The organism is Rhodococcus sp. BP-160, from assembly GCF_019836205.1.
Classification (GTDB): Bacteria; Actinomycetota; Actinomycetes; order Mycobacteriales; family Mycobacteriaceae; genus Rhodococcoides.
The window spans coordinates 628052-858737 of record NZ_JABUEK010000002.1 but is presented as its reverse complement, the minus strand read 5'-3'; the positions used below and the strand labels follow the sequence as shown (position 1 = coordinate 858737).

At 69.1% G+C, this 230686-nt stretch carries 217 protein-coding genes, 1 pseudogene and 1 riboswitch (2 of these 219 cut by a window edge); of the genes and pseudogenes, 70 read left to right on the top strand and 148 right to left on the bottom strand.

All coding sequences use genetic code 11. The features are described 5' to 3' along the window. The 5 genes in view from HQ306_RS10475 to hemE are tightly spaced (at most 38 nt apart) and all read right to left on the bottom strand, a layout consistent with a single transcriptional unit that may run on beyond the window. Positions 1–1394 carry the 5' portion of a molybdopterin-dependent oxidoreductase gene (locus tag HQ306_RS10475; RefSeq protein WP_222630992.1) on the bottom strand. Its footprint begins 904 nt before the window's first position, so only the first 1394 of its 2298 coding nucleotides appear in the window; the start codon lies at positions 1392–1394; its stop codon lies beyond the left edge, outside the window. A gap of 36 nt (positions 1395–1430) precedes the next feature. Then, positions 1431–2126 (bottom strand): HAD family hydrolase, encoded by a 696-nt coding sequence (locus HQ306_RS10470; RefSeq protein ID WP_222630990.1) that lies wholly within the window; start codon positions 2124–2126, stop codon positions 1431–1433. Beyond that, positions 2123–2818, bottom strand: a complete 696-nt coding sequence (gene hemQ, locus HQ306_RS10465) for a hydrogen peroxide-dependent heme synthase (protein WP_222630988.1) — start codon at positions 2816–2818, stop codon at positions 2123–2125. The genes HQ306_RS10470 and hemQ overlap by 4 nt, the downstream gene beginning before the upstream one ends. 38 nt (positions 2819–2856) lie before the next feature. Then, positions 2857–4224, bottom strand: a complete 1368-nt coding sequence (locus HQ306_RS10460) for a protoporphyrinogen oxidase (protein ID WP_222630986.1) — start codon at positions 4222–4224, stop codon at positions 2857–2859. Then, positions 4221–5291 carry a uroporphyrinogen decarboxylase gene (gene hemE / locus HQ306_RS10455; RefSeq protein WP_222630984.1) on the bottom strand — a complete coding sequence of 357 codons (1071 nt, stop codon included), beginning with the start codon at positions 5289–5291 and terminating at the stop codon, positions 4221–4223. The genes HQ306_RS10460 and hemE overlap by 4 nt, the downstream gene beginning before the upstream one ends. An 82-nt stretch (positions 5292–5373) precedes the next feature. Here hemE and HQ306_RS10450 point away from each other — a divergent pair, with 82 nt between their 5' ends. From HQ306_RS10450 to HQ306_RS10430, 5 genes are all read left to right on the top strand, one after another. Beyond that, positions 5374–5982 (top strand): DUF3000 domain-containing protein, encoded by a 609-nt coding sequence (locus HQ306_RS10450; protein ID WP_027505202.1) that lies wholly within the window; start codon positions 5374–5376, stop codon positions 5980–5982. A gap of 26 nt (positions 5983–6008) precedes the next feature. Next, positions 6009–7325, top strand: coding sequence for a ribonuclease D (locus HQ306_RS10445; protein ID WP_222630982.1), 1317 nt, complete (start codon positions 6009–6011; stop codon positions 7323–7325). A gap of 65 nt (positions 7326–7390) precedes the next feature. Further along, complete coding sequence (locus HQ306_RS10440; protein WP_027505200.1) at positions 7391–8617, top strand: thiolase family protein; 1227 nt, start codon at positions 7391–7393, stop codon at positions 8615–8617. Between the two features lie 5 nt (positions 8618–8622). Next, positions 8623–10722 carry a 3-hydroxyacyl-CoA dehydrogenase NAD-binding domain-containing protein gene (locus HQ306_RS10435; RefSeq protein ID WP_261769375.1) on the top strand — a complete coding sequence of 700 codons (2100 nt, stop codon included), beginning with the start codon at positions 8623–8625 and terminating at the stop codon, positions 10720–10722. A 90-nt stretch (positions 10723–10812) separates the two neighbouring features. Continuing rightward, positions 10813–11823 (top strand): iron-siderophore ABC transporter substrate-binding protein, encoded by a 1011-nt coding sequence (locus HQ306_RS10430; protein WP_222630978.1) that lies wholly within the window; start codon positions 10813–10815, stop codon positions 11821–11823. Between the two features lie 6 nt (positions 11824–11829). Here the strand turns inward: HQ306_RS10430 and dxs are convergent, their stop codons facing one another. After that, on the bottom strand, positions 11830–13719 hold the full coding sequence (dxs, locus tag HQ306_RS10425) for a 1-deoxy-D-xylulose-5-phosphate synthase (RefSeq protein ID WP_027505197.1): 1890 nt from the start codon (positions 13717–13719) through the stop codon (positions 11830–11832). 149 nt (positions 13720–13868) lie between these two features. Between dxs and glsA the strand changes: the two genes are divergently transcribed. Further along, positions 13869–15713 carry a glutaminase A gene (gene glsA / locus HQ306_RS10420; protein ID WP_222630976.1) on the top strand — a complete coding sequence of 615 codons (1845 nt, stop codon included), beginning with the start codon at positions 13869–13871 and terminating at the stop codon, positions 15711–15713. A gap of 14 nt (positions 15714–15727) precedes the next feature. On the opposite strand, the gene HQ306_RS10415 is transcribed toward glsA, so the two are convergent. Both HQ306_RS10415 and HQ306_RS10410 read right to left on the bottom strand, forming a co-directional pair. Then, the gene (locus HQ306_RS10415) at positions 15728–16582 is read right to left on the bottom strand and encodes an anti-sigma factor domain-containing protein (RefSeq protein ID WP_222630974.1); all 855 of its coding nucleotides are present in this window, start codon (positions 16580–16582) and stop codon (positions 15728–15730) included. Beyond that, positions 16575–17258, bottom strand: coding sequence for a sigma-70 family RNA polymerase sigma factor (locus tag HQ306_RS10410; protein WP_268788561.1), 684 nt, complete (start codon positions 17256–17258; stop codon positions 16575–16577). Before HQ306_RS10410 ends, HQ306_RS10415 begins: the two co-directional genes overlap by 8 nt. 348 nt (positions 17259–17606) lie before the next feature. Here HQ306_RS10410 and HQ306_RS10405 point away from each other — a divergent pair, with 348 nt between their 5' ends. Both HQ306_RS10405 and HQ306_RS10400 read left to right on the top strand, forming a co-directional pair. Further along, the gene (locus tag HQ306_RS10405; protein ID WP_222630972.1) at positions 17607–18611 is read left to right on the top strand and encodes an ATP-binding cassette domain-containing protein; all 1005 of its coding nucleotides are present in this window, start codon (positions 17607–17609) and stop codon (positions 18609–18611) included. 2 nt (positions 18612–18613) lie between these two features. Next, complete coding sequence (locus tag HQ306_RS10400) at positions 18614–19459, top strand: ABC transporter permease (RefSeq protein WP_222630970.1); 846 nt, start codon at positions 18614–18616, stop codon at positions 19457–19459. Between the two features lie 4 nt (positions 19460–19463). Here the strand turns inward: HQ306_RS10400 and HQ306_RS10395 are convergent, their stop codons facing one another. Then, the gene (locus HQ306_RS10395) at positions 19464–20723 is read right to left on the bottom strand and encodes a class I SAM-dependent RNA methyltransferase (RefSeq protein WP_027505191.1); all 1260 of its coding nucleotides are present in this window, start codon (positions 20721–20723) and stop codon (positions 19464–19466) included. Further along, positions 20720–22732, bottom strand: coding sequence for an APC family permease (locus HQ306_RS10390; protein WP_027505190.1), 2013 nt, complete (start codon positions 22730–22732; stop codon positions 20720–20722). Before HQ306_RS10390 ends, HQ306_RS10395 begins: the two co-directional genes overlap by 4 nt. Before the next feature lie 123 nt (positions 22733–22855). Here HQ306_RS10390 and HQ306_RS10385 point away from each other — a divergent pair, with 123 nt between their 5' ends. Then, a complete protein-coding gene (locus HQ306_RS10385; RefSeq protein WP_027505189.1) occupies positions 22856–23518 on the top strand; it encodes a TrkA family potassium uptake protein in 663 nt (220 codons plus the stop codon). Positions 23519–23577: 59 nt separating this feature from the next. Continuing rightward, a complete protein-coding gene (locus HQ306_RS10380; RefSeq protein WP_027505188.1) occupies positions 23578–24243 on the top strand; it encodes a TrkA family potassium uptake protein in 666 nt (221 codons plus the stop codon). 23 nt (positions 24244–24266) lie between these two features. Here HQ306_RS10380 and HQ306_RS10375 read toward each other — a convergent pair whose 3' ends face one another. Together HQ306_RS10375 and HQ306_RS10370 are read right to left on the bottom strand one after the other, a co-directional pair. Continuing rightward, positions 24267–24956: a DUF3159 domain-containing protein gene (locus tag HQ306_RS10375; RefSeq protein WP_222630968.1), complete on the bottom strand. Its 690-nt coding sequence runs from the start codon at positions 24954–24956 to the stop codon at positions 24267–24269. A gap of 37 nt (positions 24957–24993) precedes the next feature. Continuing rightward, positions 24994–25371, bottom strand: a complete 378-nt coding sequence (locus HQ306_RS10370) for an OB-fold nucleic acid binding domain-containing protein (RefSeq protein ID WP_027505186.1) — start codon at positions 25369–25371, stop codon at positions 24994–24996. Positions 25372–25510: 139 nt separating this feature from the next. Between HQ306_RS10370 and HQ306_RS10365 the strand changes: the two genes are divergently transcribed. Next, entirely contained in the window at positions 25511–26215 is a 705-nt protein-coding gene (locus tag HQ306_RS10365) for an alpha/beta fold hydrolase (protein WP_222630966.1), read from the top strand. A 22-nt stretch (positions 26216–26237) separates the two neighbouring features. Here HQ306_RS10365 and HQ306_RS10360 read toward each other — a convergent pair whose 3' ends face one another. Both HQ306_RS10360 and dut read right to left on the bottom strand, forming a co-directional pair. Continuing rightward, the gene (locus HQ306_RS10360) at positions 26238–27080 is read right to left on the bottom strand and encodes a DUF3710 domain-containing protein (RefSeq protein ID WP_222630958.1); all 843 of its coding nucleotides are present in this window, start codon (positions 27078–27080) and stop codon (positions 26238–26240) included. Positions 27081–27082: 2 nt separating this feature from the next. Next, complete coding sequence (dut, locus tag HQ306_RS10355) at positions 27083–27550, bottom strand: dUTP diphosphatase (RefSeq protein WP_027505183.1); 468 nt, start codon at positions 27548–27550, stop codon at positions 27083–27085. Between the two features lie 141 nt (positions 27551–27691). Here dut and HQ306_RS10350 point away from each other — a divergent pair, with 141 nt between their 5' ends. After that, positions 27692–28237: a DUF3093 domain-containing protein gene (locus HQ306_RS10350; RefSeq protein WP_268788562.1), complete on the top strand. Its 546-nt coding sequence runs from the start codon at positions 27692–27694 to the stop codon at positions 28235–28237. Between the two features lie 15 nt (positions 28238–28252). Here HQ306_RS10350 and HQ306_RS10345 read toward each other — a convergent pair whose 3' ends face one another. Continuing rightward, positions 28253–28555 carry a DUF4193 domain-containing protein gene (locus tag HQ306_RS10345; RefSeq protein WP_027505182.1) on the bottom strand — a complete coding sequence of 101 codons (303 nt, stop codon included), beginning with the start codon at positions 28553–28555 and terminating at the stop codon, positions 28253–28255. Between the two features lie 628 nt (positions 28556–29183). Between HQ306_RS10345 and cei the strand changes: the two genes are divergently transcribed. Next, positions 29184–29864 (top strand): envelope integrity protein Cei, encoded by a 681-nt coding sequence (gene cei / locus HQ306_RS10340; protein ID WP_027505181.1) that lies wholly within the window; start codon positions 29184–29186, stop codon positions 29862–29864. A 6-nt stretch (positions 29865–29870) separates the two neighbouring features. Here the strand turns inward: cei and HQ306_RS10335 are convergent, their stop codons facing one another. Further along, positions 29871–30782 carry an inositol monophosphatase family protein gene (locus tag HQ306_RS10335; protein ID WP_037185531.1) on the bottom strand — a complete coding sequence of 304 codons (912 nt, stop codon included), beginning with the start codon at positions 30780–30782 and terminating at the stop codon, positions 29871–29873. Positions 30783–30928: 146 nt separating this feature from the next. On the opposite strand from HQ306_RS10335, the gene ppgK reads away from it, so the two are divergent. Further along, positions 30929–31741, top strand: coding sequence for a polyphosphate--glucose phosphotransferase (gene ppgK / locus HQ306_RS10330; protein WP_081821182.1), 813 nt, complete (start codon positions 30929–30931; stop codon positions 31739–31741). Positions 31742–31988: 247 nt separating this feature from the next. Then, complete coding sequence (locus HQ306_RS10325; protein ID WP_222630956.1) at positions 31989–33362, top strand: RNA polymerase sigma factor; 1374 nt, start codon at positions 31989–31991, stop codon at positions 33360–33362. A gap of 12 nt (positions 33363–33374) precedes the next feature. Here the strand turns inward: HQ306_RS10325 and HQ306_RS10320 are convergent, their stop codons facing one another. After that, a complete protein-coding gene (locus HQ306_RS10320) occupies positions 33375–33722 on the bottom strand; it encodes a DUF952 domain-containing protein (protein WP_222630954.1) in 348 nt (115 codons plus the stop codon). Further along, complete coding sequence (locus tag HQ306_RS10315; RefSeq protein WP_222630953.1) at positions 33719–34666, bottom strand: DMT family transporter; 948 nt, start codon at positions 34664–34666, stop codon at positions 33719–33721. The genes HQ306_RS10320 and HQ306_RS10315 overlap by 4 nt, the downstream gene beginning before the upstream one ends. A gap of 242 nt (positions 34667–34908) precedes the next feature. Between HQ306_RS10315 and HQ306_RS10310 the strand changes: the two genes are divergently transcribed. Beyond that, entirely contained in the window at positions 34909–35109 is a 201-nt protein-coding gene (locus HQ306_RS10310; protein ID WP_027505176.1) for a hypothetical protein, read from the top strand. A gap of 113 nt (positions 35110–35222) precedes the next feature. Here HQ306_RS10310 and HQ306_RS10305 read toward each other — a convergent pair whose 3' ends face one another. After that, positions 35223–36986, bottom strand: a complete 1764-nt coding sequence (locus HQ306_RS10305) for a DEAD/DEAH box helicase (protein WP_222630944.1) — start codon at positions 36984–36986, stop codon at positions 35223–35225. Between the two features lie 222 nt (positions 36987–37208). Between HQ306_RS10305 and HQ306_RS10300 the strand changes: the two genes are divergently transcribed. After that, on the top strand, positions 37209–38351 hold the full coding sequence (locus HQ306_RS10300) for a YihY/virulence factor BrkB family protein (protein WP_081821180.1): 1143 nt from the start codon (positions 37209–37211) through the stop codon (positions 38349–38351). Here the strand turns inward: HQ306_RS10300 and HQ306_RS10295 are convergent. Beyond that, entirely contained in the window at positions 38324–38560 is a 237-nt protein-coding gene (locus HQ306_RS10295) for a DUF3039 domain-containing protein (protein ID WP_027505173.1), read from the bottom strand. The two genes, HQ306_RS10300 and HQ306_RS10295, sit on opposite strands and share 28 nt — an antisense overlap. 94 nt (positions 38561–38654) lie before the next feature. On the opposite strand from HQ306_RS10295, the gene HQ306_RS10290 reads away from it, so the two are divergent. The 3 genes from HQ306_RS10290 (at position 38655) to HQ306_RS10280 (ending at position 41750) form a co-directional block, all read left to right on the top strand. Next, entirely contained in the window at positions 38655–39056 is a 402-nt protein-coding gene (locus HQ306_RS10290) for a DUF3099 domain-containing protein (RefSeq protein ID WP_056444840.1), read from the top strand. Between the two features lie 87 nt (positions 39057–39143). Beyond that, positions 39144–40634 (top strand): class I SAM-dependent methyltransferase, encoded by a 1491-nt coding sequence (locus HQ306_RS10285; protein ID WP_222631512.1) that lies wholly within the window; start codon positions 39144–39146, stop codon positions 40632–40634. 147 nt (positions 40635–40781) lie between these two features. Continuing rightward, positions 40782–41750 carry a sigma-70 family RNA polymerase sigma factor gene (locus HQ306_RS10280; protein ID WP_027505171.1) on the top strand — a complete coding sequence of 323 codons (969 nt, stop codon included), beginning with the start codon at positions 40782–40784 and terminating at the stop codon, positions 41748–41750. A 63-nt stretch (positions 41751–41813) separates the two neighbouring features. Here the strand turns inward: HQ306_RS10280 and HQ306_RS10275 are convergent, their stop codons facing one another. Together HQ306_RS10275 and HQ306_RS10270 are read right to left on the bottom strand one after the other, a co-directional pair. Continuing rightward, on the bottom strand, positions 41814–44549 hold the full coding sequence (locus tag HQ306_RS10275) for a bifunctional GNAT family N-acetyltransferase/acetate--CoA ligase family protein (protein WP_056444843.1): 2736 nt from the start codon (positions 44547–44549) through the stop codon (positions 41814–41816). Continuing rightward, a complete protein-coding gene (locus HQ306_RS10270; protein ID WP_222630943.1) occupies positions 44542–45807 on the bottom strand; it encodes an acetoin utilization protein AcuC in 1266 nt (421 codons plus the stop codon). Before HQ306_RS10270 ends, HQ306_RS10275 begins: the two co-directional genes overlap by 8 nt. A 162-nt stretch (positions 45808–45969) precedes the next feature. On the opposite strand from HQ306_RS10270, the gene HQ306_RS10265 reads away from it, so the two are divergent. Then, positions 45970–46656 (top strand): metal-dependent transcriptional regulator, encoded by a 687-nt coding sequence (locus HQ306_RS10265; protein ID WP_027505168.1) that lies wholly within the window; start codon positions 45970–45972, stop codon positions 46654–46656. 48 nt (positions 46657–46704) lie between these two features. After that, complete coding sequence (gene galE, locus HQ306_RS10260; RefSeq protein ID WP_222630941.1) at positions 46705–47688, top strand: UDP-glucose 4-epimerase GalE; 984 nt, start codon at positions 46705–46707, stop codon at positions 47686–47688. A gap of 9 nt (positions 47689–47697) precedes the next feature. Here the strand turns inward: galE and HQ306_RS10255 are convergent, their stop codons facing one another. After that, on the bottom strand, positions 47698–48768 hold the full coding sequence (locus HQ306_RS10255; RefSeq protein WP_222630939.1) for a DUF4192 domain-containing protein: 1071 nt from the start codon (positions 48766–48768) through the stop codon (positions 47698–47700). Between the two features lie 138 nt (positions 48769–48906). Between HQ306_RS10255 and dtd the strand changes: the two genes are divergently transcribed. After that, positions 48907–49338 (top strand): D-aminoacyl-tRNA deacylase, encoded by a 432-nt coding sequence (dtd, locus tag HQ306_RS10250; protein WP_222630937.1) that lies wholly within the window; start codon positions 48907–48909, stop codon positions 49336–49338. Position 49339: 1 nt separating this feature from the next. Here dtd and HQ306_RS10245 read toward each other — a convergent pair whose 3' ends face one another. The 4 genes from HQ306_RS10245 to HQ306_RS10230 all read right to left on the bottom strand — a co-directional run bounded on the left by HQ306_RS10245 (position 49340) and on the right by HQ306_RS10230 (position 52650). Continuing rightward, the gene (locus HQ306_RS10245) at positions 49340–49990 is read right to left on the bottom strand and encodes a trimeric intracellular cation channel family protein (protein WP_222630935.1); all 651 of its coding nucleotides are present in this window, start codon (positions 49988–49990) and stop codon (positions 49340–49342) included. Positions 49991–49994: 4 nt separating this feature from the next. Next, a complete protein-coding gene (locus HQ306_RS10240) occupies positions 49995–50804 on the bottom strand; it encodes a sensor domain-containing protein (protein WP_261769372.1) in 810 nt (269 codons plus the stop codon). Between the two features lie 125 nt (positions 50805–50929). Continuing rightward, positions 50930–51568: an MBL fold metallo-hydrolase gene (locus HQ306_RS10235; RefSeq protein ID WP_222630933.1), complete on the bottom strand. Its 639-nt coding sequence runs from the start codon at positions 51566–51568 to the stop codon at positions 50930–50932. Beyond that, positions 51565–52650 (bottom strand): S-(hydroxymethyl)mycothiol dehydrogenase, encoded by a 1086-nt coding sequence (locus HQ306_RS10230; RefSeq protein ID WP_222630931.1) that lies wholly within the window; start codon positions 52648–52650, stop codon positions 51565–51567. Before HQ306_RS10230 ends, HQ306_RS10235 begins: the two co-directional genes overlap by 4 nt. A 153-nt stretch (positions 52651–52803) precedes the next feature. On the opposite strand from HQ306_RS10230, the pseudogene sthA reads away from it, so the two are divergent. From sthA to HQ306_RS10205, 5 genes and pseudogenes are all read left to right on the top strand, one after another. Next, a pseudogene (sthA, locus tag HQ306_RS10225) lies at positions 52804–54219 on the top strand (Si-specific NAD(P)(+) transhydrogenase). Between the two features lie 149 nt (positions 54220–54368). Further along, positions 54369–55346 carry a proteasome assembly chaperone family protein gene (locus tag HQ306_RS10220; protein WP_204867686.1) on the top strand — a complete coding sequence of 326 codons (978 nt, stop codon included), beginning with the start codon at positions 54369–54371 and terminating at the stop codon, positions 55344–55346. 109 nt (positions 55347–55455) lie between these two features. Then, a complete protein-coding gene (locus tag HQ306_RS10215; RefSeq protein WP_027505158.1) occupies positions 55456–56493 on the top strand; it encodes an alpha/beta fold hydrolase in 1038 nt (345 codons plus the stop codon). A gap of 9 nt (positions 56494–56502) precedes the next feature. Beyond that, positions 56503–59001, top strand: coding sequence for an RNA helicase (locus HQ306_RS10210; RefSeq protein WP_222630929.1), 2499 nt, complete (start codon positions 56503–56505; stop codon positions 58999–59001). A 10-nt stretch (positions 59002–59011) separates the two neighbouring features. Next, positions 59012–59692 carry a PhzF family phenazine biosynthesis protein gene (locus tag HQ306_RS10205; protein ID WP_222630928.1) on the top strand — a complete coding sequence of 227 codons (681 nt, stop codon included), beginning with the start codon at positions 59012–59014 and terminating at the stop codon, positions 59690–59692. On the opposite strand, the gene HQ306_RS10200 is transcribed toward HQ306_RS10205, so the two are convergent. Beyond that, on the bottom strand, positions 59689–60381 hold the full coding sequence (locus tag HQ306_RS10200) for a hypothetical protein (RefSeq protein WP_222630926.1): 693 nt from the start codon (positions 60379–60381) through the stop codon (positions 59689–59691). The genes HQ306_RS10205 and HQ306_RS10200 overlap by 4 nt on opposite strands. Before the next feature lie 37 nt (positions 60382–60418). Here HQ306_RS10200 and HQ306_RS10195 point away from each other — a divergent pair, with 37 nt between their 5' ends. Then, positions 60419–60610: a hypothetical protein gene (locus HQ306_RS10195; RefSeq protein WP_037185345.1), complete on the top strand. Its 192-nt coding sequence runs from the start codon at positions 60419–60421 to the stop codon at positions 60608–60610. A 17-nt stretch (positions 60611–60627) separates the two neighbouring features. Here the strand turns inward: HQ306_RS10195 and HQ306_RS10190 are convergent, their stop codons facing one another. Both HQ306_RS10190 and HQ306_RS10185 read right to left on the bottom strand, forming a co-directional pair. Then, positions 60628–61479: an SDR family NAD(P)-dependent oxidoreductase gene (locus tag HQ306_RS10190; RefSeq protein WP_261769371.1), complete on the bottom strand. Its 852-nt coding sequence runs from the start codon at positions 61477–61479 to the stop codon at positions 60628–60630. After that, the gene (locus HQ306_RS10185; RefSeq protein ID WP_222630924.1) at positions 61476–62057 is read right to left on the bottom strand and encodes a dihydrofolate reductase family protein; all 582 of its coding nucleotides are present in this window, start codon (positions 62055–62057) and stop codon (positions 61476–61478) included. The genes HQ306_RS10190 and HQ306_RS10185 overlap by 4 nt, the downstream gene beginning before the upstream one ends. 233 nt (positions 62058–62290) lie before the next feature. Between HQ306_RS10185 and zapE the strand changes: the two genes are divergently transcribed. Next, entirely contained in the window at positions 62291–63301 is a 1011-nt protein-coding gene (zapE, locus tag HQ306_RS10180) for a cell division protein ZapE (RefSeq protein WP_222630921.1), read from the top strand. Positions 63302–63410: 109 nt separating this feature from the next. On the opposite strand, the gene HQ306_RS10175 is transcribed toward zapE, so the two are convergent. The 4 genes from HQ306_RS10175 to HQ306_RS10160 are packed head-to-tail and all read right to left on the bottom strand — an operon-like array spanning position 63411 to position 65998. Next, positions 63411–63758: a hypothetical protein gene (locus HQ306_RS10175; RefSeq protein ID WP_222630919.1), complete on the bottom strand. Its 348-nt coding sequence runs from the start codon at positions 63756–63758 to the stop codon at positions 63411–63413. 5 nt (positions 63759–63763) lie between these two features. Next, on the bottom strand, positions 63764–64969 hold the full coding sequence (locus tag HQ306_RS10170) for an aspartate aminotransferase family protein (protein WP_222631506.1): 1206 nt from the start codon (positions 64967–64969) through the stop codon (positions 63764–63766). 57 nt (positions 64970–65026) lie between these two features. After that, complete coding sequence (locus HQ306_RS10165; RefSeq protein WP_222630917.1) at positions 65027–65683, bottom strand: Pr6Pr family membrane protein; 657 nt, start codon at positions 65681–65683, stop codon at positions 65027–65029. A 48-nt stretch (positions 65684–65731) separates the two neighbouring features. Beyond that, positions 65732–65998, bottom strand: coding sequence for a helix-turn-helix domain-containing protein (locus HQ306_RS10160; RefSeq protein WP_027505150.1), 267 nt, complete (start codon positions 65996–65998; stop codon positions 65732–65734). A gap of 79 nt (positions 65999–66077) precedes the next feature. Between HQ306_RS10160 and map (HQ306_RS10155) the strand changes: the two genes are divergently transcribed. Continuing rightward, positions 66078–66845: a type I methionyl aminopeptidase gene (gene map, locus HQ306_RS10155; protein ID WP_222630915.1), complete on the top strand. Its 768-nt coding sequence runs from the start codon at positions 66078–66080 to the stop codon at positions 66843–66845. Between the two features lie 20 nt (positions 66846–66865). Further along, positions 66866–70792 carry an ATP-dependent RNA helicase HrpA gene (hrpA, locus tag HQ306_RS10150; RefSeq protein WP_222630913.1) on the top strand — a complete coding sequence of 1309 codons (3927 nt, stop codon included), beginning with the start codon at positions 66866–66868 and terminating at the stop codon, positions 70790–70792. A gap of 1 nt (position 70793) precedes the next feature. On the opposite strand, the gene nrdR is transcribed toward hrpA, so the two are convergent. Both nrdR and HQ306_RS10140 read right to left on the bottom strand, forming a co-directional pair. After that, a complete protein-coding gene (gene nrdR, locus HQ306_RS10145) occupies positions 70794–71291 on the bottom strand; it encodes a transcriptional regulator NrdR (RefSeq protein ID WP_027505147.1) in 498 nt (165 codons plus the stop codon). A 112-nt stretch (positions 71292–71403) separates the two neighbouring features. Beyond that, a complete protein-coding gene (locus HQ306_RS10140) occupies positions 71404–71820 on the bottom strand; it encodes a hypothetical protein (RefSeq protein ID WP_027505146.1) in 417 nt (138 codons plus the stop codon). A gap of 263 nt (positions 71821–72083) precedes the next feature. On the opposite strand from HQ306_RS10140, the gene lexA reads away from it, so the two are divergent. Further along, positions 72084–72866: a transcriptional repressor LexA gene (lexA, locus tag HQ306_RS10135; protein ID WP_027505145.1), complete on the top strand. Its 783-nt coding sequence runs from the start codon at positions 72084–72086 to the stop codon at positions 72864–72866. 61 nt (positions 72867–72927) lie between these two features. Here lexA and HQ306_RS10130 read toward each other — a convergent pair whose 3' ends face one another. The 5 genes from HQ306_RS10130 to HQ306_RS10110 all read right to left on the bottom strand — a co-directional run bounded on the left by HQ306_RS10130 (position 72928) and on the right by HQ306_RS10110 (position 78477). Next, complete coding sequence (locus HQ306_RS10130; RefSeq protein ID WP_222630911.1) at positions 72928–74070, bottom strand: acyl-CoA dehydrogenase family protein; 1143 nt, start codon at positions 74068–74070, stop codon at positions 72928–72930. 158 nt (positions 74071–74228) lie between these two features. Next, on the bottom strand, positions 74229–74852 hold the full coding sequence (locus HQ306_RS10125) for a YigZ family protein (protein WP_222630909.1): 624 nt from the start codon (positions 74850–74852) through the stop codon (positions 74229–74231). Between the two features lie 9 nt (positions 74853–74861). Then, on the bottom strand, positions 74862–75296 hold the full coding sequence (locus HQ306_RS10120) for a hypothetical protein (protein WP_222630907.1): 435 nt from the start codon (positions 75294–75296) through the stop codon (positions 74862–74864). Positions 75297–75319: 23 nt separating this feature from the next. Beyond that, positions 75320–76603 carry a uracil-xanthine permease family protein gene (locus HQ306_RS10115; RefSeq protein ID WP_222630905.1) on the bottom strand — a complete coding sequence of 428 codons (1284 nt, stop codon included), beginning with the start codon at positions 76601–76603 and terminating at the stop codon, positions 75320–75322. A gap of 179 nt (positions 76604–76782) precedes the next feature. Continuing rightward, positions 76783–78477, bottom strand: a complete 1695-nt coding sequence (locus tag HQ306_RS10110; RefSeq protein ID WP_222630902.1) for a phosphoenolpyruvate--protein phosphotransferase — start codon at positions 78475–78477, stop codon at positions 76783–76785. Between the two features lie 181 nt (positions 78478–78658). Between HQ306_RS10110 and HQ306_RS10105 the strand changes: the two genes are divergently transcribed. From HQ306_RS10105 to HQ306_RS10090, 4 genes are all read left to right on the top strand, one after another. Continuing rightward, positions 78659–79426 carry a DeoR/GlpR family DNA-binding transcription regulator gene (locus HQ306_RS10105; protein WP_027505139.1) on the top strand — a complete coding sequence of 256 codons (768 nt, stop codon included), beginning with the start codon at positions 78659–78661 and terminating at the stop codon, positions 79424–79426. Continuing rightward, positions 79423–80406, top strand: a complete 984-nt coding sequence (locus HQ306_RS10100; protein WP_222630900.1) for a 1-phosphofructokinase family hexose kinase — start codon at positions 79423–79425, stop codon at positions 80404–80406. The genes HQ306_RS10105 and HQ306_RS10100 overlap by 4 nt, the downstream gene beginning before the upstream one ends. A 48-nt stretch (positions 80407–80454) precedes the next feature. Continuing rightward, complete coding sequence (locus HQ306_RS10095) at positions 80455–82491, top strand: fructose-specific PTS transporter subunit EIIC (protein ID WP_222630898.1); 2037 nt, start codon at positions 80455–80457, stop codon at positions 82489–82491. 73 nt (positions 82492–82564) lie between these two features. Then, entirely contained in the window at positions 82565–82822 is a 258-nt protein-coding gene (locus HQ306_RS10090) for an HPr family phosphocarrier protein (protein ID WP_222630896.1), read from the top strand. A gap of 65 nt (positions 82823–82887) precedes the next feature. Here HQ306_RS10090 and HQ306_RS10085 read toward each other — a convergent pair whose 3' ends face one another. From HQ306_RS10085 to HQ306_RS10060, 6 genes are all read right to left on the bottom strand, one after another. After that, positions 82888–83934, bottom strand: coding sequence for a hypothetical protein (locus HQ306_RS10085; RefSeq protein ID WP_222630894.1), 1047 nt, complete (start codon positions 83932–83934; stop codon positions 82888–82890). After that, positions 83931–85394, bottom strand: coding sequence for a GTPase HflX (gene hflX, locus HQ306_RS10080; protein ID WP_027505135.1), 1464 nt, complete (start codon positions 85392–85394; stop codon positions 83931–83933). The genes HQ306_RS10085 and hflX overlap by 4 nt, the downstream gene beginning before the upstream one ends. Before the next feature lie 84 nt (positions 85395–85478). Beyond that, positions 85479–86351 carry a diaminopimelate epimerase gene (gene dapF / locus HQ306_RS10075; protein WP_222630892.1) on the bottom strand — a complete coding sequence of 291 codons (873 nt, stop codon included), beginning with the start codon at positions 86349–86351 and terminating at the stop codon, positions 85479–85481. Between the two features lie 4 nt (positions 86352–86355). Then, positions 86356–87210 carry an RNA methyltransferase gene (locus HQ306_RS10070; RefSeq protein ID WP_056444906.1) on the bottom strand — a complete coding sequence of 285 codons (855 nt, stop codon included), beginning with the start codon at positions 87208–87210 and terminating at the stop codon, positions 86356–86358. Then, positions 87207–88121, bottom strand: a complete 915-nt coding sequence (miaA, locus tag HQ306_RS10065; RefSeq protein ID WP_197027758.1) for a tRNA (adenosine(37)-N6)-dimethylallyltransferase MiaA — start codon at positions 88119–88121, stop codon at positions 87207–87209. The genes HQ306_RS10070 and miaA overlap by 4 nt, the downstream gene beginning before the upstream one ends. Next, positions 88118–88840: a hypothetical protein gene (locus tag HQ306_RS10060; protein ID WP_222630890.1), complete on the bottom strand. Its 723-nt coding sequence runs from the start codon at positions 88838–88840 to the stop codon at positions 88118–88120. The genes miaA and HQ306_RS10060 overlap by 4 nt, the downstream gene beginning before the upstream one ends. Before the next feature lie 155 nt (positions 88841–88995). On the opposite strand from HQ306_RS10060, the gene HQ306_RS10055 reads away from it, so the two are divergent. Beyond that, positions 88996–90453: a DUF349 domain-containing protein gene (locus HQ306_RS10055; RefSeq protein ID WP_051613197.1), complete on the top strand. Its 1458-nt coding sequence runs from the start codon at positions 88996–88998 to the stop codon at positions 90451–90453. A 10-nt stretch (positions 90454–90463) separates the two neighbouring features. Here the strand turns inward: HQ306_RS10055 and HQ306_RS10050 are convergent, their stop codons facing one another. Continuing rightward, the gene (locus HQ306_RS10050) at positions 90464–91045 is read right to left on the bottom strand and encodes a hypothetical protein (protein WP_037185326.1); all 582 of its coding nucleotides are present in this window, start codon (positions 91043–91045) and stop codon (positions 90464–90466) included. Beyond that, entirely contained in the window at positions 91033–92574 is a 1542-nt protein-coding gene (miaB, locus tag HQ306_RS10045) for a tRNA (N6-isopentenyl adenosine(37)-C2)-methylthiotransferase MiaB (protein WP_027505131.1), read from the bottom strand. Before miaB ends, HQ306_RS10050 begins: the two co-directional genes overlap by 13 nt. Before the next feature lie 184 nt (positions 92575–92758). On the opposite strand from miaB, the gene gluA reads away from it, so the two are divergent. The 4 genes from gluA to HQ306_RS10025 all read left to right on the top strand — a co-directional run bounded on the left by gluA (position 92759) and on the right by HQ306_RS10025 (position 96045). Further along, a complete protein-coding gene (gluA, locus tag HQ306_RS10040; protein ID WP_222631503.1) occupies positions 92759–93487 on the top strand; it encodes an amino acid ABC transporter ATP-binding protein in 729 nt (242 codons plus the stop codon). A gap of 37 nt (positions 93488–93524) precedes the next feature. Next, on the top strand, positions 93525–94358 hold the full coding sequence (locus HQ306_RS10035) for a glutamate ABC transporter substrate-binding protein (protein ID WP_027505129.1): 834 nt from the start codon (positions 93525–93527) through the stop codon (positions 94356–94358). Positions 94359–94444: 86 nt separating this feature from the next. After that, on the top strand, positions 94445–95125 hold the full coding sequence (locus tag HQ306_RS10030; protein ID WP_027505128.1) for an amino acid ABC transporter permease: 681 nt from the start codon (positions 94445–94447) through the stop codon (positions 95123–95125). Then, on the top strand, positions 95122–96045 hold the full coding sequence (locus HQ306_RS10025; protein ID WP_082544487.1) for an amino acid ABC transporter permease: 924 nt from the start codon (positions 95122–95124) through the stop codon (positions 96043–96045). The genes HQ306_RS10030 and HQ306_RS10025 overlap by 4 nt, the downstream gene beginning before the upstream one ends. Before the next feature lie 4 nt (positions 96046–96049). Here the strand turns inward: HQ306_RS10025 and HQ306_RS10020 are convergent, their stop codons facing one another. The 9 genes from HQ306_RS10020 to pgsA all read right to left on the bottom strand — a co-directional run bounded on the left by HQ306_RS10020 (position 96050) and on the right by pgsA (position 102694). Beyond that, positions 96050–96691 carry a regulatory protein RecX gene (locus HQ306_RS10020; protein ID WP_082544488.1) on the bottom strand — a complete coding sequence of 214 codons (642 nt, stop codon included), beginning with the start codon at positions 96689–96691 and terminating at the stop codon, positions 96050–96052. 17 nt (positions 96692–96708) lie between these two features. Next, positions 96709–97755 (bottom strand): recombinase RecA, encoded by a 1047-nt coding sequence (gene recA / locus HQ306_RS10015; RefSeq protein ID WP_027505126.1) that lies wholly within the window; start codon positions 97753–97755, stop codon positions 96709–96711. A gap of 166 nt (positions 97756–97921) precedes the next feature. Next, a complete protein-coding gene (locus HQ306_RS10010) occupies positions 97922–98116 on the bottom strand; it encodes a DUF3046 domain-containing protein (RefSeq protein WP_027505125.1) in 195 nt (64 codons plus the stop codon). 35 nt (positions 98117–98151) lie between these two features. After that, positions 98152–99330, bottom strand: coding sequence for a glycosyltransferase (locus HQ306_RS10005; protein WP_222630888.1), 1179 nt, complete (start codon positions 99328–99330; stop codon positions 98152–98154). Positions 99331–99364: 34 nt separating this feature from the next. Then, positions 99365–99538 carry a hypothetical protein gene (locus HQ306_RS10000; protein WP_027505123.1) on the bottom strand — a complete coding sequence of 58 codons (174 nt, stop codon included), beginning with the start codon at positions 99536–99538 and terminating at the stop codon, positions 99365–99367. Positions 99539–99736: 198 nt separating this feature from the next. Further along, complete coding sequence (locus tag HQ306_RS09995) at positions 99737–100576, bottom strand: hypothetical protein (RefSeq protein WP_261769370.1); 840 nt, start codon at positions 100574–100576, stop codon at positions 99737–99739. 31 nt (positions 100577–100607) lie between these two features. Then, positions 100608–101426, bottom strand: a complete 819-nt coding sequence (gene pspA, locus HQ306_RS09990; RefSeq protein ID WP_222630886.1) for a PspA/IM30 family protein — start codon at positions 101424–101426, stop codon at positions 100608–100610. A 161-nt stretch (positions 101427–101587) separates the two neighbouring features. Further along, entirely contained in the window at positions 101588–101938 is a 351-nt protein-coding gene (locus HQ306_RS09985; protein WP_027505119.1) for a helix-turn-helix domain-containing protein, read from the bottom strand. Positions 101939–102139: 201 nt separating this feature from the next. Next, positions 102140–102694 carry a CDP-diacylglycerol--glycerol-3-phosphate 3-phosphatidyltransferase gene (gene pgsA, locus HQ306_RS09980; RefSeq protein WP_261769547.1) on the bottom strand — a complete coding sequence of 185 codons (555 nt, stop codon included), beginning with the start codon at positions 102692–102694 and terminating at the stop codon, positions 102140–102142. A 284-nt stretch (positions 102695–102978) separates the two neighbouring features. Between pgsA and HQ306_RS09975 the strand changes: the two genes are divergently transcribed. Both HQ306_RS09975 and HQ306_RS09970 read left to right on the top strand, forming a co-directional pair. Further along, positions 102979–103461 carry an amino-acid N-acetyltransferase gene (locus tag HQ306_RS09975; RefSeq protein ID WP_027505117.1) on the top strand — a complete coding sequence of 161 codons (483 nt, stop codon included), beginning with the start codon at positions 102979–102981 and terminating at the stop codon, positions 103459–103461. Positions 103462–103498: 37 nt separating this feature from the next. Continuing rightward, positions 103499–103783, top strand: coding sequence for a YciI family protein (locus HQ306_RS09970; RefSeq protein WP_027505116.1), 285 nt, complete (start codon positions 103499–103501; stop codon positions 103781–103783). A gap of 76 nt (positions 103784–103859) precedes the next feature. Here HQ306_RS09970 and HQ306_RS09965 read toward each other — a convergent pair whose 3' ends face one another. The 3 genes from HQ306_RS09965 to HQ306_RS09955 all read right to left on the bottom strand — a co-directional run bounded on the left by HQ306_RS09965 (position 103860) and on the right by HQ306_RS09955 (position 108620). After that, entirely contained in the window at positions 103860–104948 is a 1089-nt protein-coding gene (locus HQ306_RS09965) for a TerC family protein (RefSeq protein ID WP_081821174.1), read from the bottom strand. A gap of 264 nt (positions 104949–105212) precedes the next feature. Further along, the gene (locus HQ306_RS09960; protein ID WP_222630882.1) at positions 105213–107924 is read right to left on the bottom strand and encodes a DNA translocase FtsK; all 2712 of its coding nucleotides are present in this window, start codon (positions 107922–107924) and stop codon (positions 105213–105215) included. Positions 107925–107990: 66 nt separating this feature from the next. Beyond that, the gene (locus HQ306_RS09955; RefSeq protein ID WP_056444917.1) at positions 107991–108620 is read right to left on the bottom strand and encodes a TIGR03085 family metal-binding protein; all 630 of its coding nucleotides are present in this window, start codon (positions 108618–108620) and stop codon (positions 107991–107993) included. A gap of 36 nt (positions 108621–108656) precedes the next feature. Here HQ306_RS09955 and HQ306_RS09950 point away from each other — a divergent pair, with 36 nt between their 5' ends. Then, positions 108657–109430 carry a sulfite exporter TauE/SafE family protein gene (locus HQ306_RS09950; protein ID WP_222630880.1) on the top strand — a complete coding sequence of 258 codons (774 nt, stop codon included), beginning with the start codon at positions 108657–108659 and terminating at the stop codon, positions 109428–109430. Positions 109431–109508: 78 nt separating this feature from the next. Here HQ306_RS09950 and HQ306_RS09945 read toward each other — a convergent pair whose 3' ends face one another. From HQ306_RS09945 to HQ306_RS09925, 5 genes are read right to left on the bottom strand one after another with little or no spacing between them, the layout of a single operon-like run. Then, on the bottom strand, positions 109509–111533 hold the full coding sequence (locus HQ306_RS09945; RefSeq protein WP_222630878.1) for a ribonuclease J: 2025 nt from the start codon (positions 111531–111533) through the stop codon (positions 109509–109511). After that, a complete protein-coding gene (gene dapA / locus HQ306_RS09940) occupies positions 111533–112489 on the bottom strand; it encodes a 4-hydroxy-tetrahydrodipicolinate synthase (protein ID WP_081821173.1) in 957 nt (318 codons plus the stop codon). Before dapA ends, HQ306_RS09945 begins: the two co-directional genes overlap by 1 nt. Before the next feature lie 57 nt (positions 112490–112546). Beyond that, positions 112547–113320, bottom strand: a complete 774-nt coding sequence (gene thyX / locus HQ306_RS09935; protein WP_222630876.1) for an FAD-dependent thymidylate synthase — start codon at positions 113318–113320, stop codon at positions 112547–112549. A gap of 26 nt (positions 113321–113346) precedes the next feature. Then, positions 113347–114588 carry a winged helix-turn-helix domain-containing protein gene (locus HQ306_RS09930; RefSeq protein WP_027505109.1) on the bottom strand — a complete coding sequence of 414 codons (1242 nt, stop codon included), beginning with the start codon at positions 114586–114588 and terminating at the stop codon, positions 113347–113349. After that, positions 114581–115492: a DMT family transporter gene (locus HQ306_RS09925; protein WP_222630874.1), complete on the bottom strand. Its 912-nt coding sequence runs from the start codon at positions 115490–115492 to the stop codon at positions 114581–114583. Before HQ306_RS09925 ends, HQ306_RS09930 begins: the two co-directional genes overlap by 8 nt. A 122-nt stretch (positions 115493–115614) precedes the next feature. Here HQ306_RS09925 and HQ306_RS09920 point away from each other — a divergent pair, with 122 nt between their 5' ends. Then, a complete protein-coding gene (locus HQ306_RS09920; RefSeq protein WP_222630872.1) occupies positions 115615–116385 on the top strand; it encodes a trans-aconitate 2-methyltransferase in 771 nt (256 codons plus the stop codon). A gap of 38 nt (positions 116386–116423) precedes the next feature. Continuing rightward, positions 116424–117077, top strand: coding sequence for a DUF3105 domain-containing protein (locus HQ306_RS09915; RefSeq protein ID WP_222630870.1), 654 nt, complete (start codon positions 116424–116426; stop codon positions 117075–117077). Here HQ306_RS09915 and HQ306_RS09910 read toward each other — a convergent pair whose 3' ends face one another. The 14 genes from HQ306_RS09910 to HQ306_RS09845 all read right to left on the bottom strand — a co-directional run bounded on the left by HQ306_RS09910 (position 117078) and on the right by HQ306_RS09845 (position 135668). Beyond that, positions 117078–117530 carry a flavodoxin family protein gene (locus HQ306_RS09910; RefSeq protein ID WP_027505105.1) on the bottom strand — a complete coding sequence of 151 codons (453 nt, stop codon included), beginning with the start codon at positions 117528–117530 and terminating at the stop codon, positions 117078–117080. After that, entirely contained in the window at positions 117527–117949 is a 423-nt protein-coding gene (locus HQ306_RS09905) for a hypothetical protein (RefSeq protein WP_197027766.1), read from the bottom strand. The genes HQ306_RS09910 and HQ306_RS09905 overlap by 4 nt, the downstream gene beginning before the upstream one ends. 70 nt (positions 117950–118019) lie before the next feature. Then, positions 118020–118772 carry a 4-hydroxy-tetrahydrodipicolinate reductase gene (dapB, locus tag HQ306_RS09900; RefSeq protein WP_027505103.1) on the bottom strand — a complete coding sequence of 251 codons (753 nt, stop codon included), beginning with the start codon at positions 118770–118772 and terminating at the stop codon, positions 118020–118022. Between the two features lie 35 nt (positions 118773–118807). Continuing rightward, positions 118808–119914, bottom strand: coding sequence for a zinc-binding dehydrogenase (locus tag HQ306_RS09895; protein ID WP_056444936.1), 1107 nt, complete (start codon positions 119912–119914; stop codon positions 118808–118810). A gap of 9 nt (positions 119915–119923) precedes the next feature. After that, positions 119924–122617, bottom strand: coding sequence for a glucosidase (locus HQ306_RS09890; protein ID WP_222630868.1), 2694 nt, complete (start codon positions 122615–122617; stop codon positions 119924–119926). A gap of 54 nt (positions 122618–122671) precedes the next feature. After that, positions 122672–123391 (bottom strand): AMP-binding protein, encoded by a 720-nt coding sequence (locus tag HQ306_RS09885; RefSeq protein ID WP_222630866.1) that lies wholly within the window; start codon positions 123389–123391, stop codon positions 122672–122674. 120 nt (positions 123392–123511) lie between these two features. Next, positions 123512–124345, bottom strand: a complete 834-nt coding sequence (locus HQ306_RS09880; RefSeq protein ID WP_037185313.1) for an IclR family transcriptional regulator — start codon at positions 124343–124345, stop codon at positions 123512–123514. Between the two features lie 31 nt (positions 124346–124376). Further along, entirely contained in the window at positions 124377–126281 is a 1905-nt protein-coding gene (locus tag HQ306_RS09875; RefSeq protein ID WP_222630864.1) for a DUF294 nucleotidyltransferase-like domain-containing protein, read from the bottom strand. Continuing rightward, positions 126259–127776, bottom strand: a complete 1518-nt coding sequence (locus HQ306_RS09870; protein WP_027505097.1) for a GMC family oxidoreductase — start codon at positions 127774–127776, stop codon at positions 126259–126261. Before HQ306_RS09870 ends, HQ306_RS09875 begins: the two co-directional genes overlap by 23 nt. Continuing rightward, positions 127773–129317, bottom strand: a complete 1545-nt coding sequence (locus HQ306_RS09865) for an APC family permease (protein ID WP_222630862.1) — start codon at positions 129315–129317, stop codon at positions 127773–127775. Before HQ306_RS09865 ends, HQ306_RS09870 begins: the two co-directional genes overlap by 4 nt. Before the next feature lie 30 nt (positions 129318–129347). Beyond that, entirely contained in the window at positions 129348–130877 is a 1530-nt protein-coding gene (locus tag HQ306_RS09860; protein ID WP_051613194.1) for an aldehyde dehydrogenase family protein, read from the bottom strand. Positions 130878–130900: 23 nt separating this feature from the next. Then, positions 130901–132058, bottom strand: a complete 1158-nt coding sequence (locus HQ306_RS09855) for an aromatic ring-hydroxylating dioxygenase subunit alpha (RefSeq protein ID WP_222630860.1) — start codon at positions 132056–132058, stop codon at positions 130901–130903. Continuing rightward, positions 132055–133197 (bottom strand): N-methyl-L-tryptophan oxidase, encoded by a 1143-nt coding sequence (gene solA, locus HQ306_RS09850; RefSeq protein WP_027505093.1) that lies wholly within the window; start codon positions 133195–133197, stop codon positions 132055–132057. Before solA ends, HQ306_RS09855 begins: the two co-directional genes overlap by 4 nt. Continuing rightward, on the bottom strand, positions 133194–135668 hold the full coding sequence (locus HQ306_RS09845) for an FAD-dependent oxidoreductase (protein WP_222630858.1): 2475 nt from the start codon (positions 135666–135668) through the stop codon (positions 133194–133196). The genes solA and HQ306_RS09845 overlap by 4 nt, the downstream gene beginning before the upstream one ends. Positions 135669–135880: 212 nt before the next feature. Between HQ306_RS09845 and HQ306_RS09840 the strand changes: the two genes are divergently transcribed. From HQ306_RS09840 to HQ306_RS09830, 3 genes are all read left to right on the top strand, one after another. Then, positions 135881–136210, top strand: coding sequence for a bifunctional 3-phenylpropionate/cinnamic acid dioxygenase ferredoxin subunit (locus HQ306_RS09840; protein WP_027505091.1), 330 nt, complete (start codon positions 135881–135883; stop codon positions 136208–136210). Further along, on the top strand, positions 136207–137376 hold the full coding sequence (locus tag HQ306_RS09835; RefSeq protein ID WP_308115477.1) for an FAD-dependent oxidoreductase: 1170 nt from the start codon (positions 136207–136209) through the stop codon (positions 137374–137376). Before HQ306_RS09840 ends, HQ306_RS09835 begins: the two co-directional genes overlap by 4 nt. Positions 137377–137496: 120 nt before the next feature. Then, the gene (locus HQ306_RS09830; RefSeq protein WP_056444959.1) at positions 137497–138579 is read left to right on the top strand and encodes a fused (3R)-hydroxyacyl-ACP dehydratase subunits HadA/HadB; all 1083 of its coding nucleotides are present in this window, start codon (positions 137497–137499) and stop codon (positions 138577–138579) included. A gap of 6 nt (positions 138580–138585) precedes the next feature. Here HQ306_RS09830 and HQ306_RS09825 read toward each other — a convergent pair whose 3' ends face one another. From HQ306_RS09825 to HQ306_RS09810, 4 genes are all read right to left on the bottom strand, one after another. Continuing rightward, positions 138586–139890, bottom strand: coding sequence for a pitrilysin family protein (locus HQ306_RS09825; protein WP_051613192.1), 1305 nt, complete (start codon positions 139888–139890; stop codon positions 138586–138588). A gap of 61 nt (positions 139891–139951) precedes the next feature. Further along, the gene (locus HQ306_RS09820; RefSeq protein ID WP_056445309.1) at positions 139952–142234 is read right to left on the bottom strand and encodes a polyribonucleotide nucleotidyltransferase; all 2283 of its coding nucleotides are present in this window, start codon (positions 142232–142234) and stop codon (positions 139952–139954) included. Positions 142235–142595: 361 nt separating this feature from the next. Then, positions 142596–142865 (bottom strand): 30S ribosomal protein S15, encoded by a 270-nt coding sequence (gene rpsO, locus HQ306_RS09815; RefSeq protein WP_027505086.1) that lies wholly within the window; start codon positions 142863–142865, stop codon positions 142596–142598. 140 nt (positions 142866–143005) lie between these two features. Continuing rightward, the gene (locus HQ306_RS09810; protein WP_222630856.1) at positions 143006–143974 is read right to left on the bottom strand and encodes a bifunctional riboflavin kinase/FAD synthetase; all 969 of its coding nucleotides are present in this window, start codon (positions 143972–143974) and stop codon (positions 143006–143008) included. A 66-nt stretch (positions 143975–144040) separates the two neighbouring features. On the opposite strand from HQ306_RS09810, the gene HQ306_RS09805 reads away from it, so the two are divergent. Further along, on the top strand, positions 144041–144709 hold the full coding sequence (locus tag HQ306_RS09805) for a metal-dependent transcriptional regulator (RefSeq protein ID WP_027505084.1): 669 nt from the start codon (positions 144041–144043) through the stop codon (positions 144707–144709). A 21-nt stretch (positions 144710–144730) separates the two neighbouring features. Here HQ306_RS09805 and truB read toward each other — a convergent pair whose 3' ends face one another. The 11 genes from truB to rimP form a co-directional block, all read right to left on the bottom strand. Then, on the bottom strand, positions 144731–145648 hold the full coding sequence (gene truB, locus HQ306_RS09800; RefSeq protein WP_056444968.1) for a tRNA pseudouridine(55) synthase TruB: 918 nt from the start codon (positions 145646–145648) through the stop codon (positions 144731–144733). A gap of 47 nt (positions 145649–145695) precedes the next feature. Continuing rightward, entirely contained in the window at positions 145696–146370 is a 675-nt protein-coding gene (locus HQ306_RS09795; protein ID WP_056445312.1) for a 4'-phosphopantetheinyl transferase, read from the bottom strand. Between the two features lie 20 nt (positions 146371–146390). Next, positions 146391–147350: a metallophosphoesterase gene (locus tag HQ306_RS09790; RefSeq protein ID WP_056444971.1), complete on the bottom strand. Its 960-nt coding sequence runs from the start codon at positions 147348–147350 to the stop codon at positions 146391–146393. 2 nt (positions 147351–147352) lie between these two features. Then, positions 147353–148723, bottom strand: coding sequence for an MATE family efflux transporter (locus HQ306_RS09785; protein ID WP_308115476.1), 1371 nt, complete (start codon positions 148721–148723; stop codon positions 147353–147355). Beyond that, positions 148720–149661, bottom strand: a complete 942-nt coding sequence (locus tag HQ306_RS09780) for a bifunctional oligoribonuclease/PAP phosphatase NrnA (RefSeq protein WP_222631496.1) — start codon at positions 149659–149661, stop codon at positions 148720–148722. Before HQ306_RS09780 ends, HQ306_RS09785 begins: the two co-directional genes overlap by 4 nt. Before the next feature lie 31 nt (positions 149662–149692). Beyond that, on the bottom strand, positions 149693–150142 hold the full coding sequence (rbfA, locus tag HQ306_RS09775; RefSeq protein ID WP_027505079.1) for a 30S ribosome-binding factor RbfA: 450 nt from the start codon (positions 150140–150142) through the stop codon (positions 149693–149695). A 19-nt stretch (positions 150143–150161) separates the two neighbouring features. Continuing rightward, complete coding sequence (locus HQ306_RS09770; RefSeq protein ID WP_027505078.1) at positions 150162–150452, bottom strand: DUF503 domain-containing protein; 291 nt, start codon at positions 150450–150452, stop codon at positions 150162–150164. 94 nt (positions 150453–150546) lie between these two features. Beyond that, positions 150547–153396: a translation initiation factor IF-2 gene (infB, locus tag HQ306_RS09765; protein ID WP_222630854.1), complete on the bottom strand. Its 2850-nt coding sequence runs from the start codon at positions 153394–153396 to the stop codon at positions 150547–150549. 186 nt (positions 153397–153582) lie between these two features. Then, positions 153583–153786, bottom strand: a complete 204-nt coding sequence (locus HQ306_RS09760; RefSeq protein WP_373425284.1) for a YlxR family protein — start codon at positions 153784–153786, stop codon at positions 153583–153585. 158 nt (positions 153787–153944) lie between these two features. Next, on the bottom strand, positions 153945–154949 hold the full coding sequence (gene nusA, locus HQ306_RS09755) for a transcription termination factor NusA (protein ID WP_222630852.1): 1005 nt from the start codon (positions 154947–154949) through the stop codon (positions 153945–153947). Between the two features lie 4 nt (positions 154950–154953). After that, positions 154954–155568, bottom strand: a complete 615-nt coding sequence (rimP, locus tag HQ306_RS09750) for a ribosome maturation factor RimP (protein WP_027505074.1) — start codon at positions 155566–155568, stop codon at positions 154954–154956. A gap of 162 nt (positions 155569–155730) precedes the next feature. Here rimP and HQ306_RS09745 point away from each other — a divergent pair, with 162 nt between their 5' ends. Next, positions 155731–156270, top strand: coding sequence for a hypothetical protein (locus tag HQ306_RS09745; RefSeq protein WP_308115475.1), 540 nt, complete (start codon positions 155731–155733; stop codon positions 156268–156270). Next, entirely contained in the window at positions 156267–156713 is a 447-nt protein-coding gene (locus HQ306_RS09740) for a ferritin-like domain-containing protein (RefSeq protein WP_027505072.1), read from the top strand. Before HQ306_RS09745 ends, HQ306_RS09740 begins: the two co-directional genes overlap by 4 nt. Positions 156714–156738: 25 nt before the next feature. Here HQ306_RS09740 and HQ306_RS09735 read toward each other — a convergent pair whose 3' ends face one another. Both HQ306_RS09735 and HQ306_RS09730 read right to left on the bottom strand, forming a co-directional pair. After that, the gene (locus tag HQ306_RS09735; RefSeq protein WP_222630850.1) at positions 156739–157245 is read right to left on the bottom strand and encodes a hypothetical protein; all 507 of its coding nucleotides are present in this window, start codon (positions 157243–157245) and stop codon (positions 156739–156741) included. After that, positions 157242–158996, bottom strand: a complete 1755-nt coding sequence (locus tag HQ306_RS09730; RefSeq protein ID WP_222630842.1) for a proline--tRNA ligase — start codon at positions 158994–158996, stop codon at positions 157242–157244. Before HQ306_RS09730 ends, HQ306_RS09735 begins: the two co-directional genes overlap by 4 nt. Before the next feature lie 44 nt (positions 158997–159040). Here HQ306_RS09730 and yaaA point away from each other — a divergent pair, with 44 nt between their 5' ends. Together yaaA and HQ306_RS09720 are read left to right on the top strand one after the other, a co-directional pair. Continuing rightward, on the top strand, positions 159041–159784 hold the full coding sequence (yaaA, locus tag HQ306_RS09725) for a peroxide stress protein YaaA (protein WP_056445002.1): 744 nt from the start codon (positions 159041–159043) through the stop codon (positions 159782–159784). After that, positions 159781–161007 carry a DUF2786 domain-containing protein gene (locus HQ306_RS09720; protein WP_222630840.1) on the top strand — a complete coding sequence of 409 codons (1227 nt, stop codon included), beginning with the start codon at positions 159781–159783 and terminating at the stop codon, positions 161005–161007. Before yaaA ends, HQ306_RS09720 begins: the two co-directional genes overlap by 4 nt. Here the strand turns inward: HQ306_RS09720 and HQ306_RS09715 are convergent. Genes HQ306_RS09715 through HQ306_RS09705 form a run of 3 tightly spaced genes read right to left on the bottom strand, consistent with a single transcriptional unit; the run spans position 160998 to position 165414 of the window. After that, on the bottom strand, positions 160998–162455 hold the full coding sequence (locus HQ306_RS09715; protein WP_222630838.1) for an MFS transporter: 1458 nt from the start codon (positions 162453–162455) through the stop codon (positions 160998–161000). The two genes, HQ306_RS09720 and HQ306_RS09715, sit on opposite strands and share 10 nt — an antisense overlap. A gap of 8 nt (positions 162456–162463) precedes the next feature. Then, a complete protein-coding gene (gene cobA / locus HQ306_RS09710; protein WP_222630836.1) occupies positions 162464–163696 on the bottom strand; it encodes a uroporphyrinogen-III C-methyltransferase in 1233 nt (410 codons plus the stop codon). A 35-nt stretch (positions 163697–163731) separates the two neighbouring features. Further along, entirely contained in the window at positions 163732–165414 is a 1683-nt protein-coding gene (locus HQ306_RS09705) for an alkaline phosphatase D family protein (protein WP_222630834.1), read from the bottom strand. A gap of 151 nt (positions 165415–165565) precedes the next feature. Between HQ306_RS09705 and HQ306_RS09700 the strand changes: the two genes are divergently transcribed. After that, the gene (locus HQ306_RS09700) at positions 165566–165982 is read left to right on the top strand and encodes a helix-turn-helix domain-containing protein (protein WP_027505065.1); all 417 of its coding nucleotides are present in this window, start codon (positions 165566–165568) and stop codon (positions 165980–165982) included. A gap of 17 nt (positions 165983–165999) precedes the next feature. Here the strand turns inward: HQ306_RS09700 and HQ306_RS09695 are convergent, their stop codons facing one another. The 6 genes from HQ306_RS09695 to mqo all read right to left on the bottom strand — a co-directional run bounded on the left by HQ306_RS09695 (position 166000) and on the right by mqo (position 172962). Further along, positions 166000–166650 carry a pentapeptide repeat-containing protein gene (locus tag HQ306_RS09695; protein WP_222630832.1) on the bottom strand — a complete coding sequence of 217 codons (651 nt, stop codon included), beginning with the start codon at positions 166648–166650 and terminating at the stop codon, positions 166000–166002. 130 nt (positions 166651–166780) lie between these two features. Beyond that, a complete protein-coding gene (locus HQ306_RS09690; protein ID WP_222630830.1) occupies positions 166781–168163 on the bottom strand; it encodes a cobyrinate a,c-diamide synthase in 1383 nt (460 codons plus the stop codon). Then, positions 168157–168777 carry a cob(I)yrinic acid a,c-diamide adenosyltransferase gene (cobO, locus tag HQ306_RS09685; protein ID WP_222630828.1) on the bottom strand — a complete coding sequence of 207 codons (621 nt, stop codon included), beginning with the start codon at positions 168775–168777 and terminating at the stop codon, positions 168157–168159. The genes HQ306_RS09690 and cobO overlap by 7 nt, the downstream gene beginning before the upstream one ends. An 11-nt stretch (positions 168778–168788) precedes the next feature. Next, entirely contained in the window at positions 168789–170687 is a 1899-nt protein-coding gene (locus tag HQ306_RS09680; protein ID WP_222630827.1) for a VWA domain-containing protein, read from the bottom strand. 94 nt (positions 170688–170781) lie between these two features. Further along, positions 170782–170865, bottom strand: a riboswitch (cobalamin riboswitch). 39 nt (positions 170866–170904) lie between these two features. Next, complete coding sequence (locus HQ306_RS09675; protein WP_027505061.1) at positions 170905–171390, bottom strand: GNAT family N-acetyltransferase; 486 nt, start codon at positions 171388–171390, stop codon at positions 170905–170907. Positions 171391–171402: 12 nt separating this feature from the next. Beyond that, positions 171403–172962: a malate dehydrogenase (quinone) gene (gene mqo / locus HQ306_RS09670; protein ID WP_081821172.1), complete on the bottom strand. Its 1560-nt coding sequence runs from the start codon at positions 172960–172962 to the stop codon at positions 171403–171405. A gap of 158 nt (positions 172963–173120) precedes the next feature. Between mqo and HQ306_RS09665 the strand changes: the two genes are divergently transcribed. The 3 genes from HQ306_RS09665 (at position 173121) to HQ306_RS09655 (ending at position 177116) form a co-directional block, all read left to right on the top strand. Beyond that, positions 173121–174161 (top strand): alpha/beta hydrolase, encoded by a 1041-nt coding sequence (locus tag HQ306_RS09665; RefSeq protein ID WP_027505059.1) that lies wholly within the window; start codon positions 173121–173123, stop codon positions 174159–174161. After that, a complete protein-coding gene (mtr, locus tag HQ306_RS09660; protein ID WP_222630825.1) occupies positions 174158–175567 on the top strand; it encodes a mycothione reductase in 1410 nt (469 codons plus the stop codon). The genes HQ306_RS09665 and mtr overlap by 4 nt, the downstream gene beginning before the upstream one ends. Before the next feature lie 124 nt (positions 175568–175691). Continuing rightward, positions 175692–177116: an HNH endonuclease signature motif containing protein gene (locus HQ306_RS09655; RefSeq protein ID WP_222630816.1), complete on the top strand. Its 1425-nt coding sequence runs from the start codon at positions 175692–175694 to the stop codon at positions 177114–177116. On the opposite strand, the gene HQ306_RS09650 is transcribed toward HQ306_RS09655, so the two are convergent. Further along, positions 177117–177659: an alpha/beta hydrolase gene (locus HQ306_RS09650; RefSeq protein WP_222630814.1), complete on the bottom strand. Its 543-nt coding sequence runs from the start codon at positions 177657–177659 to the stop codon at positions 177117–177119. It lies immediately after the preceding gene. A gap of 125 nt (positions 177660–177784) precedes the next feature. Here HQ306_RS09650 and HQ306_RS09645 point away from each other — a divergent pair, with 125 nt between their 5' ends. From HQ306_RS09645 to HQ306_RS09635, 3 genes are read left to right on the top strand one after another with little or no spacing between them, the layout of a single operon-like run. After that, a complete protein-coding gene (locus HQ306_RS09645; protein WP_222630812.1) occupies positions 177785–178180 on the top strand; it encodes a GntR family transcriptional regulator in 396 nt (131 codons plus the stop codon). After that, positions 178177–179097 (top strand): ABC transporter ATP-binding protein, encoded by a 921-nt coding sequence (locus tag HQ306_RS09640; RefSeq protein WP_222630809.1) that lies wholly within the window; start codon positions 178177–178179, stop codon positions 179095–179097. The genes HQ306_RS09645 and HQ306_RS09640 overlap by 4 nt, the downstream gene beginning before the upstream one ends. Further along, complete coding sequence (locus HQ306_RS09635; protein ID WP_222630800.1) at positions 179094–179822, top strand: ABC transporter permease; 729 nt, start codon at positions 179094–179096, stop codon at positions 179820–179822. The genes HQ306_RS09640 and HQ306_RS09635 overlap by 4 nt, the downstream gene beginning before the upstream one ends. Here the strand turns inward: HQ306_RS09635 and HQ306_RS09630 are convergent. From HQ306_RS09630 to dxr, 7 genes are all read right to left on the bottom strand, one after another. Next, the gene (locus tag HQ306_RS09630; protein WP_222630798.1) at positions 179797–181332 is read right to left on the bottom strand and encodes a cobyric acid synthase; all 1536 of its coding nucleotides are present in this window, start codon (positions 181330–181332) and stop codon (positions 179797–179799) included. The two genes, HQ306_RS09635 and HQ306_RS09630, sit on opposite strands and share 26 nt — an antisense overlap. Further along, positions 181329–182186, bottom strand: a complete 858-nt coding sequence (map, locus tag HQ306_RS09625; RefSeq protein WP_222630789.1) for a type I methionyl aminopeptidase — start codon at positions 182184–182186, stop codon at positions 181329–181331. The genes HQ306_RS09630 and map (HQ306_RS09625) overlap by 4 nt, the downstream gene beginning before the upstream one ends. A 29-nt stretch (positions 182187–182215) precedes the next feature. Further along, a complete protein-coding gene (locus tag HQ306_RS09620) occupies positions 182216–184024 on the bottom strand; it encodes a penicillin-binding transpeptidase domain-containing protein (protein ID WP_222630787.1) in 1809 nt (602 codons plus the stop codon). 53 nt (positions 184025–184077) lie between these two features. Then, positions 184078–184911: a GNAT family N-acetyltransferase gene (locus HQ306_RS09615; protein WP_222630785.1), complete on the bottom strand. Its 834-nt coding sequence runs from the start codon at positions 184909–184911 to the stop codon at positions 184078–184080. Between the two features lie 88 nt (positions 184912–184999). After that, positions 185000–186163 (bottom strand): flavodoxin-dependent (E)-4-hydroxy-3-methylbut-2-enyl-diphosphate synthase, encoded by a 1164-nt coding sequence (gene ispG / locus HQ306_RS09610; RefSeq protein WP_155956970.1) that lies wholly within the window; start codon positions 186161–186163, stop codon positions 185000–185002. A 103-nt stretch (positions 186164–186266) separates the two neighbouring features. Continuing rightward, positions 186267–187478 (bottom strand): RIP metalloprotease, encoded by a 1212-nt coding sequence (locus HQ306_RS09605; RefSeq protein ID WP_222630776.1) that lies wholly within the window; start codon positions 187476–187478, stop codon positions 186267–186269. A gap of 8 nt (positions 187479–187486) precedes the next feature. Beyond that, positions 187487–188629, bottom strand: a complete 1143-nt coding sequence (gene dxr, locus HQ306_RS09600; RefSeq protein ID WP_222631484.1) for a 1-deoxy-D-xylulose-5-phosphate reductoisomerase — start codon at positions 188627–188629, stop codon at positions 187487–187489. Between the two features lie 107 nt (positions 188630–188736). On the opposite strand from dxr, the gene HQ306_RS09595 reads away from it, so the two are divergent. Continuing rightward, entirely contained in the window at positions 188737–189270 is a 534-nt protein-coding gene (locus HQ306_RS09595; RefSeq protein ID WP_051613190.1) for a DUF1990 family protein, read from the top strand. Positions 189271–189369: 99 nt separating this feature from the next. Next, positions 189370–189648 carry a DUF2631 domain-containing protein gene (locus tag HQ306_RS09590; protein WP_037185298.1) on the top strand — a complete coding sequence of 93 codons (279 nt, stop codon included), beginning with the start codon at positions 189370–189372 and terminating at the stop codon, positions 189646–189648. A 4-nt stretch (positions 189649–189652) separates the two neighbouring features. Here HQ306_RS09590 and rlmN read toward each other — a convergent pair whose 3' ends face one another. Further along, positions 189653–190765, bottom strand: coding sequence for a 23S rRNA (adenine(2503)-C(2))-methyltransferase RlmN (rlmN, locus tag HQ306_RS09585; RefSeq protein WP_027505044.1), 1113 nt, complete (start codon positions 190763–190765; stop codon positions 189653–189655). A 91-nt stretch (positions 190766–190856) separates the two neighbouring features. Here rlmN and HQ306_RS09580 point away from each other — a divergent pair, with 91 nt between their 5' ends. Further along, on the top strand, positions 190857–191249 hold the full coding sequence (locus HQ306_RS09580; protein WP_222630774.1) for a lipopolysaccharide assembly LapA domain-containing protein: 393 nt from the start codon (positions 190857–190859) through the stop codon (positions 191247–191249). Between the two features lie 178 nt (positions 191250–191427). Continuing rightward, entirely contained in the window at positions 191428–192273 is an 846-nt protein-coding gene (locus HQ306_RS09575) for a CoA ester lyase (protein WP_197027755.1), read from the top strand. A 3-nt stretch (positions 192274–192276) separates the two neighbouring features. Here the strand turns inward: HQ306_RS09575 and HQ306_RS09570 are convergent, their stop codons facing one another. From HQ306_RS09570 to rpsB, 7 genes are all read right to left on the bottom strand, one after another. After that, entirely contained in the window at positions 192277–194652 is a 2376-nt protein-coding gene (locus tag HQ306_RS09570) for an excinuclease ABC subunit UvrA (protein ID WP_222630772.1), read from the bottom strand. 97 nt (positions 194653–194749) lie between these two features. Next, a complete protein-coding gene (locus tag HQ306_RS09565; protein WP_222631482.1) occupies positions 194750–195445 on the bottom strand; it encodes a class I SAM-dependent methyltransferase in 696 nt (231 codons plus the stop codon). A gap of 22 nt (positions 195446–195467) precedes the next feature. Next, positions 195468–196334 carry a phosphatidate cytidylyltransferase gene (locus HQ306_RS09560; protein WP_037185291.1) on the bottom strand — a complete coding sequence of 289 codons (867 nt, stop codon included), beginning with the start codon at positions 196332–196334 and terminating at the stop codon, positions 195468–195470. Positions 196335–196378: 44 nt separating this feature from the next. Beyond that, a complete protein-coding gene (gene frr, locus HQ306_RS09555; protein WP_027505038.1) occupies positions 196379–196936 on the bottom strand; it encodes a ribosome recycling factor in 558 nt (185 codons plus the stop codon). Between the two features lie 49 nt (positions 196937–196985). Beyond that, positions 196986–197843, bottom strand: coding sequence for a UMP kinase (pyrH, locus tag HQ306_RS09550; protein ID WP_374197717.1), 858 nt, complete (start codon positions 197841–197843; stop codon positions 196986–196988). A 24-nt stretch (positions 197844–197867) separates the two neighbouring features. Beyond that, positions 197868–198692, bottom strand: a complete 825-nt coding sequence (gene tsf / locus HQ306_RS09545; RefSeq protein ID WP_027505036.1) for a translation elongation factor Ts — start codon at positions 198690–198692, stop codon at positions 197868–197870. Between the two features lie 96 nt (positions 198693–198788). Continuing rightward, positions 198789–199721, bottom strand: coding sequence for a 30S ribosomal protein S2 (gene rpsB, locus HQ306_RS09540; RefSeq protein ID WP_222630770.1), 933 nt, complete (start codon positions 199719–199721; stop codon positions 198789–198791). Positions 199722–200076: 355 nt separating this feature from the next. Here rpsB and HQ306_RS09535 point away from each other — a divergent pair, with 355 nt between their 5' ends. After that, positions 200077–200616 (top strand): M23 family metallopeptidase, encoded by a 540-nt coding sequence (locus tag HQ306_RS09535; protein ID WP_037185288.1) that lies wholly within the window; start codon positions 200077–200079, stop codon positions 200614–200616. A gap of 7 nt (positions 200617–200623) precedes the next feature. Here HQ306_RS09535 and HQ306_RS09530 read toward each other — a convergent pair whose 3' ends face one another. From HQ306_RS09530 to HQ306_RS09515, 4 genes are all read right to left on the bottom strand, one after another. Next, positions 200624–201796, bottom strand: coding sequence for an AAA family ATPase (locus HQ306_RS09530; RefSeq protein ID WP_374197718.1), 1173 nt, complete (start codon positions 201794–201796; stop codon positions 200624–200626). Positions 201797–201930: 134 nt separating this feature from the next. Next, a complete protein-coding gene (locus tag HQ306_RS09525) occupies positions 201931–202860 on the bottom strand; it encodes a tyrosine recombinase XerC (protein WP_027505033.1) in 930 nt (309 codons plus the stop codon). Further along, positions 202844–203587 carry a siderophore-interacting protein gene (locus HQ306_RS09520; RefSeq protein ID WP_222630768.1) on the bottom strand — a complete coding sequence of 248 codons (744 nt, stop codon included), beginning with the start codon at positions 203585–203587 and terminating at the stop codon, positions 202844–202846. Before HQ306_RS09520 ends, HQ306_RS09525 begins: the two co-directional genes overlap by 17 nt. A gap of 90 nt (positions 203588–203677) precedes the next feature. Next, on the bottom strand, positions 203678–204022 hold the full coding sequence (locus tag HQ306_RS09515; RefSeq protein ID WP_027505031.1) for an Lsr2 family protein: 345 nt from the start codon (positions 204020–204022) through the stop codon (positions 203678–203680). A 250-nt stretch (positions 204023–204272) separates the two neighbouring features. Here HQ306_RS09515 and HQ306_RS09510 point away from each other — a divergent pair, with 250 nt between their 5' ends. Continuing rightward, positions 204273–205604: a DNA cytosine methyltransferase gene (locus HQ306_RS09510; protein WP_222630766.1), complete on the top strand. Its 1332-nt coding sequence runs from the start codon at positions 204273–204275 to the stop codon at positions 205602–205604. Here HQ306_RS09510 and dprA read toward each other — a convergent pair. From dprA to HQ306_RS09495, 3 genes are read right to left on the bottom strand one after another with little or no spacing between them, the layout of a single operon-like run. Next, on the bottom strand, positions 205524–206681 hold the full coding sequence (gene dprA / locus HQ306_RS09505; RefSeq protein ID WP_308115473.1) for a DNA-processing protein DprA: 1158 nt from the start codon (positions 206679–206681) through the stop codon (positions 205524–205526). The two genes, HQ306_RS09510 and dprA, sit on opposite strands and share 81 nt — an antisense overlap. Then, positions 206678–208189, bottom strand: a complete 1512-nt coding sequence (locus tag HQ306_RS09500; protein WP_222630764.1) for a YifB family Mg chelatase-like AAA ATPase — start codon at positions 208187–208189, stop codon at positions 206678–206680. Before HQ306_RS09500 ends, dprA begins: the two co-directional genes overlap by 4 nt. Further along, complete coding sequence (locus HQ306_RS09495) at positions 208189–208545, bottom strand: YraN family protein (RefSeq protein WP_222630762.1); 357 nt, start codon at positions 208543–208545, stop codon at positions 208189–208191. The genes HQ306_RS09500 and HQ306_RS09495 overlap by 1 nt, the downstream gene beginning before the upstream one ends. Positions 208546–208743: 198 nt before the next feature. Between HQ306_RS09495 and HQ306_RS09490 the strand changes: the two genes are divergently transcribed. Then, positions 208744–209046: a hypothetical protein gene (locus HQ306_RS09490; RefSeq protein WP_204867859.1), complete on the top strand. Its 303-nt coding sequence runs from the start codon at positions 208744–208746 to the stop codon at positions 209044–209046. Between the two features lie 19 nt (positions 209047–209065). On the opposite strand, the gene HQ306_RS09485 is transcribed toward HQ306_RS09490, so the two are convergent. From HQ306_RS09485 to HQ306_RS09460, 6 genes are all read right to left on the bottom strand, one after another. Continuing rightward, positions 209066–209371, bottom strand: coding sequence for a DUF2469 domain-containing protein (locus HQ306_RS09485; RefSeq protein WP_027505026.1), 306 nt, complete (start codon positions 209369–209371; stop codon positions 209066–209068). A 7-nt stretch (positions 209372–209378) separates the two neighbouring features. Next, entirely contained in the window at positions 209379–210122 is a 744-nt protein-coding gene (locus HQ306_RS09480) for a ribonuclease HII (protein ID WP_056445340.1), read from the bottom strand. An 11-nt stretch (positions 210123–210133) separates the two neighbouring features. Beyond that, the gene (gene lepB, locus HQ306_RS09475; RefSeq protein WP_222630753.1) at positions 210134–210889 is read right to left on the bottom strand and encodes a signal peptidase I; all 756 of its coding nucleotides are present in this window, start codon (positions 210887–210889) and stop codon (positions 210134–210136) included. Positions 210890–211001: 112 nt separating this feature from the next. Beyond that, on the bottom strand, positions 211002–211343 hold the full coding sequence (rplS, locus tag HQ306_RS09470) for a 50S ribosomal protein L19 (protein ID WP_027505024.1): 342 nt from the start codon (positions 211341–211343) through the stop codon (positions 211002–211004). Between the two features lie 191 nt (positions 211344–211534). Beyond that, positions 211535–212392 carry a hypothetical protein gene (locus HQ306_RS09465; RefSeq protein ID WP_222630751.1) on the bottom strand — a complete coding sequence of 286 codons (858 nt, stop codon included), beginning with the start codon at positions 212390–212392 and terminating at the stop codon, positions 211535–211537. A gap of 65 nt (positions 212393–212457) precedes the next feature. Further along, positions 212458–214779 carry a Tex family protein gene (locus HQ306_RS09460; protein ID WP_222630749.1) on the bottom strand — a complete coding sequence of 774 codons (2322 nt, stop codon included), beginning with the start codon at positions 214777–214779 and terminating at the stop codon, positions 212458–212460. Between the two features lie 122 nt (positions 214780–214901). Here HQ306_RS09460 and HQ306_RS09455 point away from each other — a divergent pair, with 122 nt between their 5' ends. Continuing rightward, positions 214902–215858: a serine hydrolase gene (locus tag HQ306_RS09455; RefSeq protein ID WP_222630748.1), complete on the top strand. Its 957-nt coding sequence runs from the start codon at positions 214902–214904 to the stop codon at positions 215856–215858. A 9-nt stretch (positions 215859–215867) separates the two neighbouring features. Here HQ306_RS09455 and trmD read toward each other — a convergent pair whose 3' ends face one another. From trmD to HQ306_RS09390, 13 genes are all read right to left on the bottom strand, one after another. Further along, positions 215868–216548, bottom strand: coding sequence for a tRNA (guanosine(37)-N1)-methyltransferase TrmD (gene trmD, locus HQ306_RS09450; RefSeq protein ID WP_222631473.1), 681 nt, complete (start codon positions 216546–216548; stop codon positions 215868–215870). A 2-nt stretch (positions 216549–216550) separates the two neighbouring features. Next, positions 216551–217096 (bottom strand): ribosome maturation factor RimM, encoded by a 546-nt coding sequence (gene rimM, locus HQ306_RS09445; protein WP_222630746.1) that lies wholly within the window; start codon positions 217094–217096, stop codon positions 216551–216553. Between the two features lie 8 nt (positions 217097–217104). After that, positions 217105–217347, bottom strand: a complete 243-nt coding sequence (locus HQ306_RS09440; RefSeq protein WP_027505019.1) for an RNA-binding protein — start codon at positions 217345–217347, stop codon at positions 217105–217107. Between the two features lie 9 nt (positions 217348–217356). Further along, entirely contained in the window at positions 217357–217818 is a 462-nt protein-coding gene (rpsP, locus tag HQ306_RS09435) for a 30S ribosomal protein S16 (RefSeq protein ID WP_027505018.1), read from the bottom strand. 194 nt (positions 217819–218012) lie between these two features. Further along, the gene (locus tag HQ306_RS09430) at positions 218013–219077 is read right to left on the bottom strand and encodes an amidohydrolase family protein (protein WP_222631471.1); all 1065 of its coding nucleotides are present in this window, start codon (positions 219075–219077) and stop codon (positions 218013–218015) included. Between the two features lie 31 nt (positions 219078–219108). Beyond that, positions 219109–220677, bottom strand: coding sequence for a signal recognition particle protein (gene ffh / locus HQ306_RS09425; RefSeq protein ID WP_056445067.1), 1569 nt, complete (start codon positions 220675–220677; stop codon positions 219109–219111). A 91-nt stretch (positions 220678–220768) separates the two neighbouring features. After that, on the bottom strand, positions 220769–223255 hold the full coding sequence (locus HQ306_RS09420; RefSeq protein ID WP_261769525.1) for a [protein-PII] uridylyltransferase: 2487 nt from the start codon (positions 223253–223255) through the stop codon (positions 220769–220771). A gap of 57 nt (positions 223256–223312) precedes the next feature. Next, the gene (locus HQ306_RS09415) at positions 223313–223651 is read right to left on the bottom strand and encodes a P-II family nitrogen regulator (RefSeq protein WP_027505009.1); all 339 of its coding nucleotides are present in this window, start codon (positions 223649–223651) and stop codon (positions 223313–223315) included. 3 nt (positions 223652–223654) lie between these two features. Then, a complete protein-coding gene (locus HQ306_RS09410; protein ID WP_027505008.1) occupies positions 223655–225016 on the bottom strand; it encodes an ammonium transporter in 1362 nt (453 codons plus the stop codon). A 222-nt stretch (positions 225017–225238) separates the two neighbouring features. Continuing rightward, on the bottom strand, positions 225239–226639 hold the full coding sequence (ftsY, locus tag HQ306_RS09405; protein ID WP_222630744.1) for a signal recognition particle-docking protein FtsY: 1401 nt from the start codon (positions 226637–226639) through the stop codon (positions 225239–225241). Between the two features lie 4 nt (positions 226640–226643). Further along, the gene (gene smc / locus HQ306_RS09400; protein ID WP_222630742.1) at positions 226644–230267 is read right to left on the bottom strand and encodes a chromosome segregation protein SMC; all 3624 of its coding nucleotides are present in this window, start codon (positions 230265–230267) and stop codon (positions 226644–226646) included. A 29-nt stretch (positions 230268–230296) separates the two neighbouring features. Continuing rightward, on the bottom strand, positions 230297–230581 hold the full coding sequence (locus tag HQ306_RS09395) for an acylphosphatase (protein ID WP_027505005.1): 285 nt from the start codon (positions 230579–230581) through the stop codon (positions 230297–230299). Continuing rightward, a protein-coding gene (locus HQ306_RS09390) for an OsmC family protein (protein ID WP_056445078.1) crosses the window boundary here: on the bottom strand, positions 230578–230686 show its 3' portion. The gene runs 302 nt beyond the window's last position; 109 of the gene's 411 nt are visible here — the last part of the coding sequence; the start codon falls outside the window, past its right edge; it ends in the stop codon at positions 230578–230580. Before HQ306_RS09390 ends, HQ306_RS09395 begins: the two co-directional genes overlap by 4 nt.

Sequence of the window (230686 nt, the reverse complement as noted above, 5' to 3'; positions counted from 1 at the left end):
CAGCTCAGGTCGTCGCGTTCGAGGGTCGTCGTCGACGGCACCACGAAGTCGGCGTGTCGTGCCATCGGTGTCCAGTACGGCTCGTGCACCACGATGGTCTCGGGGCGAGCCAGCGCGGTGCGCAACCGGCCGATGTCCTGGTGGTGATGGAACGGGTTGCCGCCGGCCCAGTGCAGCAGCCGGATGTCCGGATACGTCGACGCGGTGCCGTCCGCGTCGTACGGCCCACCAGGGTTCAACAGCATGTCCGAGATCGCGGCGACCGGAATCGACGTCGACACACCGTTGAGGCCCTGGGGAAGCGTGGGCAGCGGATACGGCACGGGTGCCAGGCCGGGTTCGTTCATCGACCCGTAGCCGTGGCCGAAGCCCGCGCCCGGCACACCGACGCCGCCGAGCATCGCGGCGAGCGTGAGACCCATCCACGGCGCCTGCTCCCCGTGGCGGATGCGCTGCAGTGACCAGGTGACGGTGACCAGCGTGGTGGCGCGAGCCATGCGCCGCGCCAGGGCGGTGATGTCCGACGCCGGGACGCCCGTCAGACTCTGCGCCCACTCCGGCGACTTCGGGACACCGTCCGTCTCGCCGAGCAGGTAGCGCTCGAAGACGTCGTACCCGGTGGTGTACCGCTGCAGGAACGCGGTGTCGTGCAACCCCTCCGAGGCGAGCACGTGTGCCAGCCCCAACATGAGGGCGACGTCCGACCCCGGTACGGGTGCGATCCACTCCGCCGCTCCGTCCGTGTCGTCACGCAGCGGCGAGATCGAGACGATCCGGCCGCCGCGCGCACGGAGGCGATGCAGCGCGTCGCGTGTCGGATGATCGCTGGTGCCACCGTGATTGACCGACGTGTTCTTCAGCGGAACCCCGCCGAACGCGACCAGCAGATCGGTGTGCTCGGCGATCACGTCCCACGAGGTGGAGCGCGAGAACATCTTCCAGTGCGTCCCCATGACCCGCGGCATGATCGTGCCGGTGGCGCCGAGGGAGTAGCTGCCCACCGACCGCGTGTAGCCACCCAGGGTGTTCAGGAACCGGTGAACCTGACTCTGCGCGTGGTGGAACCGGCCCGCGCTGCCCCACCCGTACGACCCGCCGAAGACGGCCTCGTTGCCGTGCTCGCGCACGACTCGACGGAGCTCGCCGGCGAGCAGGGGGAGGAACTCGTCCCACTCCATCTCGACGAACGCATCGGCGCCACGCGCGGTGGACGGTCCGGGGCCGTTCTCGAGCCAGCCCCGACGCACCGCCGGTCGACGGATACGCGAGCGATGGGTCACCGACCCGGGAACGTTGCCCAGGATCGGGGACGGATCGGCGTCGCCCGTCGGCGGACGGACCGCGACCACGTCCCGGCCGTCCGTGTCGGCGGTGTACATACCGAAGTGGGCCATGTGCTGCACCCCACGGCGCGCGGACGTCACGGCGCCCTACGCGAGCGCGAGACCGTGCGCCGCCACGGCGTCGAGCAGAGCCGACGGTCGTTCGGACGTCGGCAGTGGATCGAGCAGCGCGAAGGACATAGCGAGCGCCTGCGCTCCGCCGTCGGCCTCCTCGCTGTCGCCGACCATCAGGCACGAGGCCGGGTCGACGCCCAGAGCGTCCACGGCGGAACGGAAGATCGCGGCATCGGGCTTGACAGCGCCCACCTCGAACGACAGAGCGTAGTGCGCGACGGTGTCGTGCACGCCGAGCAGATCGAACGCCGCGCGCAGATCGAACGCGATGTTGCTGACCACCGCCACGGGAACGCCGCGATCGGCGAGGCCGTGCAGCACTCGCGCCGTGTCGGGGTACGGCGTCCACGAGGACGGGTCGATCACTTTGTCGTACAACGCCTCGGCGTGCTCGACGCGGTGCACACCCGACGCCTTCAGCACTGCCAGGTAGGCGGCCCGGTGCATCGCGGGGTCGAGATCGCGAGCCTCCCAAGCCCGGTGGCCGTCGTCGTCCAGGGTGACCACCGACCCGACGGGCTGGGTCATGCGGCGCATCAACTCGGCCTGGAAATGACCGTCGATCTGCTCGTCGTCGCCGACACGCAGATCGGTGAACCAGCTCTCGTCCTCCTCGAGACGGAAGAGGGTGCCGGAGAAGTCGAAGAGCACCGCGGCCGGCGTGGTCACGGAAGTGACTCGACGAGCGCCTCGACCGTCACCCGGGGTCCGCTGAAGAACGGAACTTCCTCCCGCACATGACGTCTGGCCTCGGTCGCACGCAGATCACGCATCAGGTCGACGATGCGGTCCAGCGTCGGAGCCTCGAACGCGAGAATCCACTCGTAGTCGCCCAGGGCGAACGACGGGACGGTGTTGGCGCGCACGTCCTTGTAGCCGCGTGCCGCCTTGCCGTGGTCGGCGAGCATCGTGCGACGCTCCGCGTCGGGCAGCAGGTACCAGTCGAGCGAGCGGACGAACGGGTACACGCAGATGTAGGCGCCCGGCTCCTCGCCGGCGATGAAGGCCGGGACGTGCGACTTGTTGAACTCCGCGGGGCGGTGCAACGCGGCGTTGCTCCAGAACGCGTCGCACGCGCGGCCGAGAGCCGTGGACCGACGGAAGCGCGCGTACGCCGCCTGCAGGTCCTCGATCTTCTCCGCGTGCCACCAAATCATGAAGTCGGCGTCGGCGCGCAGTCCGGCCACGTCGTAGATCCCGCGCACCACGACGTCGGTCTCGTCGAGACCGTCGAAGAACGCGCGGACCTCGGCGAGCACCGCCTCCCGATCCTCACCGAGGGCGCCCGGCCGAGCCGTGAACACCGAGTGCATCGAGTAGCGCAACGTGGAATTGAGTGCTTCGAAATCAAGACGTGCCATGACACCCATCGTGCCACCCGGCCGTCCCGATCGGGCCGTCAGGCCAGCGCCTCCGCCAGCCGGGCCGCCGCCGCGGATGCCGTCGCGACGCACGCGGGAACTCCGACGCCGTGCAGGTACGCGCCCGCGAGTTCGAGTCGGCGCACCGCCGAGGCGGCGTCCTCGACGCGGGCCACGAGGTCGGTGTGGCCGGGGCGGTACTGCGGCAGTCCGCCGTGCCAGCGTTGCACGAACGTCGTCGTCGGCTCCTCGTCCACACCGAGCACCTCACGCAGATCCGCGCGGGCCGCCGACACCAGGTCGACGTCGGGCCGGTCGACGATGTCCGCGTCCCCGAAGCGTCCGAAGGAGACCCGCACCAGCTGGCCGCCGCGCTCGGCGAGATGCGGCCACTTGCGGCTCGACAGCGTGAATGCTTTGACGCGCAACGGAACACCGGAGGAATCGAGCTCCCCCGTGGCGACCAGGACACCCGAGTTCTGCGGTAGTCCCCCGTCCTCGAACCCGAGGGCCACCACCGCCGACGAGGCGAGTTCCACGTCCCCGAGTTCCCGCGCGAGTGCGGGCGCCGTGTCGAGCAGCATCGAGACCGTCTGCGGTGCGGGCGCGGCGAGGACGACGCCGTCCACCACCCCGACGCCGTCGACGTGCCACGCGCCCCGGCCGTCGGACGTCACCCGCCGCACGTCCGCGGCGACGAGTTCGGCACCGGAGGCGGCGAGCAGCGCGTCGAGAAGCACGCCGTAGCCACCGCGCAGTCCGCCGAACACCGGTCCCGGCGCCGGCGTCGGGCGCGCTCGCTCGACGGCGTCCACCAGCGACGGGGCACCGGCGTCGAGGGCCGCGGCGAGAGTCGGCACCGCTGCGCGGATGCTCGTGGTGACGGCCAGCCCGGAGTAGACGCCGCCCAGCAGCGGGTCGACGCTCCGCGCGGTCACCTGGGAGCCGAAGCGTTCGGACACCAGGTCACCCACCGACGCATCGTCGCCGGGCGTCCACCGCAGCGGCCGGTCACGATCGGTGTCGATGCGGCGGCACGTGGCGTCGTCGACCAGAGTCCGCACCGAGTCGGACGTGGCCGGGATGCCCATCAACGTGCCGGTCGGCAGTCCGTGCAGTGCGCCGCCCGAGCGCAGGAGCGGGCGGGCGGCGGGCGACGGCCGCACGAGCTGGTCGGCGAGTCCGAGCTCGTCGAGCAGAGCGGGAACCTCGGGACGACGCGCGATGAACGCCTCGGCACCGACGTCGACCGGGCCACCCGCCAGGTCCACCGACCGGAGTTTGCCCCCGATGCGCGGCGCCTTCTCGACCACCACGATCCGCGCGGCGGGTCCCAGCGACTGCCGCAGCCGGTACGCGGCCACCAGTCCGCTGATGCCCGCTCCGACGACGGCGACCGAGGTCACAGCGAGTGCACCAGCTCCACCACCGACGTCACCACGTCGGGATCGGTGGCGGGCAGGACCCCGTGGCCCAGGTTGAAGATGTGCCCGGTGGCGCCGGAAGCGAGTGCGGCGTCCGCCTCGCCCACGATGCGGGTGACCTCACGGCGCACCGCGTCGGGGCCCGCGAACAGCACGGCGGGATCGAGATTGCCCTGCAGAGCCTTGCCCGGACCGACTCGACGAGCGGCGACGTCGAGCGGGATCCGCCAGTCGACACCGACGACGTCCGCGCCCGCCTCCCCCATCGCCCCGAGCAGCTCGCCCGTCCCGACACCGAAGTGGATGCGCGGCACGCCGGCCGACGCCATGGCCTCGAACACGCGGCTGGAGTGGGGGAACACGAACTCGCGGTACTCGGCGAGTGACAGCGCCCCGGCCCACGAGTCGAAGAGCTGGACCGCGTCGACGCCGGCATCGGCCTGCGCGGTGAGGAAGGCGATGGTCATGTCGGCCAGCGACGAGAGCAATGCATGCCACGTCTGCGGATCCGAGTGCATGAGCGCCTTGGTGCGCTCGTGGTTGCGACTCGGACCGCCTTCGACCAGGTAGGACGCCAGCGTGAACGGTGCGCCCGCGAAGCCGATGAGGGGCACGTCCTTCAACTCGGCCAGGAGCAGGGAGATGGCCTTCGCGACCGGCTCGATCTGCTCCGACTGCAGGACCGGCAACGACTGCACGTCGGCCACGGACCGCACCGGGTTCGCCACGACGGGACCGGTGCCGGCCACGATCTCGAGGTCGACGCCGGCCGCCTTGAGCGGCACGACGATGTCGGAGAACAGGATCGCCGCGTCGACCCCGTGCCGCCGGACCGGCTGCATCGTGATCTCGCAGACCATCTCGGGGTCGAAGCACGAGGCGAGCATGGAGGTGCCCTCCCGCAACTTGCGGTACTCGGGCAGCGACCGACCGGCCTGACGCATGAACCACACGGGCCGACGCGACGGCGTCCGTCCCGTCGCGGCCGCGAGGAAGGGAGCTTCGGGCAGGCTTCGACGCGGACCGACGGCGTCAGGGATGGTGTTCATCGGCGTCCATGCTGCCAGAGACGCACACCTGCCCGGCGCGCCTCCTCCGCTGGGCCGACGGTCGCGGCTAACGTCCGCACACGTGACCACGTCCGAGAGCGCCTCGCAGCCTGCGCCCTTCCGCGCCGCCATCGACGCGATGCACCGGGCGACGGTCCACCCGAGCATCGAGGTCGGGCCGATCCGGCCTCCGCAGCGCCTGGCACCGTTCAGTTACGCACTGGGGGCCGAGGTGCGCCACTCCGAGACGGAGTCGGTGCCCGAGCAGAGCGAGGGTGACGCGTTCGGGCGTCTCATCCTGTTGTACGACCCGGACGGCGACGAGGCGTGGAACGGCACCATGCGCCTGGTCGCCTACATCCAGGCCGATGTCGACGCGTCGCTGGCGTCGGATCCGCTGCTGCCCGAGGTGGCGTGGAGTTGGCTGGTCGACGCGTTCGAGGCGCGGTCCGAGCCGCTGACGGCGCTGGGCGGCACGGTCACCTCGACGAGTTCGGTGCGGTACGGGGACATCGCCGGCCCGCCGCGTGCCCACCAGCTCGAGCTGCGAGCCTCGTGGACCGCGCTCAGCGAGGAACTGTCGGTGCACGTCGAAGCGTTCGGTGAGGTTCTCGCCTACGCCGCGGGGCTGCCCCCGGCGGGCATCACGGCGCTGGGTGCACGCGCCGACTCGGGCAGCTCCGACGCCTGATCGTCGGACAGCCTAGAGTTCGAACAATGCCCGACACGTCCGACTCTCCTGCCTCCTCCGGCGACACCGCCGTCGAGCCGGAGGCGACTCCCCTTCTCGCTCCACGCGAGGGGGTCCCGCCGTTGACGGACACGGCGGACGCGGTGCGAGCGGCCGCGGAGCTGCTGGCGTCGGGAACCGGACCGTTGGCCGTCGACGCGGAACGCGCATCGGGTTTCCGATACTCGGCTCGCGCGTATCTGCTGCAGTTCCGTCGCCGGGGTGCGGGCACCGTCCTGCTCGATCCGATTCCGGTGGTCCGCGACGGTGGTGTCGAGGCGCTCGCGGGCTTCGCCGCCGTCGTGAACGACATGGAGTGGGTACTGCACTCCGCCGATCAGGATCTGCCGGGGCTCGCCGAGCTCGGCATGACTCCCGCGTCGCTGTACGACACGGAGCTGGCGGGCCGACTCGCCGGCTTCGACCGTGTCGGTCTGGCGGCCATCGTCGAACGGACGTTGGGCCTGTCGCTGCAGAAGGGTCACGGTGCGGCGGACTGGTCCACCCGACCGTTGCCCGACACCTGGCTCAACTACGCGGCACTCGATGTCGAGGTGCTCGTCGAGTTGCGTGACGCCATGGCCGAGGAGCTCGAGAGCCAGGGCAAGACCGACTGGGCCGCACAGGAATTCGAGTACATTCGCACCGCACCCCCGGCGCCGCCCAAGCCCGACCGCTGGCGCCGCACCTCCGGTATCCACACCATCAAGAACGCGCGGACGCTCGCCGTCGTCCGCGCTCTGTGGACCGCCCGCGACGATCTCGCGCGCCGCCGCGACATCGCGCCGAGCCGCGTCCTGCCGGACTCCGCGATCGTCGCCGCCGCGCAGAGGAACCCCGCCACGGTGTCCGAGCTGAACGCGTTGCCCGTCTTCGGCGGACCTCGTCAGCGTCGCCAGGCGCGCGTGTGGATGGACGCGATCGAGCACGCCCGCGCACTTCCCGACGATGCGCTGCCCCCGGTGACGCAGCCCTTCGTGGGGCCGCCGCCGGTCAGTCGGTGGGCGCGGCGCGATCCGGAGGCCGCCGGGCGTCTGTCCGCCGTCCGCGACGCGATGGCCGCCCTGTCCGCGGATGTCGCGATTCCCGTCGAGAACCTGCTGACTCCCGATCTCGTCCGTCGCATCTGCTGGGACCACCCCGCTCTCGTCGCGGAGTACGGGACGGACGAGGACGTGCTCGTCGACCGTTTCCTCGAGGCGCACGGGTCGCGGCCCTGGCAGCGCGCGGTGGCGGGCCCCGTCGTGGCAGCGGGCCTACGGACCGCCGCTGAGTCGAGGACGGCCGAAGTTACCGGCGAGTAGGCACGGGTTAGAGTGGGCGCGCGAGCCGGGCGTCCGGCTCGTTCCAGCGCCTGCCGGAAGGAACCATGTCTTCTCCGAAATCCGCTCCCGCTCGATCCGCGTCCAGTCGTGGCGTCGCGTTCGTCGACGGTGTTCGTACGCCGTTCGGCAAGGCCGGCCCCAAGGGTATGTACGCGGACACCCGAGCGGACGACCTCGTGGTCAAAGCGATCCGTGAACTGCTCCGCCGCAATCCCGAACTGCCACCCGAGCGCGTCGACGAGGTCGGCATCGCCGCCACGACGCAGACCGGCGACCAGGGTCTGACCATCGGCCGCACGTCGGCACTGCTCGCCGGGCTCCCCCGCAGCGTGCCCGGTTTCGCCGTCGACCGGATGTGTGCGGGCGCGATGACCGCGGTGACCACCACCGCGTCGGGCATCGGCTTCGGACAGTACGACGTCGTCATCGCCGGCGGCGTCGAGCACATGGGCCGGCACCCGATGGGCGAGGGCGTCGATCCGAACCCGCGCTTCCTGGCCGACAAGCTCGTCGACCCGAGTGCGCTCGTCATGGGCAACACGGCCGAGAACCTGCACGACCGCTACCCGTCCATCACCAAGGACCGCACGGACGCCTACGCCGTCGCGAGCCAGGAGAAGTACGACGCGGCGAAGAAGGCCGGACTCATCGGCGAGACGCTCGTTCCCGTTGCGACCAAGTCCGCCGCCGGGTGGGGCCTCGCCACCGAGGACGAACCGCCGCGCCCCGGCACGACCCTGGACGATCTGGCGAAGCTCAAGACTCCGTTCCGGCCCGCCGGACGCGTCACCGCCGGCAACGCCGCCGGACTCAACGACGGTGCGACAGCGGCGATCCTGGCCGGCGAGGACACCGCCGCGGAACTCGGCCTGAAGGTCGGGATGCGCATGGTGGGCTTCTCGTTCGCCGGCGTCGATCCGGCCGTGATGGGCATCGGTCCCGTCCCCGCCACCGAGAAGTTGCTCGGACGCACCGGCCTGTCGATCGAGGACATCGGCCTCTTCGAGATCAACGAGGCCTTCGCCATCCAGGTCCTCGCGTTCACCGAGCACTTCGGCATCGCCGACGACGACGCCCGGATCAATCAGTGGGGCGGCGCCATCGCCTGCGGCCACCCCCTCGCGTCCTCGGGCGTTCGACTGATGACCCAGCTCAGCCGACAGTTCGCCACCCGTCCCGACGTCCGCTACGGCCTCACCACCATGTGCATCGGCCTCGGCATGGGCGGCAGCGTCATCTGGGAAAACCCCGCCTACGACGGAAGCAAGTGATTGCCATGACTTCAGCTTTTGCCGACGAAGTGGTGACCCACGCGTTCACCAGGATCGTCACCGTGCCGGGCCTCGACGGCCCGGTCGCCATCGTCACCCTCGACAACGGCTTCGACCACACCAAGCCGTCCACCTTCGGGCCCGCCGGACTCGCCGAGCTCGATGCGGCCCTCGATGCGGCGTACGCCGCACGTCCGGTGGCCGTCGCGGTCACCGGCAAGCCCTTCATCTTCGCCGTCGGCGCGGACCTCAACGGTGTGCCGAACATCTCCGACCGCGCGGTGGCCCTGGAGATCGGCACGTTGGGGCACAAGGTGTTCCGCCGCCTGCGTGAGTCGACGGTGCCCACGTTCGCCTTCGTCAACGGCGCCGCTCTGGGCGGTGGACTCGAGATCGCGCTGCACTGCCACTACCGCACCGTCGCGGACAACGCTGCGGCACTGGGGCTCCCGGAGACCTTCTTGGGCCTCGTTCCCGGCTGGGGCGGAACGCAGTTGCTGCCCAACCTGATCGGGCCGGCCAATGCCGTCACCGTGGTGATCGAGAACGCGCTCAACCAGAACCGGATGCTGAAGCCTGCGGACGCGCAGAAGCTCGGGATCGCCGACGAGGTCTTCGGCGGCGCCGACTTCCTCGAGCAGTCACTGCTGTGGGCCGCGAAGGTCGTCTCCGGTGACGTCACCCCCGCCCGCCCCGAGATCGATCGCGACCAGGGCTGGGACGACGCGATCGCGCGCGCCAAGGCCATCGTGTCCGGCAAGACGGGAGACCACGCACCGGGACCGGTGCGCGCCGTGCAGCTGCTCGAGCTGGCGAAGTCGACCGACATCACCGACTCCGCGTCGCTCGACGCCGCCTTCGCTGCCGAGGACGAGGCGTTGGCCGACCTTCTCATGGCCGACGAACTGCGCGCCGGCCTGTACGCCTTCGATCTGGTGCAGAAGCGTGCCAAGCGGCCCGCCGGAGCGCCCGACAAGTCCCTCGCCCGGAAGGTCACCGGCGTCGGCATCGTGGGCGCCGGCCTCATGGCCAGCCAGCTCGCCCTGCTGTTCGTACGTCAGTTGAAGGTGCCGGTGATCCTCACCGACATCGACCAGGAGCGCATCGACAAGGGCGTCGGCTACGTTCACGCCGAGATCGACAAGCTGCAGGGCAAGAAGCGACTCTCCCCCGACGCGGCGAACCGTCTCAAGGCGTTGGTGTCCGGATCGCTCGACAAGTCCGCATTCGCGACGACCGACTGGGTCATCGAGGCAGTGTTCGAGAACCTCGACGTGAAGAAGAAGGTCTTCGCCGAGCTCGAGGAGTTCGTCTCCCCCGAGACGATCCTCGCGACGAACACGTCGTCGCTGTCGATCACCCGTATGGCGGCGGAGCTGAAGCACCCCGAGCGGGTCGTCGGATTCCACTTCTTCAACCCCGTGGCCGTTCTTCCGCTGCTGGAGATCGTCCGCGGCGAGAAGACCGATGATGCCACGCTCGCAACAGCCTTCGCGACGGCGAAGTCTCTGAAGAAGTCGGCCGTGCTGATCGCCGACAAGCCCGGCTTCGTCTTCAACCGCTTGCTCACCCGCGCCCTCGGCGAGGTCATGAACGCGATCGACGAGGGCACGCCCTTCGACGTCGCGGACAACGCCATCAGCGAGCTCGGCATGCCGATGAGCCCGCTCACGCTGCTCTCGCTCGTCGGCCCCGCCGTCGCACTGCACACCGGCGAGACCATGGCCGAGTACTACCCGGAGCGGTTCCACGACTCCCCCGGCCTGCAGGCGATGGTCGCGAACAAGAAGTCCGCGGTGTGGACCTACGGCGCCGACGGAGCCAAGACCGTCGACCCCGAGATCGCCGATCTGTGGCCGCAGGGCGACTCACCGTCGACGGCCGAGCAGGTGCTCGATCGCACCCGCCGCGCCTTCGCGGAGGAGATCGACATCATGCTGCAGGAAGGCGTCGTCGCGGCCGCTCAGGACATCGACCTCTGCCTGATCCTCGGCGGCGGCTTCGGGTTCTGGAACGGCGGCATCGTGCCGTACCTCGATCGCACGGGCACCTCCGAGGCCGTCACCGGTCACCGGTTCCTCGACAAGGGTGTCGCCAGCGTGTGATGGGGCTGCGCCCTCGTGCGCCCTTTGCGCATCCCTGGATACGCGAAGGGCGCACGGGGCCGGAGGCTATACATAGGTTAGGCTAACCATGTGAAACGCCTTCGCCTTCTCCCCGCCGTCGCGGCCACCGCCGCGCTCGCCCTCGTCGCCGGATGTTCGTCCGATGCCGACTCCGACGCGCCCGCCGCCGCGTCGGGTGGCGCGTTCCCCGTCAGCATCGACCACGCCTTCGGTTCGACCACCATCGACGCCGCACCGGAGCGCATCGTCACGATGGGCTGGAACGCGCAGGACATCCTGGGCGCCCTCGACATCACGCCCGTCGGCCAGCCGAAGTACACCTACGGAGCCGACGAGAACGGCGTGATGCCGTGGGCACAGGAGTTCTACGACGCGGACGCCACCACCCTGTACGAGGATCCGGCTGCGGGTGAGCCCGACGTCGAGGCCCTCGCGACCCTGGCGCCGGACCTGGTGCTCGCGCCCTACGAGGGTTTCCCGCAGTCGTACTACGACACGTTGTCCGCTGTCTCGCCCGTCGTCGCCTACCCCGGTGAGGCCTGGCAGACGACGTGGCAGGACCAGACCACGATGATCGGTGAGGCAGTCGGGAAGCCCACGGAGGCACAGGCTCTCATCGACGGTATGGGCCAGCGGCTCGCCTCGGAGGCCGAGGCCAATCCGGAGTTCGCCGGCAAGACCGTCGCGGTGGTGAACCTGGACACGGACGCCGGTCAGGCGAACGTCTACATGCCGTCCGATCCACGCGTGCAGGTTCTCAACGAGATGGGTTTCGTCAACGCCCCCGGCGTCGTGGCACTCGACGAAGCCGACTCCGCGGACACCTTCTTCTCCACCGTGTCACTGGAGAACGTGCAGAGCTTCGACGCCGACGTGATCGTCGCGTTCACTCCGGAGGGCTTCGACCTCGCCTCGGTTCCGGCTGTGGCGACGCTGCCCGCGGTCGCCTCCGGATCCGCGGTCGCGCTCAGTGACGAGCAGGTCATCGCCGGTCTGAGCAACGTCAACCCGGTGAGCACCCCGTGGGTACTCGACCGGATCCTCCCGCAGTTGAAGGACGCCGCCACCAAGGCGACGTAGCGACCGTCAGATGTCGCCGGGCCGGTGAGCGATCCATCCACGCACCCGGCCGGCGATGTCCGACGGGGTGAGGCCGATGTCGGCGTGAATGCGATCCCGCGAGCTGTGGTCCAGGAACTGCTGTGGCACACCGAGATCCCGACAGGGGACGTCGACGCCGCCGGCGCGCAGGGCAGCCGACACGGATGCACCGATGCCGCCGTGCAGACCGCTGTCCTCGAGCGTGACCACCAGACGAAAGTCCGCGGCGAGCTTCACGAGCGAGTCCGGAACGGGCAGCACCCACCGCGGATCGACGACCGTGGCCGAGACACCGTCCGCGGCGAGTTCTCGCGCCGTGTCCAGTGCCAACGACGCGAACGGACCGACGGCGACGAGGAGTACGTCCGACTCCCCCTCGGGCTCGTGCAGCACGTCGACGGAGTCGTCCAGACGCCGTACCGCCTCGATGTCGTCGGGGATGGCGCCCTTGGGGAAGCGCAGCGCGGTGGGACCGTCGGACACCGCGAGTGCCTCGGCGAGTTCCTCGCGCAGGGTCGCTCCGTCGCGGGGCGCCGCCACGCGCATGTTCGGCACGATGCCGAGCAGCGACATGTCCCACATGCCGTTGTGGCTGGCGCCGTCCGATCCGGTGACCCCGGCGCGATCGAGCACCAGGGTGACCGGCAGGTTCAGTAGTGCCACGTCCATCAGCAGCTGGTCGAACGCCCGATTGAGGAACGTCGAGTAGATCGCCACCACGGGATGCAGACCACCGAGTGCGAGACCGGCGGCGGACGTGAGCGCGTGCTGCTCGGCGATGCCCACGTCGAAGAAACGGTCCGGGAACACCTCGCCGAACGCGGCGAGCCCGGTGGGTCCGGCCATCGCGGCGGTGATGGCCACGACGTCCTCGCGGTCGGTTCCCAGGGCGATGAGTTGACGGGAGAACTCCGACGTCCAGTCCGGAGCCGCGACGCTGGTCGCCAGGCCGGTGAGCGGGTCGATGACTCCCGTCGAGTGCATCTGGTCGGCGACGTCGTTCTCGGCGAACGAGTAGCCCATGCCCTTGCGCGTCACCGCGTGGACGATGACCGGCCCGCCGAAAGCCTTCGCGCGGCGCAGCGCCGATTCCAGAGCCGCCTGATCGTGTCCGTCGACCGGACCGAGGTACTTGATGCCCAGATCGGTGAACATGACCTGCGGGCTGATCGCGTCCTTCAGGCCGGCCTTCATGCCGTGCAACATGGCGTACGCGGCCGACCCGACCACGGGCAGGTTCTTCACCATGTGACGGCCGGTGTCCAGCGCGCGTTCGTAGTTGGGCTGCAGGCGCAGCGTCGCGAGATGGTCCGCGAGGCCGCCGATGGTCGGCGAGTAGGAGCGACCGTTGTCGTTCACGACGATCACGACGGAACGATCCTTGCCGGCCGCGATGTTGTTGAGCGCCTCCCAGCACATGCCACCGGTGAGGGCGCCGTCCCCGACGACCGCGACGACGTGACGATCGCCGCGCCCGGTCAGCTCGAAGGCCTTGGCGAGGCCGTCGGCGTAGGAGAGGGATGCCGACGCGTGCGAGGACTCGACCCAGTCGTGCTCGCTCTCGCTGCGGGACGGGTAGCCGGACAGCCCACCCTCCTTGCGCAGGGAGTCGAAGCGGTCCGCTCGACCGGTGACCATCTTGTGCACGTACGCCTGGTGGCCGGTGTCGAAGATCACCGGGTCACGAGGCGAGTCGAACACGCGGTGGATGGCCAGAGTCAGCTCGACGACACCGAGATTGGGTCCGAGGTGGCCACCCGTGGCAGACACCTTCTCGACCAGGAACCGACGGATCTCGTCCGCCAGTTCGGCCAGCTCCACCGGGCCGAGGGCACGCAGGTCGCTGGGCTCGTGCACGCCGTCCAGAACACCCAACGAAATCGCTCCCCTCCGAAGATTGCCTTGTCGTCCGTCGTGCCGTGAGGCACTCGGACAGGCCAGTTCGGACAAGTCTACGTGGACCCGGATCGGCGGGTTACCGTACGAGCGCCGAGCCGCGGCACAGAATCGAGAGAGTGGTGACGATGACCGACGTCGTGCAGGAGATTCTGGAGGAGGTCCACGCGCTGTGTGTGGCGGACACCTCCGGTGGCGTCGCCGACTACATCCCCGAACTGGCGGCCGCGAACCCCGATCGCTTCGGTATCTGCCTCACGACGGCCGACGGCCACGTCTACCAGGTGGGCGACACGGACGTGCCCTTCACGATCCAGTCGGTGTCCAAACCGTTCACCTACGCCCTCGCTCTCACCGATCGCGGCGAGACCGCGGTGGCCCGCAAGATCGACGTGGAGCCGTCCGGTGAGCCGTTCAACGAGATCAGCCTCGACCCCGTCACCGAGCGCCCGCGCAACCCGATGATCAACGCGGGCGCCATCACCTCCGCGTCGCTGGTGCGAGGCGCGACGCCCGACGAGCAGTTCGAACGGATCCGGGCCTCGTTCTCGCGGTACGCGGGACGCGAACTCGCCATGAACGCCGCCGTGCACGCCTCCGAATCACGCACCGGCCATCGCAACCGCGCCATCGGCCACATGCTGCGCTCCTTCGGCATCGTCGAGGGCGATCCCGACGCGATGGTCGATCTCTACTTCCGCCAGTGCTCGCTGGACGTCACGTGCCGCGACATCGGCGTCATGGCGGCGACCCTAGCCAACAACGGCCTCAACCCGTGTACCGACGTCCGAGCGCTCGAACCGGTGCTCGTCGAGCGTGTGCTGAGCGTCATGACGACGTGCGGCATGTACGACGGAGCCGGCGACTGGGTCAACCGCGTCGGACTCCCCGCCAAGAGCGGTGTCGCCGGTGCGGTGCTCGCGGTCCTGCCCGGTCAGCTCGGTATCTCGGTGTTCTCACCCAGACTCGACGCCCACGGCAACAGCGTGCGCGGAGTCAAGGCGTGCCGCGAACTGTCCTCGCGCCTCGAACTGCACTTCCTCCACGTCGGCCGAGCCGCACGCAGCGCCGTGCGCGCCGAGTACACCGTCGCCGACTCCCCCTCGCGTCGCCGGCGCACCGCCGCCGAGCAGGAGACGCTCGCCGCGCGGGGACGCCGAGTCCGCGTCTTCGAACTGCACGGCGATCTGCTGTTCTCCGCAGCGGAGAGCGTCGTGCGCGCGGTGTCCACGGCCGTCGACCACGGCGCCGACGACGGGAGCGCACTCGACGGCGTGATCCTGGACATGCGTCGGGTCGACGAGGTGAGCGACGTCGCCCGCTCGATGCTGGACACCCTCGCCGCCGGGCTCCGCCGACAGGGTTGTGCCGCCGTCCTGGTCGATCCCCGAGCTGCCATGGCGCACACCGTGTCGTCCCTGTCCGAACACGACGGCAGTGGCCGGGTGTTCGACGATCTGGACTCCGCACTGCGCTGGGGCGAGGACACCGTCCTCGACCGGTGGTGCGGCGGCGCACGGCAACCCACGGAGGTGACGGTCGATCAGCACCCGATCGTCACCGCGCTGGACGAGGCTCACCGCGATGCGGTCACCTCCCGCACGACGGACGCGCAGTACAGCGCAGGCACAGTCATCGCCGAGGTCGGTGACGTGTCACTGGGTCTGGTGATGGTGCTGTCCGGCCGCGTCGCGGTCGACTTCATCGGCGCGGACGGCCGGGCCCGCGCCGTGTCGACGCTGTCCGCCGGCATGAGTTTCGGTGAGATGCCGTTGGTCCGGCGCTCACGCTTCGGGCTCCGCATCACCGCGGTGGAGGACACCACGGTCGCGATCCTCGGCCCGAAGGACTTCGACGCGATGACCGAGAGCAACCCCGCTGCGAAGACAGCCTTGCTGGAGGTGCTTCTCGATCGCGCGTACGAGCAGGCCGAGTCGATCGTCGCCGCACTGCGCCGTTCCGGCGTCGTCTGAGCCGCCGGCTGCGCTCAGGCGTCGAGCGTGACCGCAGCGATGGGCGTCGTGGTGGGTGCGTCCGAACCGCTCTCGGGCTCGACCGTCACCGCCCACGTGGTCGCGTCGCTCAAGCCTGTGACGACGTGCTCGCGAGCGGGCGTGGCGGCATCGGCGGGGACGAGACCGGCCGGGCGCGGCGCGGGATCCTCTCCGATGAGCCACATCTCGAACACCTTGCCGTCGCCGGGCTCCGCGAGCCCGTCGAGCGTGACCACGGCGGCGTCCTGCGAGCGCGACCAGCGCACGGTGGCGGTACCGCCACCCTCGACCTCGACGGTGCTGGTCCTGATGTCACCGGCCGCAAGCACCTGCGACGTGGGCGACGACGGTGCGTCTCCCAGTTGCTGCGTGACCACGGCGCCGCCCACTCCGACGATCACGACGGCCGCCGCGGCTGCCGCGAGCACGCGCAGGCGTGTGCGGCGGCGATCGTCGAGCGACACAACCGGGGCGACCGGAGCGTCGTCGATCGGATCGGCCAGTGGCCGGGCATCGCCCTGCGGAGTGCTCTCCACCGCGGCGAGAATGCTCGCGCGCAACGACGAGGGCGGTTCCGCGGCCGTGGACGACGCGCTGAGCGCCATCGTCTCGTCGACCGACTCGACGATGCTCTCGAACCACGACCGCGTCGCCGCGTCCGACTGCGCGAGCCTGCGTTCGATGTCCGCCCTCTCGGCGGGGTCGATCGCGTCCAGTGCGTAGGCGTAGGCGTCGTCCACCACGCTGTCGTTCATCTCGTTCACGTCCTGCATCGCATCCTGCTCCGACACGTCGTCGGGCGCGGACGCGTCGTCATGGCGGCGATGGCGACCTTCTCCGTCACTCACCGGTCTCCACCCCCAGACAATTCTTCAACTTGATCAGACCGTCCCGGATCCGGGACTTCACGGTGGGAACGGCCACGCCCAGGCGCTCGGCCACTTCCCGATACGTCAACCCGCTGTAGTACGCCATCCGTACCGATTCGCGTTGGGTCTCCGTCAGCGTGTCCAGGCATCGGACCACCGACTCCGACTCCAGGGTCTGGGTGACGGATTCGAGGACCTCGTCGTGCGCGGGACTGTGGGTCGAGGAGCCGTAGAGCGCCTCGCGATCCGTGCCGGACTGCTCCGACCGGACACGGTCGACGGCGCGGCGATGCGCCAACGTCATCATCCAGGCGAGCGGAGACCCCTGCGCGGGGTCGTATCGGTCGGCCGTCTTCCAGATCTGCAGGAACACCTCCTGCGCGGTCTCCTCGCTGAACCCGGGATCGCGCAGCACACGCAGCACCATGCCGAACACCCGAGACGAGGTCGCGTCGTACAGATCGGCGAACGCTCGGCGGTCACCGGTGGCGACACGCGCGAGCAACGCACGCAGTTCGTCGGCCTCGGCGACACGTCGACGCTTGAGGTCGGGATCGGGAACGGGGCACGACGGATCGGCGGTGTCGTCCGGGGCGCGTCGGTGCCGAGGCTCGCCGGCGCTCGGGTCGGCTGCGCTCGTACCTCCGGCGCTCACAGACCCCCACCTCGCTGCGAGACGTTCATCGTCGAGTTCATCGACCATGAGACTAGTGGCCATCGTCGTCATATCCTCACCCCCTCGGCGATCGTGGTCCTGCGCGTCGCGGTCCTGGCGTACGCGCCACCGGGTCATGGCGCCCACGCCGCCGGGCAATGGCGCCCACGCCACGGCGCGAACATTGTGCAGGAATCATTCGTCACCGGGGCGTGAGTGGATCGGTGACCGGCGTCTCCGGCGAAAAACCCGTTGCGGACCTGCAATGACTGCGGGACGCTCGTCGCACCGGATCGGACGATCCGGACATACCGATGAGATCGTGGCGGATCAGGAGTCAGCACTCACATGACGACACATGATGGGAAGGCCGGAGGCCGGCCGCCGACGGACGGGAAGGCCGGAGGCCTGGCGATCGAGGCTGTCGGTCTGATGAAGAGGTTCGGGGACACCGTGGCGGTGGACGGCGTGGATCTCGCCGTCCCGCGGGGCGGGGTCTACGGGGTGCTGGGGCCGAACGGGGCCGGCAAGACCACGACGATGCGCATGTTGGCGACGTTGACCGGTATCGACGGCGGGTCGGCCCGCGTGCTCGGCCACGACGTGGCGACGGAATCCGACGCGGTGCGGTCGAAGGTGGCGCTCACGGGCCAGTTCGCTTCGCTGGACGAGGACCTGACCGGAGTGGAGAACCTGGTGCTCCTCTCGCGGCTGTACGGGTTCTCGCGCCCGGCGTCGCGGGAGCGTGCCGATCTGCTGTTGGGCGTCTTCGATCTGGTGGAGGCCGGCGGCAAGCAGGTCAAGGCGTACTCCGGCGGTATGCGGCGCCGCCTCGACATCGCGGCGAGTCTGGTGGTCACGCCGGAGCTGATGTTCCTGGACGAGCCGACCACGGGTCTCGATCCCCGCAGCCGCAACCAGGTGTGGGAGATCGTGCGCTCCCTGGTCGCCGGCGGCACGACGGTCCTGCTCACCACGCAGTACCTCGACGAGGCCGATCAGTTGGCCGACCGGGTGGCAGTCATCGACCGGGGCCGCGTGATCGCCGAGGGCACCACCGGTCAGCTCAAGGCATCGGTCGGCTCGGGGTCGCTGCACGTCCGCGTCGCGGAACAGTCGCGCCGCGACGACGCCGCCGACGTCCTGCGCGCGACCCTGCACACCGACGTGACTCTCGAGTCCGATCCCTTCGCCGTCACAGCGCTGGTCGACGACACCGCCCTGGTGGCCCGCGCACTCGCGACGCTGTCGGACGACGGCATCGGCGTCACCACCTACGCCCTCGGGCAACCCAGCCTGGACGAGGTGTTCCTGGCACTGACCGGACGAACGACAGAACTGGAGGCGTCCTGAGAATGACCACCACCAACTCCCCCACCGCCGCGACGGGCACCGCGCAGCCGAGCATCGCCGAGTTGCTCCGCGACTCCGGTCCCCGTCCCGATCGACCGTCGTCGATGTCGGCGGCGCTCTCGTTCGGGTGGCGAGCACTGCTGAAGATCAAGCACGTCCCCGAGCAGCTGTTCGACGTGACCATGTTCCCGGTCATGTTCACGCTGATGTTCACGTTCCTGTTCGGCGGCGCGTTGGCGGGCTCGACCAGTGCCTACATCCAGTTCCTGCTGCCGGGCATCCTGGTGCAGACCGTCGTCATGATCACGATGTACACGGGTCTGACCTTGAACAAGGACATCGAGAAGGGCGTCTTCGACCGGTTCCGGTCGCTGCCCATCTGGCGGCCGGCGCCGTTGGTCGGCGCCCTGCTCGGAGACGTGGTCCGCTACACCCTCGCCTCGACGATCGTGCTCGTGCTGGGTCTCGCGCTGGGTTTCCGGCCCGCGGGCGGCGTGCTCGGCGTGCTGGCGTCGGTGGCGTTGCTGCTGGCGTTCTCGTTCTGCGTCTCGTGGGTGTGGACGATGTTCGCGCTGATGCTGCGCAGCGAGACCGCGGTGATGAGCGTGTCCATGCTCGTGCTGTTCCCGCTGACCTTCGCCAGCAACATCTTCGTCGACCCGACGACGATGCCCGGGTGGCTGCAGGCGTTCGTGTCGGTCAATCCGGTGTCGCATCTGGTGACGACGCTGCGCGGCTTCGCCGACGGTGTGCTCGAGACGGACGCGCTGATGTGGACCGGCATCTGGTCCGTCGGACTGCTGGCGGTGTTCGGACCGATCACGATGCGCCTGTACAACGCCAAGTGACGCGTCAGTCCCGGACGAACGATCCGATGCACTCGACGTGGCTGGTCATCGGGAAGGCGTCGAACGCACGGAGATTCTCCAGGCGGTAGCCGTGCGAGAGGTAGAGCCCCGCGTCCCGTGCGAAGGACGCGGGGTCGCACCCGATGTGCACCACACGATCCGGGTGCGCACCGGCGACCGCCGCGATCACCTGTCTGCCGGCGCCGGATCGTGGCGGGTCGAGGACGACGACGGACGGCTGCGGCGGCAGGGATCCGATCGCGCGCTCGACGGGCGCTGCCTGCATCGACAGCTGCGGCAGGTCCGTCACCGCAGCACGCCCGTCCACCACCGCCCGGTGGGAGAACTCGACCGCTGCGACGGTGCCGCCCGGTCCGACCGCCTCGGCGACGACGGACGCGAAGGTGCCCGCACCGGCGTAGAGGTCCCAGGCCGTGTCACCGGGCCGAGCACCGGACCACTCCCGGACCACCTCGGCGTACTGCGTGGCAGCCGCCCGGTGAGCCTGCCAGAACCCCCACGAGTCCACGGTCCACTCGCGCGACCCGACGCGCTCGACGGCCCGACCCGAGCCCGCGCGCACCCGGTGCGCGCGGTCACCGGACTTCGCGGCGCGGCGCGAGGAGGCGCCGCGACGACCGGTGTCGGCGCGCACGCGACGGTCGACGGCAGGAGCGATCTCCACGACGTGACGGGTCCCGTCGGAGTCCACGGCCACCGCGAGATCGGCGCCCGGCGTCCACGACCGGGCAGCCAGCCCGTCGTACATCCCCGGAACCGCTTGTGGGCAGGCCAGATCCGTCACGATGTCGGCGCTGCGGAGCCGGTGGAAACCGGGCCGTCCCTCGTCGTCCACACCCAACCGGATGCGCGTCCGCCAGCCGGTCTGATCACCGAGCGACTCCACCTCGACGGTGCGCTCGATGCCCCCGACGCGGCTCAGCTGCTCGGCGACGACGGCCGCCTTGATCTGGCGTCCGGCCTCGGCGGTCGCGTGGGAGAAGTCGCAGCATCCCGACCCACCGGGGCCGGAGATGGGACACAGCGGCGCGATGCGGTCGGGCGAGGCCTCCAGGATCTCGACGGCGTCCGCGCGGCAGAAGGACTTGCCGGTGTCCTCGGTGACCCGCGCCGTCACCAGCTCGCCGGGAAGGCTGTGCCGGACGAACATGACGCGGCCCTCGTGCCGTGCGACGCAGAAGCCGCCGTGTCCCGGCTTGCCCACGCGGACCTCGACGACCGCGCCGAGCCACGAGTCGGTCATCGTTCGGATCGCCGTTCGGCCGAGGTGGGCTCGTAACCACGACGGGACGAGCCCGGTGCGTTCTCGAGGCTCTCTCGCTTCGCCCGCTCGGACGAGTTGAGCTGCCAGGGCACGCTGGTGACCATGACGCCGGGCTGGAACAGCAGACGACTCTTCAGTCGCAACGCACTCTGGTTGTGCAGCACCTGCTCCCACCAGTGACCCACCACGTACTCGGGGATGAACACGGTGACGACGTCGCGCGGTGAGTCCCGCTTGACCCGGCGCACGTAGTCGAGCACGGGCTTGGTGATCTCGCGGTACGGCGACTCGACCACCTTGAGCGGGACGCTGAGGTCGCTCTTCTCCCACTCGCGTACCAGGGTGCGCGTGTCCGCCTCGTCGACGTTGACCGTGATCGCCTCGAGGGTGTCCGGCCTGGTCGCACGGGCGTAGGCGAGGGCGCGCAGCGTCGGGCTGTGCAGCTTGGACACGAGCACGATGGAGTGCGTGCGGCTGGGCAGCACACCGTCCCACTCGACGTCGGCGAGCTCGGTGGCCACCGAGTCGTAGTGCTTGCGGATCAGCTTCATCAGTCCGAAGATCGCGAGCATCGCGATGATCGCGATCCAAGCGCCCGCGAGGAACTTGGTCAGCAGGACGATCACCAGGACGGCTCCCGTCATGGCCAGGCCGATGCCGTTGACGACACGCGACCGCATCATCGACCGGCGCTGAGCGGGGTCGGTCTCGGTCCGCAACAACCGCGTCCAGTGCCGCACCATGCCGGTCTGACTGAGCGTGAACGAGACGAACACTCCGACGATGTAGAGCTGGATCAGCTTGGTCACCTCCGCGCCGAACATGACGACGAAGAAGATGGCGGCGGCCGAGAGGAACAGGATGCCGTTGCTGAACGCGAGCCGGTCGCCGCGGGTGTGGAACTGGCGGGGCAGGAAGCGGTCCTGGGCCAGGATCGACCCGAGTACGGGGAACCCGTTGAAGGCGGTGTTGGCGGCCAGCACCAGGATCAGCGCCGTCACGATGGTGATGAAGTAGAAGCCGGGCGTGAAGTGCCGGAACACGGCCTCGGCCAACTGCGCGATGAGCGTCTTCTGCTGGTAGTTCTCGGGAGCCCCGACGAGCTGGGTCGCGGGGTCCGCCGCGTACTTCACACCGATCTTCTCCGCCAGCAGGATGATGCCGAGCAGCAACGTGATGCCGATCGAGCCGAGCAGCAGGAGCGTCGTGGCGGCGTTGCGCGACTTCGGCTTGCGGAAGGCGGGCACGCCGTTGGAGATGGCCTCGACACCCGTCAGCGCCGCACACCCGGAGGAGAACGCGCGCGCCAGCAGGAACGCGAACGCGATGCCGTAGAGGTGACTGTCCTCCGCCTGCAACTCGAAGTTCGACGACTCTGCCGACACGTCGTCGCCGAGGACGTACACCTGCACCAGGCCCCACACGAGCATGACGACCATGCCCACCATGAAGGCGTAGGTGGGGATCGCGAACGCGGTACCGGACTCGCGGACGCCGCGCAGGTTGATCGAGGTGATGAGCACGATGGCGGCGACCGCGAACAGCACCTTGTGCTCCGCGACGAACGGCAGGGCCGATCCGATGTTGGAGGCAGCGGCCGAGATGGACACGGCGACCGTGAGCACGTAGTCGACGAGGAGGGCACTGCCGACGGTCAGGCCCGCGGTCGGTCCCAGGTTGGTGGTGGCCACCTCGTAGTCGCCACCGCCGGACGGGTAGGCGTGCACGTTCTGGCGGTAGCTCGCCACGACCACCGCCATGACGACGGCGACGGCGAGACCGATCCAGATGGAGAACGAGTACGCCGAGATCCCGGCGACCGACAGCACCAGAAAGATCTCTTCGGGCGCGTAGGCGACGGACGACATGGCATCGGACGCGAACACCGGGAGGGCGATGCGTTTGGGCAGGAGCGTGTGTCCGAGCGTGTCGCTACGGAACGGCCTACCCAGCAGCAGCCTCTTGGTGGCCGTCGAAAGCTTGGACACATCGCAGAGCGTAGGCCGTACCGGGCTCGACCGTGGGGCAGGGTGACCGATAGCGTTGCGCGAAGTCCCTTCCGGCAGCAATCACCTGGGCACCGTCCTCTCGACTCCCGAACGGAGCGTCTGTTGTACGTAGTCGTCATGGGGTGTGGCCGCGTCGGCTCCGCCCTCGCGGGTGCACTCACCCGCATCGGCCACGAGGTCGCGGTCATCGACCGCGACCCCACCGCGTTCCACCGGCTCGGTCCCAACTTCACCGGACGTCAGGTGATCGGCATGGGGTTCGACCGGGACGTGCTCGTCGAGGCGGGCATCGAGAAGGCCGACGCACTGGCCGCGGTGTCCTCGGGCGACAACTCCAACATCATCTCCGCGCGTGTCGCCCGCGAGACGTTCGGTGTCGAGCGCGTCGTCGCGCGCATCTACGACGCCAAGCGCGCCGCGGTGTACGAACGCCTCGGCATCCCCACGGTGGCCACGGTGCCGTGGACGACGGATCGATTCCTGCACACGCTGATCCACGACAACGAGCTCACCAAGTGGCGCGATCCGTCGGGCAGCGTCGCGGTGGCCCGCCTCGACATCGGCGAGGGATGGGTGGGCAAGGGCGTGACCGCGCTCGAGAGTGCGACCAAGTCCCGAGTGGCCTTCATCATCCGCTTCGGTGCCGGACTCCTGCCCGACCGCAAGACGGTGATCCAGGCCGACGACGAGGTGTGGATCGCGGCGGTCGACGGCATGGTCGCCGAGGCCGTGGCGCTCGCGAGCAACCCTCCGCCCGAGGACTGACGGCTCCTGCCTCACCTCGTGTCCGTCCCCGCACCAGACCTGTCACCGAAGGATCCGTCATGAGAGTCGCCATCGCCGGAGCGGGAGCCGTGGGCCGTTCGATCGCCCGCGAGCTCCTCAGGTCCGACCATCACGTCCTGCTGATCGAACGCAAGGCCGACCACGTCGACCCGGCATCGGTCGAGGCGGCCGAGTGGATCCACGCGGACGCCTGCGAGCTGGCCACCCTCGAGGGCGCCGGCATCGAGTCGTACGACGTGGTCATCGCCGCCACGGGCGACGACAAGGCCAACCTGGTCCTGAGCCTGCTGGCGAAGACCGAGTTCGGCGTCGACCGAGTGGTCGCCCGCGTCAACGACCCGCGCAACGAGTGGCTCTTCGACGCGTCGTGGGGAGTCGACGTCGCCGTGTCGACACCGCGCATGCTGGCCTCGCTCGTCGAGGAGGCGGTCTCGGTGGGAGATCTGGTGCGCCTGATGACGTTGCGCCAGGGCAAGGCGAACCTCGTGGAGATCACGTTGCCGGCGAACACACCGCTGGCGGGCAAGCCGGTGCGCCGCATCACGCTTCCTCGCGACGTCGCGCTGGTCACCATCCTGCGCGGTGGTCGCGTCATCGTCCCGGAGAAGGACGACCCGCTCGAGGGCGGCGACGAACTGCTGTTCGTCACCACCGTCGACGTCGAGGACGAACTCCGCGAGGTGCTGGGACTCTCCCAGCGTTGACCGACAGGACCGACTGACAGCCGTCAGGGCTCGATGCGGTCCGCGTCCACGACCTCGGTGGTCTCGCTCTCCCGGTGCGTCGCTGCGGCCACGACAGCGTCGGCCCGTCGCACGGCCCAGAACGTGACGGCGAACGCGACCGCCGCGAGCGGCCAGCCCATCGCGATGCGGGCGACCGCGAGCCACCCGGTCTGGTCGGAGTCGTAGAGCTGCGATTGCACGACGTACCGCGCGACGAACACGAGAACCCAGGCGAACGTCGCGATGTCGTACGCGCGGACGGCGGCCCGATGCTCGCGCCAGGCCTTGCCGGTGCCGTTGAGGTAGCCCCACACGATGCCGACGAGCGGCCGACGAGCGAGGATCGAGACGAGGAACACCCCGCCGTACGCGAGCGAGGTGTAGATCCCGAACAGGAAGTAGCCCTTGGCGTCTCCGGTGCGGTAGGCGATGAACGCGCACACAGCCACGCCGAAGAATCCCGACACGGCCGGTTGGATCGGATCCCGCTTCACGAGGCGCCACACCAGGATCGCCACGGCCAGACCGAGGGCGGCCCAGATGGCCGCGGTGAGACCGGCGAGGGAGTTGACCGGAACGAAGACCAGCACGGGCAGGGTGGAGAACACCAGTCCGCTGACCCCACCGAGCTGGGACAGGATCGTCTCGGGAGGCGCGTCGTCGGTGGGCTGACTGTTCGGTGACTCGCTCATGCAGTTCAGGGTGCCAGACGATGCGGCTCCCGAAGAACTAGTCCTCGGTGCGCAGCTCGTAGTACGGGTTGTAGATGACCTTGCGGCCCTCGCGCTCCCCCACGCGACCACGGACCAGCAACTGCGTGCCGGACTCGATGCCGGCGATCTTGCGTCGGCCGATCCAGATCAGCGAGATGGTGTCGGTGCCGTCGAAGAACTCGGCCTCGACGATGGCGTTGGCGGCCTTGCTGCACGTCTCGACGCTGCGGAGCCGTCCGACCATGGTGACCTCGTCACCGCGAGTGCAATCGCATGCTCGTTGGGCGCCGGACGCCTTCGACGTCGACTCCAACTCCTCGGCATCGAGTTGATCGATGTCCTCGGTCAACTTCCGGGCCATGCGGCGGAAGTATCCTGCGGCAGCGGGTGCCATGAGTGCTCCTGGAGCGGTTCGCGCGGGCCTTCCGCGGCGGATGTTCTGCTTCTGTCAGCGCCACTGTAGACCTTTCCGAGCACGCCTCACCACACCCGGCCGGTCGGGTCGGTGAACGCCACGAGAAGATGCGGACACCATGGAGACAACCACCGTCGTACTGCTGCCCGGCACCGGCTCCGACGCGTCGTTCGTCGAGGGGGCCTTCGGTGATGTCGTGGCGGATCTCGGCTGGTCGCTGCGGGTGATCGAGCCCGAACCCGCCGACGTCGTCGGGGGCTACGTGCGGGCGCTCGACCACGTACGAGGCGCCGTTCGAGGGGACCTGATCGTGGGCGGTGTCTCACTCGGCGCGGCGGTCGCGGCGCGGTGGGCGCTCGACCGTCGGGGCGCCGCGCAGGGCGCCGTCCTCGCGATGCCGGCGTGGACCGGATCTCCGGGCGACTCCCCCGCTGCGGTCGGTGCCGCCGCGACGGCGGCGACGCTGCGGGCCCACGGCCTCGATGCGTCGGTGGCGGCGATGGCGCAGTCGAGTCCGCGGTGGCTCGCCGAGGCGCTGACGCGGTCGTGGCGAGCACAGTGGCCGCAGCTGCCGACGGCGCTGGACGACGCCGCCCGGTACGTGGCACCCACCCTCGACGACCTGCGATCCCTCGCGGTGCCGGTCGGCGTGGTGGCAGCGATCGACGACCCGGTGCATCCGCTCGGCGTCGCGCAGGACTGGTGCGCGGCTCTTCCCACGGCGCACCTCGACACCTTCGCGCTCGACGTCCTCGCCGCGTCCACGGGCGAGCTCGGCAGGCTGGGCGTCACCGCGTTCCGGCGTGCGACGGGCGGGTCCTAGTCGAGCTGCTCTCGCCGAGAACTCAGTCGAGCTGCTGCATCGCCGAACCGGAGGGCCCGCGCCGACGTTGCGCCTCGGCAGCGGCGTCCGCGTCGGGGGCCTGCTGCTGAGGTACCTGCTGCTGGGGCACCTGCTGCTGGGGTACCTGCTGCTGCACCGCCGCCTGTGCCTGCGCCTGTGCGGCCGCCAGCTGCTGTTGCTGCGCGGCCGCGAGCTGCTGAGCGAGTGCCGGCGGCAGACTGATGGGCAACGGCGTCCGCACCGGGTGCGGATCCGAGCCGCGATCGACCACGGTCGCCGCCACGACGGCACGCGCCTGCTCGACCAGCGGCGATCCGGCCTCGACACTGCCTGCCGGTCCGCTCGCCACGCCGCGGATCATCCAGCGGTACCCGTCGACGCCGATGAAACGCAGATCCCCGCCGGCCGCGGAGCCCACCACCTCACGGCCCCACGGGCCGGTCTCGGTGGCCACCCGCGCGTTGTCGCGGCGCAGCGTGTCGGCCAACTCTGCGGCGACGTCACGCCACTGACCGGGCGACTTCGGAGCGGCGAAGGCCGCCACGGTGATGCGCCCGTTCGGAGTGACGATGTGGACGGCCTGGGGTGCGCCGGCCTGCGTCATCTCGACCTGCAGCTGTCCGCCGGCCGGAAGCATCAACAGCACGGATCCCAGATCGAGCCGTCCCTCCGCGATGCTCTCGCGGTCGCCGTCCAGGTCGTCGATCGACCACGGCCCGGTGGTGTCGTCCGCCGTACCGTCCACCTCGTCGACCTCGTCCACCTCCTCGACCTCGACGTCCTGCGCGGAGTCGAGATCGGTGGCGTCGACGTCGTCGCGCCCCTTCTTCTTGCGTCCGAACATGCTCAGTTCTCCTTCTCGCTGGCGGTGACGGCATCGAGAACCGCGTGTCCGCCGCTGGAGCCGTAGCCGCCGACACCCCGGGTGGTGTCGTCCAGCTCGGCCACCTCGACGAAATCGGGCAGTTCGACCCGCTGCACCAGCAGCTGGGCGATGCGGTCCCCGCGCCGCAGTTCGATGGGGGTGCGTGGATCGTGGTTGATGAGGCAGACTCTGATCTCGCCGCGATAACCGGCATCGACCGTTCCCGGCGTGTTGACCACCGACAATCCCGCTCGCGCGGCGAGGCCGGACCGGGGGTGGATCAGGCCGACGGTGCCGACCGGCAGCGCCACGGCGATGCCCGTACCGACCATGGCACGCTCACCGGGTTCGATGACGACGTCGACGGTGGAACACAGGTCCACGCCCGCGTCACCGGCGTGTGCACGGACGGGCAGCGGGATGTCCGGATCGAGTCGTCTGACGGCCACCGTCTCGACGGCCTGTGCCGATCCCTGGTCTCCGCGGGTCGTGCGTGTCGCCGTCTCGGCCGTCAGATCGCTCACATCGGTCGAGATTACTCGCCGATGCACCGTCGACCTCCCGCCCGTCCGACCCTCTACTCTGGAGAGGTGTCCGACGCAGCTTCGAGAGAGACCTCAGCAGATCACGCCACCCGGACGTCCGGGACGGCACACGACGGCGGGGGTGAGACGGTCGTCTACAGCGAACGGCTCCGCGTACCCGTCTGGTACTGGGTGGCCGCGATCGGCGTCGCGGCGATCCTCTCGGCCGAGGTGCACATGGGATCACCCGGCGTGATGGCCTGGCTGCCGTACGTGGTGCTGGTGCCGTTCGCGATCTGGGTGGTCACGTACCTGGGCCGGATGCGCGTCGAGGTGACGGAGCAGAACGGCGAGCGCATGCTGCACGCCGGCAAGGCTCGGCTCCCCGCATCGGTGATCGATCGGGTGGCGGTGGTTCCGGGGACGGCGAAGAGTGCCGCCCTCGGACGCCAGCTCGACCCCTCCGCCTTCGTTCAGCATCGTTCGTGGGTCAAGCCGATGGTGTTGGTCGTCCTCGACGACGAGAACGACCCGACACCGTACTGGTTGGTGAGCACCCGGAACCCGGATGCAGTGGCTGCGGCTCTGACTCCGCAGCCACCGACCTCCTGACGGAGGTCTCCTCGGTCAGGCCGCGCAGTCGCGGCAGACCAGAACGCCGCCGTTGTCGGACGACAGCCGCGAGCGGTGATGCACCAGGAAGCAGCTCGAGCACGTGAACTCGTCGGCCTGCTTCGGCACGACACGCACGGACAGTTCCTCACCGGACAGGTCTGCGCCCGGCAGTTCGAAGGACTCCGCGGTGTCTGTCTCGTCGATGTCGACGACGGCGGACTGCGCCTCGTTGCGGCGTGCCTTCAGTTCTTCGAGGGAGTCCTCCGACACGTCGTCGGACTCGGTACGGCGTGGTGCGTCGTAATCGGTGGCCATGTTGTTCCCCTTACCTTCCTGCTGAGACCGGGTGTGCCCGGTCTCCTTCGATCGCCTTCATGGGGGATGTTCAAGACGTCGACCGCTTCTTGTTCGACGAACTCGTCCTCTGTCGGACTCACACCCTCGGATCCCGATGCAGGTCGTTCGTGTTCCTCGTCTGCTGTTCGTGGCAGAACATCGATCCGGTCGGACTTCTTCCCGACTTCCGCCGGGAGGATCTCCGTCCTTCTCGCTCACCTATTCGCAGCCGTCGTCCTGACGGATGACGGCCGGCGTGCGGGTGAGCCGACTGTGCCCGAATCCCCGTGACGGGAAACATTCTCTTGCTGCGGGCGTGCAGGCCCGAGGAGCCCGACCGGCCGTGAGTTCGATCCGCCGGGCCGCCAGACAATAGCCGACGACGAGCCGGTGTGGAAAACACCCTGCCCAGCGCGGTGTGTCGTGGCGCGACCGGCTCCCGGAGGAACCGCATCTCCCCTGTTCACCCCGGCCGACGCCGTCGACCGTGCAGACGTTCCCACCTGCCGTGCGTCGCGCGTCACATGCCGACGCGGCCCACTACAGTGAGCGAGTCACCGCCCGTGACACGACAGCGCGACACGTATCAGCAGAAGGGCACGCTCCCGTGGTCTCACTCATCACTCACGGCTCCTCGACCGACGACAAGGGGCGGCCGTACGCGCGGCGTCGGGCCTTCCCGATCCTCGTGGTGCTCGTCGTGCTCGCCCTCGCCGGTGCGGCCGTGTGGGTGAACATCCTGACCACGACCGAGACCGGCACGGACGCCGTCGCCTGCAACGCCCCCCAGCCGGCCTCCGATCCCGCCGCCCCCGCGGCCGCCGAGCCCGGCAGCGTCGTGGACGCCTCGGTGGTCACGGACACCCAGCCCGCCCCGTTGTCCGCCACCCGCGTGCGCGTGTTCAACGCGAACGGACAGGGCGGCCAGGCCGCCGAGATCGCCGCCGATCTCAGCGATTTCGGCTTCGCCAGCGCACCGGACGTGCAGGTGGGCAACGACCCGGTCTACGTCGACCAGAACATGCAGTGCATAGCTCAGATCCGGTTCGGCGCGGCCGGCGTGGCCGCCGCGGGCACCGTCGCACTGGTCGCGCCGTGCGCCGAGTTCGTTCAGGACACCCGCGAGGACGACACCGTGGATCTCGCGCTGGGCACCAACTTCCGTGCGCTGGAACCGAACACCGACGGTGAGGAGGTCATCCGCTCGCTCGCGGACGTCGCTCCGGGCGCCGCGGCACCGAACCTCGACGTCGATCTGCTCGCCGCCGCGCATCGCGTCAACTGCTGACGCGGGTCAGGCCTTAGCGATGGCGGCGACGCCACCGAGACGGTCGAGTACGGACAGGAACCCGTCTGCCACACCTTCCGCCACGGCGATCGTCACCTCGCCGTCGTCGCTGCGGGAGTGCGGCGACGGAGTGATCACCCGCGCACCCGCCTCCGCCGCGACCAGAGCGCCCGCCGCCCAGTCCCACGGGCTGAGCCCGTGCTCGAAGTGGGCGTCGACGCGCCCCGCCGCCACCATGCACAGATCCAGTGCCGCCGAGCCGATGCGACGAACGTCCCGCACCTCGGGGAGCAGAGCCGCGATCAGCGCGCCCTGACGGCGGCGGCGCGCCGCGTCGTAACCGAATCCCGTGGCCACCAACGTGAGTGCCACGTCGTCGATGTCGTTGACTCGCAGGCGCACCCAGTCTCCGCCCGCGTCCGAGCACCACGCGCCGCCGCCGAGCGACGCCGCGTACGTGCGATCCCCCACCACGTCCTCCACGGCGCCCGCCACCGACGCACCGTCGATCTGCGCGGCCACGGAGACCGAGTAGGCCGGGATGCCGTAGAGGAAGTTCACGGTGCCGTCGATCGGATCGAGGACCCACCGGACACCGGACGGGGCGATGTCCTCCCCGCCGCCCTCCTCGCCCAGTACCGCGTCGTCGGGACGCAGCCGGCTCAACAGGTCCCGGATGACGTGTTCGGTCTCGGTGTCGACCACCGTCACCGGATCGGTGGGCGTCGACTTCGACCGGACGGCGTCCACCGCCGCACCGCCCGCGCCGAACACCTCCGGCCGACGCCGACGTACGTGGCGTCCCGCCTCACGTGCGACGTCGACGGCGATGCGGCGCAACATCTCCGGGTCGAGGGCGCTCGTCGAGTCGTCCTGCGGCAGATCGTCATGAGGAGTCACCCGGTAATCCGAACACATCGGGCGGCGGAACGGTACGGCGCGCCACCCGCCGCGGTGCCGCGCGACCGGGAACGCCGCCAGCAACTAGGGTGACGTGCGCGCACCAGATCTCGCACGAACGCGCCGGTCGCCGACGCGTGCGTACGCCACCAGGAGGTTCTGTCATGACGAACGACCACACCGAACCCGGCCCGGTCTCCATCGCCGGGAAGACGGGCTCGCACCCCGAGGGCCGAGGCTTCGGTGTCGACGTCGGTGGCAGTGGCGTCAAGGGTGGCGTGGTCGATCTCGCCACCGGCGAACTGATCGGCGAACGCTACAAGATCGAGACCCCGCAACCGTCGACTCCCACGGCCGTGGCCGAGACGGTCGCGGCCATCGTCGACCACTTCGAGTGGACCGGGGACGTGGGCATCACCCTCCCCTGCGTCGTCACCGGTGGCGTGGCGCGAACCGCCGCGAACGTCGACAAGGGCTGGATCGGGACCGACGCCGGCGCGCTGTTCCGCGACCATCTCGGGGGTCGTTCGGTGACCGTGCTCAACGACGCCGACGCCGCGGGCATCGCGGAGGACAAGTTCGGCGGCGGCAAGGACTCCAAGGGTGTGGTCATCCTGCTGACCTTCGGCACCGGCATCGGATCCGCGATCCTGCAGAACGGTGTCCTCCTGCCCAACACGGAGCTCGGGCACATGGAGGTGGACGGCAAGGAGGCCGAGCACCGCGCCGCGTCGTCGGTCAAGGACGACAACGGACTGTCGTACAAGGCGTGGGCCAAAGAGGTCTCGCGCGTGCTCGAGCGCATCGAGGATCTGTTCTGGCCGGACCTCTTCATCGCCGGCGGCGGCATCAGCCGCAAAGCCGAGAAGTGGATCCCCCTGCTCACCAACCGCACCCCGGTGCAGCCCGCGACGCTGCGCAACGCCGCCGGAATCGTCGGCGCGGCCCTCGCCGCACAGTCCGGTGTGGCGCCCTGATTCTCGTCGAGGGCGAACACGCGCCCCTCTGACCTGCGCCGCGTCGGCTCGCCGATGCGCGATGTGACTCACACCCCACTGCCGGCGAGCCGGGAACCTCGGCGTCCTCCCGCGCGTTGGTGCTGTGCACTCGCGGCGGTCGTTACAATGGTCCACGCCCCGGTTTCACGCCGGGAAATCCACAGACCTCTCCGCCGGATCATCACTCTGGCGTGACGCCGCACGACACCGTCACGAAAGGGCGTACGTGGCAGCCATCGATATTCGTCAGACCGCGGACACCGCGCCGGCAGTCGACAGCACTCCGGCCGTCGACACCGCGTCGGCCGACGGCACCGCACCCGGCGCCGTCGGAACCGCACCCGCGAAGGCCCCGGCCAAGAAGGCGGCCCCGCGCAAGGCAGCAGCCAAGAAGGCCGCGCCGCGCAAGGCCGCAGCGAAGACCGCAGCGAAGAAGGCGACGTCTCCTGCGACCGGCGACGACGCCGACGAGCCCACCGCGGACATCGAGGACATCGACGTTCCCGAGGGCGAGCTCGCAGCCGAGTCGGACGTCGTCGAGGTCGTCGCCGTCGGCGACGAGGTCGAGGACGACGCGACCACCGAACCCACGCCGGAGGACAAGGCGTCGGGCGACTTCGTGTGGGACGAGGAGGAATCCGAGGCGCTGCGACAGGCCCGCAAGGACGCCGAACTCACCGCCTCCGCCGACTCCGTCCGCGCCTACCTCAAGCAGATCGGCAAGGTCGCCCTCCTCAACGCCGAGGAGGAGGTCGAGCTCGCCAAGCGCATCGAGGCCGGTCTCTACGCCGTCCAGCTCATGGCCGAGTCCGCCGAGAAGGGCGAGAAGCTCCCCGTGGCCCAGCGCCGCGACATGACCTGGATCTGCCGCGACGGCAACCGGGCGAAGAACCACCTGCTCGAGGCCAACCTGCGCCTCGTGGTCTCGCTGGCCAAGCGCTACACGGGCCGCGGCATGGCGTTCCTGGACCTCATCCAGGAGGGCAACCTCGGTCTGATCCGCGCGGTGGAGAAGTTCGACTACACCAAGGGCTACAAGTTCTCGACGTACGCGACGTGGTGGATCCGTCAGGCCATCACCCGCGCCATGGCGGACCAGGCCCGCACCATTCGTATCCCGGTGCACATGGTCGAGGTCATCAACAAGCTCGGACGCATCCAGCGTGAGCTCCTGCAGGACCTGGGTCGTGAGCCCACTCCCGAGGAGCTCGCCAAGGAGATGGACATCACGCCCGAGAAGGTGCTGGAGATCCAGCAGTACGCTCGCGAGCCGATCTCCCTCGACCAGACCATCGGCGACGAGGGCGACAGCCAGCTCGGCGACTTCATCGAGGACTCCGAGGCCGTCGTCGCCGTCGACGCGGTGTCGTTCACCCTCCTGCAGGACCAGCTCCAGTCGGTTCTCGAGACCCTCTCCGAGCGCGAGGCGGGTGTCGTGCGACTGCGTTTCGGCCTCACCGACGGCCAGCCGCGCACGCTCGACGAGATCGGCCAGGTCTACGGGGTCACGCGTGAGCGCATCCGACAGATCGAGTCGAAGACCATGTCGAAGCTGCGGCACCCGAGCCGGTCGCAGGTGCTGCGCGACTACCTCGACTGACAGTTCCGCACCTCACCCGACGGCGACGAACGTCCCGTCGTCGTCGGGTGGGTAGGGCTGCACCTCGACCACCGCGGTGAGCGGTACCGGTCCGTAGAGGTGCGGGAACAGCATCGAACTCGGATCGCCGGGTACTCCCGGCTCCCATTCCAGCCGGTCCTTCAGTCGAGTGGGGTTCAACGACAGCAGCACGATGTCCCGGCGCCCGGCGAACAGCCGGTTGGCCGGGAGATGAACCTGCTGCGGCGTCGACAGATGGACGAACCCCTGCTCGGCGAGCGACGCGGGTGCCACCTCCCCCGCGGCCACACTCGCCTCCCAGTCCGCCGCCGGGCACATGTGTACCAGGATCTCGGTCATCGGCCGTCCTCTCGTGTCGGGTCCTGCAGTCGCGTCGTGTCGGCCGGCGGCGCCGGTCGTGCGCGTCGTTCCACACCGCCCAGCGCGACGGCGACGATCACACACAGGATGCCCGCGAGTTCGGCGATCGAGGGCACCTGCCTCAGCACCACGACGCCGACCACCGTCGCAGTGGTGGGCAGCAACGCGAGCAACAACGCGAACCGTGCCCGTCCGACCGTGCGCAGGACCACCTGGTCGAGCGCGTAGGGGATCACGCTCGACAACACACCCACCCCGACACCCAGCAGCCACGTGGACGGCGCGGTGAACACCGACGGATCGTCGAGTACCTGGGGCGTCAACGCGAGCGGGGCGAGGATCACCGACGCCACCGCCATGCCGACGGCGAGGGAGTCCAGCCCGTCGCCCGCCGTCGCGACCGACTTCCCGAGCACCACGTAGCCGGCCCACAGTCCGGCGGCGAGGAGTGCGAAACCGACCCCGACCAGGCCCACGTCGAATCGCGCTCCGGCCACCAGCGCGACTCCCGCGACCACCAGGACGAGTGCGAGCACGTCGCGAGCGCGCCGCGATCCGAGTGCGGCGACGAGGACAGGACCGAGGAACTCGATCGCCACGGCGGTGCCCAACGGGATGCGGGCGATCGCCTCGTAGAACGCCAGGTTCATTCCCACCGTGACGACACCGAACCCACCGGCCACCGCGATGGTGCGGGCCGTCCATCGCGTGCGCCAGGGACGACGCCAGGCCAGCAGAACGGCCGCTGCGCCTGCCGCGCGCAGCCACGCCACGGCCGCCGGCGAGATGGTGTCGAACAGATGGACGCCGATGGCGGCACCGAGATACTGCGCGAGCGCTCCGACCACGAAGACGAACGGCACCGACCACGGCGGGAACGAACGCCCCACCGACGCGAGGCCGCGCACGTCCACATCCGTCATGGTCGAACCGTATCCACCGGTCGCGACACGGGCGCACAGGGGCGGGTGAGTTCTGCCGACAGCGAACGATGCTCGGGAGGGACGTGATTCACCAGCATGTTTCGTGTCTGTGACAACACACGGCCATCCGCGTGGGAACAACGCACGAACCCCATACGTCTGTAAGAGTGAACGAACCGCGTCGAACCGACGTGGCGGACCGACCCCAGGACCGTGGTAGTCACGGTCAGTACGGAGGAGTCATGCCCGAATTGTTGACCGACACCACCCTCACCGCTGCCGACAGGTGTGATCGTTGCGGAGCGGGAGCGCGGGTGCGTGCCGTCCTCCCCACCGGCGGAGAACTGCTGTTCTGCCGTCACCACGCCAACGAGCACGAAGCGCGTCTCCTCGAGATGAACGCCACCATCGTCGCTGACGCGGATTCCGACGCCATGGCGTGATGACCGGGGCACTCGGTCCCACAGCATCAGCACTCGACTCCTGACACCACGAAGGGCGACCACCGATCCGGTGGTCGCCCTTCGTCGTGCGCGGGGCTCGTGCAGTGCTGCGATCACCACGAACGCAGGGCCGAGATCCTCTCGGTGAGCTGCTCCGCCGTCGCGATCGCGGTGGGCGGCCCACCACAGCTCCGTCGGAGTTCGCCGTGGATGATGCCGTGGGCCTTGCCGGTGCGGTGGTGATGCATCGCCACCAGGCCGTTGAGCTCCTTGCGCAGATCTGCCAGCTTCGCGGCGTCCGCGGACCGCCCGGCGGGCGGGAGGGTGACCGGAGCCGGAGTCTCCGTGGGCGTCGCCGGGCGTGCCAGCTGCGTCTCCTGCCGTTTCCGCAACAGCGCGCGCATCTGGTCGCCGTCCAACAGGCCCGGCAGGCCGAGATAGTCCGCCTCGTCGTCGCTGCCCGAGAACGTCGCGGTGCCGAAGGAGGAGCCGTCGAAGATCACCTGGTCGAGCTCTGCGTCGGCACCGAGCGAGGTGAACGCCTTCTCCTCCTCGCCGGGCTCGTCCTTCTGCTGGTTCGCCTCGATGAGCAGGTCGTCGTCGAGACCGTCCTTCTCCCGGTGCGGCTTCCCGATGACGTGGTCGCGCTGCGCCTCGAGCTGGCTGGCCAGGTCCAGGAGCACCGGCACCGAGGGCAGGAACACGCTCGCCGTCTCACCCTTGCGGCGAGAACGCACGAAGCGCCCGACGGCCTGGGCGAAGTACAGCGGTGTGGAGGCGCTGGTCGCGTAGACGCCGACCGCGAGGCGCGGGACGTCCACGCCCTCCGACACCATGCGCACGGCCACCATCCAGGTCGACGTTCCCGCGCCGAACTCGGCGATGCGGGCCGAGGACCCGGGATCGTCGGACAGCACGAGCGTCGGGGTCTCCCCCGTCGCCGCCTCGAGGATTCCCGCGTAGGCGCGCGCGGTGGTCTGATCCGACGCGATGACGAGGCCACCCGCGTCGGGAATGCCGCCCTGACGGAGTTGGTGCAGCCGGGTGTTGGCCGCGGCGAGCACCGACGGCACCCACTCACCGGACGGGTCGAGAGCGGTACGCCAGGCCCGCGCCGTCTGCTCGGCGCTGAGCGGCTCCCCGAGACGGGCGGCGAACTCCTCGCCCGCACTGTTGCGCCAGCGTGCCTCGCCCGAGTACGCGAGGAAGACGACCGGCCGCACGACACCGTCCGCCAGCGCGTCGGCGTAGCCGTAGCTGTGGTCCGGGCGCGACCGGGGCAGGCCCTCGTCGTCCGGCTCGTAGTTCACGAAAGGAATGGGGCTGTCGTCGCTGCGGAAGGGCGTTCCCGTCAATGCCAGGCGGCGCGTCGCGTCGCCGTAGGCCTCGCGGATGCCCTCGCCCCAGCTCTTGGCGTCACCGCCGTGGTGGATCTCGTCGAGGATCACGAGCGTCTTGCGGTTCTCGGTCCGCACCCGGTGGCGGGAAGGGTGCGACGCCACCTGTGCGTACGTGACGACGATGCCGTGGAAGTCGCTGGACGTCTGCCCGGTGCTGTTGGAGAAGCGGGAGTCGAGGGCGAGTCCGACGCGCGCCGCCGCCTCCGCCCACTGGTGCTTGAGGTGCTCGGTGGGAGCGACGACCGTGACCTGGTCCACGGTGCGGTCGCTCAGCAGCTCGAGCGCCACGCGGAGCGCGAACGTGGTCTTGCCGGCTCCCGGAGTGGCGACGGCCAGGAAGTCGGTCGGACCCGCCGACAGGTACTTCGTGAGCGCTCGCCGCTGCCAGGCGCGCAGTGGCGGCAGGGCGAATCCGGCCGGCCCTGTCACAGGGAGACCTCCTGCGCTGTCGACCTTCTCGCCGATCTCGGCCGTCATGAACGGGCCTCGTCCGGCGCCGTACGTCCACCTGAAAGGATGCGAACCACCCGTGGCATGGAACTCCCGTTCGGCTCGTCGTCTCGTGTGCACATCCGTCGATCAGACTATCGCGGACGTCGGCGCGCCCACCAATGCGCACGTCGCCGCCGGTGCCCGCGACGGCGACACACCGGGCCGGGACGTGCCCGAGCGACGCCGGTGGGCCATGCTGGAGTCATCATGAGCGCACCCGCCGACAACACGTCCGATCGGGACACCGCGGCAGCGTCGACGCCCGACGGAGAGCCGGGGCCCGGTCCCGTCCCGGGACGGCCGCTGCGCACGGCCTGGCGCGTCGTCGCGAGGACGGCGGGCAAGGCGTGGGACGACTCCATCTTCGGCAAGTCCGCCACCGCCGCCTTCTGGCAGACCCTGTCGCTGCCGCCGCTGGTGCTCGCACTCCTCGGCAGCCTCACCTACATCGCGGGGTGGTTCGGACCGAACACTCTCGACATCATCGAGTCGAAGATCGTGACGTTCAGCTCCACGCTGTTCAGCGACAACGTCGTGGACGAGATCATCGCCCCCACGCTGACGGACATCCTCAACAGCGGACACGGTCCCGTCGTGTCCGTGGGCTTCCTGCTGTCGTTGTGGGCCGGCTCGTCGGCGATCTCCACCTTCGTCGACTCCATCGTCGAGGCACACGGTCAGCAGGACGCGCGCAACCCCGTGTGGCAGCGCATCTTCGCTCTGCTGCTGTACGTCGCGTTCCTGATCGTCGCGGTGTTCGTCCTGCCCCTCGTCGCGCTGGGGCCCACCATCATCGGTCGGGTGCTGCCGTCGTCGTGGTTCGAGATCGGCTCGCAGGTGATCGACATCGCGTACTACCCGGGTGTCGGACTGCTGCTCATCGTCGGCCTGACGACGCTCTACAAGGTGGCTCTGCACACCTCGCTGCCGTGGCACCGCCTGCTCGGCGGATCGCTGCTGGCCGGAGTGTTCTTCATGCTGGCGAGTGCGGTGCTGCGCACCTACCTGTCCTGGGTGACCGGAACGGGCTACACCTACGGCGCGCTCGCGGCTCCGATCGCCTTCCTGCTCTTCACGTTCTTCCTGGGATTCGCGGTGGTGCTGGGGGCGGAGTTCAACGCCACGGTCCAGGAGTTCTGGCCGGCGCGCGCCACACGCATGGACCAGGTCAAGGGATGGATCGCCGAGAAGGCAGCCGATCCGGGTGCGGGCACCGTCGGCGCTCTCGGCCGGCTGGCCACCGGCCCGATCCGCATCGCACGGTCGGATCGGGACGGCGGCGAGTCACCGGAGAAGCGTCAGGTGACGCGTGATCGGCAGGATCACTCGCCCTTGCGCAAGCCGTCGTAGACCTTCTTGCAGTCGGGGCACACGGGTGACCCGGGCTTGGCCGACTTCGTGACGGGAAAGACCTCGCCGCACAGTGCGACGACGTGGGTGCCCATCACCGCGCTCTCGGCGATGCGGTTCTTCTTCACGTAGTGGAAGAACTTCGGAGTGTCGTCGTCGGTGGTCTCGTCGGTGCTGACGTCGGGGCGTTCCTTGGTCTGCGTGCTCATGCATCGATTATGACGGTTGTTCCCGACACGCGCGTCGCACATCTCACCACCTCCGATTACTGCACACTTCGTTCAGTAGTGACACAGTGGAGTCATGGCACACGACGGCATCTCACCCCGCGACAGCGTTCGCGAGGCCGTACTGATCACCGAGGCACGAACGTCGGTCGAGGAACAGCACCGAGCGCGCGTGCGCAAATACCTCTTCATCATGTCTTTCCGTATCCCGGCGCTGGTCCTCGCGGCGCTGTCGTACGGCGCGTGGCAGAACCCGTGGATCGCCATGGCCATCGTCGGCGTGTCCATTCCTCTCCCGTGGATGGCAGTCCTGATCGCCAACGACCGACCGCCGCGGACCGCGGACGAGCCCAGCCGCTACGGCTGGCGGGCGACCGACTCCACCGCGCTGGAGGCCCGCAGCCACCCGGTGGTGAACCTCGACGAGGAACCCGATCTCGACCGCCGCGCGATCTCGAATCCGCGCGCCACGTCCTGAGACGGGTCCGTCCCGAGATCGGTCTGCTGACACACTGACGCGGTGACCGACTCGAACCACCGCACCTCGCCTCCCCCGTCCGTCCCGGTGGACGCGGACCGCCTCGTCGACCTCGCGTCCACGTTGCGGGTCGCGTTCGACCGAGCGGACTTCACTGCGGACGGGATCCTGCAGGCACTGGGCGACTCGGTTCATGCCGCGTTAGGACGTGGCGAACCCGCACCGGTGCGACGCCGGTGCGGAGAACTCGGTCCCCTCGGCACGCTCGTCCGGCTGTTCCTGCTCTCCGACGACGTGGCGATCGACGCCGCGACCACCGCCCTCGCGCCGACGACACTCGACGGGGCGGTCGCTGCCGGCCTCCTCGAGACCGGCAGCGACACCGTGCGCAGTCTGCTCGACATCCGCCCCCTCGATCTCGGCACGGGCACGCGGTGGGTGGTGTCCGACATCGACGGCAGCATGCGCGACGTCCGTATCGGATCCGATCACGTGCTCGGCGTCGGGCACGCGTCGCTGTCGCTGGTCCGCGGGACACCCACCCGTGTCGACGGGAGTCCGCCCACCGTCCTGGATCTCGGTACCGGCTGCGGCATCCAGGCGCTCCACGCGGCGCCGTACGCCCGGTCGATCACCGCCACCGACGTCAGTGATCGGGCCATCGCCCTCACCCGCATGACGGCTGCCCTCAACGGTCTGGACTTCGAGACGATCCCGGGCTCGTGGTTCGCACCCGTCGCGGGGCGGACCTTCGATCGCATCGTCGCCAACCCGCCCTTCGTCGTCGGATCGGGCCGAGTCTCCCACTCCTACCGCGATTCCGGCCTGGACCTCGACGGTGCCAGCAGCCTCGTCGTGGGAGCGGCACCGGAGCATCTCGCTCCCGGCGGGACCGCCTCGTTGCTCGCCTCCTGGGTTCACGTGGACGGTGAGGACTGGCGGTCACGGGTCACCTCCTGGCTGCCGGACCACGGTGTCGACGCGTGGATAGTGCAGCGCGACATCGCGGACCCCGCTCTCTACGTGGGCACGTGGCTGCGGGACGGTGGCCTCGATCTGCGAGACCCGGCCGTCGACGAGACGGCGACCGCCTGGCTCGATCACCTCGACGCCGCCGGCGTCACGGGTGTCGGCTTCGGCTTCGTGTACCTCCGCCGGACCGACCGGCCCACCAGCGTCCTCGCGGAGGACCTGATGCACGGGTACGAGGATCCCCTCGGCGACGAGGCACTCGACGTCCTGGACCGGGTGGACTGGCTCCGCACACACGATCTGCTCGACGAGTGTGTGGCCGTCGCCCCGACCACGGCACTCGAGGAGGTCTCCACCCCCGATCCGGACGGTGGGTGGACCACCGTCGTACGCCGGGTCCACCGCGGCGACGGGCCCGCGTGGTCCCACGAGATCGATGCGGACGGGGCGGCACTCCTGGCCGGGATGCGCGCGGGCGGACTGACGGTCGGCGACCTCACCGAGCTTCTCGCGGCCGCACGCGGTGTGGACGCCGCGGAGCTGACGGACTCGGTCGTCGCGTTGGTCGCGGGGCTCGTCGTGCACGGGTTGGTGATCCCCACCTGAGCCGAGCAGTCGTTTCTCTCAGCAACTTCTCAGGGCTGAGGTGGTGAAACCGCAGCTCAGAGTGTTTGACGGAGGTGGGCTTCGGGAACTTTTCTGACGTGTCCCGGCGTTGTAGCCAGTGAGACACCACCGATCAGGAGGCACGTCATGACCAGCCCCACCACCATTCGCCCTCGACCGAGTGATGCCGACCTGGATGCACAGAGCCCGGCAGCGGACCTCGTTCGCGTCTACCTCAACGGTATCGGCCGCACGGCTCTGCTGACGGCCGCGGAGGAAGTCGATCTGGCGAAGAAGATCGAGGTGGGTTTGTACGCGACCCATGTGCTCGCGACCGGCAAGCGCCTCTCCCCCGCCAAGAAGCGTGACCTCGCGCTCATCGTCCGCGAGGGCCAGTCCGCTCGGGCACACCTCCTCGAGGCCAACCTCCGTCTCGTCGTCTCACTCGCCAAGCGCTACACGGGCCGCGGGATGCCGCTGCTGGACCTCATCCAGGAGGGCAACCTGGGTCTCATCCGTGCGATGGAGAAGTTCGACTACGCCAAGGGCTTCAAGTTCTCGACGTACGCCACCTGGTGGATCCGTCAGGCCATCACGCGCGGCATGGCGGACCAGAGCCGCACCATTCGTCTCCCCGTGCACCTGGTGGAGCAGGTGAACAAGCTCGCGCGGATCAAGCGTGAGCTGCACCAGCAGCTCGGCCGCGAGGCCACCGACGACGAGCTCGCCGAGGAGTCCGGCATCCCGGTCGAGAAGATCGCGGATCTGCTCGACCACAGCCGAGACCCGGTGTCGCTCGACATGCCCGTGGGCAGCGACGAGGAGGCACCGCTGGGCGACTTCATCGAGGACTCGGAGGCCACGTCCGCCGAGAACGCCGTGATCGCCGGGCTGCTGCACACCGACGTGCGCAGCGTGCTCGCCACGCTGGACGAGCGTGAGCAGCAGGTCATCCGGTTGCGCTACGGCCTCGACGACGGTCAGCCGCGCACCCTCGACCAGATCGGCAAGCTGTTCGGCCTCTCGCGTGAGCGCGTACGCCAGATCGAGCGTGAGGTCATGGGCAAGCTGCGTCAGGGCGACCGCGCCGAGCGACTGCGGTCCTACGCCAGCTGATCGACCCCCGCATCACGAGACAGGCCCCCGGCTCTCGCCGGGGGCCTGTCGTCGTTCACGGGCTCAGCGCAGGCGACGGGGGCCCAGATCGATACGGCTGGGCTCGGGCCCGATGCGGATCCGTGCGTCGGTGGTCTCCGCGCCACTCGGTGACGCGAGGACCGGGTCGCACACCAGCTCGCGCACCTCGGACAGATCGTCCGCCAGTGTGGAGACCCGGAGCACGACGTCCACCAGCGCGCCCTTGTTCACCGGGGACGCGGTGCGGTACCCCGACAGCATCGGCGCGGCCCGCGGCGCGTCGATGAGCTCCGCGGCTTCCCTCTCGGTGAGTGGGAGCACGCGGTACGCCCTGTCTCCCAGCAGATCCGACATGATGCCGGACAACCCGAACGACACCAGTGAGCCGAACGACGGATCGTCCTGGACCCGCACCAGGCACCCGATCCCCTTGGTCGCCATCCGCTGCACCTGCATCACCGGGGTGCCCGATGCCTCGAACAAATCCCGGTACGCGCGGGCGACGGCGTCCGGCCCCACGACGTCGAGGCGGACACCGCTCAGGTCGGGGCGGTGTCGCCACTGATCGCCGGTGGCCTTCACCGCGACGGGTCCTCCCAGCTCGCGGGCCGCCTCCACCGCCTCGGCCTCGTCCGTCACCGTGCGGAAGGCGGCGATCTCCACGCCGTAGCACCGCAGCAACTGCTCGGTCTCGACGTCCGAGAGCCACCGCCCCGAGGGACTGGCCGCCATCCAGCCGGCCACCAGTGCGCGCGCCGCGTCGGCGTCGACGCCGCCGGGCCGCACCACGCTGTCGGCCGGTCGATTCAGCCACGAGGCGTACCGCCACGCCTTCTGCAGCGCGTAGACCGCCCGCGCCGGGTCGGGATACGACGGCACCGATCCGCGGATCGGCGTTCCGTCGTCGCCGCGGACCGCCAGCACGTCCGGAATGCCCTCGGCGGCGAGGAAGGTCGTCAGCACCGGCTTGTCGGCGCCGCGGACCGCCGCGCCGAGTGCCTCGGCGTAGGAGGCGACACGGACGGCGACCGGAGGCACGAAGACCGCGAGAACGGTGTCCACGTCGTCCGACCGCAGCGCCGTGGTGACCGCGGCCGCGAACTCCTCGGGCGTGGCCTGCGCGCCCACGTCGACCGGGTCCGGTGCGGTCATGCCGCTGTCGCGTGCGGCGTCGACGGCGAGGACGCCGAGCGCCGTCGAGTTGCCCACCACCGCGACCCGCGGACCTGCCGGCAGGGGCTGATAACCCAGAAGGATGGCGCAGTCGAACAGTTCCGCGATCGAGTCGACCTGGATCACTCCCGCCTGCTCGAAGAGGGCACGCACGATCGTGTCGTCGATGTCCGTGCCGGTCGCCAGCGCGGGCGGTACGGCTCCGCGTCCGCTCTTGACCGCGACGATCGGCTTGGACCGCGCGACCCGGCGCGCGATGCGCCAGAACTTGCGGGCGTTGCCGAAGCTCTCGAGGTAGAGCAGGACCACCTCGGTGGCCTCGTCCTGGTCCCAGTACTGCAGCAGGTCGTTGCCGGACAGGTCGGCGCGGTTGCCGGCGGAGACGAACGTCGACAGTCCCAGGAGCCGTTTCGACGCCTGCGCCAGGATGGCGATACCCAGGGCACCCGACTGGCAGAAGAAGCCCACACGTCCGCGACCCGGGAGGTCCGTCGCCAGCGTGGCGTTGAGCGACACCGCGGGATCGAGGTTCGCGACGCCGAGAGCATTGGGGCCGACCAGGCGCATGCCGTGTGCACGAGCGGAGTGCACCAGGCGCCGTTCGTTCGCGCGCCCGTCCTCTCCCGTCTCACCGAACCCGGACGAGACCACCACCAGCGCCTTCACACCCTTGGCGAGACAGTCGTCGAGCACCGCGTCGATCTGGTCGGCCGGCACGGCGGCCACCGCGAGATCCACCTCGTCGGGAATGTCCCGCACCGTCGGGTACGCGCGCACTCCGCGCACCGACGTGTGTTCCGCGTTCACGGGATAGACGGGTCCGGTGAACGACCCGCGCAGCAGGTTGGTCAGCACCGCGTTGCCCACCTTCTCGGGGTCCGTCGAGGCACCGATGACGGCGACGGAGCGTGGGCCGAGCACGTTGCGGACGCTGCGGGCCTCGGCCGCGCGCTCGCGGGAGTTGCGCACCTGGACGAGCGCGTCGCTGGGATCGATGTCGAAGTCCAGGTTGAGCACGCCGCCGTCGAAGCTGCGACTGACCTGGTAGCCGGCCTGCCGGAACACGGTGACCATGTTGCGGTTCTCCGCGAGCACCTCGGCGACGAAGCGGCGCACCCCGTTCTCCGCGGCCGCCCCCGCCAGATGCTCGAGCAGGATCGGACCGAGCCCACGACCCTGGTGCGCGTCGGCGACGACGAAGGCCACCTCGGCGGAGTTGCCGTCGCCCTGCGGCAGGCGCTCGTACCGGCCGACGGCGATGATCTCGTCGCCGAGCGTCGCGACGAGGGCCACCCGCGACGTGTGATCGACCGTCGTGAAGTTGAGGATGTCGCGCTTGGGCATGGTGGGGTACGGACCGAAGTAGCGCAGGTACCGCGTCCGCTCGGACAGCTTGCCGTGGAACTCGACCAGGGCGTCGGCGTCACCGGGCACGATCGGCCGCAGATGCACCACGCGGCCGTCGGACGCGAGCACGTCGGCGGCCCAGTGCCGCGGGTAGTTCTCGGCCCGCTGCCGCTCGAGCTCCTTCGGATCCGGCGGCGTCGGCGCGTCCGGTGCCGTCTGCGCTGTCGGTGTCTCGGGTGCGGGCGTCTCGTCAGTCACGCGGATCCTCCGGGTCGAGTCCCCACAGCGGGTAGACGGCGCGGCGGGTGGCCACGATGGCGGTGTCGATGCGTTGGATGGCGCGATCGACGTGCTCGACACCCGACTCCGGGGAACCACCCGGCCCGTCCCACGGCGGGTAGTCCACGTCGCCGTCGTCGCTCATCGTGGACGGCAGGTCGATGCTCGGCGCGGCGAGCCGCACCTTCTCGTGCCACTCGTCCGGAATGGACGTCGTCGGATCGAGATCGCGGTCGAGCACCGCGGCGATGAGATGGGTCCAGGCACGGGGCACCACCCGCACCAACCCGTATCCGCCACCCCCCACCGCGAGCCACCGACCCTCACAGACCTGGTCGGCGAGGTCGCGCATCGCACGGAACGCGGCGCGCTGCCCGTCCACGGTGAGTCCGAGATCGGCGAGCGGATCCTCCCGATGACTGTCCACGCCGCACTGGCTGATGATGATCTGCGGCTTGAACGCCGCCACCGCTCCGGGCACCACCGCGTGAAACGCTCTCAACCACAACCGGTCTCCCGTGCCGGGCAGGACCGGCACGTTGACGGAGGTGCCCTCCGCGGTGTCGGCACCCACCTCGGTGGACCATCCGGTATTGGGCCACAGCGTGGCCGGGTGCTGGTGCACCGAGACCGTCATGACGCGGGGATCGGCGAGGAACGCCGCCTGGACACCGTCACCGTGATGAGCGTCCACGTCGATGTAGGCGATGCGGTCGTACCCGTTGTCGAGCAGCCACGAGATGGCGATGGCCGCGTCGTTGTAGACGCAGAAGCCCGACGCCCAGTCCGCCATGGCGTGGTGCATGCCCCCGCCGATGCTCACCGCGCGGCGCGAGCGTCCCGACGCGATGGCCCGCGCGGCGGTCAGGGTGCCACCCGCGATGACCGCACTGGCCTCGTGCATGTCGGGGAACACCGGATTGTCCTCGGATCCGAGACCGTGCAGCACCTCGGACGCCCGCGAACCCAGCGGCAGGTCACGCGGCGCGCGCTTGACCGCCTCGACGTACCCCGGCGTGTGCACCCGTAACAGCTCACTGTCCGACGCGACCTCCGGCGGCAGCAGTTCGGTCCCCTCGAGCAGACCGATCCCCCGCGCCAGATCCATGGTGAGTGCGAGGCGGGTGGGATTCATCGGGTGGTCGTCGCTCCACCGGTAGTTCAGGTAGTCCGCACTCCAGACCAGAGCGGACTGCCCCGGAGGCGACTGCGATGTCGAGGACGACTGCAGAGTCATGGCCCTCAACCTACGTGTCCGATTCGGCGTTCGTGATCGACTCGCGCACACGTGCTCGACGGGTCGTGGCAGGGCGGACACACCGCGGCTCACCACGCCGCACCTGGACCCACCGGTGAACCGTCCGTACCGGTAGAATCCACGACGACGAAGGGTGTGATTGTGAAGGATCTGGTGGACACCACCGAGATGTATCTCCGGACCATCTACGACTTGGAAGAAGAAGGGGTCGTTCCCCTGCGCGCCCGCATCGCCGAGCGCCTCGAGCAGAGCGGACCGACCGTGAGCCAGACCGTGGCTCGGATGGAGCGCGACGGGCTGCTCCTGGTCGCGGGCGACCGGCATCTGCAGCTGACGGAGAAGGGCCGCGAGCTCGCGGTCGCCGTGATGCGCAAGCACCGACTCGCCGAGCGGCTGCTCGTGGACGTGATCGGCCTGCGCTGGGAGGACGTGCACGCCGAGGCCTGCCGCTGGGAGCACGTCATGAGCGAGGAGGTCGAACGTCGCCTCGTCGAGGTGCTGGACAACCCGACCACCTCGCCGTACGGGAACCCGATTCCCGGTCTCGCACTGCTGGGTTCGTCCCGGCCGACCGAGCAGCCGGAGGATCTGGTGCGCCTCAGCGACATCGCGCCCGGAACGCCCACCGCCGTGGTGGTGCGCCGCCTCGCGGAGTACGTGCAGTCCGACCCCGACACGATCGCGCGCCTGCGCGAGGCCGGAGTCGTCCCGGACGCGCGCGTCACCGTGTCCGTCACGCCGGGCGCGGTCACCATTACCGTGCCGGGCCACGACGACGTCGACCTGTCCGAGGAGATGGCGCACGCCGTTCAGGTCCGCACCATCTAGCTGCTCGGGTCTCTCGCGGAGTTCCCATACACAGGAATCGGAGTTCGAGTGAAGTTCGTGGTGACCGGCGGCGCCGGCTACGTCGGCAGTGTGTGTGCGGCCGTCCTGATGGAGAACGATCACGACGTCGTCGTGGTCGACGATCTGTCCACCGGCAACGCCGACGGGGTGCCCTCGGGTGCGGAGTTCGTCGAGGGCCCCGTCGCCGAGGTCGTCTCGTCCGTGCTCGGACGCGAGAAGGTCGACGGGGTCCTCCACTTCGCGGCTCAGTCGTTGGTCGGCGAGTCGGTGGAGAAGCCGGAGAAGTACTGGCGCGGCAACCTCGGTGCGGCGCTGGAACTGCTCGATGCCATCGTCGAGCACCAGGTTCCGCGCCTCGTGTTCTCCTCGACCGCCGCGACGTATGGGGAGCCCGAGCGCACGCCCATCACGGAGGACTTCCCCACTCGGCCCACCAACCCGTACGGAGCCAGCAAGCTCGCGATCGACCACGCGATCACGGGATACACCGCGGCGCACGGGTTCGGGGCGACCAGCCTCCGATATTTCAACGTGGCCGGAGCACACGCCGGTCTCGGCGAGAACCGTGTCGTCGAGACCCACCTCATTCCTCTCGTCCTGCAGGTCGCTCTCGGACACCGTGAGTCCATCTCGGTGTTCGGCACCGATTGGCCGACACCGGACGGTACGGCCGTCCGTGACTACATCCACGTCCGCGATCTGGCCGACGCGCACCTGCGCGCCCTGTCCCAGAGCGTCCCCGGGAATCACCGGATCTTCAATCTGGGTAGTGGCGAAGGGTTCTCGGTGCGCGAGGTCATCGACGCGTGCCGCCGCGTCACCGGCGTCGACATCGCCGTCACGGACGCACCCCGGCGAGCCGGCGATCCGGCAGTGCTCGTCGCGTCGAGCGAGAAGGCCATGGCCGAGCTCGGCTGGAAGCCCGAGCTCACCGATCTCGACGTGATCGTCGCGGACGCCTGGGCGTTCCTGCAGTCTCTCGGCGACAGGGCGCACTCCGCCCGTCGCTGACCCCGGGCCTCACACCGCGTCCGGCGGCAACTCGACCCCCAGGTCCTCCGCCAGTGACCGCGCGGACAGCACGAGCTCACGCACCACGGTGGGTCGCACACCGTTCTGCAGAGCCGTGTCCAGCAGTTGCGCGAAGCGGTACTCCGGATCCGCGGTCAACGCCGTCTGCAGCGCCACCCCGGCGAGCGGTCCGTCTCCGCGCAGGTACGCCCACGCCCCCAGCATCGTCGCGGGGTGCGCTCGGTCCGGTCCGCTGACCCGCCGCGTCAGCTCGACCCACACCGCCTCGGCCGTGGGTCCCAGCGCGGTCGTCGCGAGGCCGAGAACGGCGTCCCGCACCGCGATCGTGCTGATCGCCACCATGATGCGCGCCGCCGTCAGGTGGTCGAGCTCGTCGGAGGCGTGCAGTGCCTCGAGGAAGACGACCGTGTCCGCCAGCAGGTCCGAGTGGCCGACCGGCCCGTCCTCCAGCTCGACCCGCAGTCGGCTGTTGCGGAACCGTTCGCACTCCGACTCCGGAACGGGTTGCAGCAGCAGCGCGATCTCCGACCGGGACGTGCGGATCTGCCGTCCCGCCATCACGCGGGACGCCGCGACCTGCGACGAGCCGGGATCGGGCAGCGTGCCGCACCGCGGATCACCACCCAGGCTGCGCCACCGCTGACCGACCGCCAGGTGGGACACGTGGTGCACACCGAACAGGTCGATCCCGCGCGGGTCGAGTGTGTCCCGCAGCGCATCGGCCACCACCTCGTACGGCATCGTGAACTTCGACCCGGTGATCAGCACCGCGACGACCGCGTCCAGACCCTCTCTCGTGCAGACCTCGCCGCACCGCTCGATCACGTCGGCGAGCTCGGGTGAGTCGAGCCGGTCGGAGAGGTCCTGCCGCATGCACATCTCCACGACGGTGGGGCTGCCGGTGCTGAGGCAGATGAGCACGATGGACCGCGCCGGCACGAAGCCGAGCAGAGCCGGAACGGCGGCGATGAGGTCGCCCACCGACGTCACGACGGGGTGGTCCGCCGTCGTGGACGACGGGGATCGATGGCGGGGAACGGGGTAAGGGCGTCGAGTCATGAGGAGGACTGTCCGCGTGCGGCCGACAGGTCCTCCGGGGTCGACCTGGGCCGATGAAACGGCCTGTGGATCGGCCCGCGCCCGGGGATGGACGCTCGCGCGGCTGCCACACTCGTCAGGAGACGACGAGAGGCAACCGTGCGCGCAGTGATCCAGCGAGTGAGCAAAGCGACCGTTCGAGTCGACGGCGTGGAGGTCGGACGTATCGGCGCCGGACTCCTGGCCCTCGTCGGGGTGTCACCGTCGGACGGCGCCGCGGACGTCGAGCACGTCGCCCGCAAGATCGCGGATCTCCGCATCCTGCCGGACGAACGATCCGTCTCGGACGATCCCGACGCAGCCGAGGTCCTCGTCGTGTCCCAGTTCACGCTGTACGGGGACACGCGCAAGGGCCGTCGGCCGTCGTGGAACGGTGCGGCGGCGGGCGACGTCGCAGAACCGCTGGTCGATGCGGTGGTGGCATCGCTCCGGGCGCGCGGCATCACGGTCGCGACGGGTGTGTTCGGCGCGCACATGGCGGTGCAGTCGGTGAACGACGGGCCCATGACCGTCCTCGTCGACAGCCACTGACTCACCGGCCTCGTCTGCGCCGCGGACGGCGCCACACCACTTCCTCCGGCAGCATCCACCCGCGACGGCGCGCGAGGAGACACAGAGCCGCGCCGACCACGGTCGCGGCGATCAGAGCGATCGTCGGTTGCCCTGCGGCCTGCACCACCACGAGGGTGGCGCTCGCGATCAGGGCGCACGACGCGTAGAGCGTGTTGCCGCCGAAGATGGTGGGGATGCGGCCGACCGCCACGTCGCGGATCGCACCGCCGCCCACCGCGGTGACGGCGCCGAGTCCGATGGCCGGGAGCCACCCGAGTCCCACGCCCAGGGTCTTCTGAGCCCCTGCCGCGGCCCAACAGCCGAGTGCCAGCGCGTCGACGTACGGGAAGACTCGGTCCCACCCACGCCCTTCGAAGCGCACGGCGAACGCGACGACGGCACCGATCAGTGCCACCGTCAGATAGCGGTAGTCGGTGACTGCGACGGGCGGCCCGGCCTGGAGCAGCGTGTCGCGGATGATGCCGCCGCCGAGCCCCGAGACGATGGCGAGAACCGAGAAGCCGACCAGGTCGAAGCGAAAGGCCCGAGCGACGGCGCCGCCGAGCAGCGCGTTGGCGAAGACACCCGTGAGGTCGAGGACCCGGAACAGCTCGGGTACGGCCACGGTCATGGGGTTATCCCCCGGCCTTGACCTTCTGCACCGCGGCGGTGAAGGTGCGGTCGAGCGTGGCGGAGTCGGGCGTCAGTTCCCCGAAGGACATGTACGTCGCCGTGACGCGGACGTCGTCGACCTGGGCCAGCAGCGACAGCATGGACTGCGTGACCTCGCCCGCCTGGCCGCCGGAGGTGACGGTACGACGCAGCGCAAGGGTGTCGTCGGCGCCGATCGGCGGCGGCGGAACGATGTCGGTGGTCACCAGGCTCGTCACACCGGCAGAGGTGGCCTCGACCTCCGAGCACTCCTCCCACAACGCCTTCCGATCCTCCAGCGTCGTGTCCACCCGGGACAGCTCGATGGAGATGGTGGCCCGGTTCTCGGGATCGGTCGCGACCAGCAGTGCCGTCGAGTCGGGATCCGACGATCGTGCTTCCGGCTTGCATCCCGCCGGTTCGACGGACGCGTCGGCCGCGATGCCGTCGAGGTCCTGAGCCGCCTGCGCCACGGCCTGCGGGGGCAGCACCACGGCCTGGTACGGCGCCGTGAAGGTGCTGGGATCGAGAAGCAGGGCCGACAGCGATCCCGCCGCGTCGGGACTCGCCGAGGTGCTGGACGGAGTGCTCGACGGTGTGGTGGTCGTCGACGACGATGATCCGGGTGCACTCGACGGAGCGGCGGAGGGCGGCGGACCGCCGGCCTCGGGAGTCCCGCTCACCGTGGAGCCACCGCATCCCGCCAGCACGGCGGCCGCGAGGGCGACGAGCGCACCGGCCCGCACCGCGGACACTCTGCTGGTGGCATCGGAACTCGTCGCTCGCGTCTGCATGTCTCCCCTGTCGGTGTGGCCCCCGGGCGTCCGGGAACCGTGCGTGGCCTCGACGCTGCCACACCGGCGGCCGCCCGTCCGCGGGCCACACCGAGGGGTGTCCGGTTCGTTATCCGGCGCTCGGCTCAGGACCCGCGAGCGATCCATTCCTCGAGATGGGGCGATTCGTCGCCGATGGACGTCCCGTCACCGTGGCCGGTGTTGACCACCGTCTCCGGTGACAGCGCGAACAGTCGCTCCCGAATGCTGCCGATGATCGTCGGGAAGTCCGAGTAGGACCGGCCGGTGGCACCGGGCCCACCGGAGAACAACGTGTCGCCACTGAAGAGCTGGCCGGCCTCGGGAAGGTACAGGCAACTCGACCCGGGTGAGTGTCCCGGCGTGTGCAGAACCTTGATCTCGGTGCCGGCGACCGAGATCCGGTCCCCGTCCGCCAGATCACGGTGAGCCAGTCCCGGGTGCGTCTGTTCCCAGAGCACGTCGTCTGCCGGGTGCAGCAGAATCGGTGCGTCGAGCCGCTCCGCGAGCTGGGGAGCGACCGTCACGTGATCGTTGTGTCCGTGCGTGCACACCACGGCGACGACCTTCCGGCCGCCGACCGCGTCGATGATCGGGGCCGCGTCGTGCGCCGCGTCGACGATCACCACCTCGGAATCGTCGCCGACGATCCAGATGTTATTGTCGACGGCCCAGGATCCGCCGTCGAGCTCGAACGTGCCCGAGGTGACGACCTTCTCGACCCGGAAGCCGGACGGCGCGGTCACAGGACCACCACCGAACGCAGGACCTGCCCCTTGGCCATGGTGTCGAACGCCGCCTCGACGTCGTCCAGCGCGATGCGCTCGGTCACGAACTTCTCCAGCGGCAGGCGACCCTGCTGGTACAGGTCGACCAGCATCGGGAAGTCGCGCTCGGGAAGGCAGTCTCCGTACCACGACGACTTGAGCGAACCGCCGCGACTGAAGAAGTCGATCAACGGCATCTCGAGCGTCATGTCCGGCGTCGGCACACCGACCAGGACGACGGTGCCGGCCAGGTCGCGGGCGTAGAAGGCCTGCTTCCACGTCTCGGGACGTCCGACGGCGTCGATCACCACGTCGGCACCGAAGCCGCCGGTCAACTCCTGGATGGCCTCGACCGCGTCCACGTCGGAGGCATCGACGGTGTGCGTGGCACCCAGGCCCGTCGCCCATTCGAGCTTGCCCTTGTCGCGGTCCACAGCGATGATCGTGCCCGCTCCGGCGAGCCGGGCACCGGCGATGGCGGCGTTGCCGACGCCGCCGCATCCGATGACGGCGACGGAGTCACCGCGTCCGACGTTGCCGGTGTTCATCGCCGCGCCGAGGCCTGCCATGACGCCGCAGCCGAGCAGTCCGACGACGGCGGGGTCGGCGGAGGGATCGACCTTGGTGCACTGGCCCTCGTGCACGAGGGTCTTGTCGGCGAAGGCGCCGATGCCCAGTGCGGGCGAGAGTTCCGTGCCGTCCTCGAGTGTCATCTTCTGCGAGGCGTTGTGCGTGTCGAAGCAGTACCAGGGCTCACCGCGCTTGCAGGCACGACACTGACCGCACACGGCGCGCCAGTTGAGCACCACGAAGTCGCCGACCTCGACGTGGGTGACCGCGTCGCCGACCGTCTCCACGATGCCGGCCGCCTCGTGGCCGAGCAGGAACGGGAACTCGTCGTTGATGCCACCCTCGCGGTAGTGCAGGTCGGTGTGGCAGACGCCGCAGGCCTGCACCCGCACGACCACGTCGTTGGAGCCCGGATCGGGGATGACGATTGTCTCGAGGGACACCGGAGCACCCTTGCTCCGAGCGACGACGCCGCGGACCTGCTGTGGCATTTCTTGCCTCCATCTGTCGGTACTGCCGGGTGCTGCGAACCTGACCGTCACCCTAACGATGCACAGGTGCGAACTGCTGCATCGGAGAGGTGTTCACCCAGTCGTGACACGCACGGCACACCGGATTCTCCTGACGGGACTACTTGTTGGGGCATGTCGGACCAACTCGAATACGACCTGGTAGTCATCGGTTCCGGACCGGGAGGGCAGAAGGCCGCGATCGCGGCGGCGAAACTGGGCAAGCGCGTCGCCATCATCGAGAAGGGCAGCATGCTCGGCGGCGTGTGCGTCAACACGGGCACCATCCCGTCGAAGACGCTGCGCGAGGCGGTTCTCTATCTGACAGGCCTCAATCAACGCGAGCTCTACGGAGCGAGCTATCGCGTCAAGGCGAACATCACGCCGTCGGATCTGCTGGCCCGGACGTCCCACGTGATCGGCAAGGAGGTCGAGGTCGTCCGATCGCAATTACTGCGCAACCGAATAGAGATGATCACCGGCGAGGGCCGGTTCCTCGACGCGCACACCATCGCGGTGGACGACCGCAGCCGCGGCGAGCGCATCATGGTCGGCGCGCGGAACGTCGTGATCGCCACCGGGACGGCGCCCGCCCGTCCCGACGACGTCGAGTTCGACAACTACCGCGTGCTGGACTCCGACGGCATTCTGGATCTGCAGTTCATCCCGTCGTCGATGGTGGTGGTCGGAGCCGGCGTCATCGGGATCGAGTACGCCTCCATGTTCGCGGCGCTCGGATGCAAGGTGACCGTGGTCGAGAAGCGCGACACCATGCTCGACTTCTGTGACCGTGAGATCGTCGAGTCGCTGCAGTTCCACCTGCGCGACCTCGCGGTCACGTTCCGCTTCGGCGAGGCGGTCACGGCCGTCGACGTGGGTCCGTCGGGAACGGTCACCACGCTGGCGAGCGGGAAGAAGATCCCGGCCGAGACGGTGATGTACTCGGCCGGACGTCAGGGCATGACCGACGGGCTGGATCTGGAGAAGGCCGGACTCGAGGCGGACGCCCGAGGACGGATCGACGTCGACGACGACTTCCAGACCAAGGTGGACACGATCTACGCGGTCGGTGATGTCATCGGATTCCCCGCGTTGGCCGCGACGTCGATGGATCAAGGCCGACTGGCCGCTTATCACGCCTTCGGCGAGCCGGGGAACAAGCTCACCGACCATTAGCCCATCGGCATCTACTCCATCCCGGAGGTGTCCTACGTCGGCGCGACCGAGGTGGAATTGACGAAGAACTCGGTTCCCTACGAGGTGGGCGTGTCCCGCTACCGCGAACTCGCGCGCGGACAGATCGCGGGAGACTCCCACGGGATGCTGAAACTGATCGTGTCCACCGTCGACCGACGGGTCCTCGGCGTGCACATCTTCGGTTCCGGCGCGACCGACCTCGTGCACATCGGACAGGCGGTCATGGGGTGCGGGGGCACGGTCGACTATCTGGTCGACGCCGTCTTCAACTATCCGACCATGTCCGAGGCGTACAAGGTCGCGGCGCTGGACGTCGCCAACAAGATCCGGGCTCTGGAGGCTTTCACGCGCTGACCGGCGACGGCGGGGAATGTCGGGGTCCCCGCCGTCGTTGGGAGGAGAAACGGGTGAAGCCCGGTCGCGCAGGGTCGCTGTGGGAAAATGGGGTAACCGCACAGTGGTGCCCCGGCAGGACACGCACGGCGACGAGGAAGGACACCGGCATGGACGAGAAGTCGAGAATGTACGAGCTGGAGTTTCCAGCGCCCCGAGTGTCGTCCGAGGACGGCGTGGGTCCGGTGCTGGTCCACGGCCTCGAGGGTTTCTCCGACGCAGGTCACGCGGTCAAGCTGGCCACCACGCATCTGCGCGAGACCCTGGAGACCGAACTGGTGGCGTCCTTCGACGTCGACGAGCTGCTCGACTACCGCTCACGTCGCCCCATGATGACGTTCTCCGCCGACCACTTCTCCGACTACGACGAGCCGCACCTCAATCTCTACGCGGTGCAGGACGCCGTGGGCACCCCGTTCCTGCTGTTGGCGGGTCTCGAACCCGACCTGAAGTGGGAGAAGTTCACCACCGCGGTGCGTCTGCTGTCGGAGCAGCTCGGAGTACGCCGCACCATCGGCCTCAACTCCATTCCCATGGCGGTGCCGCACACCCGGCCGCTGGGGGTCACCGCCCACTCCAGCGACACCGACCTGGTGGGCGAGCACCACAAGTGGTCGGGTGAGCTGCAGGTGCCGGCCAGCGCCTCGTCCCTGCTCGAGTACCGCATGGCGCAGCACGGCCACGAATCGATGGGCTTCTCGGTACACGTGCCGCACTACCTGGCACAGACGGCGTACCCGAGCGCGGCGGAGACGCTGCTCGAACTGGTCGCCGAATCGTCGAAGCTGACCATCCCGTTGAACGCACTGACGGAATCCGCGGCACGGGTGCGCGAGCAGGTCGACCAGCACGTCGAGGGCAACCCGGAGGTCCAGTCCGTGGTCCAGGCACTCGAGCGTCAGTACGACACCTTCGTCACGGCGCAGGAACAGCAGTCGACGCTCCTCGCCGCGGACGAGGAACTGCCCAGCGGCGACGAACTGGGTGCCGAGTTCGAGAAGTTCCTCGCGGAGCAGACCGAGTTCGTCGAGGACGAGCCGTCGCCCGAGACGCACGAGGGTCCCGAGGACGGAACCGACCGCTCCTGACGTCACGAGTTCTTACCCAGCCGTAACCCGACGGCTGTGTGAACGGTGACGATCCCGGTTTACGCTCGGTCGGCGACACACACGGTGCCGCCGATCGAGAGGGGCCGGGATGTCCGACACACGCCGCCGCGCCCTGCGTCCGGTTCCCGACGCGGAACCGCGGCTGCACTTCCGCACGGTGCACGGTTATCGACGTGCCTTCCGGATGGCGGGAGACGGACCGGTACTGCTGCTGATCCACGGCATCGGTGACAGCTCCGAGACCTGGCTCGACGTGCTCCCCCATCTCGCGTCGAAGTACACCGTCATCGCGCCGGACCTGCTCGGCCACGGACTGAGCGACAAGCCTCGTGCCGACTACTCGGTGGCCGCATACGCGAACGGCATCCGCGATCTGCTCGTCACCCTCAACATCGACGCGGTGTCCGTGGTGGGCCACTCGCTCGGCGGCGGTGTGGCCATGCAGTTCGCCTACCAGTATCCGGACATGGTCGAGCGCCTCGTCCTCGTCTCGGCGGGCGGTGTCACCAAAGACGTCCACCCGGCGCTGCGACTCATGTCCACGCCCATCGTCAACGAGGCGTTCAAGTTGCTGCGCCTGCCCGGCGCCATGCGCATGCTGCGCATGGCGGGCGCTGCGATCGACCAGTTGGACGGCACTCCTCTGCACCCCGGGGCCGTCCTGCACGACACACCCGATCTGGTCCGCGTTCTCGGCAACCTCCTCGACTCCACCGCCTACGACGCCTACCTGCGCACGCTGCGGGCCGTCGTCGACTGGCGCGGGCAGGTGGTCACCATGCTCGACCGGTGTTACCTGACCGAGAACCTGCCCGTGCAACTCATCTGGGGTGATCAGGACACGGTCATCCCCATCGCCCACGCGACGCTCGCGCACGCCGCGATGCCCGGCTCCCGCCTCGACGTCTTCGCCGGCGCCGGCCACTTCCCGTACCGCGACGATCCGATGCGCTTTCTCGAGGTCCTGGAGAACTTCCTCGGGACGACGATGCCGCTGAAGTTCGACGAACAGCGATGGCGGCAGATGCTCGTCTCCGGTGTCGGCGAGGACGCCATCACCGGCAGTGCGACGACGAGGCAGGCGGTCCTGGGTGCCATGGGGTCGGACGAGAGGTCGGCTACGTAACCTGTAGTGATGCTGCTGACCGAGATGGTTCCTGACTCCGCGTCGGCCGACGATCTGTACGACGCGTTCACCACCTGGGTCTCCGACCGTGGACTCGAGCTGTATCCGCTGCAGGACGAGGCCGTCATCGAGTTGGTCTCCGGCAACAACGTCGTGCTCGCCACCCCCACGGGGTCGGGAAAGTCGATGGTGGCCATCGCCGCTCACTTCGCCGCGTACGCGGCCGGCATCCGATCGTTCTACACGGCGCCGATCAAGGCGCTCGTCAGCGAGAAGTTCTTCGCACTGTGCGAGATCTTCGGTGCGGACAAGGTCGGCATGGTCACGGGCGACGCCTCGGTCAATGCGTCGGCACCCATCATCTGTGCGACAGCGGAGATCGTCGCCAACATGGCACTGCGGGAGGGGCCGGACTCGTCCATCGGCCAGGTGATCATGGACGAGTTCCACTACTATTCCGAGCCCGATCGCGGCTGGGCGTGGCAGGTGCCGCTCATCGAACTCCCCCACGCCCAGTTTCTGCTGATGTCCGCCACTCTCGGCGACGTCTCCTTCTTCCGCGACGACCTGACCCGCCGGACCGGACGGGTCACCACCGTCGTCGAGGGCTCCGAACGCCCTGTGCCGCTGATGTTCTCCTACCGACTCACACCCGTCGTCGAGACCATCGAGGAACTCGTCTCCACGCACCTCGCACCCGTCTACCTCGTGCACTTCACGCAGGCCTCGGCACTCGAACGGGCTCAGGCGCTCACCTCGATCACCGTCGCCTCCAAGGAGACCCGTGCGGCCATCGCCGAGGCCATCGGTGGCTTCCGGTTCACCACCGGATTCGGTAAGACGTTGTCCCGCTTGGTCCGTCACGGCATCGGCGTGCACCACGCGGGCATGCTGCCGCGCTACCGGCGGCTCGTCGAGAAGCTGGCGCAGGAGGGTCTGCTCGCCGTGATCTGCGGAACGGACACTCTCGGCGTCGGGATCAACGTGCCCATCCGCACCGTGCTGCTCACCGGACTGACGAAGTACGACGGTGTTCGCACGCGCCAGTTGCGCGCCCGCGAGTTCCATCAGATCGCCGGTCGCGCAGGCAGAGCCGGGTACGACACCCTCGGCACCGTCATGGTGCAGGCACCCGAACACGAGGTCGAGAACGCCCGACTCGTCGCCAAGGCGGGCGACGATCCCAAGAAGCTGAAGCGTATTCAGCGCAAGAAAGCACCCGACGGTTTCGTCTCCTGGGGCAAGCCCAGTTTCGAGCGACTCGTGGCGGCGAGCCCGGAGCCGCTGACCTCGAAGTTCTCGGTGAACAACTCGATGCTGCTCAACGTCATCGCCCGCCCGGGCAGTTGTTTCGACGCGATGCGGCATCTGCTCGAGGACAACCACGAGACCAGAGCGAACCAACGGCGACACATTCTCCAGGCGGTGCGGTTGTACCGGGGTCTACGCGACGCCGGCATCGTCGAGCAGCTTCCCGAGCCGGACGAGGACGGGCGCACCGCACGGCTCACCGTCGACCTGCAGCGCGATTTCGCTCTCAATCAGCCGCTGTCGCCGTTCGCCCTCGCGTCGTTCGAGCTGCTCGACCAGGAGTCGCCGTCCTACGCGCTCGACGTGGTGTCCGTCATCGAGGCCACCCTGGACGACCCCCGCCAGATCCTGATGGCCCAACAACACGCGGCGCGCGGCGAGGCGGTGGCGCAGATGAAGGCGGACGGTCTCGAGTACGAGGAGCGTATGGAGCTGCTCGAGGAGGTCACGTGGCCCAAGCCGCTGGCCGATCTTCTGGGCCCCGCCTTCGAGATCTACCGCGGTGGGCACCCCTGGCTGTCCGAGTTCGGCCTCTCCCCCAAGTCCGTGGTGCGCGACATGATCGAGAAGTCGATGACGTTCACGGAGCTGATCTCACACTACGGTCTCTCCCGCTCGGAGGGCTCCGTGCTGCGGTACCTCGCCGACGCGTATCGCGCTCTGCGACAGACGGTTCCACCGGAGGCTCGCACCGAGGACGTCCAGGACATCACCGAATGGCTCGGCGAAACGGTGCGCCAGGTCGACTCCAGCCTTCTCGACGAGTGGGAGAACCTCACCGATCCGACGTTCGAGGAGGACGGTACACCCGTCGTCGCGTACGGAGCCGACACACCGAAACCCATCTCTGCGAACCCCCGAGCGTTCCGGATCATGGTGCGCAACGCCCTGTTCCGACGCGTCGAGCTGGCGTCCCGTCGTCGCTGGGACCTCCTCGAGGAGCTGGGCGACGAGGTCGACTGGCAGGACGAGCTCGAGCCCTACTTCGAGGAGTACGGCGAGATCGGCATGACGCCCGCCGCCCGCGGACCGCACCTGTTCTCGTTCGTCCAGACCCGCGAGGAGACCACTGCGCGTCAGGTTCTCGACGATCCGGACGGCGACCACGGCTGGTCGCTGGACGCGACGGTGGACGTCGAGGAGTCCGACGCCCTCGCCGAGATCGTGTTCGACGACATCACCGTCACCGCAGGCTGAGAGGAAGACCATGTCATTCGACGTCCATGTCGTGCGGGTGTTCACCGACGACCAGGGTCGATGGGGCAACCCCCTCGGCATCGTCGACGCTGCGTCCGTTGCCCCGTCGGATCGCCAGTCCGTAACGCACGACCTGCAGTACAGCGAGACGGTGTTCGTCGATGTTCCCGAGAGCCCTGTCGACTCCGCCGCCCTCCGCATTCACACGCCCGCCGTCGAGTTGCCGTTCGCCGGGCACCCCACCGTGGGCACAGCAGCATGGCTGGCCGGCCGCGGAACTCCGGTGGAGACGTTGCTCGTCCCCGCGGGCGAGGTTGCCGTCCGAGTCGCCGGCGACACCACCTACGTCCGTGCACGGCCCGAATGGGCACCACACTTCGAGTTCCGTCAGGTCCGGGGCGCCGACGACGTTCTGGCCGTGGACCCCGCCGAGTTCACCACGGGCCACCACTACGTCTGGGCATGGGTGGACGAGGAGCGCGGGGCGATCCGGTCACGCATGTTCGCCCCCGACATGGGCGTCCGCGAGGACGAAGCCACGGGCTCGGCCGCCGTCCGCGTCACTGAGCTCCTGGGTCGAGATCTGAGCATCGTCCAGGGCCGCGGGTCGGTGCTGTCGACCACGTTGTCCGACGACGGGTGGGTGGAGCTCGGCGGGCGCGTGGTGGTGGACGAGTCGCGAACTCTCTAGTCCAGCACGACCGCGATCTCACGCCCCAGCTCGACGCCCTCCGCCAAGGGAAGGTGATCGCCGCTCCAGAACCGGCCGGGGTCGTACCAGTTCGCGCGGCGCCGCGGTGGCCTCAGGCCCACCTTGTCGAAGGGCTTCAGCGGCGTCGGTGACTCTCGTGGATCGAGCAGACCCATCGCCTCGTACGTCAGGGCCACCACCTCCGCGCAGTAGGCGGTCTCGAGTCGACGGTCGTCCTTGGCCGAGACCGCTGGGAGCCGCCCCGCGAACCATCTACCCGCCAGCTTCGCGGTGGTCGGGAATGCGGTGCCGTCGAGTCGCGCGATGGTCCGCATCAGCTCGTCTTCTTGTTCACGCGTGATCGGCGACTGCAGTTGCCGGAACCAGCATTTCTGGTCATAGCGCTCGCCCCAGTGAGTGACGGCGTCGCGTAGGTCGTGCAGCTGCACGCCGCGCTGATGGCGCCCGGTCCACATGTCGGGCAGTGACTGGCCCAACTCGGCATGCCACATCAAGGGCGGCAGGTCGTCGAGGACCACGGCCATGCCCACGTGATTCACCGGGCTGTTCGTCAGCGTCTGGATCGCACGATCCGCCGCCGACCGGCCGCGGAAGATCCAGAGATCGCCTGTCCGCGTGGTCTCCACGGCGGTGGCGAGGTTGACTGAGGACACTCCGTCGACGCTCATCGACGACGAGCCTAGTTCGTGGCGCTAGCCTTCATGAATGGCTGCACGATCCCGAAAGATCTCCGTGCGCGGTCTGCTGAAGGTCGCAGGTCTCGCCGGCGCCGTCGGCGTGGCAGCGTCCGGCGTCCTCGTCGCCCGCAACGAGCGTCAGCGTCGTCAGTACGAACCGGACGAAGTGCGCGAGCGGTTGCACCAGCGGCTGGCCGTGGCCACGTCCACGAAGCGCTAGCGTTCGATCGTCACCTCCTAACTGCTCGGAGTGGTGATCGAGCGAGCGAGCGCAGTCGCGGGAAAACGCTCGTCGCGCCGATAGTCCCCCAGTCGGCGCGCGAGCGCCTCTGCAACCTGTCCGGGCGCGTCATCGCCCACCAGCAGTCGCAGCCTGTCGTCGCCCGGGCTGCGGACATGGTCGACGATCGCCGCCGCAGCATCCGCGGGCGCCGTCCCACCGCCCGTCCCCTCTCGCGGCCACGGCACGGCGGGAGTGCCGAACACCGCGGTCCGCAGATCGTCGTAGTCGGGAGACGGAGCGCTGAATCGCATGCTTCCTGTGCCCCACTGGGTGTCGACCGCGCCGAGCTCCGCGATGCTCACGCGAATCCCGAAATCCTTCACCTCAGCTTCCATCGCCTCACTGAAGGCTTCGAGCGCCCACTTCGACGCGGCGTACAGACCCAGGGTGGGCATCGTGCCGACGGCTCCGACGGTCGATATCTGCACGATGTGGCCGGACCGCCGAGGCCGCATGACCTCGACAGCCGCTTGACTGAGCCAGAGCGCACCGAAGAAGTTCGTGTCGACGATGTCGCGGGCCTCCTGCTCCGTCGTCTCCTCGATGGCACCCACCGCCCCGTGACCCGCGTTGTCGACCAGTACGTCGAGGCGGCCGAACTTCTCGACGACGGACGAGACGACCGCCCGCGCCGCGCCGCGATCGCGCACGTCCAGGTGATCGACGACGAGTCGCTCGTGAGCGGGAAGGTCTGCCTCGCCCCTCACGGTCGCGATCACGCTGTCCCCCACGTCGAGCACACGGTCCACGAGCGCGCGACCGAGCCCTCGACTCGCACCGGTGATCAGCCACACCCGGCCGCTCATGATCCGACCCCCGCTCGACGGGTGTACTCGGCGATGACGACTCCGGAGTCGAATGCCCGCAGTCGGGTGCGCTCGAACGGCCGGTCAGCGTATCGGGCACCGGCGAACAGGCGCACACCGTCTCCGAGAACAACCGGGTTGATCTTCAGGACGAGTCGGTCGATCTGGTCGACGAGGTCACCCGCCAGCGCTCCCCCACCCGCCAGCCAGATTTCGGCGCCGTCTTCCTCACGGAGCTCGCGGACGGTGGCGACGGGGTCCGCGGTGACCGTCACGTCCGGCGACTCCGTCTGCCGGTGCCGAGAAGCCACGAACTGCCGCAGGTGCGGGTAGGGGCTGACGATGCCCGCGTCCAGAGCCGCTGCGTACGTCGTCCAGCCCATGATCACCGTGTCGAACAACATTCCGCTGGAACGGATTCCGAGAGCGCTCTGCACGTGTGCGGGAAGTGTGTCGGCGAACTCGTCCACGAGCACGTCCATATGGTCGCCCTCGTCGAGGAACGCGCTCCAGGTGCCGTCGGGAGCCGCGATGAATCCGTCGAGGCTCGTCGCCACGTAGTACGTCACATCGCGCATGGGTGATCCCCTTTCGATCGGGCCCTTGCACGGTAGGTGCTCGACGGCCCCGCGCGCGACCCATTTCCGCAGTGGCGCAGGTCCTCGGCCGCATCTGATGCCACCCGATCGTGGTCGATTCTGCCGATTGGCAGAATTTCCGACGATCGGGTGCCGAAAAGTGCACAGTGCACGGGTCACTACGTGTCCGAACACACGTATCCCGACGTGAAGGAGTTTCGTACGGTCTAGCGGTGCGGCTTCGTCGATCTGTTCGGGACAACCTGGTCGCGCCCGGGGCGATCCGTGCGGCCGCGCACGCCGACGGCCTCACCCTGGACATGTATCAGCTCGCCGCGGCCGACGCGCTCGAACAGCTTCGGAATCGCGGCGTCTACCTGTGGGGTCCGCCCGGTCGCGGCAAGACATGGCTGATGGATCAGTATTTCGCGCTGGCGTCGACCGACCGGAAGACGCGCACTCACTTCCATCGCTTTCTCGCCGACCTCCATACGGTTCTTCACAAGAACCGCCACGACCTGGCTGCCGCACTGGACCATCTCGTCGGCGACGTCGATGCCCTGTGCTTCGACGAACTGCACGTCCACGATCCAGCGGACGCGATCTTCGTCAGTCGACTCCTGACAGCGCTGTTCGAGCGTTCGACGGTTGTCGTTGCGACATCGAACTACGCTCCCAGCGGACTACTTCCGAACCCGTTGTTCCACAACATGTTCGAGCCGGCAATCCGTCTCATCGAACGGTCGATGAACGTCGTGTGTGTCGACGGACCGATCGATTACCGCACCGTCGAACCCCCGTCGACACGCACCGGCTTCGCTGCAGGCCGGTGGATCAGCCTCGAGGACACCCAGCCGAGCCGGATGCCTGCTCCCGAACCTCGAGAGGCCGAGCTTCTCACTATCGGCGGTCGAACCGTCGAGACACTCGCCGTGCGCGCAGACCTGGTGTGGTTCACCTTCGACTCGTTATGCGTCCGGCCCCACGCCCCGACAGATTTCCTCGCCCTGGCAGAACGCTTCCCCCGGTGGGTGATCAGCGAAATCCCGGGGCCGAGCCGACTCGCCCGCGACGCTGCTCATCGTTTCGGCAGTCTCGTCGACATCCTTTACGACGCGTCCATCCGAACGGACTTCCTAGCGGATGTCCCTCTGAAGGAGTTCCTCGGCAGTCGACACCTGCCCATCGACACCAGTCGCATGGCCAGCCGGCTGGGTTCGGTCGACGCAGCGACGCGGGACTGACACGCTCGACACGTGCCGACTGCTGTGCGTCACACAAGCTACGGTTTCAAGAATCTGCTGACATCCCCGGGAGCCGCTGATGCTGCAACATCCGTACACCCCGGGTAAGTCAGCGAGCAGGACCTTCCCGCAACTCTGCCCCTGCAGGGAAGGCGAGAACGAACTCCTCACCCACGTCTCCCACCGCGTCCGAGACTGCTGTGGTCACGACGATGCGGTGATCGTCGACGGTCCGGATCCGCACCGTTCGACCCTGATATGTGAACTTGTCCATCAGGAATCGGAGGCCGCGGGGCTCGAGCGCCTCTTCGGCCTCTGGCCACTCCGATACCGCGGCCAACGGTCGGCCGAGCCGGTCGACCGGCACCAGATCGGGTGCCTGCGACTGCATGTCGATCCACCCGATCACCTCGCCGTCCTCGCGGGCGTGCGGGATCCAGTGATCGGGAACTGCCACGACGCTCAGCTCACCGTGGCGTCCAGCGCCCGCGCGGTGGCGGACGCCATCTGTTCGACCTGTTCGTCGGTCATGACGAACGCCGGCGAGAACTGGATCGCGCCGTTGCCGGCCGCTCGCGCGGAGACACCTTCGCGGCGCAGAGTCTTGACGAACGGCATCGCGTAGGACGGATCGGCGAACTGCACCGCGGCGACGACACCCATCCCACTGCGGACCTCGCTGACCAGGTCGTGCGAGGCCAGGGGCGAGAGATGCCGGTGCAGCGTGGCTTCGAGGCGCGACGCGTGCGTCAGCAGGTCCTCGTTCTCGATGATGTCGAGGTTGGCCATGGCCGCGGCAGCGGCGCCGGCGTGCCCGCCGTACGTGTAGCCGTGGCGCCACCAGGCGCCGCCCTCGTAGAACGGCTCGGCGACGCGCGGGGCGACGAAGACCGCACCCATCGGCACGTAGCCCGACGTCAGACCCTTCGCGGTGCACATCATGTCGGGCTCGAGGCCCAGCTTCGACGACGCGAACCACGCTCCGCCGATACGACCGAATCCGGTCACCACCTCGTCGGCCACGAACAGGATGTCGTGGTCGCGGCAGATCTGACGCACCTCGTGCAGGTAGCCCTCGGGCGGCAGGTAGACCCCGCCGGCACCGATGATCGGCTCGGCGAAGAACGCGGCGATGGTGTCCGCGCCCTCCTTCTCGATCAGTTCGAGCAGCGCCTTGCCCTCGTCCCACGCGACCGTCCGCGCGTCCGTCATCAGCTCGCCGTAGTTCTCCCGGTTCAGCGGGAGTCCGGACAGTGCGGTGCCGGCGACGTGCATGCCGTGGTACGCCTTCTGGCGGCCGACGACGACGGTCTTGCCGGGCTTACCCATCTGGTGCCAGTAACGCCGGGCCAGCTTGGCAGCGGTGTCGATCGAGTCGGAGCCGCCCGAGGTGAAGAAGACCTTGCTGCCCGCGACGGGCGCGATCGCTGCGAGGCGGTCGGCGAGTTCCAGCGTCACGTCGGGAACGACGTCGCCGAACGTCGAGTAGTGCGCGAGCGTGGACAGCTGCCGCGCCACGGCGTCCGCGATGGCGGTGCGGCCGTGACCCACGTTCGTGAACCACAGACCCGCGGTGCCGTCGAGATACTCGGTGCCGGCCGTGTCCCAGATGCGCGCGCCCTCACCTCGGGCGACGACGAATCGGCCGCCGGACTCGACGGTGTGCATGTCGGCGAAGCCGTGCCAGAACGCGGAGGACGTGTGCTGGGGAGTGGTCACGAGAGGTCAGCCTAGGCCACTCGTGGCGTGCTTCCGCGACCGGCGGGACGCCGCCAGTTCGCCCACTCTGTCGACCGCCAGGGCGATGAGCAGGAACGCCACGACCAGGACGGCGAGCCCGATCGCGAGGGGGCCGTACCCCCGCTCCCGCGGGTCCAGGAACGGATACGGGTACCACTCGACGATGGGCCCGCGGATCAGGCTGTAGACCCCGTAGACCAGGGGAAAGACCAACCACAGTACCGGCCCGCTCTCCGCGCTGCGACGACGTGGTGGCGCCAGGATCCAGTCGAGAACGATGAGGACGGGCACGATGCGGTGCAGCACCGAGTTGGTCCACGCGTCCTGGATCTGCACGTCGACGTTCGACAGCAACACCGCGTACACGATTCCGGTGATCACCATGTAGGTCGTGGCCGCCCCGCGAAGCCTGTCGAAGGTCTCGGAGCGGGGATCGACGACCCCGCCGATCACGAAGACCACGACGGCCAGCACGTTGCTCAGCACGGTGAAGTAGCTGAAGAAGTTGGCTAGCGAGAATCCGGCGACGTCCGCGGACCGGACGGGGATCCAGATCAGGGCGGCCAGCCCGAGCAGCGCGGCGACGACTCGGAGAACGCGCAGCGCGACAGGGGTGGCGACGCGATCGTCCGGCGGAGTCATGGAGCGATCCTCACACGAGCGCGGTCCTCGGCGCCGAGCAACGAAGCACTAGATCGCGACGCGATGCTCCCTGTCGCCCTGCCATGCGTCCACCGCGTCGGATACCGGCAGTCCCAGTGCCGCACAGATCTGCAGCACGGTCCCGAAGCTGGGGCTCGCGATCCGACCCACCTCGATCTTGCGGAGCGTCTCGGGTGAGATCCGGGCGTCACGGGCGACGATCTCGGGGTCTCGTCCCGCTCGTGCGGCGCGCAGGACGGCGCCGAGGCGACGACCGGCCTCGACCTGCTCGGGACTCAGGGGAATGCGGACCACGAGGTCAGCATAGCGGTATTCCTGTACCGGTCTGCTACCGTTCGTTGGTATTGAAATACCGACAGGAAGCGATGGACGGATGATCGAGCTCAAGGGCCCTGCCGAGATCGACAAAATGGCGGTGACCGGCGCGTTCGTGGCCGAGACACTGACGACGCTGTCGGAGCAGGCGCAGCCCGGCGTGAACCTGATGGATCTCGAGCATCACTGCCGCGACCTCGTCGCCACCCGCGGCGCGGTGTCCTGCTACTGGGACTACGCCCCCGAGTTCGGCAGCGGGCCGTTCCGCAACGTCATCTGCCTGTCGGTCAACGACCGTGTACTGCATGGCCTCCCGTTCGACCACACGCTCGCCGCAGGGGACGTCCTCAGCCTGGACTTCGCTGTCTCCATCGACGGATGGGTCGCCGACTCGGCGCTGACCGTCGTCGTCGGCGACAACCCTGATCCCGCGGACGTCGAACTGATCGAGAGCACCCGGCGCGCACTGGATGCCGGCATCGCCGCTGCCGTCGTCGGTGGGCGACTCGGGGACATCTCGGCGGCGATCGAGAACGTCGCGCGGGAGACCGGAAAGCAGGTCAACACCGATTTCGGTGGTCACGGCCTGGGCCGGACGATGCACGAGGACCCGCACGTGGCCAACGCCGGCCGTGCGGGATCGGGATTGACACTCCGGGCCGGCATGACACTCGCGTTGGAACCCTGGTGGTCCCGCGGGACGGCGAAGCTCGTCATGGACCCGGACGGATGGACCCTCCGGTCGGCCGACGGAACCATGACCGCCCATTCCGAGCACACCATCGCGATCACGGACGACGGGCCACGCATCCTGACGCAGCGGTGACGGATAAACTGGCGTGAGCCATGTCGACATCTGCTCCCCCGTCCTCCGGACCCACCCGCCGCGACCTCACGGCCCGCCTGTCCGACCTCACCTTCCGTGACGCGCACAGGCTGCGCCGTCGGCTCGACCGCAGCCGCAAGCCCGCCGAACTCGCATCGATCGCTGCCGACATCGGCCGCGCCGAAGCCACGATCGCGGCTCGTCGAGCCTCCGTTCCCACGATCACGTATCCCGAGGCACTGCCGGTGTCCGCCCGCAAGGACGACATCGCAGCCGCCATCGCAGAGAACCAGGTCGTCATCGTCGCGGGCGAGACCGGCTCGGGCAAGACGACACAGATTCCGAAGATCTGCCTCGAGCTCGGTCGCGGCGTCCAGGGCGTCATCGGACACACACAGCCCCGGCGACTGGCCGCCAGGACGGTCGCGGAACGTATCGCCGACGAACTAGGGCAGGAGATCGGCGACGCCGTCGGTTACACGGTGCGCTTCACCGACCACTCCAGCGACAACACCCTCGTCAAGCTGATGACGGACGGCATCCTGCTCGCCGAGATCCAACGGGATCGGCTGCTGCGTCGGTACGACACGATCATCATCGACGAGGCGCACGAGCGCAGCCTCAACATCGACTTCATCCTCGGCTACCTCGCGCGCCTCCTGCCGCAGCGTCCCGATCTGAAGGTCATCGTCACCTCCGCCACCATCGACCCGGGCCGCTTCGCGCACCATTTCGCGGTGAACGGCGTCGACGCGCCGATCGTCGAGGTATCGGGCCGGACGTTCCCCGTCGAGGTCAGGTATCGGCCGCTCACGGTCGAGAACGGCGAGCAGACCATCGAACTCGACCCGGTCGACGCCACGTGCGACGCCGTCGAGGAACTGCTCACCGAACCCGAGGGCGACGTGCTGGTGTTCCTGTCGGGCGAGCGCGAGATCCGCGACACTGCGGACGCGTTGAAGGATCGCCGACTGCGGAACGTCGAGATTCTTCCGCTCTACGCCCGGCTGTCGGCAGCCGAGCAGCACCGCGTCTTCACCGGCCACACCGGTCGACGAGTCGTGTTGTCCACCAACGTCGCCGAGACGTCGCTCACCGTGCCCGGCATTCGGTACGTCGTCGACCCCGGAACCGCGCGCATCTCGCGGTACTCGCTGCGCACCAAGGTGCAGCGTCTGCCGATCGAACCCATCTCGCAGGCGTCGGCCCGCCAGCGTGCCGGCCGGTGCGGTCGCGTCGCGGACGGCATCTGCATCCGGCTGTACTCGGAGGAGGACTTCGAGGCCCGCCCCGAGTACACGGATCCCGAGATCCTGCGCACGAACCTCGCATCGGTGATCCTGCAGATGGCCTCGCTGGGACTGGGCCGCATCGACGCGTTCCCGTTCGTCGAGGCACCGGACCCGCGCAGCATCCGTGACGGCCTGGGCCTGCTCGACGAACTCGGGGCGCTCGAGTCGCAGGGCGAGGACGGGCCCGTGCTCACCTCGCTCGGCAAGGAGCTCGCCGGCCTCCCGGTCGACCCGCGCATGGCGCGCATGCTGGTAGAGGCCAACCGCAACGGATGCCTGCGGGAAGTTCTCGTCATCGTCTCGGCGCTCTCGATCCAGGACGTGCGCGAGCGGCCCGCGGAGCATCAGCAGGCCGCCGACGAGATGCACAAGCGTTTCGTGGTGGAGGGTTCGGACTTTCTCGCACTGTGGCAACTGTGGACGTATCTGGGAGACCAGCGCCGAGAGCTGTCCTCCAACCAGTTCCGACGCATGTGCCGATCGGAATTCCTGCATTACCTGCGCATCCGCGAATGGCAGGACCTGCACGGTCAGCTGCGCCAGATCACGCGCGGCCTGGGCTGGACCATGCCTGACGCGGGCGACTCCTCGGAGCCGAACCATGCCGTGATCCACCAAGCACTGCTGCCGGGCCTGTTGTCGCACATCGGTCTTCGTGAGGGCGACAAGAAGGATTTCCTCGGAGCACGTGGGTCGACCTTCGCCGTCTTCCCCGGTTCGAGCCTGTTCCGCAAGCCGCCGCGCTGGATCATGGCGGCCGAACTCGTGGAGACCAGCAGACTCTGGGCCCGGATGGGTGCGCGCATCGAACCCGAATGGGCCGAGAAGCTGGCCCCGCACCTGATCAAACGCCAGTACTCGGAGCCGCACTGGTCGACGAAGCGCGAAGTGGCGATGGCCTACGAACGCGTCACGCTGTACGGCATTCCTCTCGCCGCCCGCCGGCCCGTCACCTTCAGCGGTATCGATGCCGAGGTGTCTCGCGACTTGTTCATCCGCCACGCTCTCGTACAGGGCGAGTGGCGGACGCACCACCGCTTCTTCCACGCGAACCAGGAGATGCGCAGCGACGCCGAGGAACTGGAGTCGCGCGCCCGCCGACGCGACATCGTCGTCGACGACGACACCCTCTTCGCTTTCTACGACGAGCGTGTACCTGCGACCGTGGTGTCGGCCCGTCACTTCGACCGGTGGTGGAAGAAGGCGTCCCGCACGACGCCGGACCTGCTCGACTTCGACCGCGCCACCGTCGTCAACCCGGACGCCGCCGCGGTCGTCGAGGGCAACTACCCCGACGCCTGGCGTCAGGGCGAGGCGCAGTTCCCCCTGACCTACCAGTTCGAGCCGGGCAAGGAGGACGACGGCGTCACCATCACCATTCCCATCGCCCTCCTCCCCCGCGTCGCCGACGTCGGATTCGATTGGCTCGTCCCCGGCATGCGCGTCGAGTTGGTGACGGCCCTGATCAAGACTCTTCCGAAGGAGTTGCGCCGCAACGTCGTCCCAGCGCCCGACCACGCGGTGGCCGCCGTCGCGGCGATGCGACCGAGGACGGAACCACTACTGGTCGCACTGTCGCGTGAACTCACCCGCATGGGCGCCGTGCCGATCGCACCGTCTGATTTCGACCCGTCCGCGCTGCCCCGCCACCTGAAGATGACGTTCGTGGTGGTCGACGATCGCGGCCGTCGACTGGACAAGGACACGTCCCTCTCCGCCTTGCGCACCCGACTCGGTGCTGCCGCGGCCGCTGCGGTCGGCGTCGCCGCCAAGGACTCGGAGAAGGCCCCGGTGACACGGTGGACGTCCGAGACCATCGGCACACTCGAGCCCACCGTCACCCGAACGGTCAACTCGCAGAAGGTGACCGGGTATCCCGCCCTGGTTCCCGAGAAGGGCGGGGTCGCCGTTCGTGTCCTGGGCACCGCCGCCGAGCAGCGAGCAGCGATGCGCGAGGGCACCCGACGCCTCCTGCTCGACGCCATCCCATTGTCGACGAAGAACCTGCTCACCGGACGCTCCCCGGCTCAGCGGCTCGCGCTGGGGCAGAATCCGCACGGAAGCATCGAGGCGTTCGTCGAGGACTGCCGCACCCTCGCGGCCGACGAGCTCATGATGAAGCACGGCGGCCCGGTGTCCACGCCCGAGGCGTATGCAGTGCTGGAGAAGGCGGTCCGGGGCGAGCTCGCCGGCCGGACGGCCGCGGTGCTCCGGGTGGCGGAACCATCTCTCGGTGCCGCGACGAGGGTCCGCCTCGCACTCGACGACGCGACGGGTGATGCCGCGGACGACGTGCGCCAGCAGCTCGACGGGCTGATCTTCCCCGGATACGTCTTCGAGACCGGCGAAGCGCACCTGCCACATCTTCCGCGCTACCTCGAGGCGGCCGAGCGCCGACTTCGCGCATTCCCGTCCAGCGCTCGCCGCGACGCGGCGGGGATGGACGTGCTGGACCGCGTCTATGCGGACTACGACGCCCTGCTCGGGTCGGTACCGGACTCGGTGGGCCGCAGCGATGCCGTGCGGGAGATCGCCTGGATGATCGAGGAGCTGAGGGTCAACCTGTTCGCTCAGACCCTGGGAACGCTGTACCCGGTGAGCGAGAAGCGGGTGCGCAAGGCCATCGACGACGTCCGACGTGCGGTGCGGCGCTGACTCACCGCTGAGCGGCGGGCTCCGCGTCCTGGGCGGGGGCGGCATCGTGCTCGGCGCGGTGGCGACGAAGGTCCTCGATCTCGCGCTCGAAGTCGTCCGCACTGCTGAACGAGCGGTAGACGGAGGCGAATCGGAGGTAGGCCACCTCGTCGAGATCGCGCAGTGGCCCGAGGATGGCGAGCCCTACCTCGTTGCTGGGGATCTCGGCCGACCCGGAAGCCCGCACCGTGTCCTCGACCTGCTGGGCGAGGAGGACGAGCGCGTCGTTGTCGACCTGGCGGCCCTGGCAGGCCCGACGGACTCCCTTGACCACCTTCTCGCGACTGAACGGCTCACTCACGCCACTGCGTTTCACGACGGAGAGCACTGCTGTCTCCACCGTGGTGAAGCGTCGACCGCATTCGGGGCAGGAACGACGCCGCCGGATCGCCTGGCCCTCTTCCGCTTCACGCGAATCGACGACGCGCGAGTCGGGGTGACGACAGAACGGGCAGTGCATCGGACAGAGACCCCTCGATGGCTCGGGCATTTCCCGAGCGCCACGGCGGCTCTCGGTGTGTCCAGCGTACCGGGACGGCCTTCCGCGGCCCCGGGGGCGTGTCCGGCCGGTGTCAGCGTCCGGAGACGACGCCCATCTCCACCTGCTCCGAGATGGACGGCTGTGCCGGAACGTCGGCGGAGCGCATGTTCGCCAACCCCACCAGCCCCAGAACGGACACTGCTGTGATCAGCGCCACAGCGATGGGCGTCGCGAATCCGTGTCCCCGACGAGTGCGGTGTTCGACCTGCGAGACACCGTTCGAGCGGCGACGGTAGTCGACAGTGCCGCCGTCGGGGCGGCGGGAGTCGCGCGGAGCGGGGCTGCGGCGGACCGTGGTGCGCTCGCGCACGTCGGTCGTCGTGGACCCGGCCGCGCGGTCGGCCACACCCCAGTAGGAATCGTCGTCGCAGGTCCAGCGCGTGCGGACGGGTGCATGCATGTCGATGGAACGTGCGGTGCCGACAGTCAGCAGGTCACTTCGAGTCATTGCAACCACTCCTCGTGGATAGCCGGTGGCCGTCCGCGTCGCCGATGCACCGAGGTGTTCGAACAACACATTCGCCCACGCGTTCGAATGAACGCATGTTCGATGTATAGCAGTCCGGTCCGACAAAGTGCATCGAACACGCGACACGCTTCGAACAGGTGTTTGATCCGAGTCCCGTTTCGGTTTAGGTTCGACACACGCACAACGGACGTGACACCAGCACCACCTGCCCCACGTCCACTGCTACCGATGGAGGTATCTCGATGAAGGACGACAGCTCATCCGGCACGGTCGGCGGGCGCGCGTCAGCGACCGGCTCGGCCACGACCGCCGACACCGAGTCCGGTCTCACCGAACGTCAGCGGCGAGTGCTCGAGGTGATCCGTGCGTCGGTCGTCGAACGCGGCTATCCGCCGAGCATCCGGGAGATCGGTGACGCCGTCGGATTGACGTCCACCTCGTCGGTCGCGCATCAACTGCGCACCCTCGAACGCAAGGGGTTCCTGCGCCGCGACCCCAACCGTCCCCGAGCCGTCGACGTGCGTCTGCCGGGCGAGAACGGGCGCCCCGAAGAGGTCTCTGCCGTCGCGCAGGACGATCTCGTCGCCGCGGACACCACGAATCACCTCGACAGCGCGGACACACCGTCGTCGGACGACGATCGCCTGCCCGCACCGACCTTCGTCCCCGTCCTGGGACGTATCGCCGCGGGTGGTCCGATTCTCGCGGAGCAGGCCGTCGAGGACGTGTTCCCGCTTCCGCGCGAGCTCGTCGGGTCCGGCTCGCTGTTCCTTCTCCGCGTCGTCGGTGAGTCGATGATCGACGCCGCCATCTGCGACGGTGACTGGGTGGTCGTGCGTCAGCAGAACGTGGCCGACAACGGGGACATCGTCGCCGCCATGATCGACGGAGAGGCCACCGTCAAGACGTTCAAGCGGACTGGTGGGGACGTCTGGCTGCTCCCCCACAACGACCTGTTCGAGCCCATTCCCGGGAACGACGCCGTGGTGCTGGGCAAGGTCGTCACCGTGATGCGCAAGCTCTGATTCCGGACACACGAACGCCGGCGCTGGATTTCCAGCGCCGGCGTCGTCGTGTTCGAGGTTCCTACAGGTCCAGACCGCGACCAATGATCTCCTTCATGATCTCCGTCGTGCCGCCGTAGATGGTCTGCACGCGGGAGTCCATGTACGCCTTGGCGATCGGGTACTCCTTCATGTAGCCGTAGCCACCGTGCAGCTGCAGGCACCGGTCGATGAGCTTGACCTGGTTCTCGGTGGTCCACCACTTCGCCATGGCGGCTTCCTGGACCGACAGCTCGTTCGCGTTGAGCTGCTCGATGTACTTGTCCACCATGATGCGGACGGCAGTCGTCTCGGTCGCGCACTCCGCCAGCACGAATCGCGTGTTCTGGAACTTGCCGATCGGCTTGCCGAACGCCTTGCGGTCCTTGCAGTACTGGATCGTCATCGCGAGCGCGGACTCCATCGCGGCAGCCGCGACGACGGCGATCGACAGACGCTCCTGCGGCAGGTTCTGCATCAGGTAGATGAAGCCCATACCCTCCTGACCGAGCAAGTTGGCGGCAGGGATGCGGACGTCGGTGAAGCTGAGCTCCGCGGTGTCCTGCGCCTTCATACCGATCTTGTCGAGGTTGCGGCCGCGCTCGAAGCCCGGCATGTCGCGCTCGACGACGAACAGGCTGAAGCCCTGCGCGCCCTTCTCCGGATCGGTGCACGCCACCACGATGACGATGTCGGCGTTGATGCCGTTGGTGATGAACGTCTTGGAGCCGTTGAGCACCCAGTCGTCACCGTCACGGACGGCCTTGGTCTTGATGCCCTGCAGGTCACTGCCCGTGCCCGGCTCGGTCATCGCGATCGCGGTGATCAGCTCGCCGGAGCAGAACCCGGGCAACCAGCGCTGCTTCTGCTCGTCGTTGGTCAGCTCGATCAGGTAGGGAGCGACGACGTCGTTGTGCAGCGTGAACCCGATGCCGCTGTACCCACCGGCCGTGGTCTCCTCGGTGACGATGGCGTTGTAGCGGAAGTCCTTGACTCCGCCGCCGCCGAACTCCTCCGGCACTGCCATGCCCAGGAAGCCCTGCTTGCCGGCCTCGACCCAGACACCTCTGTCGACGATGTTCTGCGTCTCCCACTCCGCGTGATGCGGCGCGACGTGCTGCTCGAGAAACTTCTTGTACGAGCTGCGGAACAGGTCGTGCTCGGGCTCGAACAACGTGCGCTTCATGATTCTCCTCGTCGTGCGTACGGCGGATCTGTCTCGAGCCTAGAACCAGGTACGAGCGGGGTCGATGACCAGTGCGAGCACGTTCGGTGACCTCGGCGTCGCTGGGCGGATCCGGTGTGTTGAGCCGCGGTATCCGCGGCTCAGCGCACCCAGCCGCCTCAGAGCCCGAGCACCCACCGGTGCCCGACGCGCTCGGCCACCACACCGCCGCCGGTCGCGGACGCGAGGACACCGTCGAGCCGGTCGCCGTCACCGATCACCCGGAGCCGCACGTCGGATCCGTAGGCGACGTCGTCGACGGCGAATCCGTGCACTCGCAGAACGCCCTCCACCCGACCGGCATCAGCATGGGACAAGCCCATCTCGAGGACGTCGACTCGCGCGAGCTCGCCGACCTCCGCGCGGTCGAGCGCCGCACTCACCGCGCCCGAGTAGGCGCGCACCAGGCCACCGGCGCCGAGCTTGACGCCCCCGAACCACCGACTGACGACGGCCACCACATCGACGAGGTCGCGGCCGGTCAGCACGCCGAGCATCGGAACACCTGCCGTACCGCCTGGTTCGCCGTCGTCCGATGCGCGCTGACGACGGTGCTCCTGATCTGCGCCGACGACGAAAGCCCAACAGTGGTGGCCCGCATCGGGGAACTCTGCCGACACCGCAGCGACCACGTCGAGCGCCTCGGACTCGGTGTGGACGGTGACCACGCGGGCGAGGAACCGGCTCCGCTCGATCACCGTTTCCGCATCGACGTGTCGGGTCGAGACGAGGGCATGCGGCACGGAGCCAGCCTAGACGCGGCGATTGTGCCGAGCCTGCAGGACGAGTGGCGGCAGAACCCAGGCGACGATTGCCAGAGTCACCCACCAGTACTGACCCGGCACGCCGTTCAGAGCGAAGCCGCCGACGACCACCGCCGAACCACTGGCACTCCGCAGCAGGTCGACGTCACGGCGACGCACCGCGGGGCCGCGCAACCAGGAGATGCGCTGGTCGCCGCTCTCGCGCACGGTCCGCCTCGTCGACGCAACGGCGAGAACCACAGCAACGATCAGGGCAACAGCCGCAACGGCCGCACGAGCAACAGAGTTCGGCAGCGCGAAGGTCGCCACGACGATTGCAACCCAGACGACGCCGATCAGCGGAACCTTCCACGCCGGCGTCGACGGCCACTCGTCCGGCGCGAGGCGCACGGGTCGCATCGGGTCGAGGTGTGCGTGGCTCACCGCCTCAGCGTCGCACAGACCGCTCAGTCTCGTCGCCGCTCCGACAGCGCGCGCAGCACCGGGTACGCGACCAGGATGCCGACCGAGCCCCACACGATGCCGCCGAGTTCGACGGATCCGATGGTCAGTGTCAGGTCACCGACACCGGCGACGAGGGCGGCCGCCGCGACCATCAGGTTGAGCGGCTTGGTGAAGTCGATCCCCGCTTCCTGCCAGATCCGCACGCCGAGAAGGCCGATGAGACCGTAGAGCACCAGCGTCGCGCCGCCGATGACACCGCTCGGGACCGTGAAGATCAGCGCGCCGAACTTCGGGGAGAACGAGAGCACCAGCGCCGTGGCGGCGGCGACCCAGTAGGCAGCGGTGGAGTACACGCGGGTGGCGGCCATGACGCCGATGTTCTCCGCGTAGGTCGTGGTGCCCGAACCACCACCGGCACCGGCGAGGACGGTCGCCGCGCCGTCCGCCATGAGGGCGTCACCGGCGACGTCGTCGAGGGACCGACCCGTCATCGCCGCGACCGCCTTCACGTGACCGACGTTCTCGGCGACGAGCACCACGACGACGGGCAGGGCGACGAGCACGACGGACAATTGGAACGAGGGGCCAGTGAACTCGGGCAGTCCGATCCACGACGCGCTACCGAGTGCGTCGACGCGTGCGGGATCGAGAGCACCGGTGACGGCAGCGAACACCCATCCCACGACGACGCCGACGAGGATGCCGAGGCGGCCGATCAGCCCAGGCACCGCGACGGTGACCAGCAGGACCGCCACGAGAGTCACGGTCGCGACGAGCGGCTGAGCTTCGTACGAGGTCGCGGCGGTGGACGCGAGGTTCAGGCCGATGAGCGCCACGATCGCGCCGGTCACGAGGGGCGGCATGACGGCGTCGAGGACGCGGCTCCCTGCCAGCCGGACGAGCAGGCCGACCAGGAACAACACCACGCCCACCACGAGCACCGCGCCGAGCTGCGCAGCGGGACCGTCGCCCGCCGTCGCCGCCAAGGGTGCGATGAAGGCGAAGGACGAGCCAAGGTAGCTCGGGACCCGGCCACGCGTGGCCAACAGGAAGATCGCGGTACCCAGACCGGAGAAGAACAGCGTCGTCGTGACCGGGAACCCGGTGATGGTCGGCACCAGCAGAGTGGCACCGAACATCGCGACGACATGCTGCATCCCGATCCCGATCGTGCGTGGCCACGAGAGCCGTTCGTCGGGAGCGACGACCGCGTCGGGCGCCACGGTGCGACCGTCACCGTGGACGGACCAGCGAGGGAAGAACTGCCTGGATCGAGTTGTCGTCACGGCGGAAATGATGTCATGCGGGAAGGCCGGAGGCCGGTCGGCAGGTCACCGGGAAGGCCGGAGGCCGGTCGGCAGGTCACCGGGAAGGCCGGAGGCCGGTCGGCAGGTCACCGGGAAGGCCGGAGGCCGGTCGGCAGGTCACCGGGAAGGCCGGAGGCCGGTCGGAGGGCGGGAGCGCATCACCCGAGCAGGCCGGCGGCCACCTCGCGTGCTTCGGCCGGGCTGGAGGTGGACAGCACGGCCTCGGCCGCGGCCTTGCACTGCCCGAGCGTCACGGTGCCGAGCTTTGCGCCGACACCGGCCACGGCGGCCGACGCGGCCGAGAGGGACGTGACGCCGAAGCCGACGAGGACACAGGCCAACAACGGGTCCGCGGCGGCCTCTCCGCAGACTCCGACAGGCTTGTTCACCGCTGCGCCGGCCTTCGCCGCGTGGGCAACGAGCGTCAGGACTGCGGGCTGCCACGGATCGGTCAGTGCGGCCAGGTCGGCGGACATGCGGTCGGCCGCCATCGTGTACTGCGCGAGGTCGTTGGTTCCGATGGACAGGAAGTCGACGTGATCGAGGATCCGGTCCGCGAGCAGCGCCGCGGCGGGCACCTCGATCATGACGCCGGGGGTGAGCCCGCGTTCCCGCACGTCGGCGGCGAAGGCCTGCGCCTCGGCGGACGTGGCGATCATCGGGGCCATCACCCACGGGGACGACTCGGTCGAGGCCGCCGCGGCCGCGATGGCGTCGAGCTGGCGGTGCAGGATGCCGCGATTGCCCTCGGCGATACGGATGCCGCGCACTCCGAGGGCCGGGTTGGCCTCGTCGGCGTGGTTCGCGAAGCGCAGCGGCTTGTCCGAGCCGGCGTCGAGCGTGCGGACGACCACCTTGGTGCCCTCGAACGCGGTGAGCACCTCGGCGTAGATCGAGGCCTGCTCGTCGACGGTGGGCTCGACGTCGCGGTCGAGGAAGCTGAGTTCGGTGCGGAAGAGTCCGACGCCGTCGGCCGCGGTCGACCGGGCTGCGCGAGCGCCGGCGCCGTCCTGCACGTTCGCGAGGATGTCGACACGGTGACCGTCGGACGTCCGGCCCGGCCCGCTCCAGTCGGCGACCTCGGCGAGGTGGGTGGCCGATTCCTCGACCGCGGAGCGTGCCGTGGACGGATCGGGCTCGATCTCGATGCGGCCGGTGGTGCCGTCCACCATGACGAGCGTCCCGGCGGGGACGTCGTCGAGGCCCGTCGCCGCGACGATGCACGGGATGCCGAGCTGACGGGCGATGATCGCGGTGTGGCTGGTGGGTCCACCGAGAGAGGTCGCGAGGCCGACGACCAGCGTGGCGTCGAGTCCCGCGGTGTCGGCGGGTGCGAGGTCCTCCGCCAGGAGAACCGAGGGCTCCGAGGGAGTGGGAACGCCGGGCTCCGGGAGATCGGACAGCTCGGCGATCACGCGGTCGCAGATGTCCATGAGGTCGGTGATGCGCTCGGCCATGCGTCCGCCGAGCTTGGCGAACATGGCGACGAACTGGTCCGTCGCGGTGACGGCGGCGTACGCGGCGTCGGAACCCTTGCCGATGGCCTTGACGCCGGCGCCGATCCACCCGCGGTCCTCGGCCATCGCGGCGTTGGCGGCGAGCACCTCGGACGCGGAGCCGGTTGCCAGTGCGGCACGGGCCTGCAGACGTCGACCGACCTCGGCCGCCGCGGCGCGGAAGCGCTCCTTCTCCGCATCTCGCGCGTCCTCGGCGATCTCGACGGCCGTGTCGGGACGTGAGGGGCGCGGCGCCGGGCGGATCGCGGGGCCGTAGCCGACGCCGGGCACCACCGGCGTGCCCTGCACCGCGTGGGCCGTCGGCTGTGCCTCGTTCACGGTGAGCGATCCCGTCATCTGCTTCCTCCTGCTGCGCGGTGGTGCGGGGGCATCTCGCCTACCCGCTGTGCATCGCGTCTCCCGCGATGGCTCTTGTGACTCAGATTACTCGAACCTCTTGACATGTCAACAGAGACGGGCGTAAAACAACATAAACCAACAGTGAAACAACGGATCGGACGGAGGGGCGGTGAACACGATGTACGCGGAAGAGCGGCAGAACGCCATCGCCGGCCTCATCGGACAGCGCGGTCGCGTCTCCGTCGCCGACCTGGCCGACACGTTCGGTGTCACCACCGAGACCGTGCGCCGTGACCTGGCCTCGCTCGACCGTATGGGCGTCGTGCGCCGAGTCCACGGTGGCGCGGTGCCCGCCACGTCGGTCACCGCGGTGGAGCCAGGGATGGCCGAGCGCGAACACACCCGCGCGAAGGAGAAGGACCGCATCGCCGCTGCCGCCCTCGCCTACCTGCCGGCACCCGGCGGATCCATCGCGCTCGATGCCGGCACCACCACCGGTCGCCTCGCCGCGCTGATCCCCGTCGAGTCGGATCTGACGGTGGTGACCAACTCGCTTCCCATCGCGACGCGTCTCGCCGCGGTTCCGTCCCTCGATCTCCACCTGCTCGGTGGCCGCGTCCGCGGTGTCACGCAGGCGACCGTCGGCGAGGACACCCTGCGAGTGCTCGGGACCGTGCGTGTCGACGTGACGTTCATGGGCACCAACGCGATCAGCGTCGGCCACGGTCTCTCGACTCCCGACACCGACGAGGCCGCCGTCAAGCGCGCGATGGTGAGCGCGGCGGACCGCGTGATCGTCGTCGCGGACTCGGCCAAGATCGGCCTGCAGTTCTTCATGTCCTTCGCCGCACTCGACTGTGTGGACGTCCTCGTCACCGACGACGGCATCACCGACACCGACTGCACCCGTCTGCAGCAACACGGATTGGAGGTGGTGGTCGCATGATCCTCACCCTGACGGCCAACCCCAGCATGGATCGCACGGTCTCCCTCGACGTGCCGTTGGTGCGCGGATCGGTGCATCGCAGCGCACTGACCACGACGGAGCCCGGCGGCAAGGGGGTCAACGTCGCACGCGTCGTCACCTCCGCCGGACGGACCGCCACAGCGGTGCTCCCGTGCAGCGGTTCCGATCCGCTGCTCAGCGCGCTCGGCACCCTCGGAGTCCGGTACCACGCCGTACCCACGTCGGGTGTCGCGCGCACGAACCTGACCATCAGCGAGTCCGACGGCACGACGACCAAGATCAACGAGCCCGGGGCCGGACTGGCACCCGAGACGGTCGACGCACTGATGGCGTCCGTCCTGGAACTCGCGCAGCGCGCCGACTGGGTCGTCCTGTCCGGATCGATCCCGCCCGGAATCGACGCCACCTGGTACGGCCGCCTCGTCACCGCGCTGCACGAGGTGTCGGCCAAGGTTGCCGTGGACACCTCCGACGATCCCCTCTCGGCGCTCGCCGCGGGCTTCCCCGCCACGGCACCGGACCTGATCAAGCCGAACGCGGAAGAACTCGCACACCTCACCGGGCACGACGGCGCGGCTCTCGAAGCCAGTGCCGCACAGGGTGACCCGTATCCCACGGTCGAGGCCGCGCGCGTTCTCGTCGACCGCGGAGTGGCTGCCGTCCTGGCGACACTCGGTGGGTCCGGGGCCGTCCTGGTCACCGCGACAGGGTCGTGGTTCGCCACCCCTCCCCCGATCACCCCGCGAAGCACCGTCGGCGCGGGCGACTCGTCGTTGGCCGGATACATCCTGGCCGATCTCAACGGCGAGGACGGTGCCGGTCGACTCGCCCGGGCCGTCGCCTACGGATCCGCAGCCGCCGCCCTACCGGGCACCCGGTTGCCGACGCCGTCCGACGTCGACGTCACTGCCGTCCCCGTCCACACCCTCGACTCGTCACCCGCCGTACCCCAGTCCTGAAACCCCAGTCCTGATCCCCAGCTCCACTCCACTCCCAGAGGAAACGACATGTCCAGTCCCACCACGGCTCACGATGCCAAGCCCGGCATCATCGCCGAGGACCTCATCCTGCTCGACGCCGATCTCGGCTCGACGAAGGACGACGTCATCGCCCGCCTCGCTCGCGTCCTCACCGACGCGGGCCGCGCATCCGATGCCGATGCACTCCGCGACGCCGCGATGGCGCGTGAAGCCCAGTCGGCCACCGGCCTGCCCGGCGGCATCGCGATTCCACACTGCCGCTCCGCCGCGGTCACGACGGCATCGCTCGGATTCGCTCGCCTGAACCCGAAGGTCGAGTTCGGCGCACCCGACGGCGACGCGGACCTGGTCTTCCTCATCGCCGCACCGGAGGGCGCAGGCGCGGAGCACATGAAGCTGCTGTCCTCGCTCGCACGCGCGCTGGTCAAGCCCGCATTCGTGACGTCGCTGCGCGAGGCGGCCACCCCCGCCGACGTCGTCGCACTGGTCGAGGGCGTTCTGGCCCCGAAAGCTCCGAAGGCCGCTGCCCCCGTCACCACCACGAAGACCGCTCCTCCCGCTCCGACCGCCACGGCGGACGCTGCCAAGCACATCGTCGCCATCACCGCGTGCCCCACCGGCATCGCCCACACCTACATGGCTGCCGACTCACTCAAGGACGCCGGCGACCGTGCGGGCGTCACCGTGCACGTCGAGACGCAGGGCTCGAGCGGCTCCACGGCACTGGACCCGGCTCTCATCGCGTCGGCCGAGGCCGTCATCTTCGCGACCGACGTGGGCGTCAAGGGCCGCGAGCGCTTCGCGGGCAAGCCCGTCATCGAGTCCGGCGTCAAGCGCGCGATCAACGAGCCCGACAAGATGGTTGCCGAGGCTCTGCGCGCCGGCGGTGACCCGAACGCCGCACGCGTCTCCGGTACCGCACCGGGAGCGTCCGCTGCGGCCGCTGCCGGTGGACTCGGCTGGGGCACCCGGTTGCGCCAGATCCTCCTGACCGGTGTCAGTTACATGATCCCGTTCGTCGCGGCCGGTGGACTCCTCATCGCCCTCGGCTTCCTTCTCGGTGGATACGAGATCAAGGGTGTCGCCGAGGACATCATGACCAACAACAGCCTCACCAACCTGCCCGACGGCGGGCTCCGCATCTTCATCGGCGCGGTGCTGTTCCAGCTCGGCGGCCTGGCCTTCGGCTTCCTCGTCCCGGCCCTGTCCGGTTACATCGCCTTCGCCATCGCGGACCGTCCCGGTCTGGCTCCCGGCTTCACCGCCGGTGCGGTGGCCCTGTTCGTCGGTGCCGGCTTCATCGGTGGCCTCGTCGGTGGCCTCATCGCCGGCTTCGTGGCGCTGTGGATCAGCCGGATCGCGGTGCCGCCGTGGCTCCGTGGCCTGATGCCCGTCGTCATCATCCCGCTGGGTGCGACCCTCGTCGTCGGCGGTCTGATGTTCCTCGTGCTGGGTCGCCCGCTCGCTGCCATCACCACCGGCCTGACCAACTTCCTCAACGGCCTCTCGGGCTCGTCGGTCATCATCCTCGGCATCATCCTGGGCCTCATGATGTGCTTCGACCTCGGTGGACCGGTGAACAAGGCCGCCTACGCCTTCGCCACCGCCGGGCTCAGCGTCGACAACGAGGCATCGCTGCGCATCATGGCCGCCGTCATGGCTGCCGGTATGGTTCCCCCGCTCGCCATGGCACTCTCGTCGACTCTGCGACCGAAGCTCTACAGCGAGGTAGAGCGCGAGAACGGCAAGGCTGCATGGCTTCTCGGAGCTGCGTTCATCTCCGAGGGTGCGATCCCGTTCGCCGCGACCGACCCGCTGCGCGTCATCCCCTCGATGATGGCCGGCGGCGCTGTGACCGGCGCCCTGATCATGTCCTTCGGGACGACGCTCAGCGCACCCCACGGCGGACTGCTCGTGTTCTTCGCGATGAACAACTTCTTCCTGTTCCTGCTGGCTCTGGCGATCGGCACCGTGGTCTCCGCGGCGCTCATCACCGCAGCCAAGCAGTTCGCCGGCAAGAAGCCTGCGGAGATCGTCGACGAACCCGTCGCCGTCGCAGCCTGACACCCACGTCACCACCCCCACAGCTGGCAGTATCGACACCAGCACTCACCTGACGAAGAAGGAGATCACCACGATGCCCAGCACCACGGTCACGGTCGGATCCGCCATCGGCCTGCACGCCCGTCCCGCCGCCGTCATCGCCGAGGCGGTCGCCGACTCCGGCGTCGACGTCACCCTCGAGGTGGAGGGCGAAGAGGCCGTCGACGGCGGCTCCGCGCTCATGATCATGACGCTGGGGGCCACCAAGGGCACCAAGGTCACGATCACCAGCGACGATCAGGCCACGCTCGACAAGGTGGCCGCACTGGTCGCGTCGGACCTCGACGCCTGATCTTCCGCACAGACGACGACGGCCCCCACACACCGTGGGGGCCGTCGTCATGTGTGCTTCTGTGTCTACCGCGACCGGAACAGTCGACGCACGAAGAACAGGGTCAGCACCACGACCACACCGACCGACGCCGCGGCGGCGATCAACGGAACGAGGATGGACCCGGTGGGCTCGGCGGGTGCTTCGGAGTCCGCGGTCTCGGTGGCCTCCGGGCCGGCCTCGGCGGAGGGTGCCACATCGCGCAGGACGAGGACGGCGGGACGAGCTGCAGCCGTGTCCACACCCTGCTCGGACCCGAGCAGCACCTCGTCGTCTGAGGTGAAGGCGATCGACTCGCCCTGCGGCTGCGGCGGGAGCGCGACGACGCGGGCGGGGGCCGACGCGAAGGCCGCGGCCACGTCACCGTCCCGCACGGACCACAGGTACAGATCGGTGTAGGTGCGCACGGCAGCGATGGACCCGTCGGCGCTCACGGCGCCGCCGGTGACCAGGCGACTGCCGTCGAGCAGCGGCGGACCCCCGGGTGTGGTCGTCGCGGACGGCGCGAAGTCGGCCACGCGGCGCAGCGGGGTGGGACCGGGACTCGGGAGATCGGACACCGACGTGTCCGCGGTGTACACGGCACCGGTTCCGAGACCGTCCTTCGTGACGACGACGGGACGGCCGTCGGGCCCGATGAGGAGTGCTTCGGCATCGTGCGCACCGTCGGGATAGGTGAGCCGGTGCAGTTCACCGGCACCACCGGCCGCAGGATCCATCCGGGTGAGGGCCACGGCGTCGCGTCGACGGTCGTTGTCGCCGATGTCCGCGAGCCACAACGACCCCTCGAACGACGAGAGATCCTCGACGTCGTACGGATCCACCGGATTCGGAAGCCACTCCGCGACAGCACACTCGGAGTCGAGGCGCGCGACACGGTCGTCGGCGCCGCTGTCCCCGATCGCGTACACCGTCCCGTCGAGCACCGTCATACCCGAGAGTTCGGACAGTCCCGGATCGGTCGGCACACAGTACGGCTCCGCATCCGGTGCCTCGGTCTGCGCCGCCGCGGGAGACGCTGCCACGAGCGCCACCACGGCAGCGCCGAGCACCGGCGCGAACCGACGGCTCACGCGCTGTGGGCGTATCGCGTGAGTATCGAGGCCAGCGCCGTCGGCACGGTCGCGTCGATGCGCGTACCGCCGCTCTCGTGGCTCGTGCTCGAGATCCGTCCGTCCGCATGGATGCGCGACACCAGGTCGCCGCGGTCGTAGGGCAGCAGGACGCTGACCGACACCTCGGGCGGGCGGACCAGCTCGCCGAGTCGTGTCCGCAGCTCCTCGATGCCCTCACCGGTCTTCGCGGACACGAAGACCGCACCCGGCAGCAGGCCCCGCAGCTGCGTCAGCGTGACGGGATCCGCGGCGTCGATCTTGTTGACCACGATCAGTTCCTCGGGCGCCGCGGCGTTCTGCTCGCGCACCACCGAGACGATGACCTCGCGGACCGCCTCGATCTGCCCGATGGGGAGCGGGTCGGACCCGTCCACCACGTGCAGCAGCAGATCGGCGTCCGTCACCTCCTCGAGCGTGGAGCGGAACGCCTCGACCAGCTGGGTCGGCAGGTGGCGGACGAAGCCGACGGTGTCGGTGAGCACGCACTCGCGGCCGTCCTCGAGCGTCGCCTTGCGCGTGGTCGGATCCAGGGTCGCGAACAGTGCGTTCTGCACCAGCACACCGGATCCGGTCAACGCGTTGAGCAGCGACGACTTCCCCGCGTTGGTGTAGCCGACGATGGCGATGGACGGCACGTTGCCCTGCAGCCGGCGCTCACGTTTGGTGTCGCGGGCCTGCTTCATGCCCCGGATCTCGCGACGTAGCTTCGCCATGCGCTCGCGAATGCGACGACGATCGGTCTCGATCTTCGTCTCACCGGGACCACGCAGGCCCACACCGCCGTTGCTGCCGGCGCGGCCACCCGCCTGACGCGACATGGACTCACCCCAGCCGCGCAGACGCGGAAGCATGTACTCCATCTGCGCCAGGGCGACCTGCGCCTTGCCCTCGCGGGAGGAGGCATGCTGAGCGAAGATGTCGAGGATCAGCGCGGTGCGGTCGATGACCTTCACCTTCACGATCTTCTCCAGTGCCGTCAGCTGCGCAGGCGTGAGTTCACCGTCGCACACGACGGTGTCCGCGCCGGTCGCGATGACCACCTCGCGCAGTTCCTTCGCCTTGCCGGAGCCGATGTAGGTGGAGGCGTCGGGTCGGTCGCGACGCTGCACCAGCCCTTCGAGCACCTCGGAACCCGCCGTCTCGGCCAGAGCCGCGAGTTCGGTCATGCTGGACTCCGCCTCCTCGGCGGAACCGCTGGTCCAGACACCGACGAGCACCACGCGCTCGAGCCGCAACTGGCGGTACTCGACCTCGGTGACATCGGTGAGCTCGGTGGAGAGTCCGGCCACACGGCGCAGTGCGCTGCGATCGTCGAGCTGCATGTCGCCGGTGGACCACTCGGCGTCCTGCTCGAACCCGTCGCTGTGGGAGGAACCTGTCGTGTCGGCCCTGTCGGCCGCTGCATTCGTTGTCGTCATACGAGACCCATGATCCACGAGAACGTCCTGACGTGCACTGTCATTTACGCAACCGTGTCGCGGGGAATACCCGCACCCCGGCCGTCACGCTTCCAGCCCCGCCCACCAGGCGTCCGACAGCTCCCCCGATGCCACCAGCACCGACGGCCCCCGCATCGACGCGGAACCGTTCGACACGCGCACCGACACGACACCACCGGGAACGTGGACGGCCAGCTCGCCGTCGCCGGACCCGTCGAAGCGCAGGGCCGCGACCGCGGCGGCGACGATGCCCGTGCCACACGATCTGGTCTCCCCCACGCCGCGCTCGTGGACACGCATGCTCACCGCACCGTCCTTCGGCACGGTGACGAACTCGATGTTGACCCCGTGCGGGTACACCGCACCGTCGAAGGTGGGTTGCGCCGTGAGGTCGAGGTCGCCGAGGGTCTCCGCATCGAGATCGGCGGACACGCAGGCCAGGTGCGGATTGCCGACGTCGACGCCGACGCCCGTGAAGGACCTGCCGTCGACCTCGGTGTCGGAGATCTCGAAGACCCGCGGGGTGCCCATCTCGACGGTGACCACGGCGTCGGTGGCGTCGTGCGAGTGCACGGTGACCGGTTTTCCGCCGGCGCGCGATCCGACGACGAACTCGTCCGAGTCCACGAGACCGGCCGCACGAACGTAATGGGAGAACACCCGGACACCGTTGCCGCACATCTCCGCGATGGACCCGTCCGCGTTGCGGTAGTCCATGAACCAGTCGCCGGCGGACACGCCCTCGGGCAGCGCGTCGAGCACGCCGCGGTCGACGAGAGCACCGCTGCGGGCGACCCGCAGTACCCCGTCCGCGCCGAGCCCGGCTCGGCGATCGCACAGTGTCGCCACACGGTGTGCGCTCAGATCGAGGAGTGCGTCCGGATCCGGCAGCACGACGAAATCGTTCTGCGTTCCGTGTCCCTTGGTGAACTGCATGGGATCAGTCTCCCACCGGCGCGGACGTCCGCGCGATCAGCCGTTGGCGGGTGATCTCGTACAGCCCGACGGCGCCGGCGGACGGTGCTCCGAGGGAGCTCGCCGCGCCGCCTATCGGGATGGACACGACGACGTCGCAGGCATCCCGCCACGCGGCACTCATGCCGCGGGTCTCGTTGCCCACCACCAGCACCGTTCCTCCTGTGAAGTCGTGCTCGTGCGCTGCCACCGTGCCGGTCTCGTCGGTGCCCACGATCGTCATGTCGGTGCCCTGCTGCCGCAGCCTGTCCACCATCGCGCGAACCTGCTCCGGACCTCCGACCTGCCCCACTGGGAGTGCGAACAGGGAGCCGGTGGTCGCGCGGACGCACGCGGGATCGAACGGGTCCGCGGCATGCCCGCTGACCAGCAGCCCGGACGCTCCGAAGGCGTCCGAGGACCGGATCAGGGTGCCGAGATTGCCCGGCGACGTCGGCCGATCGAACGCGACCACCACCGGCGCGTCGCCCGTCGGAGTCCAGTGGCCGGGATCGAGGAGCCGGGACCGTGCGAGGAGAAGGATCTCCGGTGGTTGATCGACGCGTTCGCCGAGCTCCGCCATCAACTCCGGCGCGACACCCACCGCGGGCACGCCTGCGGCCCGGCAGCGGTCCACGGTCGACGTGGCCCAGGACGACAGGGAGTCGCCGGTTCGATAGAGCACGGACTCGAGAGGCCACTCGTGCTGGACGGCCAGTGTGACCGGCCGCACTCCCTGCACGAGGAAGACTCCCGCCTTGGTGCGCTTGCCGCGGGTGACGAGGTAGGACTGCCACTGCTGGAACCGCGCGTTCCTCGACAGGACGAGCGCATCGCTCATCGGTGTTCTCCCCTCGTGCGCAGTGCGGCGTCCAGCAGGTCCGATGCGCCCCCGCGCAGCCAGTGCACGCGGGGATCGCGGCCGAACCAGGACCGTTGGCGGCGAACATAGCGACGGGTACCGACGAAGGTCGCCTCGCGCGCGGCCGCCTCGTCGATCTCGCCGTCCAGCAGCTGCAGCACCTGCGCGTAGCCGATCGCTCTCGGGGCGGTGACTCCCTCGCGCAGTCCTCGACCCACGAGGGTCTCGACCTCGGCGACGAGCCCCTCGGCGAACATCGCGTCGGTGCGTGCCGCGATGCGCGCGTCCAGCTCGTCGGTGTCACGGTCGATGCCGAGGACGACGGTGTCCCAGCGCGGCTCGCCGATGGTGGGCGCCGACGCGGCGAACGGCTTCCCGGTGAGGCGTCCCACCTCGAGCGCGCGGACGATGCGTCGGCCGTCGGTCGGCAGGATCGATGCCGCGGCCGCCGGATCGGACTCGGCGAGTGCGCGATGCAGCGCCGCGACCCCCTCGGCGGCGAGCCTGGCCTCGAGTTCGGCACGCACCGCGGCATCCGTGGCCGGGAACTGCCATCGGTCCAGCAGAGCCTGGACGTACATCATCGATCCGCCGACGACGACGGGCACGACGGACTGCTCGAGCAGCTCCTCGATCTCCCGCACCGCGGCGTCCTGGTACGCCGCCACCGTTGCCGTCTCCGTGACGTCCAGGACGTCGAGTCGGTGGTGCGGGATGCCGCGACGCTCCGCCACCGGCGTCTTCGCGGTACCGATGTCCATGCCTCGGTACTGCTGCATCGCGTCGATGTTCACGATGTGCCCGCCGAGGCGCTCGGCGAGATCGAGCGCGAGGGCCGACTTGCCCGTGGCCGTGGGTCCGATCACCGCGACCGGTGTCGGTCGCGTCACAGCGACCACGAGGCGACGTGATACCCGACTCCGTAGGGGGCACCGCGAAAGAGACTGTGCGGCACCACTCGTGCAGGTCCGACCAGCGTGGCCGCCACCTGCCATGCCACCCGCCCGTCCACGCCGAGGGCATCACACAGAGCAGGGTCCAGGGACGCCAGCGCATCGACGTCGGCTCTGCCGAGCGCATCGTCGATCGCGTGCTGCACCGCCTCGGCCCGGTCGTCGAACGCGCCGGGCGCCTTGTCGGTCAGGGTCGTCGCCCCGTCACCGACGACGAGCAGCCCCACCGGGCCGGGCGCGGCGTCGACGCGGCCGCGCAGGTCGAGCGCCACTGCCGCCACGTCCTGGACACTCGCGTTCCGAGCGACGAGCTGTACGGGGACCGACCACTGCGGAACAGCCTGCTCGCGAAGCAGCCCGACGGTCAGCGCGGCCAACGCCATCGCGCGATCGACAGGCCCGCGATCCGGGGCGAGACCGACCACGACATCGGCCCCGAAACCGGCGTACGTACCCGCGGCATCGCCGTCGATCCAGGTCGTGGTCGCACCGACCCCGACCCCGATCCAGCCGTGACAGGACTGCCCCAGGTCGTCGCACACCTCGCGCACGGCTGCACGCAGATCGTCCAGTTCGCCTGTGGCGGAACCGGCGAGCTCCGCGAGCAGCAACGGAGGCGACGGGACGAAGGCGAGGGCGGACAGCACGGACGCCACGGTAGTCGACCGTCCGAGGGCGTCCCTTTTCCGCGCGTCCCTCGGGGTTTGCATGGTCGCCGACGCGCGGAGGGGGTTGAATGGGCCGAGAACGACCGAGCAGAGAACCACGTAGCGCCAGGCAGCCGTGACGCGCGGCAGAGACGGAGAGAACCATGACCGAGCACGAGACGACCGAGAACGCCCCCGGCGAGGCGCAGGCGAGCCCCACACCTCCCCGGCCCGGGCCCCGACCGGGTCCTCGACCCGGCGGCGCACCGCGCCCGGCGCCCACCCGGCCCAGTGCCCCGGCCGATCCGTCCGCACCGTCGTCGTCCACAGGCGACGGGGAGTCGCACCCGACGCCGCATCCGGCTGCACACCACGTGCCGACGACGCCCGCTGTCGTCCCGGTCGTGACCGATCCGTCCCGCTGGGGCCGGGTCGACGAGGACGGTTCCGCGTGGGTACGTACCACCGACGGAGAGCGGCAGGTCGGTTCCTGGCAGGCCGGTGACGCGGCCGAGGGCCTCGCACACTTCGGGCGCCGCTACGACGATCTCGCCACGGAGGTTGCACTCCTCGAAGCGCGACTCGCCTCCGGCGCCGGCGACGCCAAGAAGACGAAGACCGCCGCCGTCGCGCTCGCCGAGACCCTGCCCACCGCTGCTGTGATCGGCGACATCGACGCGCTGGCGACCCGCCTGCAGGCCGTGATCGAACACTCCGACGAGGTCGCCGCCGAGCATCGCAAGCGCAAGGATTCCGAGCGGACCGAATCGACGGCACGCAAGGAGGCGCTGGCCGTCGAGGCCGAGACCATCGGCAGCGAATCCACGCAGTGGAAGGCCGCGGGTGACCGTCTTCGCGTGATCCTCGAGGAGTGGAAGACCATCCGCGGCGTCGACCGCAAGGTCGACGACGCCCTGTGGAAGCGCTACTCCAAGGCACGGGAGGCGTTCAACCGCCGCCGCGGCGCGCACTTCGCCGATCTCGACCGCGAACGCGGTGCCGCCAAGGTGCGCAAGGAAGAACTGGTCGCCAAGGCCGAGGAACTGTCGTCGTCCACCGACTGGGTGGGCACCGCGCAGGTGTTCCGCGATCTCCTGACCGAGTGGAAGGCCGCCGGCCGGGCTCCCCGCGACGCCGACGACTCGCTGTGGCAGAAGTTCAAGGGCGCCCAGGACGTGTTCTTCGAGGCACGCAACGCGGCTCAGTCCGAGCAGAACGCGGAGTTCGAGCAGAACGCCGAGGCGAAGGAACGGCTGCTGGCCGAGTCCGGTCACATCGACCCGTCCAAGGACATCGAGGCGGCCCGCGCAGCACTGCGGACATTGCAGGACAAGTGGGACGCCATCGGCAAGGTCCCGCGGGAGAAGATGCACGATCTCGAGGGCAAGCTCCGCGCGATCGAGAAGCGCGTCCGCGACGCCGCCGACTCCGAGTGGCGACGCACCGACCCCGAGGCGATGGCGCGCGCGGCTCAGTTCCGCGAGCGGGTCGCGCAGTTCGAGGAGCAGGCCCAGAAGGCCGAGGCCGCGGGCAAGGCCAAGGACGCCGAGAAGGCCCGTGCGCAGGCACAGCAGTGGCGCGAGTGGGCCGACGCCGCCGACAGCGCCCTCGGCGGTCTGTGACTCCGGAGGATCAGTTGTCGCGGCGCCGGGACGTGTCCAGCACGTTCTCGCGCCGCGCCTCGTCCATCACGGCCGCGTCGCGCCGGGCGGCGGCAGCCGCCCACTGAGCGTTGGAGCGGTTCCACACCACCTTGAACCAGTGGAACGCCAGCACGACCACGAGCAACCAGCCGAGGACGAGGCCCAGCCCGGGGCCGGCCCCGGTGAGGCCGACGGGAACGGTCTGACGCGACCAGATGGCCAGGATGCCCAGCACCGTCGCCACCCCGGACCCGTAGAGCGCGACCCAGGCCAGCGCCCAGCGTTGAGTGACCAGGGCGAGGGCCGAGAAGCCGACCGCGAACACCAGGGTCAGCCACACGAAGATGCGTGACGGCAGTGCCACCGACTCCGCCACGGCGTCCTCGTCGTGCACCAGCACGTCCCACGCGTTGGCCGAACCTGTGTGCGGCAGTGCGAAGCTCAGTAGCAGCAACAACACCACCACTGCCACGACGACGGCGCGGACCCCCGGGTCGATACGCCCCGAAATCCGCTTCTCGGCGGCCGCCGGATCGGACCCGGTCGTCGGCTCGGTACTCACAGTGAACATCCCATCGTCGTGACCGGCTCGGGCGCCGGGGCGCCGACGGACGGCAACCCCAACCCGACACCGACCGGTGCGGTCCGGGGCATCGTGCCCCGCTCGTGTCGGTCGCCGGCCGTGGTGCGCCGGTGCGAGCGCACCGGGACGTCGGCGACCAGGTGATAAGGCTTCGCGTCGGTCACCGTGGTGACGACGACGTCGCCGGGCCGGACGGCGCGGTCGATGGCGCCCGTCGGGGTGAAGTGCACGAGTCGCCCGTCGCGGGTGCGTCCACTCATCCGCTCGGTGACGGCGTTCTTGCGTCCGGCCCCGTCGGCGACGAGCAACTCCACCTCGGTTCCGACGACGCGACGGTTCTCCTCGTGGGAGATCTCCTCCTGCAGAGCGGCGAGCCGTTCGTAGCGTTCCTGCACGACGGCCTTCGGCACCTGATCCGGCATGTCGGCGGCCGGCGTTCCCGGTCGCTTGGAGTACTGGAACGTGTAGGCGCTGCTGAAGCGAGCGCGACGGACGACGTCGAGGGTCTCCTGGAAGTCCTCCTCGGTCTCCCCGGGGAAGCCCACGATGATGTCCGTCGTCAGTGACGCGTGCGGGATGGCTTCGCGCACCCGGTCGATGATGCCGAGGAACTTCTCCTTGCGGTACGAGCGGCGCATGGCACGCAGCACGCGGTCCGATCCGGACTGCAGAGGCATGTGCAGCGTCGGGCACACGTTGGGCGTCGACGCCATCGCCTCGATGACGTCGTCGGTGAACTCGGCGGGATGCGGCGAGGTGAACCGGACGCGCTCGAGACCGTCGATCTCCCCGCACGCGCGCAGGAGCGATGCGAACGCACCCCGGTCACGCGGCTGCTCGGGATCCGCGAACGAGGCGCCGTACGCGTTGACGTTCTGTCCGAGCAGCGTCACCTCGAGCACGCCCTCGTCGACGAGGGCCTGCACCTCGGCGAGGATGTCGCCCGGCCTGCGGTCGACCTCCTTGCCGCGCAGTGCGGGCACGATGCAGAAGGTGCAGGTGTTGTTGCACCCCACCGAGATGGACACCCACCCGGAGTAGGCGGAGTCGCGCTTGGCCGGGAGAGTCGAGGGGAACGCGTCCAACGACTCGAGAATCTCGACCTCGGCGCGCTGGTTGTGGCGCGCCCGATCGAGCAGCGCCGGCAGGGATCCGATGTTGTGGGTGCCGAACACGACGTCCACCCACGGCGCCTTCGTGACCACGACGTCGCGGTCCTTCTGTGCGAGGCACCCACCGACGGCGATCTGCATGTCGGGGTTCTCGTCCTTGGCCGGCCGGAGTTGGCCGAGGTTGCCGTACAACTTGTTGTCGGCGTTCTCCCGTACCGCACACGTGTTGAAGACGACGAGATCGGGGGACGACCCGGAGTCGGCCTTCTCGTAACCAGCCTCCTCGAGAAGGCCGGACAGTCGTTCGGAATCGTGCACGTTCATCTGGCAGCCGTACGTGCGCACCTCGTAGGTGCGCGCAGTCCCGGACCGCGCAGGCAGGGTCTGGGTGTCGATCGTGTCCACCCCTCCAGGGTACGGCGGCGCTCGAACCCGACCCACCGAGCGGTCCGAGTAAAGTTTCCATTACATATCCGCGGTCCCCGCACCAAAACGAGCAGTGGCGGAGGAAACTACCTCTAGGGTCATCGCCATGACCCACCCTGACGGCGAGCGCGAACATCGCTCGTCCACAGCATCGTCTGCCCCCATGATCGCGATGCACGGCGTGCAGAAGCACTTCGGTGATCTGCACGTCCTCAAGGACATCGAACTCGACGTTCCCAGCGGCCAGGTCGTCATCGTCCTCGGCCCCTCCGGGTCGGGTAAATCGACGTTGTGCCGCACCATCAACCGGCTCGAGCCCGTCGACGAGGGCACCATCGAGGTCGACGGCAAGGCACTTCCCTCCGAAGGCAAGTCGCTCGCCGCGCTCCGCGCGGACGTCGGCATGGTCTTCCAGTCCTTCAATCTCTTCGCGCACAAGACGATTCGTGAGAACGTCATGCTCGGGCCGACGAAGGTCCGCAAGTTGAAGAAGGACGAGGCCGAGAAGACCGCGCAGCGTCTGCTCGAACGCGTCGGCATCGCCAACCAGGCCGACAAGTACCCGGCGCAGCTCTCCGGCGGCCAGCAGCAACGTGTCGCCATCGCGCGTGCACTCGCCATGAACCCCAAGGTGATGCTCTTCGACGAGCCGACCTCGGCGCTCGATCCCGAGATGGTCAACGAGGTGCTCGACGTCATGACGTCGCTGGCCAAGGAGGGCATGACCATGGTGGTCGTGACCCACGAGATGGGCTTCGCCCGACGCGCCGGCGACCGTGTCATCTTCATGGCCGACGGCCAGATCGTCGAGGACACCGATCCCGAGACCTTCTTCACCACACCGAAGTCCGATCGCGCCAAGGACTTCCTCGGCAAGATCCTGAGTCACTGATCTCCCACCCGCTCGTCCCAACTTCTGGAGGATCTCGATGAGAATCACCCGTACCGCCCGTGTCGGCGTCGCCGCACTCGCGCTCGCCTTCGCCGCCACCGCGTGTGGTGGCGACGAGGCCACCAGCGCGTCGTCCAGCGCCGAGAGCGGCAAGCTGACCGTCGGCATCAAGTTCGACCAGCCGGGCCTGGGCCTGCGCACCCCCGACGGCTCGTTCAGCGGCTTCGACGTCGAGGTCGCGAAGTACGTCGCCGGCAAGCTCGGTGTCACGCCGGAGAACATCACGTTCAAAGAGTCGCCGTCGGCGCAGCGCGAGACGCTGATCGAGAACGGTGAGGTCGACTACATCGTCGCCACCTACTCGATCACCGACGCCCGCAAGGAGAAGGTCGACTTCGCCGGACCGTACTTCGTCGCCGGACAGTCGCTCCTCGTTGCCGACGGCAACACCGACATCACGGGCCCCGAGTCGCTCAGCGGTGGCAAGCGCCTCTGCTCCGTCTCCGGCTCCACCCCCGCGCAGAAGGTCAAGGACCAGTACGCGCAGGACGTGCAGCTGCAGGAGTTCGACACCTACTCCGCCTGTGTCGAGGCACTGCGCAACGGCGCCGTCGACGCGGTCACGACCGACGACATCATCCTGGCCGGCTACGCGGCTCAGTACCCGGGTGAGCTCAAGGTGGTCGGCGAGCCGTTCACCGAGGAGCGCTACGGCATCGGCCTGGCCAAGGGCGACGACGAGACCCGCACCAAGATCAACGACGCGATCGACGCCATGATCGAGGACGGGTCGTGGCAGAAGGCATTCGAGGACACCGTCGGACCGTCCGGGTACCCGCTGCCCGCACAGCCGACCGTCGATCGCTACTGATCACCACTCTTCGCGAGACCCGAACGGGCGGTTCACACCGGTGAACCGCCCGTTCGACTCGTCACCGCTCTCGGAAGGAGTCGCCGGTGGACATACTGAGTGACTACGCGCCCGAACTCCTCGACGCGTTCTGGATGACGATCAAGCTGACGGTGCTCTCCGCCATCGGCGCTCTCGTCCTCGGCACCCTGCTCGCGGCGATGCGGGTCTCCCCCGTTCCCGTCGCGCGGTGGATCGGTGCCACCTACGTCACCATCTTCCGCAACACCCCGCTCACGCTGATCCTGCTGTTCTGCGCCTTCGGCCTCTACCAGACCCTGGGCGTCACGCTCGCCGATCAGGCGTCCCCGACCGGCCAGGCGGACAACAACTTCCGGCTCGCCGTTCTCGGTCTGAGCATCTACACGGCCTCGTTCGTGTGCGAGTCGCTGCGGTCCGGAATCAACACGGTGAACGTCGGGCAGGCGGAGGCCGGGCGTTCGCTCGGTCTGACGTTCTCGCAGAACCTGCGCTTCATCGTGCTCCCCCAGGCGTTCCGTGCGGTCATCGGCCCGCTGGGCAGCGTGCTCATTGCCCTGACGAAGAACACGACCGTCGCCGCGGCGATCGGCGTCCTCGAAGCGGCCATTCTGATGAAGGAGATGATCGAGAACGAGGCGGCGATCTTCGTCGTCGGCGGTATCTTCGCGCTCGGCTTCGTCATCCTGACCTTCCCCACCGGCCTCTTCTTCGGCTACCTCGGCAAGCGATTGGCGGTTGCCCGATGACCACAGCGAACGCACCTCTGAGCACCGAGGCACCGCCCAAGAAGGTCGCCTCCGCCGAACGCGCCACCGTTCTCTACGACGCTCCGGGGCCCCGCGCCAAGGTGCGCAATCACATCATCTCGGCCGTCGTGCTCGTCCTGGTACTGCTGGCGGCGTACGTGATCTACGCGAAGCTGGACGAGAAGGGCCAGTTGACATCGGAGAAGTGGAGCCCGTTCGTCGAGTCGTCGACCTGGACGACGTACCTGGTTCCCGGCATCCAGGGCACCCTGGTCGCCGCGGGACTGTCGATCGTGCTGGCGCTGATCCTGGGCGCGGTCCTGGGCATCGCGCGCCTGTCGGACCACCGCCCGGTGCGGCTGGTCGCCGGATTCTTCGTCGAACTGTTCCGCGCCATCCCGGTGCTGATCCTGATGATCTTCCTGTACCAGTTCTTCGCCGAGTACCAGGTGTTCAAGTCCCGCTACCTGGCCCTGGCCGCGGTGGTGACGGGCCTGACGCTCTACAACGGCTCGGTCATCGCCGAGATCGTGCGGTCGGGCATCCAGTCCCTGCCGAAGGGTCAGACCGAGGCGGCCATGGCCATCGGCCTGCGCAAGGGCCAGATCATGCGCATGATCCTGCTTCCCCAGGCCGTGACCGCGATGTTGCCGGCCATCATCTCGCAGATGGTGGTGGCGCTGAAGGACTCCGCGTTGGGCTACATCATCGGCTATGTCGAGGTGGTCCGGTCGGGCCAGCAGGTCGGTGCCTTCTACGGCAACTTCCTGCCGGCGCTGATCATCGTGGCCATCATCATGATCATCCTGAACTCGCTGCTGACGTACCTCGCCACGAAGGTGGAGAAGCGACTGCGACGAGCGAAGAAGAGTCCGGTTCCTGTCGATCAGGGTGCCGCCATGGGTGGCGCGACAGTCTGACGTTCTAGTACTCGAGGCCTTCGGAATCGTTTCCGAGGGCCTCGAGTTCTGTCCGAACCACGTCGAAGGCCATGCCCTGGGCGAACCCGCGACGCGCGAGCATCGACACGAGCTTGCGCACCACCTTGTCGCGTTGCGCACGCCGCTCCCGTGGATCCTCGATCTCCTCGTTCAGAGCGGACAGCAGAGCCGGGGCTCGGAGCTTCTTGACGACCAGTTCGCGCGCACGCTCCCGCTCGTCCTCGGGCTCGATCATGTCGAGTGCCTCGGTGGCCAGCACCGGATCGATGCCCTTGGTGCGTAGTTCTGTGCGCAGCGCCTGCTTGCCTCGGCCCGAGTACGTGTGTCGCGAGCGGACCCACTGATGGGCGAAGTCGCGATCGTCGACCAGCTTGATCTCGGTCAGCCTGTCGAGCACGGACGTGATGATCTCGTCCGTGAATCCTTTGGCGGCCAACCGCTGTTCGAGCTCGGCGCGGCTCCGGGCGCGATCGGTGAGCAACCGCAACGCGGCATCCTTGGCCTGCACCGCCGTGCCCCCGCCCGGGGGCGGCGTCTCGCCCGATCGGCGGCCGGAACGGGACCGGGCGCCCGACGTACGTCGGGCGCCCGGTGCACGCGAGTCCGGAAACTCGTCGTCGTTCACAGTCGAGAGACCTGCTGTCAGAAGTCGACCGGAGCAGCGACGGCCTCGTCGGGCGTACGCACGTCTGCACCGATGCCGAGCTTCTCCTTGATCTTCTTCTCGATCTCGTCACGGATGTCGGTGTTCTCGAGCAGGAACTTGCGTGCGTTCTCCTTGCCCTGGCCCAGCTGATCACCCTCGTAGGTGAACCAGGAGCCGGACTTGCGCACGAAGCCGTGCTCGACACCCATGTCGATGAGCGAGCCTTCCTTGCTGATGCCCTTGCCGTACAGGATGTCGAACTCGGCCTGCTTGAACGGCGGCGACACCTTGTTCTTGACCACCTTGACGCGGGTGCGGTTACCGACTGCGTCGGTTCCGTCCTTGAGCGTCTCGATACGACGGATGTCCAGGCGCACCGATGCGTAGAACTTCAGCGCCTTACCGCCCGTCGTGGTCTCGGGCGAGCCGAACATGACGCCGATCTTCTCGCGCAGCTGGTTGATGAAGATGACCGTGGTGCCGGACGAACTGATGGCGCCGGTGATCTTGCGCAGGGCCTGGCTCATCAGGCGGGCCTGCAGACCGACGTGACTGTCACCCATCTCGCCCTCGATCTCGGCACGGGGAACCAGGGCTGCCACGGAATCCACGACCAGGATGTCGATGGCACCGGACCGGATCAACATGTCCGCGATCTCGAGCGCCTGCTCACCGGTGTCCGGCTGGGAGACCAGCAGCGCGTCGGTGTCGACACCGAGCTTGGCGGCGTAGTCCGGATCGAGGGCGTGCTCCGCGTCGATGAACGCGGCGATGCCGCCGGCGGCCTGTGCGTTGGCGACCGCGTGGAGCGCGACCGTCGTCTTACCCGAGGACTCCGGGCCGTAGACCTCGACGATGCGGCCGCGCGGGAGTCCGCCGATGCCGAGCGCGACGTCCAACGCGATCGAACCCGTGGGGATGACGGCGATGGGCACACGGGCCTCGTCGCCGAGACGCATGACCGACCCCTTGCCGAAGTTCTTGTCGATCTGCGCGAGCGCGAGATCGAGCGCCTTGTCCCGATCGTATGCAGCTGCAGCCATCATGGTCTCCTTCTCGAAGTTCTTGTCCCCGAAGCGTCTGTACCCCGTCGATCTGTCGCCAAGGTAGAGGGGGGTACCGACAAGAACCGCTGCCGTGCGATTCCCGTCGACTCTGCACACGACTATAAGCGAACAGGTGTTCGATACCCAGCGACACGCCGGAGGTTCACCACCGCGATCGGGGAACGTCGAACTCGACGCACAGTGCACGCCACACGTCCTTCGGATCCTCGCCGTCCTCGATGGCCTGCGCGGCGGTGCGGTTCCCGAGGCTCAGCAGCAGGTGGTCGACCAGCATCGAGTCCCCGGTCACGGTTCCGAACTGTTCGGCGACACGGTCGTGGAAGTCGGTCAGGCGCACCATGTCACCGTAACCCGGGACGTCCGCGCTCCCCCTCAGCGCGGGCGGGAGTCGACGATCACGCTGCGGCACACCGCGACGGGATCCTCGACCGCGGCGGCGGTCGCCGCGGCGCGACCTGCCGCGGCGGCGTACGTCGAGTCGCTCAGCACCCGGTCGATCGCCTCCGCCACGGCGTCGGCGGACACCGGACGCACGATCGTGGCGCTTCCCTGCCGGGCCGCGCGGTTGGCCAGTTCCCACTGATCTCCCCCGCCGGGGATCACGACCACCGGGACGCCGACGGACAGCGACTTCGCCAACATCCCGTGGCCGCCGCCGCACACCACGACCGACGCCAGCGGCAGCAGCGCGTCCTGGCGCCCCAGTCCGCCCACCGCCCAGGACGGTAGACCGGCCGGAACGTCGTCCACCGTGGTGATCACCAGTCGACGACTCCGGCCGCGCGCACGTGAGGCCGCCGCCGCCTCGACAGTGGCCTCGACCATGGACACGGCGCCGGTCGCGGCCGTCGACGGTGCCAGCAGGATCAGCGGTTCGGTCCCCGGCGGCGGGTCGAGGAGAGCGGTCGTCGGCTCCCACAACAACGGACCGACGACCCGCGCCTCGGCCGGCCAGTCCGACCGCGGCACCTCGAGCGCGGGGATGGTCGCGACGAGGCGCCGCGCGGGGCCGGGGTCCGACGCGGGCAGACCGACGCCCTCGCGCGCCCGAGCGCGCTGCGCCAGCCCCGCTCGGACGGACCGGTCCGTCAGAGCTCGCATCACGGTGTCCCGCAACCGACCTCGCAGTCCCGTGCCCGGTGCGAGACCACTCCCGATCGGGGGCAACGACACGGAGGGCCGGTAGAGCGGGTGCGGAGACAGTTCCACCCAGGGAACTCCCAGCCGCTCGGCGGCGAGACCGCCGCCGGCCGTGAGAATGTCCGAGACCACCAGATCGGGAGCCGCCTCGGAGAGCACCGGCAGCAGCATCGAGGACATGTGGGCCGCTCGCTCGTGGATTCTGCGGCCGGCGTCCGCGTCGTCGTCCTCGGGTCGCGGTTCCAGTCCCGGCAGCAGGCGAGTGTCCACCCCGTCCGCTCGCGCGGCGTCGAGCCACCGATCGCCGGTGTAGACCACGGCCGTCTCTCCTGCGGCCGTCAGCGCCTTCGCGAGCGCGATGGCAGGGAAGGCGTGCCCCGCATCGGGGCCGGCGACCACCGCGACGAGCATGGGCGAAGCCTAGGTCAGCGCGGCACCGGGGACGTCAGAAGGGTGACTTCGCCGAGTCGCGATCGCCGCTCATCGCGCGGAAGAGGAAGTAGAGACCGGTTCCCACCACGGCCAGCGCCACCAGGGGGAACAGCGCCTTCAGCAGGGCGCCGAGAACGACGATGCCGATCCACACCAGAACGATCGCACCGAGAATCTTCCAGAACATGTCGAACTCCTTCTCGTCGGGGACTCTCGTCGCCGGCCGCGGTGGAGTTCACCGGCGATCCGTCGACGAGTTCGACACTGCCAGAACCGAACTGGCACAACACCGAATCGTCCCGGAGTTCAGGGTGAAGATCGGGGTCGACCCCGAGGACGGTATGTCGATCTCAGGGTCGCGGTCGGGGTGAGACCGTCGCCGAGGTCAGGGCTTCTGCAGGTGCTCGAGGCCGAATGCCCAACCCTCGAGGCGATCGGACGCGAACTGGAGGGCGTCCCGTCGCGCGTCGAGTGCGGTGAGCGAACCGGAGGAGCCCGGCGCGGTGAGCAACGCAGCCGCGGCGACGAGCCCGTCGAACTGGTGCACACCGTCCGCCAACCGGGCCGCGGTGGACCCGATGGACCCGGACAGATGGACCGCTGCAGCGGGACTTCCCAGCGCTGCTCTCTCCATCGCGACGATGTCGTGCGCGACCTCGGTCAGGGCTGCCGACGCGGCCGCGGCGATCCGGGTCGTGTCGTGCACGTCGTCCGCGGCGACCGCCCCGGATCGAGCGAGGATGCCCGTCAGCTCGTGCAGACTGCGTTCGGCGGCCGCGAGACGTTCGATGGGCTCGCGAGCGGCGGAGCCCACCGGAGGCAGAGCACGGCGGACCGGCGTTGCTGCCGGCAGTGGCTGGGCCCGCAGCCGTCGGTAGGCCGCCGCCGCGGCCACGGCGGGCACCGCGAACAACACCGTGGTGCCTGATCCCCCGACGACGATCCAGTCGGGTGCGGACGTGGCCGCCACCGTGACGGTGGCGACGCCCATCGACCCGGACGCCGCACCGAAGAGCGTGGCCCGCCGGCGAGTCCGACGGATCCGCCGTTCGGCCTTCTTCCGCGGGTCGTTCCACGACTTGGCGGCGTCGAGGAACGGCCGCGTGACGTCCACGACGCCACGAGCCCGGGCGCGCACCAGGTCGGCCGCGCGCCCCACTTCGGCCGGAGCAGCGGGCCGCTCGTGCCACATCTGCCGTCGGTGCGGGTCGCCGTGTCCGGACATCAACGCTCCGTGAGGGTCTCGTGCAGGCGGATCAGTTGGCCTGAGGAGGCTCGGGGGTCGCCTGCGGGGACGACAGGTTCTTCTGCGTGGACACGCCGTCCGCGGAGGGGCCGGCGGTGAGCGAGTCGCCCGCCATGGAGGCACGGATCTGCTCGAGGCGGCTGTGTCCGGCCATCTGGACGCTCGCCTGCTGCACCTCCATCATGCGGCCCTGCACGGAGTTCTGAGCGAGCTCGGCGGAGCCGAGCGCGTTGGCGTAGCGGCGCTCGATCTTGTCCCGGACGGCGTCGAGGCTGGGCGTGTTGCCCGGTGCGGACAGCGTGGTGTCCATCGAGCGGAGCGACTCGCTGACGCGCTCCTGCATCTTGGCCTGCTCGAGCTGGCTGAGCAGCTTGGTGCGCTCGGCGACCTTGGCCTGCAGCGTCATGGCGTTCTGCTCGACGGCCTTCTTGGCCTGGGTGGCGGCCTGGAGCGCCTGGTCGTGCAGAACCTTGAGGTCCTCGACGCTCTGCTCGGCGGTGACCAGCTGGGCCGCGAACGCCTCGGCGGCATTGGTGTACTGGGTGGCCTTCTCGACGTCGGCAGCCGCATTGGCCTGGTCGGCGAGGGTGACGGCCTGGCGCGCATTGGCGTTCAGCTTCTCCACCTCGTCGAGCTGGCGGCTGAGCTTCATCTCGAGCTGGCGCTGATTACCGATGACCGACGCGGCCTGCTGCGAGAGCGCCTGGTGCTGACGCTGGGCGTCCTCGATGGCCTGCTGGATCTGGACCTGCGGATCCGCCTTCTCGTCGATCTTGGAGTTGAACAGAGCCATCAGATACTTCCAGCCCTTGACGAAAGGATTGGCCATCGGTTCTTCCTGCCTCCATGTGATCCGCCGCGTACGCGACCCGGCTGGCGACCGTCACCGCCGGTGATGCTGCGCGTGTCCGGGACACGCGGTCTGTCTGTGATCGGTACCCGCCATGATCCCATGTCGAACCACGAATGGTCGGAAACGGGACGCGAAGATCAGGCAGCGGCGAGTGCTCGCGCGGTCGGGGCCGGGATGACCACGCGCGTCTCGTCCGAGATGTGGGCCGCACCGCGCTCGGCGGGAACACCCGTCGACGCCGCCGCACTCGCCATCGTGTCCGTGAGCGATTCGCTCACGTCGAACAGAACGTCCGACAGTGGGACGTCGAGGGCATCGCAGATGGCGTTGAGCAGTTCGCTCGACGCCTCCTTGCGGCCACGCTCGACCTCCGAGAGATACCCGAGGCTGACGCGCGCCGTGTTGGAGACCTCGCGCAAAGTGCGGCTCTGAGCGACCCGTGTGCGGCGAAGACTGTCGCCCAATGCCTCACGCAAGAGCAGCGCCATGTGGCCCCTCCTTCATCGTGTTCAAAGTACGTCGTGGTCGACCGCGGGAACGCCTGTCGGTGCACCGTCGCTCGACCCTCGTCCACCTACAACGCCGGAACGGTCCGATCGGTTCCCGCGACGCGTGTGGACACCCGTCGGAACGGGTGAGAGAACCCTAACCCCCGCTCGCGATCCGCACGCGGCGGAGCACCGGACGGCTCATCGCCCGTCGTGTGGTGTCCGGACCCGCGGCCGCACTGCCTGCACCACGTAGTCGAGTCCCGTGATCACGGTCAGCGCCACGGCCACGATCATCAGCACCATCGCTGCCGGGATCACAGCGTCGGGAAGCGGCAGAACGTAGACCCCGATGGCCACGCTCTGGACGAGGGTCTTGAGCTTGCCGCCGCGTCCCGCGGGGATGACACCGTGCCGCAGGACCGCGAACCGCAGGAGCGTTATGGAGATCTCGCGGGCACCGATGACGAGGGTGATCCACCAGGGCAGGTCCCCCAGCATGGACAGTCCGACCAGGGCCGCCCCGATCAGCGCCTTGTCGGCGATGGGGTCTGCCATCTTGCCGAACTCCGTCACGAGCCCGTGCTTGCGCGCCAGTTGGCCGTCGATGCGATCGGTGATCGCCGCGACGACGAAGATCCCGAAGGCCGCGAGCCGCCACCCGGTCTCCTGGCCACCGTCCGCGAACAGAGCCCACAGGAACACCGGGACCAGCGCGATCCGCAGGACGGTCAGGACGTTGGCGATGTTGAGCAGTGGAGCCGGAGTGAGCGGGCCCGAGCCGACGACGGCGTCGGGCGTCGGCGCGGACGCGTCACCGGGGCCACGACCGACGTCGTACTGAGCGCTCACGTCGCCGAGCCCGCTCTCGGGACGTGACGTGAGTTACCGGCGCGGGACACACGGTCACAATATCGGTACGCCCGATGACTACTGTTCACCCCATGACTTCCGACCTCGATCCGGAGACGGACTCCCGGGCGGCGCAGGATCGCGCAGACGTCCGGACCGCGTCCGGGTCCACCACCGAGCGCGTGCGCCTGCGCCGTGCCCGCACCTCCGACATCCCGGAGATCAAGCGACTCATCGACATCTACGCGGGCCGGATCCTGCTCGAGAAGAATCTCGTGACCCTCTACGAGGCGGTCCAGGAGTTCTGGGTCGCCGAGGTCGACGGTGTCGTCGCCGGCTGCGGTGCGCTGCACGTGCTGTGGGCGGATCTCGGCGAGATCCGCACGGTCGCCGTCGATCCGTCGGTCAAGGGTCACGGCGTGGGCCACCTCATCGTGTCCCGGTTGATCGACGTCGCCCGCGAACTGCAGCTCTCCCGCATCTTCGTGCTCACCTTCGAGGTGCCGTTCTTCGCCCGCCACGGGTTCTCCGAGATCGACGGGACCCCGGTCACCGCCGAGGTCTACGCGGAGATGTGTCGCTCGTACGACACCGGTGTCGCCGAGTTCCTCGATCTCAGCTACGTCAAGCCCAACACTCTCGGCAACACCCGCATGCTGCTCACGCTCTAGATCACCCACCACCCGCTCACACCGCAGGAGAACATCGATGGCCCATTTCCTCGTCAACTACACGTACTCGTCGGCCACCGCCGAGGGACGCGACCGCGTCCGCGCCGAGCACCGCGACTGGCTGCGGGATCTCCTCGCTCGCGACATCGTGGTGGTGGCGGGGCCGTACGCGGACGACAGCGGCGCCACCATCATCGTCAAGGGTGAGAGTGCGGACCAGGTGGGCACGCTGTTCGCCGAGGACCCGTTCGCGGTGGAGAAGCTCGTCGACGCCGTGGCGATCCAGGAGTGGAAGCCGGTGATGGGCGTCCTCGCGGAGTGACCCGCCCTCCGGCACCCGCCGGACACACGAACAGCCCGGCACCTCTCGGTGCCGGGCTGTTCTCGTGCGGGACGGATCAGCGCGAGTCGCGCTCGGTGTCCGTGACGCCGGTCGACGTGGTACCGGTCGAGGCGGCCGTGGTGTCGTCGCCGAGGACCGGGCTTCCGGTCTCGCCGTCCTTCACCGCGGGCTTCGCGTCGCCGCGGGTCTTGAGCAGGCTGGCCACGGTGGTGACGATCAGGATGCCCATGATGACACTGAGCGACACTCCGGTGCTGATCTCGGGGACCGACAGGTTCTCGCCGCCGTTGATGAAGCCGAGCTCGTTCTCGTGGAGCGCGTGGAGGACGAGCTTGACGCCGATGAACGCCAGTACCAGGGACAGGCCGTAGGACAGGTAGACCAGGCGATCGAGCAGTCCGCCGATCAGGAAGTACAACTGGCGCAGACCCATGAGGGCGAACGCGTTGGCCGTGAAGACGATGTACGGCTCGGTGGTGAGACCGTAGATCGCCGGGATCGAGTCCAATGCGAACAGGATGTCGGTGAAACCGATGACGACCAGGGCCAGCAGCATCGGGGTGACCACGCGCTTGCCGTCGATCTTCACCGTCAGACGATCACCGTGGTACTCGTCCGTGGTGGGGAGGATCTTCTTGGCGAACTTCATGATCTTGGTGTCCTGCTGGACCTCGTTCTCCTCCTCTTCCCCGGCCTCCTTGATGAGCTTGTAGGCCGTGTAGATGAGGAACGCACCGAAGAGGTAGAAGACCCAGCTGAAGTTGTTGATGGCCGCGGCACCGAGGGCGATGAAGCCACCGCGCATCACGAGCGCCATCACGATGCCGATGAGCAGCACCTTCTGCTGGTACTGACGCGGTACGGCGAACGTCGTCATGATGATGAGGAAGACGAACAGGTTGTCGACGCTGAGCGCCTTCTCGGTGACGTACCCGGCGAAGTACTCACCGCCGTAGGTCGCGCCGTACTGCCAGAACACGATTCCGCCGAAGATGATGGCGATCGTGATGTAGACGACGGACCACGTCGCCGATTCCTTGAAGGTCGGCTCGTGGGGGGTCTTCACGTGAGCGAAGAAGTCGAAGACGAAGAGTCCCAGGATCACCACGATGGTGACGATCCAGACTGTGGACGAGACATTCATGTGAGCAACTACCTCCGGTAGTCCATGGGTGGGCTCCGGAGGTCTCTCCCACAGAACCAGTGATGATGTCTCGTGTGACCACTGTGTCTGCCGATGACCCGGATCGAGGCAGGGCTCGATCGTGCTGACGGGTCCTTCGCAAGCTGGGGATACTCCCCTCCTGAGAACAACCATGCCACAGCCCCGGCCGTATGGAGGCACGCGAAGGGTAATGCACAGGTAAAACTCAGCTGGCGTGAGAGTCAATTCACAACGGGGCCACCGTCACTCGTCCGGATTGTCCGACTCTCCCGGATCCCCGCCCTTGATCGACCACAGCAGCCCGTCCAACTCGTCGGGCTTGACCAGGACGTCGCGGGCCTTCGATCCCTCGCTCGGGCCGACCACGCCGCGCGTCTCCATCAGATCCATGAGCCTGCCGGCCTTGGCGAAGCCGACGCGCAACTTGCGCTGCAGCATGGACGTCGAGCCGAACTGACTCGTCACGACGAGTTCGACGGCTTGGAGCAGCACGTCGAGATCGTCGCCGATGTCGGCGTCGACGTCCTTCTTCTCCGCGGCCTTCTGCGCGGTGACGCCCTCCTGGTACTCCGGCTCCGCCTGGTTCTTGGCGAAGTCGACGACCGCGGTGATCTCCTCGTCGGTGATGAAGGCGCCCTGTAGACGGGTAGGCTTGCCCGCGCCCATCGGCAGGAACAGGGCGTCGCCCATACCGATGAGCTTCTCCGCACCCTGCTGATCCAGGATGACGCGGGAGTCGGTCAGCGACGACGTGGCGAACGCGAGCCTGGACGGGACGTTGGTCTTGATCAGGCCCGTGACGACGTCGACGGACGGGCGCTGGGTCGCGAGCACGAGGTGGATGCCGGCCGCGCGCGCCTTCTGCGTGATGCGGACGATCGCCTCCTCCACGTCCCGCGGCGCGGTCATCATCAGGTCCGCGAGCTCGTCGACGATCGCGAGGATGTACGGGTAGGGCTTGTAGACGCGCTCGCTGCCGAGCGGTGCGGTGATCTCGCCCGACTTCACCTTCTTGTTGAAGTCGTCGACGTGGCGCACCCGGTTTGCCTGCATGTCCTGGTAGCGCTGCTCCATCTCCTCGACCAGCCAGGCGAGGGCCGCGGCAGCCTTCTTCGGCTGCGTGATGATCGGCGTGATGAGGTGCGGGATCCCCTCGTACGGGGTCAGCTCGACCATCTTGGGGTCGATGAGGATCATCCGGACCTCCTCCGGCGTCGCCCGCGCGAGCAACGACACCAGCATGGAGTTGACGAAGCTCGACTTGCCCGAGCCGGTGGAGCCCGCCACCAGGAGGTGCGGCATCTTCGCGAGGTTGGCGCTGACGAAGTCGCCCTCGATGTCCTTGCCGAGGCCGATGACCAGAGGATGGTGATCCTTGCGGGTCGAGGGCGCCGTCAGCACGTCGGCCAGGCGGACCATCTCGCGGTCGGAGTTGGGCACCTCGATGCCCACCGCCGACTTGCCGGGGATGGGGGCCAGCAGACGCACGTTGTCGGTGGCCACCGCGTACGCGATGTTGCGGGCGAGCGCCGTGATCTTCTCGACCTTGACGCCCGGTCCGAGCTCGACCTCGTAGCGCGTGACCGTCGGTCCGCGGGTGAAGCCGGTGACGGCGGCGTCGATCTTGAACTGCTCGAGGACCTCGGAGATCGCCTCGATCATCGCGTCGTTCGCCTGGCTGCGCGTCTTCGGCGGGTCGCCGTCGATCAGCAGGGACAGCGAGGGCAGGACGTAGTCGCCGTCGACGACGCGGTCCACGACGAGTTTGTCGTCCTCCTTCAGCTTCGGCGGAGTCGCCGCGACGACCGGAGCGGGCTTCGGCGTCGGCTCGACCACCGGTTCCTTCGCACGCGTGCGGACGGGCGGCGGCACCGGCACGTACTCGGTGGGAGCGTCGTCCACCGGTGCCGACTTCTCCACCGGGTACGCGTCGGCCGGCGCGGACGATCGGCGGCGGCGCGACCTCGCCGGCTTCTCGTCGACCGGGTAGCCGTCGGCGTCGAACAGAGCCGGGTCGTACTCGTCGTACGAGGAGCCGTAGCCCGCGGAGTCGTACCCGTCCGGTGCGAAGTCACCGAGGTGCGACTCCTCCTCCCAGTCCTCGTAGTCGCTGTACTCGTCGCCGCGGTTCGCCGTACCGAACAGGGTCCGCAGACGCGCGGGGATGTCGCGCACGGTCGTCCCGGTGAGGAGAAGGACGCCGAACAGGACCGCGAGCAGGAGCAGCGGCACGGCGAGCCAGACGGTGACCCCGCTGCTGAGCGGACCGCCGACGACGAAGCCGACGAAGCCGCCGCCGGACGCACGCCCGGCCAGGTCGTCCGGTGATCCGGAACCCAGATGCCAGAGTCCGAGCATCGGCAGGCCGACGAGCAGAGACCCGAGGACGAGCCGGGGGCGGTCGTCGGGAGCGGGTTCGGTCCGCATCAGGGCTACGGCGACGCCGATGCCGAGCAGCGGCAGCAGGATGGCCGCGCTGCCGACGACGGCGCGCAGCCCGATCTCGATCCACTCCCCGACCGGGCCACCGGCCGAGAACCAGAGACCGGCGGCGACGACCACGCTGACCGCGAGGCACCCGAGGGCGATGCCGTCGCGGCGGTGGCCGTGTTCGATGTCGGCGGCCTTGCCGACGGTGCGAGTGGTGGCACCGAGTCCGCGCGCGGCGAGGCCCCACCCCTTGCCGATGCCGCGACCCACGGAGTTCAGGGCCGCGCGACCGGGCGAGATCGTGCGCTTGGGGGCGCTGCGAGGTCGGGCTCCGGACGATGACCGTGCGGTACCGGACGAGCGAGTCGCCGGGGTGCGCCCGGTGGACGACCGGGGGGCGGTGGGCTTGCGCGGCGTCGTGACCGTCCGCCCGCGTCCGGTGGAGGCACCACTCGTGCCGGTGCCTGCCTTGCTCGATCCGGCCGCGCCGGATCGGGACGCGCGCGTACTCGTCTTGCCTGCCATACCCGTCAGGCTAGTCGGTCGACCCCATCCGGACCATCCGCAACACCAGTAACAGCTCGACCGCTGTCACACGCCGCGGTCGAGGCCCTTCACCGCGGCGACGTCCGCCTGGTCGCCGTCGAACTCCAGCACCACCGCATCGCGGCCGAACGCGTGCAGCACCAGCTCCGACGGCTCCCCGCGCAGCGCCACCCGGCGCGAGGCCGACTTCTTCCCGAACGTCCGCCGACGACCGTCCGGGGTCTCCACGTCCACGGCCACGGGGGCTCCCCGGTAGGCGACACGGCCGAGCAGACCCAGCAGACCCCACAGGGCGGTCTGCATCTCGGCGCTCAGTTCTCGCGGAGTCGGTGCGGATCCGTCGGCCCGCCGGACGTCCTCGTGGTGGACGAACATCTCCCCGAGGTTGATCTGCGCGTCGAGGAGCTTGTACGGCGACCACACCGGAGGTCCCGTGCGCACGTCGTCGACGAGGCCCACCCACTCCCCCGCGGCGACCGAGTCCTGCACGCGGCGCGTGTACCCCGCCAGCGGCGGTAGGAAGATGCCCGGAGCCGCATCCAGGCGGCGTTCGCGGATCACCAGATGCGCCGCAAGATCCCGGACGGTCCAGTCACCGCACAGGGTGGGAGCGTCCGGACCGACCTTCGCCATCGTGTCGGCCAGTTCCAGACGTTCGTCGTGCGCAAGGCTCATGACACACGAATCTAGCCGTGTCGTACGGTCGCCGGTGTGCCCGTCTCCGAAATAGTCCTCGTGCTGCTCGCGGGGTTCGCCGCCGGTGGCATCAACGCCGTCGTCGGGTCAGGAACGCTCATCACGTTCCCCACTCTCATCGCCTTCGGGTACCCACCCGTCACGGCGACCATGAGCAATGCGATCGGACTGGTGGCAGGCAGCGCCTCCGGCGCATGGGGCTACCGACGCGAACTACGCGGCCAGTGGTCGCGGTTGCGCTGGCAGCTCCCCGGATCGCTGCTCGGCGGCGTGCTCGGTGCCTGGCTCCTGCAGCACCTGCCCGAGAAGACCTTCACCGCCGTGGTTCCGGTGCTGCTGATCCTGGCGCTGGTCCTGGTGGTCACCGGCCCCCGCATCCAGGCCTGGGCCCAGAAGCGCTCCGAGCCGGACACCGCCACCGGGATCGGCCGCGGACGCTTCGTGCTGCTGGTGATCGGGACGTTCGCCGTGGGTGTCTACGGCGGCTACTTCACCGCGGCCCAGGGCATTCTGCTGATGGGCGTCATGGGCGCGTTGCTGCCGGAGAACATCCAGCGCATGAACGCGGCCAAGAATCTGCTGTCGCTCGTGGTCAACGTCGTGGCGGCGGCATCGTTCATCATCTTCGCCTTCGACCGGATCAGTTGGGCGGCAGCCGGTCTCATCGCCGTCAGCTCCCTGATCGGCGGCGCGGTGGGAGCACGGTACGGCCGGCGTCTGTCACCGCGGGTGCTGCGTGCCTGCATCGTCCTGCTGGGCCTCGTCGGTCTGTACAACCTGCTCGCCTAGCCGGCCGACGACGGGGCGAGAGACACGACAGGCCGGCGCCGGGGTGTCCCCGGGGCCGGCCTGTCGAGTGCGACCGTGTCAGCTCGGCGTGACCTCTAGCACGGTCGGCACGATCATCGGCTTGCGGCGGTACTTGTCCGCCACCCAGCGACCGACGATGCGGCGGACGGACTGCGCGATGCGGTGCGTGTCCCGCACACCCTCGCCGGCGAGACGCACCAACTCCGCCTCGACCAGCTGCGCCGCTTCCTTCAGTGCCGCGGGATCGTCGGAGAAGCCGCGACCCGAGACCTCGGGAGTGCCGACGGACTTGCCGGTGGTGGTGTCCACGGCCATGGTGATGGCGATGAAGCCGCCCTCACCGAGGACGAGGCGGTCGGACAACGTCGAGTCGCCCACGTCGCCGACGGACAGGCCGTCGACGTACACGTGGCCCACTGGCACCTGGCCGACGATCTCGGCGAGGCCGTCGACCATGTCCACGACGACGCCGTCCTCGGCCAGCACCACGCGCTCCTCCGGCACACCCGTCGACACCGCGAGAGCGGCATTGGCGCGCAGGTGCCGCCACTCGCCGTGCACGGGCATCGCGTTGGTGGGACGGACCGCGTTGTAGAGGTACAGCAGCTCGCCGGCCGACGCGTGGCCGGAGACGTGCACCTTGGCGCTCTGCTGCGTGACCACCTTGGCGCCACGCTTCGCGAGCCCGTTGACGACGGCGAACACGGAGTTCTCGTTGCCGGGGATCAGCGACGACGCGAGGACGACCAGGTCGTCGGCACGGACGTTGATCTGACGATGCTCACCCCGCGCCATCCGGGACAGCGCGGAGAGCGGCTCGCCCTGCGAGCCGGTGGAGACCAGGACCAGCTTGTCGTCCGCGAGCTTCGTCGCGGTGTCCATGTCGACCTCGACACCCGAGGGCACCGTCAGGTACCCGAGCTCCTGGGCGATGGCCATGTTGCGCACCATCGACCGCCCGACGAAGGCGACCTTGCGGTTGTAGCGGTGTGCGACGTCGATGACCTGCTGGATGCGGTGCACGTGGCTCGCGAACGACGCGACGATCACGCGGTTCCTGGCCTTGCCGATGACCGTGTCCAGGACACCGCCGATCTCACGCTCGGGCGTGACGAATCCGGGCACCTCGGCGTTGGTGGAGTCCACCAAAAAGAGGTCGACACCCTCGTCGCCGAGTCGCGAGAACCCGCCGAGATCGGTCAGGCGGCCGTCGAGCGGCAGCTGGTCGAGCTTGATGTCGCCGGTGTGCAGCGCGACACCGGCATCGGTACGGATGGCGACGGCGAGCGCGTCGGGGATCGAGTGGTTGACCGCGAAGTACTCGAGCTCGAACGGTCCGTGGTTCGTGCTCTCGCCCTCGCGCACCTCGACGAGCTTCGGCTTCTGGCGGTGCTCACGGCACTTCGCCGCCAGCAGCGCCAACGTGAACTTGGAGCCGATGACCGGGATGTCCGGGCGCAGGCGCAGCAGGAACGGCACGGCACCGATGTGGTCCTCGTGACCGTGGGTGAGCACCAGGGCGACCACGTCGTCCATCCGGTTCTCGATGTGACGGAAGTCCGGGAGGATCAGGTCGACACCGGGCTGTGCGTCCTCGGGGAAGAGCACACCGCAGTCGACGATGAGCAGCTTGCCCTTGTGCTCGAAGACCGTCATGTTGCGGCCGATCTCGCCGATGCCGCCGAGGGCGACGACGCGGAGACCGTTCTTCGGTGCCTTGGGCGGAGCTCCGAGTCGCTGCGTCTTGTCCACGACCGTGCGCGCATCGGGTCGCTGGATGGCAGCGGAGTTCTGCGGGGTGCGCGCGGGACGCGACCGAGGACCGCGGCCCCCACCCGAGCCCGAGTTGCCGTTCGACGATCGCGAGCCGCCCGACTGGCGGTCGCGGCCGGTCGGCGCGTCCTTCACGGGCGCCTCCTTCACGGGAGCGGCTTTCGCCGGCGCCTGCGCCGCGGGGGCGTCCTGCACGGGCGCGGCCTCGGCCTTCGGTGCAGGAGGAGCGGGCTGCTGTTCCTGCGGAGGAAGTTCCGCGGGCGGTCCGGCACTACGGGTGGCACTGCGCCGCCTGGGCGGTCGAGTCATCAAAGAACTCCTGCACGGTGAAGATCGGCTGCCAGAGCATCGATCTGATCGGTGGACGGTGGAACTTGCGGCAGACGGGGCTCCCCCACGTCGATGCCGAGAAGACGAAGGCCCGCCTTGGAGCCCGTGACGCCGCCGAGTCGGGCGAACGACCGCACGATCGGGAGCAGACCGACGTTGATGGCTTGCGCTGCGGCGATGTCGCCCGCGGCCCAGGCGGAGTGGAGATCCCGGAGCTTGCCGGGCACGAGGTGCCCGATGACGCTGACGAAGCCGACGGCCCCGACGGACAGCCAGGGCAGGTTGAGCGGGTCGTCGCCCGAGAAGTACTCGAGACCGGTCGAGGCGATGAGTTCGGCTCCCGCGGCGAGGTCGCCCTTCGCGTCCTTGACGGCGAGGATGCGCGGATGATCGGCGAGGCGACGCAACGTCTCCGTCTCGATCGGCACCACCGAGCGGGGCGGGATGTCGTACAGCATGACGGGCAGATCGGTCGAGTCGGCCACGGCGACGAAGTGGGCGTACAGGCCGGCCTGCGGCGGGCGCGAGTAGTACGGGGTGACGACGAGCAGTCCGTGTGCCCCGGCGTCGGCGGCGGCACGAGCGAGTTCGATGCTGTGCGCGGTGTCGTTGGTACCGGCGCCGGCGACGATGCGAGCGCGATCTCCGACGGCAGCGACCACGGCGCGCAGCAGGTCGGCCTTCTCGCGATCCGTCGTGGTCGGCGACTCGCCCGTCGTTCCCGAGATCACGAGGCTGTCGCACCCGCTCGAGACCAGATGCGCGGCCAGTGCGACGGAGGCGTCGATGTCGAGAGCACCGTCCGGAGTGAACGGTGTCACCATCGCGACGGAGACGGCACCGAACGGCGAGGGCGTGCTGCTCGTCTGCACTCGTGCCGCAGTGTCGACAGTCCCCGCAGCGTCGACAGTCCTCGCGGTGTCACCGATGGTCATGGTCAGGAAGGTTACCCGGTCCCCGTCCGGCCGCCGGACCCCCACGACCCGCGCCGCCTATTCCCCCGCGTACGAACTCCTGGCGACTTCCGTTCCGTCGGCCAGTGTCTCGATCTCGAAGTCGGCGAAGACGTCGGGTGCGACCTCGACGAGGCGCCGCAGGCAGGCCACCGCGAGCCGTCGGATCTCGAGATCCGCGTGCTCGGAGGCCCGCATGGTGACGAAATGCCGCCACGACCGGTAGTTCCCGGTCATCACCAGGCGCGTCTCCACGGCGTTCGGGAGCACTGAGCGCGCGGCCTGCCGCGCCTGCTTCCCGGCGACGACCGCAGGCGAGTCCGCACCGGTCTCCGCTTCGAGTGCGGACAGCAACGCGTCGTACGCGGCACGGGACGAGTCGGTCGCATTCTGGAACAACTCACGCAACGTCGCGTCGGACTCGAGAGCTGGAGGCACGACCATCAGCGCGTCGCGTTCGGACACCGAACGCTGGGAGAGCTGCGAGAAGGAGAAGTGGCGGTGCCGGATCAACTCGTGACTGCAGGAGCGTGAGATGCCGGTGATGTAGAAACTCGCGGACGCGTGCTCGAACACCGACCAGTTCCCCACGGCCAGTAGGTGGTTGAGATACCCGGCGTTGGTCGCGGTGCGCGGATTGGGCTTCGACCAGCTCTGGTAGCAGGCCCGGCCGGCGAACTCGACCAACGCCTGACCGCCGTCGGCGTCGGTCTCCCACGGCACCTCCGACGGAGGGGTGAAGGACGTCGCGGCCACGAGCTGAACGGACAACGGGGCACCGGCTCGATGCTCTGACACTGGACGCTGGGACATTCGACACAGACTATGGGGTGGCGGCGTCATCGAGAGACGGCGCGTACCTCGCGGCCCAGGTCGGCCGCGAGATCACCACGGTCACCGACCACGACGTCGGCCACGTCCAGCCATCGCGCCATCTCCGTCACCGACGCGGCCAGCGCCGCCGCCACCTCGCCACGGCGGCCGCGGGCGTCGACGGAGGGCTCGGTGAACGCACCGGGCACCGTGAGCACTCCGGCGGAGCGATCGACCCGGATGTCGACGCGGGCGACGAGCTCGTCGTGCAGCAGGAACGGGAAGACGTAGTACCCGTACGTCCGCTTCGGCTCGGGCGTGTAGATCTCGATGCGGTAGTGGAAGTCGAAGAGACGCTCGGTGCGCGGACGCCCGAAGATCAGCGGGTCGAACGGGCACAGCAGTGCGGCCGACTCGACCGACCGCGGTACCCGGGTGTCTCGATGCAGGAAAGCCTGATCCCGCCACCCGGTCACGGTCACGGGCACCAGCACGCCCGCGTCCACCAGGTCGGCCACGGCCCGAGTGGTCTGGGCCGCCGACAGCCGGTAGTGATCGCGCAGGTCGGCCGCCGTGGCGACCCCCATCGCCTCGGCCGACTTCTCGACGAGCTGACGCACCGCGTCTACTTCGTCCACCCGTCGCGACACGACGTCCGGGGGCAGCACGCGCTCGGCGAGGTCGTACAGCCTCGTGAACCGTTCCCGCCGCGGCACCGACAACACGCCGCCGGCGAAGAGCTGTTCGCACACCACCTTGACGTCACTGTGGTCCCACCACGGCCCCTTGGGGCCGGGTCTCCGGCGATCCAACAGAACTTCGAGCTCTCGCGCGGTGACGGGCCCCTGGTCGCGGATCGCGTCGAGCACGTCCTCCACCAGTCCGGGACTGCGCGCAGCGACCCTCGCGGCGCCGCCCCACCGACCGTGCTCGTACTGATCCATCCGCCACCGCATCAGCGGCCAGTCGGCGACGGGCAGGAATGCCGCCTCGTGCGCCCAGTACTCGACGAGCAGGCGCGGCGATCGCGCCGTGTCGGTCCACGCCGCATCGTCCAGCGCCTGACGGTCGTAGGGGCCGACACGACTGAACACCGGCGCGTAGTGCGCCCGCACCGCCGCGGACACCGAATCGATCTGCAGCAACTTCGTCGAGCGCACCACACCCGCCACCGCGCGCCTGCCGGAGACCGCACCGGACCGCGCTCGACCGAAGCCCTGGGCCGCGACGGCCGTGCGACGCGCTGCCGCCGCGGACAGCTCACGCATGGGCACCGCCCGCGTTCGTCCGGGCGTGGGTCACTCCGGCGTCGACGACGGACACCAGGAGCAGCACCGCACCGACGGCGCCCACCGCCGTGAGTCGTTCGTCCAGCAGGATCACTGCCAGGACGGTACCGGTGAGAGGTTCGAGGAGTGCGACGACCGCCGCCGTCGACGCCGCCGCGGTCCGCAGTCCGCGGAAGTACGCGCTGTAGGCCACAGCCGTCGGGACGAGGGCGAAGCTGAGCACGAGGAGAATGCTCGTCACCGACACGACCGGGAGCAGCGCCGTGCGGTCCGTGGCTGTCGCTGCCACCGCGAGCAGCGCCCCGCCCAGCACGAACGACCATCCGGTGACGACGGTGTCGTCGCCCTGCGCGGCATGTCGACGACCGACGAGGGTCATCGTCGCGAACGCACTGCCCGACACCACCGCCAGAGCGCCGCCCACGACGGTGGACCGCAGATCGCCGTCGGCCGGGGAACCGACGAGCAGCCCGAGCCCCGCGACACCGACGACGACGGTCCGCACGACGGCACCCGCCGGGCGGCGACGTGCCGTCAGCGACTCCACGAGGACGACCACCACCGGAGCCGACCCGATGGTCACCAGGGTCGCGGCCGCCACGCCCGCCGTGACGGTGGCTGCGAAGTAGGCACCCTGGAAGACCGCGGCGAGTGTTCCGATGACGGCGATGCGACTCCACACAGGTCGGCCGCGCGGCAGAACGCCCCCGGTCGCGGCCACGACCGCGAGGAGCATCAGCCCGCCGAGGCCGAGCCGGTACGCGGCGACCGCGGTGGACGGGAGGTCCGCGGAGCGACCCAGCGCGGTTCCGAGAACACCGCCGGTCCCCCACAGCACGGCGGCGGCGACGAGCAACGCCACACCGGATCGCGGGTACTGCACCGGCAGCCTCCTCACCCTCACGTGTCCAGCGACCGTAGCGCCGGTGGACAGTGCTGCTCACTCCGGCGTAGCGTGCATAACAGTACAAGCGTACTGTTTGCCGGCCCGTCGAAGGAGCCATCATGTGGAGCCCGTCCGACTACCTCACCTTCGCCGACGAGCGCACCCGTCCGTTCCGCGAACTGCTCGCACGCATCGCTGTCGGGAGTCCCCGGCGCGTCGCCGATCTCGGCTGCGGCCCGGGCAATGCGACGGCGTTGCTCGCGCACCGCTGGCCGGACGCCGCCGTCGAGGCGTCGGACAACTCGCCGGACATGGTCGCGGCCGCGCGCGCTGCCGGTCTGGACGCCACCGTGCTGGACGTGCGGGACTGGGTGCCGTCCTCCGACACCGACGTCGTCGTCTCCAACGCGACTCTGCAGTGGGTGCCCGAACACCGGGAACTGCTGGCGCGCTGGCCCGGCCAGTTACCGGACGGTGCCGTGATCGCCGTCCAGATGCCCGGCAATTTCGATGCACCGTCGCACCGCATCATCCGGGACCTCGCGACATCGGACGCCTGGGCACCGCGACTTCCCACTCTCGAGCTGCGGCACGCGAACGCCGTGGACGATCCCGAGCAGTACGCCGATCTGCTGGCCGCCCGGGGTTGCGCCGTGGACGCCTGGGAGACCACGTACGTCCAGCAACTCCGTGGTGCCCGGCCCGTTCTCGACTGGGTCTCCGGCACCGCTCTCACCCCGATCTTCGACCTCCTCGACGAGAAGGGTCGGGACGAGTTCCGCGACGACCTCGCTCCGTTGTTGGCCGACGCCTACCCGGCACGATCCGACGGGACCACCTTCTTCCCGTTCCGACGCGTCTTCGTCGTCGCGGTGGTGCGGAACGGCTGACGAGCAGGACGGTGCGGCCGGACGGATACTCTCGAATCATGCATCGGTCGGCGCTCGTTCCCCTGATCCTGTCGGCCGCCCTCCTCGCCGGGGGCTGCGGCAGGGCCGTCGAGGGACGTCCGACGGCCGACGCGTGGGTGCCCACCGCCGACAATCCCGACCCCTCTCTCTCGCTCGACGGCATCGAGGTGGTCGACTACCCGCCCGCCTACCACGTACTGCCGAACTACCGTGTGGCGTACGCCTTCTCACCGCCGATGGGTGGTCGACACGACAACGCGTGGGCGACGTGCACCGGCGTGGTCTATCCGGAGGCCGTGCGCACCGAGAACATGGTGCACTCCCTCGAACACGGTGCCGTGTGGATCGCATACGACCCCGAAGCGCTCGACGACGGCGAGATCGCAGCGCTGGCCGCGCGGGTGGAGGGCGAGCCGTACCTGATGATGTCGCCGTATCCGGGCATGGATCGCCGGATCTCGCTGCAGTCGTGGGGGCATCGCCTGGCAGTGGAGAGCAGCGACGACGAGCGCATCGACCGTTTCGTCTCGGCACTGCGCCTGAATCCGAACACTTTCCCGGAGCCCGGCGCGACGTGCGCGACCCTGCCCACCACGTTCGACACGGCGAACCCGCCGGCGTTCGTCGAGAGCGCGCCGGATCCCGCATCCCCGCTGACCCTTCCGGAGTGATCAGGCAGGCATGATCGTCGCGGCCACCGTGCCACCGAGTTCGACGAGCCGTTCCCGCGCAGCGGCGTCGAACCCGGTCACCTCGACGGGCACCGCGGCCGGCTCGAGGCCCCATCCGCTCACGATGCTCGTCAGTGCGCGCACCGCGCCCGCAGTGTCGTTGTTGCCGTACACCCAGGCGCCCCAAGGCTTTCCGTTCATCGACCCGAGCGTCGGGTAGTACACCGTGTCGAGGAAATGCTTGAGAGCACCGGACATGTACCCGAAGTTCGCGGGAGTGCCGAGGAGGATGCCGTCCGCGTCGACCACGTCGGCGATCGTGGCACCCAGGGCCGGGCGCACCCGGACGTCGACACCCTCGATGTCGGGATCCCGCGCCCCGGCCAGCACCGCCTCGAGCATCTCCGCCATGGGCGGCGACACCGTGTGGTGCACCACCAGCAGGACGGTCACGCGCTCTCGGTGCGCTCGAGTTCCACGGCGCGCCGCATGATCTCGCGTGCGCGCCCGCGATCGCCCGCGTAGTCGTACGCACGGGCGAGACGGTAGTTCGTGCGCCAGTCGTCGGGCGACTTCTCGTACTCCGCCTTGACGTCCGCGAAGAGCGAATCCGCCGCGCCGCGCTCGATGCGCCCCGACGGCATGCGCGGAAGGTCGTCGACGTCCAGCTCGAGATTCTCGTCGTGGATCCGACGGGCCAGGTGCTGGTGCCGAAAACCCGCCCGCAGCGTCGCCGCCACGATCCACAGGCCCAGCAGCGGAAGGATCAGCACACCGATACCCAGCCCGATGTTGACCGGACCGCCGAGCTGGATGAAGTCGATCCCCCGCCCGCCCAGGATGACGAAGTAGACGCCGAGAACCAACACCATCACGGCGATGATCGCGACCACCCGCGAATACTTGCTCACTCCGACCGTCCTCCGGACTTCCCGCTGCTCATCACAGATCCATCAGCGGTTCGATGCCCAACGTCAACCCGGGCCGCGCCGCGATGGACCGGACGCCCAGCAGCACACCGGGAGTGAAGGAGGTGCGGTCGATCGAGTCGTGCCGAATGGTGAGAGTCTCGCCCTGCGTTCCCAGGAGCACCTCCTGGTGCGCCACCAGACCGGCGAGGCGCACGGAGTGCACACGCACTCCGTCGACGTCGGCGCCGCGCGCACCGTCGAGTTCGGTGGTGGTCGCGTCGGGACTCGGGCCCACTCCCGCCGCGCGCCGCGCGTCCGCGATGAGCGCCGCCGTGCGGTACGCGGTGCCGGACGGCGCGTCCGCCTTGTTCGGGTGGTGCAGCTCGATCACCTCGACCGAGTCGAAGAAGCGTGCCGCCTGCTGCGCGAACGCCATCGACAGCACGGCGCCGATGGCGAAGTTGGGAGCGATGAGCACTCCGGTCGCGGGCGAGTCCGCTAGCCAGGACCGCACCTGATCGAGTCGCTCGTCGTCGAACCCGGTGGTGCCCACGACGGCATGGATCCCGGCGCCGATCAGGTACTGCAGGTTGTCCATGACGACACTGGGATGGGTGAAGTCGACCACGACCTGCGCGCCGTTCTCGGCGAACGTCTCGAGCCGGTCGTCCTTGTCCACGCGAGCGACGAGCTCCGTGTCGGCCGCGGCCTCGACGGCCTCGCACACCGCCTGGCCGACCTTGCCGGCCGCGCCGAGTACTCCGACACGTATCGCCTCTGTCACCTGTTCACCCCTCACCTCGAACTGTCGGGGACAGCCTAGTGGTCGAACTCGATGACCTGACGAATCGCCTTGCCGTCCGCCAGTTCGTCCATCGCCCGGTTGATCCCGTCGAGCGTGATGCGTGAGGACACCAGTTTCTCCACCGGGAAACGGCCCTCGCGCCACATCTGCTCGTACGTCGGAATGTCCCGTTCGGGAACGGCGGACCCGAGGTAGCTCCCGACGATGGTCCGCGCCTCGGCCACGAGCGTGAGGGGCGAGATCGACGCTCGGGCGTCCGGCGACGGCAGGCCCACTGTCACGGTGGTGCCGCCCGGAGCCGTGGCAGCGAGAGCGGTCTCGAAGGCGCGCGCGTTGCCGGCGGCCTCCACGACGATCTGGGCACGCACGCCGGACTCGGCCAATTCCTGCGGGGTGTACACGGACGTGGCGCCCAACTCGCGGGCCGTCTCCAGCTTCTCCGGCATCGAATCGACCCCGATGACGTCGCCCAGTCCGAGCGAGGCCGCGGTGAGCACCGCGGCCATGCCCACTCCGCCGAGCCCCACCACCATGATGGTGTCGCCCTCGGTGGGGGACGCGGCGTTCAGCAGTGCGCCGCCGCCGGTGAGCACCGCGCACCCGAGCACCGCGGCGACGGCCGGCGGGACGTCGTCGCCCACGGGCACCACCGACCGCCGGTCCACCACCGTGTGCGTCGCGAAACCGGACACCCCGAGATGGTGCTTGATCTCGACGCCGTCGCGGCGCAGCCGCACGTCTCCGCCGAGCAGAGTGCCGGCGTTGTTGGCCGCGCTGCCGGGGATGCACGGTGTGCGCCCGTTCGACCGGCACCCCGAGCACTCACCGCATCGAGGCAGGAAGGTCATCACCACGCGCGTGCCGAGCGCGAGATCGACCCCCGGGCCGACGCCCTCGACGATGCCCGCGGCCTCGTGCCCCAGCAGCATCGGGACGGGGCGCACGCGGTTGCCGTCGACCACCGACAGATCGGAATGGCACAACCCCGCCGCCTCGATGCGTACGAGGATCTCCCCCTCGCCGGGAGGATCGAGCTCGAGCTCGGACACCGTCAGGGGACGCGACTCCGCGAACGGCCGCGAACGGCCGATCTCTTCCAGGACAGCTCCGCGAATCTTCATGCCGCCACGTTAACCCGGCGGCGTCGGCGGTTGCGGCACTCTGGGATTGAGAAGATGCGCGACCAGCGCGGTCCAGCCGGTCTGATGGCTGGCGCCGAGCCCCTCTCCGGTGTCCCCGTCGAAGTACTCGCTGAAGGTCGGATGCTCCGACCACAGCGGATCGTCCGAGGACTCGATGCGATCGCCGTCCGACGGCCGACCGGATCCGCGCACGCGGAACAGGTCCGCGAGGCCGTTCTCGATGATCTCGGCGGCCTCGACCAGGGTGCGCTGCACGCCGGACCCGGTGGGGATCTCGATGGTGAACGTGTCGCCGAAGTAGCGACCGTAGGCGCGGAGCTTGTCGGCGAGCAGCACGTTGACGGGGAACCACACCGGACCACGCCAGTTCGAGTTCCCGCCGAACATCGACGTGCGGGACTCCCCCGGCTCGTACTCGATGGACAGTGATCGGCCCTCGACCTCCATCGTGACGCCGTCGCGGTAGGACGCGGACAGCGACCGGATACCGAAGGACGACAGGAACTCGTCGCTGTCGAACATGCGCTCGAGGATGCGCCGCAGCCGATCGGGATCCACGAGGGCGAGGAGCATGCGCCAGGTCCCGTTGTCGTTGCGCGACATCATCGGGGACACCAGATCCGGTCTCCGGTGCTGCAACCACCGCAAGCGAGACGTCAGGTCCGGACACTCCTTCGGCACCCACGACGGGATCTCGGTGGCCCCCAGGATCGGCAGGAGGCCCACCATCGAGCGCACCCGCAGCGGCACCGCGTCACCGTGCGGTGGGGCGAGGACGTCGTAGAAGAATCCGTCCTCCTCGTGCCACAGCGACATCTGCGCCGACCCGAAGGATCCCACGGCCTCCGCGATGGACAGGAAATGCGCGAAGAACTTCGTCGCGACGTCGTCCCAGGCGGAGTCGTGGCGTGCCAGTTCGATCGCGATCTTGAACATCTGCTGGCAGTAGAACGCCATCCAACTGGTCGCGTCGGACTGCTCGAGTCGGAAACCGGGAGGCAGTGGCTCCGAGCGGTTGAACATCCCGATGTTGTCCATCCCGAGGAAGCCGCCCTCGAAGATGTTGGAGCCGCCCGCGTCCTTGCGGTTGACCCACCACGAGAAGTTCAACAACAGCTTGGTGAACACCCGGACCAGGAACTCACGGTCGCGGTGTCCGTCGATGCGGTAGACCTGCCACACCGCCCACGCGTGGACCGGCGGGTTGACGTCTCCGAACTCCCACTCGTACGCGGGCAGTTGACCGTTGGGGTGCATCGCCCACTCGCGACACATGAGCACGAGCTGTTCCTTGGCGAAGTCCGGGTCGACGTGCGCCAGCGGGATGGTGTGGAAGGCGAGATCCCATGCGGCGAACCACGGGTACTCCCACTCGTCCGGCATGGAGACGACGTCCGCGAGCGAGAAGTGCGACCAGGCATGGTTGCGGGCGGTCGCGTCGAGTCGCGACTGCGGCGCCGACGCTCCCACCGGATCACCCTGCGCCCACTCGCGTACGTCGTAGCGGTAGAGCTGTTTGCACCACAGCAGGCCGGCGTAGGCGCGCCGTGCGACGTGGCGGTCGGCCGCGGACAGATCCGGGCCGATGACGTGGTCGTAGAACTGGTCCGCCTCGTACCGTCGGTCGGCGAGGACCGCGTCGAAGCCGGGGCCGAACGTGAACGAGTCCGGCACCGCGGTGCTCAACCGGAGACGGATGCTGCGGGTCTCGCCGGGCGCCACGTCGTCGAGCGAGTACCAGAACGCACTCTTCGTCCCCGTGCCGTCCGGATTGACGGCCGACTCGTCGCCCTCGACGATGCGCCGCCCGATGCCGTCCTTCGTCCAGGCCGAGAGGTTCTCCGCGGCGCCGAACAGCTCCACCGCATTGGTCTCGTTGTCGCAGAACAGCACTCGCGCATCACCCTGAGCGGCGAGGTGGTACCGGCCGAGAAAACCGTGCTCCGCACGCACCACGGCCATGTCTCCGGGAAGCGCGTCCGCCGTGACGTCGACGATGGAGGCGGTGCGATCGTCGCGCCCCCAGGACCACGTGTTGCGCAACCACAGATGCGGCACCACGTCGACCGATGCGGCCTCGGGCCCGTGATTGGTGACGTCGACGACGATGCACACGTCGTCCGGCGACGCCTTGGCGTAGGTGACGACCACGTCGAAGAACCGGTTCTCGTCCAGCACCCCGGTGTCGGCCAGTTCGAACTCGCGGTCCATGCGTGTGCGCGCGCGGCTCGCCTCACGCAGCCCCTCGTAGGGGTACTCGGCCTGCGGGTAGCGGTAGAGCCACGTCATCCAGCTGTGGGTGGGCGTTCCGTCGAGCGCCCACCAGTACTCCTTGGCGTCCTCGCCGTGATTGCCCTCACCGTTGGCGAGTCCGAACAGCCGCTCCTTGAGGATCGGATCGCGCCGGTTCCACAGGGCCACCGAGAAATTGAGGAAGCCGAAGCGGTCGCAGATGCCCCCGAGGCCGTCCTCGCCCCATCGGTAGGCGCGCGAGCGGGCGTGGTCGAAGGGGAAGGACTCCCAGGCGTTGCCGTCCTCGGAGTAGTCCTCGCGCACGGTGCCCCACTGACGGCCCGCGAGATACGGGCCCCAGGTACGCCAGGCGCTCTGTGCTCCGGGCGATTCGGCGAGCCGAGAGTGCTCGACGGTCGGGTGTGCAGGCTGATCTGCGGCGTCGGTCACCGCCACAGTGTGCCCCGACGGACGCGGACGTGCATCGCACCGGAGGCCCGGGCGTCACACCGCCGCGGGAAATCCCCGTCCGGGCGCGCTGACGGTGCAGCCGGTGACCAGACCGGCCAGAAGTCCGACGAGACCCGCGACCGAGGCCGACGGGTGGGACAGGTCGAAGAGAGTGCCCGGCGCGAGACCCGCACGGACGGCGAGATCGGACACCGACGCGGCCAACTCCTCGTGCGTGACGGTGACGCGTCCGGTCGTGCCCGGACCGAGCGCGACGAGGGCGGGCCACCAGGCGTCGAGTGCGGTGGGCCGGCCGGCTTCGGTGAGACCCTGATCCCAGGCGGGCGACTCCCACCAGACACCCTCGTGATCCACGACGGCGTCGCGACGAGCATCGAACGTCACCGACGCGGCCGGTACGGCACCGACGGCCGCGCAGGCGTGCGCGCGGAGCACATCGGGAAGTTCGGCGTCGACGGCGAACAGGGGATGCCCGGAGGCGAGGACGGCCAGGACGGAGGTGACCGCGTCGACCGAGCCGTCGGCGAGTACGGCGAGCGGGACGCGGTCGCGGGAGTGGGCACGGCGCAGCGCGGCTCCGCGGTTTCTGGCGGCCACGGCGAGCTCGCCGTAGGTGATCGAGTCGGCGGGTGAGACCAGCGCGAGACTCGACGGGTTCCGCCGCGCCACCGCGTCGATCGCGGCGACGACACCGCTCTGGAGCGCCGACGACGGCGGTGCGTCGAGCACGCCGCGCGGGTGGAGACCGGTCATACCGCAACACCGCCAACTGCCGAGTAAACTATCGGCGATCAGGTCATGGACCCCGTAACCATACCTGAAGTATGTTTCCCTTCGGAACACTCACCGCCGAGACTGTGAGAAGTCACGGTGTCAGTCGCCGCCGTATCCCAGCTTGCGGCTGATCTCGAGGGCCGCACTCATCGCGTCCGCCGCGACGGACGCGAAGTCGTCCGGTTCGAGCCGGTAGGCCGGACCCGAGACGCTGAGCGCAGCCACGACGTCCCCGGTGTGGTCACGCACGGGCGCGGACACCGCGTTCAGACCGATCTCGAGTTCCTCACGCACTGAGGCCCAGCCCCGCGAGCGCACCGCCTCGAGCTCCTGCTCCAGCGCGGTCGACGAGGTCACCGTGGTCTCCGTGAAGGAGTCCAACCGGGACGGGAGGCGCCGACGTACCTCGTCCCGCGACAGTCCGCTGAGGAGGATCTTCCCGCTCGACGTGGCGTGGACCGGGCTGCCCTGGCCCACCCACGTACGCAGCGCGACCTCGGACTCGGACCGAGCCTTGACGATGTTCACGGCGCGGTCCTCGTCGAGCACCGCGAGGTTGGTGGTCTCCCCCACCTTCTCGGCCAACATGTCGCAGATGCCCTGCGCTGCCTTCGCGAGGTCGCGTTCGGCCGTCGCGGACCCGGCGAGGCGGACGATGGTGAACCCCAGCCGGTACTTGCCCCGTTCACCCACCTGCTCCACGAAGCCGCGGGCGTCCAACACCCCCAGCAGCCGCGAGACGGTGGACTTGTGCACCCCGAGTTCGTCGGCGATGGCCGTGACACCGGCCGTCCCGAGTCGAGCGACGATCTCGAGGACCTCGAGAGCGCGATCGACCGACTGCACCGCGGTACCGCGCGTCACCGCTCTGCCCGCGTCGTCGCCGTCGTCGGTGCCGGACGTGTCGGACACGGAGATCTCGGAAGAAGCCATGATGGTGTCCGATTCTATCCGGCACCGGGTGTCAGCGGTCGCGCACCGCGCGGGGCACGGGGACACCGACGGTGGACGCCACGTGGCCCACCCTGCGCTGGACCGACGCGATCTCCCGGATCGCGTCCATCACCATGCTGCGCTCGAGGGGTGTCAGCTCACCGAGGGCCACGACGTCCGTCGGGGTGCGCCCGTCGCTCAGGCAGTTCACCTGATGGCCGAAACGCAGGTGCTGCAGCCGCTCGAACACGTCGACGAGCACGCGTGAGTCCAGTTCCGACAGCAATCCGTTGCCCGCCGCCGCGGTCAGCCGGGCGGGTGTCGACGCGCAGGCGACGCCGACACTCATACCGCCCCACCGCGCCAGGTTCACGATCGGCGACACCGCGTGCGACTTGAGATCCACCGTCGTACCGCGCCGCGCGAGCACGTCCCGCACCGACCGCACCCGTGCTCGGGTGGCCAGCGCATCGCGGAGCTGGAGCCGCAGCGCCTCGGGATGCTCGACGGCCATCTTGCGGTACGCGTCCGGAACCGAGTGGAGATCGGGATCGCCCCACACCACCCGGCCGTCGACCAGGAGCGAGGACATGACGATGCCGCGATCGCCCAGGGGGTCGTCGAGCCAGCCGCTCGCGGCCGCGCGCCACGCGGAGGCCGACCGGGCGAAGCGGGGGCTGGACGCGATCGCGTTGTTGGTGTCGGCGGGCAGTCCACAGGCGTCGAGCGTGCGGTGCACGGCGCGGGCGAGGCGGCGGAGCGCCTCCTCTCGGCCGGCGAGGCCGTCGCTCCACGACAACGCGCTGTCGACGTCGGACGACGGCATCGCCTCCCGTCGTCCGACGCTTCCCAGCGACAACCACGCGAGATCGCGGCCGCGCAGCGGGGTCGGCGATGCCGCGATCGCCAGCTCCACGGCACGACGGACGAGGGCGTCCACCACCACGGACAGGATCCCGGACGCGGCCCCCGCGGTGGTCCCGGTGCGCCACAGGTCGACGATCAGCGGACGCAGACCCGCACTCACCTCGATCAACGCGTCGGTGGACACGGCTGCCTCGACGTGCCGACGCAACGAGAAGCTGCGGGTGGTCGAGTTGGCCAGCAGATCGGCGCTCTCGAGGACACCGACCAGACCGCCCCGAACATCGACGACCGGCATGTGTTGCACGCCGAGCTCGAGCATCTCGAACAGGACGCCGGTGGGCGTCCGGTCCGCGTCCACCACGGCCGCCGGCGCTGTCATGACGGATCCGATCCGCGTGTCCACCGGCACACCGGCGGCGACCACCCGCGTCCGCAGGTCTCGATCGGTGAAGATGCCGTACCGGCCCCGCGTCGTCGGGATCACCACGCACGACGACCCGCGCTCCGTCATCAGGCAGACCGCCTCGCGGATCGAGGTGTCGGCGTCCACGGTCGCCGCCGCACGACGCACGAGGGCGGCCGCGGTGCCGCCGGGCGCCGACGACAGACCGGCGCCGTCGGGACTCGGTGAGGCGATGGACCGGCCGCCGAAGGACTGCGCGATCGTGCGAGCCAGGTACGTCACACCCGCGGGGCTCGCGAACACCGGTCGCACGGACGGACCCGGCAGGCGCACGACGACCGACGGCCGCGCCGCCGTCGCCGTGAAGGTCGTGCGCAGACCGACGAGCATGGCCGAGAAGCCGAACAGCCCACCCGGCTCGATCGTGTCGAGCGGCGCGGCGCCGTCGACGTCGTCGGGGTGCAGCAGGTCGACGCTGCCGGACCACACCACCCACACCGCGTCGATGTCGTCGACGCCCGGTCCGACCACGACGTCGCCCGCCGCGTACTCGGCGGTGGACGCCGTCGCCGCCAGATCGGCGAGATCGCTTCTGGTCAGCGAGTCGAACGGAGAGTGACCGGCGAGGAATTCTGCGAGCGTGTCAGCCGGTGACGAGGTCGGCACACCGTTCCGCCATCGTCATCACCGTGATGTTCGGGTTCACCGCCGGCAGCTTCGGCATCGCCGACGCATCGACCACCCGCAGATTGTGCACGCCCTTGACGCGCAATTCGGGATCGAGCACCGCCATCGGATCCGACGCGGCACCCATCTTCGCGGTGCCGGCCGGGTGATACACGGTGTTGTGAGTGCGATGCACGTAGTCGAGTAGATCGTCGTCGGTGACGGCGTCCGGCCCCGGCGCCAACTCGCGGGCGATCCAGTCCTTCAGCTGCGGCTGGTCGGCGATGCGTCGAGCGAGCTTGAGACCCGCGAGCATCACGCGGTCGTCGTGCCCCTCGCTGTCGGTGAAGTACCGCGGATCGACCTTGGCGCGATCACGGAAATCGCGTGAGCGCAGTCGGACGGTTCCGCGTGAACGGCCCTGTGTCACATTGGGAGTCAGGCAGAAGCCGTTGTCCGTGGTGGGGTAGCCCCAGCGCAGGGTGTTCATGTCGAACGGCACGCTGCCGTAGTGCATCATCACGTCCGGATACGTCAGATCGTCCTCGGTCGTGGCGAACAGGCCGATCTCCCACCACTGCGACGACGTGGTGACCATCGGCTTCGACGCCTCCCAGAACACCAGGCCCTCGACGTGGTCGTCGAGGTTCGCGCCGACGCCCGCCGAGTCGACACGCACCGGAATCCCCATCTCGCGCAGGTGCACCGAGGGCCCGATTCCCGACAGCATCAACAGTTTCGGAGTGTCGATCGCGCCCGCGGTGACGATGACCTCACGGCGTGCGGAGACGACGTCGTGCCCCGTCAGATCAGGACGCTGATACCGCACTCCGGTGGCCGTGAGCGAGTCGTCGATGACGATCTCGCTGACCCAGCAGCCCGTGCGGACCTCGAGATTGGGGCGCGTCGCCATGATCGGATGCAGGTACGCGTGCGAGGTGGACATGCGCAACCCGTCGTCGGACGAGTTGATCTGGAACCAGCCGGCCCCGTTGAGCACCGTCTCACCGCGATTGAACTGCACGGTCGGCAGTCCCACGCCGGCCGCGGACTCGAGGACGGCGGCACCACACGGATCGAGTGGCGGAACGTCCCGCAGCGTCACCGGTCCGGTGACGCGCGAGACGTACGGGAGGATCGACTCGGCGTTCCAGCCCGTGGCGCCCATGGCCTCCCAGTCGTCCAGGATCCCGGCCGGTGGGTGGAACGCGATGCACGAGTTGTGAGACGAGCAGCCGCCCAACACCTTCGCCCGCGCGTGGCGCATGAAGCTGTTGCCGCGTTCCTGCGGCTCGACGGGATAGTCCCAGTCGTAGCCGGAGTCGAGCAGATGCATCCACCGGTCGAGCACCAGGATGTCGTCGTTCCCGACGTCCGTGGGTCCCGCCTCGACCAGACACACGGTCACGGTGGGATCCTCGCTGAGGCGTGCGGCGAGAACACATCCCGCTGTTCCACCGCCCGCGATGACGTAGTCGAAGATCGCGTCCGTCATACCTTCTCGCCTTCCGCCGTACCCGCTGTGGTGGTCGCTGCGTGTGACGTCAACGTACCGATGTGTCCGCGACCGACGGTGAAGTACCACAGATATCCGAGCCCGAGGATGACACCGATGTAGACGAACGCACCCCAGGTGTTGTACCAGGGTGTCCCGTAGACGGCTTCGCGCGGCCACGCCAGATTCAGCGCCATACCGGCGCCCCACACGACCGCAAAGATGTTGACGGGCAGACCCCAGCGACCCATCGTGAAGTAGCCACCCTCCTTCAGGTCCTTCGGCGGCCACTCGCCCTTCAATCGCTTCTTCAAGAGCGGTCCCGTGACCATCAGATACGCCAGGTAGATCATGATGATCGCGATCGACGTGAGCACCGTGAAGATCTTGGGCTGCCCCACGTTGATCACCAGGATCAGGATCGAGAGCAGACCGATCACGACGGCGGGCACCACGGGCGTCTGGTACTTCGGATGCACGGTGGCCAGCCGCTCGCCGAACGGCAGCGCGTTGTCGCGCGCCATCGCGAAGGTGAGGCGGATCGCCGCCGTGTGCACCGCGAGCGAGCACACCGTGACGGCCACCAGGATGCAGATCAGGAACACCGTTCCCAGGGGTCCGGACAGCACCGAGGTGACGATGGACTGCAGTCCACCCTGCGGCGTGCCCAGCTCGGGATCGTTCAGATCCGGCGCCGCCATGACGGCGAACACGAGGATGGCGCCGCCGATGACGAACGACGCGAGGATGGCCCGCAGGATCGCCTTGGGGGCGGTACGCCGCGGTTCGACGGTCTCCTCACCGAGCGAGCTCGCCGTGTCGAAGCCGTACATCACGTAGCCCGACGCCAGCGACGCCACGAGGAACGCGCCCAGGTACCCGGCACTCTCCTCGGTTCCGTACCCGTTGGTGGAGAAGAAGATCTCCGGGCCGCGCTGAATGTTGAACGCCAGGATCACGGCGATGAGCACGGCCGCGACGAGTTCGATGAAGACGCCGGCACTGTTGATCCGCGCCATCAACCGGATGCCCGCGGCGTTCACCAGAGTCGTGAACGCGATCATCATGGTGCCGAGAACGACGGCATTGGTGGCGTAGTCGTACTCCCCCGTGCCGTCCCCGATGAGCTGGAAGCCGGACCACAACCGAGGCAGGTTCACCTGCAGGGCGAGCACCACCGCCGACAACGTGACGATCGACGCGGTGAGCATGAGCCACCCCGACGACCATCCGACGATGCGGCTGCCGAGCAGCTTCGCCCAGTTGTAGACCGAGCCCGCCACCGGATACTTGGCCGCGAGTTCCATGAAACACAGCGCCACGGCCATCTGCCCGACGAAGACGATGGGCCAGGACCACAGATAAGCCGGGCCCGCGGACCCGAATCCGAAGTAGAACAGCTGGAACGTGCCGGTCAGGATCGAGATGTAGCTGACGCCGGCCGCGAAACTCGCGAACTTGCCCAGACTGCGGTCGAGAGATTCCTTGTATCCGAAATCGCCGAGACCGCCGTCCTCGACGTCGGAAGTGGAAGACACCATGTCGCCTCGCTCACGTGAGAATGGAAGAAACTAGCTGGTGGTGCCGAACCACTCCGCCCGAGGTGCTGCGGTGTTGTTCCAGATGTGCTTGGTCTCCTGGTACTCGTGGAGTCCCGCGGGCCCGAGTTCGCGCCCGTTGCCCGACTTCTTGAAACCGCCCCACTCGGCCGCGGCCGTGTAGTACCCGAAGTCGTTGAGCCACACGGTTCCGTGTCGCAGCCCGCGCACCATGCGTTCGCCGCGTTCGGGATCGGTGGTGCGCACACCGGCCGCGAGACCGTAGTCCGTGTCGTTGCCCAGTCGCAGTGCCTCTTCCTCGGTGGTGAACCGTTCGACGGTCAGTATGGGCCCGAACGTCTCGAGCTGCACGATGTCCATCTCACGAGAGCAGTGGTCGAACACCGTGGGCAGGAAGTAACTTCCGTCCGCCAGAGCCGGATCGGACGGTGCGCGGCCGCCCGTGCGCAGAACTGCACCCTCCGCGAGGGCGGTCTCGACGAACGCCTCCATCTTGTCGCGCTGAGTCGTGGAGACCAGTGGCCCCGTCTCGCTGGACGGGTCCGTTCCCGGTCCCATCCGGATGGCTTCGGCGCGGCGCACGATCTCGTCGACGAACCGATCCGCCACCGAGTCCTCGACGATGAGACGTGTTCCGGCCGAACACACCTGGCCGGAGTGCAGGAAGACGCCGGTGAGCACCTGGTCGACGGAGGCGTCGAACGTGTCCTCGTCGGCGGCGTCCGCGAACACGATGTGCGGATTCTTGCCCCCGAGTTCCACCGCCACCTTGGTCACGTGCGGCGCGGCACTCGCGAGGATCGCGCTGCCGGTCGCCAGTCCACCGGTGAACGACACGAAGTCGACGTCCGGATTGTCCGTGAGCGCCGGCCCGATGGTCGCGCCGCTGCCCTGCACCAGATTGACGACACCGTCCGGCACCCCCGCTTCCTCCAGCAGGTGGGTGAACGCGATGGTGCTCAGCGGGGTGACCTCGCTCGGCTTGAGCACCATCGTGCAGCCGGCAGCCAGCGCAGGCGCGATCTTCCACGAGATCTGCAGCAGAGGGTAGTTCCAGGGCGCGATCATCACGCAGACACCGATCGGCTCGTGCACCACGCGCGAGATGACCGCAGGATCACCCACGTCGACGAGACGATCGCTCGAGACGGCGGCGAGCTGAGCGTAGTACCGGAACACCGAGGTGACGTCGTCGATGTCGATGCGGCTCTCCGCCAACGTCTTCCCGGTGTCGAGGGTCTCGATGACCGACAGTCGCTCCTTGTCGCGCTGCAGGAGATCCGCCACGCGGTCGAGCACCGCACAGCGTTCCGCGACCGGGGTGGCGGGCCAGTCGCCGCGATCGAAGGTGGCACGGGCCGCGGCGACGGCGGCGCGGGCGTCGTCCGGCGAGGCCTCGTCGACCGACACCAGGACGCGACCGGTCGCGGGGTCGATGCAGTCTCGGGTCTCCCCCGAGGTGGCAGGGACCCACTCACCCCCGATGAGGAGAACGCGCTCGAACAGTGTCGGATCGACGTCGTGCTCGGTCTGTTGATTCACTGCCCCACCCTTTCACCGATCGGTCACCCCTGCAGGCGCCCGTCCTCCTGCAGGCGTTCCGCCAGCCAGTCGTGGAAGAGCCCGATGTGATGCTCGGCCGGCACCAGAACGCCACCGTCACGGTATGCCCGTGAGCTCATCGCCGGTTGGGTTCGCTCACATGCGTCGAAATCCTGCACGTTGACGCGATGGAACAACTCGACCGATCGGCTGACGTCGCGGCCGGACTCGACGACGTCCCGCGTGTACAGCCAGTCGCACTCGACGACGGTGCGGTCCGCGGACACCGGGTACATGCGGTGCAGGATCACGTGGTCGGGAACCAGGTTGACGAAGACGGTCGGCTTGATCGTGATGGCGTAGTACCGCCGGTCCTGATCCTCCGAGAGCGTCGGCAGGGCGCCGAACCCCGCGGACCCGTCCACGGTGAATCCGTCGATCTCCGCGCCGAACTCCGCACCGTGGCCGACGAAGTACTGGGCCGCGAGCCCGTCCGCGAACTCGGGGAGGACCTCGGTCAGCTCCGGGTGGATCGTGGCGCAGTGATAGCACTCCATGAAGTTCTCGACGATCAGCTTCCAGTTGGCCGCCACGTCGTAGACCTCGCGGCGACCGAGTTCGAGAGACGGCATGTCGTACCGGTCGATGGCCGTCGGGTCGCCGAGCCGCTCGGTGACCGCGCCGATCACCTCGTCCTCGAAGGACGGCGGCTCGTCCGCAAGGCACAGCCACGCGTAGCCGAGCCACTCCCGCAGCGCGACGGGGATCAGACCCCACTCCGTACGGTCGAGCGGGGCACCGGACCCGTCCGACAACGCGGACAGATTGGGAGCGGCCACGAGCTTCCCGTCCAGCCCGTACGTCCAGGCGTGGTACGGACACTGCAGATTACGCTTGACCTGGCCCGACTCCTCCGTGCAGATCTGTGCGCCGCGGTGACGGCACACGTTGAGGAACGCGCGCAGAGCCCCGTCACGCCCGCGCACCACCAGCACGCTCTCGCGGCCCACGTCGACGCGGCGGAAGGCGCCGGGTGCCGAGAGATCGGCACTGCGGACGGCGCAGAACCACATCGTCTCGAACACGTGCTCCTGCTCGGCCAGGAACGTCTCCGCGCTGGTGTACCAGGATCCGGGGAGAGTGGGGATCAACGACTGAGTGCGGGGCGCGGCGCTTGTCATACGGTCACCAATCGGCGGGGATCGAAGAGGGTGATGGGGTGCGCGGTCGTCCCGGTGGTCGCGAGGTCGGCCAGGATCTCACCGACGACGGGCACGAACTTGAAACCGTGGCCGGAGAACCCGCACGCGACGGTGACGTTGGTGGCGTCGGGGTGCCGCGCGATGACGAAGTGCTCGTCCGGAGTGTTGGAGTACATGCACGTCGCGGAGTGCACGCTCGGCCCGTCGAGGCCGGGCACCGTCTGCCGAACCCGGGTCTGCATCGCCTCGATCTCGTGCGGGTGCACCGTACGGTCGATGGTGTCCGGCGTGCACTCGATGCCCTTGCGGAAGAAGGCCACCTTGACGCCGCCGTCGGGACCGTCGATCGCCGGGAAACCGTAGTCCTGCATACCGTCCGCGGCCTCGTGGATGAAGATCGGGTTGTTCTCGTACGCGGCGGTACCGGCGCTCGCGCCGAACCAGTGCAGTACCTGGCGCTCGACGACGATCGGTACCGCGAACTGCTCGAGCAACTGCGGTGCCCAGGCACCGGGGCAGATCACCACCTGGCCCGCCGTGTGGGTCCCCTTGTCGGTGGTGACGGTGACACCGTCCCCCGACTCCTCCCAGCCGAGCACCGTCTCACCGAACTGCAATGTCGCACCGCGGTTCTCGGCGAGGTCCAGATGGGCCTGAACGGTGAGTTCGGGCCTCGCGAAACCCGCGGCGGCCTCGAACAGTGCCACCTCGTCGGGGTCGGGATCGAAGGTGGGGAACGCCTCGCGCACCTGCGCGGCATCCAGGATCTCGTGCGGCAGCGACCATTGCCGTGACGCCAGCAGCGAGCCCGAGAACGTCACCGAGCTCTCGCGCCCGAGGAACAGTCCTCCGGTGATCCGATGCACCTCCTTCCCGGACATGCTCCTCAGTTCGTCCCACAGTTCGTAGGACCGCAGGAGGAGCGGGACGTAGGCCGGGTCCTCGAAGTAGGACTGCCGGATGATCCGCGATCCGCCGTGGCTCGATCCCTTGTCGTGGGCGGGGGTGAACTTCTCGAGCCCCAGCACCCGCTGTCCGCGGTCGGCCAGATGGAAGGCGGCGGCGCTGCCCATGCCGCCGAGTCCGATGACGATGACGTCGTAGCTCACGTGGCTCATCTCCTGATCAGCTGTCCGGCGGGATCGACGACCGCGTCGTCGGACACCGTCGCACCCAGTGCGGCGGCGAAGTAGGTCACCGACACCGCGGTGCCGAGTGGAGTGTCCAGCGGAAGCCAGGCGTACGCGACGCACCGCCCGAGGGTCGCCGACCATCCCGCGCTCGTGACGTACCCGACGACCGTGCCGTCGAGAGAGACCGGCTCCTTCCCGAGCACCACGGCGTCCGGGTCGTCGAACACGAGAGTCCGCAGCCGTCGCGTCGCGGGCCGAGCGGCCAGGGCCGACCGACCGACGAAGTCCGTGGCGCCTTTGACGGCGAACTCGACGCCCGCGTCGGCCGGGGTGTCCTCGGAGGTCATGTCGTGCCCCCACGCGCGGTACCCCTTCTCGAGTCGCAGGCTGTCGAACGCGAGCCGGCCGGCAGCGATCACCCCGTGATCGGACCCGGCCTCCCACAACAGGTCCCACAGGGCGCCGCCGTACTCGGCGTCGGTGTAGATCTCCCACCCGAGTTCGCCGACGTACGACACCCGCATCATGATCACGGGAATCGCACCGAGGTACGTCCGCACTGCGCGGAAGTAGCCGAAGGCCTTGTGTCCCAAATCCGCGTCGGCCAGCGGTGCCACCATCGCGCGGGCACGGGGACCCCACACTCCGACACAACACGTCGCTCCGGTGACGTCCCGCACCGTCACCGGACCGTCGGGCGTTCCCGTCCTGGCGCGGCGCAGCATCGCATCGAGGTCGAGTGGACCGTTCGCTCCGACGCGATAGTGATCGGCGCCGAGTCGCGCGACCGTGAGGTCGCTGCGGATCCCGCCTCTCTCGTCGAGCATCAGCGTGTAGGTGACACGGCCGATCGCGGTGTCCACGTCGTTGGTGGTGAGGTGCTGCAGGAAGTGGGCTGCGCCGGGTCCTTCCACGTCGTACCGGGTGAGCGGTGTCATGTCGTACATCGCGACCCGGCTCCTCGTCACCGCGGCCTCGGCCACGGCGATGTCGGAGAAGTGGCGCGCGGACCACTCGTCGCGGACCGGAAGGTGGAACCCGGTCTCGAGGAGCGCCGCGAGTTCGCCCGCGTTGCTCTCGTACCAGGCGGGGCGCTCCCAGCCTCCGCCCTGGACGAAGCGGGCGTCCAGCGCGACCTCCGCGGCGTGGAACGGGCTGCGCCGCAGTCCTCGCAGCGCCGTGCGCTGCTGGCGGGGGTGCACGATGTCGTACACCTCCACGAACGCCTGGGCGCTGGTGGCGGCGATGAAGGCGGGACTGCGCTCGACCGATTCGAAGCGATACAGATCGGACTCGTGGAGGTCGATCTCCGAGGCGCCGTCGATCAGGGTCTGGGCGAGAGCGCGCGCGATACCGGCGGAGTGCGTCACCCACACCGCCTCCGCCACCCAGAAGCCGGCCAGATCCCGGTGCTCCCCGACGATCGAGTGACCGTCGGGAGTGAAGGAGAAGATGCCGTTGAATCCGGATTCGACCTTCGACTCCCGCAGCGCCGGAAGCACTCTCGCGGACTCACGCCAGGCCGGCGCGAAATCGTCCTCGGTGAACGGCAGCATCGACGGCATCGGTGGGGGCGCCACGGACGACGCGTCACCGTCCGCGTCCCACGACAGCGCGCCCATGTCCGCGGGCATCGGGTCGTGGCCGTAGTAGCCGATACCGAGACGATCCCCGTGCTCCCGGTAGTAGAGGTCGCCGTCCTGGTGACGAAGGATCGGCAGACTCGCGTCCGTCGCACCGGTGTTCCGGCCGACCAGCGCCTCGATCTGTCCGGTGTAGGCGTACTGGTGCGCCATCGGGACCAGGGGAACCGTGAGGCCCACCGTGCGCCCGAGCTCGGCACCCCAGAAGCCCGCGGCCGACACGACGATGTCCGCCGGCACGTCGCCGTGCGGGGTCCGCACTCCCGTCACACGTCCACTCGCCTGGAGGATCTCGGTCACCGGACTGTCCCCCCGGAACACCGCCCCGCGGGCCTGCGCCGCACGCGCCTGCATCTCGGCGGCCCGCACCGCCCGGGCGAGACCGTCGCTCGGAGTGTGGAACGCGCCGAGCACGACGTCCGGGTCCACGAGCGGGTGCAGAGCCGCTGCGGCCGCGGCGTCGACGAGCCGTCCCTCGATGCCCCACGAGCGCGCCCACCCGGCCTTGCGTTGCAGATCAGTCCACCGAGCCTCGGTCGTCGCGATCTCGAGGCCGCCGAGCGTGTCGAAGCACGGCCCGTCGTCGTGCGTGAGTGCGCGGAACTTGTCGGCCGTGTAGGCCGCGAAGTGGGCCATGGAGCGCGAGGGATTCGTCTGGAACACCAGCCCGGGGGCGTGCGAGGTGGATCCGCCGGTGGAGAACAGCGGCCCCTGGTCGAGCACGGTGACGTCCGTCCACCCACGGGCGGTCAGTTCGTCCGCCAGGGAGGTCCCGACGATTCCGGCGCCGATGACGACGATACGAGGTGTCACGAGCGTCCCCCTGGGACCTGTTGCGATCAGCGCAACGATGGGTGGTTTACGCAACACAGACTCGACGCCCCGGGCCGGGCTGTCAACCCGGCACGCTGTGGTTCGACACACCGGTGCAGCGATTGACGCGGTGGATCGTCCTGGTGCATCCTGTTGCGCAGATCGATCACAGTTGCGATCGACGCAACACCGTCACACTTGCGGGAGGCATCATGCCGGACACCGTTCATCGCGTCGCCGTCTGCTCGGCATCGGCCCTCCCCGTCGGCGAGGTCGCCACCGTCACCCCGCCGGGTCACACCGCGATCTCCGTCTTCCACACCGAGGAGGGCCTCTTCGCGATCGACGACACGTGCACACACCAGGACGCCTCGCTCGCCGACGGATGGGTGGAGAACTGCGCAGTCGAGTGCCCGCTCCACGAGTCGTGCTTCGATCTGCGGACCGGCGCCCCCTCGGGCACACCGGCGAAGACTCCCGTTCGGACATATGCGGTGCACGTCGTCGACGGCGCGGTCGTGCTCGACCTCCCCGGCTCGTGACGACCCCCGACAGGCCCGACGTCGAGACGGTGAACTCCGTCCTGGTCGTCGGGGCGTCGCTCGCGGGCTCGACCGTCGCGACCGCTCTCCGCGAGGACGGGTTCACGGGTCGCGTCACCGTCGTCGGCGACGAGCCCCACCTGCCGTACGATCGCCCGCCCCTCTCCAAGGCCTTCCTGCAGGGATCGGCTCCCGACCCGTGGCTCGTTCCCGAACCCGATGCGCTCGACGTCGACTGGGTGCTCGGGACACCGGCTGTCGGCATGACCGGTCGGAGCGTGGAGCTCGCGGACGGGCGGGAGGTGAGTGCCGACGTCGTCGTCATCGCGACCGGCGCGCGCGCACGGACCCTGCTGGGCGCCGACGACCTCGGCGGCGTCCACACGCTGCGCACGTTGGACGACGCCGCCGCACTGCGCTCGTCGCTGGCCACGGCGACCACCATGGTGGTGATCGGCGCGGGATTCATCGGAGCCGAGGTGGCCTCCACGGCCGCCGGCCTCGGCATCTCCGTCACCATCGTCGAGGCGTCCACCGCTCCCCTGTCCGGCCCGCTCGGCCTGACGATGGCGGAGGTCTGCGTCGATCTGCATCGTGCGAACGGCGTGACCCTCCTGCTCGGCGCCGCCGTCGACTCTCTAGGAGGCCGCGACGGGGCCGTCACCTCCGTCCTGCTGGGGGACGGGACGGTACTGCCCGCCGACGTCGTGGTGATCGGAATCGGATCGATCCCCAACACGGAGTGGGCGGCAGCGTCCGGCCTCGCCATCGACGGCGGTTTCGTCACCGACGCGCAGTGCCGCACCACCGTTCCGGGCGTCTACGCGATCGGGGACTGCGCTCGCGCGTTCGACGAGGTGCTGCAGGACCACCATCGCAGCGAACACTGGTCGCACGCGGTCACCCAGGCTCGGCGAGTGGCGCGGTCGATCGTGGGGGCGCAGCCCGCGCCGTCCGGTGTTCCGTATTTCTGGTCGGACCAGTACGGCTCTCGCATCCAGTTCGCCGGCCGTCGCCAGTCGACCGATTCGGTGCGCGTGGTCGAGGGCGACCCGGAGGCCGGCTCGTTCGTCGCCGTGTACGAGCGAGCGGACGACGTCGTCGCCGTCCTGGCGATGAACAACGCCCGATCGTTCACCAGGATGAGGAAGAGCCTCGGGGCCTGATTCTCCGCATGCCGATCAGCATTGGGTGCGTATAACAATCTCGAAGTCGCTTTTCTGTGATCAGCCCGGAGAACTCCGTTGGCACTGCACAGCGCTCGTCGCCGGGGATAGGTTGCCGTCATGACTGCCGAGATCCTGGCCACCGACGCCGTCGCGAGCGACACCACGTTCGACCCGGCGCAGCATGCGCTGGACATGGTGGGCTACCACTACCGCGCCGACGACTACTACGAGGTCGGCCGCGAGAAGGTGCGGGAGTACGCGAAAGCCGTCCGCGACTTCCATCCGGTCCACTGGACCGAGGAGGGCGCACTCGAGGTCGGCTATCCGGCGCTGATGGCGCCGCCCACGTTCTTCTCGCTGGTCGGCATCATCGCCCAGCAGAAGCTGCTCGAGCGGATCGCCACCGGATACGACCTCAGCCGGATGCTGCAGACAGACCAGCATGCCGAGTACTTCGCGCCGATCCTGGCGGGCGACCGGCTCACGTGCGACGTCTCGCTCGACTCCTTCCGCACGGTCGTCGGCCGCGACATGATGGTGACCAAGACCGTCATCACCAACCAGCGCAACGAGCTGGCGCAGATCACGTACACCACACTGCTCATCGGGCGCGCCGACGACGGCGACGACAGCATCGCGGACGTCGCGCGCGGCATGGTCATGAACGGCATGTTCACCCTGTCCACGTCCGACGAGGTGGCCGACGTCAATCCCGGCGGTGACGACCTCGAGACGGTCTACGCCCCGCCCGTCGTCGTCCCGCACACCGGCCATGCCCGTCGGCGCTTCGAGGACGTGGCGGTCGGCGACGCACTGCCCACCAGGACAGTGCTGCTCTCGCGCGGCGATCTCGTGAACTACGCGGGCGTGGTCGGCGACAACAACCCCGTGCACTGGAGCGACCACTTCGCGTCGCTGCTCGAGCTCGACACCGTCGTCGCCCACGGCATGCTCACCATGGGCCTCGGCACCGGCTTCGTGTCCGAGTGGCTCGGCGACCCGGGTGCCCTGAAGGACTGCACCGTGCGCTTCACCAGCCCCGTCATGGTCGACCCGGTGTCCAAGTCGGAGATCGTCATCGACGGCACGGTGAAGTCGAAGGACGAGGCGACCCGGACTGCGGTGGTCTCCATCGACGCCCGCTACAAGGGCAAGCGCATCCTCGGCCACAAGGCGATGGCCACCGTTCACCTGGCCTGAGACGCCTCAGCTCCCGGCCACGGCTCCGCGTACCGAGGCCGGGAGCTTCGTCACCTTCGAGAACGGCCCGACCACGGCGGCCGCCATGGGCCGCGCCAGCAGGGTCCGGGCGACGTCGCGGACCTCGTCGTTGGTCACCTGATCGATGCGCGCGAGCGTCTCCTCCACCGACCTGTGGTCGCCGTAGTTGAGCTCGCTGCGACCGATCCGGTTCATTCTCGATCCGGAATCCTCCAGTCCGAGAACCAGTCCCCCGCGCATGCTCCCCTTCGCGCGAGCGCACTCCGCGTCCGTGATGCCGTCGGTGGCCACCGACGCGAGCACGTCGCGGATCACCGAGGTGACCTCGCCGAGATTCTCGGGCTGGCATCCGGCGTACACCGAGAACGCACCCGTGTCGGAGAACGTGTCCACCGACGAGTACACCGAGTACGCGAGACCGCGCTCCTCCCGGATCTCTTGGAACAGACGCGAACTGAGCCCTCCACCGATGGCGGTGTTCAGAACCGACAACGCCCACCGATGACCCTCGTGGCGTCCGAACGCCCGCACGCCCAGGCACAGGTGCGCCTGTTCACTGTCCCGCGTCGTCAGGCTCAGGGCCGGGCGCGCGGTGATGCGGCCCGCTCCCCCACGCCGCGGTGCCGGTTCGGCGGCACCGGCGATCCGGTCGGCGAAACTGCGACGGACCCCCGCCACCACGTCGTCGTGGTCGACGTTGCCGGCGACCGCCACCACCATGCGCGGCGGGGTGTAGCGCCGAGTGTGGAACGAGTGCAGCTGATTCCGCGTCATGGACTCGATGGACTCCACCGATCCGATGACGGGACGACCGATGGGGTGGTCACCGAACAGCGCGGTGAGGAAGGCGTCACCGAGCAGGTCCTCGGGGTCGTCGTCGCGCATCGAGATCTCCTCGAGCACCACCTGGCGTTCGACATCGACGTCCTCGGCGCGGCAGCGACCGCGGAGCACCACGTCCGCCACCAGGTCGAGTCCGAGGTGCAGGTCCTCGTCGAGCACGTGCGCGTAGAAGCACGTGTGCTCCTTGGACGTGAACGCGTTGAGCTCGCCGCCGACTCCGTCCATCACCTGCGCGATGTCCAGAGCCGTACGGGTGGGGGTGGCCTTGAACAGCAGGTGCTCGAGGAAGTGCGCGGCACCGGCGACGGTGCGGCCCTCGTCGCGCGAACCGACGGCGACCCAGACGCCGACCGAGGCGGACCGCACGCCGGGAACGAACTCCGTGACGACTCGGACGCCGCCCGGCAACACCGTGCGGCGGACGCCGGACGGTTCGGGTGTACGCACACGGCGGCGCGGCCGGGAGCCCGAGAGCTCCGCAGACCGCGCCGCCGCGTTCGTGTACTTCTTACTCAGCGCTGACCTCGTCGGAGGTGGCGACCTGATCGTCGGCCGGCGCGGCGGCTGCCGCGTCGTCCTCGACCGGGACGAGGCTGATCTTGCCGCGGTTGTCGATGTCGGCGATCTCCACGCGGAGCTTCGATCCGACGCTGACGACGTCCTCGACCTTGTTGATGCGCTTGCCGCTGCCCAGCTTGGAGATGTGCACCAGGCCGTCACGACCGGGGAGCAGCGAGACGAACGCGCCGAATGCCGTGGTCTTGACGACGGTTCCGAGGAACCGCTCGCCGACCTTGGGCAGCTGCGGGTTCGCGATGGCGTTGATCATGTCGATCGCAGCCTGTGCGGACGGGCCGTCCGCAGCACCGACGTAGACGGTGCCGTCATCCTCGATCGAGATGTTGGCGCCGGTCTGCTCGGTGATCGAGTTGATCATCTTGCCCTTGGGACCGATGACCTCGCCGATCTTGTCCACGGGGACCTTGATCGCGGTGACGCGCGGTGCGTACGGGCTCATCTCGTCCGGCGCGTCGATGGCCTCGGCCATGACGTCGAGGATCGTGACGCGCGCGTCCTTGGCCTGCGACAGCGCACCGGCCAGAACCTGCGACGGGATGCCGTCGAGCTTCGTGTCCAACTGCAGGGCGGTGACGAACTCGCGGGTGCCGGCGACCTTGAAGTCCATGTCGCCGAACGCGTCCTCCGCACCGAGAATGTCGGTGAGGGCGACGTAGCGGGTCTCACCGTCGACCTGGTCGGAGACCAGACCCATGGCGATGCCGGCGACCGGTGCCTTCAGCGGCACACCGGCGTTGAGCATGCCCAGCGTCGACGCACAGACCGAGCCCATCGACGTGGAGCCGTTGGAGCTGAGCGCCTCCGAGACCTGACGGATGGCGTAGGGGAACTCCTCCTGGCTGGGGAGCACGGGGAGCAGCGCGCGCTCCGCGAGGGCTCCGTGGCCGATCTCGCGACGCTTCGGCGATCCGACGCGTCCGGTCTCGCCGGTGGAGTACGGCGGGAAGTTGTAGTGGTGCATGTAGCGCTTGCTGGTCTCGGGTCCGAGCGAGTCGATCTGCTGGGCCATCTTGACCATGTCGAGGGTGGTGACGCCCAGGATCTGGGTCTCGCCACGCTCGAACAACGCGCTGCCGTGGGCGCGCGGGATGACGGCGACCTCGGCGGAGAGCTCACGGATGTCCGTGATGCCGCGGCCGTCGATGCGGAACTGGTCGCGCAGGATGCGCTGACGCACGAGCTTCTTGGTCAGCGAGCGGAACGCTGCGCCGATCTCCTTCTCGCGGCCCTCGAACCGGTCGCCCACGCTGGTGAGGATCTGATTCTTGACCTCGTCGAGCTTGCTCTCGCGCTCGGTCTTGCCGGCGATGGTGAGTGCCTCGTTGAGCGGGATCTGAGCCGCACCCTCGACAGCCTCGAACACGTCGGACTGGTACGCGGGGAAGAGCGGGAAGTCGCCGGTGGGCTTGGCGGCCGCCGTGGCGAGCTGCTTCTGAGCCTCGCACAGCGATGCGATGAACGGCTTCGCTGCTTCGAGGCCCTCGGCCACGATGGCCTCGGTGGGCGCCTGCGCGCCGTCCTCGATGAGGGCGATGACCTTCTCGGTCGCCTCGGCCTCGACCATCATGATCGCGACGTCGGCGTCCGCACCGGTGCCCGAGACGACGCGGCCGGCGACGACCATGTTGAACACGGCCTTCTCGAGCTGCTCGTTGGTGGGGAACGCTACCCACTGCTTGTCGATCAGGGCGACACGGACGCCGCCGATGGGGCCGGAGAACGGCAGGCCCGCGAGCTGGGTGGACGCCGACGCGGCGTTGATGGCCACGACGTCGTACAGGTCCTTCGGATCGAGGCTCATCACGGTGATGACGACCTGGATCTCGTTGCGCAGTCCGTCGACGAACGTCGGACGCAGCGGCCGGTCGATCAGGCGACAGGTCAGGATGGCGTCGGTGCTGGGGCGTCCCTCCCGACGGAAGAACGATCCGGGGATGCGGCCGGCGGCGTACATCCGCTCCTCGACGTCCACCGTGAGCGGGAAGAAGTCGAAGTGGTCCTTGGGGTGCTTCGAGGCGCTGGTGGCCGAGAGCAGCATGGTCTCGTCGTCCAGGTATGCGACGACGGCGCCGGCGGCCTGCTTGGCCAGCCGGCCGGTCTCGAAGCGGATGGTGCGGGTGCCGTACGACCCGTTGTCGATGACGGCGGTGGTCTCGAACACGCCCTCGTCGACCTCGGTGGCCGCTGCGGTGTTCGTGGTGGTCTCTGACATGGAAGTCTTCTCGTCCTCTCGTCTTCGCCGTGCCCACCCGGGCGCGCACTCGAACCCGGTGGTCCGGTGCGGCGTCCCCGAGTCGACGTGCGAGCGGAGGCGGCCCACGATCGAAGTCCCCCGGGCCGGGTCGCGCTCCGCGCGTCCGGAAACCGAGAGACCACTACCGAAGACCGACACCGCGACGTGTGTCGGGGACGAACGGCTGATGGTGCTCACCGCCGAGTCGGCGGCCTACCTGTGGTGCTGTGCACTCCCGGAGAGGGAGTACTGCTGTGACACTACCGGTCCACGACGAACGGCCGACGAGGAACAGCCGTGGGCTGCCTCGCCGGCGCGATCGCGTGAACCATGACGGAAATTATCGACGCAGTCCCAGACGCTCGATGAGCGAGCGGTACCGCGCGACGTCGACCTTCTGCACGTACTTGAGCAGACGACGACGACGACCCACGAGCAGCAGCAGGCCGCGACGCGAGTGGTGATCGTGCTTGTGCACCTTGAGGTGCTCGGTGAGATCCTGGATGCGCTTGGTGAGCATCGCCACCTGGGCTTCCGGCGATCCGGTGTCCGTCTCGTGGACGCCGTACTCGCCGAGGATCTGCTTCTTCTGTTCGGTGGTCAAAGCCACAGTGAAACTCCTGATGCAGTGCCGTCCGCGCGTGGATGGTGCCGCACCCGAGGGCGCGGTGTTGCAGCCGCCGCGGACCGCAGCGAACAACAGTCGTCCATTCTACCTCAGTGGCCGAGGCCCGAACGACACCTCTTCATTCAGGCGTCCAGGGCGGCGAGGATGTCGCGGGCACGGTCGACGTCGAGATCCATCTGCGCGATCAGCTCGTCCACCGAGGCGAAGGCCTCCATGCCGCGCAGACGCTCGACGAAGTCCACCGCGACGTGCTGCCCGTAGAGATCGGCGTCGCCGTCCAGGACGAACGCCTCCACCGTGCGGGTGCGCCCCGAGAACGTGGGATTGGTCCCCACCGACACCGCTGCGCGACAACGCTTTCCGGGAGTCACGGTACCCATGATCGGTCCGGGTCCGAGCACCGTGAACCACGACGCGTACACCCCGTCCGCCGGGATGGCGGCGTGCATGGGCGGCTTGACGTTGGCCGTGGGGTAGCCGATGGTGCGGCCACGGCCGTCACCGTGCACCACCACGCCCTCGACTCGGTGGGGTCGACCGAGCGCGTCGGCGGCGGCCGCGACGTCACCGGCGTCGACGCAGGCGCGAATGTAGGTGGAGGAGAACGTGACCGACTCCTCGGCCAGCAGAGTGACACCGTCGACCGCGAACCCGAACCGCGTGCCGGCGGACCGGAGCAGATCGACGTTGCCGGCGGCCTTCTTGCCGAACGTGAAGTTCTCCCCCACCACGACCTCGGCGGCGTGCAGCCGCTCGACGAGGATGTCGTGGATGTAGCGATCGGGGGTGAGCTTCATGAACTCCGGCGTGAAAGGCATGACGCAGAAGACGTCGATGCCCAGTTCCTCGGCCAGTTCGGCACGCCGGGTGAGGGTGGTCAGCTGGGCCGGGTGACTGCCTGGACGCACCACTTCCATCGGATGCGGATCGAAGGTCATGAGCACACTCGGCACTCCGCGTGCCGCCGCCGATGTCACGGCGCGGTCGATCAATTGGGCGTGGCCGCGGTGTACGCCGTCGAACACGCCGATCGTCAGAACACATCTGCCCCAGTCGGCCGGGACATCGTCGAGACCTCGCCATCTCTCCACGACCAGGAGCCTACGGGCCGACGATCGACCGGTCACGTCCGGCGCACCGACGGCTAAGCTGTCGGCGTGCCAGCCCCTGCCCTCTCCACCGTCGCGCAGGACTACCTCAAGGTCATCTGGACCGCGAGCGAGTACTCCGACGAGCCGGTGAGCACCAAGATGCTCGCCTCCCGGATGTGCGTCTCGCCGTCCACGGTCTCCGAGGCGGTACGCAAACTCGCCGATCAGGGCCTCGTCGACCACGCCCGCTACGGGTCCATCACGCTCACCGAGGCCGGGCGGCGCGCCGCCATCGGCATGGTCCGCAGGCATCGGCTCATCGAGACCTGGCTGGTCGAGGAGATGGGCTACGGCTGGGACGAGGTGCACGACGAGGCCGAGGTGCTCGAACACGCGGTGTCGGACCTGCTCGTCGAGCGCATCGACGCCAAGCTCGGTCGGCCGTCACGCGACCCGCACGGTGATCCCATCCCCACCATCGACGGCACCATTCCCGCACCGCCGGCGGTACCGCTCAGCGATTTCGTCGCGGGCCAGAAGGGCCACGTCACCCGCATCTCCGACTCGGATCCGGACATGTTGCGGTACTTCGATTCCATCGGCATCACCCTCGACCTGTCGATCACGATGGTCGAGCGCCGCGACTTCGCCGGGACCGTGGCCGTGCAGGTGGCCGACACGGTACTCGACCTGGGTCATGTTGCCGCCGAGGCGATCTGGATGACCACGGACTGACGCCGGACCGCCCCGACGAACTCAGGGGCGCAGCGTGGCCGGCCGCACGACCATCACGGTGCTGGCCCGCTTGCCGCGTTCCTGCACCAGGGCGATGGTGTGGCCGTTCTCGTCCAGTGCCGCGTAGATGCCGGGCATCCCGATCGGGTCGAGCCAGCGTCCCTGGCTCAACGATTCGGCCTCGTCCGACGTGACCGTCCGGTGCGGGAACGCCGTGCGAGCGGCAGCGTCGATGTCGAGGCTCACGTGCGGGTCGTCCCGCACCTCGTCGAGAGTGCGGGCGTGCTCCAACGTGAACGGTCCGACCCGGGTGCGCCGCAACGCGGTCAGGTGGCCGCCGACGCCCAGAGACGCACCCAGGTCTCGCGCGAGCGCCCGCACGTAGGTCCCGGACGTGCACTCGACGTGGACGTCCAGATCGATCACGTCGCTCCCCCGGCGACGCTCCAGGACGTCGAAGCGGGAGACGGTGACCGTGCGCGGTTCGAGCACGACGTCCTCGCCCTCCCGAACGAGAGCGTGGGCGCGCTTGCCGTCCACCTTGATGGCGCTGACACTCGACGGGACCTGACTGATCTTCCCGGTCAGCGCGGCGACGGCCTCGTCGATCCCGGAGTCCGTCACCGCACTCGTGTCCGCCGTCGACACCGTCTCGCCCTCGGCGTCGTCGGTGGTGGTGGCGGCTCCGAGGCGGACGGTCGCGGTGTACTCCTTGGTGGTCAGCGACAGCAGACCCAGCATCTTGGTCGCTCGCTCGACACCGAGCACCAGCACCCCCGTCGCCATGGGATCGAGAGTGCCGGCGTGTCCGATGCGGCGCGTCTTCAAGGCCTTGCGACAGGCGGAGACGACGTCGTGGCTGGTGACTCCGCCACTCTTGTCCACCACCAGAAGTCCGGCGCCGTCGAGTCCTGTGGGGGGTTTGGGGTGAGCTGGCACGAGGAAGAAGTCTGTCAGAAGATCGCGGGAAGGCCGGAGGCCGGCCGTCAGAAGACCGTGATCGCAGTGACGACGAGGCCGTCGGAGACGGCCCAGCGTCCGTCGAAGGAGGTGAGCGGTGCGCCGCTGGTGGTGTCGCCGGGGACCAGCAGCCGGGAGCGGAAGGTACCGGTGACAGTCGAGCGTCCCGCCGAGTCGGCATCGCGCTCGAAGGTGATGTGCGCGTCCTCGAATCCGAGCCACCGCCCGGTCAGCGGGTACCAGGCCTTGTACGTCGCCTCCTTGGCGCAGAACAGCAATTTGTCCCACTGCACCTCGTCGTCGGTGCGGGTGGCCAGGACCTCACGCTCGGCCTCGATGCTCACGGCTTTCAGCACGCCGTCCGGCAGCGGTTCGTGCGGTTCCGCGTCGATGCCCACCGAGCGGACCTGCAACGCGTAGCCCACGGCGGCGGCGCGATAGCCGTCGCAGTGCGTGAGCGAGCCGACGACGCCGCCCGGCCACACCGGCGATCCCATCTCGCCGCGCAGGATCGGACCGGGCTCGAGTCCGAGCCGGCCCATCGCGAGTCGGGCGCAGTGCCGCGCCGAGGTGAACTCGCGCTTGCGCTTGTCGACGGCCTTCTCCACGAGATGCGCCTCGCGGGGGTGCGGGGTGAGACCGGGCGGATCCTCGAACAGCTCCTCGGCGACGACGCCGCGCGCGAGCAGCCCGCCGAGCAGGGAGGTCTCTCGTGCCGTCGTCACAGTCGCTTCTCCGCTCGCATCTTCTCCACTTCCGCTTCCATCTCCGGCGTGACCGTGAAGTGGCCGCCGAACTTGTTCAACGATCCCGGCGGGTACTCGGGGACCGGAAGGATCTGTCGCAGCACCTGATCCGGGAGTCCGCGGCGTTTCCACTCGCGCGGGTAGCCCACCGACACTTCCTCGAACCGCACGCCGTCGTAGTACGTCGTCCGTGGGATGTGGAGGTGGCCGTAGACCGCACACAGGGCGTTGTAGCGGGTGTGCCAGTCCTTGGTCGCCGTGGTTCCGCACCAGAGGGCGAACTCGGGATAGAACAGCACCTCGGTGGGCTGCCGCACCAGCGGCCAGTGGTTGATCAGCACCGTCGGGATCGAGGTGTCCACCTCGGCCAACCGCTTCTCGGTGATCGCCAGCCGCGCCGCGCACCACGCGTCGAGGGACGCGTAGGGCGTCGGGGTGATGAGGAACTCGTCGGTGGCCACCACGTTGCGGCTGCGCGCCAGCGCCAGACCGTCGAGCTTGTTCGTGGTGCCCGCGGGCAGGAACGAGTAGTCGTACAACACGAACATCGGCACCAGCGTGACGGGGCCCATATATCCCGACCGGCCTCCGGCCTGCCCGACCTCGCCCTCCCACACGGGGAACGGGTCCTCGGGCGTCAGCACACCCAGTTCCCGGCACATCGTGACCAGGTAGTCGTAGCGCGCCTCACCGTGCATCTGTACCGGGTCCTTGACCGTGGTCCACAGCTCGTGGTTTCCCGGCACCCAGATCACGGTGTCGAACTTCGACTTCAGCTCGGCGAGCGCCCAGCGGATGTCGTCCGTCTTCTCCGACACGTCTCCGGCGACGATCAGCCAGTCCTCGGGGCTCTCCGGTTCGATGGCCTCGGTGACGGGCCGGTTGCCCTTGTGACCGACGTGGATGTCGCTGACGGCCCACAACTTGGCTGGCACACTCACGACCCTTCTGCGGTTGATGTTCGGCTCCCGACGGTATCGGTCCCCGTTCTGATCCAGGCGCCCGACGCGGTCCGCCAGACCACGGAGACCGCTCTCAGGCTGACGAACACCATCAGGCCCACCCAGATTCCCGGCAACCCCCAGTCGAGGATCGCCGCGAGCCAGATCAGCGGCAGGAATCCGACGACGGCGCTCGCGAGAGTCGCGTTCCGCAGGAAGGCGGCATCCCCGGCCCCGAGCAGCACACCGTCGAGGGCGAACACGACGCCGGCGACGGGGATCAGCGCGACGAACAACCACCAGATGCCGTCGATGCTCATCAGGGTCGACGAGTCGGACGTGAAGAGCGGCGGGATCACGGCGTGGGTGGCGGCGAACAGTCCTGCGAGCACCACGGCGAAACCGACGGACCACGCGGTCACCCGCGAGGCGAGCATCGACGCGGCGCGGCCACGGCCCGCCCCCAACGCGGCGCCGACCAGGGACTGTGCGGCGATGGCCAACGAGTCCAGCATCAACGCGACGAGATTCCACAACTGCAGAACCACCTGATGGGCCCCGACCGCACCGGCACCGAAGCGTGACGCCACGGTCACCGCGGACAGGAAGCAGGCCTGGAAGGCGAACGAGCGGAGCACGAGGTCCCGGCCGAGGACGAGCTGGCGGCGGATGATCGCGAGATCCGGCCGGAGCGAGCGGGTCCGCGGCCCGCGCATCAGGGCGGAGACGAACAGCGTCGCTGCGACGGCCTGGCCGATGACGTTGGCCACGGCGGACCCGACGAGGCCGAGAGCCGGAACGCCGATCAGACCGTGCACGAGGACGGGACACAGCACGGCCGACAGTGCGAGCCCCGCCACCACGTACCGCAACGGCCGCACGGTGTCCTGCACGCCGCGCATCCACCCGTTCCCGGCGAGCGTGACGAGGATCAACGGGGTGCCGAGCACGCCGACTCGGAGCCACGTGGTGGCCTCGGCGGTGATGTCTCCCCCGCCGCCCAGCACCGACAGGATCGGGTTCGCGAAGAGCTGGACCACCAGGATCAGCAGGAGGCCCAGCACCACTGCGAGCCACGTGGCCTGGACGCCCTCGTTGCGGGCGTCGTCGTCCCGGCCCGCACCGTGCAGCCGTGCCGCGCGCGCGGTCGTCCCGTACGAGAGGAACGTCAGCTGCGTACTCACCTGGGCGAGAACGAGGCCACCGACGGCCAGACCCGCGAGTGGGAGCGCACCGAGTCGACCCACCACCGCGGAGTCGAAGAGCAGGTACAGCGGCTCGGCCACCAGGACGCCGAGTGCGGGGAACGCGAGGCCGAACAGGGTGCGAGCGGACACCCGCCCGTCCACGGCGGAGCGTTCGGTCACCCGAGCGCGGCGACCAGGGCGTCGACGTCGTCCTCGATCGGGCCCGTCGCGGTGTAGCCGGCGGAGAACTTGTGGCCGCCCCCACCCAGCGCGGACGCCACGACGGAGACGTCGACACTGCTCTTCGCGCGCAACGACACGGCCCAGCCCGCCTCGTTCTGCTTGAACACGGCGGCCACCTCGGCCTCCGCGGTGGTGCGCACGATGTCCACGACGCTCTCGATCTCCTCGGGACGCAGTCCGCGAGAGTCCTCGAGCCGCACGATCGCGTAGACGAGCCCACGCGAGCCGGCCGCGTCCGGAACCAGGCGCGCCGAGCCCAGGACGGCGCCCAGCATCGGCAGCCAGGCGAAGGGGTGGGTGTCGAGCAGGCGGCGCGAGATGGCGGCACCGTCGATCCCGGTCGCGAGAAGTCGCTCGGCCAGCAGGTGGGAGCCCGGCCGGACCCAGCGGAACGATCCGGTGTCCGTCACGAGGCCGGCGAACAGGCAGTGCGCGAGGTCCCGGTCGATCTCGACGCCCCACTCGTCGAACAGCACGGCGACCACCGCGGTGGTGGACTCCGCACTCGCATCGATCACGTGATGCGTGCCGTAGAAGGTGTTGGACCGGTGATGGTCGACGACCAGGGACACGGCGCCGTCCAACCGGTCACCCAGTGACCCGAGCCTGCCTCGACTGCCGGCGTCCACGGTGACCACCAGGTCCGCGTCCGTCGGGACCTCGGCGGGCGGCACCAGGAACTCCGCTCCCGGCAGACCGATCATCGACTCGGGCAACGAGGCGGGCGCCGCGAAGGACACGGTCGGCCGCGCGCCGCGTCGCGAGAGCGCGATGGCCAGGGCGAGCGCACTGCCGATGGTGTCGGCGTCGGGTTGCACGTGGCACAGCAGAGTCACCGTCCGGGCGTCCTCGAGAAGACGGACGGCTTTCTGCATGTCTGCGCGCAGCGTGTCGGTCACCGGGGTCTCAGAGCTCGTCGGTGTCGCTTCGAGGCACCTTGTACGGATCCGGATCACCGGCGGGCTGCGCCCCCGCAGCGGCCTGAGCCACCTTGTCGTCGATCTGGCGGGCACGCTCGAGCAGTTCCTCCATGTGGCGCGCGGTGTCGGGCACCGTGTCCGCACGGAAGGTCAGCGTCGGGGTGAAGCGCACGCCGGTACCGGCACCGACCTTGGTGCGCAGAGCGCCCTTGGCCTTCTCCAGACCCAGAGCGGCAGCCTGGAAATCGGGCTCGGCGTCGAGCGTCTCGCCGCGCACGGTGTAGTAGACGGTGGCGTCGTGCAGGTCCGGGGTCACCTTGGTGTCGGTGACCGTCACGAACGACAGCCGCGGATCCTTGATCTCGTGATCGATGGCCGTCGCGACGATCGCACCGATGCGCTTGGCCAGTTTACGAGCGCGGGCTTGGTCCACCACGATGCGTCTCCTTCGTCCATCAGTCCTCTGGCCCGAACACTCGGCGCCGAACTGCGAGTAGTTGTAGTTCCGGCCTCTCGGCCACGTGTCGCTCGCACGAGTCGAGTACCTCGTGCAGGTGGGCGACGTCCCCGGTGGCGATGGCGACACCCACCATCGAACGACGGTAACGCTCCTGTTCCCCGGTCTCGGCGGCCGACACACCGAAGCGCTGCAGGGCAGCGACGACGGGCTTGATCACCGAACGTTTCTCCTTCAGCGAATGTACGTCGCCGAGCAGGATGTCGAGTTCGAGAGCACCGAGAAACACGAGCACCTCATCGATAGCAGGGTCGGACACCGTCTTCGACGAACGGGTGTGGCCCGCGGACATGCCGCGGGCCACACCCGTACGTTCTCGTCGATCAGTCGCGCGGCTTCTCCCGAAGCTCGTACGCCTCCACGACGTCTCCGACCTTGATGTCGGAGTACGTCACCGTCAGACCACACTCGTAGCCCTCGCGGACCTCGGTCGCGTCCTCCTTCTCGCGCCGGAGCGACGAGATGGTGACGAGCTCGGCGACCACGTTGTTGTCACGCAGCAGTCGAGCCTTCGCGTTGCGGCGCACCAGACCCGAGGTGACGAGGCAACCGGCGATGTTTCCGACCTTCGAGGAACGGAACAGCGCGCGGATCTCGGCCTGGCCCAGCGTGACCTCTTCGTAGACCGGCTTGAGCAGACCCTTGAGGGCCTTCTCGATCTCGTCGATCGCCTGGTAGATCACCGAGTAGTACCGGATGTCCACGCCCTCGCGGTTCGCCAGCTCCGTCGCCTTGCCCTCGGCACGGACGTTGAAGCCGATGATGATCGCGTTGGACGCCGACGCCAGGTTGACGTTGGTCTCGGTGACACCACCCACGCCGCGGTCGATGACGCGCAGTTCGACCTCGTCGTCGATCGCGATACCGACGAGCGCCTCCTCCAAGGCCTCCACGGTGCCGGAGTTGTCGCCCTTCAGGATCAGGTTGAGCTGCGACGTCTCCTTCAGTGCGGCATCGAGATCGTCGAGGCTGATCCGCTTGCGCGACTTCGCTGCCAGCGCGTTGCGCTTGCGAGCGTTGCGGCGGTCCGCGATCTGACGGGCGATCCGGTCCTCGTCGACGACGAGCAGGTTGTCACCGGCACCCGGCACCGACGTGAAGCCGATGACCTGGACGGGACGCGACGGGAGCGCCTCGATGACGTCCTCGCCGTGCTCGTCGACCATGCGACGGACGCGGCCGTAGGCATCGCCGGCGACGATCGAGTCACCGACACGCAGGGTTCCGCGAGCGATGAGCACGGTGGCCACCGGTCCGCGACCACGGTCGAGATGTGCCTCGATGGCGACACCCTGTGCGTCCATGTCCGGGTTGGCGCGCAGATCGAGCGCCGCGTCGGCCGTCAACAGCACTGCCTCGAGAAGGGCATCGATGTTGGTGCCCTGCTTGGCCGAGATGTCGACGAACATCGTGTCGCCGCCGTACTCCTCGGCGATGAGGCCGTACTCGGTCAGCTGCTGCCGGATCTTGTCCGGGTTCGCGCCTTCCTTGTCGATCTTGTTGACCGCGACCACGATCGGCACGTCTGCTGCCTGGGCGTGGTTGATCGCCTCCACCGTCTGCGGCATGACGCCGTCGTCGGCCGCGACCACGAGGATCGCGAGATCGGTGGCCTTGGCACCACGGGCACGCATGGCCGTGAAGGCCTCGTGACCGGGGGTGTCGATGAAGGTGACCAGACGCTCGTTGCCCTCGAGCTCGGTGAGGACCTGGTAGGCACCGATGTGCTGCGTGATGCCACCGGCCTCGCCCTCACGCACGGTGGCGTTACGGATCGAATCCAGCAGTCGCGTCTTGCCGTGGTCGACGTGACCCATGACGGTGACCACGGGGGGACGCTGCTCGAGCTCGTCCTCGCCGCCCTCGTCCTCGCCGTAGGTGAGGTCGAACGAGTTCAGCAGTTCGCGGTCCTCGTCCTCCGGGCTCACGACCTGGACGACGTAGTTCATCTCGCCGCCGAGCAGTTCGAGCGTCTCGTCGTTGACCGACTGAGTCGCCGTCACCATCTCGCCGAGGTTGAACAGCGCCTGCACGAGTGCAGCCGGGTTCGCGTCGATCTTGTCCGCGAAGTCGGACAGCGATGCGCCGCGAGCGAGACGGATCGTCTCACCGTTGCCACGGGGCAACCGCACGCCACCGACTGCGGGAGCCTGCATGGATTCGTACTCGGCGCGCTTCGCCCGCTTCGACTTGCGGCCACGACGGACTGCGCCGCCGGGACGACCGAACGCGCCTGCCGCGGCGCCGCGCTGGCCGGGACGGCCACCGCCACCGGGACGACCACGGAAGCCGCCACCGGCAGGTGCGCCGGCACCGGGAGCGCCGGGTGCACCGCCGCCGCCACCGCGGTAACCGCCGCCGCCACCGGCACCGCCGGGACGACCGCCCGGTGCGCCGCCGGGACGACCCGGACGACCGCCGGCTGCGGGAGCCGGGCGAGCCGAGCGGCTCGGCATGGCACCCGGGTTCGGGCGGGGAGGCATGGAGCCGGGATTGGGACGGGGTCCGCCGGGGCGAGGTCCACCCTGACCTGCGGGGGGACGACCTGCTCCACCCTGAGCGGGTGCGCCGCCGGCCGGACGAGGTCCACCCTGGCCCGGAGCCGGACGCGGGGCGCCGGGTCGCGGACCGGCCTGTCCCGGAGCGGGACGCGGCGCGGGGCGCTCGACGGGTGCGGACGAGTAGGGATTGTTGCCGACGCGCGGTGCCTTCGGTCCCGGCTTGGGGCCGGGAGCAGCGGGCACTGTGGGCGCCGACGCTGCCGGTGCCTCGGGGGCGGGTGCCGCCGGAGCAGCCGGTGCCGCGGGAGCGGCAGGTGCTGCGGGTGTCGGAGCCGGGGCGGCGGGAGCCGACGGGGCCGGAGCCTGCGCGGCGGGCGCCTCGGGTGCTGCTGCGGCCGGTGCCTCGGGGGCCGCCGGAGCCGGCTTCGGACCGGGGCGGGGGCCGCCCGGCTTCGGGCCTGCGCCGTTTCCGGACGGACGGGCGCCGGTCGACGGTGCCGCGTCGCCGGACGCGGACGGGTACGACTCACGGAGACGTCGCGCGACCGGTGCTTCCACGGTCGACGACGCCGACTTCACGAACTCGCCCTGCTCTTTCAGCCGAGCGAGTAGATCCTTGCTGGTGACACCGAGTTCTTTAGCCAACTCGTGCACGCGGGCCTTGCCTGCCACTGCTCTCCTCACTGAGAGGTCGAGCGCGGCTCCTATGGCAGGCGCCCGCACGACCTCGGGTTATCTCGAAACGATGTTCATCGTCGGTGCTTCACGGTGTGCTCATGAATTCGTGTACCTGTTCTCCTCGTGGCGCGGCGAGGTGCCGCGACCGTTCGGCCGGTCGATCGGGTGTGGTCCACACCGTCACGGTGCGAACTCTCGGGCAAGCGCGGACAGGTCCAGCGGACCGGTCACGCGCAAGGCACGCCCGAAGGCTCGACGTCGCTCCGCCTGCTGCAGACAAGTCGCGTCGGGATGCAACCATGCACCCCGGCCGGGCAGTCTGCGGCGATGATCGACCACGGCACCGACCGTGCCGGTGTCGGAGACGCCGGCGACGATCCGCACCAAGGCGGAAGGCGACTCGCGCTGTCTGCATCCTACGCACGTACGCACCGGTCCAGCTGGTGCGGACGCGGTGTCGTCGGACAACGCGTGTCGAGCCGTGTCACAGTCTAACGCGGATTCGGTCCGGTTCGGAACGTCGCCCGCTCGCGCGCGCCGACTCAGTGATCGTCCTCGGTCGGCGCGGCGTCGCTCCGGATGTCGATACGCCACCCGGTCAGGCGCGCGGCGAGCCGCGCGTTCTGACCTTCCTTGCCGATCGCGAGCGACAACTGGTAGTCGGGCACCACCACACGCGCGGCGCGGGCAGCCGCGTCGACGACCGTGACAGAGACAACCTTCGACGGTGACAACGCATTCCCGACGAACACGGCGGGATCGTCGTCGTAGTCGATGATGTCGATCTTCTCGCCGGCCAGCTCGCTCATGACGTTGCGGACACGCTGGCCCATCGGACCGATGCACGCGCCCTTGGCGTTCAGGCCGGACACCGACGTCCGCACGGCGATCTTCGACCGGTGTCCCGCCTCGCGGGCCACCGACACGATCTCCACGGACTCGTCCGCGATCTCCGGCACCTCGAGCGCGAACACCTTGCGGACCAGGTTGGGGTGCGTCCGGGACAGGGTGACCTGCGGGCCGCGAGTGCCGCGGGTGACGCCCACGACGTAGCACTTGATCCGGTCGCCGTGCTCGTACGTCTCACCGGGCACCTGCTCCGCCGGCGGGATGGTCGCGTCCACGCCCTCGGAGTCGCTGCCGATCCGCACCACGACCGTGCCGCGTGCGTTCAGCCGTGCGTCGGCCTGGATGACACCGCCGACGATCTCGCCCTCGTGCGTCGAGTACTCACCGAACGACTTCTCGTTCTCGGCGTCTCGGAGTCGCTGCAGGATGACCTGACGCGCGGTGGTCGCGGCGATGCGACCGAACCCTTCGGGGGTGTCGTCCCACTCGGAGACGAAGTTCCCGTTCTCGTCGGTCTCGCGTGCCATGACGCGGACCTCGCCACTCTTGCGATTCACGTCGATGTAGGCGTCGGACCGGTGACCGGCCGTGTGCTTGTACGCGGTGAGCAGCGCACTCTGCAGCGTCTCGATCACCGCGTCGATGGTGATGCCCTTCTCCGCCTCGATCGCGCGGAGGGCAGTCATGTCGATGTTCACGTCGTTATCGGCTTTCGTCGTCTGTGTCGTCGTCTTCGTCACCGGAGACGGGCTCCTCCGGCGGGTTCAGCGGATCGAAGCGTCCGGGCGTGACGCCGCCCGCCATCTCGAGCTCCGCAGGATTGGGCTTCTTGAACTCCACCTGCACGGTGGCCGACGTGACCGCGTCGAGCGGCACGGTGCGCAGCGTCGGACCGGTGCGCGAGCGGAGAACGAGATCCAGTTCGGTCGTACCGCCCTCCGAGGTCCTGAGCTCCCCGACGCGGGCGTCGATCGTCTCGTCCCCGAGCACGACGGTGACCATCCGGCCGCGAGCACGACGCCAGTGGCGAGGCTCGGTCAGGGGTCGGTCGACACCGGGCGTGGTCACCTCGAGGTTGTACGCGGTGTCCCCGAATTCGGTTGCCGCGTCCAGGATGTCGGAGATCTCGTGGCTCAGCCGAGCGAGCGCGTCGAGCTCGAATCCGGAATCCCGATCGACGATCACCTTGACGACGCTGTGAGCACCGGCCTTCGACACGGTGACGTCCTCGAGATCGAGATCGCCGTCGGTGAACCCCGGGCCCGCCACGTGTGCGGAGAGGAGTGCGACGACCCTCTCCCTGGATGGAACCGGCATCGCTCGACCACTCCTCGCTGAAGTTGTACAGCTCGCCACCGGCGAACTGGGAAGGGACCACGATACCGCGACCGGGGCGCGTCTCCCGACACGCTGCGTCGTCGCGCCGAGAGTGCTCGTGTCCGGCGCGGGGACGGTGTCCGTGTCTGGCACGATGACCGGGTGCCACCGACAGTTCCGCACCGACCGGTCTTCCTGCACGGCCGCAGTCTCCCGACGCTCTCGCGGCGCACGATGTTGCGCGGTGCGGGAGCAGCGGTAGCGGGCACGACGATCCTCGCCTCGACGGTCGCGTGCTCGGACGGTACGCAGGACGACGAGGCGGCGCAGCCCGATCCGCTCGCGGCCCATGCCGCCCGGGCCCGCCGGGACGCCGCCGCCGCGACGGCGGCGATCGCGCAGAACCCGGCGGCGGTCGACACTCTCACCGTGATCGCCGATCAGCGGACCGCCCACGCCGACGCGCTCGACATTGAGATCGCACGTCTCACTCCCCCGCCCACGGTGTCCGGGACCGCCGCTGCGGCGACCGGCACCGCCGAGCCGGTGCCGGCTCCGGCACTCACCGAGTTGTCCACGGCGCTGTCGGACGCGGGCCGCAGCGCAGCCGACGACGCGCGTGCGCTGTCCGGTTACCGAGCGGGCCTGCTCGGGTCGATCAGTGCCGCGTGCACGCTGGCGTCCGCGGCGGTGGCCGGATGAGTGATCTCGGCCCGGAGCAGCAGGCCCTCGTGGACGCGCTGAACGTGGAGTTCGCCGCCGTCTTCGCGTACGGCGTCATCGCGGCGTTCTCGAACCCCACCCGCGATCCGATGGTCGCGCAGTACGCCGCCGACCACCGAGCGCGGCGCGACGGCACCATCGACGCCCTGACCGCGGCCAGCGTCACCGCACCGGAGCCCGCGGCCGGGTACACGGTGCCGTTCCCGGTGACCGACGCGGTGGCGGCGGCACGGCTCGCGGCGCAGGTCGAGGACGACGCCGCAGTCGCCTGGCGGTCGGTCGTCGAACGGGCCCAGTCCGGGCACACCCGCGACATCGGCATCGTCGCCCTCACGGACTCCGCTCGGCGCGCCTCGGCGTGGAAGGCGATCCTCGGCATCTTCCCGTCGACGGTGGCCTTTCCCGGCACTCCGGCGACCTGACTCCTCCGCCGGTCGGGACCTCGGCTCAGGGCTGATCGGTCACGGCGGCGACGATCACCGCGGTGCCCGCGGTCCACGACGCCGCGGCGAGCCGTGGGTGACCGTCGACCATGTCCTGCACCGCGGTCCACGTCGCCCCGTCAGCGTCACCGGTGACCACCACGGCGGTCCCGGGTCGACCGAGCACCAGCGCCCACTCGAGGTACTGCACGGCCTCGGCCGCACCGGCCCGCGAGACGTCGGCGGACACCACACCGAAGGTCGTGTCGTCGTCCGTGCGGAGCTGCGGCAACGATCCGGCGGGATCGCCGGCGACGATCTCCACCCGGCCTCGTGCCGCCTCCGTGTCGGCCTGGACGGCCGCGACGCTCTCGTCCGCGGCGAGCACCACGACGGAGCCGCGCTCGCCGACCGCGTCGGCCGCGAGAGCGGCCGATCGTCCGTGTGTCGGCGCGATCAGCAGGACTCGGCGAGCGTCGACGAGCCGGGTCAGGACGGCAGGGAGAGACTCGCTCGACGACGAGGTGCTCACACGGGTCGCCCGACCGCGCGCAGGACCTCCCGGCCCGCCGACTCGGCCGGAACGTCGCGAGCCTCACCGGTGAAGCGATCCTTCAGCTCGACGGTGCCGTCCGCCCAGCCGCGACCGAGGACGACGACGAGCGGCACACCGATCAGCTCGGAGTCCTTGAACTTCACACCGGGAGACACCTTGGGACGGTCGTCCAGGACGACCTCGAGTCCGTGCGCGTCGAGTTCGACGGCGAGCGCCTCGGCACCCTCGCGCGCGCCCACGTCCTTGTTGGCGATGACGATGTGCACGTCGGCGGGTGCGACGGACGCGGGCCACCGCAGACCCTTGTCGTCGTGCATCTGCTCGGCGATGACAGCCACCAGGCGGGACACGCCGACGCCGTACGAGCCCTGGAGCAGGCGGGTGGGCTTGCCGTTCTCGCCGAGGACGTCGACCGCGAAGGCGTCGGTGTACTTGGTACCGAGCTGGAAGATGTGGCCGATCTCGATGCCGCGAGCGGACACCAGTGCGCCGCGGCCGTCCGGAGAGGGATCACCGTCGCGCACCTCGGCGGCCTCGATGGTGCCGTCCGCGACGAAATCGCGGCCCGCGACCAGATCGACGACGTGCTTGCCCTTCTCGTTCGCGCCGGTGATCCACGCCGTACCGTCGACGACGCGAGGGTCGACGAGGTAACGCACGCCGTTGTCCTGCAAGGCCTTCGGTCCGATGTACCCCTTGACGAGGAACGGATTGGCGGCGAAGTCCGCGTCGCCCAGCATGACGAACTCGGCAGGGGCGAGGGAGGCCTCGAGGCGCTTCTCGTCCACGTCACGATCACCGGGAACGCCGACGGCGAGCAGTTCCCACTCACCGCCGGGGATGCGTGTCTTGAGCAGCACGTTCTTGAGCGTGTCCGCCGCGGTGACCGTGCGGCCGAGATCCGCACCGTTCGCCCAGTCGACGAGCGTCGCGATGGTCGGGGTGTCGCCGGTCTCGTGCACCGTCGGTTGCGGCAGGCCCTCGAGGGGGATCGACGGCGGAGCCGGCGTCGTGACGGCCTCGACGTTCGCGGCGTACCCGGACTCGACACACCGCACGTAGGTGTCCTCGCCGACGACCGATTCCGCGAGGAATTCCTCGGACGCGCTCCCGCCCATCGCACCGGACGTGGCCGCGACGATGACGTAGCTGACACCGAGGCGCTCGAAGATCCGCTGGTACGCCTCGCGGTGGGCCTCGTAGGAGGTCTTCAGACCCGCCTCGTCCAGATCGAACGAGTACGAGTCCTTCATGACGAACTCACGGCCGCGCAGGATGCCGGCCCGCGGACGCTCCTCGTCGCGGTACTTGGTCTGGATCTGGTACAGCGTGACCGGCAGGTCCTTGTAGGAGCTGTACTCCCCCTTGACCGTCAGCGCGAAGAGCTCCTCGTGCGTCGGCCCGAGCAGCATGTCGACGCCCTTGCGATCCTTGAGCCGGAACAGCCCGTCGCCGTACTCGGTCCAGCGGTTGGTCACCTCGTACGGTTCGCGCGGCAGCAGCGCCGGCAGCGAGATCTCCTGGCCACCGATCGCGTTCATCTCCTCGCGCACCACCTGCTCGACGCGGCGCAGCACCCGGAGCCCGAGCGGCAGCCACGAGTACACACCGGGAGCGATGCGGCGGACGTAGCCGGCGCGCACCAGGAGCTTGTGGCTCGGTACCTCGGCATCGGCGGGATCGTCGCGAAGCGTGCGCAGGAACAGGTGGGACAGACGGGTGATCACAGGCGCACAGCCTAGTCCGTGGGTGTGTCGGTACCGTTCCTGCCGTGCTCGTTCTTCTGCCACCGTCCGAAACCAAGTCCGCGGGCGGCCGCGGCGATCCGCTCGATCTCGACCGGCTGTGGCTTCCGCAGCTCACCGACGTCCGATCGACGCTGGTGAACGCTCTCGTGTCCCTCGCCGACGATCCCGCGGCCTCCCGCACGGCCCTGGGACTCTCGCCGAAGCAGGACGACGAGATCGAGCGCAATGCGGCCCTGACGGTCTCGGCGACGAGACCGGCTCTCGAGCGCTACACCGGAGTGTTGTTCGACGCGTTGGACGCGGCATCGTTCACCCGGGCGCAGAAGGCCAAGGCTCGGCAGCGCCTCGCGATCGGGTCCGCCCTCTTCGGTGCGGTGCGAGCGGACGATCCGGTTCCGGCGTACCGGCTCTCGGGCGGGTCCGCACTGCCCGGGCTCCCCACGCTCCGCGCCCTGTGGAAGCCGGTGCTGCCCGCGGCGGTCACCGCCGCGGCCGACGGTCTCGTCGTCGATCTGCGCTCGGGAATCTACCGCGACCTGGGCCCCATACCCGGCGCGGTCACCGCCACCGTGCTCACCGAGCAACCCGACGGATCCCGCACCGTCGTCAGCCATTTCAACAAGCATCACAAGGGACTGCTGGCACGGGCGCTGACCGTCACCCGCGCGGAACCCACGAGCGCACGGGCCGTCGCCGCGGTCGCCGTCCGTGCAGGACTCCGAGCCGAGGTCGCATCGCCGACCGAGGTGATCGTGCTGACCGAATGAACCCGGTCCCGGAACTGCTGCAGCGCGGCGCCGATGCCGCCGCCGGTCGCACCGCCTCGCAACGCGTGGTGGACGACGTCGCGGACCAGTTGGTCGCCTGCACCGACGCGGATCCCCTCGCTCAGGGGTCCGTCACGCTCCTGTCCACGATCACGGCGCTGTACGAGGAGGGGTGGCAACCGCTCGACCTGCTGCACGTCGTCCGCCGCCACTGCACCGCCGAGGTCACCGGACTCGCCGCGGCGGCCCTCCTGCACGAGGCCGAACTCTCCGACGCCACCTCGCGCGCACCCGAGAGCTGGGTGCGCCAGGTCGAGGCGATCCGGGCGCTGCGCCCGGACGTCGAGTCGCCTGTCGACGCGTCTCCGAGTCTGCTCGCCGCGCGTCTGCGCCTCGGCGGTGCGTCCGACTACATCGCCGTCAGTGACCAGTGGATCGCCGTGCTCACGCTGCTCGGGCGGTGGCAGAGCCTGCCCCGACTCACCCGGATCGGCGCGCTGCCGTCGCAGTGGCCGTCGGCCCGGACCGCACACCTGCTGCCGCCCGACACCGTCGTCGGGTCCGGCATGCTCGGGCGCATCAGGGGGCTTCTCGCCAAGGCGGACTCGACCGAGTTCGAGGAGGAGGCCGATGCGTTCACCGCGAAGGCGCAGGAACTGATGACGAAGTACTCCGTCGACACCCTCGTGCTCGCCGAGGGCCGGACCGACGTCGTGAGCAGGCGTGTGCACGTCGACAATCCGCACGCGGATGCGCGTGCCCAGTTGCTGCACGTGGTGGCGACGGTCAACCGCACCCGGGTGGTCTGGGACACCGATCACGCCCTCGCGACGGTGGTGGGTGCACCCGTCGACGTGGAGCAGACCGAGATGCTCTTCACCTCCCTCTCGGTGCAGGCGGCGCGCGCTCTGGCTCGCGCTCCCCGACCGGCTCGGCGGAAGAAGGCCGCATCCGGGTTCGACACCGCGTTCCTGTGGGCCTATGCCGTGCGGCTGGGTGAACGCCTCGCCGAGTCGGACGCGCTGGCCCTCGAGGAGGCGAGTCGCCGGTCCGGCGAATTGCTGCCGATGCTGGCGACGCAGACTGTGGCCGTCGAGGCAGAGGTCGAGCGACTGTTCCCGGCCACCCGGTCGATCCGTGGACCCCGGCTGGACCTCGCGGGATGGGAGTCCGGGCGCGCGGCGGCGAACGAGGCGGACCTGCCCGCCGACCGTCAGCGGTGAACCGCGTCCTGGGCTGCCTTGGCCTGGGCGACGTCGGCCGCGCTGTAGCGGATGAACAACGCCGAGACGGCGGCGACCGCGGCGAGAACGGCGCAGCCGAGAAGAGCGAACGTGTAGCCCTCTCCCAACGCGACGATCTCCGGCCGGGTCATGTCGACGGCCGAGCCCGTCCGACCGCCCAGTGAGAGCGTCTTCGACGCCGCCATCGCGCTGACCACAGCGAGGCCGAGTGGGCCACCCAGGTTCTGCGCGACGAGCGAGATGGCGGTGAGGGGCCCGATGTTCTTCTGGTCGACGTTGGCGATCGCGCAGAGCGGGAGGGCGATGACCGCCAGTCCGACGCCGAAACCGATGCCGCCGATGGGGAGGAACAGGTTCTTCCAGTACGTCGACTCCACCGTGATGGTCGACGCGAAGATCAGGTACCCGACGGTGAGGACCGCGCCGGTCGCGATGATCCAGCGCGGTGCGACCCGCGGCGCCAGCCACGACGACGCGACGGCGGCGAGCGCCATGCCGCCACCGAACGGGATGAACGAGATGCCGGCGCGCAGCGGACTGTAGTCCAACACGTCCTGGACGAACACCGCGACGATCACGGTCATCGCGAACAGGGCGCCGCCGGAGAAGAAGATGGCGACGAAGGTGGCGACGCGGTCCCGGTCGCGGAAAAGTTCGAAGGGCAGCAGTGGGTTCCTGGCGCGCCGCTCGACGGTGAGGAACGCGAGCAGCAGGAACAGACCGACGACGATCGCGGTGAGGGTGACGACGTCCGTCCAGCCTCGTTCCGGACCCTCGACGATGCCGAACACGACACCGGTGGATCCGAGCGTCGCGAGGATCGCCCCCGGCACGTCGAGGGGTGCCCGTTCGCCGGCCGTCTCGGTGAGCGCGCGCCATCCCAGGGCCAGGATCGCGAGACCGATCGGCACGTTGATGAGGAAGATCCACCGCCACGAGACCTCGGTGAGCGCGCCGCCGATGATGAGACCTGAGAAGGAGCCGACACCGGTCATGGCCGCGTAGATGGCGATGGCCTGATTGCGGACGGGCCCCGGCGCGAACGTGGTGGCCACCAGTGCGAACGCCGTGGGCGACGCGACCGCGGCGCCGGCGCCCTGGATCACGCGGGCCAGCACCAGCATCGCCTCGTTCTGCGCGAGTCCGCAGGCCGCGGACGCCACTGTGAACAGTGCGACTCCGACGAGGAACATGCGCTTGCGTCCGAAGGCGTCGCCCATGCGCCCGCCGAGGAGCATGAGCCCGCCGAAGGCCAGTACGTACGACGAGACCACCCAGTTGCGACCGGCATCGCTGAGGCCGAGTTCGGCCTGCAGCGGAGCGAGCGCGAGGTTCACCACGGTGCCGTCGAGCACGGCCATCAACTGCATGCCGCTGAGCGCGATGATCGCGAGTCCGAAGGCCCGCTCGGTCACGGGATAGGTCATCGGCCGGGTCACGAGGCTGCGCCGATCACGGCCGCGGCGTCGAATCCCGCCACCGGTCCGATGACGATGATGGCCGGGGGGCGCACGTTCTCCGCACGCACCCGCTCGGCGACGGTGGTCAGATCTGCCCGCACCACCCGCTGCGACCGCGTCGTGCCCTCCTGGACCACCACGACCGGCGTGTCCGCGGCGCGCCCGTTCTCGACGAGCACGTCCGCGAAGGCTCCGATGCGCTCGACCGCCATGAGCAGCACGATGGTGCCGCGCAACCGGCCCAGGGACGGCCAGTCGATCAGCGAGTCCGGGTGATCCGGGCGCAGATGACCGCTGACGACGACGAACTCGTGCGTGACGCCACGATGGGTGACCGGGATACCGGCGGCGGACGGCACCGAGATGGCGCTGGTGATGCCGGGAACGACGGTGACGGGAATGCCCGCTGCGGTGCACGCCTCGAGTTCCTCGTATCCGCGGCCGAAGACGTAGGGATCGCCGCCCTTGAGTCGGACCACGAACCGGCCGGCGCGGGCATGCGTGATCAACGCGTCGTTGATGGCCTCCTGTGCCATGAACCGGCCGTACGGAATCTTCGACGCGTCGATCACCTCGACGTGCGGTCCCAGTTCGGCCAACAGCTCGGGCGGCGCGAGACGGTCGGCCACCACCACGTCGGCACGCGCCAGCAGGCGGCGCCCCCGCACGGTGATGAGGTCCGGGTCCCCCGGTCCACCGCCCACGAGTGCGACCCCCGCGATCGACTTCTCCGGTGCGTCCGCGATGGCCCCGGACTGCAGCCCGTCCAGCACGGCGTTGCGCACGGCGGCGGACCGGCGATGCTCTCCGCTGGCGAGCACGCCGACGGTCAGACCGTCGTACTCCGCGCTGGCAGGCGTGACCGCCGTGCCGTCTCTCGCTACGTCCGCGCGCACGCAGAAGATCCGGGAGCGCGCCGCTTCCGCGACGATGGCCGCGTTGGTCTCGGCCTCGTCGGTGCAGGCGATGGCGTACCAGGCCTCGTGCAGATCGCCGTCGCGATAGTCGCGCAACTCCAGCTCGATCTGACCGAAGCTCGCCATGCCCTCGACGGCCGGGGTGGCCTCGCGGGTGATGACGACGACCTTCGCGCCGCACGACACCAGCAGCGGGAGCCGCCGCTGCGCGACACTGCCCCCACCGACGACGACCACGCGACGACCGGCCAGATCGAGCCCTGCGAGGTAGGGAGAATCGGTCGCGTCCACGTCGGAAGACCCTACCTGTCGTGGCACGGGCACGATCAGCGCTGCCGCACCCCGGACGGCGTGAGGTCGTAGCGAGCCGTGGTGCTGAGCGTCTGACGCCCGTTCACCACCGCGGCGTGGTTCACCTCGAGACGCAGCGCCTGCGAGTCCGTGGTCAACGACATCACCCCGTTGTCGAACCAGGGACCCGCCTCCGTGCTCCACTCCGCGTGCACGGGTTCCGCCTTGGCTCCGCGCGCCAGGCGCGCGAGCATCCTCGCCACCGGGCGACGGATCGCCAGGCGGTTGACCGCCCGGATCGGCAGGTTCAGTGGATTACGGAACGGCGACATCGTCAGCTGGTACAGAGACGTCGACGTCGACACGCGGGTCTCCGCCTTCGCGACGTAGGAGCAGTGCACGTCACCCGACAACCACACGACCGACTTCGGCGCGTCCGGCCCCACGACCACCTCGTCGACCAGATCCACCATGTCGCCGAACGACTTTCCGAACGCGGCCCAGTGCTCGAGATCGAGCGCGATACGCAGCTTCTCCCCGATCCGACCGAACCGCTTCCCCCACGCGCCCTGCGCCACCGCCTCGTTCCACTGCTCCACCGCGTGCAGCCCCGGAAGCATGAGGAAGGGCAGCGAGGACCCCAGAAGCACGTGCTCCTTTCCCGATTTCAGCGTGTGCTCGCGCACCCATGCCCACTCGACGTCGTCGACCATGGCCCTGCGCTCGGGCGACAGGTCACGCGAACACCGGCTGTCGATCATCACCAGACGCGTGTTGCCGATGTCGCGGTGATAGCTCCAGCGCGCCGAGGACGGTTCCGCGTCCGCCTTCAGGGCGAACTCGGCGAGCAGCGTCTCACGCTCGGAGTCGCTCGCGGCGGATCGCACGGCCGCGTACATCGCGTCGTCCTCGAGTTCGCGCGGGGACAGGTTGCCCAGGTGTTGGTAGACCCAGTACGAGGAGAAGGCGCCGATCACGCGGTCCTCCCACCAGGACGCCTGTGTCACCTCCGCGCGCCAGTCCGCGGAGGAGTTCCAGTCGTCCCGAAGATCGTGGTCGTCGAGGATCATGCACGTCGGGACCGTGGCCATCAGTTGGCGGACGCGGTCGTCGCCCCACGACTCCTGGTAGAGCCAGGTGTACTCCTCGAAGTCGCAGATCTCGTCCTCGACCTCCTCCGAGCGGGCGCCGGCAGCACGTTCGCCGGCCTCGCGCCGGGCGTGCAGGCGCTCGACGATCTCGGGCGACGGATCGTCCGCGTAGACCTGATCTCCGAGGAAGACCAGGAGATCCGGCCAGGTGTCGGGCTCCTCGCTCGCGACGCGGTCGGCGAGCCCGACCAGCGCGTCGGCGCCGATGCGCGTCAACGCCTCGTCGCTGTAGGTGTCACCCCGCCGGCAGGATCCGAAAGCGACGGTGACGGGCTCGTCGTCGCACATCGTGTGCACGACGGCCCGGCGGTCGGGAGTGGGCCACACCTGCTCGCCGTCGATCGCGACGGTGTAGTCGACGAGTGAGTTCTGCGGCAGATCCTCGACGGCGACGAGGGCGTAGTGGTGCCCGTGGAGACCCCACGTGCGCTCGTCCACCGAGGCGCCCGAGGACGTGGTGACCGTGACGGTGCAGGATTGCGATGTCTCCACCCAGAAGGTCGCGCGATCGGTACTGACGTAGCGGACGAACGGCCCCAGGATCAGTCTCTGGTCGATGTCGGTCATTCGATCCAGATTGCCACCAATGCCCGATTTCCGCGCCGTTCACCGGCAACCTGTCGGGAAAGTCTCCCGACGACATGTCCGGGAAAAGCCGCCACGGGGCACGTAGATGTCCCAATTGACGTGTGCGACAGGGGATGTTTACGTTGTTTGGATGACTGTGCGGATGTATTCGGTCGACGATGTCGCCGACATGCTGGGGCTGCACGTGCGCACCGTCCGCGGCTACGTGCGGTCCGGGCGCCTCCCCGCCGTCCGCATCGGCAAGCAGTACCGCATCTCCGGCGAGGACCTCGAGACGTTCACCGGGCAGGCCGCCTCCACACTGCGCACCGAGCATCGCGTCGAGGTCACCTCGATCGTCGACATCGACACCGTCGACCGCGAGACCGCGGATCGGCTGACCGCACTGCTCGCCAGAGCCACCGGGGACGCGCGACCCGACAGTGAACCGTTGCGCGTCAACACCGCCTACGACGCGCAACGCGACCGGCTCAAGGTCGTCGTCCTCGGCGCCCCGCGGGAGGTGTCACGGCTCCTGGACTACCTGGAGGGACTGCTCGCGGCGTGATCGGTGGACGACGTCGATCAACTACCGAAGAGCCCACCGGGCACAGGTGCCGGAACGGGAAGGGGGGTTGCCGGACCCTCGGACACCGTGCAGGACGTGTCGAGGTTGCTCGCAGCCGACGGGTCGGTACCGAAGATGTTGGCGCCGCACACCTGGGCGCCGAAGAACTTCGTGTCCGCGAACCGAGCATGCGAGAGATCAGCGTCTCGCAGGTAGGACACGGTGAAATCCGTGCCGCTCAAGCCCGTCCGCGTCAGATCTGCCTGATCGAGCATCGTGTCCGACAGTGCTGCATTCGTCAGGTCGGCGTTCGCCAGCGACGCGTGATGGAAGTCCGCGCGGCCGAAGGACGAGCCCGCGAGATTCGCACCCCGCAGATTCGCGCCGGTGAAGCGGCCGCCGAATCCGACCACGCCGGACAGGTCCGCTCCACTGAGGTTCGAGCCCGAGAAGTCGGCTCCCGACAGATTCAAGCCCGCGAGATCCGCGCCGCTCAGGTCCATACCGGTGCAGACCGTGCCGTCTGCCGGCGAGGTGATCACGCACCCTTTGATCTCGGTGGCACCGGCTGCGGCCGGTGACGCCACGGCCAGCGCCGCCGCTGCGACGACGACGGATCCGACACTCGCCCACGAGACGCGTGCGCTACCGAACATTCTGCTGACCATGTGAAGGACCCTCTCGCCGGATGCACTCCCCAGGAAACCGGGTGCAAACAATCTTTCGGTATGTATCCGACCGACAGTAGACACCAGAAGTTTGTGAGATGCAACCAGACGGGCGCCGAGACGCTGTGGGTCAGTTCGGCCGGCAGGCCGCCACGAACCGAGCGAATCCCCGGGCCGTCGCCAGCGGATGGGTGTGCAGATACGACGCGTGCACCCGTCCGCCGGCGCCGACGGATCCCTCCTGCACGGTGCTGCCGTCGCGCCGCCAGGCCCACGCGGGTTCGAACGATCCCGCCCGGACGACGTGGGTGCGGTGGAATTCGTGGCCGGTGATGCGCTGGCCGACGTCGAACATCACCGACCCCGTCAGCGCCACCGCGTCTCGATAGCCGAGGGTGAGCCTCGACCCGAACTCGACGTCGAGGTCGAGCACTGCCGCCATGCGGTGCCCGTCCAGCGAGGTGGCCAGGTACAGGAGGCCCGCACACTCACCGTGCACCGGCCACCCGGCGTCGGCGAGAGCCCGGATGTCGTGCAGCAGTGGCTCGTTGGCGGCCAGCTCGGCGGCGTGGAGCTCGGGGAAGCCGCCGGGGACGACCAGGCCGGTGGCACCCTCGGGCAACCGGTCGTGGCGCGGATCGAACACCGCCACGTCCGCTCCCGCGGCACGCAGCACCTCCGGTTGCTCGGCGTAGCCGAACGTGAACGCCGGGCCACCGGCGACGGCGACCACCGGACGCGGACCCTCGATCCGCACCCCCACCGCGGCGTCCGGACTCCACGGCTCCGCCGTCGGAACCTGCGCCGTCGCCGCGATGCGAGCGAGAGCGTCGACGTCGACATGGCGCGACACCAGCTCGGTCATCGCCGCGACGGCGTCGACCGCGGCGGAGCCGTGTTCGGCTGCGGTCACCAGGCCGAGGTGACGCGACGGCACCTCGAGCGCACCGGCGCGAGGCACCGACCCGATCACGGGAATGCCGACCCGGTCGCAAGCCTGTCGCAGCACCGCCTCGTGTCGCTCACTGCCGACCCGGTTCAGGATCACCCCGGCGACGTGGACCGAGGGGTCGTACGTCGAGAACCCGTGGACCAGCGCGCCGATGCTCTGGCTGTGCCCTCGCGAATCCACCACCAGGATCACCGGCGCACCGATCGCGGCGGCGACCGCGGCCGTGGACCCCTCCGCAGCGGGTTCGGTGGCGTGGGGGTCGATGCGACCGTCGAAGAGACCCATGACGCCCTCGACGACCGCGATGTCGCAACCGCTCGCACCCCAGCGCAGGGCGGGCACCATCGTGTCGCGGCCCGTCATCACGGCGTCGAGGTTGCGACCGGGCCGTCCTGCGGCGACCGCGTGGTACCCGGGATCGATGTAGTCCGGGCCGACCTTGAACGGAGCGACCCGCCGGCCGGCGGCGCGCAGTGCGCCCATGATGCCGGTGGCGATGGTGGTCTTTCCGCTGCCGGACGAGGGGGCCGCGATGACGACGGCGGGCAGGTCGTTCACCATTCGATGCCGCGCTGACCCTTGCGACCCGCGTCCATGGGGTGCTTGATCTTCGACATCTCGGTGACCAGATCGGCGGCGTCGAGCAACGCGGTGGGTGCGTTGCGGCCCGTGATGACGACGTGCTGGTTGCCGGGCCGGTCGGTGAGGGTGCGCACCACGTCGTCGACGTCGATCCACCCCCAGTGCAGCGGATAAGTGAACTCGTCGAGGACGTAGAAGCGGTGCCGTTCGTCGCGGATGCGCGCCGCGATCTCCGCCCACCCTTCGCGTGCGTCCTCGGCATGGTCGACCTCCTCGCCGCGCTTGCGCGACCAGGACCATCCCGAGCCCATCTTGTGCCACTCCACGGCGCCGCCGACGCCGGTCTCGTCGTGCAGATCACCGAGGGTGCGGAACACCGACTCCTCGCCGACCTTCCACTTGGCGCTCTTGACGAACTGGAAGACCGCGACGTCGAAGCCCTGGTTCCAGGCGCGCATCGCCATGCCGAACGCGGCGGTGGACTTCCCCTTTCCGGGGCCCGTGTGGACGGCGAGGATGGGGAGGTTGCGACGCTGCCTGGTGGTCAGGCCGTCGTCGGGAACGGTGCCGGGTGCCGGAACTCCCTGTGGCATGGACGATCTCCTCAGGCTGCGGCCCGGACGACGCCGGCCACGCTCGCCGACGACAGTTCGGGCAGTGAGATGTAGGTGCCGCGCAGGGCGGTCGCGAGGTCACGGGCGAGTCCGAGGCGAACCATGCCGGACTCGCAGTCGACGACCACGGAGGCCACCTTGTCCGCGGCCAGCAGTGCGGCGGCGTGACGGGCTCGTCCCACCGGATCGGGTCCACCGGTGGCTCGGCCGTCGGTCAGGGTGACGACGAGGGCACGACGCCCCGGCTCCCGGACCCGCTCACGTGCGACGACGTCGCGTGTTGTCAGGAAGCCCGACGCGAGCGGCGTTCTGCCACCGGTGCGTACGTCGCGGAGTCGGGTGACGGCGACGTCCACCGACCGGGTCGGCGGGAGGATCACCTCCGCGTCGCTGCCCCGCACCGAGACGACGGCGACGCGGTCGCGGCGTCGGTAGGCGTCGCGCAGCAACGACACGACGGCACCGGTGACCGCAGACAGGCGGTCGCGCGCCGCCATCGAGCCGGAGGCGTCGACGACGAAGACGATCAGATTGCCTTCGCGCCCTTCGCGATCGACGCCGCGCAGATCACCGCCCGCGATGGACAACCGGCCGGACTCGGCCGCTCCCCTGCGCTCCGCGGCACGCATCAGGGTGCCGACGAGATGGAGTGAGCCGCCGGTGAAGTCGGTCGCACGCACGACACGACCCGAGGACACCCGCGCGCGTGAGCGACGGCCGGGTGCGCCGTCGCCGACACCGTCGATCTGCAGGAGCCGGGCATCGAAGCCGTCCCCGGACGCGGCGGTTCCGGAGCTGCCACCGGTCGACGGCCGCGGAGGCGGTTCGTCGGCCGACGGTGCATCGTCGGAGCTCGACTGTTCGGGAGCACCGTCCTCGGCAGCGGGATCGGGTGCGCCGCCGCCGTCCGGGTCGGGATCGGGATCGGGCTCCGGTTCCGAACGTCGCACGTCCTCGTCCGCCTGCGACATCGCGTCGTCCAGCTCGCCGTCCGCGAGTCCGGGAGCATCGAACGGATCGCGCCGACGCCGATGGGGCAACGCCAGTTCGACGGCGACGCGCACGTCGTCCTCGGTCACCGTGGTGCCGCCCCGCCACGCGGCGTGAGCGGTCGCGGTGCGCGCGACGACGAGGTCACCGCGCATCCCGTCGACGTCGAAGGCCGCACACACGGCCGCGATACGACGCAGTTCCGAGTCGGGCAGCTCGACGTCGGCGACACGGTCCCGCGCACCGGCGATGCGGGCCGCGATCTCCGCGTCGGCGTCGGCATGCGCCTCGGCGAACGCGACGGCGTCGCGTTCGTAGTCGAGTCGGCGACGGACGACCGTCATCCGCGTGTCGACATCGCGGGAGGCGGAGACGTCCACGGCGAGGCCGAAGCGATCGAGCAGCTGCGGGCGCAGCTCCCCCTCCTCGGGGTTCATGGTGCCGACGAGCACGAAGGTCGACGGGTAGGAGTGCGAGATACCGTCCCGCTCCACGTGTACCCGGCCCATGGCTGCCGCGTCGAGCAGCAGATCGACGAGATGGTCGTGGAGAAGGTTGACCTCGTCGACGTACAGCAGGCCACGGTCCGCTGACGCGAGCAGGCCGGGGGTGAAGGCGCGTTCGCCGTCACGGACGATGCGCTCGAAGTCGATGGACCCGACGACGCGGTCCTCGGTCGCACCGACGGGCAGTTCGACGAGCCGAGCGGGCCGGGTGCCCGCCGAGTCCGTGACGGGAGGCATCAGCGCCGTCAGCGCACGCACGGCGGTCGATTTCGCCGTGCCCTTCTCACCGCGTACGAGCACGCCGCCGATGCCGGGGTGAACGGCACAGAGTGAGAGCGCCAACAGCAGTCGGTCCTGACCGACGATGGCAGAGAACGGATATCCGGGATTCACGCGTGTGGTCCTGTTCGACCTCGGTGACCGCGCCGAGGAGTCGAGACGATGCTGCGCGTGGTCTCCTCACGCAGCAGTGACACGAACGCTCGGCGATCTGGCTCCGTGATCCGACCTCCTGAAGGAGGCCGGACCACGTCACAGTGGCGGGACCGCGCCCGAGTCACACGGGCTTCTCCGAGACGTTCGTCGGTTGTTCAGTGTCGGTGCAGGCGAGTCAGTTCTTGTCGCCTTCGCTCCAGGGACTGCCGCCGCCGCGCCGCATGGGCGTGTGCGGGATGCCGTCCTCGAGAACTTCCTGGCCGTCCGGGTAGAAGCCGTGCTTTGCGTACATCTCCACCAGGTAGCTCTGCGCGTTGATGCGGCACGGGGACGACCCGACCTCCGCGAGCGCAGCCCGCAGCAGACGCGTGGTGTGGCCCTGCCCGCGCGAGGAGCGGTGGGTGCACAGGCGCCCGATGCGGAATGACTTCTCGCCGTCGTCGTGCTCCTCGAGGAGACGCAGTGTGCAGACCACGCTGCCGTCGCGCTCGAGCCAGAAGTGGCGGGTGTCGGAGAGCAGGTCCTTACCGTCGAGCTCGGGGTAGGCGCAGGCCTGCTCCACCACGAACACCTCCACGCGCAGCTTCAGCAGCTCGTAGAGGGTCTCGTTCGACAGGTCGAGTGCCCAGGATCGCTTGAGTGTTGCAGTCGCCGTCGTCATGTGATGGTGGTATCACACAGTTCCGGAGTGCGCGACCTGCCGGCCGGTGGCCGAGGTCGTGTCGAGCTGCAGCACTCGCGTGGTGTGCGACCAGATCTCGTCGAACAGACGCGGGTTCTCGGCCAGCTTGGTGCCCAGGGACGGAACCATGTCCTTGAGGGTCGGCTCCCACGAGCTGTACCGGTCGGAGAAGCAGCGCTTCAGCACGTCCAGCATCGCCGGCACGGCGGTGGACGCGCCGGGTGACGCCCCGAGCAGGCCCGCGATGGTGCCGTCGCCCGCGTTGATCACGGCGGTGCCGAACTCGAGCACGCCGCCGCGACCCTTGCGACGGATCACCTGGACTCGCTGTCCGGCGGTGACCAGCTCGAAGTCCTTGCCTTGAGCGGACGGCATGAACTCCCGCAGCGTCTCCACGCGGTCGGTCTCGGACTGCAGCAGCTCGGTGACGAGGTACTTGGTGAGGGCCATCTCGGTGACACCGACACCGAGCATCGAGAACAGGTTGTTTGGCTTGACCGAGTTGACGAGATCGGTCATCTTCCCCTGCTTGAGGAACTTGGGCGACCAGCCGGCGTAAGGCCCGAACAGGAGTCCGGGCTTGCCACCGATGACGCGGGTGTCGAGGTGCGGCACCGACATCGGGGGCGCACCGACCGAGGCCTTGCCGTACACCTTGGCGGAGTGCTGCTCGACGAGCTCGGGGGTGGTGCACCGCAGCCACTCACCGCTGACGGGGAAACCGCCGAAGCCCTTGGCCTCCGCGATGCCCGACTTCTGCAGGAGGTGCAGGGCGCCGCCGCCCGCGCCGACGAAGACGAACTTGGTGACGATCTTGCGCGTGACGCCGGTCCGCCCGTTGTAGACCTTGACGGTCCAGGTGCCGTCGGAGTTCTTGGACAGGTCGCGGACCTCGTGTCCGAAGTTAACCGAGGCGCCCTCCACCGCGAGGTGGTTGAGGAGCTGCTTGGTCAGTGCGCCGAAGTCGACGTCCGTACCGCCGTCGGACCAGTTGAGCGCGATCGGATCACTGAAGTCGCGCCCCTTCGCCATCAGCGGGAGGCGACGGGCGAACTCGGTCTCGTCGTCGATGTACTCCATACCGGGGAACAGCGGGTTGCCCGAGAGCGCGTCGTACCGCGCTCGCAGGTACTTCACGTTGTCCTCGCCGTGCACGAAGCTGACGTGCGGGATGGGGTTGATGAAGTTCTTGGGGTCGGCGAGCACGCCGGCCTCCAGCGCGTGCGACCACCACTGCCGCGAGACCTGGAACTGCTCGTTGACGTTCAGCGCCTTGCTGATGTCGACGGAGCCGTCCTTGCCCTGCGGGGTGTAGTTGAGTTCGCAGAGGGCGGAGTGGCCCGTACCGGCGTTGTTCCACGGGTCGCTGCTCTCCGCGGCCGCGGCGTCGAGACGCTCGAAGACGGAGATGGACCAGGTGGGCTCGACCTGACGGAGGAGCGTGCCCAGCGTGGCACTCATGATGCCCGCGCCGATCAGGACGACGTCGGTCCTCTCCACCTTCGATCCCGACTTGGTGCCGGACTGACTGTTCTGATCGTGTTCGCCCACTGCTGGATCGACTTCCTTCGTCCATCGGCACTCCCGACAGGGAGTGCGGTGCGGATGCTGCTGTCCGCGGCGCCGTGCCGCGTCACCGCGACAGTCACCGTCTCTGTACCCGATTGTGCCCCTCGCCACCCCTGCGAAGCGGCCATTACTGTGTGAGTGTGACTACATGGGCGCCCGATGTACTCGGTGACGATTACGAGCAACTGACCATACCGCTCGGCTCCGACCCGGACGGCGAGGGCGAGGTGCGGGCCACACTCGTGCGCCTGACGCGGTCCGTGACGGGTTCCGCGACGCCGAAGGGCGCAGTCCTCTACGTGCACGGTTTCACCGACTACTTCTTCCAGCGCCATCTGGCCGAGCACTTCGCCGATCTGGGACACGCGTTCTACGCACTCGATCTGCGCAAGTGCGGACGCTCCATCGGCGAGGGGCAGTCGCCGCACTTCGTGTCCGACCTGGCGCTGTACGACGAGGAACTCGACCGGGCGCTGGCGATCGTGCGCGAGGAGACGGGCGCCGAGGTCCTGATGGCGGCGCACTCGACGGGCGGCCTCATCGTCCCGCTGTGGCTCGATCGTCTCGAACGCACCCGAGGGGGTGCCGCTGCCGCCGGCATCTCCGGTCTGGTGCTGAACAGTCCGTGGTTCGACCTCCAGGGCCCGCCTCTGGTGCGCAGCGTCGGAACCGTCGCGATCGGTGTCCTGGGCCGCGTCGCTCCCCTGCGCGCGTTGCCGGGCCAGGGTCTGGACACCTACGGCCTCTCCATCAGCTCGGGTGGCAACGGCGAGTGGGACTACGACCTATCGTGGAAACCGTTGGCAGGCTTCCCCATCAAGCTCGGCTGGATCCGCGCGGTCCGTCGCGGCCACGCGGAACTGCACCGGGGACTCGACATCGGCGTACCGTCCCTGATCCTGCGTTCCAAGGTCACCCGCTTCTCCAAGACGTACGTGCCGGACGTCGACGCCGCGGACGCCGTTCTCGACGTCCGTCAGATCGCGCGGTGGGCGGGATGCCTGGGCAACCGCACGACGATCGTGCCGATCGAGGGCGCCCGCCACGACGTCTTCCTCTCCACACCCGAGCCGCTGGAACGCGCCTTCGCCGAGATGGACGACTGGCTGCGGCACCGCGGCAGCGGGTTGTCCGACGCGCCCTCGGGCGGCGACCACGCAGAACTGGCGACCGGATCGTGAGCGCCACGGAGGACACCGGGTCCGACGTCCAGCACTTCGACCTCGCGATCATCGGAACCGGTTCCGGTAACTCGATTCTCGACGAGCGCTTCGACGGGTCGAGCGTCGCGATGTTCGAGGAGTCCATCTTCGGCGGCACCTGCATCAACGTGGGATGCATCCCGACGAAGATGTTCGTCTACGCGGCGGAGGTGGCCCGCGCTGTCACCACGGCGTCGAAGTACGGCATCGACGCCCACATCGACAAGGTGCGGTGGACCGACATCGTGGACCGCGTCTTCGGCCGGATCGACCCCATCGCGGACAACGGGGAGAAGTACCGCCGCGAAGGTTCGCCCAACGTGACGTTGTTCAGCAGCCACGCGCGCTTCGTCGGACCGCGCCGTATCGACACCGGTGACGGCCGTGTCGTCACCGCCGACAAAGTCGTCGTCGCGAGCGGCTCGCGTGCCACCGTCCCCGATTTCATCCGCGACAGCGGCGTCACGTTCCACACCAACGACGACATCATGCGGCTGCCGTCCCTTCCGGAGCGGCTGATCGTGCTCGGGTCGGGCTACATCGCCGCCGAGTTCGCGCACGTGTTCTCGGCCCTCGGCTCGCACGTGACGGTCCTGGCACGCAAGGAGCGCCTCCTCCGCAAGTCGGATCTCGAGATCTCGCAGCAGTTCACCACGCTCGCGCAGGACAAGTGGGACGTCCGGCTCTCGGTCGATGCCACCGGTGTCCGTCAGGACGGCGACGACGTCGTGGTGTCCCTGTCGGACGGCACCGAGGTACGCGGGGACGCGCTGCTGGTGGCGATCGGTCGCGCTCCCAACGCCGATCAGCTCGGCGCCGACGAGGCGGGCATCGACCTGCACGACGACGGCCGCATCGCGGTCGACGAGTTCGGCCGCACGTCGGCCGAGGGCGTCTTCGCACTCGGCGACGTCTCGTCGCCGTACCAGCTCAAGCACGTCGCCAATGCCGAGGCGCGTGTGGTGCAGGAGAACGTCCTGAAGCCGTCGTGGGACGACACGACGGGGTGGAAGCGCTTCGATCACCGCTACGTCCCATCCGCGGTGTTCACCGATCCGATGATCGCCGAGGTGGGGCTCACCGAGCAGGAGGCTCGTGACCAGGGATACGACATCGCGGTCAAGGTCCAGAAGTACGCCGACGTCGCGTACGGCTGGGCGATGGAGGACGACGAGGGTCTCTGCAAGGTCATCGCCGACCGCGCGACCGGCCGACTGCTGGGTGCCCACATCATCGGCGAGCAGGCTCCCACGGTGATCCAACCGCTGATCCAGGCGATCACATTCGGGCAGTCCGTCCGCGACGTCGCGCGGGGCCAGTACTGGATCCACCCGGCGCTGCCCGAGGTGGTCGAGAACGCGCTCCTCGGACTCGATCTCGACTGATCGGACGCCCTCACGCCACGCTGATTCGTGTCGGTGGTGTCGGTTACTCTCTGTTCAGGTCGTCGGGGGGCGGTCTGATCGGGGCATCACCGGGGGTGAATTCGTGTACGACACAGTGGTTTCGGTGGATGTGTTGGTGTCGGCGAAGGTCGACGCTCAGGCGTCGTTCGCCCGGACCGTCTCCGCGTCGTGTGTGTACGTGCAGGAGTCGTCGCGGCGGCCTGCGGTGCTCGGTCCGGGTGGGGTGATCGATGCCGAGGCTGCTGAGACCTGTGCGGTGGCGGAGGTCGCGGCGGCGTTGTCGGTGTCGACGCGCACGGTGACCGAGTGGCTGTTTTTGACCCGCACCGCGCATCGTGCGGTGGCGGAGGCGTTCGATGCGGGCCGATTGGCGTATGCGGCGTTCCGGACGGTGTGCCGGTCGGTGGCCGGGGTCACGAATGCGACGGAAGCGTTGCTGCAGCGGGTCATCGCTGCCGCATCGAAATGTACGCCGGGTGCGGTGGCAACCGCGGTCGACCGGATCCTCGCCGACTTCGATGCGGAGTGGCACCGGAAGGCGCGTGAGCGGGCGGCGTCGGAGCGTGCGGCGTCGGTGCGGAAACTCCCGCGCGATCAGGCGGAGCTGAAGATTCGTGGTCCGGCGGAGCAGGTCGCGGCGATGTGGCGGGCGATCGTGACGGCGGCGCGTGGGGTGTGCGCGACGGATCCGCGGCCGCTGTCCGCGCGGTTGTTCGATGCAGCTCACGCGGTGGTCGCCGGCGGAGCTGACGCGTGTGAGTGTGCTGATCAGCACTGCGAACGGCGGGGGTCGGTCGCCCGTCCGGCCAATCATGCGGTCATCGTCCTCGACGCCGCCACGGCGGCGGGGTTGGCGGGGGAACCCGGCCATCTCGTCGGCTGGGGACCTGTTCCTGCCGACACTGCCCGAAGGATCGCCGAGGATGCGACGTGGCAGGCGATCATCACCGCGGCGCGGGAGAGGCCGCCGATCGGATGTGAGTGCCGGTGCCCGGAGCACGATCCGGAAGACACGCCGGAACCGCCGCTCCCGGGCGCCGCGCGAGAGGTTCGACGTACCCGGCGGATGCCGGCCGGGTGGATTCCCGTCTCGGGTCGAGTGGACAGCGTTCGGGCGCGGGCGGTGCGAGAGAAAACTGAGTATCTCCGCACGCTCCCGCCGTCGGCGTTGGACCGCGCCGTCGACAATCCCGACGGACATGGGGGCTTCGCCGTGCCCCCGGCCGGTGCGTTGACGTATCGCCCGTCGGAGGCGGTCGCGTCGCTGGGGACAGCGTTGTACTCGACGTGCGTGCACCCGGGATGCGCTGTGCCCAGCGAGGACTGCGACCTCGATCATGTCGTCCCGTTCGACCACACCGACCCCCGGAGAGGCGGATGGACAGTCGCCGCCAACCTTCAACCCCTGTGCCGCCGGCATCACGGGTTGAAGACACGAGGGCAGTGGCATTACCGGAAGCTTCGCAACGGCATTGTCCACATCCGCGACTCACACGGAAACGACTACCTCACCGCACCCGGCGAGTGATCACCAGGCGCTGGTGCGCATCACGATCTCGGTGGCCAGTGCTGCGGCCGCGGCGTCCGGGGTCGACGAGTCGAGCGTGACGACGCGGTAGTCGCCGTAGACGTAGCGGCTCGTCGCGGACGCCTCCTCCGCGAAGGTGGGGTCCACGACCACCATCGTCGTTCGCAGTTCGACCGCCGGGCAAGCGGAGTCGTCACGCACGGCCGGATGGCCCCGGTCGATGACGACCAGGCTCGACACGCGCCCGAACGTGCGGGCGGCGAGCGACCAGGCGCGGTCGGCGCCCTCTCCCCTGCCGACCAGATTGACCCACGGCAACCCGAGAGCATCGAGCAGCGCCACGAGATCGGTGTCGTTCGGACTCACGCCGGGCTCGAGCGTGACGGTCCGCAGATCCGATGTCGTCAGCCGCGCCGCGGTGTCGTCGAAGACGTCTGCGCAGTCGTCGTCGGCCGGGAGCAACAGCACCGCGTGGCCACTGTCCGGCCCGTCGATTCGCACGGTCAGATCGCCGGAGGGCAGGGAGACGGTCTGCTGCTGCATGGGACCCGACGCTACCCGACCGGGTCCGATCGGAGCCCTTGCCACGACGGAGCCCGAGGTTGTACGGTCCATTACATGACTAATGAACCAGCGAGGCGGCGACGCCGCCAGGGCCAGTGGTCGAGGTGATGGACGACGGCCGGCCGATCTTCCTGCAGATCGCCGAGATGATCGAGAACTCGATCATCGACGGCTCACTCACCGAGGAGAGCCAGGTTCCCTCGACGAACGAGCTGGCAGCCTTCCACCGCATCAACCCCGCCACCGCGGGCAAGGGCCTGAACCATCTGGTCACGGCCGGGATTCTCTACAAGAAGAGAGGAATCGGAATGTTCGTCACCTCAGGCGCGCGAGATGCGCTCCGCTTCCGGCGGCGCGAGGGCTTCGCCGAGCAGTACGTCCGACCGCTCGTGGCCGAGGCACGCAAGCTCGGGCTCGGCCCCGTCGAACTCCAGGACATGATCGACGCCCAATCGCGGGCGTCGACCGTCGATTCCGTGATCTCGGAGGCACAGGGATGACCGCGACGGTGGCGTCCGTGCGCGGTGTCGCCAAGACCTTCGGCGATGTCGCCGCACTCGAGAACGTGACCTTCGAGTTGCAGGAGCATCGCATCCACGGACTGCTGGGACGCAACGGCGCCGGAAAGACGACGATGATGCAGATTCTCACCGGTCAGACGTGGCAGGACGACGGCGATGTCACGGTGTTCGGGGCCCGGCCGTTCGAGAACGCGACCGTGCTCCGCGACGTCTGCTTCGTCAAGGAGAGCCAGAAGTACCCGGACGACTTCACGGTCGGCCAGGTCCTCTCGTCCGCTGCGACGCTGATGCGTGACTGGGACGAGGACTTCGCTCGCCGGCTGACCGAGGACTTCGACCTCCCCCGCAAGCGCAGAGTGAAGAAGCTCTCGCGCGGCATGACCTCGACGCTCGGCATTGTCGTGGGACTCGCGTCCCGCGCTCCGTTGACGTTGTTCGACGAGCCGTATCTCGGTCTCGACGCGGTGGCCCGAGAGATGTTCTACGACCACCTGCTCGCGGATTTTGCGGACCACCCGCGCACCGTCGTGCTGTCGACCCATCTCATCGACGAGGTAAGCGACCTCATCGACCGTGTCGTCGTCATCAACGACGGCATTGTCGCGGTCGATGATGATGCGGAGAACCTTCGCGGACGCGCCGTGACTATCGGCGGGTCCGCTGCCGCCGTCGAGCGACTCGTCGCGGATCGCGCAGTACTGCATCGTGAGTCATTCGGATCGATGGCCCGCACCACCGTCGCGGGACCCCTCAACGATGCGGACCTCGACCGGGTCGCCGCCGACGGGCTCGCCGTCGAACCCGTGTCGTTGCAACAGTTCGTCGTCCACTGCACAACGCGCGGACGAGCCACGCTGCCCGCCGTGTCCGACACCCGAGAGGACGTCCCGTCATGACCACCGCGCTCGACACCCCCACCGCCCCCGCTCGCGACCGCATCGTCTCCGTGATGCGCGTCCAGACCCACTACCGGACGCTCGCCTTCGCGTGGCCGCTCGGCATCCTGGCCGTCATCGTCGGTATCACCTGGGCTGTTCTCTCGTTGGTCCCCGATGGCAGCATGTCGATCAAGACCGGCGGGGCGACCTTCGTCTTCATCTTCGGCCTGACACTGTTCGCTCAGATCCTCACGCAGGTGTTTCCCTTCACTCTCGGGCTCGGCGTGACACGGAGAGAGTTCTTCGCCGCCACCGTCGCAGTCGCCGTCGTTCATGCCCTGATGTTCGGGATCGGCCTGTTCGCACTCTCCCTGGTGGAGTCGGCCACTGACGGCTTCGGTGTGCGCATGCAGACGTTCTCTCTGGTAACACCTCTCGCGGGCAGTGCCGCCATCGAACTGCTCTTCCTCATCGCGGCGTTCCTGATGTGCAACCTCATCGGCATGCTGGCCGGAGCGATCTACCTGCGGTGGCGGGTGACAGGCATCTGGACGGCTGTTCTGGCCGAGGCTGTTCTGATCGGCGCCGTGATCTTCGTCGTCACCTGGCAGGGGTGGTGGGGCACGATCACCGAGACCATCGCCGACGCACCACGACTGTCGACCATGGTGCTGCTGCCGCTTCTCGTCGCATCCGCGGCCGGTCTGGGAACACACGTCATCCTGCGGAGGACGACTGCGTGACGCGCAGCACGGGCAGGGCGGGAGCTCCCTCGGCGACGAGCGTGAGAAGCGCGTCGACGTCGATGGAGCTCTCCATGAGGTCGGCCAACAGATCCACCTGGGCGGTGCGCATCGCGTCGACATCGGTGTCCGGGGCCACCACGAAACCGAAGCGGCCGGCCTGCTCCGCCACCTCCGTGAGGAATGCCCGACGAAAGTCGTCGTTCTCCAGGAGGCCGTGCCAGTGGGTGCCGCGCACCCGTCCACGGACGCTCCCCTCCGGTTCGCCGTCGGTGCCCGTGAACCAGGGCTCGTCGCCGCTTCGGGTCACCCGGCCGTGGTGGATCTCGTAGCCGGTCACGGGGACCGCGCCGGCATGCCCGCTGACCCGGGAGAGCACCTTGTCCGCCGCGAATTCGATCTCGAGGTCCAGGAGGCCGAGCCCCTGCACCTGCCCGGCACCCGACTCCACGGCGTCGGTGATCGTTCTCCCCAGCATCTGGTAACCGCCGCAGATCCCGAGGACCGGAGCACCGCGAGCCACGCGCCGCGCCAGCTCGTCCGCGATACCGGTGCGACGAAGCCAGTCCAGGTCCTGGACCGTGGCCTTGGAGCCGGGGAGCACCACCAGATCGGCATCTGCCAGTCGGGAGGCCTCGGTCGCCCAGTGCACCGTCACCCCCGGTTCGCACGCCAGGGCCTCGACGTCGGTGGAGTTCGAGATGCGCGGTAACCGCACGGCGGCGACGCGGAGCCACTGCGATCCGATCGGAGGAGCGGGCCGGCCCAGCGGTGCGTCGGCCACGGTCCCGAGAGAGTCCTCGGCGTCGAGCCACAACTCGTCGCTGAACGGAACGATGCCCAACGTCGGTCGGCCTGTGAGAGTCTCGAGGGTGTCGAGTCCCGGTTGCAGCAGCGCGGGATCGCCGCGGAACTTGTTCACGACGAACCCCGCGATCAGTGCCTGATCCGCCGCGTCGAGCACGGCCAGAGTGCCGAAGAAGTGGGCCAGCACTCCCCCGCGATCGATGTCGCCCACGACGATCACGGGAAGGCTCGCAGCGCGCGCCAGTCCCATGTTCGCCAGATCGGTGGCCCGCAGGTTGATCTCGGCGGGTGAGCCGGCGCCCTCGCAGATCACCACGTCGAAGTCGACCCGCAGAGCGTCGAGTTCCTCCGCCACGACCGAGCGCAGATGCTGTCGGTGCGTCATGTAGTCGGCGGCGCCCACGGTGCCGGTGGCCCGGCCGCGAACAACCAGTTGCGACGTCCTGTCCCCGCCCGGCTTCAGCAGTATCGGATTGAACCGCACGCTGGGCTCGAGACCGCATGCCCGGGCCTGCAGTGCCTGCGCACGACCGATCTCCCCGCCGTCCAACGTGACGACGGAGTTGTTGGACATGTTCTGCGCCTTGAACGGCGCCACCCTCACACCGCGGCGAGCGAGGAGGCGGCACAACCCCGCCACGACGACACTCTTGCCCGCGTCCGAGGTGGTTCCCGCGACCAGAATGGCGCCGCGAAGGATCAAGGGAGGGTGAGGATCTCGGCGCCCGTCTCCGTGACGACGAGAGTGTGCTCGAACTGGGCGGTCCAGGATCGGTCCCGCGTGACGACGGTCCAGCCGTCGTTCCACTGGTCCCAGTCGATGCCGCCGAGGGTGATCATCGGCTCGATGGTGAAGACCATCCCGGGCTCCAGCACCGTCTCGACGGTGGGCTCGTCGTAGTGCAGCACCACCAGGCCGTTGTGGAAGGTGGTGCCGATGCCGTGGCCGGTGAAGTCCCGGACGACGCCGTACCCGAAACGATCGGCGTACGCCTCGACGACCCGTCCGACGACGTTCAGAGCGCGACCCGGCTTGACCGCCTTGATCGCCCGCATGGTGGCCTCGTGGGTGCGCTCCACGAGCAGGCGCGCTTCCTCGGAGACGTCCCCGGCGAGGAAGGTGGCGTTCGTGTCACCGTGCACCCCGTCGATGTACGCCGTGACGTCGATGTTGACGATGTCGCCGTCCTGCACGACCGTCGAATCAGGGATGCCGTGGCAGATGACCTCGTTGAGCGAGGTGCAGCAGGACTTCGGAAATCCCTTGTAGCCCAACGTCGACGGGTACGCGCCGTGGTCGACCATGTACTCGTGGGCGATACGGTCGAGTCCGTCCGTCGTGACGCCCGGCTCGACGGCCTTTCCGGCCTCCTGCAGTGCCTGCGCGGCGATGCGGCTCGCCAGACGCATCTTCTCGATGGTCTCCGGGGTCTGCACCCACGGCTCGTGGCCTTCGCGCGCAGTCTTCTTCCACGCGTACTCGGGGCGCTCGACGGACTTGGGAACATCGAGAACGGGTGAGACGGTGCCGGGTTCGAGAACGGTGCGGACGGACATGGCACCAGCGTAGTCGCCGCCGGTCGCGGTCAGTATCCGGCGGGCAACGCGGTGATCATGTCCCGCGTCACGGCGACGGCATTGTCCGAGCTGCCGCCGCGCACGACCAGGGTCGCGAACGCGAGATCACCGCGATATCCGACGAACCAGGCATGGGATCCGCCCTCGACCTCGGCCTCACCCGTCTTGCCGTACACCTCGCCCTGGTCGGCGATCCGGTCCGCGGTGCCGCTCGTGACCACCGAGCGCATCATCCCGCGGAGTCCGTCGACCATGGCCGGCTCGATCTGCGGGTGGTCACCGTCGATCGTGGTCTCCTCCCCCTGGATCAGCCGGGGAACGGGCGTCGATCCGTGTGCGACGGTCGCGGCGGCGAGAGCCATGCCGAACGTCGACACCAGCACCTTTCCCTGTCCGAACCCGTCCTCGGTGCGCTGCACCAATTCCTCTGCGGGCGGGACGGATCCCGACTCGGTGGGCAGACCCACGACGCCGTAGTCGGGCCCGACGCCGAACATGGCCGCCGCGTCGGTGAGAGCACTCGCGGACATCTCACTGGCGAGCTTCGCGAACGAGGTGTTGCACGAGCGCGTGAAGGCCGTGTTCATCGAGACGTCCCCGAGGGAGAACTCGTTGTAGTTGGGCACGCTGCGCTCGCCGATGACGATGCGGCCCGGGCACGGCACGGTGGTCTCGGGCGTCGCGAGTCCCTCCTCGATCGCCGCACCGGCCGTGATGATCTTGAAGGTGGAGCCCGGTGGGTAGAGGCCGGTCGAGGCCACGGGACCGTCGCGATCCGCCGCCGGGTTCTGCGCCACCGCGAGGATGTCGCCTGTCGACGGCTGGATCACCACCATCATTGCCTGGTCCCGTGACACGTTGACGGCGTTCTGTGCGGCCACCTGCACCGGACGGTCGAGGCTGATACTGATCGACGGAACCGGCTGCGGCGCCGTCTCGGTCAACACACCGGTGTCCGCGCCGTTGGTGTTGACCGCCACGACGCTCCAGCCCGCGGCACCGTCGACGCGGTCCATCACGGTCTTCTTCACCTGGCTCACCAGGTCGGGGGCGAACGTGCGATCGGTGGAGACCAGGTCGGACTGCTCTGTCACCGACACCCCGGACAACGCGAGCAGACCGGGCGCGACGGCGTCGTAGTCCTCGTCCCGGAGGGTCATCAGGCGGTACGGGCCCTGCGTCGCGGTCGCCGACTCCACGATGGACTGCGCCGTGATCGACGCGTCGAAGGGCTTCAGGATGCGTTCGAGGGTGCGCGCCGTGCCCACCACGTCGGTCGACTCGGCGGCGTCGAAGGACACCCCCTGGACCACCCCGGGGACCAGGACGTCCGACCCCGCGTGCTCGTTGACCCGCGCCCGCGGCGCCGACGTGGACCGCAGCACCATCGACTGGGTGTCCCCGAGCTTGGGGTGCAGATCGGTCGAGTTCCACCGGACCACCCAGGCCCCGTCGCGTCGGCCCATCTGCAGGGCCCCGTCGTAGGTCCAGGTGCGGTCCTTCGGAAGGTGCCACGTGTAGGTGTAGTCGACGGTCGCGGTGTCGCCGTTCACGCTCACCGCGCCGGTCGCCGCGTCGAGCGACTCGGCCTGCAGGCCGTCCCACGCCTGATCGACGGCGGCGGTCGCGAGGTCCGGCCGATCCGTGGCCTGCGCCGCGGCGGCACCGTCACGCTCGGCCAGCGCGGAGACGAACGAATCGGCCGCGGACTCGGGGCCCTGCGGTTTCGGGGTGCACGCCGAGGCCGCCACCGCGGTGATCGCCGCGACGAGCACGATCAGGACGCGGGTGGCACGGCCGTGTTCACGAGAGGTCATCGATCCTCATCGTAGGGCGACGGGACGCCCGCGGCCCTCACCCTGACAGCGTGTCAGTCGAGCAGAACTGTGGAGAAGGTGGCGACGCGCTCGAACCCGACACGCTCGTAGGCACGGCGGGCGGGCACGTTGAAGCTGTTGACGTACAGGCTGGCCGTGCGGCCGCTGTCGACCACCGCGGCCGCCACGGATGCGGTTCCCGCGGTGCCGAGCCCGCGCCCGCGGTAGAGCGGGTGCACCCACACGCCCTGGATCTGACCGACCGAGGTGGACAGCGATCCGACCTCGGCCTTGAAGACGACGCGGCCCTCCTCGAACCTCGCCCAGGCGCGACCCGCCGCGATCAACGAGGCGATGCGCCGCCGATAGCCGCGTCCGCCGTCGCCCGCGCGCGGATCGACGCCCACCTCCTCGATGAACATCGCCACGGCAGCGGTGAGGTACACGTCCAGCTCGTCGACGGTGACGCGTCGGACGTAGGGGTCCACGGCGGTGGGCGCGCTCGTCAACGCCAGCAGTGGCTGCTCGGCACGCACCTCACGCGGGGTCCCCCAGTCCGCGGCGAGCATGTCCCACAACGGCAGCGTCAGTTCGGCTCGCCCCACCAGCGATGAGCAGACGCGGGGAGAGCGCAACGCGCGCTCGGCGAAACTCCGGAGATCGTCGTAGGTACCGAACAACGGCACGAGATTGGCTCCCGAGAAACACAGGGACGATGCCGGACCTCCGCGTGACCACAGTTCACCGTGGTTGTCGCGGGGCTCCACGCCCGATTCCTCGACACGTGCCAGCACCATGCACGATGCGACGGGATCACTGCGCAGCACACGGACGATCTCGTTCGTGTCGCGGCTCGTCAGCGCCTTAGCGCCGAGCAGCTTGAGCATCCCGCCACCTCCGTGACCGCCGATCCACACCGAGCACACCCGTTGTCATGGTGACACTGCCAGGAAATGTCGCCGCAGACGAGGAGAATCAGCTGACCGACACGACGGGCGATCCGCCGGCGGCTTCCTGGTCGGACTCGTACGACTCGGCGATACGCATCGCCTCCTCGATCAGGGTCTCCACGATCATCGCCTCGGGCACGGTCTTGATGACCTCGCCCTTGACGAAGATCTGTCCCTTGCCGTTCCCGGACGCCACACCGAGATCGGCGTCGCGCGCCTCACCGGGACCGTTGACGACGCAACCCATGACGGCGACACGGAGCGGGATCTCCATGCCCTCGAGTCCGGCCGTCACCTGGTCGGCGAGGGTGTAGACGTCGACCTGTGCGCGTCCGCAGGACGGGCAGGAGACGATCTCGAGCTTGCGGGGACGGAGGTTGAGGGACTGCAGGATCTGCGTCCCCACCTTGATCTCCTCGTTGGGCGGCGCGGACAGCGAGACGCGGATCGTGTCGCCGATGCCGTCGGCCAGCAGCGACCCGAAGGCGACGGCGGACTTGATGGTGCCCTGGAACGCCGGCCCGGCCTCGGTCACGCCGAGGTGTAGCGGGTAGTCGCACTTGGCGGCGAGCTGACGGTAGGCCTCCACCATGATGACCGGGTCGTTGTGCTTGACCGAGATCTTGATGTCGCCGAAACCGTGTTCCTCGAAGAGGCCGGCCTCCCACAGCGCCGACTCCACCAGCGCCTCGGGCGTGGCCTTGCCGTACTTCTGCATCAGGCGCGGATCGAGGGATCCTGCGTTGACTCCGATACGGATGGGGATGCCCGCGTCACCGGCCGCCTTCGCGACCTCCTTGACGCGACCGTCGAACTCCTTGATGTTGCCGGGGTTCACGCGCACGGCGGCGCACCCGGCATCGATGGCCGCGAAGATGTATCGCGGCTGGAAGTGGATGTCCGCGATGACGGGGATCTGCGACTTGCGCGCGATGGTCGCCAGGGCGTCCGCATCCTCCTGACGCGGGCACGCGACGCGGACGATGTCGCATCCCGCAGCGGTGAGTTCGGCGATCTGCTGCAGGGTGGAGTTGATGTCGTGAGTCTTGGTGGTGCACATCGACTGCACCGAGATCGGCGAGTCGCTGCCGACACCGACGCTGCCCACCTGAAGCTGACGAGTCTTCCGTCGCGGTGTGAGCACCGGTACGGGTCCGGCCGGCATGCCCAGTCCAACGGTCACTTCGATCCTTTCGAGCTTCTGACGGCATCTGGTGCCGACTGACTCTCCCCACTGTAGTCGCGCCGGGAGGACCGCCGTGTGTTCGCGCCGTCACGCCGGACCTGCGCTTCTAGCGGAAGATCTGAATGGGGTTCACGATGTCGGCGGTGAGGGTCAGGAGCATGAACGCGCCGCCGATGAGAATGACGACGTACGTCACCGGCATCAGCTTGAGGTAGTTCACGGGCGCACCCTTGCCCAGCCCCCGCAGCGAGCGGATCTTGTTCCGGATGCCCTCGTAGACGGTCACCGCGATGTGACCGCCGTCGAGCGGGAGCAACGGGAGCAGGTTGAAGGCACCGAGGAAGAAGTTGAGGGTCGCCAACAGAGTGACGAAGACCTCCCACAGGCCGCGTTCCGCCGCCTGACCGCCGATGACGCTGGCACCGACCACGCTGATGGGAGTGTTCGGATCCCGCTCACCACCGGTGATCGACGTCCACAGTGCCCCTACCTTGCTGGGGAGATCGACGATGGCCTGCACCGTCTGCCCCGCGATGAACACCGTGTAGGAGGCCGATCCGCCGATGGCGGACACCGCGTCGTAGTCGAGGGTGAGTGGGGTGCGGGCGACGCCGATGGCGCCGACCGTGCGCAGCTCCGTAGCGTCGGGTGCGCCGTTCTCGACGGCGAAGAGACGGTCCGTCTCCTGCACGTCGACAGGCACGGTGAGGGTCTCACCGGCCCGCTCGACCGTGACGGACACCGATCCACGCTCGTCCTGGATCGCCGCGACGACGTCGCCGAACGTGGGCGTCGACTCGCCGTTCACGGCGGTGATGACGTCACCGTCCCGGATGCCCGCGGCACCCGCGGGACCGGGACCCGAGCAGGGCGCCATGTCGCCCTCGACGTTCTGCGGGGCCACGCACTGGGTCCCCGCCACGGTGGCCGTCGTGTCGCGATTGGGCAGACCCCAGCCGAGGGCGAGGGTGTACACCAGCACGAACGCCAGCACGAAGTTCATCGCGATCCCGCCGAACATCACGGCGAGGCGCTTCCAGGTCTTCTGCTTGTACATCGCGCGCTCGACCTCGTCGGGAGCGAGCTCGTCGACCGCCGTCATGCCCGCGATGTCGCAGAAGCCACCGGCCGGGATCGCCTTGAGTCCGTACTCGGTCTCGCCGCGACGCCAGGAGAAGATCTTGGGCCCGAACCCGATGTAGTAGCGGCGCACCTTCATGCCGGTGGCCTTGGCCACCCACATGTGCCCGCACTCGTGGAGCGCGATCGAGATGCCGATGCAGATCGCGAAGGCGATCACACCGAGAACGAACACCATCTTCTCGTTCAGCCTTTCGATCGTGCGGCGGCGAGTGTGCGGGCGGTGCCCCGAGCCCACGTGTCCGCTGCGAGAACGTCGTCCACCGTAGACGGTTCCGCGGACCAGTCGCCGCGTCCGGCCTCGACCACGTCGGACACGACGTCCACGATCTGCGGGAACGACAGGCGTCCGTCGAGGAACGCCTCGGCGGCGATCTCGTTCGCCGCGTTGTAGACCGCCGTCATGCAGCCGCCCAGCGCGCCGGCGGTGCGCGCGAGCTCGACCGCGGGGAACACCTCGTCGTCGAGTGGTTCGAAGTCCCACGTGTGGGCTCGGGTGAAGTCCAGGGCCGTCGCGGCGCCGGCGATGCGATCAGGCCATCCGAGTGCCAGCGCGATCGGCAGCTTCATGTCCGGCGGGCTGGCCTGAGCGAGCGTCGATCCGTCGGTGAACGTGACCATCGAGTGGACGATGGACTGCGGATGCACGGTGACGTCGATGCGGTCGTACGGGATGCCGAACAGCAGATGCGCCTCGATCACCTCGAGGCCCTTGTTCACCAGGGTGGCCGAGTTCAACGTGTTCATCGGACCCATCGACCAGGTGGGGTGCTTGCCGGCCTGCTCCGGCGTCACGGACTCGAGTCCCTCGCGATCCCAGCCGCGGAACGGCCCACCGGACGCCGTGACCACAAGTCGGGCCACCTCGTCCGCGCGACCGCCGCGCAGGCACTGGGCGAGAGCCGAGTGCTCGGAGTCGACGGGAACGATCTGGCCCGGAGCCGCCGCGGACGTGACCAGCGAGCCGCCCGCCACGAGAGACTCCTTGTTCGCCAACGCCAGTCGAGCTCCCGATTCCAGCGCAGCGAGCGTCGGCGGCAGACCGAGAGACCCGACGAGCGCGTTGAGGACCACGTCGGCCTGCACCTCGCGGACCAACGACGTCGCCGCGTCGGCCCCCGAGCGCAGCCCCGGCGTGTCCACGGTCCGCGCAGCGTCGACGTCGGCCACCGCCACGTCGCGGACACCGGTCTCGGCGATCTGCCGACGCAACAGATCGACGTTGCCTCCGCCGGCGGCCAGCCCGACCACGGTGAAACGGTCCGGTCGAGCCGCCATCACCTCGAGCGCCTGGGTGCCGATGGACCCCGTACTGCCGAGCACCAGCACCCGCACGGGTCCGTCGGTCCCACGTGCCTTCTGTTCCGTCACCTGGACAGTGTGGACGACCTCACTGAGAGCACGGTGAGCGGGCAACTGCGGCTCACCGTGTGAGGATGGACGGCGTGCCCCTGCTCCCGTCCGCCGATCCGGACTCGTACTTCTCGACGCCCCTCACGTACGCCGAGATCGGAGGGACCGCGCACGAGTCGATGCCGGCGGGTTACCACCACGTCGACGTCGAGAAGCGCATCGGGACCGGCCTCGAACTCTTCGAGCGGGCCGGACGCCGCATCGTCGAGTGGGACATGCATCGCGGCGCCGGGCTGCGGGTGCGGTCGAGCGCGGCGTCGGCGACCGTCGACACCGTGGTGGTCCTGCTGCTCGGTCCGGTCCGTATCCCGTGCCGGGTCGTCGAGGTGATCGACGAGTCGCACCACCGGGGCTTCGCGTACGGCACGCTGCCGGGTCACCCCGAGTCGGGTGAGGAGCGCTTCACCGTCCGACACGATCCGGTCACCGACGCCGTGACCGCCCACATCCGCGCCTTCTCGCGGCCCGGCAACAGGGTCGTCGCACTGGGCGGGCCCCTCAACAGGGCGACCCAGCGCATCGCGACCGGTCGCTACATCGCGGCCCTCACCGCCTGACACGTCGTGGCGACTCCCCTACGACGGCCGGTCGTACAGCGCGCTAGGATTCAGCCCACCAGGGACCACCTGCATCACAGACTTTCAGGAGGATCGGCCGTGACCGACATCAGCCGCAACCAGGCTTCGGACGTCGAGCGCGTTCCCACGACCAAGGTCAGCACCGCCGAGGTGCCGTCCGCGGAGTGGGGGTGGAGCGGCGAAGGCCCCCGTACCTCGCGCATCGCGGGCTGGGTCACCGTCGCGATCCTGCTGGTCATGATCATCGGTAACCACACGGGCCGGGTCGAGGACATCTGGCTCGTCGGCTTCGCCGTGGCCATCGCAGGCCTGCTGGTCCGCGACATCCTGCTCCGCCGCAAGCCGCGCCGCTCCTGACGGCTCAGTTCTCGGCGGCCAGCTGCCCGCAGGCCGCCGCGATCTCCTGACCCCGCGTGTCACGCACGGTGCACGAGACTCCGTGCGCACGGACGCGTCGCACGAATTCCTGCTCCACCGGCTTCGGACTGGCGTCCCACTCGCTGCCGGGTGTCGGATTCAGCGGGATCAGGTTCACGTGGACCAGCGCCCCCAGGGCGCGCTTGAGCTTCTTGGCCAGCATGTCCGCTCGCCACGGCTGATCGTTGATGTCGCGGATCAGCGCGTACTCGATCGAGACCCGTCGCCCCGTGGTGTCGGCGTAGTAGCGCGCCGCGTCGAGGACCTCGGCGATGGGCCAGCGGTTGTTGACGGGGACGAGCGTGTCGCGCAGTTCGTCGTCCGGGCAGTGCAGCGACACGGCCAGCGTCACCGTCAGACCCTCGTCGGCCAGCTTGCGGATCGCGGGCGCGAGCCCGACGGTGGACACCGTCACCGAGCGCTGTGACAGGCCGAGGCCCTCCGGCGCGGGCGAGACGATCCGTTTGACCGCCGCGACGACGCGCTTGTAGTTCGCGAGCGGCTCCCCCATCCCCATGAAGACGACGTTGGACAGTCGCCCCTCGCCGCCCTCGACCGCACCGTCGCGGAGATCCGCCGCAGCGCTCCGCACCTGGTCGACGATCTCGGCCGTGGAGAGGTTGCGTTGCAGGCCGGCCTGGCCGGTGGCGCAGAACGGGCAGGCCATGCCACACCCGGCCTGGCTCGAGATGCACAGCGTCGCGCGATCCGGGTACCGCATGAGAACCGACTCGAGCAGTGTGCCGTCGGCGGCCTTCCACAGCGTCTTGCGCGTGTCCCCGCCGTCGCAGGCGATGTGCTTGACGGGCGTGAGCAACGTCGGGAACAGCGCGTCCCCGACCTTCTCGCGGACCGACGCCGGAAGATCGGTCATCTTCGCCGGGTCCGCCTCCAGCCGGGAGTAGTACTGCCGCGCCAGCTGGTCGGCGCGGAACGCCGGCAGGCCCAGCTCGGCGACGGCCGCTCGACGCTGGTCCGCGTCGAGGTCGGCGAGGTGCTTCGCGGGCATGCCGCGACGGGGAGCGTCGAACACGAGAGGGAGAGCGATGGGTGCCATAGTGAGCACCATTCTCTCACTGTTCGGCGACACTGTCGGGCACGGTCGGGGCAGACGTGCATTCGCCACCTCCGTACAGCATGATCTGTACATGGCCCGCTCATCGCACGACGCATCCGATCCGAACGCCCTGACCGGCACGGACGCTCCTCTGGACACCTCCTCCACCGCCGCGGGTCTCCCCGTCGAGCAGACCGGGCCCACGGACACCCGCCTGGCGCAGGGAAGGACGCCCGACGGCGTCAAGCACACCCGTGCGGCGGCGCTCTACACCGGTCTCGTGGTGGGCGCGATCATCCTGGTCGTCCTGATGGTGTTCATCATCCAGAACCTCGACAGCGTCCCGATTCACTTGTTCGGCTGGACCTTCGACCTGCCCATCGGCATCGGCATGCTCCTCGCCGCGGTCGCCGGTGCGCTCGTCATGGCCACCGCGGGTGGAGTGCGCATCCTGCAGGTCCGCCGGGCCGCCAAGCGCAAGTAGTTTCTCGGCCGCCGTCGTGAGCGATCTCACGTCGCGGCCGTCGGTGTTCCGTCGCGCACGTGAACACTATTGACACAACCTTCACGTGTGGTGGTCTGCCGTGCACAGTGGTGGTCGAACGGTACGAGTCGCAGCTCGACGCGACCCACGAGCGACACACCGAGCGAGGACTGCACACGTGACGACCTTCCTGGAGAACCCCGTGCTATCTGGAGTGGCCGCCGACAAGGCGCGCTCGTGGCTTCTCGTTCCTGCGAGCAAGCCGGAACTCTTCACCCCGGCCGCGGAGTCCGCCGTCGACGCCGTGATCCTGGACATCGAGGACGCCGTCGCACCGGGCGCGAAGCCCGCCGCACGCGATGCCGTCGTGTCCTGGCTCCGTGCCGGCGGCCGCGCCTGGGTACGCATCAACGACGCCACGACGCCGTACTGGGCCGACGATCTCGACGCGCTGCGCGGCATCGACACCCTCGAGGGCGTCATGCTCGCCAAGACCGAGAGCGGAAGCCAGGTCGAGGCCACCGCCGACCGATTGGGTCACGGTTGCCGGATCGTGGCGCTGGTGGAGTCGGCCATGGGTCTCGAGGCTGCCCCCGAGATCGCGCGCGCCGAGGCCACCTTCCGCCTGGCGTTCGGCAGCGGCGACTTCCGGCGCGACACCGGCATGAGCGACGACCCGATGGCGATGGCCTACCCGCGCGCCCGGCTCGTCGTGTCGAGCCGCGCCGCCCGGCTTCCCGGCCCCATCGACGGCCCCACCCTCGCCGTCAACGACAGCATGCTGAGCCGCGACAGCCAGCTCACCGTCTCCATGGGCATGACCGGCAAGCTGTGCATGCACTCCGATCAGGGCCCCATCGTCAACCGCGAACTCGCACCCAGCGCTGCCGATGTGGCGTGGGCTCGGGACGTCATCGCCCAGCTCGGTGAGGACGGCTCCGGCGTGCGCGACGGCAGCGATCTCCCCCGCCTGGCCAAGGCGAAGAAGATCACCGCTCAGGCCGCGGTCTTCTCGATCGGCTGACGGTCACCGCTCGACGTACGCGGCGAGGTGTTCACCCGTGAGGGTGGACCGTGCCGCGACCAGGTCCGCGGGTGTTCCTTCGTAGACCACGGTGCCACCGTCGTGCCCGGCGCCCGGTCCGAGGTCGATGATCCAGTCCGCATGGGCCATCACGGCCTGGTGATGTTCGATGACGATCACCGACTTCCCGGCGTCCACCAGCCTGTCGAGCAGGGCGAGCAACTGCTCGACGTCGGCGAGATGCAGTCCCGTCGTGGGCTCGTCGAGGACCAGGATGCCGCCCTTGTCCCCCATGTGCGTCGCCAGCTTCAGCCGCTGACGCTCGCCGCCGGACAGTGTGGTCAGCGGCTGACCGATCTTCAGATAGCCCAGGCCCACGTCGTTCAGCCGGGTCAGGATTCGATGCGCCGCTGGTAGCGCGGCATCAGCGCCGGCGAAGAACTCCTGTGCCTGCGCCACCGACATCGCGAGCACCTCGCTGATGTCGCGGCCGCCGAGGTGGTACTCGAGGACCGAGTTCTGGAACCGTCGGCCCTCGCACAGCTCGCACACGGTGGCGACTCCGGCCATCATCGCGAGGTCGCTGTAGATCACCCCGTTGCCGTTGCACGTCGGGCACGCTCCCTCCGAATTCGCGCTGAACAGAGCCGGCTTCACTCCGTTGACCTTGGCGAAGGCCTTCCGGATCGGCTCGAGGAGGCCCGTGTAGGTCGCGGGGTTGCTGCGCCGCGAGCCGCGGATCGCGCCCTGATCGACGGCCACGACGTCCTCGCGGCCCGAGAGCGAGCCGTGGATCAACGAACTCTTGCCCGACCCGGCGACCCCGGTCACGACCACCAGGACACCGAGGGGCACGTCGACGTCCACCGACTTCAGGTTGTGCGAGTCGGCTCCCCGGATCTCCACCGCTCCGCTCGACGTACGCACCGCGTCCTTCACCGCGGCGCGGTCGTCGAAGTGCCGGCCCGTGATGGTGTCACTCGTCCGCAGCCCCTCGACGGTGCCCTCGAAGCACACCGTGCCACCGGCCGTTCCGGCGCCGGGTCCGAGATCGACGACGTGGTCGGCGATGACGATCGTCTCGGGCTTGTGCTCGACGACGAGCACCGTGTTTCCCTTGTCGCGCAACCGGATCAGCAAATCGTTCATGTTGGCGATGTCGTGGGGATGGAGTCCGGTGGTGGGTTCGTCGAAGACGTAGGTGACGTCGGTGAGCGACGATCCGAGGTGCCGGATCATCTTGGTGCGCTGCGCTTCACCACCGGAGAGCGTGCCCGCCGGCCGGTCGAGACTCAGATAGCCCAGTCCGATCTCCCGGAACGAGTCGAGGGTGTCTCCCAGCGAGGTGAGCAGCGGGGCCACGGACGGTGCCGACACTCCGCGGATCCACGTCGCGAGATCGCTGATCTGCATGGCGCACGCGTCGGCGATCGACACGCCGTCGATCTTCGAGGACCGCGCACCCTCGTTGAGCCGCGTGCCGTCGCACTCCGGGCACACGGCGAAGGTCACCGCGCGTTCGACGAACGCCCGGATGTGCGGCTGCATCGCGTCGACGTCCTTGGACAGGAACGACTTCTGGATCTGAGGGATCAGTCCGGAGTACGTGAGGTTGATGCCGTCCACCTGGATCTTGGTCGGCTCCCGGTACAGCAGGTCCTCGCGCTGGCGCTTGGTGAACTTCGCGATGGGCTTGTCCGGATCGAAGTAGCCGGAGCCGCGAAAGATCCTCCCGTACCACCCCTCCATGCTGTAGCCGGGGATCGTGATCGCACCCTCGTTGAGCGACTTGCTGTCGTCGAAGAGCGCCGTGAGGTCGATGTCGGAGACGGAGCCGCGCCCCTCGCACCGCGGACACATCCCGCCGGTGATGCTGAAGGTGCGCTTCTCCTTCGTCTGACGTCCGCCCTTCTCCACCGTCACCGCTCCCGCACCGGAGATGGACGCCACGTTGAACGAGAACGCCTGCGGGGAGCCGACGTACGGCTGTCCGAGACGGCTGAAGAGGATGCGCAGCATCGCGTTGGCGTCGGTGGCGGTACCGACGGTGGACCTCGGATCGGCGCCGAGCCGCTGCTGGTCCACGATGATGGCCGTCGTCAGACCGTCGAGCAGATCCACGTCGGGCCGCCCGAGACTGGGCATGAACCCCTGCACGAACGCGCTGTACGTCTCGTTGATCATGCGCTGGGACTCGGCGGCGATCGTGCCGAACACCAACGAACTCTTGCCCGATCCGGACACGCCGGTGAAGACCGTCAGACGGCGCTTCGGGAGGTCGACGCTCACGTTCTGCAGAGTGTTGACTCTCGCCCCCTGCACTCGGATTACATCGTGGGTGTCGGCGACGTGCCGTGCGGTACTCGACTTCGTGGCCATGGCTGATGTCCTTCGTGGTGCAGCGAACGGGTCAGCGGACACGGTAGCCGGTGCGCATCGGGGCTGCTTCTCGATTCCTGATCGCCGACGCGGCGGCTCAGGCCGTCTCGAGTCCGTGCGGTCTGCGACGAGTGTGCACCCGGTATCCGACCTCGACGGACGTGCCGGTGAGCTGCCGCAGCGCGCGAGCGGCCACCCGCGGCGAGAACTCGATTCCCAGCACCGCAGCGGCCTCCTCGCGGTCCGCGAACGACCACCGCGTCCGGACCCGGCGCAGGTCGAAACCCTGCGCGGCGAAGAATCGTTCGACGGTGAGGGGGTCGTAGTGCGGCAGGTCGCGGCGCATCCATCCTCCGTACGGATCGACCGTGGCGTCGAGATCCACCACCACCACCACACCCCCGGGGCGCAGGACGCGCATGGCCTCGGTGATGCCCGGCCCGCATCCCGGCCCGAAGAAGTAGGCCGTCCTGGCGTGCAGGACGTCCGCCGAGCAGTCCTCCAGCGGCAGCCGATCCGCAGTCCCCCGGAGCACCCGCACAGCCGAGCCCGCGACCCGGTGCCGAGCACGCTCGATCAGTGGTGGGTGTGGTTCGACACCGACCACGGACCGTGCCTCGCGGGCGAACAGAGGCAGATGGAATCCGGTTCCGCATCCGACGTCGACGACGTCGCGTCCCGCCCACGGCGTGAGATCCCGCAGCACCGCCTCGATCTCGCCGGTGACGTCCTGGGCGCGATTCTCGGCCTCGTACACATCGGGCCAGTTCCAGATGTTCGGACTGGCGATCACGCCGTCGCGACCGGGCACAGGATCAGACGAAGATCGTCAGAACGATCCAGGTCACGAGGATGCTGGGCAGAACGGAGTCGAGGCGGTCCATCAGTCCGCCGTGACCGGGAAGCATCGTCCCCATGTCCTTGATCCCGAGCTCCCGCTTGACCTGCGACTCGACCAGGTCGCCGAGCGTCGCGGAGAAGACGATGAGCACGCCCAGCAGGGCCCCCACGAACGGGTTCGCGTCCAGCAGGAACGTGACGGTGAGGACGCACCCGACGACACTGAAGAGCAGCGATCCGCCGAGCCCCTCCCAGGACTTCTTCGGGCTGATGGCCGGCGCCATAGCGTGCCGTCCGAACAGGACTCCGGCCGCGTAGCCGCCGACGTCCGAACACACCACCGCGATCATGAGCACGAGGACGCGCGAGCCGCCGTCGTCCTCGAGGGTCAGCAACGCCGCGAACGCACCGAACAGCGGCAGCCACGACAGGACGAAGATCGAGATCGCGCAGTCGCGCAGGTAGTTCTTCGGTGCCACGTCCAGACCACCGGACAACAGGCGCCAGACCATCGTGACAAGTACCGTCGCGGCGAACGCACTGAGCGCGCCCAGTGCGCCGAACGGCCACGCGAGCCAGATCATCGCCTGACCTCCGAGGATCACCGGGATCCGGGGCACGGAGATGTCGGACTCCCGCAGCCGCTTCGTCACCTCCCACGAGGCGACGGCGACCGCGGCCGCGGCGATGCCGATGAACACGAGCGGAACCAGGACCAGGACGACGATGAGCGACACGCCCAGTGCGCCGCCGACCGCGATCGCCGCGGGGAGGTCGCGGCCCGCCCGCGAGGTCTTCGGGGCGGGATCGGCGGTCGAACCGTTGTCGGCCGATACGGACACTGCTTCTCGTTTCACTTCATCTGGGCCACCGGGACGTGCGGAGGTCACACCTCCATCAGTTCCGCTTCCTTGTTCTTCACGATCTCGTCCACCTGCGCCACGTACTTCGCGGTGGTCTTGTCGAGCTCGGCCTCCGCACGCGTGACCTCGTCCTCGCCTGCCTCGCCGTCCTTCTGGATGCGCTTGAGCTCGTCCATCACCTTGCGGCGGACGTTGCGGATGGACACCTTCGCGTCCTCACCCTTGCTCTTGGCCTGCTTGACGTACTCGCGGCGCCGCTCCTCGGTGAGCTGCGGGATCGAGATCCGGATGATGTGTCCGTCGTTGGACGGGTTGAACCCCAGGTCCGAGTTGCGGATCGCAGTCTCGATGGGGCCCAACTGGGCCTGCTCGTACGGCTTGACGATCACCATGCGCGCCTCGGGCACGTTGATGCCCGCGAGCTGGGTGATGGGGGTCAGCGAGCCGTAGTACTCGACCACGATCTTCGAGAACATCCCCGGGTTCGCGCGACCCGTCCGAATGGACGACAGATCGTTCTGCGCGACCGTGACGGCCTTTTCCATTCTCTCTTCGGCGTCGAAGAGCGCTTCGTCGATCACGACCGTTCCTTCCGAAAACCTCGAGTGTGCAGCGACTGCACGTGGTGACTCACTTGACCAGGGTTCCGATCTTCTCACCCGACACCGCTCGCGCGATGTTTCCCTCGGTGAGCAGATTGAAGACCATGATCGGCATCCCATTGTCCATGCAGAGGCTGAAGGCTGTGGCATCGGCCACCTTCAGCCCCTTCTCGATGACCTCGCGGTGCGAGATCTCGGTGTACATCGTGGCGGTCGGATCCTCTCGCGGGTCCGCGGAGTAGACCCCGTCGACGCCCTTGGCCATCAACACCACTTCCGCGCCGATCTCGAGCGCACGCTGCGCCGCCGTGGTGTCGGTGGAGAAGTAGGGCATGCCCATGCCGGCTCCGAAGATGACCACGCGCCCCTTCTCGAGGTGGCGTTCGGCGCGCAGCGGGATGTACGGCTCGGCGACCTGCCCCATGGTGATGGCCGTCTGCACGCGCGTGGTGATGCCCTGCTTCTCGAGGAAGTCCTGCAGGGCGAGGCAGTTCATGACGGTGCCCAGCATGCCCATGTAGTCGGAGCGGGACCGGTCCATACCGCGCACCTGGAGCTCGGCTCCGCGGAAGAAGTTCCCGCCGCCGATGACGACAGCGACCTGGACACCCGAACGGACGACGTCCGCGATCTCCTCCGCCACCTTCTGCACCACGTCGGGATCGAGCCCGACCTGGCCACCACCGAACATCTCACCGCCCAGTTTGAGCAGCACTCGGGAGAATCCGGTGCGGGCGGGCGACGACTCGGTCATGAAGGCTCCTGTCCGTGGGGCGTGTGCGGGTCGGTGTCCGCACGACACTGTTGCGCCTGATCTTGCCCCATGCGCCGGCACGGGGCGCACATGACTGTGCCGTCCACCCATCGGGGTGGACGGCACGGTCATGACGTCACTCGGGTGTCACGAGGCTCAGTTGGAGCCGACCTCGAAACGCACGAAGCGCGTGATGGTGACTCCGGCGTCGGCGAGAAGAGCCTTGACGGTCTTCTTGCTGTCCTGGACCGAGGACTGCTCGGTCAGCACGACGTCCTTGTAGTAGCCGTTGACGCGACCCTCGATGATCTTGGGCAGTGCCTGCTCGGGCTTGCCCTCCTCGCGGGCGGTCTGCTCCGCGATGCGGCGCTCGCCCTCGACGATGTCGGCGGGGACCTCGTCGCGGGTGACGTACTTGGCCTTGAGCGCGGCGACCTGCATCGCTGCGCCGCGAGCGGCCTCGGCTGCGGCCTCGCCCTCACCGGTGTACTCGACGAGGACACCGACGGCGGGCGGGAGGTCCGAGCTGCGCTTGTGCAGGTAGGTCGCGACCGGACCATCGAAGGAGACGACGCGACGGATCTCGAGCTTCTCGCCGATCTTGGCCGAGAGCTCCTGCAGTGCGGCGTCGACGGTCTTGCCGTCGAGCTGCAGCGCCTTCAAGGCGTCGACGTCGGCCGGCTTGCCCTCGGCCGCCACGTCCGCGATGGACTGCGCGAAGTTCTGGAACTCCTCGTTCTTGGCGACGAAGTCGGTCTCCGAGTTGATCTCGAGGAGGACACCGTTCTTCGCGACGACGAGACCCTCGGCGGTGGAACGCTCAGCGCGCTTGCCGACGTCCTTCGCGCCCTTGATACGGAGCTGCTCGACGGCCTTGTCGAAGTCGCCGTCGTTGTCGGCGAGCGCGTTCTTGCAGTCCAACATGCCGGAGCCGGTCAGCTCACGGAGCCGCTTGACGTCGGCGGCAGTGTAGTTCGCCATCGTGGGCGAGCCTCCTTGCATTGCTCGAGGAAATGGGGGGTGAATCAGAACGAGACCCGGTGCGCCACTAACGGGCACACCGGGTCTCGACCGTGATCAGTTCTGCGCGGTGGGAACGTCCGCGACGGGTGCCTCGGTCTCGGCGGGAGCCGCCGCACCGTTCGCGCCCTCGGCGGCCGGAGCCTCCGTGACGGGTGCGTCGGTGGCTGCCGGGGTCTCGGCAGCGGCCTGCTGCGTCGCCTCGGCGGCCGGGGAGGCCTGCGAGAGCTGCTCGAGCTCCCACTCGGCCAGGGGCTCGCCGGCACCGACCTCGGGCTTCTCGTCCGTACCGGCGTTGCGGCCGGCACGCGCCTGCACGCCCTCGGCCACGGCGGACGCCACGACCTTGGTGAGGAGTGCTGCGGAACGGATCGCATCGTCGTTGCCCGGGATCGGGTAGTCGACGACGTCGGGGTCGCAGTTGGTGTCCAGGATCGCGATGACCGGGATGTTCAGCTTGCGAGCCTCGGCGACCGCGAGGTGCTCCTTGTTGGTGTCGACGATCCAGATCGCCGACGGGACCTTGGACATGTCCCGGATACCACCGAGGGTGCGATCGAGCTTGGTCATCTCACGCGTGAGCATGAGGATTTCCTTCTTCGTGCGGCCCTCGAAGCCACCGGTCTGCTCCATCGACTCGAGTTCCTTGAGCCGGATCAGACGCTTGTGGACAGTGGTGAAGTTGGTGAGCATGCCGCCGAGCCAGCGCTGGTTCACGTAGGGCATTCCGACCCGAGTCGCCTCGGCCGCAATGGACTCCTGTGCCTGCTTCTTGGTCCCGACGAAGAGAACGGTGCCACCGTGGGCGACGGTCTCCTTGACGAATTCGTACGCCTGATCGATGTACGTCAGCGTCTGCTGCAGGTCGATGATGTAGATGCCGTTGCGATCGGTGAAGATGAATCGCTTCATCTTCGGATTCCAACGACGGGTCTGGTGCCCGAAGTGCGTGCCGCTGTCGAGCAGCTGCTTCATGGTAACGACAGCCATAGCTGTGGATCTCTCTTTCGTGTGCCGGTTGATGCGCGAGCACCGTCGATCGCCGAACCCGTGGGTCCGTCGTACCGCAGGTGTGTCGTGCCCTGGCGCTCGTCGTCCGTCGGACCTGCAGTGCAGGACCAGCCGACGAACCCGTGCTCCGGTGGAGGATCGACAGGTGCCGTTCCGTACCGAAGCGCGACGAGCGCGCGAAGTCGACCCGTGTGGACAGGCCGCAGAAGTCAGTGTACGTCCGCGACGCCGCAGGTCATAACCGGGTCGACCGCCTGTGCACGGAGGACGGTCCGTCCCCGGGTGCGGTGGCTCGACGCGGGACCACTGTCGTCGCGTTCGCAAGAGTGCGGGGATGACCTGTCTCCGCTCCGCCCGCCGTTGGTCGCCGCGTTCGGCGCTCGTGTCCGCGGCGCTGACGGCAGCCCTGCTGGCGTCCGGATCCGTAGCCGCCGCGGAGACGGACGGACGCCCGTTCGACTGGCCGCTGCAGCCCCGTCCCGCCGTGGTGACCCCGTACGACCCGCCACCCGAGCGGTGGCTGCCGGGCCATCGCGGCGTCGACCTCGATGCGGGCTCCGATCCGACACACACCGTCGTCGCGGCCGGGGACGGCGTCGTCGTGTTCGCAGGTGCGGTCGCCGGCCGCCCCGTCGTCTCGATCGACCATGCCGGCGGCCTCCGGACGACGTACGAGCCGGTCACGCCCACCGTCACGGTCGGCACCCGGCTGCGACGAGGTCAGCCGATCGGTGTCCTCGAGGCAGGTCACCAGGGGTGCGGCGCCGCCTGGTGCCTGCACTGGGGAGCGCGTCGCGGCCGTGACTACCTCGATCCCACGGCTCTCGTCGACCGCGGTGTGGTGGTGCTGAAACCCCTGGCCGAGCCCGAGTGAGGCGCCTTCAGTACGCGCGATGACGCTGCGGCGTCGACTGCGGCGCGGACGCGTGCCGGCCCTCCGCGTCGGGGAAATCGTCCGCCATCATCGCCGCCAGGTCCATGAAGGCGGCGCGCGTGCGGGGGCGCAGTCGATCGAGATCGACGACGGAGCCCTCCGCCAGATGATCGTCGAAGGGAATCACCACGACGGCGCGGCAGCGCGCGAGGAAGTGCCGGGTGAGTTCGTCCATGTCGATGCTCGCGGCGCCCGGTCGGTGGGCGCTGATGACGACGACGGTCCGCTCGACGAGGTGCGCGTACCCGTGCAGCCCGAGCCAGTCGAGGGTCGCGGCGGCGCTCTTGGCGCCGTCGACCGCCGGCGAGCTGACGAGCACCAGTGCGTGCGCCAGCGACAGCACCCCCTCCATCGCCGAGTGCATGATGCCCGTGCCGCAGTCGGTGAGGATCAGGTTGTAGTGCGCTCGGAGGGTGTCGATGACCGCGCGGTAGTCCTGTTCGGTGAACGCCTCCGACGCGGCCGGGTCACGCTCCCCCGCGACGACCTCGAGACGACTCGACGACTGGGAGGTGTGCTCCCTGATGTCGGCGTAACTCCGGATGGTCGGCCGGGCAGCGAGGAGATCGCGCACCGTGGACATCGTCTGCCGCGGGACGCGCTCCCCCAGCGTTCCGAAGTCGGGGTTCGCGTCGACGGCGATGACGTCGTCGCGTCGCAAGGAAGCGAACACCGACCCCAGCCCGACGGTGACGGTCGTCTTGCCCACCCCGCCCTTGAGGGACAGGAAGGCGATCCGGTAATCGCTGCGCAGCGGCTGTCGAATGCGGTCGATCTGGTGGCGACGCTCCGCCTCGGAGGCGACCGCACCACGGCCACCCGGTCGCCCACTGCCCAGGACGCGATCCAGGGTGCGGCGCCACCCCGGCCGTGTGGAGGACGGGGCCGGCGAGACGAAGGGCGACCCGGGTCGGCGCACCGGACTCTCCGCACCGAAGGCGGCCGAGTCGCGTCGCGGATCGGCGAGGCCCGGATGGTGCGGTGCGGGAACGTGGGAGGGCGGAACGGACGGCCGAGAGAATCGTTCCGGTTCGGGCGGAGACCAGGGTCCGTTCGTACCCGCCCGGCTGCCGGGACCAGAGGAGTGCGGGCTGTCGTCTCGACGATCCACGGTCCCCACCCTCCTGTCGACGGTCTGCTCCGATTGCCGATCAGGGACGAACGGTGTGGTTCACAGCGCCGGCACGGTCACATCCCCCGTGCAGACGGTACCAAACGTGCACGAGCGTGCGAGGTGGTCGACAGGACCCGACGTCAGGCTCGCGGATGCGCCTGATCGTGGACCGCGCGCAGCCGCTCCACGGAGACATGGGTGTAGATCTGCGTCGTGGCGAGCGACGCGTGCCCGAGCAGTTCCTGCACCACGCGGAGATCGGCGCCGCCCTCGAGCAGGTGGGTCGCGGCGGAGTGTCGGAGGCCGTGCGGACCCAGGTCCGGGGCACCGGGCACGGCGGACAGCACCTCGTGCACCACCGAGCGCGCCTGCCGCTGATTCAGGCGTCCGCCGCGACGCCCCAGGAGCAGGGCCGCGCCGGAGTCCGGTGTGGCCAGGGCGGGGCGGCCCACGGTCGACCACTGCACCACCGCGTCCTCCGCGGGCGCGCCGAACGGTACGACGCGTTCCTTGTCGCCCTTGCCGAGGACGCGGAGCACCCGTCTGTCGAGATCCACGTCGTCCACATCGAGACCGCACAGTTCGCCGACCCGGATTCCGGTCGCGTACAAGAGCTCTACGACGACCCTGTCGCGCAGGGCCATCGGATCCTGTTGCTCGGCACCGGATGTCGCGGCCGTCATCGCGTCCCGAGCGTCACGCTCACGCAGCACGCCCGGGAGCGTCCGACGCGACGGCGGTGCCGACAGCCGCACCGCCGGGTCCGCGGTGAGTGCTCCGACGGTGCACGACCACGCGGTGAAGGTGCGCGCCGAACTCGCTCGACGCGCGAGAGTCGAGCGGGACACTCCCGCGACCGACATCGAGGCGAGCCACGAGCGCAGGGAGCGAAGTGTGATCACGTCGTCGAGTGCCGCGGACGGATCACCGTGCGCGTCTCGACAGAAGCCGATCAGAGCACGGGCGTCGCCGACGTACGCGCGCACGGTGTGCTCGGAGCGGTTGCGTTGCAGAGCGAGATGCTCGGTGAATCTCGCGAGGAGCGCGAGATCGTCAGGATTCGCTGGCAGCGAGTTCTCGCTTCCAGGTACGGAATCCCTCCTCGGTGCGGCCACGACGCCAGTATCCCGATATCGAGGCCCATTCCGCAGTCACGCCACGCTCTTTGCGGATGTACGGCCGGATCTCGTGCATCACGGACTGCGCTTCACCGTGCACGAAGACATGAGGCTGACCGGGTAGCCACTCCACCGCACGGACGGCGGCGGCCAGCGGTGAGCCGCCCGAATACTGGTCGCGGTACACCCAGCGGATGTCGGCAGAGGTCGGCGCCGCGATCTCGACGCGGTCCTCCGGACTTGCTGCTTCGAGCACCACTCGCGCGACGGCTCCCTCGGGAAGCGCCGCGAGTGCTGCGGAGATGGCGGGCACGCCCGTCTCGTCGCCGGCGAGAAGGTGCCAGTCGGCGTCCGCACGGGGCGAGTACGCGCCGGCGGGACCGAAGAACGAGAGCTGGTCCCCCGCCGCGGCGCTCAGCGCCCACGGGCCGGCGACACCCTCGTCGCCGTGGACGACGAAGTCGATGGCGACTTCGCGGGCCTGCGTGTCCACCGATCGCACCGTGTAGGTGCGCAACGTCGGCTCGTCGGCGTCACCGAAGTGCAGCTTGACGTAGCTGTCGGTGAACTCGGACGGCGCGAACTCGTCGAAGTTCGCACCGCCGAGCACCACGCGCACCATGTGCGGGGTGAGCCGCTCGGTGCGGAGAACGGTCAGGGTGGTCAGTCGTCGCGCCACAGGGCACCTCCATCGGGTACGGGCCTTGCCGCCGGTGGGGCGCAAGACGTGGTTAGCCTACCCTAATTCGCCGACCGGCCCCACGACAGGTCAGTGCGCGGCGTCGTACGCGTCCTGGATCTCCTGGCTGATGCGCCCGCGGGTGCTGACCTCGAAGCCGTTCTCCTTGGCCCACGCCCGCACGTCCTGCAGATTCTGGCGGCCCTTCTTCGGCGCCGCGGCGGACCCGTTCCGGCGAGACTTCTTGCCGCCCACCTTCTCCGCGTGTTCGATCCAGAATGCGAATTGGTCGTACAACTCGTTGGCGTGCTTGCTGTTGAGATCGATCGAATAGGACACGCCTCCGACCGCGAACTCGACCGTCTCGCCCTGCCCGTCCTTGATGAGTGAACCGTCGACATCGTCGATCATTTGGACGGTGGTGCGTCGTGCCATTGTTCTGCGCTCCTCGATACCGGGTGGAGAAAGAATTTCCTCCAAGATAACAGCCGAGACGGCCGACATCGTGACACCGACCCGACGCCGCCCTGAAAGCATCCGAATCACGACATCTCGGTCGTGAATTCGACGACCTGTTGTTCGTGACCGACACGGGACGATCGGGCTCACCGCGGTCGCCGGTACTGTGACGGACGCAAACTCGACGCGGCCACTCCCGTCGACGTCGGCCACGAAGGGTTCACGGATGACCGCACAGAGTTTCTCGGAAACGCGTGCCGTGTCGTCGACGACGAGACCGTCCGGTTCGCTGACCTTCGTCGATCTCTTCAGCGGTGCGGGCGGAATGAGTTGTGGCTTCGCACGACACGGCGCCTTCGATGTCGTCGGCGCGGCGGACGCACAACTGGGTAAACCGAGCAGTGCGCGCGGATCTCTCGAATGCAATGCGTCCTACGAGGCGAATATCGGAACGGTGCCGCACGCCGTGGATCTTTCCGCTGTCACCGGGGCCGAGTTGGCGCGACTCTTCGCCCCGCGTCTGAACGGACGACCACTCGACGTACTCAGCGCGTGCCCGCCGTGCACCGGCTTCTCCCGTGCAAATCCTCGAAATCATCTCACCGACGATCCGCGCAATTCGCTCGTGACCCGTGTCGCCGACTCCGTCGAGGCTCTGCGCCCGATCGTCCTCGTCATGGAAAACGCACGAGAATTGGTCGGCGGTAATTTCCGTGGTCATCTCGACGCGTTGGCTCAGCGGTTGGATCACCTCGGCTACGACGTCGATGCCTCGGTGCACATGCTCAGTACGGTCGGCTTACCGCAACGACGCGAGAGATCCCTGGTGGTCGCGGTGCGGCGCGATCACGAATTGCACACTCTTTCCGAATTGTGGGAGGGCACGACCATCGCACCGGAGGCGATCACGGTGCGTCGCGCGATCGGCCACCTGCCCCGCGTCGAGGCCGGTGAGACGGCGTCCGGCGATCCGATGCACCTCTCGCCCAGCATCGGTCGTGAGTCGACCCGCCGCCGCCTCCACGCCCTCCCCCACGACGGCGGTTCCTGGCTCGACCTCAGGTCCGCCCCCGGCGGCGACGACCACCTGACGCCCGCGATGCAGCGCCTCGTCGCCGCCGGGCGCCTGGGGTCGCACCCCGACGTCTACGGCCGACTGTGGTGGGACCGTCCCGCGCCCACCGTCAAACGGGAGTGCGCCCACTTCGGCAACGGCCGCTACACCCATCCCGAGCAGGACCGGCTGTGCACGGTGCGAGAGTTGGCCCTGCTGAACGGTTTTCCGGACGACTACGTGTTCCGCGCGCGATCGCTGTCGAACATGTACCGCCACATCGGGGACGCGGTACCGCCACTCGTGTCCGCTCAGCTCGCCGCGCTGTGCACCTGGATCATCAGCGGCGTCAGGCCGGACCTGCGCGACGCGATCCTGCCCGGCACCTCCCTGCGGGCAGAGGACCTGCTCCCGGCACAGCCCTCACCGGATCTTCTCGATGCGCACCCATCCCGCCTCGTCGCGGCCGGCGTGTCCCTCGATCTCGAGGACCACCAGCGCTGACCGCACCGCCGACACGGGCACGCCGGAGTCCACGGACAATTGCTGCACCGTTCGGGCTCCCGAGGCCGGGAACGCGTCCAGCACGCGGGCGGGAGTCTGCGGCAGGCGATCGAGATCGCGGCCGAACAGGGCGTCCCGGTCGTCGTCGTCCTCGACACCCGCACCCACCGCACCCGCCTCGGCCACCACGTCCCGGGCACCCGTCACCAGACGCGCTTCGCCCTCGCGGATCATCCGATGGCACCCCGTCGACGACGCGGACGTCACCGGCCCCGGTACCGCCATGACCGGTCGCCCCAGTGCCCGTGCCCACGACGCCGTGTTACGCGCCCCGCTGCGCCATCCCGCCTCGACCACGACCACGCCGTCACACAGTGCGGCCACCAGCCTGTTGCGGGAGAGGAAGCGGTACCGGGCGGGTGGTGTGCCCGGCGGATACTCCGACACCACCGCACCCGTCTCCGACACTCTCCGCAGCAGACGCTCGTGCCCCGCCGGGTACGCCCGGTCGACGCCGCACGCCAGCACCGCCACCGTGCAGCCGCCCACGCCCAGCGCGGCGCGATGCGCCGCACCGTCGATGCCGTACGCGCCGCCGGAGACCACCGTCCACCCGTCCACTGCCAGGTCTCCCGCGATCTCTCCCGTCACGTGCTCCCCGTAGCTCGTCGCGGCGCGCGTTCCCACCACGGCCACCGCCCGCTCCGTGGACGACGCCACCGGCGCCGGACCCACCACCCACAACGCCAACGGCGCACCGCCGTCGCGAGTCGGCAGAGCCCCGTCCGGCCGTTCGAATCCGAGGAACCGCCAGGCGGGCCACTCCTCGTCCGACGGCACCACCAGTCGACCGTCCATCGCAGCCATCAGGTCGAGGCTCGCCGCGGCGGTGTCGAGATGTGCCCGCGCCGACACGCGGTCCCACACCGCCTTCGGAACGTCCCCGGTGCGCATCGTCGCCGCGGCGTCCACCACTCCGCGCGAGGCGATGAGCTGCTCGACGGCGCGCGACGGACCCTGCACCACAGTCGAGACGTACGCCCACGCCAGGGTCTCCGGATTCTCCGCTCCACTCACACGCCACTCCCCTGTTCGCGGAAACTCATCGCCGACGCCACGCACTCGGGTCCCGGAGACATCCGCCCCTCGAGGTCGCCGAGCGTCCAGGCCAAGCGCAGGATGCGGTCCGCGCCCCGCGCCGTGATGCCACCGCGCCGCAGCGCCCGTTCGATCGGGATCAACGCCTCGCGTTCGAGCCGAAAGCGCTGTCGCAGTGCTGATCCGGGTACTTCGGCATTGGTCTTCCAGCCGAACTCGGACCACCGTTCCGCCGCCGCCTGCCGCGCTGCCGTCACTCTGCCGCGCACCACCTCGGTCGTCTCCCCCACGTCGTCGGTCAACATTCCGGTCGCAGCGGGCTGCATCGACAGCCGCAGGTCCACCCGGTCGAGCAGTGGTCCGGACAGCTTGCCGAGGTAGCGCCGACGGGCGTTCGGCGCACACACGCAGTCGGCGGTCCGCGGCGAGGCGCACGGACACGGATTGGCCGCCAGCACCAGTTGGAAGCGAGCGGGATAGCGGGCGACCCCGTCGCGCCGCGCGATGCGCACCTCGCCGTCCTCCAGCGGGGTACGCAGTGCCTCCAGCACGCGCACCGACATCTCGGCGCACTCGTCGAGGAAGAGCACGCCGTGGTGCGCCCGGCTCACCGCACCCGGTCGCGCCATGCCGCTTCCGCCGCCCACCAGTGCCGCCACCGAGGTGGTGTGATGCGGCGCGATGAACGGGGCGGTGGTGATCAACGGACACTCCGCCGTGAGTGTCCCCGCGACGGAGTGCACCGCCGTCACCTCCAGGGCCTGACCCTCCGTCAGCGGCGGCAGCAGGCCGGGCAGCCGACCCGCGAGCATCGTCTTGCCGATACCGGGCGGTCCCGTGAACATCAGATGGTGTGCGCCGGCGGCCGCGACCTCGAGAGCCCAGCGTGCTTCGGACTGTCCGACCACGTCGGCGAGATCGCCGTACCGGGGCTCCGGACCCGGCCGTGTCGGCATCGGTTCCGGGAGCGTGCACCGGTGCGAGAGCCACTCGATCACCTGCCGCAGATGCGCGGCCCCGAGGACCTCGATCCCGCCCACCAGGCCCGCCTCGGCGAGGCTGTCCTGCGGCACCACCACGCGGGTCCATCCCGCTCCGCGTGCGGCGAGCACGGCGGGAAGGACCCCTCGCACGCTCCGCACCCGCCCGTCGAGTGCCAGCTCACCCACCAGCACCGTCGAGGCCAACAGACCCGGCGGCACCACCTTGGCGGCGCCGAGCACCGCGCACGCCAGTGCCAGGTCGTACACGGATCCCACTTTCGGGAGTGTGGCCGGCGACAGCGCGAGCACCACCTTGGACGCGGGCCAGCTCTGGCCGGAGTTGTTCACCGCGGCCCGCACTCGGTCCCGTGACTCCTGCAGCGCCGCATCGGGGAGTCCGACCACGTGCACGCCCGGCAGGCCCCGCCCCACGTCGGCCTCGATCTCCACCAGGATGCCGTCGATGCCCGTGACGGCGACCGAGAACGTCCGTCCCAGCGCCATCAGAACGCCGCCCTCAGATGCGAGAGCAGAGGCCCCCGGCCGTCGGCGATCACGACCTCCACGACGTCGAACCGCACCGGCACCCACGGACCGGACCGCTCGGCGAGCCACAGCCCGGCCAGCCGGTGGATGCGCTGCGCCTTCGCCGGCGTGACCGCCTCGGCCGGAGTGCCGTACCCGTCGCCGGAGCGGGTCTTCACCTCGACGAACACGACGATGTCGCCGTCCACGCCGATGATGTCGACCTCGCCGTGCCGGCACCGCCAGTTGCGGTCGAGAATGCGCAGACCCACCGTCGTCAGATACGACGCGGCAGCTTCCTCGCCCGCTCTGCCCATTTCCGCGTTCGTCGCCATGGCTCTCCTCGCCGACCCGGTGCCCGGTCGTGGGCACACCCGGTGTCGGAGCACGACTGTGCAGGCACGCGGCGACCGTGCCGCGGCGCCGACCTGCGGCCGCAGAAAACCCGGGGACGACGCTCGACCCGGGGATGACGGACCACCGAAACCCCCTGTTGCGCGGCGCTCGGCCGTGGGGTTTGCGATGATCGGGTCATGAACACTGCACGCGACTCGTCGGCGAGCGGGACGCCGTCCGGCAGTGAGTTCCTTCTCCGCCGCGTGCCGGACGATCGGCGGCCCGCTCACCCCTATGCACTGCTGTGGACATCGAACGATGCGCTGGGTCGGGAATCGACCAGGGAGGTGGGGTGCGGCGACTACTCGTGGGCGCTACGGACGGCACGCATCCTGTCCATTCCGCGCGCGTCGATCGAGCACGACCAGCGCGGCGGCGTGGACGACGGCTACGAGGGGTGGCACCTCAACGCGCGGATCCTGGGAACGGATCAGCGCTGATTCACTCGGGAAGTCCCCGTCACTCGGGAAGTCGCAGATCCGGCTTGTCGAGTTCCTCGATGTTGACGTCCTTGAACGTGATCACCCGGACGTGCTTGACGAAGCGCGCGGGTCGGTACATGTCCCACACCCACGCATCGGACATCCGCACCTCGAAGTAGATCTCGCCGTCCGCGTTCCGCGGGATCATCTCCACCGAGTTCGCGAGATAGAAGCGACGCTCGGTCTCCACCACGTAGGTGAACTGGCCGACGATGTCGCGGTACTCCCGGTACAGCGACAGTTCCATCTCGGTTTCGTACTTCTCGAGATCCTCGGCACTCATGCCGCCATCATCGCGCATCGGCGCCCTCGTGTTCCCATCGACCCCGCTCCTGCGGCGACACCGTCGGTGCGGCGCCGGCATCCTCGAGGCAGGCGACGTTCGACCACGAGCGACGGTGCTCCCGGCTCGCCCCGAGACGGGCGAGGGCGTCCGTGTGCAGCGTCGTGTTGTAGCCCTTGTGTACGGAGAAGTCGTAGCCGGGAATGTCTCCGTCGAGTGAGCGCATGATGCGGTCGCGATGCACCTTGGCGAGCACGCTCGCGGCGGCGATACATGCCGCGGTGGCGTCACCACCGATCACCGGGAGTGACGGCGCGGGAAGCCCAGGCACCCGAAAACCGTCGGTCAGGACGTACCCGGGGTCGACCGACAGTCCGGCGACCGCGCGGCGCATGCCCTCGATGTTGGCGACGTGGATGCCGATGCGGTCGATCTCGGCCGCGGGGACGGTGACGATCGAGTATGCCGTCGCCCAGCGGATCACCTTCGGGAACAACGACTCCCGCGTCTTCTCACTCAACTTCTTCGAGTCGTCCAGAAGGTCCAGCGCGGCGCGGGCGCGATCGCCCAGGATGCACGCGGCGATGACCAGTGGGCCCGCACAGGCGCCACGACCCGCTTCGTCCACGCCCGCCACGGGCCCGAGCCCCGACCGGAGAAGGGCCGACTCCATGGTGCGCATGCCACCCGCACGCCGGATGACGGTGCGCGGCGGCCACGACGTCCGGGAGAGCCGCGTGGTCGACTTCATGGGCCCCGAACTCACTGCCCCTGGATGTCCGGATCGTCGATGAGACCCCAGCGACCGGGCGGCAGCACGATGGCCTGCGCCTTGCCGATCACGTTGTCCAGCGGGATGGTTCCCTGCAGTTCGTCGGCGACGTGGAAGCGCGAGTCGGCGGAGTTGCTGCGGTTGTCACCCATGACCCACACGTTGCCCTCGGGCACGGTGACGGGCCCGAAGCACCGCCCGGAACGGATCGGGGTGTCGCACGTGAGCGTGCCGGGCACGAAGTCGAAGTCCATGGTGATGTACGGCTCGTCGAGCGGCTTGCCGTCGACGAGAACGCGTCCCTGCTCGTCGCAGCACTCGACGGTCTGACCGCCGGTGGCGATGACGCGCTTGACCAGATCGTTCTCGTCCGGTGCGACCAGGCCGACGAGGGATCCGAGTTCCTGGGCGCCGCGGACGACGACGTTGGACGACCGCGTGGAGACGTAGTCGCCGTCCCAGGACGGCGGTCCGCGGAACACGACGACGTCACCGGCCGTCGGATCGCCGAAGCGGTACCCGATCTTCTCCACGACGATGCGGTCACCGGTGCAACCAGTGCAGCCGTGCAAGGTCGGCTCCATCGATTCCGAGGGGATCAGGTACACCCTCGCGACGAAGGTCTGCAAGAGGAAGCTGAGCACCAGGGCGACCAGGATGAGAATCGGGAGCTCACGCCAGAAGGACCGTGGCTTCTTGGTTCGCTGCGCCTCGTCGTTGTCGTCGCCCGCGCGCTCGTCCGTCACGGGTCAACATTAGCGGCAGCGCCGCGGTGCAGAACGGCCGGGACGCAGAACGGCCGGACACCGGGGAACGAGTCCCCTGTGTCCGGCCGTCCAGCGAGTGGAACGCCGAAGATCAGCGCTTCTCCTTGATCTTGGCTGCCTTGCCGCGCAGCTCGCGCAGGTAGTACAGCTTCGCGCGACGCACGTCACCGCGGGTCAGCACGTCGATCTGGGCGATGTTCGGGGTGTGGACGGGGAAGGTGCGCTCCACGCCGACGCCGAAGGACACCTTGCGGACCGTGAAGGTCTCGCGGATGCCGCCACCCTGACGCCGAATGACGACGCCCTTGAAGATCTGCACGCGCTCCTTGGAGCCCTCGATGACCTTCACGTGCACGTTCAGTGTGTCGCCCGGGCGGAACTCGGGAATGTCGCTGCGCAGCGACTGCTTGTCCAGGAAATCCAGGGTGTTCATGGTTCATCCTTGCTGTGACGAGATCTCGAGCAGAGGACCCGAGCGGCTGCCGTCGGCGGATGCCGTCGACGCTCGACTGGTTCGTACTCCGAATAGGTGTCCACCGGATGCCGGGCATGCGAGTAGCACGCCCGGTGTCAGGCAACCCCACGATTGTGCCAGAGAACCGGTGCCCGACGAAATCGGCCGGATCAGCCCGCGCCGACCGATTCGCGATCGGGGCGCGACTCCCCCGGCGCCGGCGCCGGAACGACGATCCGATCGAGTTCGTCCTCGGCAGCGGCGCGCACGTGCGCGACGTCGGGCGTGCCCGCGATGGCGTCCTGCATCCAGATCTTCGCGCGGACGACGGGACGGCGCAGGTTGCGCTCGCGCCGCAGGGCCTTCTCCATCCGCCGCGGGCGTCGGGTGTAGCGCCAGCGCGCCCAGGGTGACCCCGGACGGCCGATCCGGATCGCGCCGATCACGAGCAGCGGCAGGAAGAACAGGCCGGCGAGCCCGGTCCAGATCTTGCCCTTCGCGAGGACGATCGCGGCGAGGAGGAGATTGAGCGCGGCCAGGACGACGATGATGCTCCGCACCGCGACGCTGGGATCGTCACGGAAGCCGGCGACGTCGAAGAACTCGAGCGGTTTGAGACCGAACAGCAGCATGACGGTGGCGGCCACGGCGACGAAGACCGCGTCGACGGAGGTACGGCCCTGCTCGGCCCAGTACACGTCCTCCAGATAGAAGATGAGCGCGAACTCGTCGAGTACCAGTGCCGCACCGATACCGAAGAACGCCGCGAGCGCCGCGCCCGTGGTCTGGGTGCCGTCGACGTACACGGTGATCATCGCGACACCCGAGACCAGCATGGCGACCACACCGAACACGACGTGATGCACGTGGTGTCCGCCCGGCGTGACGTTGCCCGGCCACCAGGACACCTGCGCGCGGATCATGCGGACGCTGAACCGGATGAAGACGAACCCGGCGATGAACCCGACGAGGAAGAACAGCAGCGGGATGCGCCCCTCGTCGGAGACGTGGTGCATCCACCGCTCCATCGCAGCGCCTTCCTGCCGTGCCCGTCCTGTGACGAGGAAGTCTATCCGCGCCGCCGCGACACCCTCTACTTTCCGAAGCCCGCCTTCCGCAGGGCATCGGCCATCGATCCCGTTGCCGCGGCCGGTGCCGAGGACTGCGCTCCCTTGCGCGGTCCGGCTCCGGTCTTCTGCCGGTTCCGGGCGCCCTGGCCTCCCGACCCGCCGCGTGGAGCCGATGCCGCTGCCGTACCGCCGATCTCGTCGGTCAGTCGCAAGGACAGGCCGATCCGCTGGCGCGGCAGGTCGACCTCCATGACCTTCACGCGCACGACCTGTCCGGACTTGACGACGTCGTGCGGGTCCGAGACGAAGCGGTCGGACATCGCCGAGACGTGGACGAGTCCGTCCTGGTGCACGCCCACGTCGACGAAGGCGCCGAAGGCCGCCACGTTGGTCACCACTCCCTCGAGCACCATGCCCGGTCGGAGGTCGGCGACCTTCTCGACACCGGCCGCGAAGGTGGCGGTGGCGAACTCCGGACGCGGATCGCGGCCGGGCTTCTCGAGCTCGGACAGGATGTCGGTGACGGTCGGGAGTCCGAACCGGTCGTCGACGAAGTCCTGCGGGCGCAGGGACCGCAGCACTCGCTCGTTGCCGATCACCTCACGGACTCCCATGCCGGCCCTGTCGACGATGCGGCGCACCACGGGATACGCCTCGGGGTGCACGCTCGACCGGTCGAGGGGGTCGTCGCCGTCGGTGATGCGGAGAAACCCGGCGCACTGCTCGAAGGCCTTGGGCCCGAGCCGCGGAACCTTCTGCAGTGCGGATCGGGATCGGAAGGGGCCGTTCTCGTCGCGGTGCGCGACGATCGACTCGGCGAGAGTGGTGGCCACGCCGGAGACGCGCGCGAGCAGAGGCACGCTGGCGGTGTTGACGTCGACGCCGACCGCGTTCACCGCGTCCTCGACGACGGCGCCCAGGGAACGCGCCAACATGGATTCCGAGACGTCGTGCTGGTACTGCCCCACGCCGATCGACTTCGGGTCGATCTTCACCAGTTCCGCGAGGGGATCCTGCAGACGACGGGCGATGGAGACCGCGCCGCGGATCGAGACGTCGAGATCGGGCAGTTCGCGCGACCCGTAGGCGGACGCGGAGTACACGGAGGCGCCGGCCTCGGAGACCATCGCCTTGGTCAGGTTCGCGTCCGGGTATTTCGCGATGAGTTCCGCCGCCAGCGCGTCGGTCTCACGCGACGCGGTGCCGTTGCCGATGGCCAGCAGATCGACACGGTGCTTCGCCGCCAGTGCGGCCAGCGTCGCGAGCGCCTCGTTCCACTTGCCCTGGGGCTTGTGCGGATAGATGGTGTCGTACGCGAGGACCTTGCCGGTGGGGTCCACGATCGCGACCTTGGTTCCCGTGCGGAACCCGGGGTCGAGGCCCATGGTGGTGCGACTGCCGGCGGGCGCCGCCAACAGCAGGTCCTTGAGGTTGGAGGCGAAGACGTCGACCGCGCGCTCCTCCGCGGACTGCCGCAGGCGCATGCGGGTGTCGATGCCCAGGCTGACCAGAAGCTTGGTCCGCCACGCCCATCGCACCGTGTCCAGGAGCCACCGATCGGCCGCACGGCCGTGGTCGCCGATACCGAAGCGCGCCGCGATGCGGGTCTCGTACACCGACGCGGTACCGGGTGCGGGTTCGTCGGTGTTCGGCTCCGGATCCATCGTGAGGGAGAGCACCTCCTCCTTCTCCCCGCGCAGGACTGCCAGTACTCGATGGGACGGAACGGAGGTGAAGGACTCGGAGAACGCGAAGTAGTCGGAGAACTTCGCACCGTCCGTCTCCTTGCCCGGTCGCACCGCGCTGGTCAACCGGCCACGGGTCCACATCAGCTCGCGCAGCGACCCGACGAGGTCGGCGTCCTCGGCGAAGTGCTCGACGAGGATCGCGCGCGCACCGGCGAGCTGCTCCTCGTCGAAGGACGTCGGATCGGTGGTCGGATCGGACAGCAGGGCGTCCGCCACGGGCTGGTGGCCGGCCTCGCGCGCGATCTGCGCCTTGGTGCGGCGCTTCGGTTTGAACGGGAGGTAGATGTCCTCGAGGCGCGCCTTGGTGTCCGCGAGCACGATCGAGTTCTCGAGCGCGTCGTCGAGCTTGCCCTGCGAGCGGATGGACTCGAGAATCGCGGCGCGGCGCTCGTCGAGCTCGCGCAGGTATCGCAGTCGCTCGTCGATCGTGCGCAGCTGGGTGTCGTCGAGCGTGCCCGTGACCTCCTTGCGGTAGCGCGCGATGAACGGCACCGTCGCACCCCCGTCGAGCAGGTCCACGGCGGCGCGTACGCGCTCCTCCGCGACGTCGAGCTCCTCGGCGATCCGGCGATTGACAGATTTCACAGCGGTCGTCACGGCGATGGACCCTACCGCGCCGGTACCGTGGAGTGACGGTGCCGCCCCGGGTTCCGAGCGCCGACGCGCCCGGTACGTCCACTCTCGAATGTGGGGGCACTCGATGACAGAACGGTAGTCACGTGACAACTCCTTCGGCGCGCCTGCGACGAGCCTCCACCATGTTGGCGGCGGTGGCGCTCGCCATTACGATGGCGGCGGCCTGCGCGCAGCCGGCCGAGCCGGCGGCGACGACGATCCCGGTCGCACCGGAGTTCCCCGAACCCGAGATGCCGATGGCACCGGACCTCACCGGCCGCCTGCAGCAGGCACTCGACGGCGCGGCCGCGCGCGGCGCGACGCTCTCCATCGGCTTCCTCGACCGGGAGACCGGGACGTACATGGGTTCCGGTGACAACGATCCGATCGAGACGGCGTCGGTGGTCAAGTTGTTCATCGCCGACGATCTGCTCTACCGCTCGTCGCGCGGCGAGTTCGCCCTCGACGAGGAGTCCCGTGCCCTCATCGCGCCGATGCTCTCGTCGTCGGACGACAGTGCGGCACAGGTCCTGTGGGACGCCGCCGGTGGATCCGACGTCGTGGCACGCGTCGCCGGCCGCTACGGCCTGCCCGCCACAATCGCGTCGGCGGACGGGATCTGGTGGAACACCCGGACCACCGCGGCCGACCTGGTGCGGTACTACGACGCCGTCCTCGACGGCACCGGCGGACTGAACCCGGCGGACCGGGCGACCGTCGTCGGAGACCTCGAGGCGTTCACCCCCGAGGGGGCAGACGGCTATCCCCAGACCTTCGGCATCCCGCGGGCACTCCCGGGCGAGACGGTCCGCGGGGTCAAGCAAGGCTGGATGTGCTGCGTCGACGGTCGGTGGATCCACCTGAGCACCGGGTTCGTCGGCGACGGAGAACGCTACGTGGTGGCGGTGCTCTCGCGGGAGGATCCCTGGTACGGCGCGGACGGCGGCAGCGCGGAGACGACGGCGGACACCGCGGTGACGGACGACGACGGCGCCAAGCACGCGCGCGTCACCGTCACCGGCGCGCTGAAGATCCTGTTCCCCACCGGGGTCGTCGCCTGAGAGATCGCGTCAGGGCAGGAGGTCGGGCCGGCGCTGAGCGGTACGCTCGAGCGACTGTTCCCGCCGCCACTGTTCGATGCGGGAGTGGTTGCCGGACAACAGGACCGGCGGCACGTCCAGGCCGCGCCACGCGGCCGGTCGGGTGTAGCCCGGCCCCTCGAGGAGACCGTCGGAGAACGAGTCCTGTTGGTGCGAGAGCTGATTGCCCAGAACGCCGGGCAGCAGCCGCGTCACGGCCTCGGTCATCACCAGCACCGCGGCCTCGCCGCCGATGAGCACGTAGTCCCCGATGCTGACCTCCTCGACGCGCACCCGGGTCGCCGCGTCGTCGAAGACTCGCTGATCGATGCCCTCGTAGCGGCCGCATGCGAACACCAGATGATCCTCGCGCGACCATCTCTCGGCGGTGCGCTGGGTGAAGGGCACTCCGGCGGGCGTGGGCACCACCAGGATCGGGTCGGCGTCGCGCATGACGTCGTCCAACGCGTCTCCCCACACCGTCGGTTTCATGACCATGCCGGGGCCGCCGCCGTAGGGCGAGTCGTCGACCGCCTTGTGCACGTCGTGTGTCCAGTCCCGGAGGTCGTGGACACCGACGGTCACCAGACCGTTCTGCACGGCCTTGCCCAGCAGCGCGGTACGCATGGGCTCGAGGTACTCGGGGAAGATCGTCACCACGTCGATACGCATGCTCACTCGCCGTCCAGCAGCCCTTCGGGCGGGTCGATCTCGACGATCCGCGTCTCGCGGGAGACCGACACCACGATCGCGGACACGAACGGTACGAGCAGTTCGCGGCCGACGTTCTCGTCGGCCGGCGTGATCGACAGCAACTCCCCCGCAGCGGAGTGCAGCACCTCGCTGACCGTGCCGATCACCGTGCCCGCCGACTCGTGATCCGGAGCGAACTGCACCGTCATGCCCTCGAGCTCGTGATCGTAGAACTCGTCCGGATCGTCGGACGGGGGTAGATCCGCGGTGTCGACGACGAAAAGGGTGCCGCGCATCGCGTCGGCGGTACTGCGATCGTCGATTCCCTTCAGACGCAGCAGAAGCCGCCCGGAATGCTCCCGGGCGGCTTCCACCGTGTAATCGGTCGTGCTGTTGTCGCGACGCGCACGGCCGTGCAGAACGGATCCCGGAGCGAACCGCTCGTCAGGATCGTCCGTGCGGACCTCCACGACGACCTCGCCCCTGATGCCGTGCGACTTGGCCACGCGGCCCACGACGAGCTCCACGTCGGTGATCAGCGATCGGTGTCGACGACGTCGACACGGATCCCACGGCCGCCGATACCCGAGACGAGGGTACGGAGCGCGGTGGCGGTACGACCGCCACGGCCGATGACCTTGCCCAGATCGTCGGGGTGCACGTGCACCTCGACGGTCCGGCCACGGCGACCGGTGATCATCTCGACACGAACGTCGTCCGGATTGGACACGATGCCGCGAACCAGATGCTCGACGGCGTCGGCGACCATGGTGCTCACAGGTGGGTCCTACTTCTCGGTGGACTCGGCGGTGGCGTCGGCGGTCTCGTCTGCCGGTGCGCTCTCGGCGTCGTCGGCCTTGGCGGCCTTCTTCTTCTTCGGCGTGGTGGCCTCGGCGACGGGCTCGTTGTCGGCGGCGGCGAGCGCAGCGTTGAACAGGTCCAGCTTGGACGGCTTCGGCTCCTTGACGCGGAGCGTGCCCTCGGCGCCCGGCAGGCCCTTGAACTTCTGCCAGTCACCGGTGATCTTGAGGAGTGCCTCGACGGGCTCGGTGGGCTGTGCGCCCACGCTCAGCCAGTGCTGCACGCGATCGGAATCGATCTCGATCAGCGACGGCTCTTCCTTCGGGTGGTACTTGCCGACGGTCTCGATGGCACGGCCACCGCGACGGGTACGCGCGTCGGCGATGACGACACGGTACTGCGGGTTGCGGATCTTGCCGAGACGGGTGAGCTTGATCTTGACTGCCATGTGAAACGAAGCCTCTTTCGATGTGGTCGCAGGGCGCGACCGCTGGTCACGGCGCAATTCAGCGATGCGCACGGCATGCGCACCCGGTTTTGCGGTGGATGGGTGTTGTGACCGCCGCTCGGTACGGAACCGGAGACGGGCGAACAGCGCCTTATTCTGCCAGACACCGCCCGAGCGTCATAATCCCAGCCCGGTCACCAGATCCGGCCGCGCAAGACCACCACGTCCGGCGCCGACAGGACGTCCGGCCCGGTTCGTGGGTCCGTGGAGTAGAACACCAGATCCGCGGGTGCGCCGTGCTCGATGCCCGCACGCCCGAGCCACCGCCGCGCCGTCCAACTGGCCGCACCCAGGGCGTCGGTCGGCGACAGGCCCACGCCCACCAGCGCCGCCACCTCGTCGGCCACCCGCCCGTGCTCGATGCTGCCGCCCGCGTCGGTGCCCGCGTAGATCGGGACTCCGGCGTCGTGCGCGCGCCCCACCGTGTCCGCCACTCGGGCGTGCAGATCGCGCATGTGATCGGCATAGCGCGGATAGCGGGTGGCCGAGTCGGCGATCGACGGAAAGGTCTCGATGTTGATGAGCGTGGGCACCAGTGCGGTTCCGTGCTCGACCATCATCTCGATGGTCTCGTCGGTCAGGCCGGTGCCGTGTTCGATGCAGTCGATGCCGGCACCGATCAGCCCGGGCAGCGCGTCCTCGCCGAAGACGTGCGCAGTGACCCGGGCGCCCTCGGCGTGGGCGGCGTCGATGGCCCGGCGCAGGACCGCGTCGTCCCACAAAGGTGCGAGGTCGCCGACCTCGCGGTCGATCCAGTCGCCGACCAGCTTGACCCACCCGTCGCCGAGGCGCGCTTGCTGAGCCACGGCCTCGGGCAGTTGCGACTCGTCCTCGAGATCGACGGCGAGGCCGGGAATGTAGCGCTTGGGCATCGCGATGTGCCGACCCGCACGGATGATGCGCGGCAGATCCTCGTGGTCGTCGAGTGCGCGGGTGTCGACGGGCGATCCCGCGTCACGCAGCAGCAGCGCACCCACCTCGCGCTCGGTGGTGGCCTGCGCGACGATGCCGTCGTGATCCTCGTGCCCGCCGCCGTACGTGATACCGACATGGCAGTGCGCGTCGACGAGACCCGGAACGATCCAGCCGCCCCGCGCCACCGTGGTGGCACCGGGAACCGGATCCAGTGAGATGAGGCCGTCTCGCACCCAGACGTCCACCTCGTCGTGGCCGGGCAGCACGACGCCGCGCAGATGCAGACTCGGCGAGATGCGCACCGCGTGCTCCGCCCTACTTCTTGGGGAGCTTCAGCTGCGACAGGTCGATGCCCTCGAGGCCCGGCGGAAGCTGGTCGAGGCCCTTCGGCATCGAGGACAGATCGGGCATCCCCGCGGGCATTCCGCCCGGCATACCGGGGAAGCCTCCCCGCACGCCCTTCGGCGGTGTGGGTCCGCGACCGCCCTTCTTCCCCTTCTTGCCCTTCTTGTTGCTGCGCTGAACCTGCTTACGCGCGCCGGGCATGCCCATGCGGCCGGCCATCGACGCCATCATCTTGCGGGCCTCGAAGAAGCGGTCGACGAGCTGGTTGACGTCGGAGACCTTCACACCGGAACCGTTGGCGATGCGCAGACGACGGGAGGCGTTGATCATCTTCGGATCGGCCCGCTCGGCGGGTGTCATACCGCGGATGATGGCCTGCACGCGGTCGAGCTGCTTGTCGTCCACCGACGCGAGGGCGTCCTTCATCTGACCGGCACCGGGCAGCATGCCGAGCAGGTTGCCGATCGGTCCCATCTTGCGGATCGCCATCATCTGCTCGAGGAAGTCCTCGAGCGTCAACTGGCCGGACCCGATCTTCGCGGCGGTGTCCTCCGCCTGCTTCGCGTCGAAGACGGTCTCGGCCTGCTCGATGAGGCTGAGCAGGTCGCCCATGCCGAGGATGCGGCTCGCCATGCGATCCGGGTGGAAGATCTCGAAGTCCTCGAGCTTCTCGCCCGTCGACGCGAACATGATCGGTCGACCGGTGACCTCGCGGACGCTCAGCGCGGCGCCACCGCGGGCGTCGCCGTCGAGCTTGGTCAGCACGACGCCGGTGAAGCCGACACCGTCCTGGAAGGCCTGCGCCGTGCTGACGGCGTCCTGGCCGATCATCGCGTCGAGCACGAACAGGATCTCGTCGGGGTTCGTCGCGTCGCGGATACCGGCGGCCTGGCCCATGAGCTCGGTGTCGATACCGAGACGGCCCGCGGTGTCGACGATGACGACGTCGTACTGCTTGGCCCTGGCCTCCGCGACACCGGCGCGAGCGACCTCCACCGGATCGGCCGCGGTCACGCCGAGGGCGTTCTCGCCGCCGCCGATCGACGTGCCCGGATGAGGCGCGAACACCGCGGCGCCGGCACGCTCGCCGACGATCTGGAGCTGACTCACGGCACCGGGGCGCTGGAGGTCGCAGGCCACGAGGAGCGGGGTGTGGTTCTGGTCCTTCAGCCACTTGGCGAGCTTGCCCGCGAGCGTCGTCTTACCGGAGCCCTGCAGACCGGCCAGCATGATGACGGTCGGCGGGTTCTTCGCGAACTCCACCCGCCGGGTCTCGCCACCGAGGATGCCGACGAGCTCGTCGTTGACGATCTTGACGACCTGCTGCGCGGGGTTGAGAGCAGCCGAGACCTCGGCGCCCTTCGCGCGCTCCTTGATCCGGGTGATGAAGGCGCGCACGACCGGCAGCGCGACGTCGGCGTCGAGCAGTGCCAGGCGGATCTCGCGGCACACCGCATCGATGTCGGCGCCCGAGAGCCGACCCTTGCCTCTCAGATCCTTGAGGCTTCCGGTCAATCTGTCGGACAGTGATTCGAACACCGATACTCCTGAACATCGCGAGAGAAGTGAAGACTCCGTCGACCAGACTAACGGTCGATCGACCCGGCGGTGGCCCGGCCCGACGCGTACCTCAGTCGTCCGACTCGGGCTCCTTCGGACGCAGGGCGGGGACGACGGCCAGCAGCGCGCGTTCGAGCTCCTCGCGCTGAGCCCGTGATCCGGCGCCGCCCTCCGACGCCCCGCTGGTGTCGACGCAGAACGCGTCCACCACCGAGGATCCGCGGGTGGTGACCTTGGCCCAGCGCACGTCGGCACCGTGCTTCTCGAAGACGGACGAGAGCCGGCACAGTAGCCCGAGCCGATCCTCGGCGCGGACCTCCACGATCACGGAGTCACCGTCCGGACCGTCGAACCACAGCACCCGCGGCGGCGCCTGCGCGTACAGCAGCACCTCCGACGAGTCGAGCGCTCCGAGATCGCCGTCCGACGCGGCGATCCGTGCCCCGGCCTCCTTGAGGTCGAGTTGCGCGAGCAGGTCGAGGTCCCCGTCGAGTGCCCGGATGAGCTCCTGGCGCAGCAGGCCGGGCTGGGGCGGCGCCCCGAAGGTGGGCGTGACGACGAAGCGGTTGATCGCGAACCCGTTCGCGCTGACCACGGACGCGGACAGCACCCGCAGCGCGGCCAGAGCGAGCACGCCCGACGCGTTGGACAGCAGGCCGAGCCTGTCCGGCGCGGTCACCGTCACCTCGAACGTGTGCGGACTGTCCGACGGCTGCAGATCGACGTCGACTCCGCCCTCGGCGGCGCGGGCCGCGAGCGCCGCGTCGATCGGATCGGGCGTCGGCAGTGATTCACCGGCCATGATCATGCGGCAGCGCCGCACGAGCTCACCGATGAGCGAGGACTTCCAGTCCCCCCAGACACCGGGTCCCGTCGCGAGCGAGTCCGCCTCGGCCAGCGCGTGCAGGAGTTCGAGCAGGATCGGATCGCCGTCCAGCGCGTCGACCACCCGCTGCACCGTCGCGGGATCGTCCAGGTCGCGTCGGGTCGCGGTGTCCGGCAGGAGCAGATGGTGGCGCACCATCGCCTCGAGCAGCCGGACGTCCGACGGCCACAGACCGAGCCGCTTGCCCACCTGCGTGGCCAGATCCGCGCCGACGATGCTGTGGTCTCCCCCGCGGCCCTTGCCGATGTCGTGCAGCAGTGCCCCGAGGACCAGCAGGTCGGGCCTCGCGACCCGGGTGGTGAAACCACTCGCGTGCGCGGCGGTCTCGACGAGATGGCGATCCACCGTCCAGGTGTGCACGGCGTCGCGCGGCGGGAGGTCGCGCACCGCCCCCCACTCGGGAAGCAGACGCCCCCACAGGCCCGTCCGGTCCAGAGCCTCGATCGCGTCGATGGCGCGGCGGCCGGAGCCGAGGACCACCAGCAGGTCGTTCAGTGCCTCCTTCGGCCACGGCTCGCGCAGTTCCGGTGCACTGTCGGACAGCCGACCCAGGGTCGACGCGGACATCGGCATCCCTGTCACCGCGGAGGCCGCTGCGACACGCATGATCAGTCCCGGATCCTTGTTGGGGCGGGCGTCCCGCGCCAGCACCACCTCGCCGGCGTGCTCGACGACCCCCTCGTCCAGGGGCCGACGCACAGGTACCCGGCGGAGACGCGAGAGTCCGCGTCGCGGTATGGCATTCCCGGCGGTACGCAGGCCCACGTCCGTCGAGTAGACGATGGTGCGCGCCGAATCACTCAGTACGCGTGCGAGATCGAACCGATCGCCGATTCGGAGCGCGGCGGCGATCTCGTCCGCGTCCTGCGCTCGCAGCTGATCACGGGCACGGCCCGCCACCCGGTGCAGCTCGGTACGGACGTCGAGGATCCGTCGGTGAGCGAAATCCAGTCCACCGCCCGGTAATTCGGGCCCGAGGCCCGGCATCGCGTCGGTGAGCTGCGCGATGGAGAGCGCGTCGAGCAGCTGCACGTCGCGCAGTCCGCCGCGTCCACTCTTCAGATCGGGCTCGGCCCGGTGGGCGATCTCGCCGCTACGCCCCCAGCGAGTGCGGGTCAGCGCGTGCAACTCGTCGAACCGATCGCGGATCCCGATGCGCCACTGACGCCGGATCCCGTCGATCAACATCGAACTGAGTTCGGCGTCGCCCACGATGTGTCGGGCGTCGAGCAGACCGAGGGCCGCGGTCATGTCGTGGGCGGCCACGTCCAGAGCCTGCGGAACCGTGCGGACACTGTGATCGAGCTTGATGTGCGCGTCCCACAGCGGGTACCAGAGTTGGTCGGCCACACCGCTGACGAGCGCGGGATCGAGATCGTCGTGCAACAGCACCAGGTCCAGGTCCGAGTACGGCAGCATCTCGCGACGACCCAGCCCGCCGACGGCGACGATGGCGAATCCGCTGTCCGGCTTGATACCCACCTCGGAACCCTTGGTGGTCAGCCAGAACTCGTGGAGATCGACGAGCGCCTGGCGCAGCGCCGTCGCGTCCAGTCGTCGATTCCGGCCCTGGCCGGCGAGCAGTTGCTCGCGCGCTCGGACGAGATCCGCCGCTGCTTCGGAACCTCCCACGGGGCTCACTCCTTCTGGTGTCGTGTCGCCGAAAAACAGATCGGCCGCGGATCCGCCCCGTCGAACGAGGCGGATCCGCGGCCGGACTGACGGGAACTACAGAGCGTCGGAGCCACGCTCGCCGGTGCGCACGCGCACGACTGCCTCCACGGGCGAGACCCAGACCTTGCCGTCACCGATCTTGCCGGTGCGGGCTGCCTCGACGATCACCTCGACGACCTTGTCCACGGCCGCATCGTCCACGACGACCTCGACGCGCACCTTGGGAACGAAGTCCACGGAGTACTCGGCACCGCGGTAGACCTCGGTGTGGCCCTTCTGTCGGCCATACCCCTGTACCTCGCTCACGGTCATACCGAGAACGCCTGCCTGCTCGAGAGCCGTCTTGACGTCCTCGAGAGTGAACGGCTTGACGATTGCAGTGATCAACTTCATGTCTCACGCCTCCTTGCTGGGAACACGTCCCAGTGTTGACCCACCGAGTGCCGCAAAGTCGTAGGCGGTCTCGGCATGTTCCGATTCGTCGGCTCCCATGGATTCACCATCGTCGTCGATCCGGAGGCCCACGGTGTACTTGACGATGAGCGCGACGATGGTCGTACCCACCAGAGAGTAGAGCAGCACCGCACCGGCACCGACTGCCTGACGCCACAGCTGGTCGAATCCGCCGCCGTAGAACAGCCCCTCGACACCGGCCGGCGCCTCGGAGGTGGCGACCAGTCCGACGAGCAGCGTGCCCACCAGACCGCCGACGAGGTGGACGCCGACGACGTCGAGCGAGTCGTCGAAACCGAACTTGAACTTCAGGCCGACGGCCAGTGCGCAGAGCACACCGGCGACGACGCCGATGACGAGTGCACCGAGGATGTTGACCGAGGAGCAGGCCGGGGTGATCGCCACGAGTCCGGCGACGATGCCCGACGCACCACCGAGACTCGTCGCGTGCCCGTCACGGATGCGCTCCGTGAGGAGCCAGGCCAGCATGGCTGCGGCCGTGGCCGCAATGGTGGTGACGAAGGTGGCACCGGCGATGCCGTTGGAGCCGACGGCGGAACCGGCGTTGAAGCCGAACCAACCGAACCAGAGGAGGCCGGCACCCAGCATGACGAACGGCAGGTTGTGGGGGCGGAACGGAGTGCCCGGCCATCCCTTGCGCTTGCCCAGGATGACGGCGAGCACCAGACCCGCGGCACCCGCGTTGATGTGGACGGCGGTACCGCCGGCGAAGTCGACCGCCGCGAGCTTGTTGGCGATCCAGCCACCGGTCGTGGTGGTGACCTCGTCGAAGGAGAAGACCCAGTGCGCGACCGGGAAGTAGACGAGGGTCGCCCACAGTCCGGCGAACAGCAGCCACGGTCCGAAGCGCATGCGGTCGGCGACCGCGCCGGAGATGAGCGCGACCGTCAGGATCGCGAACATGGCCTGGAAGGAGACGAACACGGTCGCGGGGATGGTGCCGACGAGCGGGATCGCGGCATCGGTGAGCACACCGGCCTCGTCCTCGGAGGCGAGGTACGTTCCGCCGATCAGGCCCTTGAGCCCGAAGTACTGGAACGGGTCACCGATCAGGTTGCCCTTGTCCTCGCCGAAGGTGACCGAGTAGCCGTACAGCACCCAGAGAACGCCGACGACGCCCATCGCGCTGATGCTCATCATGATCATGTTCAGCACGCTCTTCGCGCGGACCATGCCGCCGTAGAAGAACGCAAGACCCGGAACCATGAGCAACACGAATGCCGCGCTTGTCAGCATCCATGCGGTGTCACCGGTGTCGGGCGCACCGATAGTGGGAAAATCCACCTTGAGCCTCCTCCTTCTTCCTCGCCCCAGCCGATGGCGGCTGACGACCTGAGGAGAAGGGTGCTCACTCGACGTTTCGGCGACGACACTGCGGTGTTTCGTCGGTGTGAACGCACAGCCGAATCATGTTGCGACCGTGTTGCGTCTCGGTCTTTTCACCCGATTCGGCCGCCGAGGACGCGATGAGAGTCGAATTCTCGGCGGCCCGAGCGGGGCTCGCGGTCAGCCCAGAAGAGCGTCGACGAACGCGCCGGGCTCGAACGGAGCGAGGTCGTCGGCGCCCTCACCGAGGCCCACGAGCTTCACCGGGACACCGAGTTCACGCTGCACCTGGAACACGATGCCGCCCTTGGCGGTGCCGTCCAGTTTGGTCAGCACGACGCCGGTGATGTCGACGACCTGAGCGAAGACCCGCGCCTGCGCGAGACCGTTCTGACCGATGGTCGCGTCGAGCACGAGCAGGACGTCGTCGACGGGCGCCTTCTTCTCGATGACGCGCTTGACCTTGCCCAGCTCGTCCATCAGTCCGGTCTTGGTGTGCAGTCGGCCCGCCGTGTCGATGAGCACGGCGTCGACTCCGTCGGCGATGCCGCGCGTCACGGCGTCGAACGCGACGGCGGCCGGATCGGCGCCCTCCTTGCCGCGCACCACCTCGGCGCCCACGCGCTCGGCCCACGTCTGCAGCTGGTCGGCCGCCGCGGCGCGGAAGGTGTCGGCCGCGCCCAGCACGACCCGACGGCCGTCCGCCACCAGGACGCGGGCGAGCTTGCCGGTCGTCGTGGTCTTGCCGGTGCCGTTGACGCCGACGACGAGCAGGACCGACGGCCGGTCACCGTGCGGCAGCGCACGGATCGAGCGGTCGAACGACGGGGTGAGCTGCTCGATCAGCACCTCGCGCAGCAGGGCGCGGGCCTCGGGCTCCGTCCGCACGTTGCGCACGGCCATCTGTTCACGCAGCGTCGCAACGATCTCGGCGGTCGCCGCACTTCCCAGGTCGGCGACGAGGAGGGTGTCCTCGACCTCCTCCCACGAGTCCTCGTCGAGGTCGCCGCCACCGAGCAGTCCGAGCAGCGACCGGCCCACGGCGTTCTGCGATCGCGACAGTCGACCGCGCAGCTTGGTCAGGCGGCCCGACGTCGGCTCGATCTCGTCGAGCACCGGAGCGGAGCTCGCCGGTTCTGCGGGCGTCTCCTCCTCCACCGGAGGGACGACCACGGGCGGGGTCTCGACAGTCGGTGCCTCCGTGGCCGGAACGGGCTCGTCGAGCACCGGGTCGGGCAGCGAGATGTCGGTGATGCCCCGCTTGGGTGCGTCGCGAGGAACCGACGCGTCGTCACCGACCCGCGGCTGATCGTCGGTGTCGGTGCGCTCGAGGGTGGGTTCGGGGATCGGCTTCCGGGGCGCCGGCGCGGGCGGAGCCGCCGTGCCCTGCGAGAAGTCGAATCCGGTCCCGGCCTTGTAGCCACCCGATCGGTCGACCTCGCGGACCTGCTCGGTGGTGTCCGGACGGGCCAGGGAGATGCGGCGACGACGCTGCAACACCAACCCGACGACGAGCACGACGACGAGCAGTGCGAGGACGGCCGCCACGACGATCCACAGTTCGGTAGTCACGTCGACCATCCTGTCAGGACGGTGGCTCGGGAGTCGCCACCTCCCCCGCGGGCTCGAGGACGGCACGCTTGGGCAACCGCTGCGAGATCACCGTCGTGATGCCGTCGCCGCGCATGCTCACGCCGTACAGCGCGTCGGCCACCTCCATGGTGGGTTTCTGGTGCGTGATGACGATGAGCTGCGACTTCTCCCGCAGCTGCTCGAACAGGCCGATGAGGCGACGGAGGTTCGTGTCGTCCAGCGCCGCCTCGACCTCGTCCATGACGTAGAACGGGGACGGCCGGGCCCGGAAGATGGCGACGAGCATCGCGACCGCGGTGAGCGACTTCTCGCCGCCGGACAGCAGCGACAACCTCTTGACCTTCTTGCCCGGCGGACGGGCCTCGACCTCGATGCCGGTGGTGAGCATGTCCGAGGGGTCGGTCAGTACCAGTCGGCCCTCACCGCCCGGGAAGAGCTTGGCGAAGACGCCGACGAACTCGCGCTCGACGTCGGCGTAGGCCTCGGTGAACACCTGCAGGATGCGGGCGTCGACGTCCGCGACCACGCCCAACAGATCCTTGCGCGCCGACTTCACGTCCTCGAGCTGGGTGGACAGGAAGTTGTAGCGCTCCTCCAGGGCGGCGAACTCCTCGAGAGCCAGCGGGTTGACCTTGCCCAGCGTCGCGAGGTCCTTCTCCGCACGCTTGACCCGGCGCTCCTGCTCCGCGCGGTCGAACGGCATCGGGGCCGGGGCCACCACCTGCTCGCCGCGTTCCTTCGCCTGCTCGTACTCCGCCATCTCGAGGTCGGTCGGCGGTAGCGTGACGTCGGGTCCGTACTCGGCGATCAGGTCGTCGGGCGCGATGGAGAACTGCTCCACCACGTTCTGTTCGAGCTGCTCGATGCGGAGCACCGCCTGCGCCTTGGCCACCTCGTCGCGGTGCACCGCGTCGGTCAACTGCGTGGCGCGCGCGGCGAGGGCGCGAACCTGTTCCCGCGTCCGGTCCAGCTCGGCCGCTCGGTCGGAACGACGGCGAGCCAGTTCGTCGCGGCGCACGGCAGCGTCCGCCACGACGCGCTCCAGCCGTCCGGCGACACGAGTCCCGGCCTCGGCGACCGCGGCGGCCACCGCAGCGGACTGCACGCGGCGTGCCCGTGCCCGCTCGGCCCGCGCACGGCCTTCTCGTTCCATCCGTGCCTGCCGACGGAGCTGGTCGGCCTTGCCGCGGACCGAGTCGGCGCGCTCCTCGGCGGTGCGTAGGGACAATCTGGCGTCGACCTCGACGGACCGCACCTCGGTGACCGCTGCGGCAGCGTCCTCGCGGGCCCGCGCCCACTCCTCCGCCTCACCGTCCCCGTCGGCGTCGCCGCCCTGGTCGTCCTCGGCCCGGCGCACGCGCTCCTCCAGTTCGGCGAGCGCGGTCACCGCCTCGTCCCGCTGATGCTCGGCCCGTTCGCGCTGGGACTGCAGCCGGGTCGACTCGGCATGCGCGACACGGGCGACCTGGCCCAGTCGGCCGAGTTGCTCGTACACCGCGGACATCGCGGCGTCGGACTCCGTGAGCGCGGCCAACGCCTGATCGGCGGCCTCCCGGCGGTCCGCCTGTTCGGCGAGCGCCCCGGACAGCGCCGCGGCGAGTTCCTCGGTCCGACGCTCCGTCGCCGCCAGTTCGGTCACCGACTCGTCGATGGCCGCCTGCACCTCGAGCGTGCTGGGTCGGCGGTCCGACCCACCGGTGATCCACCCGCGCCCCACCAGGTCGCCGCCGCGTGTCACAACGCGCACGTCGGCACTGTCCTCGACCAGGGCGGTGGCCTCTTCCAGCGTGTCGACGACGCTGGTGCCCGCCAACAACGAGGCGAGCGCGCCGCGCGCCGACTCGGACGCCTCGATCACCGACAGGATCGAGGTGCCGGAGCCGATCGTCCGCTCCTCGGACGCCGCGCCCGTGGGGTAGACGATCGCCGCGCGGCCGGCGTCCTCGCTCTTGAGCGCCGACACCGCCTCGCGGGCGTTCTCGACCGACGAGACCACCACGGCGTCGGCCGCGGCTCCCAGCGCCACGGCCACCGCCACCTCGTACCCCGGCCGCACGGTGAGGTGATCGCCCAACCTGCCGACGACGCCGTGCTGTTGCTTCTCCCCCAGCCACGCACCGCCGTCGCCGCGTTCCAGGTTCATCGTGAGAGCGTCGATCCGGGCGCGCAGCGATGCCACTCGCTGGCTCGACTCCCGTTCTCCCGTCTGCAGTTCCGCGACGCGGGCGTCGGCGATGGCCAGTGCCTCGACAGCATTCTCGTGCTGCGAGTCCAGTCCCGCCTCACCGGCGTCGAGTTCGCCGACCTTCTCCTGGACGATGTCGAACTCGGCCTGTGCGGCGTCGCCGCGGTGCCTCGCGTCCTCGATCGCGGTCGCGAGACGGGCCACCTCCGTGTCGTACGACTCGGCCCGAGCGCGCAGCCCGTCCACCTGACCGGAGAGCCGCGCGAGGCCCTCCCTGCGGTCGGCGACGGCGCGCACGGCAGCGGCGTGGGCGCGCTCCGCGTCCGCCGCGGCCGCTTCCCGTTCCGCGAGCTGCTCCCTCGCGGCATCGAGGGTGGCGCGCGCGAACTCCACCGCCTCGGTCAGCTGCATCTCCTCCTCGGCGACCCGGTCCGCACGCTGCTCGAGCTCGTCCGGGTCGGGACCGCGGCGGTCCTCCGGCTCGTCACCGAGGTGACGTGCCCGCTCGGTCGCGATGCGCACGGTGGCGCCGACACGCTCGGCGAGAGCGGACAGCTGGAACCACGTCTGCGCCGCCGCCTCCGCGCTCGGGGTGAGTCGCGCGAGGTCCTGCTCGCCCTCGGCCAGCACCGCCTCGCCCTCGGCCAACGCGTCCTGGACCGCGGCGTACTCCTCGCGAGCCTTCGTCTCGTCGTGCGACTGTTCCGCCAGTTCGGTCCGGCGTGTCACCAGATCGTCGGCGGCGATGCGCAGGCGCGCGTCGCGGAGGTCCGCCTGCACGGTCTGCGCGCGCCGGGCCACCTCGGCCTGTCGGCCCAGGGGCTTCAGCTGCCGACGCAGTTCGGTGGTGAGGTCCGTCAGACGCGCGAGGTTGGCCTGCATGGAGTCGAGCTTGCGGACGGCCTTCTCTTTGCGCTTGCGGTGCTTGAGGACGCCGGCGGCCTCCTCGATGAAGGCGCGACGGTCCTCCGGCCGCGACTCGAGAATGGCGGCGAGTCGACCCTGACCGACGATGACGTGCATCTCACGGCCGATACCCGAGTCGCTGAGCAGTTCCTGGACGTCCATCAGTCGGCACGAGCTGCCGTTGATCTCGTACTCGCCGGCACCGTCGCGGAACATGCGGCGGGTGATCGAAACCTCGGAATAGTCGATCGGCAGCGCGCCGTCGCTGTTGTCGATGGTCAGCGTCACCTCGGCCCGGCCCAGCGGGGCGCGGCCGGACGTGCCGGCGAAGATGACGTCCTCCATCTTGCCGCCGCGCAGCGCCTTCGCGCCCTGCTCCCCCATGACCCAGGTCAGAGCGTCGACGACATTCGACTTGCCCGATCCGTTGGGCCCCACCACGCAGGTGATGCCGGGCTCGAAACGCAGAGTCGTCGCCGAGGCGAAGGACTTGAAGCCCTTCAGCGTCAGACTCTTGAGGTGCATGGCGGTTCAGACTACCCAGCCCTGCTCTCTCAGCGTTCGACGAACCCGTCGAGTCCGCCGCGCGCGGATTCCCAGTTGTCCACCACGGTGGTCACCGAGCCCGGGGTGTCACCCGATCGCAGTGCGGCGAGCAGCGCCTCGAGATCCGCTCGATCTCCCTCGGCGACCACGTGCACCCGGCCGTCGGACGTGTTGGTCGCTGATCCGACGAGCCCGAGTTCCAACGCGCGCGACCGCGTCCACCAGCGGAAACCGACGCCCTGGACACTGCCGTGGACCCACGCGCTCAGCCGTTCGAGGTCGACTGCCGTCACTCCTCGACCTCGATACGGAGGTCCACCTCGGTGCCCGCCTTCAACGTGCGCCCCACCGTGCACACCTTGTCGACGGCCTTGGTGACGACGGTGAGCAACCGTTCC

Bases quoted from the DNA above. Each gene is read 5' to 3' on its own strand.
- hemQ (WP_222630988.1), bottom strand. From the start codon at position 2,818: ATGGCACGTCTTGATTTCGAAGCACTCAATTCCACGTTGCGCTACTCG.
- hemE (WP_222630984.1), bottom strand. From the start codon at position 5,291: ATGAACACCATCCCTGACGCCGTCGGTCCGCGTCGAAGCCTGCCCGAA.
- HQ306_RS10445 (WP_222630982.1), top strand. From the start codon at position 6,009: ATGCCCGACACGTCCGACTCTCCTGCCTCCTCCGGCGACACCGCCGTC.
- HQ306_RS10440 (WP_027505200.1), top strand. From the start codon at position 7,391: ATGTCTTCTCCGAAATCCGCTCCCGCTCGATCCGCGTCCAGTCGTGGC.
- HQ306_RS10435 (WP_261769375.1), top strand. From the start codon at position 8,623: ATGACTTCAGCTTTTGCCGACGAAGTGGTGACCCACGCGTTCACCAGG.
- glsA (WP_222630976.1), top strand. From the start codon at position 13,869: ATGACCGACGTCGTGCAGGAGATTCTGGAGGAGGTCCACGCGCTGTGT.
- HQ306_RS10405 (WP_222630972.1), top strand. From the start codon at position 17,607: ATGACGACACATGATGGGAAGGCCGGAGGCCGGCCGCCGACGGACGGG.
- HQ306_RS10400 (WP_222630970.1), top strand. From the start codon at position 18,614: ATGACCACCACCAACTCCCCCACCGCCGCGACGGGCACCGCGCAGCCG.
- HQ306_RS10395 (WP_027505191.1), bottom strand. From the start codon at position 20,723: ATGACCGACTCGTGGCTCGGCGCGGTCGTCGAGGTCCGCGTGGGCAAG.
- HQ306_RS10380 (WP_027505188.1), top strand. From the start codon at position 23,578: ATGAGAGTCGCCATCGCCGGAGCGGGAGCCGTGGGCCGTTCGATCGCC.
- HQ306_RS10375 (WP_222630968.1), bottom strand. From the start codon at position 24,956: ATGAGCGAGTCACCGAACAGTCAGCCCACCGACGACGCGCCTCCCGAG.
- HQ306_RS10370 (WP_027505186.1), bottom strand. From the start codon at position 25,371: ATGGCACCCGCTGCCGCAGGATACTTCCGCCGCATGGCCCGGAAGTTG.
- HQ306_RS10365 (WP_222630966.1), top strand. From the start codon at position 25,511: ATGGAGACAACCACCGTCGTACTGCTGCCCGGCACCGGCTCCGACGCG.
- HQ306_RS10360 (WP_222630958.1), bottom strand. From the start codon at position 27,080: ATGTTCGGACGCAAGAAGAAGGGGCGCGACGACGTCGACGCCACCGAT.
- HQ306_RS10345 (WP_027505182.1), bottom strand. From the start codon at position 28,555: ATGGCCACCGATTACGACGCACCACGCCGTACCGAGTCCGACGACGTG.
- HQ306_RS10335 (WP_037185531.1), bottom strand. From the start codon at position 30,782: ATGTGTTCGGATTACCGGGTGACTCCTCATGACGATCTGCCGCAGGAC.
- ppgK (WP_081821182.1), top strand. From the start codon at position 30,929: ATGACGAACGACCACACCGAACCCGGCCCGGTCTCCATCGCCGGGAAG.
- HQ306_RS10320 (WP_222630954.1), bottom strand. From the start codon at position 33,722: ATGACCGAGATCCTGGTACACATGTGCCCGGCGGCGGACTGGGAGGCG.
- HQ306_RS10315 (WP_222630953.1), bottom strand. From the start codon at position 34,666: ATGACGGATGTGGACGTGCGCGGCCTCGCGTCGGTGGGGCGTTCGTTC.
- HQ306_RS10310 (WP_027505176.1), top strand. From the start codon at position 34,909: ATGCCCGAATTGTTGACCGACACCACCCTCACCGCTGCCGACAGGTGT.
- HQ306_RS10305 (WP_222630944.1), bottom strand. From the start codon at position 36,986: ATGACGGCCGAGATCGGCGAGAAGGTCGACAGCGCAGGAGGTCTCCCT.
- HQ306_RS10300 (WP_081821180.1), top strand. From the start codon at position 37,209: ATGAGCGCACCCGCCGACAACACGTCCGATCGGGACACCGCGGCAGCG.
- HQ306_RS10295 (WP_027505173.1), bottom strand. From the start codon at position 38,560: ATGAGCACGCAGACCAAGGAACGCCCCGACGTCAGCACCGACGAGACC.
- HQ306_RS10290 (WP_056444840.1), top strand. From the start codon at position 38,655: ATGGCACACGACGGCATCTCACCCCGCGACAGCGTTCGCGAGGCCGTA.
- HQ306_RS10280 (WP_027505171.1), top strand. From the start codon at position 40,782: ATGACCAGCCCCACCACCATTCGCCCTCGACCGAGTGATGCCGACCTG.
- HQ306_RS10270 (WP_222630943.1), bottom strand. From the start codon at position 45,807: ATGACTCTGCAGTCGTCCTCGACATCGCAGTCGCCTCCGGGGCAGTCC.
- HQ306_RS10255 (WP_222630939.1), bottom strand. From the start codon at position 48,768: ATGACTCGACGCCCTTACCCCGTTCCCCGCCATCGATCCCCGTCGTCC.
- HQ306_RS10245 (WP_222630935.1), bottom strand. From the start codon at position 49,990: ATGACCGTGGCCGTACCCGAGCTGTTCCGGGTCCTCGACCTCACGGGT.
- HQ306_RS10240 (WP_261769372.1), bottom strand. From the start codon at position 50,804: ATGCAGACGCGAGCGACGAGTTCCGATGCCACCAGCAGAGTGTCCGCG.
- HQ306_RS10230 (WP_222630931.1), bottom strand. From the start codon at position 52,650: ATGCCACAGCAGGTCCGCGGCGTCGTCGCTCGGAGCAAGGGTGCTCCG.
- HQ306_RS10220 (WP_204867686.1), top strand. From the start codon at position 54,369: ATGGACGAGAAGTCGAGAATGTACGAGCTGGAGTTTCCAGCGCCCCGA.
- HQ306_RS10215 (WP_027505158.1), top strand. From the start codon at position 55,456: ATGTCCGACACACGCCGCCGCGCCCTGCGTCCGGTTCCCGACGCGGAA.
- HQ306_RS10210 (WP_222630929.1), top strand. From the start codon at position 56,503: ATGCTGCTGACCGAGATGGTTCCTGACTCCGCGTCGGCCGACGATCTG.
- HQ306_RS10205 (WP_222630928.1), top strand. From the start codon at position 59,012: ATGTCATTCGACGTCCATGTCGTGCGGGTGTTCACCGACGACCAGGGT.
- HQ306_RS10200 (WP_222630926.1), bottom strand. From the start codon at position 60,381: ATGAGCGTCGACGGAGTGTCCTCAGTCAACCTCGCCACCGCCGTGGAG.
- HQ306_RS10195 (WP_037185345.1), top strand. From the start codon at position 60,419: ATGGCTGCACGATCCCGAAAGATCTCCGTGCGCGGTCTGCTGAAGGTC.
- HQ306_RS10190 (WP_261769371.1), bottom strand. From the start codon at position 61,479: ATGAGCGGCCGGGTGTGGCTGATCACCGGTGCGAGTCGAGGGCTCGGT.
- HQ306_RS10185 (WP_222630924.1), bottom strand. From the start codon at position 62,057: ATGCGCGATGTGACGTACTACGTGGCGACGAGCCTCGACGGATTCATC.
- HQ306_RS10170 (WP_222631506.1), bottom strand. From the start codon at position 64,969: ATGCACACCGTCGAGTCCGGCGGCCGATTCGTCGTCGCCCGAGGTGAG.
- HQ306_RS10165 (WP_222630917.1), bottom strand. From the start codon at position 65,683: ATGACTCCGCCGGACGATCGCGTCGCCACCCCTGTCGCGCTGCGCGTT.
- map (WP_222630915.1), top strand. From the start codon at position 66,078: ATGATCGAGCTCAAGGGCCCTGCCGAGATCGACAAAATGGCGGTGACC.
- hrpA (WP_222630913.1), top strand. From the start codon at position 66,866: ATGTCGACATCTGCTCCCCCGTCCTCCGGACCCACCCGCCGCGACCTC.
- nrdR (WP_027505147.1), bottom strand. From the start codon at position 71,291: ATGCACTGCCCGTTCTGTCGTCACCCCGACTCGCGCGTCGTCGATTCG.
- HQ306_RS10140 (WP_027505146.1), bottom strand. From the start codon at position 71,820: ATGACTCGAAGTGACCTGCTGACTGTCGGCACCGCACGTTCCATCGAC.
- lexA (WP_027505145.1), top strand. From the start codon at position 72,084: ATGAAGGACGACAGCTCATCCGGCACGGTCGGCGGGCGCGCGTCAGCG.
- HQ306_RS10130 (WP_222630911.1), bottom strand. From the start codon at position 74,070: ATGAAGCGCACGTTGTTCGAGCCCGAGCACGACCTGTTCCGCAGCTCG.
- HQ306_RS10110 (WP_222630902.1), bottom strand. From the start codon at position 78,477: ATGACGGGATCGCTCACCGTGAACGAGGCACAGCCGACGGCCCACGCG.
- HQ306_RS10105 (WP_027505139.1), top strand. From the start codon at position 78,659: ATGTACGCGGAAGAGCGGCAGAACGCCATCGCCGGCCTCATCGGACAG.
- HQ306_RS10100 (WP_222630900.1), top strand. From the start codon at position 79,423: ATGATCCTCACCCTGACGGCCAACCCCAGCATGGATCGCACGGTCTCC.
- HQ306_RS10095 (WP_222630898.1), top strand. From the start codon at position 80,455: ATGTCCAGTCCCACCACGGCTCACGATGCCAAGCCCGGCATCATCGCC.
- HQ306_RS10090 (WP_222630896.1), top strand. From the start codon at position 82,565: ATGCCCAGCACCACGGTCACGGTCGGATCCGCCATCGGCCTGCACGCC.
- hflX (WP_027505135.1), bottom strand. From the start codon at position 85,394: ATGACGACAACGAATGCAGCGGCCGACAGGGCCGACACGACAGGTTCC.
- dapF (WP_222630892.1), bottom strand. From the start codon at position 86,351: ATGCAGTTCACCAAGGGACACGGAACGCAGAACGATTTCGTCGTGCTG.
- HQ306_RS10070 (WP_056444906.1), bottom strand. From the start codon at position 87,210: ATGAGCGATGCGCTCGTCCTGTCGAGGAACGCGCGGTTCCAGCAGTGG.
- HQ306_RS10055 (WP_051613197.1), top strand. From the start codon at position 88,996: ATGACCGAGCACGAGACGACCGAGAACGCCCCCGGCGAGGCGCAGGCG.
- HQ306_RS10050 (WP_037185326.1), bottom strand. From the start codon at position 91,045: ATGTTCACTGTGAGTACCGAGCCGACGACCGGGTCCGATCCGGCGGCC.
- gluA (WP_222631503.1), top strand. From the start codon at position 92,759: ATGATCGCGATGCACGGCGTGCAGAAGCACTTCGGTGATCTGCACGTC.
- HQ306_RS10035 (WP_027505129.1), top strand. From the start codon at position 93,525: ATGAGAATCACCCGTACCGCCCGTGTCGGCGTCGCCGCACTCGCGCTC.
- HQ306_RS10025 (WP_082544487.1), top strand. From the start codon at position 95,122: ATGACCACAGCGAACGCACCTCTGAGCACCGAGGCACCGCCCAAGAAG.
- recA (WP_027505126.1), bottom strand. From the start codon at position 97,755: ATGGCTGCAGCTGCATACGATCGGGACAAGGCGCTCGATCTCGCGCTC.
- HQ306_RS10005 (WP_222630888.1), bottom strand. From the start codon at position 99,330: ATGCTCGTCGCGGTGGTCGCCGGCCCCGATGCGGGGCACGCCTTCCCT.
- HQ306_RS10000 (WP_027505123.1), bottom strand. From the start codon at position 99,538: ATGTTCTGGAAGATTCTCGGTGCGATCGTTCTGGTGTGGATCGGCATC.
- HQ306_RS09995 (WP_261769370.1), bottom strand. From the start codon at position 100,576: ATGTCCGGACACGGCGACCCGCACCGACGGCAGATGTGGCACGAGCGG.
- pspA (WP_222630886.1), bottom strand. From the start codon at position 101,426: ATGGCCAATCCTTTCGTCAAGGGCTGGAAGTATCTGATGGCTCTGTTC.
- HQ306_RS09985 (WP_027505119.1), bottom strand. From the start codon at position 101,938: ATGGCGCTGCTCTTGCGTGAGGCATTGGGCGACAGTCTTCGCCGCACA.
- HQ306_RS09970 (WP_027505116.1), top strand. From the start codon at position 103,499: ATGGCCCATTTCCTCGTCAACTACACGTACTCGTCGGCCACCGCCGAG.
- HQ306_RS09965 (WP_081821174.1), bottom strand. From the start codon at position 104,948: ATGAATGTCTCGTCCACAGTCTGGATCGTCACCATCGTGGTGATCCTG.
- HQ306_RS09960 (WP_222630882.1), bottom strand. From the start codon at position 107,924: ATGGCAGGCAAGACGAGTACGCGCGCGTCCCGATCCGGCGCGGCCGGA.
- HQ306_RS09955 (WP_056444917.1), bottom strand. From the start codon at position 108,620: ATGAGCCTTGCGCACGACGAACGTCTGGAACTGGCCGACACGATGGCG.
- HQ306_RS09945 (WP_222630878.1), bottom strand. From the start codon at position 111,533: ATGACTCGACCGCCCAGGCGGCGCAGTGCCACCCGTAGTGCCGGACCG.
- dapA (WP_081821173.1), bottom strand. From the start codon at position 112,489: ATGACCATCGGTGACACCGCGAGGACTGTCGACGCTGCGGGGACTGTC.
- thyX (WP_222630876.1), bottom strand. From the start codon at position 113,320: ATGTCCCAGCGTCCAGTGTCAGAGCATCGAGCCGGTGCCCCGTTGTCC.
- HQ306_RS09930 (WP_027505109.1), bottom strand. From the start codon at position 114,588: ATGCGTGAGCTGTCCGCGGCGGCAGCGCGTCGCACGGCCGTCGCGGCC.
- HQ306_RS09920 (WP_222630872.1), top strand. From the start codon at position 115,615: ATGTGGAGCCCGTCCGACTACCTCACCTTCGCCGACGAGCGCACCCGT.
- HQ306_RS09915 (WP_222630870.1), top strand. From the start codon at position 116,424: ATGCATCGGTCGGCGCTCGTTCCCCTGATCCTGTCGGCCGCCCTCCTC.
- HQ306_RS09905 (WP_197027766.1), bottom strand. From the start codon at position 117,949: ATGGTGTTGGTTCTCGGCGTCTACTTCGTCATCCTGGGCGGGCGGGGG.
- HQ306_RS09895 (WP_056444936.1), bottom strand. From the start codon at position 119,914: ATGAAGATTCGCGGAGCTGTCCTGGAAGAGATCGGCCGTTCGCGGCCG.
- HQ306_RS09885 (WP_222630866.1), bottom strand. From the start codon at position 123,391: ATGACCGGTCTCCACCCGCGCGGCGTGCTCGACGCACCGCCGTCGTCG.
- HQ306_RS09880 (WP_037185313.1), bottom strand. From the start codon at position 124,345: ATGGCTTCTTCCGAGATCTCCGTGTCCGACACGTCCGGCACCGACGAC.
- HQ306_RS09870 (WP_027505097.1), bottom strand. From the start codon at position 127,776: ATGACGGACGCGATCTTCGACTACGTCATCGCGGGCGGTGGAACAGCG.
- HQ306_RS09865 (WP_222630862.1), bottom strand. From the start codon at position 129,317: ATGGTGTCTTCCACTTCCGACGTCGAGGACGGCGGTCTCGGCGATTTC.
- HQ306_RS09855 (WP_222630860.1), bottom strand. From the start codon at position 132,058: ATGACAAGCGCCGCGCCCCGCACTCAGTCGTTGATCCCCACTCTCCCC.
- solA (WP_027505093.1), bottom strand. From the start codon at position 133,197: ATGAGCCACGTGAGCTACGACGTCATCGTCATCGGACTCGGCGGCATG.
- HQ306_RS09840 (WP_027505091.1), top strand. From the start codon at position 135,881: ATGCCGGACACCGTTCATCGCGTCGCCGTCTGCTCGGCATCGGCCCTC.
- HQ306_RS09830 (WP_056444959.1), top strand. From the start codon at position 137,497: ATGACTGCCGAGATCCTGGCCACCGACGCCGTCGCGAGCGACACCACG.
- HQ306_RS09820 (WP_056445309.1), bottom strand. From the start codon at position 142,234: ATGTCAGAGACCACCACGAACACCGCAGCGGCCACCGAGGTCGACGAG.
- HQ306_RS09780 (WP_222631496.1), bottom strand. From the start codon at position 149,661: ATGCAGAAAGCCGTCCGTCTTCTCGAGGACGCCCGGACGGTGACTCTG.
- rimP (WP_027505074.1), bottom strand. From the start codon at position 155,568: ATGCCGGTTCCATCCAGGGAGAGGGTCGTCGCACTCCTCTCCGCACAC.
- HQ306_RS09740 (WP_027505072.1), top strand. From the start codon at position 156,267: ATGAGTGATCTCGGCCCGGAGCAGCAGGCCCTCGTGGACGCGCTGAAC.
- HQ306_RS09720 (WP_222630840.1), top strand. From the start codon at position 159,781: ATGAACCCGGTCCCGGAACTGCTGCAGCGCGGCGCCGATGCCGCCGCC.
- HQ306_RS09715 (WP_222630838.1), bottom strand. From the start codon at position 162,455: ATGACCTATCCCGTGACCGAGCGGGCCTTCGGACTCGCGATCATCGCG.
- HQ306_RS09705 (WP_222630834.1), bottom strand. From the start codon at position 165,414: ATGACCGACATCGACCAGAGACTGATCCTGGGGCCGTTCGTCCGCTAC.
- HQ306_RS09700 (WP_027505065.1), top strand. From the start codon at position 165,566: ATGACTGTGCGGATGTATTCGGTCGACGATGTCGCCGACATGCTGGGG.
- HQ306_RS09695 (WP_222630832.1), bottom strand. From the start codon at position 166,650: ATGGTCAGCAGAATGTTCGGTAGCGCACGCGTCTCGTGGGCGAGTGTC.
- HQ306_RS09690 (WP_222630830.1), bottom strand. From the start codon at position 168,163: ATGGTGAACGACCTGCCCGCCGTCGTCATCGCGGCCCCCTCGTCCGGC.
- cobO (WP_222630828.1), bottom strand. From the start codon at position 168,777: ATGCCACAGGGAGTTCCGGCACCCGGCACCGTTCCCGACGACGGCCTG.
- HQ306_RS09675 (WP_027505061.1), bottom strand. From the start codon at position 171,390: ATGACGACGGCGACTGCAACACTCAAGCGATCCTGGGCACTCGACCTG.
- HQ306_RS09650 (WP_222630814.1), bottom strand. From the start codon at position 177,659: ATGCAGCAGCAGACCGTCTCCCTGCCCTCCGGCGATCTGACCGTGCGA.
- HQ306_RS09640 (WP_222630809.1), top strand. From the start codon at position 178,177: ATGACCGCGACGGTGGCGTCCGTGCGCGGTGTCGCCAAGACCTTCGGC.
- HQ306_RS09635 (WP_222630800.1), top strand. From the start codon at position 179,094: ATGACCACCGCGCTCGACACCCCCACCGCCCCCGCTCGCGACCGCATC.
- map (WP_222630789.1), bottom strand. From the start codon at position 182,186: ATGTCCGTCCGCACCGTTCTCGAACCCGGCACCGTCTCACCCGTTCTC.
- HQ306_RS09620 (WP_222630787.1), bottom strand. From the start codon at position 184,024: ATGACCTCTCGTGAACACGGCCGTGCCACCCGCGTCCTGATCGTGCTC.
- HQ306_RS09615 (WP_222630785.1), bottom strand. From the start codon at position 184,911: ATGCTCAAGCTGCTCGGCGCTAAGGCGCTGACGAGCCGCGACACGAAC.
- HQ306_RS09605 (WP_222630776.1), bottom strand. From the start codon at position 187,478: ATGGTGTTCGTTCTCGGTGTGATCGCCTTCGCGATCTGCATCGGCATC.
- HQ306_RS09595 (WP_051613190.1), top strand. From the start codon at position 188,737: ATGGACGGCGTGCCCCTGCTCCCGTCCGCCGATCCGGACTCGTACTTC.
- rlmN (WP_027505044.1), bottom strand. From the start codon at position 190,765: ATGGCACCCATCGCTCTCCCTCTCGTGTTCGACGCTCCCCGTCGCGGC.
- HQ306_RS09580 (WP_222630774.1), top strand. From the start codon at position 190,857: ATGGCCCGCTCATCGCACGACGCATCCGATCCGAACGCCCTGACCGGC.
- HQ306_RS09570 (WP_222630772.1), bottom strand. From the start codon at position 194,652: ATGGCCACGAAGTCGAGTACCGCACGGCACGTCGCCGACACCCACGAT.
- pyrH (WP_374197717.1), bottom strand. From the start codon at position 197,843: ATGACCGTGCCGTCCACCCCGATGGGTGGACGGCACAGTCATGTGCGC.
- tsf (WP_027505036.1), bottom strand. From the start codon at position 198,692: ATGGCGAACTACACTGCCGCCGACGTCAAGCGGCTCCGTGAGCTGACC.
- rpsB (WP_222630770.1), bottom strand. From the start codon at position 199,721: ATGGCTGTCGTTACCATGAAGCAGCTGCTCGACAGCGGCACGCACTTC.
- HQ306_RS09535 (WP_037185288.1), top strand. From the start codon at position 200,077: ATGACCTGTCTCCGCTCCGCCCGCCGTTGGTCGCCGCGTTCGGCGCTC.
- HQ306_RS09515 (WP_027505031.1), bottom strand. From the start codon at position 204,022: ATGGCACGACGCACCACCGTCCAAATGATCGACGATGTCGACGGTTCA.
- HQ306_RS09510 (WP_222630766.1), top strand. From the start codon at position 204,273: ATGACCGCACAGAGTTTCTCGGAAACGCGTGCCGTGTCGTCGACGACG.
- HQ306_RS09500 (WP_222630764.1), bottom strand. From the start codon at position 208,189: ATGGCGCTGGGACGGACGTTCTCGGTCGCCGTCACGGGCATCGACGGC.
- HQ306_RS09495 (WP_222630762.1), bottom strand. From the start codon at position 208,545: ATGGCGACGAACGCGGAAATGGGCAGAGCGGGCGAGGAAGCTGCCGCG.
- HQ306_RS09490 (WP_204867859.1), top strand. From the start codon at position 208,744: ATGAACACTGCACGCGACTCGTCGGCGAGCGGGACGCCGTCCGGCAGT.
- HQ306_RS09485 (WP_027505026.1), bottom strand. From the start codon at position 209,371: ATGAGTGCCGAGGATCTCGAGAAGTACGAAACCGAGATGGAACTGTCG.
- HQ306_RS09480 (WP_056445340.1), bottom strand. From the start codon at position 210,122: ATGAAGTCGACCACGCGGCTCTCCCGGACGTCGTGGCCGCCGCGCACC.
- rplS (WP_027505024.1), bottom strand. From the start codon at position 211,343: ATGAACACCCTGGATTTCCTGGACAAGCAGTCGCTGCGCAGCGACATT.
- HQ306_RS09465 (WP_222630751.1), bottom strand. From the start codon at position 212,392: ATGGAGCGGTGGATGCACCACGTCTCCGACGAGGGGCGCATCCCGCTG.
- trmD (WP_222631473.1), bottom strand. From the start codon at position 216,548: ATGCGTATCGACGTGGTGACGATCTTCCCCGAGTACCTCGAGCCCATG.
- rpsP (WP_027505018.1), bottom strand. From the start codon at position 217,818: ATGGCAGTCAAGATCAAGCTCACCCGTCTCGGCAAGATCCGCAACCCG.
- HQ306_RS09415 (WP_027505009.1), bottom strand. From the start codon at position 223,651: ATGAAGTTGATCACTGCAATCGTCAAGCCGTTCACTCTCGAGGACGTC.
- ftsY (WP_222630744.1), bottom strand. From the start codon at position 226,639: ATGGTCGACGTGACTACCGAACTGTGGATCGTCGTGGCGGCCGTCCTC.
- smc (WP_222630742.1), bottom strand. From the start codon at position 230,267: ATGCACCTCAAGAGTCTGACGCTGAAGGGCTTCAAGTCCTTCGCCTCG.